Source organism: Streptosporangium album (genome assembly GCF_014203795.1).
Taxonomy (GTDB): domain Bacteria; phylum Actinomycetota; class Actinomycetes; order Streptosporangiales; family Streptosporangiaceae; genus Streptosporangium; species Streptosporangium album.
On record NZ_JACHJU010000003.1, the window covers coordinates 572,570 to 800,409 of the forward strand.

The window sequence follows — 227,840 nt, forward strand, 5'->3', positions numbered from 1 at the left end:
CGATTCGCATGGCACCATCATCCTCACACGGGTCGGGCCGCCTGCCGGGCTGGTGATTTCCAGGGTGCCGTCGAAGACCGCGAGGCGGCGGCGTAGCCCCGCAAGTCCACCGCCGGCTCGCGCACTGGCCCTGCCCCGGCCGTTGTCCTCGACATCAACGACGATGTCGGTGTCGTCCCGGGCGATGGAGATCCGCGCCTGGGTCGCATGGGCGTGCTTGACCGCGTTGGTCAGCAGTTCGGCGATTCCGAAGTACACGGCGGACTCGATCGGCGGGTCCAGGCGTAGCTGGACGTCGGCGCTGACAGCCGCTTCGAGCGGGCTATCCAAGGCGAGAGCGCGAACGGCATCAACGAGCCCTCGATCGTTCAGCACCGGTGGGTTGATTCCCTGGACCAGTTCGCGGAGCTCGGTCAGTGATGTGGCGGCACTGACTCGCGCTTCTTGCATCAGCGCCTTGGCCTGGTCAGAGTCGGTTTCCATCAGCTTCTCCGCGGTCGCCAAAGAGAGCCCGAGCGCGACCAGGCGGGCCTGCGCTCCGTCGTGCAGATCTCGCTCGATCCGGCGGATCTCGGCGGCCTGCACGACTGTCGTATCCGCGCGCTGGGCCGTCAGCTCATCGACCCGGTCCGCCAGCGTCATCGCGGGCGACGCGCGCAGGAAGCGGACGGCTACCGGCTCGACGGAGCACCAGGCATACGGGGCGCTGGCGATGGCCACGACCAGGCCGAGTATCCCGATGAAGGGGGCTGATTGGCTGAATGCGAGGACCGCCGCCGCGACTCCGGCCGGCGGGATGGACGCGATCAGGCCCACGGTGAGCGGCGCGATCCCCGTGAATCGCAGATCACGCCACGTGGCGGGATCGCTCCACCGGACCCGCCACTTCTGATCCATGAGGGCGTCGCGGCTGGTGCGCTCGTAGCTGAAGCCGTTCCACCAGTACCCGGTGGACATCCGCGTCACCGGCCCGGCCTGCCGGTATCCGGCGGGGATGACGGTGGCGGTCCACCTCGCGACGAGGAGGCGGACCATCCGGCAGACCGGGCGGGACAGGGCGAGCGTGCTCACGCACACCAGCACGAACGGCGCTACCCACGACCACGGGTTTCCCGCCCCCCACCAGATCCCCAGCGCCACGGCAGCGGCCCACACGGCCGGGACCAGCATGCTGACGACCATCACAACGCACGCTCGTACGAACCCCACGCAGGCACTCGCCACCCACGACACCAGTTGTCGCATGATTCTTCCTTCTCACTTCGTAACCCCGACCGTGGCACCCGCGGTTCCTGCACTGCGCCGATCTGGCCGGTACGGCTTGGTGTCTCCACTGTGCACCGCCCCCAGCCCGGTCCCCGCCAGATCGGCTCGGAAGTAGGTCTGGCCCCACCCACCCGTACGGCCAGGCCCATACCGCACCACGCATTGCGCTCCCTAACGTCGACACACGCCAGACAACACGAGGGAAGAAAGAGACATGGAAACCACCACTCACACCACGGCCGCCCAGCTCAACCATTCCGGCACCCGACGAGCCTTCGGCAAGGTGAAGATCCTCATCGCGGCCTACGGTGTGCTCAGCGCCGCGGTCCTCATCACGGTCGCCATCCTCGCGATCACCGGACACACGGTGACCTCGTTCATGTGGGGCCGAGCAGCCGGAGTGCTCGCGAGCGCCGCGGTGACCTACTGGCTGACCGTCCTCGCCTCACGGGGAGCACGAGGGGCCTATCTCCGCGTGCGCATCATCTCGATCATCATGCCGCCCGCGATCATCGCCATCGACGTGATCCCCGGTACCCTCCCGGCGTGGTTCGTCATGATGCAGGCCGCATGCGCCCTCGCCATCGCCGCAGCCGCTTTCATCATCAACGGATACCGACTGCGCGCCGCTTTCCCCAAGTCACGCTAATGGGGGTGAATCGAGAGCGTTCTGGCTGGTCAGGCAGACTCGGTTCGGTAAGCCTCCGCCAGGTGAGCACTGTAAATCGCCGGGCCGTTGAGCCCTGAGGTCAGACCGTGCCCCTGGCTGGTAGGCGGGAGGGTTGATCTCCGATGGGATGTCGTGCCCGGGTCCTCGTGTCGCCGTGAGCACTGATCCATTAGGGCGAGATGGTTCTCCTTGGAAGGCTTACCTCGGTCGTCTGGTGAAGGGGGAACCGGATGCTGTCCGTCGCGCCGGGGATGTGGCCGGAGGGCACAAGCAGCGTCTCCAGGCCGACGCCGAGCGTGCGCCCGACCGTCGCGAGCTGCCGTCCTTACCGTAACCAGGGGTGTTGCGCCGAGATCGTCTCATGGTCGCAGACGGCTCTGGGAGCAGGCTCCCAGAGTGGAATCCTCCGAAACGCCGAGGAAACCCAGAGCGCGGGGAGTGAGGCTGGAGGCATGATCATTAAAGCTCTGGGACTCGCGCTGGCCGCGGCTCTGTTGCCCGGCGCACCAACCCCTCCGGCCGGCCCGCATCAGTGCGCGAACGCGAGCGCGCGCTGCGACGGCAGCATCGACGTCCCCCTTGCTTGGGAGAACGCCTCCTCCGAACGTCTTTCCGTGGCCTTCGCCTGGATTCCGGCCAAGGGCGCCGACGGGACGGTGGTGGCCAACCTCGGCGGGCCACTGCCGGCTCTGCCGACCGTGCCCGAGATTCAGCGAATTCTCGGGCCCGTGCTCGAGCGGAAGAACCTGCTGGTCATGGACCCGCGCGGGTTCGGGAAGTCCACGCCGCCGCTGTGCCCGGGAACCGGCCTCGACAAACCCGAGACCATCGCCGCCTGCGCCAAGAGTGTGGGTCCGAAGGGCGCGTACTTCACCGCCGACCAGGCCTCGCACGATCTCGACGCCCTACGGCGGGCGCTCGGCCTGGGCAAGGTGAGCTTCTTCGGCAACTCCTACGGCACCCTGTACGCCCAGGCGTACGCGGCCCGGTATCCAGGCAGCCTGGACGCGGTGTTTCTGGACAGCTCCATGGTCATGGACCGCGACGGGTACGCGCGCTGGCCGTCCCAGGTCCAGCTCGACCATCTCGATCTCGTCTGCGGGCGGTCGAAGGCGTGCGGCGCGCTGCCGGGCAGCGCCTCCGGCACCTGGGCACGGCTGGTGGACCGGCTGCGGGAGCGGCCCGACCCGGAGGTCTCGGTGTTCCAGACCTCGGCGCTGAGTGGTGTGTCCGAGCCGGTGTTCGGCCGGGAGTCCACCGCGGCCGCGGACGCTTATCTGCGCGGCGACCCGGCTCCGCTGCGCCGTCTGGCCCGGCTGATTCCCAAAGCCCTTCCGCCGGACAACGATCCGCATGTTGCCGGGTATCTGGGCTATCGCTGCGGCGACGGCACCTTCCCATTCGACCGGCTGGCGCCGGCGGCCGAGCGTGAGGCACAGGCCGTGCGGTACTACGAGCGGGTACGTCCGCTGGCGCCCTATCAGATCACCGACATCTTCCCCGGGATCGGCAGCGTGGAGCCGTGCATCAACTGGCCGACTCCGCGCCACAGCCCGCCGCGCCCGCCCGGGCAGGCGCTGCCCGCAGTACCCGTCCTGGTGATGGCGGGGGACTTCGACATCAACAGCCCCGCCGATGTGGCGCGCTCGGTGCGGGCCTTCCCGAACGCGACCGTCGTCCGGGTCCCGTTCGGGAGGCATGCGCTGTCCTTTCCCCCGGGGCCGATGGGTGATTGCGTGCGCGGCATGCTGCGTACCTTCCTGACCACGAAGCAGGTGGCCGATCAGGGGTGCAGCGGCGAGAACTACCGCGCGGTCGGCGCCTTCCCGCAACAGGTCAGGGACGTGCCGCCGCATCCGGCCCGCAAGCTCAGCACCGCCCAGCGGCGGGTGCTCGCGGCCACCTTCGCCACCGCCGCGGATGCCACCGCCCGCCGCAACCCCAACGGCTACTTCTACACAAGGGTGCAGAACGAGCCGGGGCTGCGCGGCGGCCAGGTCACCTTCGGCCAGGACATCACGCTCGACGGCGTGCGGTTCGTGCGCGACCTGCGGGTCAGCGGCCCGATCAAGCTCACTCCGGACGGCCGCGCCACCGCCACGCTCCGCGCCGAGACCGGCGGCCGCACCCACGAGGTGACGCTGACCTGGACGGCGTTCTCCACCCGACCGTCCCTGTCCGGCACCTTCAACGGCATCCCCTTCGACTAGGCCATATGCCGCTTCGATATGAGCCGGCGGCCGATATCGCCATTGGACAAGATCCACGTCGAGCTGTTTTGCTCCTGCTCTCTGACCGCGACCAGCAAGGAACGACGACATGCGATATCTCCGCATCCGTGCCGGACTCGCCATCGCCGCCTCTCTCCTGGTCGGCGGTGCCGTGAGCACGGGGACGGCCTCGGCGGCGCCCGCCGTACAAGCTCACAAGGAACTGCGGGCCCCTGGAGGACTCCTTCGACGGGCGCATCGGCGCCTACGCGATCGACACCGCCACCGGCAAGGCGGTCGGCTCCCGGGCAGGCGAGATCTTCCCGCTGCTGTCCAGGTTCAAGGCCCCGGTATGCGCGGCCGCCCTGCACCGGGCTTGGACAGGATCTCCTTGACGGCCACGGCGACTCAGCACAGACACCGCGTTGTAGCCCAGGTTCACGGCGAAGTAACGTGACTTAAGATTTTAGCGTGCACGTGGCACGAACCTTCATGAAGATCGTGTGTTTCTTCAGACGCCCCCGGGTCTTCGACACGACGCTGGTGATCGTGCTCTCCGTCCCGGTGCTTCTGGGCATGACCTCCGTGATCGTCCAGGGCGAGACGCGGGCGACGCTGACCGCTGGGCTCCATGTGGCGGGTTCCCTGTGCCTGCTCATGAGGCGTGGCCGGCCGATCCTGACCGCCGGGCTGGTGGCCGCGCTGGACGTCGTGGGCATCACGACGCAGTTGCTGTCCTTCACCAGCCTGCCCTCCGGCATCGCGTACTACAGCCTGGGCCGCTACACCACCGGCCGCCCGACACTGATCACCTCGGCGACGGTCTTCGTCGTCTACGCGATCGATACAGAGCTGTTCCTCGCCGCGGCGGGCGGCTGGTTGTGGTCCCTGTTCGCCGTCTCCGTGCCCGTGGGCATCGGCCAGCTCGTCCGGCTCAGGACCGAGCTCAACGAGCGCAGCAGGCAAGAGGCCGCCGACGCCGCCGTGCGCGCCGAGCGACGGCGCATCGCCAGGGAACTGCACGACGTGGTCGCCCACCACATCACCGTGATCAACACCCTGGTCGGCGGCGCGCGGGCCACGCTCCCACCCGGGCATGACGTCACCAAGAACACTCTGGAGAGCGCCGAGCAGACGGCCCGCCAGGCGATGTCGGAGATGCGCCGCCTGCTCGACGTGCTCAGGGTCGACGGCAACGAAGGACCGGACGCCGCGACGGGGGTGAGCGCGGAGCGGCTGCCCGTACTGATCAAGGAGGCCAGGTCGTCGGGACTGCCCGCCAGCCTGATGGTGACCGGCGAGCCCGTCGAGCTGCCCGCCGCCGTGGACCACGCCGTCTACCGCATCGTGCAGGAGGCGCTGACCAACTCGCGCAAGCACGCCGTCAGTGCCAGGGCCAGCGTGCGGCTGGCGTACGAGCCGGCTGCGGTGGAGGTCGAGGTGATCGATGACGGCCTGGCGAAGGAGGCCGGCACGCCGGGGTTCGGACTCGGCGGCATGGCCGAGCGGGTGGCGTTATGCGGCGGCCGGCTGTCCACGGGCCCGCGCCCAGAAGGCGGTTTCCGGGTGCACGCCCGCATCCCCCTGGAGAGATCATGATCAGAGTTCTGCTGGCCGACGACCACGAGCTGGTACGCAAGGGCTTCAGGCTGATGCTGGACGCCCAGCCCGACCTGAGTGTGGTCGGCGAGGCCGCCGACGGCGCGGAGGCGGTGGAGCTGAGCAGGAAACTCCGGCCGGACGTGGTGCTCATGGACCTGCACATGCCCAGCCTGGACGGCGTGCGCGCCACCAAGCTGATCACCGCGGAGCTGCCGGGCGTTCGGGTGCTCGCGCTGAGCACGTTCGACCTGGACGAGAACGTGGTCGCGGCGCTGAGGGCGGGCGCCGACGGCTTCCTGCCCAAGGACATCTCCTTCGAGGAGCTGATCGAGGGCGTACGCGTGGTGCACCGCGGCGAGTCGGCCGTCGCGCCGCGTCTGCTGACCAGGCTCATCGGCACGTTCGTCCGCGCCTCGCGCCCGAGGGCGGTGCCCGCCGAGCTGGCCGGGCTGACCGACAGGGAACGGGAGATCCTTGTGCTGATCGCCCGCGGCCGCTCGAACCCGGAGATCGCCGCCGGCCTGTCCGTCTCCCCGTCGACCGTCAAGAACCACGTGACGAGCCTGTTCGCCAAGATAGGCGTCAGGGATCGGGCGCAGGCCGTGATCGTCGCGTACGAGGCGGCATTGATCCAACCTGGAGAGTAGGACCAGGGTCCTAGAGCCCTCGCCCGAGAACTGTTCCCGGGCATGACGAAAACGGCCGCCCGCGACGGCACCCTTGGATCATGACCGCGATCCGAACAACGAACCTGAGTAAGCGCTACGGCGGCACCACCGCGGTGGCGGACCTGTCGTTCGACGTCGAGCCCGGTCAGGTGACCGGCTTCCTGTGCCCCAACGGGGCCGGCAAGCCGACTATCAAGTTATGGCACTAAATGCCGTCAGATCGTTATGGATCTCCGTTGCTCAACGGGCCTTGTTAAGCGGGTACCCGCACATCTCTCGCCTGCTCATCCCGTCCGCTATCGACCCGCCCTCCGGGAAGCGGGCCGGACGTAGGGGATCAAGGCTGACGGCGCGACTCCTGGCAGCTTGTTCCCGCCTTGATCCCCTACGGCTGGTCTGCTTGGCTTGCCCCGGGTCGATAGCGGACGGGATGAGCAGGCCACCCCAGCCACCGCCGAACCCGCGCGTCCGCGTCTCCCTCTCATCCCGGAGCTGGAGCGCCCCCGCCGGAGGCGGTTTGGATCTCATGGACCCATTCGGCAATGACCTACGTCAGATCAGGCGACTTGTGTATCCCGCCTGAACCAGGCGCTCGTAGGCGGATCGGACGTCAGAAGGGAACGGCTGCTCGATGGCGTAGCCACGCTTCGCGTATTCGGTGATCCGTTGAGTGTCGCCGACAAGCATGTTGATCACGCGGTCGGGATCTCCGATGCTCTTTACGTAGTCATCAAGTGCCATCGGGAGCGATGCGCAAATGACTTCGATCTCTGGCCAAAGCTTCTTGCACGTGGCATAGGCGCGTCGCTGCTGGTAGGGCCTGGACATCAGAACAGCCGACCTGACCTTGATTCCTCGCTCGGCAAGAAGCTCACGAGTGTGCTCGATGTTCTGGCCGGTGTTGGTCGCCTTCGTCTCAATCAGGATCGCCTCGGCAGGAACACCGCGTTCTATGGCGTGCTCTCGGTAGTGAACGGCTTCGCCACGTGGGAACCTGCTGACTGTGGTCGGCGCGTTGGCACCAGTGAAGGCGATCAGCGGGAAGACGCCTTGGTGGTAGAGGTCGGCGGCGCAGGTCGCCACTCCGAGGTCATGGCTGCCAAGGCCGATGCCGACGTCGGCGGACTGCACAGCATGGTGCATGTCGTGGTAGTCCCAAAGTGTTTCGACGTCGGTGCGTGTCGCGTCGGGTAGAGCGGCGCTGGATGTCATGGCGTCTTCCTGTCGTCAGTCGGGGATCTGGAATGTGTACGACCATGCGAAACGCGAAGCAGAATGGACGCCTCGGGCGAACTCGACCAGGCGACCCTCACGGGTGAACGTACGTCGTTGAAGTACCATGACAGGCTCTCCGGCAGGGAGTTGAAGTATCTCCGCCTCGTCCGGCGTGGGCATTCGAGCGTAGATCGTCTCGGTCATGCTGTCCGGTTCGAGTCCCTGGATGGTGAGCACGGCAAAACCGCCGCCCGGTCCTGCCGGTCCCGGCGTTGGATCGCTGAGGGGCGTGCCTTCAACATCCTCGGGCCGGTAGTAGCTGGTGAGCGTATGGGTTGGCGAGTCACTTTCCTTGATGAGTCGGGCGCGCTCCCAGACCGGTGAACCTTCGGAGATTTCGAATGCCTCGGCGGTCTCCGCGTCCGCTGGGATCTGACGGACCGTTTGCGTCTGGTCGGTAGGGCTCCACGCTCGCCCTGAAATCTGGCGATCGGCAGCGAAGGCTACGATGCCGAACTTCCACTTGCTCTTGGCATAGCGCTCGACGCCAAGGCGTTTCATCGGCGGGCGCTCTCGGACAACGGTTCCCCGGCGTCGTACTGGAGTCACCAGTCCCTCGGCTTCGAGAAGCCGGATGGTCTGACGAACGGTCTTGATGTTGACGCCGTGCTCCTCGGCGATCCGCTCTTGCTTGGGCAAGGTGCTGCCTTGCGGGTAGTCACCCTGCTGGATGCCTGCGCGAAGGATGTCGGCCAACTCGCGATAGCCGATGGTCATGTCGTTCCCCTCACGTACCTGCCTGAGATGGGGATAGCGGCGTCTGCCCCAACCCCTCCTCAACTATAAGGCTAGCTCTATTGACAGGCCACACTCTGAACTGTTCTATAGGGCTAGCTCTATTGGGTTGGTCAATGTGGCCGACGCCAGACGGCTCAATGCAAACGGACCCGCCGAAACGACACGACTCGTCCGACGGGCCCTTAACCGCACACTGGAGGTGCGATCTATGGACAACTCTAGAGCCACCCCGCCCCCTGTTGACGAGGCTACGGCGGAGATACAGGACAAAGCGCTGGCAGTCGTACAGCGGCTTCTGAAGGACCGGGGCATCCATGCCCGGTGCCATCACACGATCAGTCTCGGGCTCTTCGCCAGTCGTGAGGCCGCTTGGCCGGACAAGCCTCCGCTTCGGTCGTGGATGGATCGGTATCCGCCTGAGCTGGCTGTGGCCGGTCCGCAAGGCTGGCGCGATGCGACGGTGACCGTGGGGCCGCGCTCGGGTCATTACCTGGTGTCCTTACGTAACGGTCCTGATCTTCAGAAGGTGAGGAGCGACCGTCCGGAGAAGGTGGTGGATCTCATCCTCTCGGTGAGGGGCAGATCATGACCGGCCTCCTGGTGTCCGGCTCGGCTGCGGTGGATGCGGCGGAAAAGCTGCGTGACGCGCTGGCACAGCTCAAGATCGCCGCCGATGTTAATGGCGGTTACGGGCTGGCGGTGGTGTCGGTCTGGGCGGGTCTGCTGGTGTGGTCCAACGGTGATCGGTTCTGGTGGAACACCGGATGGGATGCCCAACGCCGGTGCGCCGTCTATGCCTCGCAGCAGGCGTCCGAACTCGATCGAGCCGCGCATCGGATCGCTTTCCGCTACTCCCGTCTGCGGGAGGACTCGACGGGGTCGAACCCGAGCGTCAAGGGGCCGTCATGACCTTGGCGGAGTTGACGGCTCTCTACGGGCGCACCTGGACGATTTCCGCGAGCGTCGGGGGTGGCTGGTATGCCGTGCGGCGCGCTGCCATCTCGACGTACGGGCGTGAGCATGGCCTGTCCGATGTCCGTTGCGGAGCGAACTTGGTGGAGTTGACTTCCAATCTGGAAGCCGAGATGCGGCTTGAAAGCCAGCGTTGGCGGCACGCGTCGGTGAGGCGGGTGTCGTAACCCATAGACGGGCGTGGCGGTGTGAGATCTGGAGGGACGGCGCCGCCACGCCTGCTGGGAGCCAACGGGGCGGCTCCTGGTCCCGGTTCTTACCTTCGCCGTGCAACTGAGGTTGGCGGCATTGCACCCGACCTAAGCGCTGGGCTGATGAAAGAGGCTGAGCAGTGATCAAAGAGGGTACAGCGAAGTACGTGGACGGGCGGGAACCCGTCGTCCCGTTCACCGGTAAGTACGCGGTGAAGGACGCCCGGGTCTTTGATCTCATCCGCGCTCGATGGGATCAAGCGGGTCTCGCGGATGTGCCCTATCGCCCGCTGCGGATCGAGTTCGAGCTGACGACCAAGTGCAACGACACCTGCCTGAGTTGCGGTATGGGCGCGTTGTCCTTGCAAGCTGGCCGGTCTCTGACCGACAGACAACTTGATCACCTGCTATCCGAGTTCGAGGACATCGCCCTGCCGAGTGTGGCCATAACGGGTGGAGAGCCGTTTGTGGCCATGCGGGCACTGCTCCGGTTCATCGCTCAGGCGCGCGGCACAGTAGATATCTCGAAGCTCACCACGAACGGCGTGTGGGGGTCGGACAAACGGTGCGGGCCGACCTTCGATCGGCTCGTGGCACATGGGTTGCTGGACAACCGGCTGTTTGTGCCGCTGCTCATGTTGAGCATCGGAGAACAGACAACCCCGCTGGATCGCGTGTGCCGGATCATCCACCATGCGGTCACCGAGTTCAGCGATCATGAGCTGAATATCGCGGTGTCCAGCCTGGCCGACCCGGCCGACCGGGAGCACAAGATCTATCCGCTCATGCGGCTGTATGAGGAGACCTACGGAGATTTTCCTCATGATCGGGTCCACTCCACCATGCGCGTGTACCTGGAGAACGAGCGATTGGAGGACCAAGCGCCGATCCAGCGCCCTGGCCAAACCCCGGTGAGCAAATGGATGGATCACTGCTATGACTGCTTCGCACCTACGGTGGGGGCCTACGTGCTGCCTACCGCGCTGCTCAAGGCGTCAGGTGATCTGTACGCCTGCGCGGCGTTCAACGTGCCGGAGAAACTACGCTTCGGCAACATCTTCACCGAGCCTCTGCGTGAGATCATCACCCGCACCAATAGGTCGTCCTATGTCGCGACCGTGCGCGCGGGCGGAGGACTCAAGGCGTTGCACGGCGTCATCCCTCGTACCGAAACGGAACAGATGACCTGTGGGAGCTTCTGCGGCTCCTGTGCACTGCTCATCGACGCGTATGAGCAGCGAACCGGCGAGCAGGGACCGGGTGGCTCGGCGCTGCCCTTGGTGAGGGTCGATGCCCTATGGTCCCGGCTGCCCGCCAAACGTGCAGGAAAGGACAACGCGCGTGGATGAGTCCAGGGCCAGCATCGCGGCGGTAATCTCCTGCACTGTGGCACAGGTCACCGGGCGTGAGTCGCCACGTGAAGATCCGCATCTGAACCTGCTGGACGATTTCGGGGTGGACAGCCTCGCCCTGCTGGAAGTGGTCGAGATCCTGGAGAAGCGGTTTCAGGTGACAATCCCGGACGAGGACACTGGGCAGATGCGAACCCTGGGCGATCTCATGTCCGTGCTCCAACGCCTCACCGACCCAACCAGTCTCCGACACAGATAGGCACACGATGACCGTACGACTCATTCAGCCAACCGGGCGCGGCTTCCTGCTGTTCGACTCCCATCCGGATGGATGCGCACGCCTCGTTACCGACATGGCGGAACGCGCTCAACCAGCGACGCCAGCGAATGGCGGTGAACGGCCGGTCGCTCTGATCATCGGTTCCAGCTCCGGTTACGGGTTGGCCGCCACAGTCGCCGGAATCTCGCGCTACGGCGTTCAGGGCGTTGGCCTGTGCTTTGAGCGTCCGCCGACTGAGCGCCGGACGGCGACGGCGGGCTGGTATCGCACGATCGCCACGGCGAAGCTCGCTGAGGAGGCCGGGAGCGATTTTGCGTTCGTTAACGGGGACGCTTTCACCGACACCACCAAAGATGACGTTCTCGACCTGATCGCCAAGCGGTTCGGAGGCATCGATTACCTGATCTACAGCGTGGCCGCGCCGCGTCGTACCGATCCCCTTACGGGCGTGGTCCATCAGTCAGTGATTCAGCCAATCGGAGCCGAGCACGTCACCAAGACACTCGAATTCGACAGTGACGGGACGCCGCGACTGCGGGAGATCCACGCCCAGCCTGCCACCGCTGAGGAGACGGCGGACACGGTCAAGGTCATGGGCGGTGAGGACTGGTCCCGCTGGGTCGATGCGCTGGACTCACGCGGTCTGATCCGCCCGGGATTCACCACTGTGGCTCTGTCCTACATCGGCTCGCATCTCACCTCCGCTATCTATCGGCAGGGGACGATCGGCGCGGCCAAGCTGCATTTGGAGAGCACGGCTTCCGCTCTGGGGGGCAGGTTGAGTACCTATGGTGGTCGTGCGCTGACTTCGGTCAATGGTGCTGCGGTCACTCAGGCGTCAACGGCCATCCCGGGTATCGCCCTGTACGTCAGCCTGCTCCGGGGTGTCCTCGGCGAGGACATGCGCTCACCCCTTGATCAGTCCATTGATCTGTGGGACCAGCTCCTCGGCGCGGCACCGCTCGACGTTGACGGGCAGGGCCGTATCCGCCTTGACGGGTGGGAGCTTGCCGAGGACGTTCAGGCGGCGGTGACCGAACGGTGGAAGGTGGCCACTGCCGACACCATCGGTGATCTCGCTGACATCGACTGGTTCCGCGATGAGGTCCGGCGGCTGTACGGCTTCGAGGTGCCGAATGTGGACTACTCCCGGCTGTGTGATCCTGATCTTCCTTGGCCTGCGGCGTAACCGTGTAGCGCTGTCAGGTAGGCACGTCACATGCGGGTGGGCTCCACTTCCGAGGATCAGGAGGGCACGTGATCGTGAACGACCGTATCCAGCGGTGTGAGGAGTACATCCGCTCCCCCCGCCGCCCTTATGCCGAACGCAAGGCCCGTTATCAGGCGGCGGCGGATCGGCTCTATCTGGGAGGGTTGTCCAACCTCGACATTTTGGTGGATGTGGGGGCTGGACTCACCGAGTTGGATGTGTGCCTACGGGTCGAACATGGCTGGCGCGGCCGATACGTTCCGGTTGACGGGTGGCTGGACGGCGTTGACCTGAATACCTGGGAGCCCGACCGCGCTTTCGACTGGTTCGCCGCGCTGGAGATCCTGGAACACCTCAAAGACCCGGGCCGCTTGGTTGAAGTACTCCAGAAGCGCGCCACGCGGGGGTTGGTCGTCACCACGCCCAATCCAGAGATCTGGGACGTCCTAGCCATGGACGCGACCCACCTCACGCCTATCAGCCGCGACATGTTGGAGGAGTGGGGCTTTCAGACGACGCTCCACACCTTCTACGGCAAATACCAAGACGGCATCACCGGCCTGTGGCTTCAGAACGCTGACAAACAGGCTCCCTAGTAGGGCTTGGTTACCTCGGGTAGGGGACGGTATGTCACCTGTTTGGGGGTGAGGGAAGATGACTCCTCAAGAACTCGAGGCCGTGCGGGCGCGGCTGGAGACGTTTGCCGCTGAGATGTTCTCCGGTTTCGCCCGTGCTGATCAGCGGCGGTGGGGCGAGCGGTATGTGCGCGGCCTGCTGACCGACGGGGCACGGAAATCGATGGAGCCGATGGCGGCCCGGCTGGGCGTGGATCGCCAAGGGCTGCAGCAGTTCTGCACCGATGCCCCCTGGTCGCATCAGCTGGTTTTGGCCGAGCTGGCCTGGCGGATGGATGCGGCGATCGGCCCGGTGGCATGGGTGGTCGATGATGTGTCCTTTGTCAAGGACGGCCAGGAGTCGCCGGGCGTGGCCGCGCAGTATTGCGGGGCGCTGGGCAAGACCGCGAACTGCCAGGTCGCGCCGAGCGTGCATCTGGTCACCGACGCCGCCTCCTGCCCGGTGAACTGGCGGTTGTTCGTGCCCGAGCAGTGGGATCCGGCCTCGCCGCGCACGGAGGATCCGGCCGCGGTGGCGGCACGCCGGCAGCGCTGCCGAATCCCCGCCGACGTCGGTCATGTGCCCAAGTGGCAGCTGGCTCTGGACATGATCGACGAGCTGGAGAGTTGGGGGCTGGATCCGCCGTTGGTGGTCGCCGATGAGGGCTACGGTCAAGACGGGGCCTTTCGCCTGGGCCTGACCGAGCGCGATATTCCCTACGTGGTGGGGGTGCGTTCCGATACCGCGCTGCTGGAGGCCGAGGCCTGCCGCAGCGTCGCGCCGTATGCGGGGACCGGGCGGCGGCCGGTGCCCCGCTACCGGCAGCGGCGCATCAGCGCCCGGCAGTTGGTGCTGGAGGGCGGGCGGCGCGCGCTGCACACAGTGCGGTGGCGGACCGGGTCCAAGGGGCCGTTGCGCTCGCGCTTTGCCGCGCTGCGGGTACGGCCGGCGGGCGTGCGGATCCGCCGCGCGTATGCGGGCGGGGAACTGCCGGTGTGCTGGCTGCTGGCCGAATGGCCGCCCGGTGAGCCGGAGCCGGTCAAGTACTGGTTGTCCACGCTGGAGGCCGATGTTCCATTGCGGCGTCTGGTGGGTCTGGCGAAGATCCGCTGGCGCATCGAGCACGACTACCGTGAGCTGAAGACCGGCCTGGGCCTGGACCACTTCGAGGGTCGCACGTGGAGCGGTTGGCATCATCACGTCACCCTGGTCTCGGTCGCTCACGCGTTCTGCACCCTTGAAAGGCTCAACCCAAAAGCGCCGGCTGCGGCTTGAGCACCTACCGGGTCATCGCCGAGTTGCAGCTGCTTCTGGCCTGCTGGGCCGGTATCTGCCCCACCTGCCGCCGCGCGTTACCCAGACATGCCCAGCCCATCCCCACCTAACCAAGCCCTACTAGTCGGTGGTTTGTTAAGGCGGGGCGTAGAGGTCGAGGGACCGCCCCGCGGTGACGGCTGTGACCAGGCCCTGTAGTTCAGCGGGCGGGGGCCTGCTCGACCAGTTGCGCCACCAGCGTTGCAGCAGTGCGCAGGGGGTCAGCCAACCGCGGACGTAGCGGACGGCGCGAGGCCAGCACAGTGGCACGGGTGGCACTGTGGCGGTGGGCCCCCCTCTCTCCGCCGTCGGTGTCGGCCGGGGCGGGCGGGAGGTGTGGTGGCGGGACCGGATCGGCGGGCCGGGCATGCCGGCAGAAGGTGAACGCGCAGGCCACCAGGGCCCAGTGGCGGCGGATCGCGGCATCGGAGCGGACCTGGAAATCGGCCCACCCGAGTTCGTCCTTGACCTGCTTGTAGCCCTGTTCGATCCACGTCCGCAGGCCGTAGAGGCGCACGATCTCGGCCAGGCCGGCGGCCGGATGCGGGCTCCAGGCCGCACGGACGCTGCCAGGGCGGGGCAGGTTGGTGGCCAGATACCAGGTCGCCTTGGCCGGCAGCGTCGCCGGGTCGGCGGTCGCGACGATCAGCCGGACCGCCTGGTGCGGGCCGTAGCCGCCCAAGACCGCGTCCGCGGCCCACCACACGGTGCTACGGCCATCGCGAAACCGCCGCACGACCTTCGTCCAGGCGCCCGGCGCTTGGGGACCTCCCCAGGCAAGCTCACGGGCGGCGTCGATCGGCGTGTGCGCCTCATCCACCGGAGCCCAGGAGCCCTGGTGCGGCTTGAGCGCGAGCACGAACGGCCAATCCAGCGGCCCACAGTTCAGCGGTGAAGGCCGCATTGTCGCCGTAGGCGCAGTCGGCCACCAGCGCCCGAAACGGCACGGCGGCGGCCTGAGCCCGACCTGCCAGAGCGGCCGCGAGCTGCGGCTTGGTGCGAAATGCCGGATCGCTGCGGCCGCGAGGCAGCCGAGCGGCGGGGGTGTAGGGCACCGCGTGCAGCGGGTGGTAGACCCGCTCGTCGGCCCAGAGTGTGGTCACCGCCACGATCCCGTTCTCGATCTTCCCGACCGAGCCCAGATACTGGTGGGCGGTGTGCGCGGTGGCGGTGCCGTCCTTGCGGTCCCCTCCTGTCATCGACCACCGGCACCCCGCCCGCATGCGGCGCGGTCACCGGATCGGCCCGCAGCAGCTCAAGGCGCCGGGCGTTGACTTTCTCGTGATCCCACGGCGACTCCGACTCAGAAGAACTGCAGCCGCTGCACCGCCGCATTCTGGGCCCCGACCACCGGCTCCGCACCGGCCAGGGCCGTCAGCGTCTTGTTCCGGTCCCGCGGCAACAACAGCCCGGCCAGATATTCGCGGAACCCCCGGCGCTGCGCGAGCGAGCACCACAGATCATCGAACCGGGCCGCGTACTCCTCCAACGGACCCGGCGCCGGTGGACACGGACGCCGCGCGGTCACCACCACGACCACCCCCGAACAGCACCAACTACCCCTATCCACCGGCTTACCGCGACATCGACCCCATGTCAACAAACCACCGACTAGCGCCCCACTCACTCGGCGCGGAGTGCGATGACGGGGTCCAGCCTGCCCTCCGCGCCGGCGCCACGCCGAAGAACACCCCGACCGCCGCCGACACCCCGAACGCCAGCGCCGCCAGATCTCGTCTTGCTGAGCGGATGAAAACCCGTAGTCCCGCATACACGCCTCCATGGCTACATGATCATCCATGGGTGATGCGTTGATCCTTTGAGAGCGCCCCCCGTTTCTGAGAACAATGCAGGGCGAACCACGTGAACCGGCTTCACGTACGTTTTCGTTCCACCGCACTCCGACCCCCGTTCATCAGACCGACGGTTCGTCCTCTCTGCTGCTGGACCCGGACCCCAGATATCGGCGCAGAGCTCCCGGTCAGGACCGCCCGCCCGTGCCCGCAGCACACCTGAACCGACCCTGCGCCCGCCGGCGGTCAGGCCCGGCCGGTACAGGCGGGCCGAGCCGATGTTCTTCAACCGGGGCAGCAACCGCGGGCGCCGTCGGGAGTGTGGTGGGCCAGCTCGCCCGCAAGTTCGGCATCGACGTCTACCTCGATCATGCCGGCGGAGACCATCTGGTGGCGGCCATCGACGCGCTGCGATCCGGCGGCCGGATCGCCATGGTCGGCGCGATCAGCGGCTACAACGCCACCGGCCCCACCCCCGGCCCCGCCGATCTGTTCCAACTGGCAGCCAAGGACGCCACCCTGCGTGGCATGCTGATCAATTCCTACTTCCACCTGTTCCCCGAGCGGATCGGCAAGGCCGCGCCCGCCGGGGACCGATCAGGCCCCGGCGCCGCTGACCCGGTAGACGTCGTAGACGCCTGGGATGTTGCGCACGGCCTTCAGGACATGGCCCAGATGCTTGGGGTCGCCCATCTCGAAGGTGAACTTGCTGATCGCCACCCGGTCCCTGGAGGTCGTCACCGACGCCGACAGGATGTTCACGTGCTGGTCCGACAGGGTCCGGGTCACGTCCGACAGCAGGCGCGGCCGGTCGAGCGCCTCGACCTGCAGGGCGACCAGGAACACCGAGTCGTCCCCGGCGGACCAGGCCACCTCGACCAGGCGGTCCGGCTCCGACTTCAGCTGCTCCACGTTGGGACAGTTGGTGCGGTGCACCGACACGCCGTGCCCGCGGGTGACGAAACCGATGATCTCGTCACCGGGCACGGGTGTGCAGCACCGCGACAGCCGGACCCACACATCCGAGTCGCCCGCCACGACCACGCCGGCGCCACCGCTGCCGCGTGGGCGGCCCCGCACCTTCGTCGGCACCGCGGCCTCGGCGATGTCCTCCTCGGCGCCGTCCACCCCGCCGAGAGAGTGCACCAGCTTCTGCACGACCGACTGGGCGGCGATGTGCCCCTCCCCAACGGCCGCGTAGAGCGCGGAGACGTCGGGGTAGCGCAGGTCCCTGGCGAGGGCCAGGAGGGACTCTCCGGACATCAGGCGCTGCAGGGGCAGCCCCTGCTTGCGCATGGCCCGGCCGATGGCCTCCTTGCCCGCCTCGATCGCGGTCTCACGGCGCTCCTTGGAGAACCACTGACGGATCTTGTTGCGGGCTCTGCCGGACTTGACGAACTTGAGCCAGTCACGTGACGGACCGGCGTCGGGCGACTTGGAGGTGAAGATCTCAACGGTGTCGCCGTTGCCCAGCCGTGACTCCAGCGGCACAAGGCGGCCGTTGACCCGGGCGCCGATGCAGCGGTGGCCGACCTCGGTGTGTACGGCATAGGCGAAGTCGACCGGGGTCGCCCCCTCGGGCAGGGCGATCACCTGACCCCGCGGCGTGAAGACGTACACCTCCGAGACCGACAGGTCGAACCTGAGCGACTCCAGGAACTCGCCCGGGTCGGCGGTCTCCTTCTGCCAGTCCAGGAGCTGGCGGAGCCACGCCATGTCGCTGGCGGGCTTCAGCTTCGCGCCGGGAGAGCCGGAGGCGGTCATCTCCTCCTTGTACTTCCAGTGCGAGGCCACGCCGTACTCGGCCCTGTGGTGCATGCCGTGGGTGCGGATCTGCAGCTCCACCGGTTTGCCCTCGGGGCCGATGACCGTCGTGTGGAGCGACTGGTACATGTTGAACTTGGGCATCGCGATGTAGTCCTTGAACCGGCCGGGCACCGGGTTCCATCGCGCGTGGATCGTTCCGAGGGCGGCATAGCAGTCGCGGACCGTGTCGACCAGCACCCGGATGCCGACCAGGTCGTAGATGTCGTCGAAGGCGACATCCCTGGCGATCATCTTCTGGTAGACCGAGTAGTAGTGCTTGGGACGCCCCTTGACCACCGCTCGGATCTTGGCCTCGCGGAGGTCGACGGAGACCTTCTCGATGACCTCCTGCAGGAACAGGTCCCTGCGCGGGGCCCGCTCCGAGACCATCCTGGCGATCTCGTCATAGCGTTTGGGGTAGAGCATGGCGAACGCGAGGTCCTCCAGCTCCCACTTGATGGTGTTCATCCCCAGCCGGTGGGCGAGCGGCGCGAAGATCTCCAGCGTCTCGCGGGACTTCTGCTGCCGCTTGTGCTCGGGGAGGTAGCGCATGGTGCGCATGTTGTGCAGCCGGTCGGCGAGCTTGATCACCAGCACCCGGATGTCGCGGGACATCGCCACGACCATCTTGCGCACGGTCTCCGCCTGCGCGGCGTCACCGAACTTGACCTTGTCGAGTTTGGTGACGCCGTCGACCAGGAGCGCGATGTTGTCGCCGAAGTCGGAACGCAGCTCGTCAAGGCCGTAGGCGGTGTCCTCGACGGTGTCGTGCAGCAACGCGGCGCACAGCGTCTCGTCGTCGGTGCCGAGCTCGGCCAGGATCGTCGCCACCGCCAGAGGGTGGGTGATGTAGGGGTCACCGCTCTTGCGCTTCTGATCGCGGTGATGGTAGGCGGCCACATCGTAGGCACGCTCAATAAGCCGCAGGTCTGCCTTCGGATGGGTCGCGCGGACCGTCCGGAACAGCGGCTCCAGCACCGGGTTCATGGCGCCACCCCATTGCCCCCCAAAGCGTGCGAGCCTGCGCCTGACCGCCGGCTTCTCCTCGGCGGCTCCGGACACGGTGGAACCGGCATCGCCGGTCGGGACGGCCGCCACGGGACCGCCTCCGTCGGCGGTCACGTCGGGGACGACCACATCACGGGGCACTCAGACTCCTCACATTCGAGTCCAGATCCCCCAAGTGTATCCAGACCGGCTTTAATGCGTACCCCTGCGGGGTGGAATCAGACGATCACGAGGGAGTGCAGCTCGACGCCGTCCAGCCGCTCCCGCCCCTTGAGGGATGCCAATTCCATGAGCACGGCGATGGCGACGACGTCGGCGCCCGCCCTGCGGACCAGCTCCACCGCCGCGCACGCCGTACCTCCGGTGGCGAGCACGTCGTCGACGATCAGGACGCGATCTCCTGGGACGAAGGCGTCCCTGTGGACCTCGATGGTGGCGGAGCCGTACTCCAGATCGTAGGACGCCTCAAGCGTCTCGGAAGGCAGTTTGCCTTTCTTGCGTACCGGAACGAACCCGGCGCCGGCCTTGCAGGCGGCCGGAGCGGCCAGGATGAAGCCCCGGGCCTCGATGCCGACGATCTTGTCAACCTGGTAGAGCCCGGCGAGCTCGTCCACGACCGCGGCGAACGCGTGCGGGTCGGCGAGCAGTGGGGTGATGTCCTTGAACAGCACTCCCTGCTGGGGGTAGTCGGGTACGTCGCGGATCCGGTCCAGGATCAGCCGGCGCAGGTCACTCATCGTCACGTTCCTTAAGAAAAACGCCTCCGCTCCCTCGGGGGAGGGGCGGAGGCGTGATCTGGTGCTGCTACTTCTTCTTGTTGCGCTTGTCGGCGTCGGAGACCACGCCGTTGGCGGCTCCAGCCGTAACCGGCTGGCGGGGGCTCTTGACCGCGGTCGCGGCCTTGCCGCCGTGGGAGGCGAGCCGGCGGGCGATCGCCTGGTAGCGCGGCTCGCGCTCCTTCAGCGTGACCAGCAGCGGCGTCGCGACGCACAGCGAGGAGTAGGTGCCGACGATCATGCCGACGAACAGGGCCAGCGACAGGTCCTTGAGCGTGCCGGCGCCGAACAGCGTGGTGCCGATGAACAGGATCGCCGCCACCGGCAGGATCGCCACCAGAGTGGTGTTCAGCGACCGGATCAGCGTGTGGTTCAGCGCGTTGTTGGCCGCCTGCGTGTAGGTCGTCTTGGAGGTCGTGCCGAGCTTGGCGGTGACCTCCTTGATCATGTCGAACACGACGACGGCGTCGTACAGCGAGTATCCGAGGATCGTCAGGAAGCCCAGCAGGGTCGCCGGAGTGACCTCGAAGCCGGACCACGCGTAGACGCCCGCGGTGATCACCAGGTCGTGCAGCAGCGCCACGATGGCGCCCAGCGCCATCTTCCACTCGAAGGCGACCGTGAGGTACAGGATGATCGCCAGCATGAAGACGATGAGGCCGATGATGGCCTTGTCGGCCACCTGACCGCCCCAGGAGGCGCCGATCACCTGAAGGTTGACCTGGTTCTGCGGCACGCCGAACTTGCTGGCGAGCGCCTTCTGAACCGTGGTCACCTCCTCGGGCGGCATGCTCTCGGTGGTGACCTGCCAGCCGTTGTTCGTCGTCTGCACGATGACCTGGTGAGGGCCGGCGTCACTGACGGTGCTTCGCACCTGCTCGATGTTGGCGGTCGGGGCCTTGAAGGAGAAGACCGATCCGCCCTTGAACTCCACGCCCAGGTTCAGGCCGTGCAGGACCAGGCCGGCGATGGAGATCACCAGAAGGGCGGCGGAGAGGCCGTACCAGAGCTTCTTGCGCCCGACGAAGTCGACATCGATCTCACCTCGGTACAGCCGGCGCGCGATGCCGGACATCAGGCCTCCTGCGGAACGGTCGTGGAGCCGGTGGGGCTCTGGCTCATACGCTCGGCGTCGAGACCGGAGAGCTTGTGGCCCTTGGCGAAGAACTTCCTCTTGGCGAGCAGGGCCACGAACGGCTTGGTGAACATGAACACCACGGCGATGTCGATGAGCGTGGTCAGGCCCATCGCGAACGCGAATCCGGCCACACCGCCGACCGCCAGGAAGTAGAGCACCACGGCGGCGATGAACATGACGGCGTCCGCGATCAGGATCGTCCGCCGGGCGCGGACCCAGGCGACCTCGACGGCCGTCCGCAGCGAACGGCGGCCCTCCTTCATCTCGTCACGGATGCGTTCGAAGTAGACGATGAACGAGTCCGCGGTGATACCGATCGAGACGATCAGACCGATGATGTGCGACAGCGACAGGCGGAAGCCCGCGAACTCGCTGAGGAGCACCACGGCCTCGTAGGTCAGGACCGTGGCGACCACGAGGCTCAGCACCGAGACGATGCCCAGCCCCCGGTAGTAGAGCATCGAGTAGATGAGCACCAGGGCGAGGCCGATCGCACCGGCGATCAGGCCGCCGCGGAGCTGGTCGGCGCCCAGGGTGGAGGAGACCTCGTTAATGGAGCTCTTCTCGAACTTCAGCGGCAGCGCGCCGAACTTGAGCTGGCTGGCCAGCTCGTCGGCCGTCACCTGGGTGAAGTTTCCGGAGATCTGCGCCCGGCCGCCGGGGATGGGCTCCTGGATGACCGGCGCGGAGATCACCACGCCGTCCAGGACCATGGCGACCTGGTTGCGCGGCGCCTGCGAGTTGAAGGCGGTGGTGGTGACCTTCGACCACTGGTCGGGGCCCTGGCCCTTGAAGGAGAGCTGGACGAGCCACTCTCCGGTGGTCGGGTCCACGCCGGAGTTCGCGGTGTCGATCGAGCTGCCGGTCACGGCCGCCTTGTCGAGCACGTATTTGGCGCTGCCGTCCTGGCTGCAGGCGACGAACTGCTTGGCGGGGTCGTCCTGGGCACCCTGCCCCTTGTGCTTGGCGCAGTCGAGCGTCTGGAACTGCTTGAGCACCGCCGGGTCGATACCGGTGGTGTCCACGCCCGCCATCGGGTCGTCGGCCGGGGCCGTCGGAGCGGTGCTCTGGCTCGGCTTGGCGGACGGGGTCGCGTCCTTGCCCGTGGTGTTCTTGCCCGCACCGTTCTGGTCGGCCTTCTTGCCCGGCCGGTCCGAGGGAGCGGGCGTGGCACCCGGGCTCGGGTTGGTGAGCGCGGAGGAGAGACCGCGACCGGCGGGCGAGGCGGTCGGGCTCGACGTGGCCGACTGTGACGGCCGGGGAGCCTTGGAGGTCTGCTTACCGGTGGCCGTGGGAGAGGCCGACGGCGTCGGCGCCTCGGTGGGCAGCTGGCCAGGAGGCGGGGGCGACCCGGCCGCGACCGCCAGCACCTGGCGGAATCGCAGCTCCGCAGTGGTGCCGACCAGCTTGACGACTTCTTCCTGGCCTACGCCGGGGACGGAGATGACGATGTTGTCACCGGACTTGGCGACCTCGGCGTCGGAGATTCCGCTGCCGTTCACCCGGTTTCGGATGATGCCAACCGCCAGGTTGAGGCTCTCATCGGTGGGAGCGCTGCCGTTCGGCGTGATGGGCCGCAGCGTCACTGTCGTGCCGCCGGCGAGGTCGAGGCCATATTCCGGGGTGAATGCCCTGTTCAGGAACATAACACCGCCCATGGCGAGAATAATCACCAGAAGCACCAGGAGCATACGCCCCGGTCTGTTCTGGCCGCTGATCGGTCGGGCCACTGGTCGTCAGTTCTTTCGGCTATAGGGGTGGTCGGTGAGCCTGGTCATCACTTCTTCGACGAATCCTGGTCCTCACCGTACGGCTGGACGCTCTCCACCACATTGTCGTCCACAACATCGGTGGACTTGACATCGTCGCCCTCGGCGTCGTCGACCGGGGTCAGCACCCGGCCGATCGCGGCCTTGATCCAACGGGTCTCGACACCGGGCGCGATCTCCAGGATCACGTCGTCGGCATCGATCGCCACCACGGTCGCGAAAAGGCCGGTCGTGGTCATGATGCGGGTCCCCGGGGCCAGGGAGTTCTGCATCTGGGCCTGCTCCTGCTGCCGCTTGCGCTGAGGCCGGATGAGCAGGAAGTAGAACACCACGACCATCAGGGCGATCATGATAAGGCTCGAATAGTTGCCGCCCATGGGGCCGCTCCTTACGCTTTGGAATGACCGGCCTGGCGCCGGACGTCGTATACGGCACGCCGCTCAGCACGTCAGCCTACACAGCCAGCCAGGCCACGGAGTTTAGGCGAGCTGTTAGGAACGCGGCAACGAAGTCACGAACTGGCGCGCGGGGAAGTTCCCATTTCGATATCGTTGTCACCGATCTGTGATCAACTCTGTACGGTTTCCCTACCAAGAACCAACGTCAGGCATGGCCCGGATCATCCTCAAGATCGACGATCATCGAGGCGCCGAACGCGTCCGGCGGCGGCGTCAGCCCCAGATGGACCCAGGCGGCGGCCGTCGCGACCCGGCCCCGGGGCGTGCGCGCCAGCAGACCCTGGCGGACCAGGAACGGCTCCGCGACCACCTCGACCGTCTCCGGCTCCTCCCCCACCGCGACGGCCAGCGTGGACAACCCCACCGGACCGCCCCCGAACTTGCGCAGCAGCGCCCCGAGCACGGCCCGGTCAAGCCGGTCCAGTCCCTCGGCGTCCACCTCGTAGAGGTTGAGGGCCGCCGAGGCGACGTCCTTGGTGACCACCCCGTCGGCCCGCACCTCGGCGAAGTCACGGACTCGGCGCAGCAGCCGGTTGGCGATGCGGGGCGTGCCCCGCGACCGCACGGCGATCTCGTGCGCCGCGTCGCCGGGAAGCTCCAGGCCGAGCAGCCGCGAGGAACGCCGGAGCACCTGCTCGAGCTCGGCCACGTCGTAGAAGTCCATGTGCGCGACGAAGCCGAACCGGTCGCGGAGCGGAGCGGGCAGCAGCCCGGCCCGGGTGGTGGCCCCGACCAGGGTGAACGGTGCGACCTCCAGCGGGATCGCGGTCGCCCCCGGCCCCTTGCCCACCACGATGTCGACGCGGAAGTCCTCCATCGCGAGATAGAGCATCTCCTCCGCGGGACGGGCCATCCGGTGGATCTCGTCGATGAAGAGGACCTCTCCCTCCGAGATGGTCGACAGGATCGCCGCCAGGTCGCCCGCCCGCTCCAGCGCGGGGCCGGAGGTGATCCGGAGCGGAACGGACAGCTCCGTCGCGATGATCATGGAGAGGGTCGTCTTGCCGAGACCGGGCCCGCCGCTCATCAGCACGTGGTCCGGTGGCCGGTTGCGCCGCAGCGCGCTCTGCAGGACCAGCGACAGCTGCTCGCGCACGCGCGCCTGGCCGATGAACTCCTCCAGCCGCTTGGGGCGCAGCGCCGCCTCGATCAGCCGCTCGTCACCCTCGACCTCGGGTGACACCAGATCACGCTCGGAGCTCACGCCGGTCCACCCTCACTCGTGCCGCCACGGTCGTCCCGGCTCCACGCGCCCGCGCGGGCGGCTTCCTTCTCGTCGTGCATGTCCGGGAGCTCGTCGTGTATGTCCAGCCGCACCGCGGAGTGCCCCCTCATCGGACGCTCAGCGCGCCCAGCGCGGCCTTGAGCAACGTCGCCACCTGCGGAGTGCGGCCCTGTGCCACCTCGGCGTCGGCCTGGGGGGTGACGACGGCGACGGCCTCGTCGGCGTCCCTGGCCGAGTAGCCGAGCCCCACCAGGCCGGAGTGGACCTGGTCCCGCCAGGCGGGCACGGCCGCGCCGCCGTTGAGGGCGGCGTTGACGGCCTGATCGGGCGTGCCGAGCTTGTCCTTGAGATCGACGATGATCCGCTGGGCCCCCTTGGGCCCGACCCCGGGAACCCTGGTCAACGCCTTCACATCGGCGCTCGCCACGGCCATCCGGAGCGCGTTGGGGGTGTGGACGGCCAGCATCGCCAGAGCGACCTTGGGGCCGACCCCGTTGGCCGTCTGCAGCATCTCGAAGACGCCGCGCTCGTCGTCGCCGGCGAAGCCGAACAGCGTCAGCGACTCCTCCCTGACCACGAGCGAGGTGGCCAGCCGGGCCTCCTCACCGACCCGGAGCGTCGCCAGCGTGCCCGGCGTGCAGTGGACCAGCATGCCCACCCCGCCGACCTCGACCACCGCACCGTCGGGCGCGATCGCGGCCACCCGTCCCCGCACCGAGGCGATCACTATGGAGTTCCCTTCGAATATCCGGCCCGGCCCCGCCCCCGGAAATAGGCGGCGGCGGTCGTTCCCTGCCCGGTCCTGGTCTTGGCCAGCGCCTCGGCCAGCCGGTTCTGCGCTCCGCCGCGCCACACGTGGCAGATCGCCAGCGCCAGCGCGTCGGCGGCGTCGGCGGGCTTGGGCATGGCGTCCAGCCGGAGCAGCCGGGTCACCATGGTCCCCACCTGCTGCTTGTCGGCCGTGCCGCTGCCGGTGATCGCGGCCTTGACCTCGGAGGGCGTGTGCAACGCCACCGGCAGCCCCCGGCGGGACGCGCACAGGATCGCCACGGCGGACGCCTGCGCGGTGCCCATCACGGTCCTGAGGTTGTGCTGGGCGAAGACCCGCTCCACGGCCACCGCGTCGGGCTCGACCTCGTCGAGCCACTGCTCGATGCCCTCCTCGATCGCCACCAGCCTGGTCCCGATCTCGTCGTCGGCTAGGGTCCGGACGACCCCGACCTTGACGAGGCTCAGCGGCGCTCCGGGCCGCCCTTCGACCGCCCCGAGCCCGCACCGGGTCAGCCCCGGATCGACCCCCATCACCCGCAGCTCGGGCAATCGCACCGACACGCCTCCGCTCGCCGAACACCTGTTCGGTGCCCGACTCTACCGCGTGGGAGCACCTCACGCACGGCTGCCCGCACCACCGCTCGGAAGATGGTCGAGCACGTACGGCCCGGCCCGGAAGACGGCGTCGAGATGCCGGCGCCGGCCGTGGCGGGAGACCCCCGGGATGACCGGCGGATCGACCTCCTCAGGTGCCGGGCGGCCGGCCCCGAGGAACTGCCCGGCCGGGGGACGGCGCTCCCTACAGGTGCTGGGCGGCCAGACCGCCGGTCGGCACGGACCCGCCGAGCAGCAGGATCAGCCAGGCGGTGAAGAGCCGTTCGATCTGCTCGATCTGCTCGATGAAACCGTGCAGCACGCCGTTGTACCCGTGGGTGCGCTCGGCGGCCCTGATGGTGCATGCGGTCACGAAGACCGCGATGAAGCCGTCGGCCTTCTCGGAGTGTCCTTGAGGGAGCAGAGCGCACAGGCGGCTCGGATCCCCCCAGACGGCGGAACACCCGCCTCCGGTGCCGGAGACGGGTGTTCCGCAAGGGGCCTACACGTCGAGCTTCTCCAGAACCTCGTCGGAGACGTCGAAGTTGGCCCAGACGTTCTGGACGTCGTCGCTGTCCTCCAGGGCGTCGATCAGCCTGAAGACCTTGCGCGCGCCGTCCTCGTCGAGGGGGACGTTCATCGTCGGCAGGAAGCTGGACTCCGCCGAGTCGTAGTCGATCCCGGCGTCCTGCAGGGCCTTGCGGACCGGGACGAGGTCGGTGGCCTCGGCGACGACCTCGAACTGGTCACCCAGGTCGTTGACCTCCTCGGCACCCGCGTCGAGGACCGCGGTCAGCACGTCGTCCTCTCCCAGCTCACCCTTGGGGACGAGCACGACGCCCTTGCGGTTGAACATGTAGGAGACCGAGCCGGGATCGGCCAGGGAGCCGCCGTTGCGGGTCAGGGCGACCCGGACCTCGGAGGCCGCGCGGTTGCGGTTGTCGGTCAGGCACTCGATGAGCACCGCGACGCCGCCGGGGGCGTAGCCCTCGTACATGATGGTCTGCCAGTCGGCGCCACCGGCCTCCAGGCCACCGCCGCGCTTGCGGGCGCGCTCGATGTTGTCGATCGGAACCGAACTCTTGCGCGCCTTGGTGATGGCGTCGTACAGCGTCGGATTGCCGTCCGGGTCGGGGCCGCCGGTCCGGGCCGCGACCTCGATGTTCTTGATGAGCTTGGCGAACAGCTTGCCTCGCTTGGAGTCAAGCGCGGCCTTCTTGTGCTTCGTCGTCGCCCATTTGGAGTGGCCGGACATCGCCTAGAGCTCCCTCACCATCTCAACGAAGTATGAATGCACACCGACATCCCCGGTAAGTTCCGGGTGGAAGGACGTGGCGAGCAGCGGTCCCTGACGGACCGCGACGATCCTATCCTCAGCTTCGGCCCGGGCCAGCACTTCGACCCCGGGCCCGACGGATTCCACCCACGGCGCACGGATGAACACCGCACGCAACGCGCCGCGGCCGGCGAAGTCGATGTCGGCCTCGAAGGATGCGACCTGCCGGCCGAAGGCGTTGCGGCGGACCACCATGTCGATGCCCCCGATCGTCTGCTGACCGTCGACACCGGCCTCGATCCGGTCGGCCAGCATGATCATGCCCGCGCAGGACCCATAGGCGGGCATGCCGTTCTTGATCCTCAGACGGAGCGGCTCAAGCAGGTCGAAGGTCTCGGCGAGCTTCCACATGGTGGTGGACTCCCCGCCGGGGATGACCAGGCCGTCGACCGCCTCCAGCTCGCCGGGTCGCCGTACGGCAACCGCCTTGGCGCCCGCCACCTCCAGGGAGCGCAGGTGCTCACGCACGTCTCCCTGCAGGGCGAACACACCGATTGTCGGGGCGATGCTCACCAGTGGTCCTTTCAAGATGCTCGAAATGCTCTCTCAGCGTATGGCCACTGGGCTCGCCGCCCAAACCGGGTCAGGCGACGACGGGGGCGCCGTGCGAGGTGTGGTCGGCGTCGACCCGCTCCAGGCTCCTCACGTGGTGGCGCCTGCCGTACAGGACGGCCATTCCCGCCAGGCAGCAGGACGCGCCGAGAAAGTACGGCACCGCGGGGGCGATCTCCTCTGATCTTTCGGATCACGCCTCGGCACAGATCGTTGTGAGTGACCATCGGCCACTGTATGGCTGAGCGGTAGCAGAGATGGCGCGGCTCTCCCGAAAGGCCGTGGGTAGGATCGTCCATCGTCATGCTCAGCTCATCAGGGTCAGCCTGGCTAAGTGGTAGCCCGGAGAGAGGGCGACGCCCCGAAGGACGCCGCCCCGAGGCGGTCAGGGGCGCTTGGTCTCCCAGTCCACCGTCTCCTGGATCCGCTGGTCCGCCGTCGGCTCCGGCGTCCGGGCGGCCGAGGGGTCGAGCGGCCGCAGGTAGGTCTGCTGGACGCCGGGGACCCGGTCCTCGATCACGAAGGTCGCCTTGGTGTGCGCCGCCGCACCGGCCTGGGTGACCTGCGGCAGGACCTTGAAGTCCGCGGTGAGCTGCTCGCGCTCGATCCGCGTGACAACGTAGCCGCGCTGGTTGTTGTAGAACTTCAGATGCGGGTTGATGGTCAGGAACGGGTGGGTCGCGGGATCGGAGTCACGGCCGTCGCCGCCGGTGGTGATGGAGGAGGCGACCAGCTCCGAGCCGACCGTGCGCGTGGTCGGGTCGTCGTAGTCGAGCTTGAGGTCACTGGCCCAGTGGGCGTGCACGTCGCCGGTGAGCACCACGGGGTTGCGCACCTCGGCGTCGACCCAGCCCTGGGTGATCCGCTGCCGCGAGGCGACGTAGCCGTCCCAGGCGTCCTGGCTGGTGATCTTGGCGGGTCCGGCGTTGTTGTCACGCTGGGCGAAGAAGACCTGCTGGCCGATGATGTCCCACTGCGCTCGCGACTGGCGGAAGCCGTCCAGCAGCCAGCGCTCCTGCGCGTCACCGGTGATCGAACGCGCGGGGTCGACGGCCTCCGGGCAGTCGCGGTAGCCGTCGCCGCAGCCCTGGTCGTTGCGGTACTGCCGGGTGTCGAGCATGTGGAAGGTGGCGAGCCTGCCCCATCGGACCCGCCGGTAGAGCTGCATGTCGATGCCCCGGGGGATGGACCCGCGGCGCAGGGGCATGTTCTCGTAGTACGCGCGGAAGGCCGCCTCCCGCCGGGCGAGGAAGTTCGGCTGGGGAACCTCCGGCTTCTCCGGCACCTCGTCGGCCCAGTTGTTGTCCACCTCGTGGTCGTCCCAGACGACCAGCCAGGGCGCGGCGGCGTGCGCGGCCTGCAGGTCGGGGTCGGCCTTGTACTGGGCGTGCCGCTGCCGGTAGTTGGCGAGCGTCTCGGTCTCGGGACCCTCGTGGTCACGGACGTTTCCGCCGGGGATGGTGTAGGTGTCCTTGGTGTACTCGTACTGGTAGTCGCCCAGGTGCAGGACCAGGTCGGGGTGCTCCTCGGCCAGGCGCCGGTAGGAGGTGAAGTAACCGTGCTCGTACTGGGCGCAGGAGACGAAGGCCATCGCCAGACCGGAACCGTAGGAGAGCACGTGCGGGGCGGTCCTGGCACGGCCCATCGGCGAGACGTAGGGCCCCACCTTGAAGCGGTACCAGTACTCCCGGTCGGAGGAGAGCCCGTCCAGCTCGACGTGGACGCTGTGGCCCCACTCCGTAGTCGCCATCGCCACGCCCCGCCGTACGACCCGGTGGCCGGCCGCGTCGCCGTAGACCTGCCACTGGACTGGGAAGGGCCGGTCGGGCATGCCGCCCAGGCCGTCCTCGGCGAGCGGCTGGGGCGCCAGCCGGGTCCAGATCACGAAACCGTCGGAGTCGGGGTCGCCCGAGGCGACACCGAGCATGAAGGGGTCGCTCCGCAGGCCGCGGGAGGCCAGGGACGCGGCGCTCTCCGTAGCGGTTCCGGGGTCGGCGAGGGCGGCGGCGGGAACGCTCGCCACCGCTCCCGCCGCGATGCCGGTGACGAGAAAGGAGCGTCGGGTGAGCCGGGACATGGGGGCCTCCCAGGATGATCTGGCACGGACGCCCGTCAGCCTCATGGAGGATCATGACGAGAGGGTGAACTCCCCCTGTCATGGAAAAGGCGGCATCCTTCACGGATGCCGCCTTCCCTGAAATTTCCTACCAGCCGCGCTCCGCCAGGCGGTGCGGGACCGGGATGTCGTCCACGTTGATGCCCACCATGGCCTCGCCCAGACCGCGGGAGACCTTGGCGATGACGTCGGGGTCGTCGAAGAACGTGGTGGCCTTGACGATCGCGGCGGCACGCTGGGCCGGGTTGCCGGCCTTGAAGATGCCCGAGCCGACGAACACGCCCTCGGCGCCGAGCTGCATCATCATGGCGGCGTCGGCCGGGGTGGCGATGCCGCCGGCGGTGAAGAGCACGACGGGCAGCTTGCCGGCCTTGGCGACCTCGGCGACCAGCTCGTACGGCGCCTGCAGCTCCTTGGCCGCGACGAACAGCTCGTCCTCCGGCAGCGAGGACAGGCGCTTGAGCTCACCCCGGATCTTGCGCATGTGGGTGGTGGCGTTGGAGACGTCACCGGTGCCGGCCTCGCCCTTCGAGCGGATCATCGCGGCGCCCTCGGTGATGCGGCGCAGCGCCTCACCCAGGTTGGTCGCCCCGCAGACGAAGGGCACCGTGAACTGCCACTTGTCGATGTGGTTGGCGAAGTCGGCGGGGGTCAGCACCTCGGACTCGTCGATGTAGTCGACGCCGAGCGACTGGAGCACCTGGGCCTCGACGAAGTGGCCGATGCGGGCCTTGGCCATCACGGGGATGGAGACGGCGTTGATGATGCCGTCGATCATGTCGGGGTCGCTCATCCGGGAGACGCCCCCCTGGGCGCGGATGTCCGCGGGGACCCGCTCGAGGGCCATGACGGCGACGGCACCGGCATCCTCGGCGATCTTGGCCTGCTCGGCGTTGACGACGTCCATGATGACGCCGCCCTTGAGCATCTCGGCCATGCCTCGCTTCACCCGGGCGGTTCCGGTGACGGCGGTCTCGGTGACTTCGGGCGTGCTGCTGGACACGGTCTCTACCTCACGACGGCTGATTGCGGATCACGGACCGTCCGCGGGGACGGCACCACATCTCCATGGTAGGCGCTGATCCACCCGTTCCCTTACACGCCATCATGTCCTGATCCGGCGGCCCTGCTGGACAACATGGCCACCCCGGCGTGAACGGGGCGGGCGATCAGGGGATGACGGGCTTGCGGGAGGCCAGGACGACCCACACCTGTCCGGGGGCGAAGTTCATCGGATCCCCCGCCTCGGTGGTGAAGACGGTGCCGTCCTTCTCCGTCTCACGTGACCACTTGGCCTTGAACGCCTGGCCGTCGCGGAGCACGATCGCACTGCCCTCGCCGGTGGTGTGCACCAGGGGTGTGTAGCTCTGGTTCAGGTCGTGGAACTCCGAGCGCTCGGTCTTGGTGTACTGCACGACGATGGTGGGCGCGCCGAGCTGGCCGCCCTCGGCGGCCATGTCCTTCTTGCCGTCCTGCCAGATCAGCCACTTTTGGGCGGGCTCCGACCAGGCGAAGGTGAAACGGGCCGCCGGGTACTTCACGCTGAACGCCTTCTTGGGCACGCCTCCCTCGGGGGCGTCCCCGAAGGTGAGACCGATGTCCTTGGCCTTGGTCGCCTTGGGCGCCTTGGCCAGCAGTTCTTTGGTGTCGGCGAACAGGTTGTAGGGCGCGTAGCGGCCGGGCTGGCGGAAGTAGGCGCCCGGAGCCCTGCTGTCGGAGACGTCGACCAGTGACGACTGCGCGATGATGGGAAGCATCTTGGTCTGCGCGCCCGAGTAGGCGAAGGCGGGCCTGCCGAACTGCGGCACGATGTGCATGTCGGAGATCCGGGCGCTGCGGACCGGGCCGATCTTGGGCGGGAGCTTCGAGGAGAAGATCGCCATGAGGCGTGTCAGGCCCGCCTCGACCTGTTCGACGTAGACGATGTCGGCACTCTTGAGGCCGAGCTGCGGCTTGCCGGCCGAGGTGTTCTCGATCTTCGCCGCGAGCACGGGTCTGCGGGCGGAGCCGGGCAGGCCCGTGAAGGGATGGGTCGGCTCCTGCGTGGGGACCGGAGTCGGCGCCGAGGCATCGGCGGCCTGCGGGTTCTTCCCCGGCGCGGGCTCGTTGGAGGAGCAGGCCGCGACCGGCGCGAGAACCGCCGCTCCCACCAGCGTAACGGCGATCATCCGGGGCACCCGCACGGCTCATCTCCTCAAATCGGCCTTGAAACGCCCACGAGCTTACCGGTGTCCGACTTATCGGATACCACGCTTCGGATACCCCTCGCCCGCCTGCCGGGCAGCCCGCTCCGTGCGGCCCTATTCGATGGCGAGGGCTTCCGGAGGCGCGTCGTCGATCTCGAAGAAGTCCGGATACTCCGTGTACCCGGCCAGCCGTAACGTGCGGGCCAGCCAGCGGCGCTGGGCGGCCCGGGTCACCCCGACCGCGTTGTTGTAGAAACGGCGCGAGTAGAGCACCTTGGCCACCGCGGTGCCGAGCTCCTCCAGCAGTTCCGGACCGGCCGGGGTGGCGGCCAGCCGGTCGCTGAAGCGCTCCTGGTCGACCACGGCCCGGAGCGTGCGCGACAGGTCGCTCTCGGCGTGCTCGCGCTCGTCGGGCCCCGCCGTACGGGCCTCGTGAGCGGCCGAGGCCAGCACCAGGCTGGTCGCCGGATCCAGGATCCGGGAGGCCGCCAGCTCCAGGCAGACGGCGGTCCGCCGCACCAGGGCGGCGTCCATGGACTCGCGGGCCAGTTCCAGCCGGATGTGGAGCCGGTCCAGCCGGCCCGCCCGCCAGGAGATGTAGACGGCGGTGAGCAGCACGAGCGCGCCCACCACCAGGATCAGCGTGGTGGTCACGGCGTGTCGTCCTCCTCGACTCCGGCTGTGCTCGCCACGGTCTCGTAGACGCGCAGGACGTCGCGGGCGACCGTGGACCAGTCGTACTTCAGGACGGCGTCACGCGCCTCCCTCGACAGTTCGGCCCGGAGCTCGGGGTCGTCGAGCAGCACGGCGGCCTCACGGGCGAGTGACTCCGCGTTGCCGGTCTCGAACAGTGCCCCGGCCTGACCGTCGTTGAGGACCTTCCGGAAGGCCGGGATGTCGCTGGCCAGGATCGCGGCACCGGCCGACATCGCCTCGGTGAGCACGATGCCGAAGCTCTCCCCGCCCAGGTTGGGCGCGCAGAACACGTCCACCGTGTGGTAGGCGCGGACCTTGTCCTCCTCGCTGACCATGCCCAGCAGGTCGATCCGGTCGTGGAAGCGGGCCGGCACCCTCTCCAGCACCTCCTTCTCGTCGCCGGGTCCGGCGAGGAGAAGGCGGAGCCCGGGACGCTCGGCCGCCAGCAGGGTGAACGCCTCCAGCAGGACCGGCAGGCCCTTGCGGGGCTCGTCCATCCGGCCGAGAAAGCCGATCACCTCTCCGTGCTCCCAGCCGGGCAGCGGCTCGGCCTCGCTGTAGCGGCTGACCGTCACCCCGTTGGGGATGAGCACGGCGTCCCCCCCGATGAACTCGACCAGGGTCTTCCTCGCCGCGTCCGACACCGCGATCCGAGCGCTGATCTTCTCCAGCGCGCTCGTGATCACAGGCGAGGCGACCGAGAACGCGCGGGAACGGCCGTAGGAGGCGTGGAAGGTGGCCACGATCGGCCCCCTGGCCACCCAGCAGGCGAGCAGGCCCACCGAGGGGATGAACGGTTCGTGCACGTGCAGCACGTCGAAACGGCCCTCACGCACCCAGCGGCGCACCCGGTTGGCCGACAGGAACCCGAACGACATCCTGGCCACCGACCCGTTGAAGGGGACGGGGACGGCGCGGCCGACAGAGGTCACGTAGGCGGGCAGCGCCGCGTCGTCGCCCGCCGGCGCGATCACCTGGACCTGGTGGCCGTCCTCGATCAGGGCTTCGGCGAGGTCGCGGATGTGCACCTGCACGCCACCCGGCACGTCCCACATGTAGGGACAGACGATGCCGATCCTCATTGCTCCCTCACCGCTCCCCGCCCACTCCGCGCGGAGCCGGGCTCGTCGTGCTCCCGGCCCGGCCGAGCCTTCTCAGTCACGTGGCTCCAGGTCCTCAAGCCAGAGTCGCTGGAGCATGTGCCAGTCCTGGGGGTGCTCGGAGATGCCCTTCTCGAAGACGGTTGCCAGGCTCTGCATGACGGCGGCCACCTTCTCCTTCCGGGTGCCCTCCGCGGGCACCACGATCTCGTCGTGGAAGTGGACCACCCAGTCGTCCCCTTTGAAGGAGAGGATCGCCGGGATCAGGGCCGCTCCGGTGTGCACCGCCAGCAGGCCGGGCCCGGCGGGCATGCGCGTGGCCGAACCGAAGAACTGCACCTCGACGCCCTTGGCGGTCAGATCGCGTTCGGCGGGCAGGGCGACCGGGCGGCCGGCCCGCAGTCGCTGCGCCAGGGTCCCGAAGGTGTGGCTCTCTCCGCCGGTGAGCGGGAGCACCTCCATGCCCAGCCCCTCGCGGAAGGCGGTGTAGCGGTGGAACAGCGACTCGGGCCTGAGCCGCTCGGCGACGGTGGTGAACGGGTGCCCCTTGGCGACGAACCAGGCACCCGCCTGGTCCCAGTTGCCCATGTGCGGCAGGGCGAGGACCACACCGCGGCCCCTGGCGAGGTTGTCGTAGACCTGCGCGTCCCCGATGGCGTTCGTGCGGGAGAGGAGCTGCTCGGCGGACATGGAGGGCAGCCGGAACACCTCGTGGAAGTAGCGGAAGTAGGAGCGCATGCCCTCGCGGCTCAGCTCCCTGATCACCGGATCGTCCGGCGAGGCGCCCTTGACCCGCGCGAGGTTGGCCTCCAGCCGGAGCACCGACCCGCCGCGGCGCTTCCAGAGCCGGTCGGCGACCGCGCGGAAGGCCCAGGCGGTGAGGCGTTCGGGAAGTCGGGGGACGATCGCCCAGCCCGCGCCGAACCCGGCCGCGACGAGACGATCTTGAAGGGACGGCTTGTCGGTCATCGCTCTCCCGGTCAGCGGAGGGTCTGGGGCGGGACGGAGACGGCCTGGCGGCGGACGTGCAGCAGGCGCTGGGCGACGGTGACCGCGCTGGCCACGGCGAGCAGCCAGAGCCCCGCGGCCAGGATGTACGGCACGCCGAGGCCGGCGAGACCGGCTGCGACCAGGCCGACGACCAGGCGCTCGGGGCGCTCGGCGAGGCCCGTGTCGCATGTCATTCCCAGACCTTCGGCCCTGGCCTTGACGTAGGACACCAGGGCACCGGCGACGAGGCAGAACAGTGCCACCCCGGCCAGCACCGGTTGACCGCTCACGGTGAGCCAGATCGCCAGCCCCGAGAAGATCCCGGCGTCGCCCACCCGGTCGAGGGTGGAGTCGAGGAAGGCTCCCCAGACACTTCCCGGACCGGTCATCCTGGCCATCACCCCGTCGAGGAGGTCGGCGAGAACGAAAAACGTGATCACCACCGTGCCGGGGAACAGGTCTCCTCGGGGATAGAAGAAGAGAGCCGCGGCGACGGTGCCGAGCGTGCCGACCGTGGTGACCACGTTGGGGCTGACCCCCCGGCGGGCAAGTGCCCTGCCCAGGGGGGTCAGAGCTCGGGTGACGGCGGGGCGCAGAAGTTTCAGCATCGCGCTCCGATCGTAGGCCAAACGGCTTGTCAGCGCGTATTCAACGCTCCGCAATAGGATCGCCTCGAACCTCTTGTGATATTCGCCACATGGGTATTTGGTGAACAGACCGCGTCCTTGCGGTGTATGGACGCGGCAGCGAGCCCGGGGTGTGGCCGCATCCGGCCGTGCTCCTTTTCGGCAACGATGCGGGAGGCGACGTGGCAGAGAAGGCAACCGGCGGGGCAGCGGGAGCCGCGGGGAGGGCTCCGGCGGCCGACCGGCCGGACATGGTGAGGAATGTCGTGCTGGTCGGCCATTCCGGTTCGGGAAAGACGACCCTCGTGGAGGCGCTCCTGGCCGCCACCCGGACCGTCCAGCGACCCGGCCGGGTCGAGGACGGCACCACCGTCAGCGATTTCGACGAGGTCGAGGTGCGCCAGCAGCGCTCGGTGAACCTCACTCTGGCCCCGATGGTCCACAACGACATCAAGATCAACCTGTTGGACACCCCCGGCTACGCAGACTTCGTGGGTGACCTGCGCGCCGGACTGCGCGCGGCCGACGCGGCGCTGTTCGTGGTCTCGGCGGCGGAGGACGTGGACGGCCTGACCCGGATGCTGTGGGAGGAGTGCGCGGCGGTCGGGATGCCGCGGGCGGTCGTGATCACGAAGATCGACCACCAGCGGGCCGACTTCCACGAGGTCCTCGCCTCCTGCCAGGACGCGTTCGGCGACAGCGTGGCCCCGCTGTATCTCCCGGTGGTCACCAACGGCCGGATGAACGGCCTGATCGGGCTGCTGACCCAGAAGTTCTACAACTACGCGACCGGCACCCGGACCGAGAACGCCCCGGGTCCCTCCTACCAGGAGCAGATCGGGGAGTATCGCGGCGCGCTGATCGAGGGGATCATCCAGGAGAGCGAGGACGAGTCCCTGATGGACCGTTACCTCTCCGGGGAGGAGATCGACACCAAGGCGCTCATCGGCGACCTGGAGAAGGCGGTCGCACGCGGCGGCTTCTACCCGGTGCTCGCCACCGGGGCCGGTGTGGGGGCGCTGGAGGTCCTCCAGCTCATCACCCAGGGTTTCCCCTCTCCGCTGGAACATCCGCTGCCGGAGATCACCGAGATCGACGGCACGCCGGTCCCCGGCATCACCTGCGACCCCGAGGGGCCGCTCGTGGCCGAGGTCGTCAAGACCACCAGCGACCCCTACGTGGGCCGGATCAGCCTGGTCCGGGTGTTCTCCGGGACACTGCGCCCGGACATGACCGTGCACGTCTCAGGACACGGCCTGGCCGACCGCGGCCACGAGGACCACGATGTGGACGAGCGCATCGGCGCGCTGTCCTCGCCTCTGGGCAAGCTCCAGCGGACGACCGCCCAGTGCGTGGCCGGCGACATCGTCGCGGTGGCCAAGCTGTCACGCGCGGAGACCGGCGACACCCTTTCCGGCAAGGACCGGCCCCTGCTGATGGCCTCCTGGGCGGTGCCCGAACCGCTGCTGCCCGTGGCCATCCAGGCCACGTCCAAGGCGGACGACGACAAGCTGGGCCAGGCGCTCCAGCGACTGGTCGCCGAGGACCCCACGCTCCGGCTGGAGAACAACGCCGAGACCCGGCAGCTCGTGCTGTGGTGCATGGGCGAGGCCCACGCCGATGTCCTGCTGGACCGGCTGAGCAAGCGGCACGGCGTCGAGGTGGAGAAGATCGAGCTGAGGGTCCCGCTCCGGGAGACCTTCGGCGGCAGCTGCCAGGCTCTGGGCCGCAACGTCAAGCAGAGCGGCGGCCACGGGCAGTTCGCCGTCTGCCACCTGGAAGTCGAGCCGCTGCCCTCCGGCGGGGGCTTCGAGTTCGTGGACAAGATCGTCGGTGGTGTGGTGCCACGCCAGTTCATCCCCTCGGTGGAGAAGGGTGTACGCACCCAAATGCAGCGCGGGGTGATGGCCGGCTACCCCGTGGTGGACGTGCGGGTGACGCTGTACGACGGCAAGGCCCACTCCGTCGACTCCTCCGACATGGCCTTCCAGATCGCCGGGGCGCTCGCGTTGAAGGAGGCCGCGACGAAGGTGGCGACCCTGCTGCTGGAACCGGTCGACGAGGTGGCCGTGCTGATCGCCGACGACTACGTCGGCGCGGTGATGTCCGACCTGTCGTCACGCCGGGGCCGCGTCCTGGGCAGCGAGCCGGTCGGCACCGGGCGCACCCTGGTCCGGGCCGAGGTGCCCGCGCTGGAGATCACCCGCTACGCCATCGACCTGCGGTCGATGTCGCACGGCACGGGGACGTTCCAGCGCACCTTCCTGCGCTACGAGCCGCTCCCCGCCCACCTGGTGGACAAGGTGGCCGGCTGACACCCCGGCCAGGGGCGCGAGCCCGTCCCGGCATGGTCGTTATCGGGAGGCGCGGACCATTTTGCCCACGCCTCCCCAAAACTTTACCCACGTAACAGTGACATCACGAAACGATTTCTTTTTTCGGGCCAAACCATCTCTGCGCCGGTGCCAGACTGATGAACCATGCGAACCGGACGTCCATTGCTCGCCGCCGCCGCCCTCGCCGTCGCCACCACCGGTGCCGCCTACGCCTTCGGCCCGGATGCGCCGGCGGCCAAGCCCTCGGCCCCGAAGCACGCGGCGCCCGAGCACACGCAGGAGGCAGCCACCACGACCTCCGGGACGGCGTCGTGCAAGGTCGACGCGGAGTATCCCAAGCGGCAGCTGCGCGGCGTCTGGATAGCCACGGTGAAGAACATCGACTGGCCCTCGCGGACCGGTCTGCCGGTAGCGCGGCAGCAGGCCGAGTACGTCAGGATCCTCGACAACGCGGTCAAGCGCCGGCTCAACGCGGTGTTCGTCCAGGTCCGCCCGGCTTCCGACGCCCTCTACAAGTCGTCGTTGGAGCCCTGGTCGCAGTATCTGACCGGCAAGGCCGGCAAGGACCCCGGCTGGGACCCGCTGACCTTCCTGGTCGCCGAAGCGCACAAGCGCGGGCTGGAGTTCCATGCCTGGTTCAACCCCTACCGCGCCGCCGCCGACGGCGACGTGAGCAAGCTGCCGGCCAACCACCCGGCCCGGCTCCATCCTGACTGGATCGTCAGATACGCGGGCCTGATCTACTACAACCCGGGCCTGCCCCAGGTCCGCGACCACGTCGCCGCGGTCGTCAAGGACGTGGTGACGCGTTACGACGTGGACGGGGTCCACTTCGACGACTACTTCTACCCCTACCCGACCGGCGGCGCGGAGTTCGCCGACGGCGCCGCCTTCAAGAAGTACGGCAAGGGCGAGAATCTCGCCGACTGGCGCCGCTCCAACGTCAACAAGCTGATCGCGCAGGTCGACAGAACCGTGCACGAGACGAAGCAGTACGTGAAGTTCGGCGTCAGCCCGTTCGGAATCTGGCGCAACAGGTCCGAGGATCCCACCGGCTCGGCCACCGCCGGCATGTCCGCCTACGACTCCATCTACGCCGACGCCCGCCACTGGATCCGCAAGGGCACGGTCGACTACGTCACCCCGCAGCTCTACTGGCCGAGCGGCTTCAAGGCCGCCGACTACGACGTGCTGATGCCCTGGTGGGCGAACGAGGTCAAGGGCACCGACGTGCACCTCTACATCGGCCAGGCCCTCTACCTGGTCGGCACCACCACCAACGCCGCCTGGACCAGCCCCGAGGAGCTGCCCTCGCACCTCGCGCAGAACCGCAAGCACAAGCAGGTCAAGGGCGACGTCTACTTCAGCGCCAAGCAGCTCCTGACCAACCCGCTGCGCGTGATGGACCGGATCGCCAAGAACTACTACTCCCATCCGGCGCTGCTGCCCCTGATGAAGGGCCTCGGCGGCCAGGCCCCCGCCCAGCCCGCCGAGGTGAAGGCCCAGGGCACCACGCTCAGCTGGAAGACCTCTCCCGGCGCCCGCTCCTACGCGGTCTACCAGATTCCCTCCGGCAAGGTCGGCGAGTGCGCCACCGCCGACGCCCGCAACCTGGTCGCGGTCGTGCCGGCCGCCGGCGGCGACCGCCAGACCTTCGCCGCCGCCGGTGGCGGCGCCTACCTCGTCAGCGCCCTGGACCGCCTGGACAACGAGAGCGCGCCCACCAAGGCGACCCCCTGACCGCTGAGCCGCAGGTGATCATCGGATCCGCTGGACGGGGGCACGATGTTCCCCTACGGTGCCAGCATTTGGCCGAGGTCTGGGAGGTCGCCCGTGAGGCGGATGTTTGCCGCGCTCGCACTGGTCCTGAGCGTTCTGTGGCCGGTGGCTGCGCAGGCCGCCGCGCCGGCGCAGGGGCGAGTGGTGCTGATCGGCGTTCCCGGCCTGCAGTGGAGTGACCTCAGCCCCGAGATCACCCCGGACCTGTGGCGGCTGGCCGGCCAGAGCGCGGTCGGATCGCTCTCCGTCCGCGCGGTCGGCAGGGTGACGTGCCCCTACGACGGGTGGCTGACGGTGTCGGCCGGAATCAGGTCCGCGGTCGGATACGGCTGCGGGCTCCCGCCGGTGCCCGAACAGGACGGCGGCCCCGGTGCGGTCATCCCCGACTATGACTACCTGTACCGGGTCGCCGGGCAGAAGAACGCGGGGACGCTCGGTGAGGCCGTGCACACCGCCGGGGAGTGCACGGCGGCGGTCGGCCCCGGCGCGGCGCTGGCACTGGCCGACCGGAAGGGGCGGGTGGACTTCTACGCCTCCTCCGCCACGGGGCTCCCCGCGGACACGCTCGGCAGGTGCCGGGTGACCGCCGTGGACGTGGATGATCTGATCAGGCCCTACGTGACCGGCGGGCGGCTGCCCGACGTGGAGGAGGCGCTCACCCCGCAGCAGCGGGCGGCGGCGCTGCGGCGGGCCGACGCCCAGGTCGGAGCGGTGCTGAACGCGCTGCCCGGGGACGCCACCGTGCTGCTGGCGGGCCTGGCCGACCACGGCGCCGCGCCGCACCTGCGCACCGCCATGATGCGCACGGCGGACGCCCCGGGCCGGTCCCTGGGTGCGGCGTCCACCCATCGCGAGGACATCACCCTCCTGCCGGACATCACCGCCACGCTGCTGGCGGTGACGGGCATCCCCACGCCCCCGGCCGTGATCGGGGTGCCCTGGCAGGCGGGCGGGAGCCGTACGGGTGGCACCCAGGCCGCACGGGACGAGCTGGTCAACGCCGACGTGGCCGGCCAGACGATCAGGAAAGCGGGCGGGATCTTCTTCACCACCGTCGCCGTGCTCCAGGTCGCCTTCTACGTCACCGCGTTCCTGCTGATGCGCCGCAGGCGCGGGCTCGGCGGGGTCCGCGTGGCGGCGCTGGCGCTCGCCTCCGTGCCCGTGTCCACCTACCTGGTCAACCTCATCCCCTGGCACCACGCCGGAATCCCGGTGCTCGCCCTGGTCGGCGGGATCGCCACGCCGACGCTCCTGCTGGCCGCCGTGGCGCTGGCCGGTCCCTGGCGGCGCAGCCCGCTCGGGCCGCTGACCGCCGTGGCGGGGGTCACCGCCGCAGTGCTCGCCGGTGACCTGCTGACCGGGACGCCCCTGCAGCTCAACAGTGTGATGGGCTACACCGCCGTGGTCGGTGCCCGCTACTACGGCCTGGGCAACATCCCGTTCGCGCTCTTCGCCACCTCGGTGCTGCTGCTGGCCACCGCGATCGCCCACTGGCTGATCGGGCGGGGCCGCAAGACCGCGGCGGTCGCCGTCGTCGTGGCGATGGGATGCTCGGCGATGATCCTGGGCGGGTGGCCGGGGGTGGGCAGCGACTTCGGCGGAGTGATCGCCTTCGTGCCGGGCATCGCGGTCACCGCCCTGCTGATCGCGGGCAAGCGGGTCTCGATCGTCAAGCTGGGCGCGTTCTGTGCGGCGGGCGGCATCACCGTGATGGCCATCGCCTACCTCGACTACCTGCGCCCGCCCGCCTCCCAGACGCATCTGGGCCGCTTCGTCGGCCAGGTGCTCACCGGCGAGGCGATGGAGGTGATCGGCCGCAAGCTCGGCGCGATGCTGGGCACGCTGCTCAGTCCCAACCTGATGCCGATCGTGATCACCGCCGCGGTGTTCCTGGTCTACGCGCTGCTGCGGCCGGGCGCGGCGAGCGCCGGGGTGCTCCCCGCCGCGTTCGACCACTCCCCCGCCCTGAAGGCGGGGCTGCTGGGCACTCTGGTCAGCGGAGTGGTCGGCATGCTGGTCAACGACTCGGGCGCGGCCGTGCTGTCCATGGCGCTCGCGCTCGGCGTGCCGTTGGTGCTGTCGGTGGGCATCAAGGCCCTCCACGACGGCGCCGCGGGCTACGAGGAGGCGGGCCAGGATCCGGCGAGCAGTTCCCTGGTGTCGCGGAGCAACTGAGGCAGCACCCTGGTCTGACCGACCACCGGCATGAAGTTGGTGTCCCCGCCCCAGCGGGGCACCACGTGCTGGTGCAGGTGGGCGGCGATGCCCGCGCCCGCCACGGCCCCGAGGTTCATGCCCACGTTGAAGCCCTGCGCGCCGCTGGCCTTGCGCAGAGCGGTGAGCGACCGCTTGGTGAAGTCGGCGAGCTCGGCGGTCTCGTCGTCGTCCAGATCGGCGTAGTCGGCCACGTGCCGGTAGGGACAGACCATCAGATGGCCGGAGTTGTACGGGTAGAGGTTGAGCACCGCGAAGACGGAGCCGCCGCGAGCGACGATCAGCCCCTCCTCGTCACTCAGCTTCGGGATCTCGCAGAACGGGCAGCCGTCGTGGGGACCCGGCCCCGTCGGCTTGTTCGACCCCTTGATGTAGGCCATCCGATGGGGAGTCCAGAGTCTTTCGAACGCGTCCGGCGTTCCCGCCCCGTGCTGCGCCTCCGGCTCTTCGCTCATGGCGATCAGCATATTGCCCGGCGGATCTGCCCGCTCCGGCACCTCCCGCCACCGGCCTGACGCCTGCTCCGGGAGGCACCGGAGACGCCCTGACACCGGTCGCGGTCCCCGTCGGCTGGGCCCGGCGCCCGCTTCACGCGGCAACGGCGGACAAAGTGGTGCAGACTTCCGGCAGAATCCCTGCGAGTGTGACCATCAAAAGCCGAGGAGCATCCCATGACCGACGTCTCCGTCGAGGAAATCACCGAGGAGACCGACTCTCCCGCCGAAACGACCACCGCCGCCCGCCCGTTCTCCCTGAGCCTGTCGGCTCCCCCCGTCGCCCCGGTGCGGGAGCCCGTCTCCGCCCCGGCCGCCCCGGTGCGGGAGCCCGTCTCCGCCCCGGCCGCCCCGGTGCGGGAGCCTGTCGCCGAACCGGCCGCCGCGGCCGTGGTGAAGGGACGGATAAAGGTGGCCGACGAGGTGGTGGAGAAGGTCTCCGCCCTCGCCGCACTTGAGGTGACCGGCGTCACCGGTCTGGGAGCCGGTCTCGCCGGCACGGTGGAGTCGGTCCGCGAGCGCGGCGGCATCGGGGCCGGAGCCGGTTCCGGGCGTGCCCCTCGCGGCGTGAGCGCCCACGTGCAGGAGCGCACGGTCGCGGTGGACGTGGCGATCGTGGCGGAGTACGGCCACGTGGTCATGGACGTGGCCAACGAGGTGAAGACCAACGTGGCCCGCACGGTCAGCCGGATGCTGGGGATGCGGGTCGTCGAGGTCAACGTCAACGTGGAGGACGTCCGCCTGCCCGGTGAGGGCCGTCCGGAGGCGACCGACGAGTCCTGAGACGGTCTGTGGCCGTGGGCGCGGCGGGGACGAGCGAGAACCCGCCACACCCGGAGACGGGCTCTGCGGAACCCGGGCAGCCGTACGGCGGGCCGCCGCGGCCGCCCGCCGTACTATCCCTCCGACCGATCAGACCTGGACGCGGCGCTCGATCGCGTCGACGATCTCGTTGATCGCCTCATCGACGGGCACGCCGTTCTTCTGCTCGCCGTTGCGGAAGCGGAAGGAGACCGCGCCGTTGGCGATGTCCTCGTCGCCCGCCAGGAGCATGAACGGCACCTTGGACTTCTGCGCGTTGCGGATCTTCTTCTGCATCCGGTCGTCGGAGGCGTCCACCTCGATCCGGATGCCCCGCTCGCGGGCCTTCTTGGCCAGGTCCTGCAGGTAGGGTGCGTGGGCTTCGGCGATCGGGATGCCGACGACCTGCACCGGGGCGAGCCAGGGAGGGAACGCGCCCGCGTAGTGCTCGACCAGGACGCCGAAGAAGCGCTCGATCGAGCCGAACAGGGCGCGGTGGATCATGACGGGACGCTGGCGGGTGCCGTCGGGGGCCTGGTACTCGAGCTGGAAGCGCTCGGGCAGGTTGAAGTCGAGCTGGATGGTCGACATCTGCCAGGTGCGGCCGATCGCGTCGCGCGCCTGCACGGAGATCTTGGGACCGTAGAAGGCGGCGCCGCCGGGGTCGAGGACGAGCTCGAGCTTCTCGGACTCGGCGACCTCGCGCAGCGTCTCGGTCGCCTCCTCCCAGGCCTCGTCACTGCCGACGAACTTGACCGGGTCCTTGGTCGACAGCTCCAGGTAGAAGTCCTCCAGGCCGTAGTCGCGGAGCAGGTCGAGCACGAAACGCAGCAGCGACTTCAGCTCGTCGCGCATCTGCTCGCGGGTGCAGTAGATGTGCGCGTCGTCCTGCGTCATGCCGCGCACGCGGGTCAGGCCGTGGATCACACCGGACTTCTCGTAGCGGTAGACCGTGCCGAACTCGAACAGCCGCAGCGGCAGCTCCCGGTAGGACCGCCCGCGGGCCCCGAAGATCAGGTTGTGCATCGGGCAGTTCATCGGTTTGAGGTAATACTCGGCGCCCTCCAGCTCCATGGGCGGGAACATCCCGTCCCGGTACCAGTCGAGGTGGCCGGAGGTCTCGTAGAGGTTGCCCTTGGTGATGTGCGGGGTGTTGACGAAGGAGTAACCCGCCTCCTCGTGCCTGCGCCGCGAGTAGTCCTCCATGACCCGGCGGATCACCCCGCCCTTGGGGTGGAAGACCGGCAGGCCCGAGCCCAGCTCGTCGGGGAAGGAGAACAGGTCGAGCTCGGCGCCCAGCCTGCGGTGGTCACGCTTCTCGGCCTCCTCCAGCAGGTGGAGGTATTCGTCCTGCTTCTCCCGCGACTCCCAGGCGGTGCCGTAGATCCGCTGGAGCTGCGGGTTCTTCTCGCTGCCCCGCCAGTAGGCGCCGCCGGAGCGCATCAGCTTGAAGGCCGGGATGGACCGGGTGGTCGGCACGTGCGGGCCGCGGCACAGGTCCTTCCAGCACAGGTCGCCGGTCTTGGGGTCGAGGTTGTCGTAGATGGTCAGCTCGGCACCGCCCACCTCGACGCTCTCCTCGTCGGCGGCCCCGCCCTTGAGGCCGATCAGCTCCAGCTTGTACGGCTCGGCCGCCAGCTCCTGCCGCGCGTCCTCGTCGGAGACGGGCCGGCGGGAGAAGCGCTGTCCCTGCTTGACGATCTCGCGCATGCGCTTCTCGACGCGCTTGAGGTCCTCGGGGGTGAACGGGCTCTTGACGTCGAAGTCGTAGTAGAAGCCGTTCTCGACCGGCGGGCCGATGCCCAGCTTGGCCTCGGGGAACAGCTCCTGGACCGCCTGGGCCATGACGTGCGCGGTGGAGTGGCGCACGATCGCCCGGCCGTCGGGGCTGCCGACCTCGACCGGCTCGACCACGTCGCCCTCGGCGACGGGGGCCGCGAGGTCCCTCAGCTCGCCGTTGGCCCGTGCGGCGACCACGGAGCGGCCGTCGGCTCCGAGGAGGTCGCCGTACGTCGTGCCCCCCGCCACCACACGCTCGGCTCCGGCGAGGGTGACACGAAGTTCTGGCACGGCGGACACGGTTGCTCCCTGAGAAACGGTGACATTGAGGTCTGGCCATCGATGCTACCGGTGTCCGCAAGGCGAAATCTCAGGCGTCGTCGCGGGCGTTACGGCGCCGGTAGCCCAGTGAGGTGAGTTCGGCCCGGGTGCCCCGGAAGACGTTGCGGTCCAAGGGGTTGTGGGAGTGCTGGTGGATGGTCCAGCTGTGCCATGGGATCGGGACGTCGGGCCTGCCGATGGGATTGTTGGGCGCGGCGATCCACAGGGGATAGTCCGCCAGCCCGGCGCAGTTGCCGTTCAGCGCGAACGTCAGGAACGTGTAGACCACCGGCCGTACCCCGGCCTGGGCGGTGACCGCCTGGCACCAGCGGCGGGCGAAGTCGGCCACCTTGCGGGCGGGCAGATGGTCGTTGGTCTCCAGGTCGAGGGCGAGCAGGTCGCCGCGGTCCAGGCCGCCCGCCCGCTGCACGACCCGCAGGAAGTGCCTCGCCTGGACCTCCGGGTCACCCGCGGGACGGGCGAAGTGGTAGGCCCCGCAGACCATCCAGTTCTCCCTCATGCCGGTCCAGTTCCTGCCGAACCACCTGTCGGCGAAGTCGCCTCCCTCGGTCGCCTTGGCGAAGGCGAAGGAGATCCCGTTGTCGGCATAGCGGTCCCAGTCGACGGCTCCCTGCCAGTTCGACACATCAATGCCACGCAACATGGCGGCAACGCTAACGACACGGACGACACGGACACGCGTCCAACGCTCCCTCGGCGTGCTGCCATTGCACCGGCTTTGACTAGGCTTGGTCACCGTGAACGCAGTACAGACCTCAGGCGCCTACGGTGCCGGCATCGCGACCATCACTCCGGACGGGACCGTGCTCGACACCTGGTTCCCCTCCCCGCGCCTGGGCGACCCCTCCGCTCCGGGCACCAGGCGGCTGACCCCGCAGGAGGCCGCCGAGGCGCTCGGCTCCGAGGTCACCGCGCTGCTCGGCCCGGACGAGGCCCGCGGCGTGGAGGTGGTCGCGGTGTACACCGGGATCGCCAAGCTGTCGGAGGCTCCCGCCGACACCCACGACGCCTATCTCCGCCTGCACCTGCTCTCGACCCGCCTCGTCCAGCCGCACGGACAGAACCTGGACGGACTGTTCGGCGTGCTGAACAACGTGGTGTGGACCAGCCACGGCCCGTGTCCGGTGGAGGGTTTCGAGGCCGTGCGGCTGCGCCTGCGCGCCCGCGGCCAGGTGACCGTCTACGGCGTGGACAAGTTCCCCCGGATGGTCGACTACGTGATGCCCTCCGGCGTCCGGATCGCCGAGGCCGACCGGGTCCGGCTCGGCGCGCACCTGGCCTCCGGCACGACCGTGATGCACGAGGGGTTCGTCAACTTCAACGCCGGGACGCTCGGCACCTCCATGGTCGAGGGCCGCATCTCGGCGGGCGTGGTCGTGGGCGACGGCTCCGACGTCGGCGGCGGCTCCTCGATCATGGGCACCCTGTCGGGCGGCGGCAAGCAGGTCATCTCCATCGGCAGCCGCTGCCTGCTGGGCGCCAACAGCGGCGTCGGCATCTCCCTCGGTGACGACTGCGTCGTGGAGGCCGGTCTCTACGTCACCGCGGGGACCAAGGTCGCCCTCCCCGACGGCCGGACCGTCAAGGCCGCCGAGCTCTCCGGCGCCTCCGGCCTGCTGTTCCGCCGTAACTCCACCTCCGGCGCCGTCGAGGTCGTCCCCCGTCAGGGCACCGGCGTGGAGCTCAACAGCGCGCTGCACGCCAACGACTGAAGCCGCGAAATGTTCGTCTTGCGGCCGCCCGGCCTGAAAGTCTTGGGCCACTGAGCTCACGGCGATCGGAAGCGGTATGACAGGTCAGAGAGCGACGCACGGCGAGAAGGTCACGACGGTGGCCGCACGGTGGGTTACCGGGCTGTTCGCGCCCCAGGTGCTGGTCATCGTGCTGCCCCCGGTCGTCGGACTGGCGACGGACGGCTGGTCCGGCGCCGGGTGGGGGCTGGTGGCCTCGGCGCTGTGCGGCGGCGTCCCGGCCGGGGTGATCCTGGCCGGGGTACGGTCGGGCCGGTTGGACTCCCACCATCTGGTCGACCGGGCGAGCCGGACGAGGCCGCTGCTGGTGGCGGTCGTGGCGGTGCTCGTCGCGCTGGTGCTGCTGGCCTCCCTGGGCGCGCCCAGGTTGCTGGTGGCCACCGTGACCGCGATGCTGGCCGCGCTCGCGCTGACGGTTCCGATCACGCTCAGGTGGAAGATCTCCTTTCACGCGGCGGTCTCGGCGGGCACCGTGATGGTGCTCGCCCAGGTGCTGCCCGCCGTACCGGCTCTCGGGGTGGGCACGCTGGTGGTGGCGACGGTGTGCTGGGCCCGGGTACGGCTGCGGCACCACACCCCCGCCCAGGTCGCCGCCGGGGCCGTCGTCGGCGCGGGCTCGGCTTGGGCGACCTTGAGCGCCTTCGGCGTCTGACCCGCCGCCGGGAGACGCGGACGGCGGGTCGGACAGGACGCGAGACGCGACTAGAGCAGGGTGCCGAGGAAGTCCCGTGTCCGGCTGTCCGAGGTGTACTCGGCGGCGACGAAGTCGGTGACTCCCGCTCTGGCGAGCAGCAGTCCGATCCGCATCGCTACCGAACTCCATTCTAGTTTTTGCGCCCGGCCTAGAAGGCGAAACACCCGAGCATGGGGATCGACTTCAGGGTGCCCACGTGACCTCGGCAAAGGAAGGTCACCTTCCGGACGGCCGGACTTGACACGACCTGGACCGGGAAACAGTTGTGATGATCTTGTCGCCTGGGAACGATGACAGGAGAGCGAAAAACCCGGCGAACTGTGTAGTCCACCGGGCTCTCACCTGCGTCTTACTGCTGTGGGCGATACTGGGATCGAACCAGTGACCTCTTCGGTGTGAACGAAGCGCTCTCCCGCTGAGCTAATCGCCCGCCCTGTCCGGCTCCTCGCGGTGCCGACGTGGAAAACCATACCGCAATCCGAGACCTCTGGCGAAGCGACACCTGCAACAGAGATGATCATGGAGAGGCGACACGGTCATGGAGCAAAGGTCTGGGGATGCGTCCGGCGGGGGGCTACGGTGTCATAGCATCGTCCTGATCCGCAGAAGCACCGAACTACCCAAGCTGGACCCCTATGCCCTGAGACGCCCCCAGAGGGGAGTCGACGGTGACCAAAACGATACGCAAAACCCTTGTAAATAAGGCCCCGTTGGTGATGTTTAGCCAGGTAGATGCCCAAATGTCGCGCTGTGATGTGTGTTACAGAAGGGCCTGAGGGCGGAATCTTTCCTACAGGTTTCTTTGTTCCGCGTCATAGCTCGGGACAAAGTCCGTCAGAGCAGTGAAAGCCCCGAAGAGGGGACCGACGACGAAAAAGGTTTGGCTGACGATGAACAGCGCCACCGTCTCTGCCGAGCTTGGCCTTCGGCTTGTGGTCCCCGACCGTACCACCGTCCCCCTGCTCGCCGGACTCAGCTACACGGCCGATGATCCTTACGCGATCAGAATGGCCTTCCATGTGGGGAACGACGAACCGGTCGAGTGGATCTTTGCCCGCGAACTGCTGACAGTCGGCATCGTGCGACGTGTCGGCGACGGAGACGTCCAAGTGTGGCCCGCGCGCGCCGACGGCGAACGCACCCTGCACATCAGTCTCACGTCACCGTTCGGACAGGCCCTGTTCGAGGTGCCTCTGGCTCCGCTCACGGAGTTCCTGCACCGGACGTACGAACTGGTCCCGGCCGGTCGTGAGACCGACTTCATGGACCTCGACGCCGAGCTCAGCAACATGCTCTGGAGCTCCTGACCCCGGGCGGGCGGCCGGGGGGACCCGCCGCCCGCCGGACATCCCGCCGGCCGGGTCCGGGTGTCCGGGCGCCGCTATCCCCCGAGCAGCCTCCGCATCCGGGCGATCTCGACGCCCTGCCCGGACAGGACGTCCTGGGCGACGGCCAGCATGGTCCGGTCCGTGCCCTCGCGAAGCTCCTGCCCGGCCATAGTCATCGCCGTCTCGTGGTGAGCGATCATCAAGGTCAGGAAGAGCTCGTCGAACACCGCTCCCCTGGCCGCCCGGAGCCGGTTCATCTGCCCCAGGGTGACCGTGTGGTCGCCATGCCCCGCCTGCGGTCTGCCCACCGATTCCAGCCATGACGTCATGGCGGCGATCTCGGGCCGTTGCGCCGCCGTGATCCGCCCGCCGATCGTCCGCAGGGCCGCCGACGACGACCGGGGCGCGACCAGCGCCGCCATCTCCAGTGCCTGCCGGTGGTGCGGGATCATGCCCTCGGCGAACCGCACATCGGCCGCCGTCACCCGGGCCTCGGACGTGCCGAGCCCCTCACCCGGGCTCGCCGTACGGCCTGGCTCTCCCGGGCCACCCGGGAGGATCACCGGTGCCCCGGTGCCCGCGACCAGCGGTGTCCGCTCCCCTTGACTCGCCGCGCCGCAGCCGACGAGTCCCGCTGCCATCGAGATCATGACAATAACCGCATACGGCCAACGCATCTCCGGCATACCTTCAATAATGAGGTAAGACCCCCGACGTGATGAGGTCACCTTGCGATTGACTGTGGCATCCGGACTGGCCGTGCTGCTTCTGGCGGCCGGGTGCGGCGCCGATCCCGCCCCTGCGGCGCCGCGGTCCGCCCCCTCCCCGGCGGGGGCGCCGACCTCGATCGCCGCGACGGCGTCCGAGGGCGTCATGCACAGTGCCAACGTCACGCATGTCGCCAACGTGCCGCCGCAGGCGCCTCTCGACGGCCCCCAGGCCTGGGGCACCGACCTGGCCTTCCAGGGTGATCACGCCTTCGTCGGCAACTACGACGGCTTCAGTGTGTTCGACGTGTCCGACCCCACCAAGCCCGCCGTGGTCAGCAGGGTGCTCTGCCCCGGGGAGCAGAACGACGTCTCGGTGAGCGGGAACCTGCTGTTCCTGTCCATCGACTCACCGCGCGGCGGCCCGGCGTGTGACAGCGGGAAGGGGCAGCACGGCTCGGCCACGGGCTGGGAGGGCATCCGGATCTTCGACATCACCGACAAGGCCCACCCCACCTTCGTCTCGGCGGTCCGCACCGAGTGCGGTTCCCACACCCACACCCTCGTCCCCGGCAAGGACGGGGAGGAGGTCTACCTCTACATCTCCTCGCCCGGTCCGGAGCCCGGCTCGACGACCTGCCCCGCTCCGCACAACAAGCTCTCCGTGGTGAAGGTGCCCGTCAAGGATCCGGCGGCGGCCAAGGTGGTGTCGATGCCGGAGATCTCCGGGACAGAGGACCGGGAGCGCCCCGGCGGCTGTCACGACATCACGGCCTATCCGGAGAAGGACCTGGCCGCCGCCGCCTGCTTCGGTGACGGGCTCCTGCTGGACATCTCCGACCGGCTGAACCCCCGGGTGCTCCAGCGGGTGCGCGACGAGAAGAACTTCTCGATCTGGCACTCGGCGACGTTCAACAACGCGGCGACCAAGGTGGTCTTCGGCGACGAGCTGGGCGGCGGGGTCAGCGCCACCTGCGACGGCGACACGCCGGAGAACCACGGGGCGGACGCCGTGTACGACCTCGCCAAGGACCGCACGCTCACGCTCCGCGGCTACTTCAAGATTCCGAGGGAGCAGCAGCCCGACGAGAACTGCGTCGCGCACAACGGGTCACTCCTGCCGGTCCCGGGCAAGGACATCATGGTCCAGTCCTGGTACCAGGGCGGGGTGTCGATCTGGGACTTCACCGACGCGGCCGGCCCCCGGGAGATCGGCTTCTTCGAGCGCGGCCCCGTCGACGGGATCGGCGGCTCGTGGTCGGCCTACTACTACAACGGCTACATCTACTCCAGCGACATCACCAAGGGCCTGGACGTGCTCCGGATCGACGATCCGCTGACCGATCCGGCCAAACAGGTCACGCTGAAGGAACTGAACGCTCAGACCCAGATGTCCTACTGAGCGGCCCGCGATCTCACCGGGGCACCAGGATCTCCTCGCCACTCCTCCAACCCCGGTAGGTCGTGGTGAAAACCGACTCTTGAACTCCTCCCTGGCCTGGGGGCCGGAGATTCTCCCGTCGCGTCGCGGTTAAGCGGCGCGCGGGGGTTGACGCCTCGCAGACCGGGCAGCCCCGAGGTCTCCGCGTCCTGACACCGCAGTTCCTGCGGCGTTGCGAATGTTGATCGCGGCGTTGGTGTCGGCGTGGCCGACCCACCCACACGCGGGGTTGGCGCAGGAGAACCGGGTGCCGTCACGGGAGGCCGCGTCGCGGTGCCCGCACTGGTGGCAGGTCTGTGACGTGCCCGGGGCGGGGACCTTCACCACCAGCCCGCCGCGATCACGGGTTTTGTACTCCAGCAAGGCGACCGTGCGGCCCCACGCCTCGCCGGTGATGGCGCGGTTCAGCCCTGCCTTCTGCGTCACGTTCCGGCCGGGTTGTTCGATCGTGCCCTTGGCAGAGCGGACCATGTTCGCGATCTTCAGATCCTCCACCACGATCACGCTGAAGGTGTCAGCGAGTTCGGTGGTGGTCTGGTGCTGCCAGTTAACGGCTCGGCGCTTGGCTGTCGCGCGGAGCCTGGCTATCTGGTCATAGGTGCGGGTCAGCCGATGAGAGGTCCGCTGTCCGGGGGTACGGGCAGCGCGCTGGCGGGCGGATTTCTTCTCCAGGCGGCGCAGGTGTTCACGCTCACCGCCGGTGAGCCAGGGGCCGTGCTCACGCGTGGTCTGGTCCGACAATGCCAAGGCGACGGTGATCCCCCGGTCGATCCCCACGGCTGGACCGGGATGGGTCTCCATGACCGGAGCGGTCATGGTCTCGGTCCGGAACACGATCTGCCAGCCGAAGGCGTCCTTGACCAGCCGGGCTCCGGTGACCCGCCCGGTCGGGCCGCCCTTGGTGACGCCGGGCAGGTCCTTGGTCCACCGAAACCGCACCCGCCCGACCTTGGGCAGGTTGACCGCACCCCACCGCCGGTTGATTCGCTTGATCTGCAGGTCGCGAGCCTGAGGCACATCGACGGCCGGTCGGGAACCGAACCGGGCCTTGAACGTCGGGCGTTTAGCGGGGTGATCAGGGTTGAAGAAGTTCGCCCACGCCTGCCGGTAGGTCTTCAGCACGGCCTGAGCCGCCTGGGCGGGCAGTTGGCCTATCCAGTCGATCTCATGACGAGCCGCCCGGATCGCGGTGTCGCACTCCTTCAACGTCGCGAACCGGCCTTGGCGGAAGGTGAAGTACTCGTGTAGCAGGTTCCACAGCGTGCGGGCGGTGTGCGCCTGGCCGTCCAGCACCGCCACCTGGGCTGTGCTCAACTCCAGGCGGGCCACATGCGCCCGCGTCTGCTTCACCTTCTCCACACCCTGATCGTATCATTTGGTTTATGTCACCGAGATGGAAACCGAACCCCGATGTGTACACCGGACGGCACGTCGTCTATCACCTCCACGCCCATTTGGTGTTCGTCACCAGGTACCGGAGGGGGCCTTCGCTGACCCGATGCCGGTCCGATGCGGACAGATCATGCGGGAGGTCTGTGCCGACTTCGAGGTCGAACTTCGCGAGTTCGGCGGCGAGGACGACCACGTCCACCCGCTGGTCCGCTACCCACCCAAGGTCGCCCTGTCCAAGCTGGTCAACTCGCTGAAGGGGGTCTCGGCGCGGATGCTGTGCAAGGAGTTCAGCGCCCACGTCCGCACGTACCTGTGGGGCGGGCATTTCTGGTCCGGCTCCTACTTCGCCGGGTCGGTTCGCGGGACACCCCTGACCGTGCTCAAGCAGTACATCGAGCAGCAGAAACGGCCGGTCTGATCGGGGTGGACGCCGATTCGCCTGGCGGCGAATCGGCTGTTCTTGCCCCGCTACGCGGGACAGTCCGCTTCACCCCCGGCCCGAAGGCCGCAGCACTACGGACGAAACCGGGTAGACCCGTTTCACCCGCCGGACCTGGCGGGAGGCCGCCACCAGTTCCAGGATCGTCTTCACCGAACCGGTCGCGACGATATGCGTGGCGTACCAGCCGGAGAGCAGGTGGCCGGGCAGCTCACCCCGGTCGTCGACCTCCTTGTAGAGGTACGTTTTCCTGCCCACGACATAGTATTTCTCGTCCACCACCACGACGCGGCTGCCCGTGGCGGTCGGGGCTTTGCTCATCCGCATGTCGAAGTCGGTCCGGATCCGGTCCGGGCCGGTTCCATGATGGACGATGCGGCCGCTCGCCTCCAGGTAGATGTCACTCTGGGTGTACCCACCGGCGTAGGAGAACGTCGCCTCAGGTGAGATCGCCAGGGAGGCGTCGATCGCGGACACCAGCTCCACGGGCGTGCTCGGAGCAGGCAGCGGCGCCTCGGGGTCGGTCGCGGGCCGAGAGGGCGAAACGTTATCGGGCTTGAAGTCACGGTGGATCACACCGGCCCGATGGATCGCCGCGAGGGCGGTGATCGTGCCGATCGCCAGCCGGTGCAGCACCGCGCCATGGCGTGGACCGTGCGATTCGACCACCTGCTGCAGGGACGGCCCGTCGATGTACTCGCTGACGATGTACGGCGGGACGGCCTCCAGGTCCGCGTCGAGAATCCTGACCGTGCAGAACTCCGCCACCTGGCGGGCGGCGGCCAGCTCCCGGGCGAAGGAAGGGCCGTCCGCCAGGCGTCCGTGCACCACCTTGACCGCGACCCGGTCACCGGCCTCCGTCTCCGCCAGGTAGACCACGCCCTGGCCGCCCTCCCCCAGACGGCCGACGATGCGGTATCCCCCGATCCGCTCGGGGTCCCCCTGCCGTAACGGATCCACATCGCCTCGCAGCCCTTTTGATCATTTCCGGGAAGCCTAGCGAAGGACATTTCTTCAGGGAATACACCGGCAACGCACCCCTTGGGCCGCGGTCGGCTCCGGGGTTCCGTACGGCTCCCACACCGTGTGCAGAACCCCGGAGCTACATCGTCACGGGTCGAGATCGGCCGCACCGCGCTCGGCGAAGACCCGCATCGCCTTGGCGGTGATCGGGCCGGGCGCGGCCGGCAGCACGGTCTGGTCGACCGCACGGATCGGCTGGATGTCGCGGGTGGTGGAGGTCAGGAACGCCTCCTCCGCCTCGTAGAGGGCCGACAGCGGGACATCCTCCTCGGAGGCGCCGCACCACTCCAGCGTCAGCGCCCGGGTGACCCCGGCCAGGCAGCCGGAGGACAGCGTGGGGGTGAGCAGACGGCCGTCCCGCACGATGAAGATGTTGCTGCCGGTGCCCTCGCAGAGGTTTCCGGCGAGGTTCTCGAAGATCGCCTCGCCGCCGCCCCTGGCCTTGGCGTAGAAGAGGGCCTTGGCGTTGTCGCCGTAGGAGGTGCTCTTCACCCCGGCGAGCGCGCCGCGCTCGTTGCGCGGCCAGGGCACGACGGTGACGTCCGCGGTGGCCGGGAACGGCTTCTGCTCGTCGACGATCACCACGGCGGTGCAGCCCTGGTCTCCGCGGTCGGAGCCGAGCGGGCCGGGGCCGCTGGTGTAGGTGACGCGGATCCGGCCGAGCTGCCACGGGGGCGCCTCGGCCAGGCAGGCGTGGATGCCCGCGGCGATCGCGTCGACGTCCGGTTCGGGCAGATCCATACGCTGGGCCGAGAGCCGGAGCCGGTCGAGATGGCGGGTGAGCGCGAACGAGGCGCCGTTCACGCATTTGATGGTCTCGAAGACGCCGTCTCCGACCATCAGCCCATGGTCGAACACCGAGACGGTGGCCTGCTCCGGGGTGATGAGTTCCCCGTTAACCCATACGGGCACGTTCATGTGACTCCTCCTGAACCTGCTGAACCTGACGTGGAAGCGAGCGCGACGAGCCGGGAGGCCTTCAACTCGGTCTCGCGCCACTCGCGTTCCGGATCGCTGCCCCAGGTTATGCCCGCACCCGTGCCGAAGCGGATCTCGCCGGATGAGAGCCAGAACGTCCGGATGCCCACAGCCAGCGACGCTCGGCGCCGGTCTGCGTCGACCCAGCCCACGGTTCCACAGTACGGCCCGCGCGGCTCGGGTTCGAGTTCATTGATGATGCGCAGAGCAGAAGATTTCGGGGCGCCGGTCACCGAGCCGGGAGGAAAGGTCGCCGAGAACAGATCCGGCCAGCCGAATTCCGGTGCGAGCCGGGCACGGACCGTGGAGACCAGATGCACCAGGCCGGGATGCTCCTCCACGGCGCACAGCGCGGGCACGCTCACCGAGCCGACGGCGGCGACCCGGCCCAGGTCGTTGCGGACCAGGTCGACGATCATCACGTTCTCCGCGTAGTCCTTCTCCAGCAGGTCCCGCTCGGTCACCCCGGTCCCCTTGATCGGCCTGGACTCGATCACGTCGCCCTCCCTGGCCAGGTAGAGCTCGGGCGAGGCCGACACCACGCTCATACCGGGCAAGCTCACCGTGGCGGCGTAGGGGGCCGGGTTGCCCTCGGCCAGCCGTACGGCCAGCGCCAGCGGGTCCGCCTCCCCGGGCAGCGGCGCGGTGAGCACCCGGCACAGGTTGGCCTGGTAGACCTCGCCCCGTTCGATGTAAGCGCGGATGCGGCGCACACCGTCCTCGTAGGCGGCCCGGTCCAGCGAGCTGCGCCATGACGACGGGTGCGGCCCGCGCCAGGGGCCGCGGGGCACCGGCAGCGGCGCGGGCCGGACCTCGTCGAACCGCGCGCAGGTGACCTTGCCCTCGTAGTCGACCACGACGGCCCACCAGCCCTCGCCGTCGAGCGCGGCCAGGTCGGTGGTGACGTCGCGGAGCCGGGTGGCCAGACGCCCCCCTGCATGCGCAAATGAGTCGTCCACTCCGCTATTGTCCCGCCGCCTCGGACAGCAGGCGCACCAGCGTGCGGGCAGCGGGCAACGGAGAGCCGGGCAGCGCGGCCGAGACGGCCCGGCGCGGGGCCAGGTCGCCGAGAGAGCGGAGCACCAGATCGGGCGGCACGGCGTGCGCGGCGAGGGTGGGCACCAGCGTGATGCCGAGCCCGGCCGCGACGAACCCGAACTTGCCCGTCCACTCGGCGATCCTGACCGTGGTCCGCGGCGTGAACCCGGCACGGGCGCAGACCGCCTGGAGCATGGTCGCCGGTCCGGGCGGTGGCGCCTCGATCCAGGCCTCCTCCCGCAGCTCGCGCAGGTCGACGATCTCCTGTCCGGCCAGCCGGTGGTCGCGGGGCAGCGCGACCAGCAACTCGTCCTCCAGCAGCGGGATGATCTCCACTCCCTCGTCGTACGGCAGTCCGGCCGGGTAGTCGCTGACCACCGCGACGTCCAGGACGCCCTCGCGCATCCGGCGCAGCAGGCCACCGCTGGGCGCCTCGACCGGGGTGAGCTCGACCTCGGGGAACTCCCGCCGGAAGGCCCGCAGAGCGCCGGGAACCAGTGAGACGTTGGCGGTGGCGAACGCCCCGACGCGCAGGCGCCCGAGATAGCCGCCGTGGATGCCGGCCAGGTCCTCCTCCGCTCTGGCCAGCCGGTTCAGCACGACCCGTGCGTGCTGATGGAGCGTCTCACCTGCCGGCGTCAGCCGTACTCCTCTCGGAAGCCGGTCGAACAGCGGGCCGCCCGCCTGCTGTTCGAGGGAGGCGATGCGCCGGGAGACAGCGGACTGGGTGTAGTTGAGCTGGGCCGCGGCCCCGGTGAAGGAGCCGGTGCGGGCCACCGCGTCCAGCAGACGGAGCGCGTCGGTGTCGAACACATTCCTCCCATACATGGCTTATATGCAATCTAGTCGCTGGTGGAATGTCGTGTCCTCTCCTAGCGTGGATCACATGATTTCCTTCCTTGGTCTGGGACACATGGGTGTCCTCATGGCCCGGCGACTCGTGGAGGCCGGGCACAAGGTGACGGTGTGGAACCGCACCCCGCGCACGGTCGAGGGCGCCTTCAGCGCGGCGTCCCCCGCCGAGGCCGTGGCGGAGGCGGAACTGGTCATCACCATGCTCAGCGACCCCGCCGTGGTGAAGCGGGTGCTCGCCGACGCGGCGCCCGGTCTGCGGCCGGGGGCGCTGGTCGTGGAGATGTCGACGATCGGGCCCGAGGCGGTGGCCGAGCTACGCGACCGGCTCCCCTCGCAGGTGGGGCTGGTGGACGCACCGGTGCTGGGCAGCGTCCAGCCCGCGCGGGACGGCACGCTGACGGTCCTGGCCGGTGGCCTTCCGGAGGATCTGGCGCGCTGCCGGGAGGTGCTGGAGGTGTTGGGACAGGTCCGGCAGGTGGGCGGGCCGGGCTCGGGAGCCGCGATGAAGCTGGCGGTGATGAGCGCCCTGGTGCCCGCCCAGGTGCTGATCGCCGAGACCCTGGCGTACGGCGAGGCGACCGGTGTGGACAGGGCCGCGCTGCTGGACGTGCTCGGCGGCACCCCGCTGGGGACGCTCGTCGAGCGGGTCCGCCCGGCCGTCGAGAACGGGCCGCCCGAGACGCGCTACGCCCTCAGTCTGGCGGCCAAGGATCTGGTGCTGGCGTCGCACGCGACGCAGACGCTCGCGGCGGCGGCCAGGGACAGGCTTCTGGACGCGGCGTCCGCCGGGCTGGGCGGCGAGGATCTGACGGCCGTCTTCGGACACGTGGGCGCGGCCCGCCGCACGGGCGTGGAGAAGCTGAACCCTGCCTCGGTCCCGGCGACCAACGGCTACTACTCCCATGCGACCAGGGCCGGGGACCTGTTGTTCGTCTCCGGGCAGGTGGCGCTGGACGCCGACGGGCAGGTGGTCGGCGAGGGGGACATGACGCGCCAGTCGGAGTACGTGATGGAGATGCTGGCGCGCGTCCTCGCCGACCAGGGGTGCACGTTCGACGACGTGACCCACATCCGGACGCATCTCACCGACATGTCGCTGCTGCCGGAGTACGGGGCCGTCCGGCGGCGTCACATCACCGGCGAGCCTCCGGCCAGCACGACCGTGGAGGTGTCACGGCTGTTCCAGCCGGGGCTGCTGATCGAGGTGGAGGTGATCGCCGCTATCCCAGCGGCCCGGTGACCGACTCGGCGGCGGCGACGATCACATCGTCGGCGACGAGCCGGACCACCGCCTCGATCTCCGGGGCGAGGAAACGGTCGGGGCCGGGGCCGGGGACCGCCTGACGCAGGGAGGCGACCACGGCCGCGGTCGCGGGGGCCGGCCGGTGCGGCGCCCGCAGGTCGAGCGCCCGCGCCGCGGTGAGGATCTCCACCGCGAGCACCCGGGTGAGGCCGTCCACCGAGCGGCGTAGCTTGCGGGCGGCCGACCAGCCCATCGAGACGTGGTCCTCCTGCATGGCGGAGCTCGGGATGGAGTCCACGCTCGCGGGCACGGCCAGACGCTTGAGCTCGGAGACGATCGCGGCCTGGGTGTACTGGGCGATCATGTGCCCGGAGTCCACGCCGGGGTCGTCGGCGAGGAAGGCGGGCAGGCCGTGGCTGCGGGCCACGTCGAGCATGCGGTCGGTACGGCGCTCGGAGATGCTCGCCACGTCCGCGACCGCGATGGCCAGGAAGTCGAGCACGTAGCCGACGGGGGCGCCGTGGAAGTTGCCGTTGGACTCCACGCGGCCGTCGGCGAGGACCACCGGGTTGTCGATCGCGGAGGCGAGTTCCCGCGCGGCGACCGTGGCGGCGTGCGCGAGGGTGTCGCGGGCGGCCCCGGCGACCTGCGGGGCGCAGCGCAGCGAGTAGGCGTCCTGGACCCGGGTGCAGGTGCCGTCCCGGTGGGAGTCCATGATCTGCGAGCCCGCCAGGAGGGCGCGGAGGTTGGCGGCGCTGGCGGCCTGGCCCGGGTGCGGGCGCAGGGCCTGCAGGTCGGCGGCGAAGACGCGGTCGGTGCCGAGCAGCGCCTCCACGCTCATCGCCGCGCTGATGTCGGCCGTCCTGAACAGGCGGCAGAGATCGTCCATGGCCAGGATCAGCATGCCGAGCATGCCGTCGGTGCCGTTGATGAGCGCGAGGCCCTCCTTGGCGGCGAGCTCGACGGGCTCGATGCCGGCCCGCTTCAGCGCCTCGGCGGCGTCCACGCGCTCTCCGGAGGCGTCGCGGACGACGCCCTCTCCCATGATCGTGAGAGCGACGTGGGAGAGCGGCGCGAGGTCGCCGGAGCAGCCGAGGCTGCCGTACTCGTGCACCACGGGGGTGATCCGGGCGTTGAGCATGTCCTGGAGGACTTTCGCGGTCTTCGGGCGCACGCCGGTGTGGCCGGTCGCCAGGGTGTGCAGGCGCAGCAGCATCAGTGCCCGGGTGACCTCGGTCTCCACCTCGGGACCGGAGCCGGCGGCGTGCGAGCGGACCAGGGAGCGCTGGAGCTGGGCGCGGAGCGAGGGGTCGATGTGCCGGGTGGCCAGGGCCCCGAACCCGGTCGACACCCCGTAGGCGGGGGTGGGGCTCTCGGCGAGCTCGTCCACGCGGGTGCGGGCCGCGGCCATGGCCGCCACCGCGTCGTCGGTGAGACGTACTGGGGCGCCGTGCCGGGCGACCTTGACGACATCCTCGAAGCTCAGCGGCTCCGGCCCGATGTTCACGACCTCGTTGTCGCGCATGGTGTCACTCTCTCGCACTAGGTAACTGGCGTATGTGATGTTAGCCCCTTACAGGCAGAGATCGCCGCCATGCCTGCCCTGCCCGGTTCGGTGACCTCCAGCAGCCGTCGCGCCGTGCCGCGGCGATACCAGCCCCGGTCGAGAAGAGCGCTGGTCAGCGCGGCGCCGAGGGCTCCGCCCAGGTGCGAGCGGCGCTCGGTCCAGTCCAGGCACGCGGGGGCGAACCTTCGCCGCGCGCCTCTGACGGTGTCCACGTTCACCCCGAGCTCCTCCAGACCGGCCTCCCCGGCGGGGGTCACCTCGAAGGCGTCCTGCCCGACCAGGTATCCGGCCGAGAGGAGCGCGGTGAGCAGGTCCACGCCCGCCCGTCCAGCGAGGTGGTCGTAACAGGTGCGGGCCTCCCGCAGCTGCCGCGCCTGGCGGGACTGGCGCAGGGACCGTACCGCCGGGCGCCTGCCGAGTCCGGCCAGGGCCTCCAGCACCTCCGCCACCTCCGGGCCCGCGAGCCGGTAGTAGCGGTGCCGGCCCGCGGCCGTGACGGTCACCATCCCGCCGTCCAGGAGCCTGGCCAGATGGGCGCTGGCGGTGGCCGGGCTCACCCCGGCCAGCCTGGCCAGCTCCCCCGCGGCCAGCGCGCGGCCGTCCAGCAGGACGGTCAGCATGGCGGCCCGGGTCGGATCTGCGATGAGCCCCGCGACGGGGGCGATGCCGGCATCGGCGGCGATGTATTCGGCAACCATGCTTCGACGCTAGCCCAAATATCCTTCGCCGAGGATCGAAGCATGTCGAACACCCCCCTGTCCGGCGAATGGCACGGCCGGATGGTGACCCTGGACGCCGACCGGTCCCGCTTCACCGAACTCGACCTCTCCGAGGCGCGAGCCCGCTGGACCCGTCTCGGCCAGTCCTACGTGCACCGCTACGCGGTGGCCGGCCCCGAGACGTGGGACCTCCCCCGGGAGCCGAACTGGACCCTGCGGCAGATCGCCGAGCACGTGGCCGGGATCGACTGGTACGCCGAGCAGGTCGGGACGCTCCGGTTTGGGGAGTCGGCGAGTATTCGCTAGAGTTCTAGGCGTGAGGCCGGGCCGAGCCCGGAAGCACGCGCGGAAGTGGCTCAGTGGTAGAGCATCACCTTGCCAAGGTGAGGGTCGCGGGTTCGAATCCCGTCTTCCGCTCGAAGGGCCCCCAGAGCCCTCACTCCGGTGGAGTGGCCGAGAGGCGAGGCAACGGCCTGCAAAGCCGTGTACACGGGTTCAAATCCCGTCTCCACCTCTCGTGTTCGGCAAGGACGATTAGCTCAGCGGGAGAGCGCTTCCCTGACACGGAAGAGGTCACAGGTTCAATCCCTGTATCGTCCACCACCGCTCATGTTCGTCCGCACAGACCGGGCCGGCTCCGTCGGCGGACGGGAGCAGGGCTCAAGGAGCTACGGCCGGCCGGATTCGATCCGGAGGCAGCCGTGCCGATCATGGGTCGGCCGACCGGAGTGATCTGCCGATCGGCCGGGTACGGAAGTGTGCGGGAGCGGGATCCGGATCCGCCGTCCTGAGCGCGCCCCGGATCCGGGGCAGCGGCTCCCACGACCATGGGCGTCATGCCGGGTCTTCCGTGGCGGCGCCATCTCGGGTCCGCGAGCAAGGGAATTCCATGACCGAACACATCTCGGCTCCGGGGGATCTGGGGCGCCGGATCATGTATCACCGTAAGTCCCTCGGCATGACCAGGGAGCAGCTGGCCGAACGGGCCAGGATCGATCCCGGCTACCTCGGCTACCTGGAGGAGAGCGCCGCCTCCCCGGGCGCGAGCACCGTCAACCAGCTCGCCGCGGCCCTGGGCACCAGCAGCGAGGAACTGCTCGGCGGCACCGTGGACATGCCCCAGGAGCGCGGTCCCGCGGGTGCGCAGCCGTGGCTGGAGAAGCTGGACGCCGACGAGTGCATGCGGCTGATCTCTCCGGGTGGAGTGGGGCGGGTGGGCTTCACCGACCCCGCCGGGCCGGTGGTGCTACCGGTCAACTACGTGATCCACCATGGGGCGGTGCTGCTGCGCACGGCCTTCGGAGGACCGCTTGACGAGAATCTGCGCACCGGCGTCAGAGGGGTCGAGTTCAAGATCGCCTTTGAGGTCGACCACACCGACGATCCCAACAGGCAGGGCTGGAGCGTGCTCGTCCGGGGCGCCGCCCACCACCTCTCCGAGGAGGAGCGGGCGGTGGCGGCGAGCGCGGACGTCGAGCCGTGGGCGGGTGGTGAACGGGAGCTCTCCATCCGCATCGCCCCCGCCGAGATCACCGGCCGCCGCATTCACCACAGCCCGGAATAGTCCTCAACCGGTCTCAGTGGCGGTGCGTGGCGTCCGCGTGGCCGGGGTCGGCCGGGTGCTCGAAGCCGGGCCGCAGGCGGACCAGATCCGCGTGACGACGTTCCAGCCACAGCGCGAACACCCGGTCGGCCGCGACCTCGGTCAGCTCCTCCGCGATCGGCCCCCTGGCCCTCTCGTACGGCTCGCCGGGGAACAGGTCGCCGTTGCGGTCGTAGTAGGCGCGGATCTCCTCCTCCGGCACGCGCACCTCCATGGTCACCGCCTGCCGTACGACCCCGGCCAGGGGTGTCGCCGCGAGCACGGCGGCGGCGACACCGCCCGTCCTGAGCGCGGCGGGCAGGGTCAGGCGGCCCGCGGGCCCCACGGTGGGCGCCGTGAGTCCGCGCAGGGCGGCCTCACCCTCGATCAGCGCCTCGGCGACCAGCATCTGGACCAGCCAGCGGCGCAGGTTGCGCCCCTCGGCGCTCCACGGCCGGGGCAGCAGAGCGGCGAGCGGCCCGGCCCGCAGCGCCGCCTCCCGCGTGTCCACCTCGGCCACCGTGATGGCCCGCTCACCGACGTGCGCGGCGACGGCCGGTCCGTGGCCTGCGGAGCCGCCGGTCACGGCAGCACCTCGATCTCGACCGTCTCGGTGTAGTGCAGCCATCCCGCGCAGGCCACCTTGACCACCGCCCACCACCGTCCGGGCCGGGTCCCCCGCGGCACCCGCACGGCAAAGCGCAGGTCGGCCACTCCCCGCGCGGGCACGGTGGTCCCGGTGTTCCACTCGGGGAACAGCTCGAACGTCTGCCAGGGGCTGATCAGCTGCGCCTGCGCCGACACCTCCGTCCGGGCGGAGGAGCCGAGCCGTACTTCCACCAGGCCCGATCCACCGGGTGCGAGCCGTACCGAGGGCGTCCGCAGTGTGACGTCCAGGCCCACCTCGTGGACGCCGCCCACGTGCACCCGGGTCACGTCCTCGAAGACCTGCCCTCCGTGAGAGGTGCGGGCGCGCAGCCAGTACGCCCCGGGCTCCGCTCCCGCCGGGACCTCCAGTGCCACCGGGACCTCGATGTGGCCACCGGGCGCGAGCACGTAGGGGTGCTCGGAGGGATCACAGCTCCAGCCCTCCGGCGGGATGAGGGTGAGAAGGCCGGAGACCTCCTGCCGGGTGAGACTGGAGGCGACGGTCACGGCCAGTCCGGCCGGGTCGGCGGTGTCGGTCCGCGACAGGTGGACCGACACCGGCAGGTTACCGGTCGGGGCGGGGCCGGTGTTGTGGAGCCAGTAACGCGTGTGAACGGGCTGGTGCGGCTCGGCGGCGGCTTCGGCGCCGATCGGCTCGGGCGTCCCGGCGGTGAGGGTGACGATCTCCATGCCGGTGAGCGGCACCGCCTGGAGGTCCACCGGGGCGAGGGGCCGTTCCAGCAGATCCGACCGCCGGGCGTCGCGCAGCGGAAGGGCGGTGCGCAGGCGGGCGGTCACCGGATGGCCGGTCGCCTCGTACAGCCGGACGGTGACGCCGTCGGACGCCGCCGGGTCCTGGCCCGAGGCGAGCGGGTTGCCCGCCACCTTGAGCGCGGCGAGCACGACCTGCCCGGCGGGCTCCACCTCCAGCAGGGACCCGGACGGCCGTCCCCCGTGCCGGGGAGACGCGAGCGCGACCAGGGGATGGTTGACGTCGTGGCCGCGCGCCACCAGTCCGGCCTGCCGCCAGTCACCCGGTGAGGTCACCAGCGAGTAGTCGAAGGAGTGGCTCCAGTGCTGCACCTGGAAGTTCGATCCGTCCGGTGCGGTACGGCGGGGCGGGTCGATCCAGACGCCCGAGGGCCAGCCGGTGCACGAGCGCATCAGCGACAGGTGCAGGGAGCCGCCCGCGTCGACCGCGAAACCGGGGATGCCCCGGTTGATCAGCCCGATGGTGTAGTCGTCCAGGTCCGGCTCGGTGAGCGCGGTCAGCGCCGGCGGCTGGATCATCTCGACGACCGCGTCCTCCAGGTCGGCCGCGAGCTCCCGCGCCGCCCCCTCCCCCGCCACGACGAGGACGGGCAGCGACCGGGGCCCCGTCAGATCCGCGCCCGGCACCCACACCTTCTCCAGCGGTTCGGCCGCGGGTACCCAGATCCGGGCGCGGCCGGTCTCCGCGAGCCCGGTACGGAGCAGCTCGGTGTAGCGCGCGTCGGCGGCGGCGAGGACCGCCGCGACGAACGGGTTGTCCTCCGGCGCGCCGAGGGCGATGCGCACGTCCGGCAGGTTGGAGTCCACGGCGAGGTCACCGTAGCGGGGACCTGGGCCGGTCGAGCAGGTCGAGGTCACCCCCTTGCGGACCAGCGCGACGGCCAGCTCCCGCAGCTCCACGTCCGCGGTGGCGGCGGCCGGCTCTCGGGGTGCGGTGCCCGCGTCGCCGGCGGCGGACTCGCCTGTCCGGCTCCCGGACCCGGGGGCGATGATCTCGGCGATGCCGATCGCCCGCGCTCCGAACCGGGCACCGTCTCCGTCGCGGAAGACGACACGGGCGGTGGACGACAGGGCGAACCAGGTGCCGGCGGGGTTGTCGAGGGTCCAGGGATGTTCGGCCGTGTCCACGTCGATGAGCCCGAATCCCCTGCCCACCACGGCGGCGGCGACCTCGCTCACCGGCAGCGCGCCGGGGACCGCTGCGGGCCAGCGCACCCGCACGAGCTGGTCGGTGCCGTCGAACTCGTCGATGTGCGTGGTGCAGTCGATCCGGTCCAGGCCCCGCCACAGGGTGAGCTGCTGGGTGTGGGAGACGGGTCCCACCCGGCCGGTCACCGTGATCCGCTCGCCGAGCGCGCAGGTCTCCACCGTGATCGACGTGGCCGGCTGTGCCGCCGAGCCCGTGACGGTCCCTCTGGGGATCAGATGCCACGGCCCCTCGTGGAAATCCGGGTGAGCCGGATACTCGTCATAGACGAGCAGCTCGTTGCCGACCCGGCCGGGTTGCAGCAGCTCCCGGCCGCCCGCCACGTCGGCCAACCGGGACACGCAGCCGCCCCTGGCGGGGTCCACCTCGATGTGGTGCGTGCCGTTGGTGATGCCCAGCCCTTCCTTCGCCGTCCAGCCGGGCACCGGCTCGGCGGTCGGCTGGACGTGGAGCGTCAGGTGTCCCAGGGCCGGCACGGCCCGCGCCACGGTCACCAGGTCCACGGACCTGAGGCTGCCGTCGTCGTGATGCTCGGGGTGTTCCAGCAGCACGGGTGCCCCGTCCGCGAGCCGCACTCCGTGAAAGCCGGGATCCGGCAGTTCCAGTCGCAGGCGGACCAGGTCGGTCCGCTCCCAGGAGGAGGGGTTCCAGACCACGACCGCCCCGCCTTCGCCGCGGGTGTCGGTCCCGGCGTTCAGCGTGCGCAGCGAGGCGTCCAGCACGCGGGCCCCGATGTCGTACGCCTCTCGCCAGCCGGTGAGCAGGTCGAGGTAGACCTGGTCGGACTCCGAGCCGGTGATGGCGTCGTGGTGCGCGCCGTACACCAGCTGCCGCCACGCCTTGTCCAGGGCGGCGTGCGGGTAGCGGGCACCGGTGGCGACGGCGGCGAGCGTGGCGAACTTCTCGGCGTCGACAAGCAGGTTCTCCGCGTACCGCTGGGCCTGTTTGGTGTCGATGAAGGAGACGTCCTTGCCGGTGTAGATCGGGTTCATGTCCCGGGTCTGCGGCGAGGGGGCGGCGAGCTCGGCGCGGACCGCGGCGAAGAACTCCTTCGGCAGGGCGCAGACGAACCTCGGCCACAGGTATCGGCTGTTCCAGTCACGGTGGATCTCGGTGACCCACTTGTTGGGCGGGGTGTAGTCGGTGCCCACGGGCAGCAGCAGGTTGCGGGTCGCGGCGACCTTCTTGAGCAGCAGGAACAGCTCGTACACGGCGGCCTCGGCACCCGCGAGGTCGGCGGCCTGGTCCATCCACCAGCCCGCGCTGTAGTGGGCGGGCATGTAGTGGGTGAGCACGCCCTTGCCCGACGGCGACAGCCACTCGAACTCGGCGGGGAACTGCATCGTGGACGGGTCGCCCCAGCCGTGCAGCTCCCGGTCGCGCCCGGTCAGCATCGGCCCCCACTGGTGGTACGGCCCGCGCGCCCAGGAGCTGGAGGTCAGGCCCGCCTCGGCGATGAGCCCGGGGAACTGCGGGTCGTGCCCGAAGACGTCGAGCTGCCAGGCGGTCGCCGGGTCGCCGCCCATGACGTCGCGCTGGAAGCCGATGCCGTGGACGAGGTTGCGGATCGTCGACTCGGCGCCGGTGAGGTTGGTGCTGGGCTCGTTGTAGGTGCCGCCCATCAGCTCGACCCGGCCCTCCTTCATGAGCCGGCGCAGGTGGGCCCGGTCGCGGGGGTGGGCGTCCCAGTAGGGCTTGAGGTAGTCGACCTCGGCCAGCACGAACCTGTAGTCGGGATCGCGGCGCGCGGTGTCCAGGTGGGCGCGCATCAGGTCGAAGCCGGCCTGCTGGTAGTCGCCGCGGAAGCGCTGGGCCACCTCGCCCGAGGCGTCCCAGGTGGCGGTGTAGGCCGCCTGGGTGTTCCACCACACCGGGTCGTAGTGGAAGTGCGGCACCATCCACACCGTCCAGCCGGGCTCGGCGACCGTCAGCTCGCCGTCGGCGAGGGCCTCGCCCGCGGTGACCCGGATCGGGATCCGCGTGCCGGGTGCGGCGTCCACGGCCACGCCCACCTCGGCGGGCCTGGCTCCGGTACGGCTCGCGCCGGCGACGCCCGGGCCGGTCACCCGGACCTCGACCTCACCGGGCGGACCGTCGAGATGCACCCGGACCACCTGCCCGGACGCCACGAAGAGTTCGGTGGACTCGATGCTGGAGATGCGCAAGGTCAACCCTTCACTGAGCCGGCGAAGCTGAACGAACCGGCGAGATACTTGCTCACGGCGACGTAGAGGAACACCGCCGGCGCGGTGTAGATGATCGAGAAAGCCGCGAGCCGGCCGTAGGCCACCTGGCCGTACTGGGAGAAGAAGGTGTAGATGGTCACCGCCGCCGGCTGCTTGTCCGGCGCGTCCAGCAGGACGAACGGGGCGAAGAAGTTTCCCCACTGGCCGACGAAGACGAAGATGGCGACGACCGCGACGCCGGGGGCCATCAGCGGGCCGACGACCCGCGTCAGCGACTGGAACCAGCCTGCGCCGTCCACCCAGGCCGCCTCCTCCAGGCTGACCGGCACCCCGTCCATGAAGTTCTTCATCATCCAGATGGCGAACGGCAGCGAGCTGGCCGCGAGGAAGAGAACCATGGCCGGGAGCGACCCGTAGAGGTTGAAGCGGAAGAACATGGAGTAGACCGGCACCATGATCGCGGTGACCGGCAGCCCGGTGGTGAACAGCAGCGTCAGCAGGAAGTGCCGTTTGAACCGCAGGCGGTAGCGGGAGAGCGGGTAGGCGGCCAGCCCGGCGACGACGACCGTGATGACCGCGGTGCTCCCCGAGATGACGACGGAGTTGATGACCGGGAGGTAGACGGTCTCCCAGTTCAGCACGGCGTCGAAGTTCCGGAACGAGAACTCGAAGGTGGGCGTGGCCGACAGGTTCGACTCGGGCTGCACCGAGGAGAGCAGCACCCACAGGAACGGGCCGAGGAACGCCAGCGTGATCACCGCGAGGGAGCCCAGCGCGGCGCCACGGGCGGCAATCCGCGTCATCGGTCCTCCACCTTGATCAGCCGGAGGTAGAACAGGGAGAACAGCGCGCCGATGACCAGCATCACCAGGGCCATCGCGCTGCCGTACCCGATCTCGAAGTAGCGGAAGGCCTGCTCGTACATGTACAGCGGCGTGGTCTGGCTGGCCGTGCCCGGGCCGCCGCCGGTGAGCGCGTAGATCAGGCCGAAACTCGCCAGGGTCTGGAGCGTGATGAGCATCAGGTTGGACATGATCGAGCGCCGGATCAGCGGCAGGGTGACGTGCCGCAGCCGGGCCCACAGGCCCGCGCCGTCCACCGAGGCGGCCTCCAGCAGCTCGCCGGGGACGTCCGACAGCGCCGCCGAGTAGACCAGCATGGAGAAGGCGGTGCCACGCCAGACGTTGGCCAGGATGACCGCGACCATCGGCGCGGTGAACAGCCACTCCTGGGAGATGCCGAGCACCCTGTTGAGGGTGCCCTCCTCGGCGAGGAAGGAGTACCAGCAGGCGGCGGCGACCACCTCGGGCACCACCCAGGCGGCGATGACGACGCCGTTGACCACCGCCCTGGTCACTCGGCCACGGCCCCGCTGGAGCAGCGCGATCAGCAGGCCGAGGATGTTCTGCCCGATCACCGCCGATCCGATGACGAAGAGGAAGGTGAGCACGAACGAGTTGACGAAGTCGTCGTCGGCGAACATCCGGGTGAAGTTGTCCAGCCCGACGAAGCGCGAGTTCACCGAGGCGCTGCCGGTCAGCGTCTCGTTGGTGAAGGCGATGTAGAAGGTCCACAGGATGGGCCCTGCCAGGAAGACCGCCAGCAGGACCAGCGCCGGCCCCATCGGCAGCAGCCAGCGCAGGGTCCGCCGGGGGTCACGGCGCGGCTCCCCCGGCGGGGGGGAGCCGGCCACCCGGGCGGGAGCCGCCGCCGTGACGGTCATGGGGCAGTGACGATCTTGTCGGCGCCGCCGACCACGCCCGGCAGTGCCTCGGCGTACCTCTTTGCGGCCTCCTCCGGCGTCCTGGACCCGCTCGTCATCGCCTCCATCGCCTCCTGGACCTCGGCCGAGACCTTCGGATACTCCTCGAAGGCCGGGCGGTAGTGGGTCACCGAGGCCAGGTCGGTCCAGAACTTGACGGCCGGGTTGCCTGCGGAGTACTTCGGATCGGCGGCGACGTCCTTGCGGACGGCCAGGTCACCCGTGCCCACCGAGTAGGCCATCGAGTTCTCCTTGTTGGTGGCCACGGTGATGAAGTCGAACGCCTCCTGCTTGTTGGGCGCGTAGGAGCTCATCGCCATGACCCAGCCACCGGACATGCTGACCGCTCCAGGCTCCTGGCCGTTCTGGGTGGGCATCGGGGTCCAGCCGATCTTCTCGGTCCACTGCGGCCACGGCGTCGGGTCGGTCTCCTTCCAGGACGCGGAGGTCCAGGCGCCGTCGAGGCTGATGCCGAGCTTGCCCGCGGGGAACCACTCGTCGGTCGCCAGGCCGGCGAGCTTGGGGTTCTGCGCGTCGGCCTGCCGGGGGCCGAGTTCCTCGCGGTAGATGGTGTTGATGAAGGCCAGCGAGTCGGTGAATGCCTTGCCCGCGGTCACCCACTTCTTCTGGGCCTCGTCGTAGAGGGTGCCGCCGGGCGCGCCGTACAGCAGCATCTCGAAGCCCTGCATCGTGGCCGCCTCGCCGTGCACCTTCGTGGAGTACATGCTGAAGGGGATGGCGTCAGGCACCTTCTGCTTGATGGTCCGGGCCGCGGTGAGCACGTCGGCCCAGGTTTCGGGCTCCCACGGCACGGGCAGCCCGGCTTTGGCGAAGACGTCCTTGTGGTACCAGAGACCGCGGGTGTCGGTGCTGATCGGGACGCCGTAGATCTTGCCGTCGCCGGCCTTGGCCGCCTGCTTCACCGAGTCGGGGAACTGGCTGGTCCAGTCGGGCCACTTGCTCAGATAGTCGTCGAGCGGGGCGAGCTTGCCCGCGGCGACGTCGGCGTTGACCTGGAAGGTGTCGTGGTAGTAGACGTCGGGTGCCGACTCCGCCGACCGGTTGAGCAGGGCCAGTTTGGTGTAGTACACCTCGCTGTTGCCCTGGACCGGGGTCAGCTTGATCGTCACGTCCTTGTGCGCGGCCTCGTACTGCGCCTTGGCGGCGCGCAGGGACTTCTCCAGATACGGCCAGGTGGGCTCGACCTTGTAGAGGACCTCGATCTCCTTCCGACCCGCCTGGCCTTCACCCGGCTCCGCCGCGCCGTCACCGCACGCCGACAGCGTGGCGGCGACCGCGAGCGCCACCATCGAGGACACCATCGCTCGTCTCATCGGGGGCTCCATTCTGACCACGAGGTCAGCGTCCCGGGACCCCTGGATCCCGCGCCGAAGCGTGGTCCTCGGCCGTGTTTCAGCCGTGTTTCGTTGGGTGACGCGAACCTAAATCTTTTTGATTTACTAAGTCAACGCTCTGTGCGATATTGCCGAGGAGTCGCACTGAACCTCGGGAGCACGGCATGCAGATGGGCACGAACCTGCCGAAAGTCGGCAGTTACAACCGTGCCGTCGTGCTGGAGGCGATCCAGGTCTCCGACGGGATCAGCCGCGTCCAGATCGCCGCCCTCAGCGGGCTCACCGCCCAGACCGTCTCGGTGATCGTGCGAAGGCTGCTGGAGGAGGGACTGGTCGTCGAGGACGGCTCGCTGCCCTCCAGCGGAGGCAAGCCGCGCACCATCCTGCGGGTCGCACCGGCCGCCGGTCACGCGCTCGGCATCCACTTCGACCCCCGCGAGATCTCCTACGTGCTCTGCGACCTCGCGGGACAGCCGGTGGCCAGGCTGCACCGCGCGCTCCGCCCCGGGCTGGAGCCGGACGCGGTGATCCGCCAGATGGCCCGTACGGCACGGCGGATGCTCCGCGACGCGGGCGTGCCCGACGACCGGGTCCTCGGCATCGGCCTGGCCTGCCCCGGGCCGCTGGACGCCGAGGGGGTGATGGACTTCCCGCCGCGCCTGATCGGCTGGGACCACGTGCCGATCAAACGCCTGCTGGAGCAGCACACCGGTTTCCCGGTGACCTGCGACAACGACGCCACCGCCGCGGCGATCGGTGAACGCTGGGCCGGCCTGGCCCGGGCCACCCCCAGCTTCGTCTATCTCTACCTGGGCACCGGCATCGGTGGCGGCCTGTTCCTCGACAACCAGATCTACCGGGGCCGGTCCTCCAACGCCGCCGAGTTCGGGCACATCACGGTCGTGCCGGACGGCCCGGAGTGCTACTGCGGCAACCGGGGCTGCGTCGAGGCGGTCTGCTGCCCCGGCGCGATCGTCGAGACGGTCCGGGCCCGGCTGTCGGCGGGCGTCGAGAGCTCGCTGTCCTCCCGGCGTGCCGACCATCAGGCGATCTGTGCCGCCGCGGCGGCGGGCGACCCGCTGGCCGCGGAGGTCATCGGCGAGGTCGCGGCCCGGCTGGCCGACGCGGCGGTGAGCATCGTCAACATGCTGGACTTCGACATGCTGGTGCTCGGCGGCCCCGCGCTGCACGAGATCGGGGGGACCTACCGGGACATGATCGCCGAGGCGGTCGCCACCCGCGCCCTGGCCCGCCGGCTGCACACCGTGCGGGTCGAGATCTCCCCCATCGCCGCCGATGCCGCCGCGATCGGCGCGGCCTCCCTCGTCTTCCACGCCACTTACGCCCCCCGGCTCGACGCTCTCCTCAACGATTAGGGACCCCTGTCACACGCGCTCGCCGCCGCGACCGGGTCGCCCCCTCGCGGCCCCGCGCCGGGTAGCGGGATCGGCGAGCCCGGCCTGCCGGGGAATCAGAGCAGCAGTTCCCGGCGGATCTCCCTCATGGCCTGCTCGTGAGCCCAGCGGGGATCCCTGCCGGGCAGCCCGAGCAGCACGTCGCTCGCGAGGCTGTCCATGATCCGGCACATCCGCGTGGCGTACTCCTCCGGATCGCCCAGCGGCCGGAACAGCCCCTCCCCCACTCCCCTGACCACGAGGCCGGCCAGCTCCCGCACCCAGGTGCCGGTGAATCCGGCGATCCGCAGGAGCGTCTCCTCGTCCTGCGGCGGCCGGGCGATGACCTGGGCCCACAACCGCCAGCGGACGTCGTCCGGTCCGCCGGGGAGGTACAGCTCCGCCAGCCGGGCGATCGCCTCGCGCGGGTCGGCGACGGCGGCGAGCTCGGCCGTCCGGCGCTCGGCCAGCTCGTCCTCGCTGAGCAGCAGCGTCGAGACGATGATCCGGTCGCGCTTGCCGAAGTAGTACATGACATGACCGCTGCTCATGCCCGCCCGTTCGGCGATGTCCCGCACCCGCAGCCGCTCCGGCCCCACCTCGTCGATCGCCAGCAGTGCCGCTCGCAGCACGTGTGCTCGCACGTCGGGGCGTTCCAGCCGCGCAGTCATGGGATATACCGTACAGGTTTAGAATCCCGATCTAACTTTGAAGGCAGTTCTAAAAAGGGGGCGGCTGTGCGGCTGACACCTGCCGAACGCGACCGGCTGCTGCTGTTCACGGCGGCCGGGCTGGCGCGTGCCAGGAAGGCGAGAGGTCTGCGGCTGAACGTGCCGGAGGCCACCGCGCTGATCGCGGACACGGTCTGCGAGGCCGCACGCGACGGAGCCCGGCTGGCCGAGGCGATCGAGGCGGGGCGGAGCGCGCTGGGCCCGGACGACGTGCTGCCCGGGGTGGCCGACGTCGTCACCGAGGTGATGGTCGAGGCGGTCTTCGACGACGGCACCCGGCTGGCCGTGGTCACCGACCCGATCGGCGGCTCCCTGGGCACCGAGGCGCCCGGCGCCGTGATCGAGGCGGACGGACCCGGCCCGGGACACCCCGGAGACGGCGCCGTCGCCACCCACGCGGGCGCCACGACCCGCGCCGGCACCCCGGCCCACTCCGACGACGGACCCGGCGCGGCGAGCGGCTCGGTCCCCGCCGGCGACGTCACGGAGGTGGAGGTGACCAACACGGCGACGGTGCCGATCAGCGTCACCTCGCACTTCCACTTCTTCGAGGTGAATCCCCGGCTGAGGTTCGACCGGGCGGCCGCCTACGGGCGCCGGCTGGCCGTCCCCGCGGGGTCGACCGTGCGGTTCGATCCGGGCGAGAGCCGTGCCGTCAGGTTGGTCCCGATCGGCGGCGCGCGGGTGGCGATCGGATTCGCCGGGCTGGTGGACGGGCCGCTGGACGCGCCGGGCGCGTTCGAGCGGGCCATGGACAAGGCGCGGGCCTGCGGATACCTGGGCAGCGAGCGACCGGGGCCGGCCGCGGACACCGGACGGCGGGCAGAGGGAGACGACAGGTGAGCGTGTACGGCCCGCGCAAGGGTGACCGGGTCAGGCTCGGCGACTCCGGCCTGGTGGTCGAGGTCGAGCACGACTCGCAGAAACCCGGGGAGGAGTTCCTCGCCGGATTCGGCAAGACCGCGCGTGACGGCCTGCATCTGAAGGCCGCCTCGATCAGGGACACCTGCGACCTGGTGATCGGCAACGTGCTGATCCTGGACCCGATCCTGGGTGTGCGGACCGCGTCCATCGGCGTCCGGGAGGGGCGGATCCACGCCGTCGGCCGGGCCGGGAACCCCGACACCCTGGACGGGGTGGACGTGGTGGTCGGCACCGGGACCACGATCGTGTCCGGCGAGGGGCTGATCGCCACCGCGGGGGCGGTCGACACCCATGTCCACCTGCTCAGCCCGCGCATCATGGAGGCGTCCCTCGCCTCCGGCGTCACCACGATCATCGGCCAGGAGTTCGGACCGGTCTGGGGCGTCGGGGTCAACTCGCCGTGGGCGCTGCGGCACGCGTTCAACGCCTTCGACGCCTGGCCGGTGAACATCGGGTTCCTGGCGCGCGGCTCGTCGTCGCATGAGGCCCCGCTGGTGGAGGCGCTGGTCGAGGGCGGCGCGAGCGGCTTCAAGGTGCACGAGGACATGGGGGCGCACACCCGGGCGCTGGACACCGCGCTACGGGTCGCCGAGGAGCACGACGTGCAGGTGGCCCTGCACACCGACGGCCTCAACGAGTGCCTGTCGGTGGAGGACACCCTCGCCGTGCTCGGAGGCCGGACGATCCACGCCTTCCACATCGAGGGCTGCGGCGGCGGCCACGTGCCGGACGTGCTCAAGCTGGCCGGGGTGGCCAACGTCATCGGCTCCTCGACCAACCCCACGCTGCCCTTCGGCCGGGACGCGGTCGCCGAGCACCACGGGATGATCGTCTCGGTGCACGGACTCCGGCCGGAGCTACCCGGGGACGCCGCGCTGGCCAGGGACCGGATCCGGGCGGGCACCATGGGCGCCGAGGACGTGCTGCACGACCTCGGGGTGATCGGCATCACCTCCTCCGACGCGCAGGGCATGGGCCGGGCGGGTGAGACGGTCCGCCGGACGTTCGCCATGGCCGGGAAGATGAAGGGCGAGCGGGGCGCGCCGGAGCGCAACGACAACGACCGGGTGCTGCGCTACCTGGCCAAGCTGACGATCAACCCGGCCGTCGCGCACGGCCTCTCCCACGAGGTCGGGTCGCTGGAGCCGGGCAAGCTGGCCGACATCGTGCTGTGGCGGCCGGACCACTTCGGAGCCAAGCCGCAGCTCGTGCTGAAGGCCGGGTTCCCCGCCTACGGCGTGACCGGAGATCCGAACGCCTCCACCGACACCTGCGAGCCGCTGGTGCTGGGGCCCCAGTTCGGCGCGTACGGCGCGACCGCCGCGGACCTGTCGGTGGCCTTCGTCAGCGGGGCGGCGGCAGACGCGGCGAACGACCATATGACGACCCGCCGCCGCCGCGTCGGCGTGCGAGGGACCCGCGGCATCGGCCCCGCGGACCTGATCCTCAACTCCCGGCTCGGCTCCGTCCAGGTGGACCCGTCCGGCCAGGTCACCCTTGACGGCGACCCGGTCCGCTCGGCCCCCGCCGACTCGGTCTCGCTCAGCCGCCTCTACTTCCTGTGACCGCGTCCCCGAAGGAGCACCGACGTGTTCTTCATGCCGCCGGAGTGGCACCCGCACACCCGGACCTGGATGTCCTGGCCGGTCGCCGGCTACGCGCTCGCCGACGCGGAGGCCTCCTACCGCTCGTGGTCGGGCGTGGCCAACACGATCGCCCGCTATGAGCCGGTCACCATGGTGGTCGACCCCGGCGAGCGGGAGTCGGCCGCCCGGTGGCTGGACCCCGGGATCGAGGTGATGGAGCAGCCGCTGGACGACTCCTGGATGCGCGACAACGGCCCGACCTTCCTGGTGGACGGCGCCGGCGCGCTGGCCGGGGTGGACTGGACGTTCAACGGGTGGGGCTGGAACGCCCATGCCAAGGACGACCTGGTCGCCCGGGCCGTGCTGGAGCGGGCGGGGGCCGGAAGGTTCCGGTCGGAGATGGTCAACGAGGGCGGCGGCATCCACGTGGACGGGGAGGGCACGGTCGTCGTCACCGAGACCGTCCAGCTCGGTGAGAAGCGCAACCCCGGCTGGACCAGGGAGCGGGTCGAGGCTGAACTGCGCGCCCGGATCGGCGTGGAGAAGGTGATCTGGTTGCCGCGCGGCCTCACCGCCGACTACGGGGCGTACGGCACCAGCGGCCATGTGGACCTGCTCGCCTCCTTCGCCCGGCCGGGCCTGGTCCTCTGTCACGTCCAGCCGGACCCGGACCATCCGGACTACGAGGTCACCCGGGAGAACCTGGCGATCCTGCGGGCCTCGACCGACGCCAGGGGACGCCGGCTGGAGGTCGTCGAGCTGATCGCCCCGGAGACCCGCGAGGCCGGCGGGGAGTTGGCCGACTACTCCTATGTCAACCACTATCTGGCCAACGGTCTGGCCCTGCTCTGCTCCTTCGGCGACCCGCGTGACGCCGCGGCCGCCGAGATCTTCGCCAGGCTCTTCCCGGGACGGACCATCGAAGTGGTGGACGCCCGCCCCATCTTCGCCCTCGGTGGCGGAATTCACTGTATTACCCAGCAGCAGCCTCGCCCCTGATAGCACAACAGGAGTACGGTTACCTTGGCGTCACTTTTCCTCAGTTTGTCTAGAGGCCTGTCCGCATCCGGCCATTCTAAGAAGTAGATCTTGTCAATCTGGGCGATTAGTGCGAATACTTGCGATTTGTTCTTATTACCAAGAGAGGCATCGCAATGAAGCATGTCATCGTTCACAAGTCTGGCACCGTCCCGCTCCGTGGGGCCGCCAGCCCCAAGCACGTCGGCTGACACGGAATCCATAGAACCGGCGCCCAGCAGTGGGCGCCGGATCTAGAGCCACACAAATAGCCACAAAACGACACAAAGGAGACTGGTGAGTCGGGGACCGCTCCCATCAGAAAACCCGCCCCTTCCCCCCTTGCTCCTGCCTCCCGTGGACGCGGACCGTCGCCTGCGCGGGCCGTACACCGCCGGAGGCGCGATCGCCTCGGCCCTGGCCCCCACGGCCAGACCTGAGCTGGTCACCCGCTACGACATCGAGCTGCGGGCCATGGCGCCGGACCTGCACGGGCTGGTGCCGGCCAGGCGCCGTTCGATGGCCGACCACCTGCCCCGGGCGGAGCGGATCCTGGTCCATGCCCCCCGCCGCACACTCCGCCTGTCCAACGGGTTCGCCGAGTTCCTCCGCGAGCACCTGGCGGAGACCGGCCCGCGGACGCTCGTCGTGGAGAACGTCCACGAGGCCGACCCCACCGACCACGAACTCCTGGCGGTGCTGCGGCGGCGGATCGGCCCCGAACTGCTGACCGTCGTGACCGGCGAGCAGACCGTGCCCGATGAGCCCCTGACCCCGGAGGAGCACGACGTCCGGGCCGACGAGCTGGAGCGGGAGGGGACGATCGGCGCGCGGATCGGCGCGATCCCCTACCACCGCGAGCACGGCACCGATCCGCACAAGGCGGTGGAGGCGTTCCGGTCCGCGGTCGAGTGGTGCCTGGACGCGGGCTTCCACGACGCGGTGGCGGAGCTGGGGCTGCGCGCACTGCCACTCGCCGACCCCGCCGGCGAACCGGAGACCTGGTGGCGGCTGCTGCACAGCACCGCCACCGCCCTCGGCTCACTGGAACGCGAGGACGAGGCCGAGGCCCTGTTCGACCTGGCCAGACGCGAAAGCGTCTCCCCTGTCACGCACGCGTCCGCCGCCTACTCGACCGGCATGCTCAGAGTCCGCCACCACGACCCGGCACGGCGCGACCTGAACGCCGCACTGGCCTGGGTCAACCAGGCGATCGCCATCTCCACACTGCTCCCCGACCCTCGCGAGCGCGCGTTCAAGCTGGGTTTCGACCTCAACGGCCGCGCACTGGTGGAGGTACGGCGCGGCGACCCCGCCAAGGCACTGGAGCTCGTCCAGGAGGCGGTGGAGCTGGCAGAACGCGACCTGCGGCCGGACGAGCACCCGATCCACCGGCTGGTGCTACGGGCCAACCGGGCACAGCTCGCCGTCATGCTGGGCCGCCCCGAGGACGCCCTGGAGGACCTGGACGCGGTGATCGCGGCCGATCCCGGCTACCCCGACTACTACATCGACCGGGGCAACCTGCTGCACCGGCTCGGCAAGCGGGACGCGGCGATCGCCGACTACGAGACGGCGATGCGGGTCGGCCCGCCCTTCCCCGAGCCGTACTACAACCGGGCCGAGATCCTTTTCTCCATCGGAGACCACCGGGGCGCCCTCGTCGACCTGGACCACGCGCTGGAGCTGGACCCGGAGTTCGTGGACGGGCTGGCCAACCGGGCCGGGCTGCTGGCCGCACTCGGTGAGTACGACAGGGCAAGAGCCGACGCGGAGGCGGGGCTCGCGCTGGAACCGGTCAACCCCTACCTGCTGTGCGCGCTGGGCCAGGTCGAGATGGCCGAGGGCCGCTACAAGGAGGCGCGGACCGCCTTCGACCAGGCCCTGGAAGGAGCACCGTCGCTGACGGCTGCCTGGGCCAGCCGGGGGATGCTGGCGTTCGAGACCGGTGACCCCGAAGGCGCGGTCACCGACTTCACCCGCGCCCTCGAACCCGGCGCCGACCCCGCGCTGCTGTTCAACCGGGCGATGGCGCTGCGCGCGGCCGGGCGGGGCGAGGAGGCGACGGCCGACCTCACCCGGGCGCTGGAGTTGGCACCGGACGACGATGACATCCGCCGGGAACTGACGGTCTGAGCCCTGTGGCGGCGCCCCGGGGATCGGGCCCAAAGATTCCGGAACCGGGCCGGGCGGAGGTGGAGCGGAACGGAATAACGGCCTCGGCGACGGTGAATCCGCCGACCACTATCCGGATTTTAGGAGGAAAATAATATCTTCCCCCAGAAAACGACTGGGGCCGGCTCCCGAACGTGGCTGACCGGCTCCCCAAAGGGGGCAGTTTCTCCTCCCCCGCGCCTCTTCCGAGGTATTCATCGAATCTCCTTGAGTGTGGAGACCCCGGGCTTCAGCCCCGGGGAGGCAACACGGAGCAGTGCCGCGCGAGATTTTCTCGAACGCGCGTACGGCCCTGGCCGCTCCGCGCCATGGCGCAGAGCGTGAAGCGGGGGTTCAAGTACCGCTTCTACCCGACCCCCGAGCAGGCCGCAGAGTTTGCCCGGACGTTCGGCTGCGCCCGCCTCATCTACAACAAGGATCATGGCGGTCGCCTCCCCGCGCCTTCCATGGTCCTCCCCCACGGCCGGCGGACCACGATCAGCCGAGCGGACCACTGAGATAACGCTCGGCCAGCTCACAGGTGCCCTCGGTGTAGCCGGCGCCGAGTTCGGCGGCGATCTCCACACCTGTGTGCGTGCCGATCCAGGCGACCAGCAGCAGGCGGCGGAACATGACGAGGGTCCAGATCTCCGCCTCGTCCTCGGCCGGCAGGTCGAGGACGGAGCGGTAGCCGCGCACCCAGGAGGCGACCATCTCGGGGACCTGAGGATCATCCTCGATGAAGCTGAGCGCGGCGGCCAGGTCGTAGAGGTGCCACCCGAAACCGCAGTCGTCGAAGTCGATCACGCTGGGCGGCCCGTCGTCCACCACCAGCAGGTTGGCCAGGCGCAGATCGGCGTGGATCAGGCCGTAGCGGCCGGCGCCCCGGCCGAACCGGCGCAGCCGTTCCCGCAGCGTCCCGGCGAGCCGGTCCAGTATGGCCCGCGCCCCGGGATCCATCCCCAGGCCGTCCTGCCAGCGGCCCCAGCGCGCCTCCGCCCCCAGAGCGGCGTCGTAGTCCCAGTGGAATCGGGTGAACCCCGCCGGAGGCCGCCAGCTCCGCGCGTGCCGGTGCATCCGCGCGGTGATCGCGCCGAGCCGCTCGAAGTCGCGGACCAGCCGCTCCCGAGCCGGTTCGGCGCCGGGCAGGAACTCGAACATCACACAGTCGCGGGGCCGCACGCCGGGGACGGTCAGCACCGGGGAGCCGTCCGGTGCCGGGAGCACCCGGGGGGTGCGGACCCCGGCCTCCTCGCGGAGCGCGCCCAGCCAGGCGAGCTCGGACAGGATCGCCGGGGTGGCGTGGTAGCCGAGACGGTGCACCCGCAGGACGGACCGCGCCCCGGTGGCCGGGTCGTCCACCCGGTAGGTGGCGTTCTCCGAGACGTTGATCAGCGTGACCTCGGCGTCCGGCAGGCCGTGGATCCGGACCGCGTCCCGGGCGGTCTCGTGCACGCGGGCCAGCACGTCGCCTCCGGCGGACAGGTCGTGGACCCGCATGGATTCTCCGTTCAGATAGGCGGAACCGCTGATCTCACATGAGATCTTGCACCGCCGGTCGGCGACGGATACAAACCGAATTGTCTACTGCCAAGCCTTCAGAGGCTAAAGGAGCCCGGTGAACCTCGAACTCGCGCTGCGCATGTGTGAGGCCTCGGTGAAGCAGGCCGGGCGTGAAGGCGCCCTCGTCTCGGTGGCGGTGGTCGACGCGGGCGGCCACCTGGTCGCCTTCCAGAGAATGGACGGTTCCCAGATCGCCGGTCCGGCCCTCGCCTCCGGCAAGGCCTACACCGCGGTGGCCCATCGGATGTCCACCGCGGACCTCGCGCTCCTGGTCGTTCCGGGCGGAGACCTCTACGGCCTCGCGGGAGACCGGTACGTGTGCTTCGGCGGCGGCATCCCGCTCTGGGAGTTCGGCGAGGGCCGGCGGGTGGCGGGCGCGGTCGGCGTCAGCGGCGGCACCCTCGCCCAGGACGTGGCCTGCGCCGAGGCCGCCGCCGAGCTCTGGGACGGGGCGTAGGCGAGCGGAACAGGCGACCATCGGGTTACCTCCGGTGCCGGTGGGGCAGAGGCGGCCTCAGGCCGGAATCACCCTGTCCGGTACGTCACTGATCGACGGCTAGACGACCCCCTTGTTCCGCAGGGTGGCGAGGTCCTCGGGAGTCAGGCCGAGGGCGCCGAGGACCTCGGCGGTGTCCGCGCCGTGCGGACGGCCCGTCCAGCGGATCTCACCGGGGGTGCCGGTGAGGCGGAACATCACGTTCTGCATCCGGATGGGTCCGAGCTCGGGGTCCTCCACCGTGGTGATCGCGTCCAGGGCCGCCAGCTGCGGGTCGGCCATGATGTCACGCACGTCGTAGATGGGCGCGACCGCCGCCTGGGCCTGTTCGAAGGCCGTCAGCACCTCCTCACGGGTGTGCTCGGCCACCCAGGCGGCCACGGCGCCGTCCAGCTCGTCGGCGTGCGCGACCCGGCCCGACCCGCTGGCGAACCAGGGCTCGCCGATCACCTCGGGGCGGCCGACCAGGGTCATCACCCGCTCGGCGATGCTCTGCGCCGAGGTGGAGACCGCGACCCAGGAGCCGTCCTTGCAGCGGTAGGTGTTGCGGGGGGCGTTGTTGACCGAGCGGTTACCCGTGCGCGGCGGGACGATGCCGAGCTGGTCGTAGATGGTGGGCTGGGCGCCGAGCACGGTCAGGATCGGCTCGATGATGGACAGGTCGACCACCTGCCCTCTGCCCGAGCGCAGCGCGGTCATCACCGCGAAGGCCGTGGCGAGAGCGCAGATGCCGTCGGCCAGGCCGAAGGGCGGCAGCGTCGGCGGGCCGTCCGGTTCCCCGGTCATCGCCGCGAACCCGCTCATCGCCTCGGCGAGCGTGCCGAAGCCGGGCCGCTTGGCGTAGGGGCCGAACTGCCCGAACCCGGTCACCCTGGCCAGCACCAGGTCGGGGTTGGCCTCGCTGAGCCGCTCGTAGGAGAGGTTCCACCGTTCCAGCGTCCCCGGCCGGAAGTTCTCGATCACCACATCGGCCTCGCGGACCAGCTTGACCAGCAGGTCCTGCCCCTCGGCCGTGGACAGGTCGAGGGTGATCGTGCGCTTGTTGCGGCCGAGCATCTTCCACCACAGCCCATCGGGGCCGTGGCCGCGTGAGGGATCGGGCTTGGCCGGGTGCTCGACTTTGATCACCTCGGCTCCGTAGTCACCGAGCAGCATCGCCGCCATCGGCCCGGCGAACAGGGTCGCCAGGTCCAGCACGCGGACGCCTTCCAGGGCTTTCATCGGACCTCCGGGTGCGGGGATCGGGCGAGACTCCGGTCGATCTCGGCACGGACGGGCATGGAGGTGCTGGCCCCCTCCCTCTGGACGGACAGGGCCGCGGCGGCCCCGGCGAAGCGGACGGACACATCCGGGGTCCGACGTTCGACATGGGCGGCGGCGAGCGCCCCCACGAACGTGTCGCCCGCCGCCGTGGTGTCCACCGCCCGCACCTTCGGCGCCTCGACGTGCAGGGCCGGGCCGGCTCCGGGTCCGGCGGTCAGCGCGCCGCGCGAGCCCAGGGTGATGATCACCCAGTCGACCCTGGCCCGGAGGTCGCGCACCGCGTCCTCGTGGCCGGCCTGTCCCGTGATCGCCGCGGCCTCGTGCTCGTTGGCGACGAGGATGTCCACGGCGTCCAGCAGCTCGTCCGGGAGCGGCTGGACCGGGGCGGGGGTGAGGATCACCGTGGTGCCCGCCGCCCGGGCCGCGCGGGCGGCCGCGGTGACCGCCTCGATGGGCAGCTCCAGCTGGAGGAGGAGCACGTCGGAGCGGGCGATGACCTCCAGGTCGGTCTCGGAGGGCGCGGTCACCGTGCCGTTGGCGCCGGGGACCACGATGATGGAGTTGCCGCCCTGGTCGTCGACCACGATCTGGGCGACGCCGGAGGGGCCCGGGACGGTGCGCAGTCCGGTGACGTCGACCCCCGCCCCGGCCAGCGTCGCGCGCATCTGCGGCCCGAAGGCGTCGTCGCCCACGGCGCCGAGGAAGGCCACCTCGGCGCCGGCGCGCGCGGCGGCGATGGCCTGGTTCGCACCCTTGCCTCCCGGGACCGTGCGGAACGCGCGGCCGGTCACGGTCTCGCCGAGGGCGGGTGCGGCCTCGACATAGGCCACCAGGTCCATGTTGACGCTACCGAACACCGAGATCATGATTCCTCCGTCGCCAGGGCCAGCGTACGGCGTGCCAGCTCGTCCAGGCCGATGCCGTCGAACCCGGTGATGCTGCTGGAAAGCCGGTTCTTCAACGACCATTCCTGCGGGATCCCCGACGCGCCGCGCAGCGCGCCGACGATCGAGCCCACGGTCGCCCCCGCCGAGTCGGTGTCCCAGCCGCCCGCCACGGCGCCGGCGATCGAGGCGGTGAAGTCGCCCCGGCCATGGACCAGTGCCGCCGTGATCAGCGCGGCGTTGTTGATCGTGTGGACCCAGTGCAGGTCCCCATGGCGGGCGTGGAGCCGGTCGACGACCCGCTCGAAGTCCGGTTCGCGGCGCGCGTCCTCGGCGGCCTGCCGCATGGCGGCGGCCAGGCGGGAGTCCGGCGGGATCACGGCGAGCCCGGCGGCGACCACCTCCTCGGCGGAGGAGGCCACCAGCGCCGTGGCGCACATCGCGGCCACGGACATGGAGCCGTAGATCCCGTTGGCGGTGTGGCTGAGCCGCGCGTCGCGCCAGGCGAACTCCGCGGCCGTGGCCGGATCACCGGGGTTGGCCCAGCCGTAGACGTCGGCCCTGATCAGCGCGCCGATCCACTCCCGGAACGGGTTGCGGAAGGTCGCCGTGGTGAGGGCCGGCGGGTCGTGGGAGCCGGGCGGCTCCAGGCCGGCCAGCAGGTTGCGGTAGGTGGCGCGCTCGGCGGTGAAGACCCGGCCGCCGGGCAACTCGTCCAGCCAGAGCTGTGCGACGTCGTCGGTGGTGAACTCCCGGCCGCGCCGCTCCAGCAGGGCCAGGGCGAGCAGCGCGAAGTTGAGGTCGTCGTCCTCGGGAACGCCGTCGATGTTCTCCGCGAGGCTGTTGACGGCGCTGCGGCGGTTCCAGGGCCAGCTCCGGCCGATCTCGGCGGGAAGCCCCTCGGCGGTGAACCATCCCCGGATCGGCCAGTTCCCGGTCGCCTCGGCGATCGCCCTGATCCCCTCCCTGGGGATCTTCTCCACCGGCTTGCCCAGCACGCAGCCCGCCGCCCGGCCGAGCCACGCTCCGAGCATCCGGTCCATGGCCTGCGTGCCCGAGACGGCCGTGCCCCTCTGCGACGGCCACTGCGGGCAGGCCGCGATGATCTCGGCCAGGGCCGAGGGTTCGGGGAGCGGGGAGGGGACCGCGGCGAGCTCGTCGAGCAGGTCCTCGGCCAGGCGGCGCAGCCGTACCGGAGGAGCCTCGGGTGAGGCTCCCGCCCGGGGCGGGGCGTCGTGTCCCCCCGCGGCGTGCCAGCGGGCGGCGATCTCCGTCACTTCGCGACCGTCCTCGGCGGCCTGACGCAGCTCGTGGCCGACCAGGTCCTCCGGCTGCACCCAGGTCAGCCTGATCATCTGGCGTCTCCGAGGAGGGCGGCGAAGGCGGACTCGTGGGCGCGCCGGCGCTCCAGGTCCGCGCGGTGGATGTCGCGGGCGACGCGGGCCAGATTCAGGCCGGGGGTGAGGAGGTCGGTGCGGCTGGCGGTCGAGATCTGCTCCACCCAGTCGGCCGGGACGGCCGCGCGCCCGCCGAGGGCTCCGGCGACGGCGCCGCCCATGGAGGCGATGGAGTCGGCGTCGCGGCCGTAGTTGACGCCGCCGAGGACGGTGTCGCGGTAGTCGCCCTTGGCGATCAGCAGGAAGGCCAGGGCGAGCGGGAGCTCCTCGATGCTGTGCAGGCGGCTCGGGCGGCGGGCGCCGAGGCCCTGGTCGCGGTAGGTGTCGGCGACGGTGTCGTAGGGCTTCATGGCGGCGCGCAGCGTCTCGAAGGAGCCGTCCCAGTGGCCGAGGCCGCGGGCCGCGGAGCACACCGCGTCGATGGCCGCCTTGGTGCCGTCCCGTGCCACCCGCAGGCAGGCGGCGACCACCGAGTCGGCCGTCGCGCCCGGGCGCATGGCCTCGGCCACCGCGGCGGCGAGCACACCGGCCGCCTCCCGGCCGTAGCTGGACTGGTGGGCGCCGGCCAGCTCGATCGCCTCGGCGTAGGCGGCGTCGGGGTCTGCGGCGTTCACCACGCCGACCGGCGCCATGTACATCGCGGCACCGCAGTTGACGATGTTGCCGACACCGGCCTCGCGCGGGTCCACGTGACCGTAGTGCAGCCGCAGCACCAGCCATTTCTCCGCCAGGAAGACCCGCTGCAGCGGCAGCGCCTCGGCCTCCAGCTCCGGGATCCAGCGCTTCTCCCCCATCATCTCCGGCACCAGGTGCTCGGCCGCCGCGTAGGCGTCGAGGTGGCCTCCGACCCGCTCGTAGACCCGGATCAGCGCGTGGGTCATCAGGGTGTCGTCGGTGATGTGGCCGTCACCCTTGTGGTAGGGCGCGATGGGACGGGCGTTCCGCCAGTCCTCGAAGTACGGCGGGACCAGGCCCTCGACGTACCCGCCGTAGCGCTGGTGGATCTGCTCGGGCGTCCAGCCCTCGGTGGCGCCGCCGAGGGCGTCGCCGACCGCGGCGCCCGCCACGCATCCCACGGCCCTGTCCTCAAGCGTGCCCCCGCCCGCGCTCGCCGGGGTACCCGTCTCACCTGCTGTACTCATCCGATCCATCCCCTCGCGATGTCCAGTAGATCAATTCCCGCCAGTTCGGGCAGGCAACAGCCCGTCAGGGTGGTGCTCCACCCCCGCGGCAGCGCGTCGTGGCCGGCGAAGGCGCCGGTCAGCGCGCCGGTCAGCGCGGGCGCGGAGTCCGCCGCGGCGGCCAGGCAGGCGGCGGCCGGTACGGCGGTGCGCGTCGAGCCGCCGGAGACCTCCGCCAGCGCGAGAGCCACCGGGAGCGTCTCGGCGGCGGCGACCCCGTAGCTGTAGACGTGGTCGAACAGCGCCGCGTCCAGCGCGGGCACCGCCGCGAACGGGTCGCCCGCCTCGCGGGTGACCGCGAGCGCCGTGCGGGTCGCGCGGCCGATGACGGTGTCGTCGGGAAGCGCCTCCAGCGCGGCCTGCACGGCGTCGCCCATCGAGCCGCCGTCCACCAGGACGGCGATCGCCCGGGCCATCGCGACGGCCCCGAGCACGCCGTCACCGGCATTGGTGACCTGGGCGTCGGCCGTGGGGTCCAGCCCGGCGGCCCCGAAGGCGACCGCCCGCACGACCGCGGCGTCGTCGAAGAAGTGCGGGTTGTCGTGCCCGCTGGCGGGAGGGCCGAGACCGCGCGCGAGATTGTCCAGCGCGGTCCGCACCGAGATCCGCGCCCTGATGTCGTCCCTGCCGATCAGGCCGGCGAACGCCTCCGCACGGTCCTGGTCGATGGTGAGCACGGTCCAGGCGAGCCATTCGGCGTCGTCGGACGGCCCCGTCACCAGCGGCGCGACCGGCTGGTTGAGCGCGAACGGCACCGGCAGCGTGGTCACCCGGTGCTCCTCGGCGAAGGCGTCGAGCTCGCGGTGGAGACGTCTGCTCCACGGCGCGTGCACCCCGGCGCGGTGCCGTGACGACGGCCATCCCGCCGCGTCACCGATCGCCAGACCGGCGAACGCCCCCAGAATCCTGTCCCCCGACATCATCGCCCTACGTCCCTTCCACGAGCTGATCGGCCACGTCGAGCACGTGCCGTCCCGCGGTCACCGGCAGGCAGCGTCCCTCGACCGGGCCGATCTGCCGTGCCCACCGCTCCGGCACCGCCGCCTCGCCGCGTCCCGCCCCGGCGAGAGCGCCGGCGATGGCCGCGGTGGTGTCGGCGTCCCGTCCCAGGTTCGCCGCGATCACCACGGACTCCTCGACCTCTCCCTCGCCCAGCAGGTAGGCGGCGAAGGCCAGGGCGACGGCTTCGGGAGCCAGGTCCGTCCACGGGTAGTGCCGGACCACGACCGCCTCGTGCAGCCGCCCGGCGACCTCGCCGGATCCGGGGCCGATGGCCTCCCGGGCGCGGTTGACGCTGCGGGCGGTCCACGAATCCTCGGGGATCACGCCGAGACCGGCCGCGACCGCCTCGGCCGGGGAGGCGCCCGCCATCGCGGCGGCCACCGCCCCGGCGACGGCGCGGCCGCCGAGGATGCCCTCTCCCGCGTTGCTCACGCTGCCGTCGACCTCCACCAGGCGGGCGGCCTCATCGGGGTCGCCCGCGGCGAAGATCCCGTACGGCGCGGCGCGCATGGCCAGGCCGTCCGACCAGCCGTGGCGGTGCCACTGACCGGTCAGCGGCGGCTGGAGCCCCTGCCGGAGCGCCTGGATGGCGCCGAGCTCGGAGAAGCCCGCGCCCTTCATGGGCCCGTCGATCAGCGGGATGATCTCCCGGCGGTAGGCCTGGACGACGTCCTGGGAGGTCAGCGCGTGCCCGTGCTGCATGAGCAGGGAGGCCGCGAAGATGGTGTACTCGGTGTCGTCGGTGCCGCCGCCGTCGATCTCGGTCAGCCTGCCCCAGCGGGCGGCGATCTGTTCTGGCGAGAGGTTCTCCGCCGGGCGCCCGAGGGCGTCGCCGGCCGCGAGGCCGAGCAGACATCCCCGGGCGCGCCCCCGATGTGTCAAGGTCACTGGTTGTACCGCTCCAGCACCTGGTTGCCCTCGTCGACCAGCTTCTTCGCCACGTCGTCAATGGTGATCTTGTTGGCGAAGTACTGCTGCAGCGTCGGCGTGGCCACCTTGCTCTTCCACTCGTCGAAGCCGTTGACCTTCAGGAACGGCGCGACCACGAGGTTCTTGACCGATGCGGTCGCCACGTTCCAGCCGTTCTCCTCGACGGTCATGGCGGGGTCGGCCGCGGCCTTGACGGAGGTCGGCAGCAGCCAGTCGCCCTTGGCGAGCTTGACCTGGTTGGAACCGTTGAGGAAGAAGGAGATGAACTTCAGCGACTGCTCGGGATACTTGCTGTCGGCGGCGACCGAGAGCGTCTGCGAGACGGCGCCCTGCTCGGAGCTGACGCCCTTCAGCGGCGGGATGGTGACCCACTCGAAGCCGTCCGGCGCCTGCTCCACGACCTGCTGGCGCAGGTAGACCCCTGCGGGCAGCATCGCGTACTTGCCGGCGTAGAAGCCGGGCAGCGGGTCGGCCGAGCCCATACCGAGCGCGGACGGGTCGGCGGACTTGTCCTTGTAGAGCTGGTCGTGGACGCGCTGGAGCACCTCGCGCTCCTCGGTGCCGACCTTGACCGTCGTCTTGCCCGCGGCGTCGGTCTGGAAGAAGGTGCCGCCGAAGTTCAGGCTCAGGTTGAGCACCTTGTTGACCGGCGACTTCATCGGCCAGGCGACGCCGTAGGTGTCGCCCTTGGTGAGCTTCTTGGAGATCTCGGCGAACTCGTCCCACGTCCACGGGCTGTCCGGGGTCGGGATCCGCACGTCCGCCGCCTCGAGCAGCTTCTTGTTGGCGATGGTGACCTGCGACTCCTGCAGGAACGGCACGCCGTACACGCCCTGTGCGCCCTTGCCGTCTCCGAAGGTGACGGTGTCCCAGGCGGGCTGCGGGATGTCGCTCTTCAGCTCGGCCGGGATCTTGTCCTTGATGTCCATCAGATAGCCGCGGTTGGCGAATCCGGACAGGGCCGGGGAGTCGTCGTGGATGACGTCCGGCGGGTCACCGGCCTCGAAGGAGGTCACGAGCTGGTCGTTGACGTTGTCCCAGCTTCCCTGGATGTACTCGACCTGGATCTTGGGGTTGGCCTTGTTCCACTCGGCGACCAGCTCCTTGTTGGCGGCGATCGACTCCTTCTGCCAGGCGAGGCTCTGGAATTTGATCGTCACCGGCCCGTCGGGGGTGGCCGCGGGCGATTCCGAGGCGCATCCGGCGACGAGCACGAGGAGGCTTGCGGCCAGCGCGGTCCTCATACGCATATGACTTCTCCTATCGGGGGGTGGGGCTATCCCTTGACGGCCCCGGCCATCAGGCCGGACTTCAACCGCCGCTGGATGACTGCGAAGAACAACAGACTCGGGATCGTCGCCAGGAGCGAGGCGGCCGCCAGCGGCCCGAGCCGCACGACGCCCTCGGCACCGGTGAACTTCACCAGCGTCAGGGGCAGGGTCGCCACGTCAGGGTCCTTGAGGACGATCAGAGCGAACAGGAACTCGTTCCAGGAGGAGATGAACGCGAACAGCAGGGTCGCGACCACTCCGGGGGCCAGCAGCGGGGCGACGACGCTCACCAGCGAGCGGATCCGCCCGGCCCCGTCCACCGCGGCGGCCTCCTCCAGCTCACGCGGCACGGCGCGCACGTAGCCCTGGAGCATCCACAGCGCGAACGGCAGCGTGAAGGTGACGTGCACGACGGTCAGGCCGGGCAACGTGTTCACCAGGTCCAGCCTGCGCAGGACCATGAACAGCGGGATGATGATCAGGATGAACGGGAAGACCTGGCTGACCAGGACCCATCCGATCGCGATCCGGTTGACCAGTGAGCGGTAGCGGGCCAGCGCGTAGGCGGCGGGCATCGCCAGGATCACGGTGAGCACCGAGCTGGCCACCGCGACGACGAGGCTGCGCATGCCGCTGCCGACCAGGTCCTGCTCGCCGAAGGCGTCGGTGAAGTTGGTCAGCGTCGGTGCGCGCGGGATCCACGTCGGGTGCAGGCTCGCCAGCTCCTGCGGCGTCTTCAACGCCGTGGACAGCAGCCAGACCAGCGGGAACGCCAGGAAGACGATGTAGCAGGCCAGGGCCAGATAACGCAGTGCCTTGCCCATGTCAGCTCGCCTCCCGCATCTGCCGCCAGAGATAGACACCGAGAACGGCCAGCACGACGATCACGATCGCCACGCCCAGGGTGGCCGCGTAGCCGAAGAAGCCGTAGCGGAAGGCCTCCTCGTAGGCGAAGAGCATGGGCAGTCGGGTCTGCCCCCCGGGGCCGCCCTGGGTGAGGACGTAGACCAGCCCGAACTGGTTGATGTTCCAGACGAAGTCGAGCGAGGTGATGGCCACGATGACCGGGCGGAGCTGGGGCAGGGTGATGCTCCAGAACTTCCGCCAGGTGCCCGCGCCGTCCACCTCGACGGCCTCGTACAGCTCCTTGGGAACGCCCTGCAGCCCGGCCAGCAGCACCACTGTGGTCTGCGGCATGCCGGTCCAGATCCCGACGACGATCACCGCGGGCAGCGCGATGGAGAAGTCGTTGAGCCAGTCGATCTCGGTGCCCAGCATGCCGTTGAGGATTCCGGCGTCCGGGTGGTAGACCAGTCGCCACATCAGCCCGATGACCACGGGCGGCATCGCCCACGGCACCATTGCCAGCACCCGGGCGAACCCCCGGAACCGCATGTCCTGGTTGAGCAGCAGCGCCAGTCCCAGCGAGGCCAGGAACTGCAGCACCGTCACCGAGACCGCCCAGATCATCCCGATCCGGAACGACGCCCAGAAGTCCCCGTCGGAGAGCAGATCCCCGAAGTTCGACAGCCCGACGAACGAGGTGACGGAGTTGCGCCCGGAGCGCGCGTCGGTGAACGCCAGGAAGATTCCGTAGAGCAGCGGTCCCACGCTGAACACCAGCACGGGCACCAGCGCGGGCAGCATCAGCAGCAGCGCCTCGCGCCCCTGCCTCCCGCCCCCGCGGGGCTTGTCCGGTCTCACCGTCCTGACCGGCCGGTCGGCTGTGAGGGTCACGGCGCTTCCTCTCCCACAGTCGAGGCCCGGACCACCAGGCGGGGCGGCACGGTGACCACTCTGGGTTCCCGCTCGCCGTCGCCCAGCCGGTCCAGAAGCAGTTCCGCCGCCACCCGGCCGCGCTCGGCGGAGCCGAGGGAGACGCTGGTCAGCGCGGGCCAGGCGACGGCGGCCATGTCGATGTCGTCCATGCCGGCCACCGCCACGTCCTGGGGCACCCGGCGGCCCGCCCGGCGCAGGACGTCCAGCGCGCCGAGCGCGATCAGGTCGTTGGCGCACATGATCGCGTCCAGGTCGGGCACCCTGGCCAGCAACCGGCTCGCCGCGGCCGCGCCCTCGGCGCGGTAGAAGTCACCGATCTCCACCAGGTTCTCGTCGTAGGGCAGCCCGAGGACGGTGAGTGCCTCGGCGTAGGCCGTGGACCGGGCCGAGCCGGGCACCGTGTCCAGCGGGCCGTTGACGAATCCGATCCGGCGGCGCCCCAGGGAGTGGAGGTGGTCCAGCGCCAGTTGCACGCCGGTACGGGAGTCGGTGCGGACGTTGTCCACCCGCGTACCGTCCGGCACCGAGCCGATGATGACGACGGGGGCGCGGGCCGCCTCGACGGCCTTCAGGTGCGCCTCCCCCACCCGCAGCGGAATCATGATCAGTCCGTCCACGTAGCGCTCGCCGAGGCTGCGGAGCACGTCGATCTCGTCGGCGACGTCCGCGTCCGTGGAGTGCAGCACGAGACGGTAGCCCGCGGCCTTCAGCACCGGCTGGATCTCGCGGATCATCGCCAGGTAGACCGGGTTGCCGATGTCGGCCATCGCGAAGGCCACCTGGTTGGTCCGGCGCGACTTCAGCGACCGGGCCACCGAGTTGGGAACGTATCCCAGCTCCTCGGCCGCGCTGAGCACCCGGCGCACGGTGTTCTCACGGGTCGGCAACCCATTGAGGACGCGGGAGACCGAGGCGATCGAGACGCCTGCCCGCTCCGCGATCGTGGTGATCGTCGGCCCGTCGCTCACAGAGACCACGCCTTTCTGTAAACGATTACCGTGATCTCGATGATCCGCTGAAAACGTTTACGGGGTTAGGGACATGTAACTCGGCCGTAATAGAGAACGTCAAGTCACGATCAAGTAACGGCACGTCAAAGGGGGTCTCGAAGGGCCGGTTCCGCGCGGGCCGTCCGGGGCCTCGCCGTTCGTCCGGGGACCTGCCCCAGGGCGCCGGTGTTAGCCGAGGTTGACCTTGACGTAGATGGGCTTGTGGTCGGAGGAGGCGGCACCCTGCGCCACGTGGCACCGCGTCACGCTTCCCCTGGGGGCGAAGAGATAGTCGAGCTTGCGCTTCGCGACGCTGCCGTCCTCGCGGACGTACTTCTCGGTCCACCGTCCGTCGCGGCTGCCGTTCTGGTCGCACTCGGCGTAGGCCGCGTAGACAGGTGCCAGGATGCGTCTTTTCGCAGCGGTGCTCTGCCCGCTGTCCGGCGGGGCCAGGTTGAGGTCCCCGCCGAAGACGGCACGGTAGCCGGGCTTGGCCGCCGCCGCCAGCAGCTCCTGGACCTGCTTCGTCCGGAAGGGCGCGTCGGGCTCCCTGTCGTCGTAGGACAGGCCGGCGCTGAGGTGGGTGCCGCAGACGTTGACCCTCCTGGCCGGGATCGCGGCGCAGAGCGCCATGCGCTTGGCATACCACGGCGGGGAGGTCAGGCCGTGGGCCTGGAAGGTGGCCGCGTTGTCGGCGACCGCGACGGTGACGGCTATATTGCCCCGCGGACGCCCCTGCCGGTCAGGTGCGCAGACCTTCGGCGAGCCGTCCTTCAACGTGAGGATCGACGACCGCACGGTCCAGGCGCGCTCGGTCTTCTGCTCCAGCAGGCTCTCCAGTGTGGCCGTCCCACCCGAGCAGAACTCCTGCAGGAAGATCACATCCGGCTTGATCGGCTGGGTGGTCGCATACCAGCCGACCTTCACGGCCACCTCCTGCATGCTCCTGCCGTAGAAGAAGCAGCCGGGATTGGTGCCCGCGCAGACGTTCCAGCTCATCACCGAGATGGCGGAGGACGACGTCCGAGCCTGGGCCTGCCCCGTGAAGAGAGGGACCGTCACGACCGCCAGGGCCGCCGTCGCCATCAGCTTCCTTGTGATCATGGCTGGTCATTGAAGCATGTTCGGACGGCTATCTGGGGCATTCCGTCCGCCATGTGACCGAAAGACGGCTTCATGTGATCATTTATCGGACACGCTCCGTGCTTGGTTAGATTGCCGATATGAGTGAAGTGATTACCCCAGACGGCCGGGATGATGGACGGCAACGTCCGTAGCGCCGCTGTCGCTCTGCAGGATCGGAACACCATGGCGGCGCACTTGGGGGCGAACGCGTCCGGCCCGCCGCAGCTGCCCGCGACCGAGGCCGCCGTTCTCACACGCCCCGAGATCGGCGCCGTGTACACCGACGCGGTCCGCCGGACGCCGCGGGAATGCGTGACCGGCTGGGACGAGCGGCGCCTCGAAGACGCCGTCCTGGGTGAACATCTCGGCCAGCGCACCGGCGTTCCGGGTCATTCCCGCCCAGATGTAACGCTCGAAGATCTCCTGTGCAGTCGAGGACACGACAGACTCCTTCGCTCGGAAGCATGCAGGATTCCACCGACCGGCCCGTATGGCCACACCCCGCCGTCCTCCTCGGCCCCGAGGACCGACCCCGGCGTCCGCCGGGGTCAGGAACGCAGGTAGGCGAGGACGGCCAGGACCCGGCGGTGCTGGTCGCCGTCCTCGGCGTACAGGCCGAGCTTGGCGAAGATGCTGCGGATGTGCTTCTCCACCGCGCCGTCGCTCACCACGAGCTGGCGGCCGATGGCGGGGTTGGACCTGCCCTCGGCCATCAGGCCGAGCACCTCGCGCTCGCGCGGGGTGAGCTGGGCGAGCGGGTCGTCGCGGCGGCGCCGTACCATCAGCTGGGCCACCACCTGCGGGTCGAAGACCGTCCCGCCGGCCGCGACGGTGCGCAGGCCGCCCATGAAGTCGTCGACGTCCACGACCCTGTCCTTGAGCAGGTAGCCCACCGCGCCCCTGGCGTCGGCCAGCAGGTCGTCGGCATAGGACACCTCCACGTATTGCGACAGGATCAGCACCGGCGCGCCCGGCACCCGCCGGCGCGCCTCGACCGCCGCCCGCAGCCCCTCGTCGGTGAAGCCGGGAGGCATCCGGACGTCCACCACCGAGACGTCCGGCCGGTGCTCGGCGACGGCCTCCACCAGGCCGTCGCCGTCCCCCACCGCTGCGACCACCTCGCAGCCGAACTCCTCGAGCAGCCTGATCAGGCCCTCTCTGATCAGCACTGCGTCGTCGGCCACGACTACCCGCACGGCACCTCCGCCACGATCACTGTCGGCCCGCCGACCGGTGAGTCCACCGCCAGCTCCCCGTCCACCGCCTTGAGGCGGTCGGCGAGGCCGGACAGGCCATGTCCCTTGGCGGTGTGTGCACCGCCGACACCATCATCCCCGATCGTCAGCATGAGGACGCCGCCGGACCTGCTCAGCGACACCGTGCAGACGGTGGCGTGGCTGTGCTTTGCGACGTTGGTCAGGCTCTCGGCGACCACGAAGTAGACGGTGTTCTCCACCGCCGCCGCGAAGCGGCCGGTGACCTGCACGTCCAGCTCCACGGGGATGGTGCAGCGACTGGCCAGCGCCGCGAGCGCGGGGGCCAGGCCGCGGTCGGTCAGGATCGGCGGCGCGATGCCCCGCGAGAGGGCACGGAGTTCGTCCAGGGTCTCCCGGGTCGAGCTGATGGCCTGGTTGAGCATCTCCTCGACGGCCCGGGGGTCACGCCTGAGCTGACGCTGGGCACGTGACAGGTCCATGGCCAGGGAGACCAGGCGCTGCTGGGGTCCGTCGTGGATGTCGCGCTCCAGCCGTCGCAGCGCGTTGGCCTCGGCCGACACCGCGGCGGCCCGGCCCTCGGCCAGGTCGTCGATGCGCTCCTGCAGCTCGGCGACGCCGGTCAGCATGGCCCGGCCGAGCCCGGCCTGGGTCAGCGCGGCGCCACGCACGATCACCGGCAGGGTGAGCGCGAACAGCATGCCGATGCAGGTGTTGATGACCACGTCGATCCAGACGCTGTCGCCGAGCCCGAGCAGGTAGGCCAGCCCGTGATTGCCCGGGATGGCGGCGGTGATCCATCCGTAGAGGGGGCTGGCCAGGCCCAGGACCGTCCCCGCCCACCACGTCACCGTCAGCACGAAGGTCACGATGGAGACGGGGAAGGCCACGATCCCGTAGAGCAGGTCGAGCCACGACTGCCCGTTGGTCATCGGGTTGACCATGCGGCGGAACCATCCGGCCTCCTCCGGCGCCGGCTGGTAACGGGGCCGGGGCACCGGGCGGCCGAGCACCTCGGGCAGCATCCGCCGCTCCATGTCGGCCATCCCCCGCGCCACCAGCAGCGTCGTGGCCAGGATCGGCACGCCCACCCATACGACCACCGTGCCTATCCCGGCGGCGAAACCCACCACCATCAGGGCGAAGAAGACGATGGAGAGGGGGAAGCCGACGATCAGGTAGCGGCTGTCCATGCCGATGCGGCGCAAGAGGGGTCTCATGGCGTCAACGTTACGAGGAGGAGGAACCGCGGATCGATCCTGCTCACCCGCATTAGGGGGTGAGGCCAGCACTACCCCTGTGGGGATGCGTGCTCCACCGCAAGACTGCTGCCTGCGTTACTGCGTCGGCAGGGGGGCGCGGGAGAGGGTCGGATCATCGCGCTCCTCAAGGAATCGAGACCCCCGTGACCGCCGTCATCTCCCGCTCAGCAGCCCGCCCGACAGCCGGGCCGCCGGGCAGAGACGTGTTCATCGACGTGTTGCGCCTGGCCGGCATGGCCCTGGTGGTGCTGCAGCACTGGAGCATGCCGGTGCTCTCCTTCGCCGACGGGCGGATCTCCACCGGCAACGCGCTGTCGACCGGCGGCGCGTGGGCGATCACCTGGATCAGCCAGGTGATGCCGCTGGTCTTCTTCGCGGGTGGCGCGGCCAACGCGATCAGCTGGCGGAGCTCGGTACGGCGTGGCGGCACGGCCCCCGCCTGGCTGGCGGTGCGACTGCGCCGCCTGGTCTGGCCGGTGCTGCCGCTGGCGGCGGTGTGGCTGCCCCTGCCCCACCTGTTGCTGGCCGCCGGCATGCCGGAGCAGCCGGTGGTCACGGCCTCGCGACTGGCCGGGCAGCTTCTCTGGTTCCTGGTGGTCTACCTGGTCGCGGTGGCGGTGACGCCACCGATGCTCCGGCTCAACATGGTGTACGGCTGGCGGGTGCCCGCGGTGTTGGCGGCGGCGGCCGTCGTGGTGGACGCCGCCCGCTTCACCAGCGGCCTGGGGGTCGTCGGGTTCCTCAACGTCGCGCTCGTCTGGGCGGCGGTGCACCAGCTGGGCTTCCTGTACGCCGACGGCCGTCTGGGCAGGCCGTGGACCATGGCGGTGGCCGGGTACGGCCTGGCCGCGGCGCTGGTGGCCTTCGGCCCGTACCCGGGCAGTATGATCGGGATGCCGGGCGCGGCCGTCTCCAACATGGCGCCGCCCACGGTCGCGCTGCTCGCGGTGGCGGTCGGCCAGCTCGGGCTGGTGCTGGCGCTGCGCGGGTGGATCGTCGCGCTCGCCGCGTGGCCGGGTGTCTCCCGGGTGCTCGTCTGGGCGGCGCCCCGGATGATGACCGTCTACCTGTGGCACATGAGCGCGCTGTTCCTCGTCACCTCGGTGGTCGTGGTGGGCCTGGGCGTCTCCACCCCCCAGCCGTGGACCTCGGCCTGGCTGTCGGGCTGGCCGCACTGGCTGCTCGTGCTCGCCCTCGCCATGTGCCCGCTGCTGCGCTGCTTCGCCCGGTTCGAGACGCCCGCGCAGGCCCCGCCGTACGGCGGGGGGATGGCCCGGATCGCGGTGGCCGTCACGCTCGCCGCGGCCGGGCTGCTCATCTTCACGGCGTTCGGCTTCGTTCCGGGACCGGTGCCGGTGCTCGGCGCGGGGATGATCCTGGCCGGTCTGGCGCTCACCTGGTCGGCCGACCGGCGGCAGCCGGCGGCACAGCCGTCCACCGAGTCCCTTTAGTCATGATTTATAGCTATTTAAGTAGATAAATGCGCGCCGCATCACCAAACCCGCGCACGATGCGATCGCATCTGTTACCCGACCCGGTCCGACCACCGTCAGTTCTTCGGCAGTATTGAACCGTGAGCCTTGTAGATCGCCTGCCAGAAGAGATCGACGCCGACCCCGATGCCATCTTCGACGCGTTCGTCGAATGGAACTCCGAGCGAGGGCTCACCCTCTATCCAGCCCAGGAGGAGGCGCTCATCGAGGTCGTCTCCGGAAACAACGTGATCCTGGCCACCCCGACCGGGTCGGGCAAGAGCCTGGTCGCCGCCGGGGCGCACTTCACCGCGCTGACCCGGGACGTGCGCACCTTCTACACCGCGCCGATCAAGGCGCTGGTGTCGGAGAAGTTCTTCGATCTATGCGCCCTGTTCGGCACCGAGAACGTCGGCATGATGACCGGTGACGCGAGCGTGAACCCCGGCGCGCCGATCATCTGCTGCACCGCCGAGATCCTCGCCAACGTCGCGTTGCGCGACGGCTCGGGAGCCGACATCGGCCAGGTCGTGATGGACGAGTTCCACTTCTACGCCGAGCCCGACCGGGGCTGGGCCTGGCAGGTGCCGCTGCTGGAGCTGCCGAATGTGCAGTTCATCCTGATGTCGGCGACGCTCGGCGACGTGACCCGGTTCGAGGAGGACCTGACCCGGCGCACCGGCAGGCCCACCGCCGTGGTGAAGAACGCCGAGCGCCCGGTCCCACTGGTCTACTCCTACCGGCTCACCCCCCTGCACGAGACCCTGGAGGAGATGCTCACCACCAACCAGGCGCCCGTCTACGTCGTCCACTTCACCCAGGCCGCGGCCATGGAGCGGGCACAGGCGCTGATGAGCATCAACATGTCCACCAAGGCCGAGAAGGAGGCCATCGCCACCCTCATCGGCAACTTCCGGTTCACCACCCGGTTCGGCCGGGCCCTGTCACGCCTCGTACGGCACGGCATCGGCGTGCACCATGCCGGGATGCTCCCGAAATACCGCCGCCTGGTGGAGCGGCTCGCCCAGGCCGGCCTGCTGAAGGTCATCTGCGGTACCGACACGCTCGGCGTCGGCGTCAACGTGCCGATCAGGACGGTGCTGTTCACCGCGCTGTCGAAGTACGACGGCAACAAGGTCCGGCGGCTGCGCGCCCGCGAGTTCCACCAGATCGCCGGGCGGGCCGGGCGGGCGGGCTTCGACACCATCGGCTACGTCGTCTGCCAGGCCCCCGACTACGTCGTCGAGAACGAGAAGGCACTGGCCAAGATCGGCGACGACCCCAAGCGGCGGCGCGGCTACGCGCGCAAGAAGCCGCCGGAGGGCTTCGTCGGCTGGAGCGAGGAGACCTTCGAGAAGCTGCAGACCGCCGAGCCCGAGCCGCTCAACTCCCGGTTCAAGGTCAGCAACGCGATGCTGCTCGCGGTGATCAACCGTCCCGGCGACTGCTACGCGGCGATGAAGCATCTGCTGACCGACAACCACGAGGACCGCAAGTGGCAGCGGCGGCACATCAGCCAGGCCATCGCGATCTACCGCTCGCTGCTGGCCGGCGGCGTGGTGGAGAAGCTCGACGAGCCCGACGAGCAGGGCCGCATGGCCCGCCTGACCGTCGACCTCCAGGAGGACTTCGCGCTCAACCAGGCGCTGTCCACCTTCGCGCTGGCCACCCTGGAACTGCTGGACATGGAGTCGCCGAACTACGCCCTCGACATGGTCTCGATCATCGAGTCCATCCTCGACGACCCCCGCCAGATCCTGTCCGCCCAGCTCAACAAGGCGCGTGGCGAGGCGGTGGCGCAGATGAAGGCCGACGGCATCGAATACGAGGAGCGGATGGAGCTCCTGGCCGAGATCACCTACCCGATGCCGTTGTCGGAGCTGCTGCTGGGCGCCTACGAGACCTACCGGCAGGGCCACCCCTGGGTCGGCGACTACACCGTCAGCCCCAAGACCGTCGTGCGGGACATGTACGAACGGGCGATGACCTTCACCGACTACGTCCAGTTCTACGAGCTGGCCCGGTCGGAGGGCACCGTCCTGCGCTACCTCGCCGACGCCTACCGCACCCTGTCGCGGACCATCCCCGAGCACCTCAAGACCGAGGACCTCATCGACCTCATCGAGTGGCTCGGCGAGCTGGTCCGCCAGGTCGACTCCAGCCTCCTCGACGAGTGGGAGCAGCTACAGAACCCGGGCGACGAGCTGGAGGCCCCCTCCCTGGAGGAGAACACCCGGCCGGTCACCGCCAACACCCGCGCGTTCCGCGTCCTGGTCCGCAACGCGATGTTCCGCCTGGTCGAACTGGCCTCCCTGGAGAAGGAACAGGAGCTGGCCGAGCTGGCGCCGGACGTGGACTGGGGCGCCGCCCTCGACGCCTACTACGACGATCACGAGGAGATCGGCACCGGTCCGGACGCCCGCGGTCCCGGCCTGCTCCGGATCGAGGCGGAGAAGGAGTTCTGGCGGGTCCGCCAGGTCATCGCCGACCCCGCAGGCGACGGCGACTGGGGCATCGACGCCCAGGTGGACCTGGCCGCCTCCGACGAGGAGGGCCGCGCCGTGGTCCACGTCATCGGCCTCAACCGTCTCTGACCCCGGCACCGCGGGCCCGGCGTCCCCCTCCGCCGACCGCCCCGCGCCGCCCCGGACCGTCACCGAGGGCGACCCTGGCCAGGCTCCGGTTGAAGGAACCGTTCTTCCAGCCCTCGGACTGCCTGCACTTCTGCACGCCCGCCTGGAACTGGAGCAGGGCCGACTGCGCCGCCCGCTCCGAGCGGTAGAGGATCACCTGCTCCGCGGGAGGCGACCAGACGACGGGGAACCGCCGGGCACCACGCCTCGGGGGCGGCTCGACCGGGCCGCCCCTCTCCGGATGGCGCAGAGGCATCAGAGCGGGCCGCCAGAATAGAGAGCATGAGCGACGACGCGATCAGGCAGGTGCTGGGCCTGCTCCATCAGGAGGACACGTTACGGGTGCTGGCGGCGCTGGTGCTGAACGACAAACCCGAGGAGGCCGGACTGGACAGAGAGACGACAAGACGGGCGCTGGACCGGCTGGAACGCGGCGGGCTGGCCGTACGGGACGACGACGGCCGCTGGCAGGCGCGGCGTGAGCGGTTCCGCGAGCTGCTGCACGCCACGGCCAGACCCGCCGCCCCGGTCTCCCCCGAGGAGAAGGTGCTGCAGTCCTTCCTCGTCAAGGGACGGCTCCGGGCGATACCCACCAAGCGCGACAAGCAGCTCGTCGTGCTGAACTACATCGCCCAGGTCTTCGAGCCGGGGGTCCGCTACCCCGAGAAGGAGGTCAACACCGTGCTGCGCGCCTTCCACGACGACTACGCGGCGCTCCGCCGCTATCTGATCGACGACGGTCTGCTGAGCCGGGAGAACAACGTCTACTGGCGCAGCGGCGGCTCGGTCGACTCCTGAAGGCGGCCCGCCAGCCGCCGGATGTAGCCGATCAGCTCGACCGGCTCGTGGACGGTGAAGTCCACGTCGAGCAGGCCGAGGGTCATGGCCAGCCACTCCAGGGAGTCGCCGCCGGTGCGCAGCAGGCAACGGTGCTCGCCGACGGCCTCCAGCTGGCCGTGGGCGGCGGCCTGCACCCGGTCGGCGACCACGGCCAGGGGCGCGTGCAGGGTGGCCACCGCCCGATACCGAGTGATCGGCGCGGTGATGGACCGCTCGATGTAGCCCTCGGGCGGCTCGCGCCGGGTGAAGCGGGCACCGGTGGCCAGCGGGGCGGCGAGCCGGTCCACCCGGAAGGTCCGCCAGTCGTCCCGCTCGACGTCCCACGCGACGAGATACCACCGCCGCCCGGTGGACACGAGCCGGTACGGCTCGACCACCCGCGCGCTCTCGGTGCCGTCGCGGCGGCGGTAGCCGAAGCGGAGCCGTTCGCGGCTGCGGCTCGCCTGGGCGAGGACCGCCAGTGTCTCCGGGTCGACGGTCGGCCAGGAGCGGGCCAGCGGGCCGCGCACCGCCACGGTCTGGGTCTGCAGGGTGTTGACCCGGTGACGCAGGCGGGAGGGCAGGACCTGTTCCAGCTTGGCCAGCGCGCGGGCCGAGGTCTCCTCGATCCCGGCCACCGAGCCGCCCGCCGCCGTACGCAGACCGACCGCGATGGCGACGGCCTCCTCGTCGTCGAGCAGCAGCGGCGGCATCGCGGTCCCCGCTTCCAGCCGGTATCCACCGGCCGGGCCGGTCGTCGCGTGGACCGGATAGCCCAGTTCACGCAGCCGGTCGATGTCACGGCGCAGCGTGCGCGGGCTGACCTCCAGACGTTCGGCCAGCTCGGGCCCCGGCCACTCCCGGTGCGCCTGGAGCAGCGACAGCAGCCGGAGCACGCGGCCTGTGGTGTCTGCCATATGTGCCACGATGCCACCTATCGCGGCCGGGAACTGACCTAAACCCTGGCTAGCGTCGGACTCATGAGCCATATCGAGATAACGGGCGCCCGTGAGAACAACCTCAAGAACATCTCACTGAAGATCCCCAAGAGACAGATCACGGTCTTCACCGGTGTCTCGGGATCCGGCAAGTCGTCCATCGTCTTCGACACGATCGCCGCGGAGTCACAGCGGCAGCTCAACGAGACCTTCAGCACGTTCGTCCGCAACCGGCTGCCCAAGTATGGTCAGCCGGACGCCGACCACATCGGCAACCTCTCCACCGCCGTCATCATCGGACAGCAGCGCATCGGCGGCAACTCCCGCTCCACCGTCGGCACGATCACCGACATCTCCTCCCTGCTCCGGCTGCTCTACTCCCGGGTCGGCACGCCGCCCGCCGGATACTCAAACGCCTTCTCCTTCAACGACCCCGCCGGGATGTGCCCGGAGTGCGAGGGGGTCGGCCGGACGATGGCCCTGGACCTGGCGCGGGCCCTGGACCGGTCGAGGTCGCTCGACGAGGGCGCGATCCTGCTGCCGGGCTTCGGGGTGGGCACCTGGTACTGGAAGACCTACGCCCAGTCGGGACTGTTCGACAACGACAGGCCGCTGGAGGACTACACCCAGGCCGAGTGGGACATGTTCCTGCGCGGCAGCGGGTCGAAGGTGTTCTTCGAGACGCGGGGCGGGACGGTCCCGCAGAAGTACGAGGGGCTGATCGACAAGTTCGACCGGCTCTACATCAACAGGGACCTCGCGGAGTCGTCCAAACGGGACACGGTGCTGGCGTTCGTCTCCTCGCGGCCGTGCCCGCTGTGCGGAGGGACCCGGCTCAACCAGGCGGCGCTGGCCTGCCGGATCGACGGCCGCAACATCGCCGAACTGTCCGCGATGGAGGTCCGGCACCTGATCGACGTGATCGCCGCGATCGACGCCCCGGTCGCGGCGACGATGGTCCCGGCCCTCCTGTCCCGGCTGCGGCACCTGGTCACCATCGGCCTGGGCTACCTCAGCCTGGACCGGCCCACCCTCACCCTCTCCGGCGGGGAGTCCCAGCGGATCAAAATGGTCAAGCACCTGGGCAGCAGCCTGACCGACATGACGTACATCCTCGACGAACCCACCATCGGACTGCACCCGCGTGACGTGACGAACATGAACGCCCTGCTGCGCGAGCTGCGGGACAAGGGCAACACCGTGCTCGTCGTGGAACACGACCGCGACGTCATCGACATCGCCGACCACGTGGTGGACGTCGGCCCCCGCGCCGGGACGCACGGCGGCGAGATCGTCTACGAGGGGGGCGTCGAGGGCCTGTACCGGGCGGACACGCTCACCGGGCGGCACATGCGCCACAACCGGCCGCTCAAGACGGAGTTCCGGCGGCCGGCCGGAGAGCTGACCGTCACCGGCGCCACCGTGCACAATCTGAAGGACGTCACGGTCTCCTTCCCCGCCGGGGTGCTCACCGTCGTCACCGGGGTGGCCGGGTCGGGCAAGAGCAGCCTCGTCAACGAGGCGTTCCTGGCCGCGCACCCGGAGGCGGTGGTGATCGACCAGTCCGCGGTCGGCACCTCGATCCGGTCCACCCCGGCCACCTACACCGGCCTGATGGACGAGATCCGCAAGCTGTTCGCCGCCGCGAACGGGGTCAGCCCCGCGCTGTTCAGCTTCAACTCCAAGGGTGCCTGCCCGGAGTGCCAGGGCCTCGGGGTCATCCACACCGACCTGGCGTTCATGGACGGTGTCACGTCGGTGTGCGAGGTGTGCCGGGGTCGGCGGTTCCGGGAGGAGGTCCTCCGGCACACGCTGCGCGGCAGGTCCGTCTCAGACGTGCTGGAGATGACGATGGGCGAGGCGGCGGGGTTCTTCACCGAGCCGAAGCCGCGGGGCGTCCTGCGCGCGGTCAACGAGGTGGGGCTCGGCTATCTCAAGCTCGGCCAGCCGCTCAGCAGCCTGTCCGGCGGCGAGTGCCAGCGGATCAAACTGGCCGGCGAGCTCCACAAGAAGGGCAGCGTCTACGTCATGGACGAGCCGACCACCGGGCTGCACATGTCGGACGTCGAGCACCTGCTCACCATCACGGACAACCTGGTGAACGCCGGTAACACGGTGATCGTCATCGAGCACAACCTCGACGTGATCAAGAGCGCCGACTGGATCGTCGACCTCGGCCCCGACGGCGGGGACCGGGGGGGCACCGTCGTGTTCGAGGGCACTCCCCGGCAGCTGCTGGAGCTGACCGGCTCCTTCACCGCCGAGCATCTCCGCCGCGACCTCGACCTGGGCAGGCCGTAGCGCCGGAGCGGGTGGGGGCGCCTCAGCCGCCCGAGGTGTCGAGTTCGGCGTCCGCTCCGGGAGTGGCGAGGTCGTAGGGGTCGTCCAGCCAGCCCTCGGGCAGGTGGACCCGGTCGCGCGGGTTGGTCTTGCCCCGGGGCGCGTCCACGCCCTCGGGCCAGGGCTGGGCGGGGTCGAGCTCGGCGAGCCCCTCCCGCAGGGTGGCGAGGGTGTCCGCGGTGGCCAGGCGGCGGCGGAGGTCGGCTCCGACGGTGAAGCCCTTGAGATACCAGCCGACGTGTTTGCGGAAGTCGGCGACGGCGTGGTGCTCGCTGCCGAAGCACTCGGCCAGCAGCGTGGCGTGCCGGTCCATCGTCGCGGCGACCTCCCCCAGCCGGGGACGGACGCGCTCCCCGCCTCCCTCCCACGCGGCCGAGAGGTCCGCGAACAGCCACGGGCGTCCCAGGCAGCCCCGGCCCACGACGACGCCGTCGCATCCGGTCTCGGCCATCATCCGCATCGCGTCGTCCGCGCTCCAGATGTCGCCGTTGCCGAGGACCGGGATCTCGCTCACCGCCTCCTTGAGCCGGGCGATGGCCTCCCAGTCGGCGGTCCCGCCGTAGTGCTGCAGGGCGGTACGGCCGTGCAGCGCTATCGCCGAGACGCCCTCCTCCACGGCGATCCGCCCCGCGTCCAGGTAGGTCAGGTGGTCGTCGTCGATGCCCTTGCGCATCTTCATGGTCACCGGCAGCGTCCCGGCGTTGCGCACGGCCTCGCGCAGGATGGCCCGCAGGAGGTTCCGCTTGTACGGCAGGGCGGAGCCGCCACCGCGACGGGTCACCTTGGGGACCGGGCAGCCGAAGTTGAGGTCGATGTGATCGGCCAGGTCCTCGTCGGCGATCATACGGACGGCCCTGCCGACGGTCACCGGGTCGACACCGTAGAGCTGGAGGCTGCGGGGCCTCTCACCCGGGTCGAACCGGATCATCTTGAAGGTCTTGGCGTTCCGCTCCACCAGCGCCCGCGTGGTGATCATCTCGCAGACGAACAGCCCGCCGCCCTGCTCGCGGCAGAGCGTCCGGTAGGGCGCATTGGTGATCCCGGCCATGGGCGCGAGGACCACGGGCGGCCAGACCTCGAGCGATCCCAGCTTCAACGACTCCACCTTGTGTTTCTACCTCACCGGACTCGGCTGGACGAATCGTCGCTGGGTAGGGTGTCCATAGCGTAGTCGGACGTGACATCGGAGGCCCTGGATGCTCCTGCGGCTGCGGATCACCCTGCCCGACCAGCCGGGATCCCTGGCGAAGATCACTCATGCCCTCGGCTCCGCCGGGGCCGACATCACGCAGGTCATCGTGCTCGACCGCGGCGAGGGCCGCGCGCTCGACGACATCACCGTCTACTGGCCGGACGCCGCTCCACGCGAGGTGCTGGCCGAGGGCCTGCGGAGCGTGCCGGGAGTGACCGTCGAGGGGGTGTGGAGCACGCGGGAGGCGCCGGGCACCTATCCGGAGCTGGAGATCCTCAAATACATCACCACGGCGGGGGACCGCGCGCTGGCCACGCTGATCGACTCGATGCCGGTGCTGTTCAGCGGCGACTGGGCCGCGGCCGGCACGGAGCGGGAACCACACGCGGTCGTCCACTCCAGCTGGCGCGCCCCCGCCGAGGTCCCCTTCCCCGCCGACACCCCGTCCCGCCCGACGGCCGCCACCCTCGGCTCCGGCCTCCATGTGATCGCCGCGCCACTGCCCCCGCTGGCCATGACGCTCCTGCTGGCCCGCACCGAGGGCCCCGCCTTCCACCGCATCGAGGTGCATCGCCTGACCCGGATCCTGGAGATCTTCCTCACCCTGCCCGCGGTGGAACGCAGCGTCGCCCGCCAGCTCCGCCGGCCCGGTTGACCGACGGTTACGCAACCACCCGGAAAACCCGCTAGAGTTCTCTCGTTGCCGCAGGGGAAACACCCGGCGAAAACACGCGGAAGTGGCTCAGTGGTAGAGCATCACCTTGCCAAGGTGAGGGTCGCGGGTTCGAATCCCGTCTTCCGCTCGAAGGGTCCCCTAGGGCCCTCACTCCGGTGGAGTGGCCGAGAGGCGAGGCAACGGCCTGCAAAGCCGTGTACACGGGTTCAAATCCCGTCTCCACCTCTCGTGTTCGGCAAGGACGATTAGCTCAGCGGGAGAGCGCTTCCCTGACACGGAAGAGGTCACAGGTTCAATCCCTGTATCGTCCACCACCGCACGCCGACAGCCGCCAGAGCCCCTCAGGGGCTGTGGCGGCCTTCTGGCTTTCATGAGGTCCCCTCCCGCCGTCCCATGATGGCCGTCCACCCGCCCGGATGTCCCTCACCGTTCTCCGTCCAGCGGGAATCAGACCTCCCGGCGGAGCGGGCTGAAGTAGATCGGCACCCAGCTGAGCGCCGTGATCGAAGCACCTGCCCAGATCGCCGTCCCTGTGCCCCAGATCTCGCCGACGAGACCTGCCAGCAGGCCACCGACGCCGACCGCGCCCATCAGGATCAGCCGCATGGTGGCGTTCATCCGGCCGAGCATCGCATCGGGCGTGACCTTCTGACGGAAGCTGACGAGCAGCACGTTGTTCAGCCCCGTCCGGAAGCACAGGACGGCCCACGCCGCCGCCGAGACCCAGACGTTCCAGCCGATGAACGGCAGCAGCAACGCGAACGGCGCGGTGACCACGCCGATGATCCACACGGCCCGCCCGCGCTCCAGCCGACGGCCGGTCAGGTGCGCCGGGGAGGACCCGGCCAGGACGCCCACCCCGCCGACGGCGAGGTAGACGCCGAGCACCCATGGGGGCTGTCCGAGCTCCTTGACGATCAGTACGGGCGACAGCGTCGAGCAGAGCGGGAACGCCAGGTTCCATCCCTCGGCCGAGGCGATCGCCGAGGTGACCAGCCTGCTCGCGCCCGGCGGCAGTAGGCGGTGAAGGGCGCGCGGGCCGCTTGCGGTCACTGGCCGGGCGGGGACTCCAGCAACTCCGCCGCACTGCGCCGCGCGGCGGCCAGGCCGTACTGCGCCCACACCCCGCATCGACTTTCTGGACGGAGATTTCTGGATGACATCGTCCCTGGTCGCCAGAGTGTCCGAAAAAGCGGAGGTGTTTGGACGGCGAGGGTGCGGATGACCGCGCGCTGTCGCGGACGGCCGCCGTGGTGGAACCCTATGTTTCCCCGAGGACGCAGCCGGCTTCGTCTCATGGCTGTGACGATCGAGACGGCTGTCTATCCGCGGTCTGGACTTGGTTGGGCGGTGTCGTTTGAGGTTGTTTCGGGTTTGGTGTGGAGGACTTCGCGGGCCTGTTCGGCGGCGCGGGTGATGCTTTCGCTGATGAAGTCGAGGAAGCGGGCGATGTTCTCCAGGCGGGTGGCGGCGGGGGTGTGGGGGCCGAGGACGGCGACGCCTTGGCGTGCGGTTTCGACGAGCTGGTCGTTGGATCGGGCGCTGGCGATCGTCGCCTGGTAGAAGAGTTCGTCGTCGACGACGTAGCGGTCGCGGCGGCGTTCGTCGCGTTCTCGGCGGACGAGGCTCTGGCTCTCCAGGAAGGCGATCGCTTTGGAGATGGACGCCGGGCTGACCTGGAGGCGCTGGGCGAGTTGGGACGCGGTGAGGCTGCCCGCGTCGGTGGTGAACAGGCAGGTCAGCACCCGGGCCGTCATCTTGGGCAGGCCCGAAGCCATGAGAACGGTGGTGAGCGTCTCCTCGTACTCGGCCACGGCCTCGGCGTCGCGTCCGTGTGGCTGGGGGACCGACTCCGGCCTTCGGGAGGAGGTGGGCCTGCGCCGGTGGGTGCGGCGTTCGGTGGCGCGGTGGGCCAGGTCGGCGCGGTAGGCGGTGGGGCCGCCGTTGCGCATCACCTCACGCGTGATCGTCGAGGTCGGACGGTCGAGGCGTCGGGCGATCTCGGCGTAGGGGAGGCTGTCGGCCAGCCCCAGCGCGATCTGCTGGCGTTCCTGCTGGGTGAGCCTGCCTCCCGGCATCGCGATCTCCTTGGTGATCCTTCGTGGTGGTCCTTGATCCTCCCACTATAGCGTTCACTTCTCATCCATTGCAATGATCAGAGCAGTTGTCGTTGCGTTACCCTCAAGACAGTTGCAACAGTTTCCCGGTCTTTACCTGTGCATATGTCGATTCTGCGCAACGGGCGCGTTGCCGAATTCTGGAAAGCAACGTAGCGTTTCCGGTGTCAGAAACAACGAACGAGCACAGGAGAGCACGATGCAGAAGTTCGACACCCCCGCCCCGATCTCCGCCGTCCTGGACATCCCCGCCGGACGCATCCAGTTCATCGCCGCCGACCGCGCCGACACCACCGTCGAGGTCCTGCCCGCCAACCCCTCCAAGAGTCGCGACGTCCAGACCGCCGAGCAGACCACCGTCGCCTACGCCGACGGCGTCCTGCGGATCACGGCCTCGACCCCCAACAACCAGCTCTTCGGCCCCTCCGGATCCCTGGAGATCACCGTCCAGCTGCCCGCCGGCTCCCGCATCGAGGCCAAGGCCGCCAGCTCCGAGCTCCGCGGCGTCGGCCGCCTCGGCGACGTCGCATTCGAAGGCGCGTACCGCCAGATCAAGATCGACGAGGCCGCGAGCGTCCGCCTCACTGCGATCGACGGCGACGTCGAGGTCGGCCGGCTCAACGGCCCCGCGGAGATCAGCACCGCAAGGGGCGACATCCGGATCGCCGAGGCCGTGCGCGGCACGGTCGTGCTCCGCACCCAGTCCGGCGACATTTCGGTCGCCGCCGCCGCCGGCGTCTCGGCCGCCCTGGACGCCGGCACCGACTACGGCCGCGTCAGCAACGCCCTCAAGAACGATGGCACCGCCGAACTCGACATCCGCGCCACCACCTCCCACGGCGACATCACCGCCCGCAGCCTCTAAAGGAGCAGAACCAGGACTATCCGGCCGGGCCCACCGCGATCGAGATCCTGTCGGTCGTCGCCGAGGACGCGGCCGGCCGTCCCGAGGGGCCTGCGATCCACGTGCAGGGCCTGGAGAAGTCGTGCAAGACGCCTAACGCGACCAGGTGGAACACATGACGAAGAACAGCACTTCCTCGACCAATTCGAAGTGGACCGGCATGGTGCCGGTTGACGATACGGCCCTGGCCGTCACCGACACCGGCGGTCCCGGTATCCCTGTGGTCTACCTCAATCGAGTGTCTCTTGAGCTCACCTTCACCGCGCAGGACCTCGCCGATGTCCGCTTCGCGTTCTCTCCGCTATGGGAGGTCGTCGCCAGCGTGCGGGTGGTGAAGAACCCGGCCGCGCACGCCGTGCTCGCGCCGTGGGCCGAGCAGACGCCTGGGACGGCCCTCCCACCGGACGGCTCGAAAGGCTCCACGACGACCCGGAAGAGGGGCTCGAACGGCTGGCCGAGGAGATCCGGAACTACTGGGAGGCGGCCATCGCGCCCTACTGGCCCCGGATCAGGACCCTGCTCGAAGGCGATGTGCTCTACCGCGCCAGGCTGCTGGCCGAGCTCGACCTGCCCGCCTCCCCTACGAGGGGTGCCCGTAAAAACTCTGTCATGAGCCCCAGTGCGCCACGAAGCGCTGAATGTCCGTACGGAGGTGAAAGACCCCGTCGTCCGTGCCGTCGTAGCGGCGGGACGAAGCTGGAGGCAGTCTGAGCCGGGGATCGCCGGGGAGGGCGGGAGCAGCCTCGACAAAGCGGCTGGCGTCCTGCTCGGCGGGCTACTCACCGCCCTGTACGGCTGGCGCTCGGTCTTCTCCGTGATGGCCCCCGTCGCGCTGGCCGTACTCGTGGCCACCTGGCTCATGGTCAATCCCGTCACGCCACGGGGCGGGCGACTCGACCTGCCCGGCTCGGTGACGGTCACCGGCGGGCTGGTCGCCCTGACCTACGGGCTGTCCGGACAATGGCCCTTCATCATCGCGGGCCTGATCCTTCTGGCCGTGTTCGTACTGCTGCAACGCCGCTCACCCGATCCGCTGCTGCCCGCGCGTATGCGGATCGTGGCCCGAGCGAACGCGCTCATGGCCATGCTCGGCGCGGTCTGGCTCGGCCTGTTCTACTACCTGCCCCTCTATCAGCAGCGCGAGCTCGGCTACACGCCGCTCGAAGCGGGACTCACCCAGCTGCCGCTCGCCCTCATGATCACCCTGGCATCCTGGGCGACACCCCGGCTGCACGGCCGTGCCGTACTCCCCGGTGGCCTGGCGCTGCTCGCGGCCGGGCTGGCCTGGCTGGCCCGCACCCCGGCGGACGGCACCTTCCTCGTGGACCTGCTCGGCCCCTCGCTGCTGATCGGCGCAGGGCTCGGGGTGGCCTTCGTCCGGCTCACCGCCCTCGCCTCGGCGTGCCCGCCGCGGACAGCGGCCTGGCCGGCGGGCTGCTCAACGCCACCCGCCAGATCGGCGGCGCCGTCGGCCTGGCCGTACTGACCCTTCTTCCCTCGTACGGCGCGGCCTTCCTGGCCTGCGCCGTCATCACCATCCTTCTCCTCGGAAAGGCGACACTGTCATGAACGACCTGCCCAAGCCGTACCTGACCGGCCACTTCACCCCGGTCACCGACGAGATCACCGCCCACGAGCTGACCGTCCACGGCACCCTGCCGCCCGAGCTCAACGGCCGCTACTTCCGCAACGGCCACAACCCCAAGCCCGGCATCACCCCCTCGCACTGGTTCCGCGGCGAGGGCATGATCCACGGCGTGCGCCTGGCAGGCGGCCGGGCCGAGTGGTACCGCAACCGCTGGGTGAAGACCCCGTACCTGGACGGCGTGCCGTTCACCGGCACCGAACTTGAGGTCTCCGCCGCGGCCACCAACATCATCTTCCACGGCGGCCGCTACCTGGCGCTGCAGGAGGCCAACCTGCCCTGGGAGGTGACCGCCGAGCTCGACACCGTCGGCGTCTACGACTTCGGCGGCAAACTCACCAGCTCGATGACCGCCCACCCCAAGGAGGACCCGGTCACCGGCGAACTGCACTTCTTCTCCTACAGCCCGTTCCCGCCCTACCTGACCTACTACGTCGCCTCCCAAGAAGGCGAGATCATCCGCTCGCAGGTGATCGACGGCTCCGGGCCCTCGCTCATGCACGACTTCGCCATCACCCGCGAGCACGCGGTCTTCGTCAACTCACCGGTCGTCTTCGACCACGCCGAGCACTCCGGCATCCCCTACAGGTGGCACGACGACGTGCCGCTGCGCATCGGCGTCATGCCCCGCACCGGAGCCCCCAAGGTCACGTGGTTCGAGGTCGAGCAGGGCGCCATCCTGCACGTCACCAACTCCTACGTCGACACGCAGGGCCGCGTGGTGCTCGAAGGCCCCCGCTACGACCGCTCCGCCTGGGAGACCTCCTGGAAGTGGTGGATCGGCGCCCCCGGCTACGGCGTCAGCCCCGACGCCGGATCCACCTTCCATCGCTGGGTCCTCGACCCGGCCACCGGAAAGGCGAGCGAGGAGTCGCTCGACGACCTGGCCACCGTCGCCACCGCCGAACTTCCCCGCAGGGTGCCCGCCGGCATCCACGGCCACTGGATCGAGGACCAGAAGTGATCACCACCATCGACACCGCAGCCGCCGTCGTCGTCCGGCTCGACACCGTCATCGACGCTCCGCTCGCACAGGTCTGGGACCTGCACACCGACGTAAACGCCTGGCCCTCCTGGCAGACCGACATCACCACCGCCACCGCCGACGGCCCGCTCAACGAGGGGTCGGTGTTCCACTGGAGCACCTTCGGCCTGAACATCGACTCAACCGTCTACGCCATCGACCCCGGCCGCCGTATCCTGTGGGGCGGGCCCGCACACGGCATCACGGGCATCCACGAATGGACCTTCGCCGAACGGGACGGCCAGACCTTCGTCCAGACCGCCGAGTCGTGGGACGGCGAACCGATCCGCGCCGACCGGACCGGCATGCAGGCCGCTCTCAAGGGGTCGCTCACCGCCTGGCTCGCCCATCTCAAGCAGACGGCCGAGAACGGATCCCGCTGAGCCCGCGTCCACGCGGATGTACGGGAGGAGCGCTGCCGAAGCTGCGAGCTCCACGGCGCTCCTCCCATCACGTGCGCCTGGCCAGGACGACGGCCGCCTCCGGAGACGAGTGGTGTCCGACTCTGGGCACTCCGTTGAGCTGCGGGTTGGCCACGCCGCTGCGGTAGAGCGTCAGGTCGCCGTCTGACCGGTCGGCGCTGCCCCACCCCAGCCAGTAGTCACGAGCATTGGCCAGCTGTGGGTCCCGGTCGGTTGTCGAATCGGCCGTAGACATACGGGGCCCCCCGGCATGCGGTCGACCTTGCCGCCCTTGCGGCGAAAGTCGGCCGCCCCTGTGGCGGACGCCTCACTGATCTTGAGTTAGCCGCAGCCGTCAGATCGGCGTCAGGACCAGTTTGCCGCGGACGTGCCCTGTCTGGCTGTCGCGGTGGGCGGCGGCCGCGTCGGCCAAGGGGTAGGTGCGGGCGATGGGGACCGTGATCGTGCCGGCCGCCACGAGCGCTGCCGCTTCGGCCAGGATGCCGCGCATGTCGTCGGGCTCGCCGTAGGCGAACCGCACGCCCAGTGACTCTGCCGACGCGTCGGCAATAGTGATCACGCGGTCGGGGTTTCCTGTCAACTCCACCAGGGCCGGAAGGGAACCGCGCCCCGCTGCGTCCACAGCGGCATCCACACCGCGCGCGGCGACGGCCCGGACCCGGACGGCCAGGCCGTCGCCGTAGGTCACGGGGATGACACCGAGGGAGCGCAGGTAGTCGTGGTTGCGCGGGCTGGCCGTGCCGATCACCGTGAGTCCGCGATGCCGGGCGACCTGGGCGGCGACAGTTCCCACGCCACCGGCCGCGCCGTCGATCACAATCGTCTCGCCCTGCGCCAGGCCGAGGTGGGCGAAGGCGTGATAGGCCGTGGTGCCAGCCACGGGCAGGGCGGCTGCCACCTCCCAGGACACTGCTTCGGGTTTGGCGGCGATGGCGTTGAGGTTCGCCAGTGCCAGTTCGGCGTAACTTCCGGAGACCGCCTTGCCGAACACCTCGTCTCCGACGGCGACATCGGTCACGTCCGGCCCGACGCATTCGACGACGCCGGCGACATCGACACCGGGAACAGCCGGAAACCGCACGGGCATCGCGGCGGCCATGGCGCCGCTGCGGAGCTTCCAGTCGATCGGGTTGACACCGGCGGCGCGGACGGCGATCCGGACCTGCCCCGTGCTGGGCTCGGGCACCTCCAGCTCAGCCAGCCGCAAGACCTCGGCGTCACCGTACTCGGAGAACATGACAGCCCGGCAGATCCGTTTCATAACTCCCTCTCTCGGCTTGGCGTCCCATCCATGACGTCCAACCAACAGAGCCCAACTGCGCACTCCACGCATCCGGGCTCAACCCCGCCACGAGTTCGGCAAGGACGCAGACCGGTCCGCTGTTCTGGCGTGAAGCGCTCCCATCGCACCCACGCACCCTGCAAACGAGACATGAACCGGTCCGCTGGTCCGATACGATACGGTCCACTGGTCCACTTATGCAAGAAAGGTGTGGCTGTGACCGAACGCGCCGATGCCGCCCGCAACCGCGCCGCCGTGCTGGCCGCAGCGGAAGCGCTATTCCAGCGCGAGGACCTCGACCATGTCAGCCTGGCGCGCGTCGCCCAGGCCGCCGGTGTCGGTAAGGCCACGGTCATGCGCCGCTTCGGTGACCTGCTGGGACTGGTCGATGCGCTCATCGCGCCACGTGTCACCGCCCTGCAGAACCGCGTACGATCCGGAGAGCCCCCGCTCGGGCCCGGCGGAGACGCTGTCGCACGCCTCCACGCCTACCTTGATGCTCTGTTCGACTTCGTCTTGGATAACCGGACGCTCATCCGCGCCCTGGAGCACTACGGGCCGCACGCCTACTACGCCAACGCCGCCAGCCAGTTCTGGATCGACGAACTCGCCGACCGGATCCATGCCGCACGGCCCACCGTCGACGCCGGATACTTCGCCCATGCCGTGTTCACCGCACTCCGCGCAGACGTCATCGACTACCTGCGCTGGCATCAGCACATGGACACCGAACGCGTTCGCGCGGGCGTGCACGCCCTTGCCGACCCGCCAGACCTCGGGCCCGATCTACACCGGTGAGCCCTGCCCGCCGCAGAACACCTCCTTGACGAGCCTGTCCGCCACCTTCGGGAACTTCAATCCCAGGGACCTTGCGGCGTCGTCCACATAGGTCACCGAGGCGGTCAGGGTCCTCTTGCCGTCGGGTGAGCTGTACATCAGCGCCCCGTAGCCGTGCGGGGGGCTGCCGTTGTGCCGAGCGCCTGGCCGAGCTCGCCGCCGAGCTCGTCGACGCTGGACGTCGCACCGTGCCCGTCGACTCCGGCGACGCCGCGGCGGCCGGCGACCCGGTCACCGGGTGGGAGGAGCGCGTGGCCGGCCTGGCCGCCTCGCACGTCCCTGCCGTTCAGGACGTCCCGCAGGACGTCCCGCAAAGCGACCAGGACGTCCAGGACGTCCCCGCCGACGGTGGAGACGTCCCCCCGGGTGGGGCAGTCCTGGGACGACACCGGCGTGTGCCTGGCGCGCATCGACGGCCAGTGGATCCTGCAGTGCCCCGACGGCAACATCGAGGTCGAGGGGTTCGGCTTCTTCGGCACCATCACGGCCCGCGACCAAGCCGGAGCCCACGCCGCCGCGGCCGCCACCGTCCTGGCGCTGACCGGCCGGACAGTGACCGGGTGGGACCGCGACGCCTGGAGCCGTTCCACCTACGGCGAATCGACCTGGTACGCCTGCCTCGGCGAGCCTCCGCCGACCGGCTGATCTACCTGGTAACGAAGCCCGGGCCGCACACCGTGACCCGGGCTTCGTCGTATGTCGGCACCTTGTGCCCCCTTTACGAGAACCACAATCCCGGTGGCTCTCCGATGAAATATGACGATCTGTGCAGGATTCGCAACAGATTGTCAGGGGTGCTCGCTACCTTCCTATCCGATGTGACAGATCCGCAGGATGGGAGGGGCGTGTGGAGTTGAAGACCGCCGAGGATGAGCTGTCGCCGCTCGCCGAGCGAATCCTTGACCTGGCCACCGACCGGAGGCTGAGGGTGGTGCCGGTCGTGCCGACGTCGAGACAGGGTGCCGAGGTCTACCTTGAGCCCGAGGACATGGGGGTCAGAGGACAGGCGAACGAGAAGTCCCGTCACAGCCTGAATCCCCTGGTCGGAGTCTCGATCCCACAACGGCTGGGCGAGTGGCGAAGTCAGGTCGATGCCCTGGACAGGGGGTCTTGTCCAGGGCATCGGGACCTCGCGTCAGTTCTCTGAACTGCGGCAATGCCGAAGATCCTGCCACGCGGCCCGGGTGCGTCATCCCGTTCATCTGCTCTGGTCATTCATGACGGGACTCTTCGTTCGCCTGCTCTCCGAGCTCCGTCTCTACGCCAACCCGATTGAGACGGGACAGCGTAGGCGCGTACGCGCGCGCGTAGTGCCCCTCTCGAAACCCCCGAAACCCCCCGGCGCCCGTGGCTGGCGGGCCTACGGTGGACTGCCATGGACCTCCCCCCGCTCTCCGACTCCCCCGCCTCCGCCACCCAGCTCGCCGCCGCCCTGGCCGCGCTCGGCCTGTACGGCGGGACCAACACCGCCGCCGAGCACGCGGCCGAAGCGCTCCGGCTCGGTGGGCCGGAGCCGTACCGGATGCAGTTGGCCAACGCCCTGCTCGGCGCCGTCCAGGTCGAGGCGATGCTCGCCGAGAGCGCCGCCACCAGGCCTGAGGACCTGGCCGCCGCCCACCACCAGCAGCTGGCGACCGCGGGCGTCGCCGACGACGTCGAGAAGCTCGCCGGGTTCCTGCGCTGGCAGGCGCTGCGGGTGGCCGGCCCCCTGCGGCTGGTCGCCCAGGACCCGGCCACGGGGCCGATCCCGCTGGCGGCCGCGCACACCGCCGAGGGCCTGCAGAAGCTCCTCGGCATCGCCGGCACCGGGCAGGTGCCCGACGTGGATGCGGTCAAGGAGGGTGTCGCCGAGATGCGCGCGGCCCGCCAGTGCCTCGTCGACGCGATCGACAACGTCGACATCCTGCTGGAGATGCTCAGCGGCCTGTCGGCGTTCCTCGACAAGGACTGATCCGGCGGCCCGCTTATATGCGGGAACCCGCATTCCCAGCGATAAAGGATCACCTGTTGGAATTCATATTCTCATGGGCAATCCGCCCTCGGCGGGCCTGCTCCGCCTCGCGCGCCCGCGCATAGGGACTCCGAAAACTCCGGAAACGGGGTGTGCCGTCCCTGCCCGGGGTCCGGGTCAGCCGTCAGCGCCGCCTGGGGTCAAGTCCCTTACGGCGGGCCAGTTTGGCGGTGGTTGTGGGACTTGACCGCGGACAAGCGACGGCTACGCTCCGGCCCGGCCCGGCCGGGGCGATGACCGGGGTGCCTCGCGCGCACGCGCGTAGAAGGCACCCGAAACACCCGAAACCCCGCTGTGGCGTTCAGCGGCCGTATCCCTGGCGCGGTCCCTTGGAGGTGATGCCGGGAGGGGTGGGCGGCCGGTAGCTGTGTCCTGGGTTGGATGAGCGGTGTCGGACCTCGGTCTGTTGCTGGGCCTGCTCGCGCCGCTGCTCGGCGAACCCGGGCAGGACGGTCTCCAGCCGGGCAGCGTTCTCCCTCTCCAGCGTCGCGGCGAAGGAACGCGGGCTGTTCAGGAGGCGGAACCGCTGGTGCAGGTCGGCCGGGGTCGTGGCGGCCGGGGAGACCTCCGGCGCCTGGCGTAGCGCGGTCTGCTCGGCCTGGCCGGCGGCCTCGGCGTGGTGCGTGGCGTCGGTCAGCTTCTCCTTCGCCGGCTGCTGCCGCTCGCGCCGCCGGTCGACCTCGACGAGCTTGGCCGGGGCCGTGGTCTTCGCGGCCGCGGCGGTGATGCGCTCCTGCAGCGGCTCGTCGCTGATCAGGCCGTGCGGCGCCGGGGATCGGTGATCTGGTTCAGCATCGCGGCCGCGAAGACGGCCCTGGCCATCTTCTGGACCTCGACCTGTTCGGCGGCCTCCCGCTCGCGGGCGCGCACTGCGGCGATCGGTTCGGGCTCGGGGCTGATCAGCTGGTCGGCGCGGTCGCCCTGCAGGGTGGCGGCGTAGGCGTCCAGGGCGCGGTGCAGTTCCTCGGCGGGGTTGCGGGGTTCGCCGTGGCGGGCCCGGTCGGCGTCGGACTCCAGCACGTTGCGCGGCAGATACAGGTGAGCGCTGAGCCGGTCGCGGGTCATCGCCGCATACAGGGTGTGCGGATCCAAGCTCATGCCGTAGATCATCGCGTGGTCGGTGGTCAGTCCTTGGGCGGCGGCCACCGTCATCGCGGTGCCGTGCGACAGGCCGCCGGAGGCGATGTAGGCCGCGCTCACCCGCTCGGTGACCAGGACCGGCCCGTCGGTGCCCTGCCTGCGCCACCGCTACGCCAAGGCGGGCAACACCACCTACTACCCGCGTGGCGAGGTGGTGCCCGAGCACCGCGGCACCACGGGCGAGTGGGAAGACCTGGTGTTCAAGAACGACAAGCGCGGGCGCCGGCGCATGGTGCGGATGGTGTACGAGATCGTCACCTACCAGGCGCTGCGCAACGCGCTGCGGTGCAAGGAGATCTGGGCGGTCGGCGCCCACTCCTTCCGCGACCCGGAGGAGGACCTGCCCAAGGACTTCGCCGCCCGCCGCGTGGAGAACTACGCCGAGCTGCGCAAACCGCTGGACCCCAAGGACTTCATCGCCGAGTTGAAGGCCGAGATGCGCGCCGAGCTGGAGGCGTTGAACACGGCGCTGCCCAAGCTGGACTGGGTGGAGATCAAGGATCGCAAGTCCGGCGCGATCAAGCTGACGAAGATCGGCCCGGCGGAGGAGCCGCGGAATCTGCGCAAGATCAAGAACGAGGTGAGCCGCCGGTGGGGGCGCGGTCCCGCTGATCGACATGCTCAAGGAGGCGGTGCTGCGCACCGGCTGCCTGAACGCCGTCACCTCGGTTGCGGGCAGCTCCAGCCTCAAGCCCGAGGTGCTGGCCGAGCGTCTCATGCTGGCGATCTTCGGTTACGGCACCAACACCGGGATCCGGGCCGTCGCCTCCGGTGGCCACGCCCACAGCGAGGACGACATCCGCTACGGCGGCCGCGGCTCCTCATCTACTGGCACATCGAGCGCGGATCCATGGTCGTGCGCTCCCAGACCCTGCGCGCCTCGGCCTCGGAGGTGCACGCGATGATCGAGGGCGCGGTACGGCACGGCACCACCATGAACGTCGAAGGCAACTACGTCGACTCCCACGGCCAGACCGAAATCGGATTCGGCGTGACCAGGCTCCTGGGCTTCGACCTGCTGCCGCGCATCAAGCAGATCAACAAGGTCAAGCTGCATCGGGTGGAGAGCGGCAAAAGCGACCTGTACCCGCGGCTGACCCCGGCGATGACCCGGCCGATCCGATGGGACCTGATCGAGCAGAACTACGACCAGATGATCAAATACGCCACCGCGATCAAGCAAGGCACCGCCTCCACCGAGGCCATCCTGCGCCGCTTCACCGACTCCGCCTCCCACCCGACCTACCAGGCCATGCTGGAGGTCGGCCGCGCGCAGAAGACCATCTTCGTCGCCCGCTATCTCCGCCTCCGCGAACTCCAGCGGGAGATCCAGGAAGGACTCAACGTGGTGGAGTCCTCCAACGGCGCCAACAGCGTCATCTTCTACGGCAAGGGCGGCGACATCGCCACCAACCGGCGCGAGGAACTGGAGATGACCGTCCTGTGCCTGCGCATCCTGCAGGCCGCGCTCGTCTACATCAACACACTGATGCTCCAGGACGTCCTCGCCGACCCGCAGTGGGCCAAACTGCTCAAGCCCGCCGACCGGCGCGGGTTGACTCCCCTGTTCTGGCAGCACGTCCAGCCCTACGGCGAGGTACGGCTGGACGTGGCCAAGCGACTGCCGCTTGGCGGCAGCCCGAGTGCTGCGCAGCCAGGCGATCCGGAGTAGGTCACGATCGTGTCGTGGTCCGATGCGCGCGAACCCGGCAGGCCGTCGAACAGTACCGGCGTCGGTGTCCTGTCGCAGGCTGGCGCACTATGAGCCCGCATTCGCGGAGTCTCACACGGCGTTTCGTTACATGGCGCCGATGGTTTGGGGCTGGGTGCGGAGTTTCGTTACGCGGGTCGGACAGGGCCTCGTGGGCGTTGAGGGGGCGGTTGGACCACAGCACTTCGGTACGGCTCTCCCACTGTCCGCCCTGGCCCCCGTCGATTGGCTCGCTGACGCCCGATGACCTGCGTCGATCGTCGAGGTTCCAGGCCTGGTCGTACGTTTCCGGTCGATCATACTAACCGAGGCCGCGCTCCATGCTCGTCGTGGTCAAGCGAGGCCAGACCACGATCAGGGGCGCGGAACCGATTCCGGCGTTCTGAGCAGGAGTGGCGGCCGGATTCCTGTCCCTCGGCCGCCACTCCGCACGTCTATCCAAGGAACTCCCGTAGCGAACGCGGTTCGCGACCCAGGATGTCCGCCACGGTCGTGGTCGTGCTCGCCCAGCGCCCATCCCCGATCTGCGACATGAGTTCGGCCAGGTCACGGGCCCCTTGGGCGGGCATGCCGCGCTTCTCCAGGTGAACGGCGGCTTCCTCGACCGACAGGTCCACGTAACGCACGGTCCGGCCGAGTGCTCGGGTGAGCTCGGCGGCGATCTCGTCATGGGTGGGCGCCACCGGCCCGGTGAGCTCGTAAGTGGCGTCGGCCCCGACGGGACGCGTGAGCAGCACGGCCGCGACCGCCGCGATGTCACGCGCGTCGATGTAGCCGACCCTGCCCCTGCCGTACGAGCCGAAGATCCGCCCCTCCTCGTCGACGTCGCCCGCGAGATTCTGCATGAAGCCGACGGGCGCCAGGATCGAGCACGGCACTCCCGAGGCTTTGAGATGCTCGTCGACCTGTCCGTGCATGCCGAACCCGAGCAGGCTGCTCGACGTCACGCCGCGCACGGAGACGGTCACCACCTGCGCCACACCCGCGGCCGCCGCATGATCGATGACCGCCTGATGCGCTCGCACGAAACCCGGCCACGGCGCGCTGTTGAGAAAGAGCCTGTCACCCGGCTCGAGCGGGATGCTCTCCGGCCGCTCCAGGTTGCCGACCACGTAGTCGCATCCCAGTTCCTCGCCCTGTTCCGCGCGCCGTACCACGGCTCGCGCTGCACCGCCCAGTGCCTCGATCAGCGCACGCCCGATCGTGCCTGTCGCACCCGTAACCACAATCATCACGCAACCTCCTAAGCGGAATGTCGGCTTCCTGTTCTATACTAAGCGGAAGATCGTCGTCCAGTTCAGGGAGAGTTCAATGCGCGCCGATGCCCGCCGCAATCGGGACAGGATCCTGCAGGCGGCACGCGACGCGGTGGCCGAGCGCGGCACGGACGCGCCGATGGAGCTGATCGCCCGCCGGGCCGGCGTCGGCGTCGGCACGCTCTACCGCCGATTTCCCGACCGCAGCGTGCTGCTCGCCGCCCTGGCGGAGCAGTACGTTCACGAGCTCATGGACACCCTCGACCACGCCGTGGCGGCCGAGCCTGACGCGTGGGCGGCCATTCGCGCCTTCGTCGTCTACAGCGTGGAGAAGGGTCGCGGCGCCATCGCGGCCGCGCTGGCCGGGACCTCCGCGCCGCAGGCGAGGCAAGCGCTGGTGCAGCGACTCGACGAGCTGGTACGGCAGGCGCAGGCGGACGGCGCGATGCGTTCAGATGTCGGCACCGGCGACCTCATGGAGCTGCTCAACGTGTTCGCCTGTCACCCGGGCGTCATACCGGAGCGCTTCCTCCCCCTCATGCTCGACGGCCTAGACCGGCGTTAGCCTTGCCGCCGTAGTAGGTGATCGGGGGCAGCACCGTGCTCCTCCTACGCCGAGACCGGCTTGTCGGGGTCAAGGTGGCGGTAGATCGTGGCGCGGCTGACGCCGAGCCGGTCGGCGATCTGCTGGACGGTGTAGCGGCGCTTCCCGTCGTCGCCCTTCATCTCGTACAGCGCGCGGGCCATCTCCACGCCGTGAGCGTCCAGGGCCGGGGGCGCCCGCCGACGCGGCCGCACGCTCGGGCCGAGGCCAGCCCTTCGAGGGTGCCCTCAACAATGAGTTCGCGGAGGAACTCGTCGAAGGCGCCGAACATGTGGAACTGCAGGCGGCCGGACGGCGTAGAGGTGTCGATGCCCTGCTTCAGCACCAGGAGGTCGACCTCGCGCTCACGGAGCTGTGCCGCCAAGTCCAGCAGGTGGCGCAGAGAACGGGCGGCACGGGACAGGCGGGTGATGACGAAGATGTCGCCGGGCCGGAGGTAGTCCAGCGCCTTGTCGAGCTCGGCCCGTCGATCGATCTTCCCGGACGCCTTGTCGATGAAGATCCGGTCGCATCCAGCCGCGGTAAGGGCGTCGCGCTGGCTGTCGGGGTTCTGATCGCGAGTGGACACGCGTCCGTAGCCGATCCTGCTCACCACATAAGTGTCTCATAAACGGTTGAGGCGGAAGATAGGGAAACATAGTTTCCGCACGCGGATTTTGAGACATGATCGCAAGGATGAACGTCGAGAACGGGGCGGCGGTCGCTCGATGTCTCAGCATTGATCGATTCCGTACAAGATCACAGCGAGGCTGCCGGGATCCGGCGCAATGAAGGTCACCACAGCGACCTGGACAGAGCCGCTCGTTCGGGGCTCATGACACGTTTCTTACCGGCGCCCCTACGAGGGGCGGGGCCGGTCAGCCGGCGTCCCTGACCAGTAGGGCCGCCTGGACGCGGTTGGAGCAGCCGAGCTTGGTCAGGATGCGGCTGACGTAGGTTTTGATGGTCGTCTCGGTCATCCGGAGCCGCCGGCCGATCTCGGCGTTGGACATGCCCTCCGCCACCAGGTGCAGAACCTCCGACTCGCGGGGCGTCAGTGCCGCCAGCCGCCCGGCGGCCTCCCTGCGGCGCCGGGCCTCCACGGGTGTGACCATGCCCAGCACCAGCCGGGTCACCGGGGGCGAGAGGTAGGCGTCGCCGCCGTGCGCCGCCCGGACCGCGCGGATCAGCTCGTCGGGTGTGCAGTTCTTGAGCACGAACCCGGCCGCGCCGTTCTGCAGGGCGCGCAGCACGTTCGGCTCGGTGCCGAACGACGTCAGGATCACGGTCCGCAGCGTGGGGACCTTCCGGCGTAGCTCCTCCAGCGCGCCCAGCCCGTCCAGCACCGGCATGGTGACGTCGATCAACGCCACGTCGGCGCGGTGCCTGATCGCCTCGTCCACGGCCGCCCGGCCGTTCTCCGCCTGCGCGACGACCTCGATGTCGGCCGCCGACTCCAGCACCGTGCGGATGCCGGCCGTGATCAGCGGCTCGTCGTCGGCGACCAGCACCCTGATCACGCTCTCACCCCCACCAGCATGCTCGCGGGCAGGAGCACGAACGTCAGGGCCGCGACGGCGGCGCCGACGGCGACCATGCGGACGCGCCCGACCGCGGGCAGGTCGTCATCACCGCCCGGCTCCCCTGCGACGACGGGAAGCATCGCGAAGAGCCGGAACCCGTCGCCGGACAGCCGGTGATCCAGGACCCCGCCGGCCGGTCCCACCCGCTCGCTCAGCCCGGACAGGCCGTGCCCCGCGCCGGCGGAGACCGGTCCGTCCGGGAGGGGGTTGGCGACGGTGAGCAGCAGCGCGTCGGACTCCCAGTCGACGCTCACGGTGACCGGCTGGCCCGGGGCGTGCTTGGCCGCGTTGGTCAGCCCCTCCTCCACCACCCGGTAGGCCGCCTGTTCGGCCGCCGGGGGCAGCGGCCGGGGCTCCCCGCGCTGCCGCAAGGTCACCGCTGCCCCGGCTCCGCGGAACCCCTCCACCAACGTGCCGACGGCCTTCACCGCGACCGACCGATCAGCCGGCTCTTCCGTTCCGCGGAGCGCCCCGACCAGCTCGTGCAGCTCGTCCATGGCGCCGCGCGCCGCTCCCGCAAGCCGCTGGACGGCCTGCCGCTGTTCTGCGGGGAGTGCCGACACCTCCAGCGCGGCCGCCTGGATCGACACCAGGCTGAGCCGGTGCCCGAGGGAGTCGTGCATGTCCCTGGCGATCCGGAGCCGCTCCTGCTCGGCGAGGAGTTCCCGCTCCAGGCCGAGCTGCCGGTTGCGCTGGCCGAGCGCCGACACCAGCCGCTCGTGCTGCGCGAGGTAACGGCCGGCCAGCAGCGGCAGCGCCACGAAGACGCCGTAGGTGGAGAGAACGCTCGCGATGACCCTGGGGTCCCCGGACGGGCCCCAGAGCCGTACGGCGACGCTTCCGAGCGCCACGCCGACCGCCGAACCGGCCACCACGGTGGTGTCCCACCGGGACACCACCTCACGCCCGGCCTGGTAGGCGCTCCAGAGCAACAGGACGTACGCGCCGCCGGTAAGCGCGGAGAGCACCAGCGCGGCCGTGAACGCACCCGCCGCGGACCGGTAGCGCAGCACGACCACCAGCACCACTGCCGAAGCGATCCAGCCGGGAAGGCCGTTCCGGGTCCCGGCCAGCAGCAGCGCGGTGTCGACCCCGACCACGACGGCGGCGAGAAGATGTCGGCCCATAGGGGCAGGGTACGCGTTCGAGAGTGTCGACTTTGGCCGACAGGATCGGCGACTTTCGAGGACTGTGCCCGATCGGCCCGCTTCCTAGCCTGGGTCGGGTGATCGAAGTGCAGAACCTCAGCAAGAGATATGGGACCACCGTCGCGGTCGACGGTCTGTCCTTCACGATACGGCCCGGCCAGGTGACCGGGTTCCTCGGGCCGAACGGCGCAGGAAAGTCCACCACGATGCGGATGATGCTGGGCCTCGACCGCCCCACCGGAGGGCGGGTCCTGATCGACGGCGAGCCCTACCGGCTGCTGCCCGAACCGCTGCGGCGGGTCGGGGCGATGCTGGAGGCGTCGGCCGTACACGGCGGTCGCAGCGCGTACGGCCACCTGCTGTGGCTGGCGCAGACCAACCGGATCCCCAGGGCGCGGGTGCGGGAGGTCCTGGCGATGGTCGGGTTGGAGAGCGTCGCGGGGAGGCGGGCCGGGGGCTTCTCTCTCGGCATGACCCAGCGGCTCGGCATCGCCGGGGCACTGCTCGGCGACCCGCCGGTACTGCTCTTCGACGAGCCGGTCAACGGGCTGGATCCCGAGGGCGTCGTGTGGATCAGGAACCTGTTGAAGGGGCTGGCCGCCGAGGGCCGTGTCGTGTTCGTCTCCAGCCATCTGATGAGCGAGACGGCGCTCACCGCGGAGCACCTCATCGTGATCGGCCGCGGCCGGTTGCTGGCCGACACCACCGTTCGGCGGTTCGTCGAGGCCAACTCCCGCTCCTACGTGCGGGTCCGGACACCCGATCCGGAACGGATGCGTGACGCGCTGGTCAGGGCGGGCGTCCGGGTGGAACGGGCCGCGGACGGATCCCTGGAGGCCTATGGCACGGAGGCCGCGGAGCTCGGTGAGCTGGCCGCGGCCAACGGCCTGACGGTGCACGAGGTCAGCGCCCAGCGGGCCTCACTGGAAGAGGCGTTCATGGAACTCACCGGGGACACGGTGGAATATCAGGCCGGGGGTGGGCGGCGGTGAACGCGATCTCCACATGGGCAGTGGTCACCGCCGAATGGACCAAGATCCGGACTGTGCGGTCGACGCTCTGGACCCTGTTGCTGACCTTCGCCCTGAGTGTCGGCCTCGGCTATCTGGTCAGCCTCAGCTTCCGCGACTCCCTCTCCCGCCTGCCACAGGATCAGCAGGAGACCTTCGCCCCGCTCTTCGCCACCTTCTACAGCCTCACGATCGGCCAGCTCCCCCTGGTGGTGTTCGGGGTGCTCGTGGTCACCACCGAGTACACCTCCCGGACGATCAGGGTCTCACTGGCGGCGGTGCCGCGGCGCGGCCTGTTCTACGGCGCCAAGGTGCTCGCGGTGCTGTCGTCGGCCCTCGGCGTCTCGGCGATCACCGTGCTCGTCACCTTCTTCGCCGCGCAGGCGGCGCTCGGCCCGCACGGCGTCTCTCTCGGCACGGCGGAGGTGGCGCTCACCGCCACCGGCGCCTGTCTCTACCTGACGGCCATCTGCCTGTTCGCCATGGGGGTGGCGGCGATGTCCCGCAGCGCCACCAGCTCGCTCGGGATCCTGCTGCCGCTGCTCTTCCTCGGCTCGCAGGGACTCGGCAACGTCCCGGGGTTGAAGCCCTTCGCGCAGTATCTGCCGGACCAGGCGGGCATGGTGATCATGCACCTCACCGGTCCGCCCGGGGACCCCCGGTTCAGCCGTGACTACGGTCCCTGGGCCGGGATGGGCATCCTCTCGCTCTGGGTCGCCGCCGCCCTCGTCGGCGGCTACCTGGTGCTGCGCCGCCGCGACGCCTGAACCGCCCGGCACCGTCGGCCGGTGCGGAGCTCGCCTGCCGGAGCGCATGCCGGGTCGCGCTGTCTGCTTCCTCATCAGAACCCCTGGGCGAGGCGGTAGTAGGCCTGGTTCCAGCGCAGTTCCTTGGCGAACTGCCGCGGCGTGGTGCCCGCGTCGATGACGAGCAGCTCGACGCCGAGCATGTCGGCGAAGTCGGTGAGCTCCTCGGTGCCGATCGCGGCCGAAAGGACCGTGTGGTGGGGGGCGCCGGCGGTGAGCCACGCCTCGGCGGAGGTGCGCAGGTCGGGCCGGGGCTTCCAGACCGCCCTGGCCACAGGCAGGTTCGGCAGCGGCTCGGCCGGGGCGACCACGTCGACCTCGCTGGCGACCAGCCGGAACCGCTCACCCATGTCCGCCAGGCCCACCACGACGGCGGGGCCGGGCTCGGCGTCGAAGACCAGCCGGACCGGGTCCTCGCGGCCGCCGATGACGAGGGGGTGGACCTCGCACGAGGGCACGCCGGCGGCGATCGTCGGGCAGACCTCCAGCATGTGCGCGCCGAGGATGACCTCCTGCCCGGGACGCAGATGGTAGGTGTAGTCCTCCATGAACGAGGTGCCGCCCGGCAGACCGGCCGACATCACCTTCAACGTGCGCAGCAGCACCGAGGTCTTCCAGTCGCCCTCGCCGCCGAAGCCGTAGCCGTCGGCCACTTGTCGCCCTCGGTGACGGCCACGTCGCGCATGTTGTCGCCGAACCTGGCCAGTTTCAGCGAGCCCACCTCGGCCCGGCCGGCCGCCGCCCTGGCCCATGCCCCGATCCGCGCCACCACGGACGGGTCGCTCACGTGCCCGGCCACGGTCTTCCTGGGTACGCCGAGCCTGGCCTGGATGTAGCCGAACTCGCGGTCGCCGTGCGCCGCCTGGTTCAGGTTCATGAAGTCCATGTCGATGGAGCTCCACGGCAGGTCCAGGTTGGCCTGGGTGTGCAGGTGCAGCAGCGGTTTGCGCAGCGCGTCCAGCCCGGCGATCCACATCTTGGCCGGGGAGAACGTGTGCATCCACGCGACCAGCCCGACGCACTCGTCCGAGGCGTTGGCCTCCAGGCAGATCCTGCGGATCGCCGCGGCGTCGGTGAGCACCGGCTTCCACTCCACCTCGAAGGGGAGCGCCCCTCCCAGGGCCGTGGCGATCCGCCGGGACTGCTCGGCCACCTGACGCAGCGTGTCCTCGCCGTAGAGCCCCTGGCTGCCGGTGAGAAACCAGACTTTCAACGATTGCTCCTCTGTCCGTAGACGTTCTGGTAACGGTTGTACAGGCGGTCGACGTCGCCCTGCGGGATCGGCAGCGGCTCACCGAGCTGCCGCGAGACGTGCACGGTGCGGGCGACGTCCTCACACATGACGGCGGCCTTCACCGCCGCCTTCGGGGAGTCGCCGATGGCGAAGACCCCGTGGTTGCGCATCAGGACCGCCGGGGAACGCCGGCCCCGCAACGTGGCGACGACGCCCTGCCCGATGTCGTCGTTGCCGATCAAGGCGAAGGGGCCCACCGGGATCTCACCGCCGAACTCGTCGGCCATCGCGGTCAGCACGCACGGGATCGGCTCGCCGCGTGCCGCCCAGGCCGAGGCGTACGTGGAGTGGGTGTGCACCACGCCGTTCACCTCGGGCATGTGCCGGTAGATGTAGGCGTGCGCGGCCGTGTCGCTGGAGGGGGCCAGCGAGCCCTCGACCAGGGCGCCGTCGAGGTCGCACACGACCATCGACTCAGGGGTCAGGTCGTCGTAGGAGACGCCGCTCGGCTTGATGACGAACAGCTCCTCCCCCGGCACCCGGCCCGAGACGTTCCCGGCGGTCCAGGCGACCAGGTTGTTGCGGACCAGCTCCCGGTGGAGGACGCAGACGATCTCTCTCATTCGGTCACCTCGTTTCGGATGGCGCGGAGCCGGTGCAGCAGCCCACCGTCCGCGAAGTGGTCGTGAAGGGCGCGATATTCGGCGTACAGCCGGTCGTAGGCGTCTGCCCGCCCGGCGTCGGGCACGTAGGCCGCCTGCTCCCGTCTGCCCATGACCGCGGCGGCGGAGGCGATGTCGGCGTAGGCGCCCGCGGCGACGGCCGCGTGGATCGCCGAGCCGAGTGCCGGGCCCTGTCCGGACCCGATCACCGACAGGGGGCGGCGCAGCACGTCTGCGTAGACCTGCATGAGGAAGCGGTTCTTCAGCAGCCCGCCGGCGACGACGAACTCCTCCACCGCCACTCCGGCGGCCTCGAACGCCTCGACGATCACACGGGCGCCGAAGGCGGTGGCCTCGACGAGCGCCCGGTAGGTGTCCTCGGGCCTGGTCGCGAGCGTCTGACCGACGATCACCACGGCATGACGTGGCAGGTCGAGGTCCCCATGATGGCGACCATCTGGCCGGGCCGCACCGCGTCAGCGGCGGCGGCCGTGACGTGCGCGTCGACGTTGCCGACCGCGACCGCGATGCCCTCGGGCAGCCCGGTCCACCGGGCTGCCCGAGCGGCCAGGCGACCGGCCAGGCCGCCGAGGGGTACCGGTTCCCGGCCGAGCTTGCCGGTGAAGCCGGCGAAGGCGGGGTTGAGCTCGGCCAGGAAGTCCTCGCCGGGGTAGCCGCCGTCCTGGTAGACGCCCTTGTAGCCGGCTGTGCAGACGTTGCGGGTCTCCACGCCGGTCAGTTCCCAGACGATCCAGTCGGCGGCCTCGATCCAGCGGTCGGCCCTGCCGTACACCTCGGGGTCCTCCTCCAGGACCTGCAGGCCCTTGGCGAACTCCCACTCGGCGGAGACCCTGCCGCCGTAGCGGGGTAGCCAGGTCTCCTTCCGCCGCTCGGCCAGGGCGTTGATCCGGTCGGCGTGCGGCTGCGCCGCGTGGTGCTTCCACAGCTTCGGCCAGGCGTGCGGCCGGTCCCTCAGCTCGGGAAGCTCGCACAGCGGCAGGCCGTCGGCGGTGGCGGGCAGCACGACGGCGCGGCCCGACAGCGTGCCGAAGTCGACGCCGACCACGTAGCGGTCGCTGTTAGCGTTCACACAATCTCCAGTGATCCAGGTACGGCTCCGCCGTACCGCTGAACGATCCAGGGCTCCTCCCGTGGACCCTCGCACCGGCGGGGGCCACGGGAGAGGCCTCAGGTGGGGCGGCGCGCCGAGATGAGGCGCTGCAGCTCGACGCGGGCCTGGGCCAGGGCCGTGTAGGTCTCGTCGGTGATCGAGATGGAGTCGGTGCCGATCACGTAGCAGAGACCGCGGGCCAGGAACAGGCAGGCGGTCACCAGGACCGGGACGTATGTGCGCGGGACCGCACGGCCGGCCGCGCCTCTCTCCGTACGGGGGTTCAGGACGGGGCCGCGGTGCTGGCCCTGATGACGAACTCGGGTGGCACGACGAGACGTTCGTGCGCCGTCAGCCCACGTGTCTCGACCTGCCGAAGGAGCGCCTCGATGCTGTGCCTGCCCACGGCTTCGAAGTCCTGCCTGACGGTGGTGAGCGGTGGGGAGAAGAACTCCGACTCCGGGATGTCGTCGAAGCCCACGACGCTGATCTGCTCGGGGACCCTCACCCCCTCCTCGGTGAACGCCCGCAGGACTCCGAGGGCCATCTGGTCGTTGGCCACGAAGACCGCGGTGACATCGCCCGCCATCGCGGCCAGGCGCTGTCCGGCCGCGTAGCCGGAGCGCGGGCTCCAGTCACCGGCCAGCAGCTCGGGGACCGGCCGCCCGGCGGCGGTCAGCACGCCGCGCCAGCCGTCGATCCGGCCCTCCGCCTCCAGCCAGTCCGAAGGTCCGCTGACGTGCCAGACCGTCTCGTGTCCCAGGGCCAGCAGGTGCTCGGTGGCCATCCTGGCCCCGGCCACCTGGTCGACGCTGACCGCCGAGACCTCCCCCACGTGGTCGCCCTCGACGGCCACGGCCGGCATGCCCGGGGGCAGGTCGTCGAGCGCGCGGGCCGCCGACCGCTGCGGCGCGACCACGACGACGCCGTCGACGCCCTGGTCGGCCAGGTAGTCGAGCGCGTCACGCACCCCCGCCCTGTCGATGGTGCGCAGACTGACGACGCTCACGAAGTAGCCCGCCGCCCTGGCTGCCCGCTCGATGCTGTAGACCGTGCTGGCCGGGCCGTAGAGCGTGGTGTCGAAGCTGACCACGCCCAGCCTCCGCGAGTGCTTGGTGACCAGTGCGCGAGCGACCAGGTTGCGGCGGTAGCCCAGCTGGTCGATCGCCTCCATGACCCGGGTGCGGGTCTCGGCGCGGACGTTGGGATGCTCGTTGAGCACCCGGGAGACCGTCTGGTGCGACACACCGGCCACCTTGGCCACGTCGGCCATCACGGGTGGGCGGTATTCGGGAGTCGATCCCACGGCATGCTCCTCTCGGCTTGGGCATGACTGTGAACGCTAACAACATTCTCCGCCAAGGGGCTGCCGGGTCACGGTACGGTCACACCGAAACCTCTCGGAAACACCCTGCCGGCGGGGCGGCGCCCTTCGAGATGCCATCCGAGCCTGGCCCGCCAATCCGTTTCCGCCGAGGGAACGACGAGGACGGCTCCGGCGACAGCGACCACCCCCCTCGACCCCGTTCAGCCCCGGCAGTCGTACTGTATGTTTTTTCTCGCTTACCGCGTCCCCCACGAGCACCATCCCTGGGAGCCCTTTTGACCAGGCAATCCTCCGCCGGAACAGTCCACCTGGACGGTGACCCGTCGCGCGCCGCCGAGCGCGCGGCGGACGGCCTGGCCCGCTACCTCGCCCACTGCGACGAGCCCACCGGCTACCTCGACTTCGCCCGCGTCGGGCCTCCGCTGCACGCGGCCGTCGACGCCCGGCACGCGGCCCTGCGGGTCACGGCCGGCGCCGACCCGGTGGGGCCGCTGGAGGAGATCCGGGAGGCGGCTCGCCGGAGCGCCGCCGCCGTGATCGGTGGTGACGTCGAGGTGACGTTCGCGGCATCGACCACGGCGGGTCTGTTCGGCGTGGCGTTCGGCCTGGCGGCGCCCGGCACGCTGCTCGTGCCCGAGGGTGAGTTCCCCGCCAACGCCGTACCGTGGCTGCGGGCGGCCGCGCGTGGCGGGCCCGCCGTACGACGGGTGCCGCAGGACTCCGGACGGATCACCGCCGGGGCGCTGCGGGCGGCGCTCGGCCCCGACGTCATCGGGCTGACCGTGAGCGCGGTCGACTACCGGACCGGCTGGAAGGCACCGCTCGCCGAGCTGCGCGAGGTGCTCGGCCCCGACCGCCTGCTCATCGTCGACGCCATACAGGGCCTCGGGGTCACCGAGCTGGACCTGGACGCCGCGGACGTGGTGGTGGCCGGCGGCCAGAAGTGGCTGCGCTCCGGATGGGGGGCGGCCATCCTCGGGGTGCGGCCTCGCGCGATGGAGCTGATCGCACCCGATCTCGGTGGCTGGACGGGCCTGGCCGACCCCTACGGAGGAAGCGCCGGAACCGAGCTGGGCGCACCGGCCAGGGGGGCGGACCGGCTGCTGATGACGAACACCGATCTGGAGGCGATCGCCGGGCTGCACGCCTCCCTCGGCCTGGTCGCCGAGGCCGGCACGGCAGAGCTGGGCGGCAGGCTCGGGCAGGTCGTCGCCACGCTGCTCGACGTGCTGCGCCACCGCGGCGCGGAGGTGCTCGGCGACGGCTGGCCGGCGCGGCGGCGGGCCGGGATCGTGTCCTTCCTGCTGCCCGGCGAAGCCGCCGACGCCACGCTGGCCCGGCTGTCCGCCCACGGGGTGACGGCAGCGGTCCGCGACGGACGAGTGCGGCTCTCCCCGCACGTCTCCACGACGGAGGAGACCGTGCGCAGGCTGTCGGACGCACTCTGACCACGGCGCGGAACGGCAGCGCACGGATCCACCACGATGGCGGACCGTCTGGTGAAACGCACCGGAAAGCGCACCGCCACAACCGATCCGGAGCAGGCCCCCGACAGCCGCACAGCCATGTCGTCGCCGAGTCCGGACGGATGATCGCGGCCGGCGGGCACCGCCGGCGCCCTCACTGCGAGACGGGCGCCGGCGGCACCTCCACTACGAGAAACGCCGGTAGGTGATGGGGAGCTTGCCCGCCACCTCCGCCACCCTGACCGACGCTCCCGGACGGGGCGCTTCGATCATCTTGCCCTCGCCGACGTAGATTGCGCAGTGGTCCGGGGGGCTGCCGAAGAAGACGATGTCTCCGACCTGCGGGGTCGTGACCGGCTGCCCGCTCGCCTGGTAGCCGGCCGCGGTGGTGTCGCCGATCTTGATTCCCGCCCTGTTCAGGGAGTGGTAGACAAGCCCGCTGCAGTCGAAGGCGTTCGGCCCGTTGGCGCCCCAGACATAGGGTTTCCCGATGTTCGCCCGGGCGGCCGCCACGATGTCGACCCCGGTCCCGGTCCCGGCCACATACGGCATCGCGACCGCCGGGCCACCCGACCCGGAGCCACCTGAGCCGCCGGAGCCGCCTCCGGGGCTGAGCGCGGCGGCAGGCCCGGCTCCGCCACCGTTCGCACCGGCGAGGACCGTGTGACCCGGCCCGGGCGCCGGAGTCCGCTTCCAGTCGAAGGTGTGGCCCGGACCCGGGGTGAACTTCTGGTCGCCGGGCGCCTTGACGATGGCGAAGAAGACGGACTCCGCGTCGATCTTCTTCTTGATCTCCTTCATCGCCGTGCTCACGGCCTCCTCGGCGGAGCCGACCTGCCCATCGGCGGCGGAGACGGCACCGTTGACCGCGGCCAGGGCGCCGGGCTCGGCCTTCCGCCTCTCCGCCTCGGATGTGCTGTTGCGGTAGGCGGTGACCCTGTGGTCGGCGAGGACGTTGCCGCAGAGGGTGTCGACCTTGGACTTGGCCTCCTCCAGTGCTGTGGCGGCCGTGTCGAGCAGACCCGCGCAGGCCAGCAGCGCACTGTGGAACGTGGTGTTGGCCTTGTTGTAATTGCCCATGTAGTCGTCGAAGGCGTTGGCCGAATCACCCTCCCAGTTGGTGTCGACGTCGACGACCGCGGAGCGGAGAGAGCCGATGTGCTCGTTCACCTTGCCGGCCAGGCCCCGCCATCGGGTCGCGACATCGCGGATGTCGGCCGGCCTGCCGTTGACCTTGTCCACGAGGGCGGCCAGCGAGGGGCCGCCGGGCAGCTGGGCGATCTCCTCCCTGACGCTCACGCCTCCGCCACCTCACTGGCCTTGTTGGCCTTGCGGACGTTGTTCTCCACGTCGTCCAGGGCGTACTCAAGGGCCTTGAGCCTGCCCTTCACGAGCCCGAGCTCGCTGCCGAGCTTCTTCTCGACCACGTCAAGGACCGCGGCGAGCGCGGAGGCGTCGGCCAGCTTCCCGAACATGGACGAGTCGGCCGCACCGGCAGGATACTTGCCGTCGAGCTCGCCGAACAGCACCGACAGGTTGTAGGCGGTCTTACGGCAGTGATCAAGCGCCTCGAAGTGGATATCGATACCCGCCATCCAGCTGACTCCCTCGCATATGGCTACAGAGTAGTCGAATGGAGATCGTACCGATCATCGCTACGGAACGCCTGATGTTCCTCGGGAGGTCGTGGACCTGCGGACGTCCGGAGGACGGCCAGAGCCTCACAGCCCGGACCGAGCACGGGGTCGGGATCACGGGCCCCGATCCCGGTCGCTTGGTCGCGACACGCACCCACCGCCGATCCAGAACTCCGGTAATCCGGCAAGCATCTGAAGCACCTCATTGATATGACCGTTCTCACCTCCCCAGGCAAGTGATCCGGACCGAGCCCTACGATGAGGGGCTTTGACTCTTTCCTCCAGGAGTAGACCTTTGCCAGGGCGAGAACGCATCCGCTCCTTCCTTGAGACCCGGCTCTTTCAGCGGGCTGTCGTCGCCGTCATCGTGGTCAACGCGATCACGATCGGCTGCGAGACCTCTTCCTATCTGACAGACCGGATCGGCGGACTCCTGCACGTCGTCGACAGGATCGCCCTGACGGTCTTCGCCGTCGAGCTCGTCGCCCGGCTGTACGCCTATCGGGGCGCATTCTTCAAGGATCCCTGGAACTGGTTCGACACGACCGTCGTGGCCATCGCGCTGATCCCGGCGTCCGGCCCGGCTTCGGTGCTACGGACCCTGCGGATCATGCGAGCGCTCCGCCTGGTCGCGACGGTCCCCAGCATGCGCAAGGTCGTCGGCGCGTTGTTCGCGGCCCTGCCCGGGATGGGAGCGATCATCGGCCTGCTGGTCCTGGTCATGTACGTCTCGGGGGTCATGGCGACCCAGCTGTTCGGTGAGATCGTCCCCGAATACTTCGCCGAGCTGCCCACGTCGCTGTTCACGCTGTTCCAGATCATGACCGGCGAGGCCTGGCCGGACATCGCCCAGGAGGTCATGGCCGAGAAGCCCTGGGCGTGGGTCTTCTTCGTCGGCTACATCCTGATGGCCTCCTATGTGGTGCTCAACCTGTTCATCGCCGTCGTGGTCAACGCCATGGACGACCAGAACACCTCCGCCGAGGAACAGCGGACCGAGGACCAGCTCACCACCGTCCTGAACGAGCTCGCCCGCCTGCACGCCAGGATCGACGCGATGCAGAGCGTCCCGCAAACGGCCCAGCCCGTCGAAACGCCACACGGAAACACCACCCGCCGTTCCCGCTGACCGGCCCGTAGGGGGCCGGTAGGGCCGGACGCGCCAGGAGGGCACCCCAGAAGGCGAGCCCCTTCGGATCGTTGTCGAGCTACCTCGTGGGCGACCTGGAGGTCGCGGGGGCCGTGGCGCTCTTCATCCCGCGGCTGCCGGTCTGGCGTTCGTCGGCCTTATGACCGGCGCGATGCTGACCGAACTGACGGTGACCGGCAACAGCGCGGTCCTGCCGCTCGCCATGCTCGTGCTCTCCGCGGCGATCGCCTGGGGACGCCGGAGCCGTACGGCACAGCTGTGGGCGACACTCACCCGCCGATGACCGGGGCCTGAGACCGGAACGGCGACGACACCGGCGACCACCGTGTGTCCGGACGAGGCGTCCTGATCGAACACGGCGAGGGCCTCGTGGCGGGAACGTCCCCGAAACCGACCTTGCGCTCAGCGTCCCGCCCGCTGGCCCGACGTTACGAGGCGGGCAGGGACGGCAGCGGAAGGGGGAGGCCGGGCAGACCGTCGATGCTGGTCGCGACGTGCTCCTTCTTGTGGAAGTACTCGTCGAGAGACTCGTCCGTCTCCCGGGCGAAGCGCGACCCGTGCAGCGGGCGGTCGTCGTCATAGGTCATGAAGGGGACGGCGTATCCGCAGGTGTCACGGATCCGCTCGGCCGTCACGACGATGATGGCGCGCAGGCCGTGCGGGGCCGGGTCGATGTCCGGGAACTGTTTGATCAGCTGGGTCCAGCGCGGGTCATCGCGGAAGACCGGTTCTCCGCGACCGTGGACACGCACGATGTTCGGCGGCCCGTCGAAGGCGCACCACATGAGAGTGATGCGGCCGTTCTCCCGCAGGTGGGCGATCGTCTCGGCGTTGCTGCCCGCGAAGTCGAGATAGGCCACGGTGCGTTCGTCCAGCACCGCGAACGAGCCGGTCAGGCCCTTGGGCGAGAGATTGACGGTGCCGTCGCCGTCCAGCGGCGCCGTCGCGGTGAAGAAGATGTGCTGCGCCTCGATGAAGGTGCGGAGCCTGCCGTCTATCCGTTCGTAGCTCTTTCCCATGACTCACATTTTGGCACCCTTTCCTCCCCCCGAAATGAAGGGATTCCCGCGGTCGCCCGTGCGGGTTCCCGCCTCACCGCCAGTCTCCCGCCTGAGAGGCCCGGCTCACCCCGTCCCGGCGCACCCGATGCAGGTGCGCGCGGCCGGGCGGGCTCGCAGACGCTCGAAGGCGATGGGCCGCCCGCAGTTCTCGCACACGCCGTAGGCGTCCTGGCGGAGCCGCTCGAACGTCCGATCCAGCTCCTCCAGGTGGCCGCGGGCCCTGTCGATCTGGGCCTGGAGATGGGCCCGCTCGAACGCGATCGTCGCCCCCTCCGGATCGTGCTCGTCGTCGTTGGCCACCAGCGCCGACGACGCGACGATGTCGTCCCAGTCACGTGTCAGCGCCGCGATCTGGACCATCGTGCTCTCGCGATCCTCGGTCAGGAGATCCTGCACGATCGCCCGCTCCGCCGAGGAGAGGGCTGCGCCGGAAAACCGCTCGTTCATCGGCCTCACACCCCATTCTGTCCGCGTCCTGGGGCGGAACGGCCGGAGAACCGTGAGCAGGTGCTGAACTGGGACCTCTTCGCAGTTTACGGCTCGGACGGCTCTGGTGAGATCTCCCCTGGGCAGGGCGCCTGCGGTCCGGTGCCGCAGGCGCAGCCGTACGCCCTGCCGTTTCCATCCCCGACGAGGACATCCGCTCCTCGCGGCGGGCCTTCACTTCAGGAAGCGGTCGAGGTTCTCCAGGAGGTCACGGACATGCCGCGTCTCAGGATGGTCGGCACCGTGGACGGTCACCATGTCGGGGAGCAGGGAATGGAACTCCGAACGTGCCCGCTCATGGTCGCCGAGCTGGGCGAGAAGTTTGCCGAGCTCCCGCCGTAGCTCCAGAGTGAACGGATCACGGTCGCCCAGCGCCGGTCTCGCGTCGTCGAGCAGCTCGCTCATCCGCGAAAGCGCGACCTCGTCCTGCCTGAGCGCCGCCGAGCAGAGCGCCTGGTTGAGGCGGCAGCCCAGCACCGCGGGGTGTACGGCTCCGAGCATCCCCGCCAGCTGGGGAAGGAGCTTGTCATACTCCTCCGCCGCCTGCCGGTAGTCCCTGGCGGCGAAGCGCGAGTCGGCCAGCCGCATGCGGAGGGCGAAGATCACCGGGTGCTCCCGCGGTAGCACGTCCCGCGCCCCGATGAGCGCGCCTTCCAGTAGTTCGATCGCCTGGCTGAAACGCCCTTGGACGGCGAGTTCCTCCGCTCGGTCGTTCGCCGCGAGGAGTTCCGCCTCCGAAAGCCTCCGCGCGGCTTCCGGGCGCTGCGCCGGAACGCGAGGACCGACGAGAGCGGTCTCCGCGATCCGCTCCACGACGGTGGCGTACATCCGCAGCGGGTCGGGGAAGGGTGCCGCGGCGGTCGTTCCAGGCAGCGGCGGGAGGGCGACCACGAACGGCAGCAGCCGCTCGTACACCTCCGCCGCGCCCGAGGGCCGGTCGGCGGCGTTCTTGGCCAGCAGGTCCAGGACGAGTCGCTCGATCTCGCCGGGCACGTCGCGGCGGAGTGCCCTCAGCGGCGCCGGCACCTCCGAATAGTGCCGGCTGATCTCGGCGACGGTGTGCGCGGATTGGAAGACCCGAGAACCGGCCAGCAGCTCGTGCAGCACGCAGCCGAGCGCGTAGAGGTCGCTCTGCGGGCTGGCCTCCCCGGTGACCGCCAGCTCGGGCGACATGTAGTACGGCGTGCCGACCCCCTCGCCGACCCGCGTGATCTGGGTGATGTCCGCCGAGCCCAGCACGGCCACGATGCCGAAGTCGAGGACCTTGACCGTGCCGTCGGGGCAGAGAACCAGGTTGGTCGGCTTGAGGTCCCGGTGGATGAGCGATTCGGCGTGCGCGACCGTCAGCACCGCGCAGATCTGGGCTGCGATCGCCGCCGCCCAGGCGACCGGGAGAGGCCGGTGGTGTGCGATCAGGTCGTCGATCCGGAAGCCCTCGACGAGCTGCATCACCAGGTAGAGATCACCGTCGTGGGTGCCGATGTCATGGACGATCGGCACCCCGGGATGCTGGATCCGCGCGGTGACACGGGCCTCGCGCCGGAAGCGCTGCTCAGCCTCCTCACGCAGCTCGGGGGTGGGAAACCTGTCGGAACGGATGAACTTGGCGGCGACATGCCGGTCCAGCGACTGATCGAAGCCCTTCCAGACCTCGCCGTAGCCGCCCCGACCGAGATAGTCGACCAGCTCGTACCGGCCGCCGACGACGTCGCCCTGTTTCACCCTGGCCCACCCCGGAAAGATCGCGAGGAGCCGGTGTCCTCTGATGAGGGGGTGATCACTCCAGCCCCTCACTGTCGCGGATCATCTTGTAGACCTGCCTGCGTCCGATCTCGGTGATCCGCGACCGGAACAACGAGTCGTCGTAGAACCGCTGCACGAGGCCGGTGTTGCCGGTGTGCCGGTCGACGACGACCTTCTCCAGGTGGTCGGCGAAGACCTCGCCGAAGTTGGCCTCGTCGTTGACCAGGGCGGCGGCCTTGAGCGAGTCGTTGCGCGCCGCCTCCTGGAGCTGCTGCTCCACCCAGATCTGGTCGGCCTCCGACAGCCCCAGACCGTACTTGTCGTTGAGCGCGGCGATCAGATCGCGCAGCGACGTCAGTTCCGGCTCGGGTGCCGCGCCGCCACCACCGCCGATCGGGCCGGGGATCGTCACCTCCCCCTCGCCACGCAGGCTGAGGTCGTGCTCACCGGTCCGGCTGATCTTCAGGTGGGTGAGGTCGACCTCGCCGACGTCCACGGCCGGGTCCTCCCGGCGCGGCAGCCGGTTCAGCAGAAACCGGCCGAACAGGTACAGCCGCTCCAGCTCGGGATCAACGTAGGGCACGATCTGCGACAGGAAGCCGTACAGGCGCACGTATCCACGCAGGTCACCACGGAACTCCTCGGCCGCGTCCCCGTTGTTCTCCAGATCCTCCCGCTGCCGCTCGGCGAAGCGCGCCACCGCCGGCCCGGTCAACCGGTAGAGCTCAGCGTGGGCCTTCTCCAGGTCACGCTGCGTCACCGACGTCCGCTCGGCCCGCAGGTATCCCTCGGCGAGGGCCTGCATCTCCGACTCCACCAGGAGGGCGTGCCCGAGCACGGCCGACGCCCGCGTGTACAGCAGGTTCGGGTCGATCTGCTCGGTGGCCGTGGCCTCGTAGTACGGCTGGAACGCCGCCTGGACGTCCTCGGCCTCGTTGGCGAAGTCGAGCACGAACACGTCGCCCTGCGACTTGAACCGATGCGTACGGTTCAACCGGGACAATGTCTGCACGGCGGCCACCCCGGCCAGCGGCTTGTCCACGTACATCGTGGTCAGCAGCGGCTGGTCGAATCCCGTCTGATACTTGTCGGCGACGACCAGGATCCGATATTCCGCCTTCTCCGCGGCGTTCGGCGAGGAGTCGTCGGCCCGGCAGTAGCCGTACCGTTCCGGCAACTCCCTCTCGCTGAACCCGTTGAGCCTGGACTCGGTGTACTCCGTCCCGTCGACCTCAAGAGTCTGCGAGAAGGCGATCAGCGTGCCGCAGTCGGCGTAGCCGTGGACCTCGACGTAGTCGCGGATCGCCTGACCGAGCCGTACGGCGTGTTCACGTCTGCGCGTGACGACCATCGCCTTGGCCCGCCCGCCCAGCTGTGCGGCGGTGTGCCTTCGGAAGTGCTCAACGATGATCTGCGCCCGCTGCTTCATGCTGGTGGGGTGCAGCGCGGCGAACTGGGCGAGCAGTGCCTGCCCCTTGCGCTTGTCGACCTCGCGGTCGTCGGGCTCGGTGCTGATCAGCCGCCAGAACGTCTTGTAGGTGACGTAGTTCTTCAGCACGTCGAGGATGAAGCCCTCCTCGATCGCCTGCCGCATCGAGTAGACATGGAAGGCGCGCGGCTTGCCGTCCTCGCCGGGCACGCCGAACAGGTTGAGTGTCTTGCTCTTCGGCGTCGCGGTGAACGCGAAGTAGGAGAGGTTGTCGTGCCTGCCCCGGGCGAGCGCGCTCGCGGTCAGCAGGTCGCCGTCCTCGTCGATGTCGTCACTGCCGAGCTTGAGCAGCACCCGCTTCAACGCCGCCGACCCCTCCCCCGACTGCGATGAGTGTGCCTCGTCCACGACCACCGCGAACCGCTTGCCGCGCAGTCCCTCGACCTTCTGCAGGACGTAGGGGAACTTCTGCAGCGTGGTGATGACGACCTTGGCGGTCTCGCCCTGCAGCGCGTCGGCGAGTTGGTCGGAGTGCTGGTCGATCCGCTGGACCACACCCGGCGTGTGCTCGAACTGGTAGATCGTCTCCTGGAGCTGCCGGTCCAGGACCACCCGGTCGGTGATCACGATGACCTTGTCGAAGACCGGCCGGTTCGGCTGATACCCCTTGGCCAGCGCCGCCTCGTCGATCTCCGCGAGTCCGTCCGGGGTGTGCAGGTTGGACAGCGCGTGCGCCAGCCAGGCGATCGTGTTCGACTTGCCCGACCCGGCCGAGTGCTGGATGAGATAGTTATGGCCGGCACCGTGCCGCTTCGCGTGCGCGGTCATGGCCTGTACGGCGTGCCACTGGTGGAACCGGGGGAAGATCAGCGGCAGCCGGTGGGCCTTGCCGGGGGACGGCTTGCGTCCCTTGCCCTTCTTCACGTCCTCGTCGTCGACGTGCAGGAACCGCTTGAGCAGGTCCAGCCAGGTGTCCGGGTGCCAGATCCGCTCCCACAGATAGGCGGTCGGATAGGTGCCGCCGGACGGGGTGCCGGGGTTGCCCGCGCCGCCCGCGTTGCCCGCGCCCGCCGTGCCCATGTTGAACGGCAGGAAGCGCGTGCTCTTCCCCGACAGCCGGGTGGTGACGAACACCAGGTCCGGGTCCACGGCGAAGTGGACGAGCGCGCGCCTGGCGAAGACCAGCTCCTTCGGGTCGCGGTCCTCGCGGTACTGCCGCTTGGCGTCCTCAACGGTCTGGCCGGTGAGCGGGTTCTTCAACTCGGCCGTGGCGACCGGAATCCCGTTGACGAACAGCGCCAGGTCCAAGGCGTCGGTCGTCTTCGCCGAGTAGCGGAACTGGCGGACGACGCTGAGGATGTTCTTGCCGTACGGCTCCAGCGCGTCGGCGGCGATGGTGTGCGCGGGCCGGAAGTAAGCCAGCCTGAAGGTGATCCCCCGGTCCTTCACCCCGCGTCGGAGCACCTCCAGGGCGCCTTCGTGGTCGATCGCCTTCGCCACCTGGTCCGCCAGCCGCCGCGCGGCCCCCGCCTCGTCCCCGGCCTGCGCGGTGACCAGCCGCTGCCATTCCTTCGGCTGCGTCGCCCGCACGAAGTCGAGCAGCTCGTCGGGGTTCAGCCCGAGGGCGTGGTCGTAGAGGCTGTTCGCTCCTTTGAGCCAGCCCGCTCTGAGCAGTGCCGACTCAATGGCGTCCTCGAAGACCTTCTCGTGATGCACGGGGGACACGATCACCGGTCCTTCGGTTCTGGGGATTCTCGGGTTTCTCGGACGGGAAACTTCAGAGCCCCCAATTGAAACAGAAGCCACCGGCCAATGAGGGACATTAGTGGAACGGTCCGAACATTTCTCCCAACTCGACTCCCGGAGGTGGCCGACTGGAGGGAGGGCGGCGCTGGCGAGGGTCAGCTGGAGGAGGGCTCTGGTGTGCCGTTCGGCCAGACACAGGGCGATGTGGCAGCCAGTCCTAGCAAGATGTCACCGTTGTCACCGGTCGCCGCAAACGAAAGCAGAAAATCATCAGGCCGAGAGCGCCCTGACATGTCGAGGCCGTTTTGAGCGATCCCCTCAATGTAATGACCCTGCTGCTCCCAATACTGCTTGACCTGTCTGGCCACCTCTGCGAGTTGATCCTGGGGAATGCCCCGCAAGTAGTAAGAGCGGTTGACCACAACGCGGTCCTTCGATCCACCATCACTCGGGTCGAGGCAACTGTTGGGATTGAGACTGGGGCGGTAGAGATCCAGGCGAGGCTTCGGCCTGATCACGGCAGCCGTATCCTTGATGAGCTGCTCGACCCGGGCCAGCGCCTGGGTCTCGGTCATCGTGGGTTCGTTCACGGCTTCTCCTCCGGTGCAGCCGGTGACGAGGATGGCAACAATGACGATCATCACAGTGAGGCGTGACATCTATTCTCCGGCCGGTGCGGGCGAGGGCAACGGATGGGGGGACGGCTTCTCGGTTGGCATCGCATGTGACATGCTCGGCGGCGAGGTGGGCGGAGCGATAGGAGGCGGTGGAGTCACCGTCGACGTCCTAGACGGTCCGGGGAAAGGAACAAGACGATCATATTGTCCGTCGATCAGATGTCCGATGTTCTTGAGCGACGCCGAATCGTCGTCCCAGTACTTCGAGTGGGCGGCGAAGGTACCGACGAAATCTCCACTGTCCGCAACGTAAAACTGCGGGGCACCGAAATTACTCTTGCTGGGGTCGCCCCCGAGAGGTGCTACGGCGCCCAAGTCTCCTACCAAATCATTGGGCGCCTCTCCCACCCACACCGAGTTAACTCCCAGATCATTCACTTGCGGCGCACCCCCGCCCGGGCTTCCCACGAAGATCAATTGATCTGCGAAGGAACGTGGCCGCAGCTGGGCGGCTTTGCCAACCGCCGTCGATCCGTAGCTGTGCCCCAGTACGGTGAGCCTGACGTCAGAGACCGGCTCGTGCGCAGCATGTAGGCCATCCGTGAAGCTGGCCAGCAGTGGCGCGCCTTTCGACGCGGCAGGAGAGAAGGCGGGCGTTCTGTCCAGGCTTAAGAGACCGCTCCACTGCGGGGCGTCGTAGCCGAGCCAGGCGATAGAGGCGATCTTTTTGTTCGGTTGGAAAAAATTCGCCTGATCCCAGGTGGCAGCGGCGCGTCTGGAATCATCGCCACCAAAACCTTCCAGCTTGGTGTCTGTTCCGGGAACGTAGACGGCCACGTTGTCGGCCTCATCGGGGTTCCCGAACGAGAGGACGGTCTTGCCCAAGCCACCCAGCTCCAGTTGTAGCAGGAGCGCCGCGGGACGGCCATTCTGCCCACCGCGTGCCAGCCCCTGCTCCACAGCGGTGATCTGCCGCATCTTCAGATCCAGCCCCTCGATCGTTCCCATGATCTTCCCGATGGACTGAATCAACTGTGCCCTCTGTGCGTGGGTGTCGTACTTCTGGCGCGGATCCCGGGTCAGGCTCTCTTGACCCACCAGTTTCTTCAGCGCCTCCTTCATACCGGCCGAGGATGCGCGCAACCGCTCCAACTCCGTGGTGATCGCGGTCTTCTGCGCGACGAGATACGCCCGGTTGGCCCGATCCCTGTCCATGGCCGGGAGGCCGTTCAGGCTGCCGACCAGGCTCGGGGAGGCGTTCATCAGCTGCCCTTGGGCCAGCGGACCGAGCTGCCGCCACCACACGCTGAGCCGCCCCGCCAGGGTCTTGTCCTTGCCGGTCCGCTGCAGGTCCACCAGCGCCTTCAACGCCACGACGTCCCCACCGGCCGCGGCGGCCGTCAGCTTCCCGATCCCGTTCGCATCCGGTGCGTGGCCGCCGAACAGCCCGAAGGCGGCCGTCGCCTGTGAGGCCGTACCGATGTCGTGGGTCTGCTGGATCACGGCCAGCCGTTGCCGCAGGTCGCCCACCTGCTCCTCGGCCCAGACCCCGGCGTCGCCGACCTGCCGGGCGGAAGGCGAGGAGATGCACAGGGCCGACAGTTCAGCGGTGAGCCGTTGCCCGGCCTGGGACAGCTCCTGACCGGCCCGCTGGAGATCGGCGACCAGGCGGCCCATGGCGGTGACGTCCATCCCGGAGAAGGAGGACGGCTGCGCCGCCGCCACGCTCACCGACGTCGAGAACGCCGGCACCCGCGCCTGACCGCCGAGTTGCCTGATCCGTTGCGCGATCTGCTCGCCCGCCGACTGGAAAGCCAGTTGAAGGCTCGCACGGCGAGCCGCGAGCGCCTGGGCGAAGGCCGGGGCTCCCCCACCGACCCACGCGTTCGCCGCCATATAACGCATGCACGAATCCAGGGCCGACGCATGGCTCTGGCCGAGCTGCGTAAGGCGCGACAACGCCGCTTCCAACTCCGCAGTCGCATTCGCCGCCACAATGCGTCAGAGTCTCATGCAAGGCCCTACAGGATCAAGATCTGGCGTTGAAGTTTCTCCAATCAGACATTCGGGTTATGCGACCCTCGCAAAAAAGATTTCATGCCGGAAATAACGAAAAATTCAACTTTCCCGAACTCCAGGCGGCCCCGTCGGACAGGCCACGGAAAACCACCGGCCCGGCCCGCCGACGACGGGCCGGGCCGACTTTGCGCCTCCTACCGCTCGAACCAGCGGGGCGTATCATCGCGAAACAGGAGGAAAAGCACGAGAACGGCCAGCCCGAGGCCGACCGCCGCGATGCTGAACACGCCGAACATCGCGAACGTGCCGTAGCCGTACTCCAGAACCGAGATCCCCTCGACCACGGCGGCCGCTTTCCAGGCCCACCGCCACCGCAGGCCGAAGAGGGCAGACAGCGGGCCCATCAGCACCAGGGACACGAAGAACAGGTGGAAGAACCAGGGCACGGCATCGAGGCTGGGCAGTCCTCCCATCACGAGGACGGCAAGAGTGAAGCAGACCATCACCGCCCCAAGGACCGACTGAAGCCACATGAGCAGCATGGCGGCCTTCACCTCGGCGGGCATACGCGGCTTCACCGACGGGGACGGCGGGTCTGACGGGATGTGCGGATCTGACATCGGGTCTCCGGATGTCGAAGCGAACACGGAATGGTTCGCAGGCGTTTTCCAAGGAAGAAGCACGGCAACAAGAGGAAGCCGCCGGGGAAACGTACCAACGGAGACTCGGACGATCCGCCATCATGCCCTTATTGCCGGACTTCAACAACGTAGGTCTGAAGCCCAAAGCTCAACGTCGGCAACCGTTCGACTACCGAGGTTATCCAGACTTTGACACGCCGAACTTCGGAGAGAAACGAATACTCCCGCAGCGGGAGGCGCGGCATCCGCCTGCCGTTTCGTGCACGACGTGGTCGCCGGCCGGAAACGGAGCAGATCCAATGGCTATGCAAGTGAGACATGTTGCAGGAACGGTCCTCTGGAGACTGTTAGGACTACCGGGAGGAGCCGCTGTCATGACCGCCCAACCTCACGCAACGTCCGGCTCGGCGATCGAGCGGCCGTTCACCGCTGTGCGAGCGGCACTACCGGCCGTCAACATGGCCGCGTTCGACGCCGAGCTCGCCCAGATCGCCCGTGCGCCCGTGGTGGACCTGACCATGTTGGACGACTTCCTCACCGGCTGGTGGTGTATCGCCATCAGAGCCGCTCAAGACAGTCAAGACTGGCAGCGCATGCACGCCGAGGCCGAGCAGATCCAATTCGGTCACCGCTCGACAGGAGTCCCGTTGGCCGAGGTCCTGGCCCGACGGGGAGACCAAATCTAGTGCCGCGTCAGAGAACGTTTGCCCTGTGTAGCGCTAATCGGCACCCATGGGGCGCAGGACGATCGTGAAACGCCCGATGCCGGACAGGCCGAGCGTGCCAGGATCACCCGTATGACTTTCGCCCCCAAGAGTTCCGCCGGGCAGGCGGACACCGCGGCCCCCACGCAGCCGTCGTGGATCCGTCCTGTTCCCGAGGGTTCCGCCGGGCTCGCAGAGCAGGCTGTGCTCAATGACTACGACAGCTTCGCCGAGGCGTACTCGGCCGAGAATGAGACCAGCCTCATCAACGCCTACTACGAGCGGCCCGCGATGCTGGATCTGGCCGGTGACGTGGCCGGCCGGCGGATCCTCGACGCCGGCTGCGGCTCCGGCCCCCTGTCCGCGGCACTGCGCGACCGGGGCGCCATCGTGACCGGCTTCGACTCCAGCGCCAAGATGCTGGAGCTGGCCCGGCAGCGGCTCGGCGACGGCGCGGCCCTGCACCTCGCCGATCTGGGCGGCCCGCTGCCGTTCCCCGACGCCGCGTTCGACGATGTCGTCGCGTCCCTGGTCCTGCACTACCTGGAGGACTGGACAGCACCGCTGGCCGAACTGCGGCGCGTGCTGACGCCCGGCGGCCGGCTGATCGTGTCCGTCAATCACCCCTTCGCCGACTACCTGCAGGCCGGTCCCGGCGCCAGCTACTTCGCGACCCGCCAGTCCTTCGATGAATGGACCCTCGGCGGGCACAGCGCCCTGATGAGCTTCTGGAGCCGGCCACTGCACGCGATGACCGGCGCCTTCACCGCAGCCGGTTTCCGGATCACCGTCATCAGCGAACCGTTCCCCGCACCGGGCGCCCGCGAACTGTTCCCCGACGTCTTCGCGGACAGGCCCTCGGGGGCCTTCCTGTGCTTCCTGTTCTTCGTTCTTCAGGCCGACTGACGCCGTATCAGGCCACGTTTGCCTTGGCGACGACGGCTCGGAGGCGGCGGTCGTCGGCATGGCGGTTCCGCCAGATCATGTAGCGGCGGATCATGCTGCCCTGCTCTTTATGACGGGCGTGGTCGGTGCCGTCCAGGGCGAAGTAGCGCAGGGCGGTGAACTGGGCCTCGATGCGGTTCAGCCAGGAGGAGTTGGTCGGGGTGTAGGCGATCTCGACGTTGCTGGCCGCCGCCTTGATGCGGCACTAGAGATCGGTCTACAAGCAGCCGCCCCACCCTCAGCCCCGCCCGATGCCTGTGACGACTGTCCCGCGCACGTTGCTTTCAGGCCTCGCGGGACGTCTTCGGAGAGGCTGACAGCACTACCGGCCGCCAGGAAAGGATCTCCAGGCGGCCGGGGGTTGTCTTAGCCGAGGTCGAACTCGCTGGCCTTCACACCGTTGACGAAGGCGTCCCACTCGGCAGGAGTGAAGAACAGCTTGGGTCCTTCGGGGTCTTTGGAGTCTCGTACGGCGATCAGATCGGTATGTCCGGCCTTGTGACCGGGGCCGTCGACGACGTCTTTGAGCTCCGCAACTTCGACGCAGTTTCCGCCGTTGTTGCCGCTGAAGCTTGACTTGTGCCACTGCGCCTTGCTCAGGTCCATTGTTCCTCTGCCGTTCTCTTGATGAGCTCTAGCGACATGCTTAGCGGGAGTGCCTCTATGCGGATGGCCTCGAACTGCTTTACGGCCGCCGCCACCTCATCCTGATCGCCGGTCGTCAGTCCGTGAATGGCTGTTTCCAAATACGCTACCTCGATGCCGCCTTCCATCGTGGCGATCGCGAACCCCGCCAGAATCCCCGTGCGCACGCAACCACGAGGGACGACCTGCACACTGACTTGCGCACTGGCGATCGCCACCAGATGCTCCAGCTGGTCTCGCACGATTTCAGGGCTTCCCACCAGGCGGTGTAGGGCCAACTCGTCGATCACGCATCGGAGGATGGGCGGCGGCGGACTCTCACGAGTCAGGATGGCCTGACGCTCCAGACGGGCTACTGTCGCTTCGTCGTCGCCCAGCAGAGCACGCGCATATGCCTTGGTCTGCAGCAGGCCAGGCATGACCATCGGCTCGTAGACCCGCAAGGTGACGGCGTCCTGCTCCTTGTCCACCCACTTCCCGAACCAGGAAGGAAGGGCCTGCCCCTTTCGCCAGTCGAGGAGACGATGCAGGGCACCGCCCGTGTTGAGAGCCCCGTCGCAGGTCTCGGCGAACTCCGGGCTGGCCGGAAGCTGGCCGGTCTCCACGCCGCTGATCAGCGACTCGCTGAAATGGATCTTCTCGGAGAGCTGGCCCTGGGTGAAGCCCGCCTTCTTCCGATAGTGACGCAGCTCCCGGCCCCATATCGCCTGAGGCGTATAGAGGTTTACCACCATGCCCTCCTTGCCGGAATTCAACAACGGGGGTGTGAATCCCAATGCTCGACGCTGGTAACCGTTTCACTACCAAGCGTAGCCATGTCTCGGCACCCTGAACATAGGAAATCCGAGACAGAGAGAGAATCCATGGAAGAGGCCCTCAAGGCGATCGCGGTACTGACCGAATATCGCTACACGATGGATCCGGACTTTTGCGTGCTGGGCGAGAAGTGGATACCACGCGCGGCAAAGAATGTGGCATCGGCTCGCCGGTTCGTGCGCGACCTGGCGGCCGACTGGAACACAGCGGAAGACACCCAGGAAATCGCCGAACTCCTGACCTCGGAACTCGTCACCAACGCGATCGCGTACGGCGCGGCAGACATTCCTGTCACTAGCACCATCCGCATCACAGTAGGCAGGGACAGCGAGATGATGACCGTGGACGTCTACGACTCCTGCACCGCGATTCCTCGCCTAAGACGGGCCACCCACATGGAGACCTCCGGCCGAGGCCTCCCCATCATCAAAGACCTATCCCACAACTGGGGCTGGACCCTCAACCCCTACGGCAAGTCCGTCTGGTTCCAGTTGCTCGCCTGGCCCTGAAATCCAAGAGGACGGAAGTGGTGACCCCAACCAACGTGGTCACCACTCACCACTCACCCCTCAATCCCTCGCGCCGTCGTCACATCAATCCGCCCGGTAACCGCCGCCGTGATCAGCGCCTGCTTTCGCTCGGCAAGGAGCTTAAGCTGACGGCCGATTCGGGAACGAAGCGAACCGGTCATCGCTTGCTGTTCCTTCACCCTTTTAACTACTTCACGCTGCTCAGAGAGTCCAGCATTCGGAATCGGCCATTCTTTGATTTCTTCGGTTTTCAAATTTGACATAGACTGAGAAGTCCCATGGGAGGCGGCCCCACAGAGATCCCGGATCCTCGTCCCCCGAGATGCCAGCACGATGAATTGGCGATCCAGTTGGGCGACCACATCAATCCGGAAGATTTTATCGCAGAGCATAAGCTTTTCGCGCACTTCCGGAACAACAGCAGCGGCTCCCACCAAAAGCGGCGTATTGGCACGTGTAACAAGAAGGTCCCCAGCCTTGATCTCATACCGTCGTTCAGGCATTAATTCCGCAGGGAGCCGCTTGTTCTCTTCTGGCCAGAACCGGCCATGCTTGACACTGCTGACCTTCAGAACACCCCATTCATCTTCACTGGCTGGGATATTGTCACAAAGAGGACTGGATCCCTGTTCGATCCGGCGGATCGCGCGCCTAAGGGGAATCACCCCATGTCGACTGCCAAGTCGATCAAGATCAAGATCAAGGAATGCTCGATCGCGCTCGTCTAGCTTCACCAAAACATTGCGCTGTAGCGATTCCATCTTCTCGATACGAGCGACCTCGCCATCAAGGAAGTCAGTGATGCGCCGCTGCTCCTCCAGGGCGGGCCATGGGACGGTCACCTCACCAAGCTCTTCAGCATTCAGATGAGGCTGAGCTGCTCGGCTTCGCGCGACATCTATCTGATGAATAATTTGAGTACTCAAAAGACAGTAAGCAAGAAATCGCGGATCCATCCGTTCCGGCGTAAGCCGCAAGTCGTAACCTGGAGCCGATCCTGCCCATTCTGGGGTTACCAGGGCCGAGTCCCCCGCATAAGCGCCGCTTCGCACAACCAAAATCTCACCCTCCTGCAGGAGAGGCGCTCGGTCCAAGGGCAGGTCTTTCAATGCAGCAAAGATCAACCCTTCGGGAACAATGGAACCTCGAAAGACATTGGTCGCTCGGAGGATCGGAATCCCGTCGGAACTCAACTTTGGCGGCTGCCCCAGCCCATATCGAACGCGCGCCACGCGTTTGATCGCGATATCCACATTAGCAACCCTCACTTGGTCACCTCGCCCAGAAGCTTCTGGATCTCGGCCTCAAGCGCCTTCAGCTCCGCGTCGATCTCTTCCAGTGGCCGTGGCGGCGTATACACGTAGAAGTGCCGCGTGAACGGGATCTCGAAGCCCACCTTGGTCTTGGAATGGTCCACCCAGGCGTCCGGGACGTGCGGCAGGACTTCTCGCCGCAGATACTCCTCGATCTCCGCTTCCCGCTCGGCCGGAGTCGAGTTCATCGACGTCAGCGGCACGTTCTCGTTGTCGCGCAGGTCGGCATCGGGCAGCGGATTGTTCTTCCGGTCGGTCTGGAGCTGGCCGCCAGGGTCGCTGACCGCGACCTCGTTCCAGATGGCGGCCTCGACCGGCTTGGGGAGCTTGCTCAACCCGTGCTCGGCCAGGGCCGCGTCCAGCTTCCCGGCGAACTCCAGCTTCGTGGCGCACGCCGTACCGGACAGTGACCCGAGAGCGGCGAGCAGCGCGGCACGCTGCTCGAACTTGGCGACGGCCTTGGCCTCCCCCACCGCCTCGGCGGTCTGGCCGGTGACCTCGAAGCGCTGCCGGAGCGGGCGTTCGACGGTGATGCGCTGGTAGCCGAAGGCGTGGCGGGGGAAGATCTTCAGCTTGGCGTGGTGCTCGTGCTCCTCATCAGCGGCGATCGCCAGGGCGTCCTTGTAGATCGCCGTCAGGTCGGCGATCTGCTCGTCGGGGATGAGCTTGCGCTTGTCGCCGAGGGACTTGCGCATCTTCGTCCAGCATCCCCGCGCGTCCAGCAGGATCACCTTGTCCTTCAAGACAGCGGCCTTGCGGTTGGACAGGATCCAGAAATAGGTGGAGATGCCGGTGTTGTAGAAGAGCTGGTCCGGCAGCGCCACGATGGCCTCCAGCCAGTCGTTCTCCAGGATCCAGCGGCGGATGTTCGACTCCCCCGACTCGGCCGCGCCGGTGAACAGCGGGGAGCCGTTGAAGACGATCGCGATGCGGGAGCCGCCCTGCTCGACCGGCTTCATGTGGGAGATCATGTGCTGCAGGAACAGGAACGAGCCGTCGTTGATCCGGGGTGTTCCGGCGCCGAAGCGCCCTGCCCAGCCGAGGTTGTCGGCCTCGTCCTGGACCTGCTTCTGGACCTTCTTCCACTCCACGCCGAACGGCGGGTTGGCCAGCAGATAGTCGAACTTCCTGTCCTCGTGGCCCCGGAGGACGAAGGAGTTGCCGAGAACGATCTGGGACGGGTCCTGGCCCTTGAGCATCATGTCCGAGCGGCAGATCGCCCAGGACTCGGGGTTGAGCTCCTGGCCGGCGACCTTGACCGTGGCCTTCTTGTTGTAGCGGGTGATGTGCTCCTCGGCCGCCGACAGGATGCCGCCGGTGCCGCAGGCCGGGTCGTAGATGGTCCGGACGATGCCGGGCGTCATCACGTCCTCGTCGTCGGGGGCCATCAGCAGGTTGACCATCAGCCGGATGACCTCGCGCGGGGTGAAGTGCTCACCGGCGGTCTCGTTGGAGATCTCGGAGAACTTCCGGATCAGCTCCTCGAAGACGTAACCCATCTGGTGGTTGTCGACGACGTCGGGGTGCAGGTCGATCGTCGCGAACTTCGAAGTCACCAGGTAGAGCAGCCCGGCCTCCTCCAGCCGGGTGATCTGCTCGTCGAAGCGGTATTTCTCCAGCACCTCGATCGCGCCGTCCGAGAACCCGCCGATATAGGCGCGCAGGTTCATGGCGACGTGGTCGGAGTCTCTGACCAGCTTCTTGAAGTCGAGATCGCTCTTGTTGTAGAAGCTCTCACCCGAGACACTCCTGAGCATCCGGTCCTTCGCCCCCTCGGGCAGGGTGCTGCCATTGAGCTCCTTGGCCTTGGCCAGGACTGCTTCCTTGGTCGGCTCCAGCACGCAGTCAAGGCGGCGCAGCACAGTGAGGGGCAGGATGACCTTGCCGTACTCCGACTGCCGGTAGTCACCGCGCAGCAGGTCGGCGACCGACCAGATGAAGTCCGCGTACTTCTGGTGGTTACCGCTCACGGGTTTCCCTTCACATCGTTGTCGTTGTACGGCCGGACGCTGCCGTGGGTCAGGCCGTCGGCTGTCAGCTGGATCAGGTTCTCACCCAGCTCGGCCGCCTGGCGCAGCGCGGACTCGAACGCCGCCAGGCGCCGGAACGCCTCGCCGTACGCCCGCTGCTCCTCGATCGGCAGCAACGGCACCTCCGCACGCCGTACGTCTACTCGAATATTGGTGGACATGGAGCTGTAATGCCGCAGATTGCTGGAACTGCAGAGGAAACCCGCCAGGAAGTCGGGGTCGAGCATCGCCGGGTCGGGCCGCAGGAGGTGGAGCTGGGTGCCGAGCACGGCGCCTCCCTGGGTGAGGACCCTGGCGACGGGGACGCGCACGACCTGGGGCACCGCGACGTCGCCCGGCCGGGTGAGGATCTCCCGCTGCACCGCGCGCTCGGGAGTCTTCCCCGAGGCTGGTCTGCCTGCGACGACGTCTTCGGCGGTGAGGACGGTTGAGTCGTCGGGGACCTCCGAGGTCTCACCCGGACGGGTCGGGGCCTGCTGGTGGACGGTGAGCATGCCGCGCCGCAGGAGCTCCGAGAGTGGCACCAGGGTGAGATCCCGAGGCTCGGTGGTGGTGGCGGGGACCAGCTCGGCCAGGACGCGGAGCAGGTCCACCACACGGTTGCGAGCCCCGGTGACCCGTTCGGGCGACAGGTCCTCGGAGGCCGTGGACAGGTATCTGGCGGGGGTCAGGTCGACCTCGTCGTCCAGCAGGTCGACGAGCGGAACCGAACGGCTCACCCCGGGCTCGTCCAGCTCGCGCCCCTCGGTGAACTCCCGCCAGGCCGCGGTGGCCACCTCGGCGTAGTCGTCCGGATGTGCGGAGGTGTCGACCATCAGGACGTGGCTGGGGGTGCGGGCCTCGGCGGGTCTGCGCAGGATCCAGAGTGTCAGGGCGACCGCGACGTTGGGGACGCTGCCCGCGGGGAGTGCGACGACGGCGCGCAGTGCGCCGCGGCGCAGGAGCTGGGCGCGGATCCGGCGGCCTGACCGGCGGTTGCCGACGGCGGGCGGCATCAGCAGGACGGCGATGCCGTCGGCCTTGAGATGGGCGAGCGCGTGCTGGACCCAGGCGAGCTCCGACTCCATCCGGGGCGGCAGGCCGTACTCCCAGCGGGGGTCGGCGGTCAGTTCCTCGTAGCCCCAGCCCCGGTCGTTGAACGGCGGGTTGCTCACCACCACGTCGGCCGAATCGCCGGGGAAGGCGTCGGCGCGCAGGGAGTCACCGGTGCGGATGTCGGCGTTCTCGGTGCACAGCGCGAGCCGTACGGCGGTGAGCCGGGCGGTGGTCCGGTCGGCGTCCTGGCCGGTGACCCTGGCCCCGGGCAGACGATCCAGCGCGCCGACGAGGAAGCCGCCGGCCCCGCAGGCGGGGTCGAAGACGGTCCAGGCGGCGGAGCCCGCGTCGCTCCCGGCGTCGCTCCGGGTGTCGTAGACGGTCCGAGCATCGGTCCGGGCGTCGATCTCGGCCAGGTCCAGGCTCAGCGCGACGATCTCGGGAGGGGTGAGATAGACCCGCCGGGAGTGCACCTCGAAGTAGCGTTCACACAGGAACTCGAAGGCGTCCGGGGCGCCGCGCTCGGCGGCGAGTGCGGCGATGGAACGGATCAGGGGCACCGCGTCGGCGGCCAGGGACGCGGGGAAGGCTCCGATGACCTCGCGCACCCTTCCGGGGAGCTTGGCCGCGACGGTCGCGTCGTCGCCGGCCGCGAGGTCCGTCCAGTCGCCGCCCCTGCGGTGCGTGTAGGCGAGGAACGCGCCGAGGTCGGCGATCAGGTCGGCGAGCTCGTCGTCGTCCGCGACGGCCCGCAGGTCCTGCCAGAGCCATTCGTCGGGCGGGAGCTTCCTGCCGTCGCCGTGGGAGAGCAGCCAGGTCCGGATCTCCCCCAGTGAGAAGGCCGGGCTGGTGGCCGTGCCGCCGACCGGCTCGGGGAAGTCGTCGTGGCGGCGTCTCCAGTTGCTCACCGCCGCCCGGCCCACTCCGGCCAGCCGCGCGATGTCGGCAGCGGTCACCTGGACGTCTCGCCGCATGTCGGCCGCCTTCCACAAGAACCCCGATGTAAACCGAATCTTATCGCGAGGAGTCTTCTCTGAGCAATGTCGCGAAAATAGTTGGTTGATTCCATCAACACGTGCTCTACTGAATGACGTCGGCCACGTTGCACCATCAACGGAAGGAACGGTGGCTCGTGATCACCTCCCCCATGCGCATCGACGAGTTCCGAGCAGGCGTCGCGCTGCTCCCGGCCGACCTGGCGACCCGCGCCGAGGCGCTCAAGCTCTACGCGACACGCCGCCCCGGCTGCCCTGACTGCGAGAGCGCCTGCGACTCCGTCCGCCTTGCCTTCAGCGCCGCGTCCTTCGGAGACCTCCCGGCGGCCGGACGGCTGCTCACCGCTGCGGAACGGAGTGCCCGGCTGACCTCGCACGCGGCCGGATGCGGGCGCGGAGGCCTGCGGTCGGTCAGGGGTGTGCCCGGAAACCACGGCCAGGTGGCGCGGCGCTGGGCCACGACGGGACCGCTGACGGCCGCCACCGACGCCAGCTGGAAGAGCAGGATCTGCGGGATCGGCTACGTCACGAGCGAGGGCTGCTGGGGCCTGCGCGGCTGGAGCGTGGACCGGCACGACCCCACAGGTCCCTCCAAGGTCCTGGTCAACGAGCTTCGGGCGGTCGACCTGCTGCTCCGGGCCGTGGGCAGGCCCGACGTCCTGCTGGTGGACAGTCTCTGGGCCCTGAGCTTCCTGCACGCCTGGCAGCGCGGTGACACCGAGCACCTGCCCGAGGGCTACGACCTACGGCCCCGGCGGAACGGGCCGCCGGCCCTGGTCCGGCTCGCCGAGCACGTCGCCGAACTGGACGGGCTCACCTTCCAGCACGTCAAGGGGCATTCGGGGCACCTGCTCAACGAAGCGGCCGACTCGCTGGCCTCCATCGCCCGCCGAGCGGTCACCGAGAGGTTCGACGCCACCGGCCGGGCCGGCGGCCTCGTCTCCTCCTTCCTGTCCTCCTGGCACCAGCCCCCGGTGGCCGCCTGACTCTCCCCGGTTCCACAGGCCTGTCGAAGCTTCCTCCGCAGGCCCGTCGAAGCTTCTTCCGCAGGCCTTGCGAGCTTCCTCCGCAGGCCTCGGCCGTACGGCCCGCCGACCATGTGCGGCCGGCCGAGGCCGGATGTCCCCTTCCCCACCCCGTTCCCCACCCCGACAAAGGAGTCCCTCATGTTCAAGCGTGTCCTGGCCGTGCTCACCCTGGCCGCCGCGACCCTCACGACCGGTGCCACCGCCTCCCACGCCACCGCCACCGCCGCCGTCGCCGTCGGCAAGACCTACCGCGGCGAGGGCGATCAGGTTATCCGGGTCTCCGTCACCAAGGCCCCCGGTCTGCTGGAGTTCAGCCACGACGGCGAGGCCAACTTCATCGTTCACACGATCAATCCGGCGGGGAGGAAGGCGGAGCTCCTGGTCAACACCATCGGCTCCTACGACGGCACCGTGTTGTACAACACCTACGGCGGTAAGGGCACCGCAGCACTGGAGATCAAGGCCGACGGTGCCTGGACCGCCCGGTTCAAGCCGGTGACCACGGCCCGCTGCTGGTGCGCCGGAACCATCCGCGGCGACGGCGACCAGGTGCTCAAGCTCTCCCCCACCCGGGGCCTGCGCACCGTCCGCGCCGCCCACAGCGGCGAGGGCAACTTCATCGTCTTCGGCTACAGCCGCGTCGGCTCCTACGGCGACCTGCTGTTCAACGAGATCGGCGGCTACAAGGGCAAGGCCCTGCTGCCCACCGGCACCCGCCTGGTCACCGTCAAGGCCGACGGCCCCTGGACCCTCACCCGCCGCTGATCTTCTACGGCATCGTGCCGGGGCGCGCCCGTCTCCCCACTCAACCGCCGCCGGTGTTGGAACGAGTCAACGATTTCACCAGACGAAGCCTCCGTCGCAGACCCCGACCGGCTCCGGGCCGACCTGGGCGAACTCGCGGATCTTGCCAACGACCTGGACAAACAGCGAAGCGAGCAGTCTGTGTTCTCCGGCGAGAAGAGGAACGAACTCGCGCGACTCGACGGCTCGGCCCAGGCCGCCCAGGCCGCCGCAGACGCCGAGATCGCCGCCGCGGCCTTGGTGGAGGAGAGCGAGGAGTATCTTCGCCTCCAGATTGCCCGGAGCATCCTCAGTACGTGCATGGAAAAGTATCGCCAGGCGCAGCAGGATACGCGGCCGTGCTGCCCGACGGCATGGTCTTCGAGATCTACCCGGCGACCGAGAGCAGGGAGACCGGGGCGCTCCGGATCGGGTTCGCGGTCGCCAAGGCGACCATCGGCCCCGGACGGCATCTTCTCCGCGACCCCGACGGGCGCACGGTCGAGCTCCACGTCGAGGCCTCCGCCGCGTCTCGACGCACGGTCGGCCCGGAGTAGGACTCCGCCGAACAGCCGCAGACGAGCACCACCGGCGTGTGACGCGGCTCACCGCTTACGGCTCTGCCGTACGGGTCGCCGTAGGTGGAGGATCGTCGGTACCCGGACGAGGAGGAACCGATGTCCCAGGAGCGTGCCGCCGTCATGGTCAAGCACCAGGCGCGCGGCTGCGCCGAGCTCGGCTCACCGCTGTACGCGTTCCTGTTGGAACGGGTGGCCCGGGATGTCCGTGAGGGAGGTCCCTGCGCGCAGGCGCTCGCCGGATACGGGGACGCTCCCGGACCCGACGCCGTGGCGCTGCGACTGCTGGGCGGTGTGCACGCCCTCGCCCTCACCGGCCGGGCGCCCGACCTGGCCGCCTGCTACCCGAGCACGGGCGGTGTCTTCGACCCGGACCGGCCGGAGCCGTGCTGGCAGGCCTTCCGAGCGGCCGTCACCACCGAGATGGAGTGGGTCCGTGACTGGATGACCCGGCCGCCGCAGACCAACGAGGTCGGCCGGGCCAACCTGCTGGTCACCGGGCTGCTGCGGGCCTCTCAGACCTGGCCGTTGCCGGTCAGGCTGCTGGAGCTGGGCTCCAGCGCCGGGCTCAACCTGCGAGCCGACCGGTTCCGCTACGTCTCCGAGGGCTTCGCCTGGGGTCCGGCCGACTCGCCGGTCCTGCTGGAGGACGCCTGGCGGGGTATCCCGCCCGCCTGGCTGGTGGAGGCGGCCGCCCGGCGGCCGGCCCTGACCGTCGTCGAACGGCGCGGCTGCGACGTGACGCCCATCGACCCGCTGTCCTCCGGCGGGGCGCTGGCCCTGCGGGCCTACATCTGGCCGGACCAGGCCGCCCGCGCGGCGCGACTGGAGGGTGCCCTGCGGCTGGCCGAACAGGTGCCGGCCGAGGTCGACGCCGTCGGCGCGGCCGACTTCCTGGCGGATGTCCGACCGGATCCGGGCACGCTCACCGTGGTCTGGCACTCGATCATGCGCCAGTACGTCCCGGCTGCCGAGTGGGCGCGGGTGGAGCGGGAACTGGACCGGCTGGCGGAGGCCGCCACGGCGGAGACGGGCTTCGCCCATGTCTCCTTCGAGCCGCGCAGGGTCGGCGAGCGGCACCGCTTCCGGCTGGCCGTACGGCTCGGCGGAGCGGCCGAGCAGGTCTTGGCGGAGGCGCCCCCGCACGGCCTCCCGGCCCGCGAGGTCACCACCGCCTGACAGCAGCCCGCGAGCCGTCCGTGGAACCGGCGCCGCAGATCATCGGTGAATCATCGTGTGCTTCAGGCGGTGAGGAGTTCGGTTTGCCGGGTGGGCCGTGGAGGGTTCCGGTAATACGGGTGGCGGCGGTGGTTCCTTCGGCTTGGGCGCTGCGAAAAATGATGTACAGCGGGTTGGTGGTGATACGGACCCCGACCCCTGCAGCCTCTATCGCAGCGACGGCCATTATCCATATAGCGGGAGATCAGAGCTTAACGGGCATTGCGAGACGGGTATGGGTACCGCTAAGCCATGCGTCGTCGATCTCTCTGCCGGTCATCCTTCCGATGAGCACCAGGGCCGAGGTGACGCAGGTCGCCACGGCCGGGTCATACTGAGCCGATCATAAGTTTTGGGACTATCGGTGTTACGGGCTGATGTAGGCCAGATGCGGGTCGGCGAAGAAGGCCCGGACGATGTCGGGACGCTTTTGCAGCCGGCGCATGCTGCGGTGCATGGCCGCGGCCAGCTCGTGCTCATCGGCGACCGCCTGGCGCGCCACCCGGGCCTTGACGTTTTGGTTGATCCACTCATCGGGGTTGAGCTCCGGCGCATACGCGGGCAAGAAGACCAAACGCAGCCGCCCGCCGGTGCGCGCGACGAAATCACCGACCGCTCGGGCGGTATGGATCGACGAGCCGTCGACGATCAAAACGATCGGCCCGGTGATGGTGCGCAGCAGCTGCGCGCAGAACCCGAGGAACGCCCACCGGTCCATCGCGCCGTGTCCCAGCCGGTAGCGCAGCGTGCCGTCGGCCCCTACCGCCGAGAACATCTTCACCGACCGGCGGCCCGCCCCGGCCGACACGACCGGCGTCTGCCCCACTAGCCCCCAGGTGGTGCCGCAGCGGTGATCGACACGCATGCTCATCTCGTCGGCGAACACCACCACCGCTCCCCGCGCGCAGGCCTGGCGGCAGATCGCGGGGAAGGCCACCGTCGTCCACTCGGTGATGGCCGCCGGATCACGCCGCAGCGCCCGGTAGGCCGGACACTGTGGCGACAGGCCCAGCCCGCGCAGCAGCCGTCCGGCCGCCGCCACCGACAGGCCGATCCCGAACCAGGCCGCGATCACCATCGCCACCAGCGCCCGCGTCCACAGCACAACGGCCGTGCCCAGCACCTGACGGGGGTGACGTCACGGACCACCGCCTTGATGGTCTGTTCCTGGCCGGGGGTGAGCCGCCGTGGCCTGCCCGGAGCCTTCTTGATCCGCAGCGCCTTGGTGCCGCCCGATCGCGCCTGGCGTTTCCACCGAAACACCGATTCGCGGCCTACTCCCAGCGCATCAGCCACCCGATCCGGTGACATGCCCTGTTCCAGCAACCGGAGGGCGAAGACTTCTCCTCGAACGTCGCTCTGCGACCTTTTCTGGCCATACTCCAAGCATGTCCCCGCCAGAACTCGATCTCCCACCGCCACCCAACACGTACCAAAACTTATGATCGACTCAGTAGCACCGAAAAGCCCCGCGCCTGACTCGAATACAGGGCTCTCGTGGTCATATAATTTCGAATACCTTCAGAAACCCCAAGCTTTGGCGGGAACACAATAAAGGGTCCGGGTTGACGCAAACCATTCACGGTCGAGGAAACGCCCAGTGATCCGCCCGACCATGCAGAGAAGGAGGTGGAGTTCTTGTGTGCTGGACATGTCGTCCTCCAACTCAAGCCCCTCCGCATACACCGCGTACTCGGGTACACTCACCGGCGCGCCATCGATGTAGGGCGGATCGATTTCATTGACGAGCGCGCCGTCCTGATACAGGTACAGGTGGTCGAGCTCAGTCAGTCCTCCGTTGTAATACACGGTGAGCAGTCGTCGTCCTCCCGCGCTGAGCGCCTTCGCCTCCGTAGTCGTATGAAAGGCGCTGAGCCAGAGGATGTGAGTCCAGCCGGGCGTGTGGGACCCGATCCAGATGACCTCGTCGTCCAAAGACTGCTCGTACCTGGTCATCGCCTCGGCGAAGCCGCACTCCACGCGCGAGCCCGGATCCACCTGCAACCGCCGCGCCAACTCCTCCGGGTCGTCGCCCTCGACCCATATCCCGGCGAACCCACTGCGCAGCCCAAATTCCCGTAAGAGGTCCCACTGACTCTCTGAGGGCAGCAACCCAACCATGTCGCCATCGCATTCTCCGCCGACTCGACGGGTGCCTTGAGAAGGGAAACGTGTGGTTGCCAGGCTGATCGCTTGGCAACCACACATCAATATACTGCGCGCAGCGGCGGACTATGTGCCGGTTATGGCACGATCATCATCCAGAACGGACTGTCCTCCACCTTGTCGCCGACCTCGTCGGGAGTGAGGCGATACTGGGAGTAGAAGCTGGAGAGAGTGCCGCCGTGGCTCCGGTTCTGATGCAGATCGATGCCCCGTACCGAGTAATTCAACTTGTCCTTCGCTGCTCCTTGTTTGGTGGTCGCGTACGGATATTCATCGCAGTCGTAGACGCCAGCGTAGTTGTCCTTGAACTTACTCTCGTATTCGTAGTACTTGCAGTAGTTCGTCCCTGTGGATTTGCGCCAGAACTCCTGCTCGGGCGTGCCGAAGTCCGACCAGAACTGATGCTTGGAGAAGACCGCGCGGTTGGCCTTTTCATCATCATTGGTGCCTCGGTATAGTGGCTGGCCTTCTGGGGTGTTCGACGCCGCCGCCCAGTTGCCGGGAATCGCCTTGGATATCTCAGTGCCGAGTATTTTCTTCGTCGGCGGATACTCGGGGTCCCGCGACGCCGTAGTGTCGCCCCGCCGCAAGGGCGGGAACGTCTCGATGTTCTTGGAGGGATCCATCGCATCCTCGATGTGCTCGATGACATCGATGAAGTTTCGGTTCAAGCTCTTGGACATGGTCCAGACCCGATGCGCTCGGGTGTTGACGCATCCTCCGGTGTGGTCCGGGACGCCGTCGTCGACGTTGTCGGACTTCCCCAGCGTCTGCCAGTCGCAGCGGAAGTTCGGGGCCCACACGGTGTCGGCCGCGGGCGGCGGGTCCCCGTTCCGGTATACGCCGATGCGCTTCCCCTCCCGGTCGATGACGTCCTGCGACCATAGACGCCCTATGTAGCCGACACCTCCGATCGACGTGATGAGCGGCTTGATGGTGCACACCGCGTTCTTCTTGGCCGCGTCGGGATAACCCCGGACCATGACGGCGACGTGACTCGTCGCCTCCCAGCTCGAGATCGACTTGAGGTGGTCGCTGTCTCCCTCGACCGCGCACCGAGACGAGGTTTCCGACGACACCGTAAGGTCGAAGCCGACGTTCATCTGCTGAAGCCCTCGGTCGAACCTGGTCTGCCTCACGCCGTCCTGGAAGATCCCGAAGTCCTGGAGCCGTACGAACGCCTTGACATGCTGCGGCTTCGTGGTGCCATCGCCGCTGACAACTCCGTCTCCGGCGGCGTTGCCCAGATAACTGTGCATGACCCAGGTGGCACGGAACCGGAAGATCATGTCATCGGTCAGAGAATCGATCGCCACATCCGCCAACTTCGCCGCCATGCGGATGACCGGATGCCTTCCACCCTTTTTGATCTTCTTGGTGGTGTCGTCGTCTTCCTGGTACGCGCCGATGGTGTAGTAGGACGACCAGCAGGACGAGTACGGGCGCTCCTGGATACGGGCCATCTCGGGCTTGCCGTAGACAGGGGGCGAGCCGTAGCAGGTCTCCAGTGATATGTGATCATTGTTGAAGTTGGAGACGGCCGCGCTGGCCTTCGGCGTGGACGTACCGGGCGGTGCGAGCTGTCCTGAAGAACTCTCGGTCACGGCGTTCACGCCGGTGAAGAGGGCAGCAACATCGCTAGCCGTCAGTGACCGCTGATAGAGCTGCACCTCGTCGAGGCCGCCCTGCATCCGGGTGCCCAAAGTCATTGCGGAGTCGGCATGCCATGGGGATACCGCGAGGGGCTCTGACTTGACCAGGACTCCGTTGAGGTGCAGCGTCGCGGTCTTGGCCGTGGCGTCGTACACGCCCGCGAGGTGGAACCATTCGTTGACCGGCGGTTCGACGTCGGACAGCACGCCCTGGGTGGTCGCGCCGGCAGCATCGGCGCTGGTGAAGGTGAAGATCAAGCCGTGGTCGGGGGTGTTGCCGAGACGGAACGGCGCCTGGTGGGTGCCTTTCTGCTCGATGACGGTGTAGTCGCCGTCCTTGTCGTTCCACCGTAGCCAGGCGGCGGCGGTGAAGCTCTGGTCGGTGCGGATCACCGGCCCGGTGGTCTGTGCGAGCGGTTCCTCACCCGGCTGGGCGACGTCGATGGTGAGCTGCTGCCAGTCCGACCAGGCCGAGGACAGCTGTCCGGCGACGGCGCGGGCGCGCCAGCGCACCTTCCAGCCGTCGGTCAGCTTCCCGGCTGGGACGGCGATGCCGGCCTGGGTGCCGGAGGCGACGTTGTCAACACCGCCGGTCCAGATCTGGCCGGCGCCCTGTCCTTGGGGTGCGGCGGGGTCGTGCTCGAGTTCGTACTCGGCCCGCAGGTTGCCGCCGGCCGGGTCGCTCACCTGTGCCAGCAGGGTGGGGGTGAGGGTGGAGGTGACGGTGGTGCCGTTCACCACCTGCGAGGGGTTGACCTGCAGCGCGCCCACGGCCGGCTCCGAGATCGGGCCGGGTACGTCGATGGTGGCGTTCTGCCAGGCCGACCACGCCGAGGTGGTCGATGCGGCGGTGTTGGCCGCGCGGGCGCGCCAGCGCACCTTCCAGCCGTCGGTCAGCTTCCCGGCCGGGACGGCCGCTGTGGCCTGGGTGCCGGAGGTGACGGTGGCGGAGGTGCCGGTCCAGATCTGGCCGGTGCCCTGGCCGGTGGCGGCCGGGTCGTGCTCGATCTCGAACTGGCCGGTCAGGGTGCCGCCGATGGGGTCGGCGACGGTGGCGGCCAGTTGCGGGGTGAGCGAGGTGATCGTGGTGGTGCCGGACACGTCCTGGGCCGGGGTGACGGTCAGGGCGCTGATCGCCGGCGCGGAGGCCGGTCCGGTGGTGGTGACGGTCAGCTTGGGCGGGGTGGTGAAGTCGGTGTCCTCGGCGGAGGTGAACACCCGGTAGTTGTTGACGTTGGTCTCGGTCGGCGACTGCAGTACCAGGCCGTGGTTGGCCGCGCCGGTCGCCCAGTCCTGGGCGATGCCGGTGACGTTCCAGTCCATCGAGCCGGGCCAGGTGGCGCAGTTCTGGTTGATCCCTGCGGTGTTGGTCTGGGCGTCTTCGGTGGTGGAGGCCGGCTTGTTGGCCCAGTGCAGGTTGTTCTCATCCCAGGCGCCGGTCAGTCGGCGCACCTGGATGCCGGCGCCGACCGCGGCGCCGCAGGCGGGTGCGTCGATGTTGTTCAGCGACAGCTTGGCGTCGCTCACCGTGGCACCGGTCAGGGCGGTGGTGTCGAAGCGCAGGTGCACCCGGTACTTCAGGCTGCCGGTCTGGGTACCGGCCATCATGAACGCACCGGTCGGATCGGCCGGCCAGTCGGCGTCGGTGGTGGACGAAACCTCCACGTCGTGGTTGAACGGCAGCGTGGTCGTCGGATCCACCCGCACCGGGTACTGGGTGGCCGGGTCGGACAGGAACGCGTGGTCGGGCTTGAGCACCAGCTCGGTCCGGCCACCCGTGGTCACCACATCGGTGGCGATCTTCGCGTGCCGGGCCTGCGGCAAGCGTCCCGTGGCCAGGCGAGCCCCGGCGGAGGCGTCCCACATCACCGGCTGCGGCGCCGACGCCACCAGCTCCGTACCCTTGCCGGTCGTACCGGCCTTGGTGCCGGTGAGCAGCAACCGCCCGCCCTTTCCCTTGGACAGGGTCAGGCCTCCGGTCTCCACCCCGATCCGCAGTTCCACGGGTTTGGCGGGCCGCTCGCGCAGCACCACATCATGCCGGAACCCGGTGGGCAACACGGTCACGACCAGGTCCGCGCCGCGGCCCGCGGCGTCGGTGTAGGTGGCCGTGTTGCCCTTGACCGTCGGCCTCGGCAACGCGGCCGGCCAGCTCAGCGCATACCGCCGCCCGTCAGCGGTCATCTTCACGAAGGCGGCGCCGCCACCGTTGGAGACTTCCAGGTCGACGTCGGAGTCGATCGCCTTGGGCTTGAGCACCCCGCCCTGCTCCGCCAGGGAGGTGTCGATTGCCGCCCACTTACCATTCTGCTTGGTCCGCACCGGCCCCGCGGCGATCTCCGTCTTGAACGTCTTCCCATCCGGCTGGGCATAGGTGACGCTGGTCGCGGTGGTCCGGTCGGCCACCTCGACCGCCTTACCCTGCCGGACCGCCTCCCGGGAAGCGGCCGCCTGCGTGGGCGTGTTCGACACCGCGCTTCCGGTCTTCCCGGGAATCCACGCTGCGGTGTCGTTCAGCGTCGCGTCGTGACCTTGTCCCGACGAGTCGGCAGTCGTACGGCCGTTTCCTTCATCGAAGGTCCAGCGGCCCGCCGACTGCATAACCGTGGTGAACGACCAGGAGTACGGGACCATGGTGTTCTCCCACGAGTCCATCGCACCCGACACCTCGACGGTGTACGTGGTTCCCGCCTTCAGCGCCTACTCGGGGTCGAAGGTCAGCACCGTTTCCGTGCTGTCGTATACCAGTGTTCCCGCGGCCTGCGTGCCTGCAGCGTCCTTGATGATCGCCTGAGCTTCACCTATCGGCTCCGAGAAGGTGATTTTCACCGAGGCGTCCAGCGGTACGTCGACTGCGCCGCTTTCCGGCTCGACTGCGATCACCCGCGGAGCGCCGGTGTCTTCACCGTCGCCGGTACCTCCGATGCCAGTCTCATCGAAGTCGAGTTTGTCCGTGCCGATCTGGTATTCCTGGCCGTCACGCTGCCCGGCGATACGGGCGGCCACCTCCTTGGTGATCGTGATGTCCTCATCGAGCCCGAGCGGCTGATACATCGACATGGCGGCGGCTTCCTCGTACTCAGGAAGATGCGTTAGCTCTGTACCGGTCAGCATCACGACTTCCTCCATGGGCGGCTCCGGCCGCGGTTCTTCGTATTTGACGAAGAGGTGCGGCGGGTGGCCGTCGAAGTCGGTGTAGTTGGCCGAGCGGAACTCGCGCCAGTTGATGACGCCGCCCTCATAGAGGGCGCCCACCTGCAGGCCGTAGTTGGGCTGGCCGCTGGCCCAGTCCCGGACAATGCCTTCGATGGTGTAGTACACGTCCCGAGAAGTCAGGTCACCGGAGCAGTGATCGCCGACGGCGCTGCCCTTGGTGCCCTGCCCACTGGTAGTCACCGTCGGCTGGTTGCTCCAGCTCAGCGAGTTGACCGACCAGTTGCTGGTGATGCGGCGCACGACGATGTCGCCCTTCGCATCGCCGCACGCATGGGAGCGGTAGTTCCACGGCCGCAGGTCGGCGTTGAGGATCGGCTTGCCCATGAACGGGGCGCCGGTCAGATCGAAGCGCAGGTAGCTGCGCCAGACCGTGCTCGGGTCGTTGGTGTCGCCATTGGAGATGGCGTTGCCGCCGTTGCCCACCAGCAGCTTATACATGCTCTGGTTGGGGCCGCCCGTACCCCAGGTCTTGTTGTTGATGAACGTGTCGTCGGGGTAGCCGGCGCCGTACCAGTCCGTGCCATCCGCGACCAAGGTGACCGGGTAGGTGACCTGGGGGTCGGCGAGGAAGCCTGCGTCCGGCGACAGCACCAGCGCCGATCCGTCCTTCTTCTGCTTCACGGCGGTCTTCGCCGTGCCGATACGGCCGGATCCCGGGGCCTCGGCCGCCGTCGCGTCTAGCATCCGCACCGTGGCCGGCTCGGTGACCGGCTTGTCGTCGGCCAGCAGGCCGCCGTCCCAGAGGAGGTCTTGCCGTAGCTCATCCCGGAAGGCAGATCAGCGGAGATCAGCAGCGTCAACTGTCTGGCGGGCCGTTCCCGGATCACGATCTCCCGGTGGAATCCGGTGGGGGTCACGGTGACGACCAGATCGATGCCGCGGCCGTAGGCGGACTCGTAGACCGCCTTGTTACCCGATAGCTTCGGAGCGGGGAGCATGTTCGAGGCAGCGATCTCTATCTCGCCGGCCTTGCCCTTGTTCACCCCCAGTGACTCGCCCTTGGCGGTCAGCAGCGTGGTGTCCCCGCCGTCGGACAGGCTGATGTCCAGCTTGACCGCTCGGGGTTTGACGACGCCGTTCTCCGCGACCAGCGTCGTGTCGACCGCCTTCCAGGCGCCGTCCCGCTTGACGCGGACGGGCTGGCTGTAGACGTAGGTGCCCAGCGTCTTTCCGTCGGGGTTGGCGACCGTGGTGGAGTTCTCGGTGTGGAGGCTCGCGATCTCGATCGGCTTGTTCTGCTTCTTCGCCTCTTCTGTGGCGTTCTGCACCGGATCGGAAGCGGCGGCAGGTGTCGGAGACGCAGGAGCGGAGGCTGGGGTCGGCTCAGGTTCTGTCTCGGCCCATGATGGCGCTGCGGCCAGGCTGATGACCATCGTCGCGGCTAGCGTCGCGGCGGTGGCGTTCGCCAGTCGGCGTTTACGCCGCCTGCTGGTGGAGGGGGAAGGCGAATGCCCTCCACTTCCTGTTGTCAAGGTCACTCAGGTCTCCTGCATGCATGCGAGTGGCCCGCACGGTTGTGCGGGCCACTCGAACAAGGATTCGGTATGCGGGACGTTACTTGCGAAGCTGACTTAAAGATAGATAGATCATCAACTTTGGTGATCATGGACGAAGATCGAATCCAGATAGATCAATACTTGCCAAACGGGTCGGCTACCTTCCGCGGTCGATCCGTATGGCAGGTTGAACAAAGCGAAATGAAACCTGTTGACCTTCCTTTCTTTACGTCACTGGCTGTTTACCGTCCAACCTCGAAACCGTGTCGCCTGGGCGCCGTCAGGTGTGGTGGCGGCCGCGCCCCCAGCGCAGGCACCTGGCGGGGCGATGACGGCAGCCCGTCCTCGCGTGCGAGGAAACCGAGTTGGCGAAGGCCGGTTGTGAAGCCCTTCGCTCTTGGGCGCGGGGTCTTACATGGCTTCCGGTATGGCCGGAATGCCCGAAACTGAGGTGACGCTTCCGTCTGGCTGTGGAAAGGATCCAGCACCGTGACCGATGAGGCTGCGCTGAACGCGCTACGCGAGGCGGCTCGTCTCTCCCCGGAGAACCTCCCGCTGCGGCGACACCTGGCGGACCAACTGCTGGCCTCGGGGAATCTCAGCCAGGCTGAGAATGAGTACCAGGCGGCACTCGCACTCTCCCCCGGAGATCACGGCATCGCGATCGGCCTGGCGGAGACCTTGGTCCGGCAGGGCAAGAACGAGACGGCGCTGGCGGCGCTCGACCCGCTCCTGGCCATGCCCGAGCACCCGGCGCGCGCAGGCGTGCTCGCGGCCCAGGCGATGCTCCCGGTCAACCGGATGGCCGCCGCCCACTGGTACCGCTACTCCGTCGCCCGCGATCCGTCGCAGGCGGACCCGGAACTGGCCCACCGGCTCGGCATAGGACAGTCCTCGTCCCCTCCGCCCTCGTCGTCCGCTCCGTCTCCGGTCCCCGCCGGCCCGGCCGGCCCGGCCGCGGGATCGGCCACCCCCGATACGCGGACGCACGCGCAGCCACCGGCCCCGCAGGCCCAGCCACCCGTTCCGCACGCACAGCCACAGACCTCGCCGGCCGTTTCGCACGCGCAACCGCCCTCCCTGATCCCCACCGCGCATACGCCTTCTGTGGTCCCCGCTCCGCACGCGCAGCCGCAGGCCGCAGGCGGGCAGTACGGCTCGGCGGATGTGGAGCCGACCGCCGAGGTCGAACACTCCCCGGTGACCTTCGCCGACGTGGCCGGGATGGACACGGTCAAGGAGGCGCTGCGGATGAAGCTGTTGCTGCCGGCCCAGCAGCCGGAACTGTTCGCGGCGTACGGCAAGCGGGCCGGCGGCGGGGTGCTGCTGTACGGTCCGCCCGGAGCCGGGAAGACGCATCTCGCGCGGGCCGCCGCGGGTGAGCTGGGTGCGGCGTTCGTCAACGTCGGGCTGGCCGACATCCTCGACATGTGGACCGGTTCGAGCGAACGCAACCTGCGCGCGACGTTCGCCATGGCCCGCCGGAACCGTCCCTGCGTGTTGTTCTTCGACGAGGTGGACGCGCTCGCGGCCCGCCGCTCCGACATGCGCCAGGCCCACAGCCGGCAGATCGTCAACCAGTTCCTCGCCGAGCTGGACGGGGTGGACGAGCACGCCAACGAGGGAGTGCTCGTACTGGCGGCGACCAACGCGCCCTGGTACATCGACGTGGCCTTCCGCCGCCCCGGCAGGTTCGACCAGATGGTGTTCGTGCCGCCGCCCGACACCGTCGCGCGGGCGGCGATGCTCTCCCTGATGTGCCGTGACAAACCCCAGGCGAAGATGGACTTCGACAAGGTGGCGCGGGCCACGGAGGGGTTCGTCGGTGCCGACCTCAAGGGCCTGGTGGACCGGGCGGTCGAGGCCAAGCTGCACGAGTCGATCCGGGCCGGCCGGGCGATTCCGCTGTCCACCGGCGACCTGATGGCCGCCGCCAAAACGATGCGGCCCACGGCCGTCCGGGAGTGGCTGGGCACCGCGCGGAACTACGTGCTGCACGCCAACGAGAGCGGAGCCTGGGACGAGCTGCTGCCCTGGCTGCGTGACCTGCGGTGAGCACGACGGACTTCCACGGGCCCAACCCCGACGCGGTCGCCGAGCGGGCGAGGACGCTGCTGCAGATGGGCCGGGCGGAGGCCGCCGAACGGGAATTGCGCGGCGCCCTGGCCGTCGACCCCCTGCATGTCGTCTCGCACTCCCTGCTCGCCCTCACCCTGGTCACCCGCGGCGCGGTGGACGAGGCGATCGCCGAGGCCGGCGAGGCGGTGCGGCTCGCCCCGGAGCACTGGTTCCCGCACTACATGGCGGGTCAGGTCCTCTACTACGCGGACCGTCCGGAGGAGGCGCTGCGCGCCGCACGGGCGGCGCTGGCGATCGACCTCGACCAGGCGCAGGTCTGGGAGCTGCTGGCGCGGGTGCACGGGGACCGCGAGGAGTGGCCGCTGATGGCGGAGGCCGCCCGGCGGGGACTGGCCCTCGACCCGCACGACAGCAAGCTCGTGAGCTTCCTCGCCGTGGCCCTCGGCGAGCTGGGCGACAGGGAGCAGGCCCTGGCCGTGGCGGGCGACGCCGTACGGCTCGACCCCGAGGCACCGCTGGCGCACCTGGTGTACGGCCGCGTCCTCCTGGCCTTCGGCAGCGCCCGGGACGCGGTGCGGGCGTTCCGGGAGGTCCTGCGACTCGACCCCGGCATGGACCAGGCACGCGAACTGCTCGTGGTGGCGCTCAAGCGGCGCAACCCGCTGTACCGGGCGGTGTCCCGGCTGCCGGCCGGTCTGGGCAGCCGGTGGATGCTGGCGCTGCTGCCTCTGGTCCCCCCGCTGATCGCCGCCTTCGTCGTCATCGCGGTGGTCCACTGGATGATGTGGGTGGCCGAGTCGCTGGTCACCCTGCGGCTGGCCCGCGGTTCGTACACCCGGCTGCTGTTCCGGCGCGGTGAGGTGCGCTCGGCTGCCCTGTGCTGTGCCGTACTCACCGGGGGCGCGGCGCTGCTGGCCCTGGGTGTGGCCCTGTCGCATCCGGTGACGGGGGTCGCGGGTGCCGCGCTACTGGCCCTGGTCACTCCCGTGCAGGAGGCGGCGCACACCGCCTCGCCGCTCGCCCGGAGGATCCTCACCGGGTGGGCGGGGGCGCTGGCGCTGGCCATCGCGGCCTCCCCGGCGTTCCCGGTGCTGTGGCCGGACGCCGAGCGGCCGGAGAACGTTCCGCTGCTGGCCATGTGGGCGGGGCTGGGCACGATATGGGTGGCCGTGGCGGTCCGGCACCTCTTCGGACGGGTGACCCCTGACCTGTGACATCGACGCTCATGTCGCCGGTGGGTGGCGTTCGGTGAGCGATCTCACCCCGCGACCGGCCAGCCGCGACCTGGGGTCTCCCCATGGGCCCCGGCCTGCCGTCGCTTGAAGAACGACAGCGCCTTTTCACCGGACGTACACGCATTTGTCACAAAGCGTGTTCATACGGGAACCGTAGGCTGTCAATGAGGCCAGGGTGGCCTGACAGGTGGGGGAAATCGTGAGCGCGTTACCGGCGGACATCGGCTTACCGGCGCGGGCGGTCCTTCTGGGAGGAGCCGCGCCGCAGGTCCGGACGCTGCTGGACATCCTCGACCGGACGACCCGGCTGCACCCGCACGCCGCCGCGCTCGACGACGGGCGGACCCGTCTCGACTACACCGGACTGCGGGCCGAGGCCGTACGGCTGGCCGCCGAGCTGCGGCAGGCCGGGGTCGGGTGGGGCGACCGGGTCGGGGTACGGGTGCCCTCGGGCACCGTCGGCCTGTACGTCGCGATCCTGGCCGTGCTCACCGTGGGCGCGGCCTACGTCCCGGTGGACGCCGACGACCCCGACGAGCGGGCCGAGCTGGTCTTCACCGAGGCCGGGGTCCGCGCCGTCATCGGCGAGGGCGAGAAGGTCACCGCATTCGACGGACCGAGCGCGCCACCGGAGCCCGGAACGGAGGCACGGCCCGGGACCGGGCGGCCAGGGCCGGACGACGACGCGTGGATCATCTTCACCTCCGGTTCGACCGGCAGGCCGAAGGGGGTCGCGGTGGCCCACCGGAGCGCGGCGGCCTTCGTGGACGCCGAGGCGGAGCTGTTTCTGGCGCGCGAGCCGATCGGTCCCGGCGACCGGGTGCTGGCCGGGCTCTCGGTCGCCTTCGACGCCTCCTGCGAGGAGATGTGGCTGGCCTGGCGGCACGGCGCCTGCCTGGTCGCCGCCCCCCGGGCGCTGGTGCGCACCGGCATGGATCTGGGGCCGTGGCTGGTCGAGATGGGTGTCACGGTCGTGTCGACGGTGCCGACGCTGGCGGCACTCTGGCCGGTCGAGACGCTGGACGACGTACGGTTGCTGATCTTCGGCGGGGAGGCCTGCCCACCCGAGCTGGCCGAGCGGCTGGCCGTACCGGGGCGGGAGGTGTGGAACACCTACGGCCCGACCGAGGCGACGGTGGTCGCGTGCGCGGCACCGCTGACCGGGGACGGGCCGGTACGGATCGGGTTGCCGCTGACCGGCTGGGACCTGGCCGTGGTGGACGCGGGCGGTGAGCCGGTCGCGATGGGCGAGACGGGTGAGCTGGTCATCGGCGGGGTCGGCCTGGCCCGTTACCTGGATCCGGCCAAGGACGCCGAGAAGTACGCCCCGCTCGGCGCGCTCGGCTGGGAGCGGGCCTACCGCAGCGGCGACCTGGTACGGGCCGAGCCGGAGGGCCTGCTCTTCGTCGGGCGGGCCGACGAGCAGATCAAGCTCGGCGGTCGCCGGATCGAGTTGGGCGAGGTGGACGCGGCCCTGCAGGCCCTGCCCGGGGTCGCCGGGGCGGCGTCCGCGGTGCGCACGACGGGCGGAGGGCATCAGCTGCTCATCGGATATGTCGTGGCCGGCGCGGAGTTCGACCGGGAGGATGCCAGAGACCGGCTGCGGCATGCGCTGCCGGCCGCGCTGGTCCCGCGGATCGCCCTGGTGGACGAGCTGCCCACCCGGACCTCCGGGAAGATCGACCGTGACGCGCTGCCGTGGCCGCTGCCGAAACGTCAGAAGGTCGAGCGTCCCGGCGTCGACCCGTGGGTGACCGCGTGCTGGCAGGACATCCTCGGTGACGTCGAAGGCGACTTCTTCGCCGAGGGCGGCACCAGTCTCGCCGCGGCCCGGCTGGTGTCGGCGCTGCGGACCCGGTATCCGGCGGTCACCGTGGGCGACGTCTACGACCATCCGACACTGCCCGACCTCGCCGGGCACCTGTCCGCGCTGGACGCGCCCGAGATCGTCACCACCGACAGGGTCGTCGCACCGATGCCACGCCGCGCCGCGATCGCGCAGGCGGTTCTGACGGTGCCGCTGCTCACGGCCGGGATGCTGCGCTGGGTGGTCGGCCTGGCCGCGCTGAACAACGTGCTCGGCGCGGCGTTGGCGCCGGCCGTCTCGTGGTGGTGGGTGCTGGTGGGCGCCGTCGTGTTCGTCTCCCCCGCCGGGCGGATCGCGCTGGCCGCGGGCGCGGCCAGGCTGCTGCTGCGCGGCCTGAGACCGGGAACCTATCCCCGCGGTGGGGCGGTGCACCTGAGGCTCTGGTCCGCCGAGGGACTGGCCGAACGGCTCGGCGTGACCGAGCTGTCCAGTGCCCCCTGGCTCACCCACTACGCCCGCGCGCTCGGCGCGCAGGTCGGCGGCGACGCGGACCTGCACTCCGCGCCACCGATCACCGGCATGCTCAAACTGGGGAGGAACGCGGCGGTCGAGCCCGAGGTCGATCTGAGCGGCTACTGGATCGACGGGGACCAGGTGCACGTCGGCGAGATCAAGATCGGTGCCGCTGCCACGGTCGGTGCCCGCAGCACCCTGTTCCCGGGTGCGCGGATAGGCAAGAACGCTCAGGTGGCACCGGGCTCCGCGGTGGCGGGCGCGGTGCCGTCCGGGGAGCGCTGGGCGGGCGTGCCCGCCGCCAGGACGGGCAAGGCGCACGTGTTCTCCGCCGAGCGGCCACCGCGCTCGCCCCGCTGGGTGGCCGTCTACGGGATGTCCGCGCTGGCGCTCAGCCTCGTCCCGATGGCCGCCGCCGCCCCCGGGCTCGCCGTGCTCCTGAGCGGGGAGACGACCTCCCTGCCCGCCCTCCTGTACGGCGTGCCGCTCGCCACCGTCACCTCGATGGCCGCTCTCGCCCTGCTGATCCTGGCCCTGGTGCGGCTGCTGGCCGTCGGCCTGCACGCCGGCCATCACCCGGTGCACAGCCGCCAGGCCTGGCAGGCGTGGGCCACCGGCCGCCTGATGTCGATGGCGCGGGTCTGGCTGTTCCCGCTGTACGCGAGCATGGTCACCCCCGTCTGGCTGCGTGCCCTGGGCATGAAGGTCGGCAGGGACGTGGAGCTGTCCACGGTGCTGGCGCTGCCGTCGATGACCTCCGTCGGGGACGGCGCGTTCCTCGCCGACGACACGATGGTCGCGCCGTACGAACTGGAGGGCGGGCGGTTCCGGATCGACCACGTGCGGATCGGCAAGCGCGCCTTCCTCGGCAACTCCGGGATGACCGCGCCGGGCCGCAAGGTGCCCAAGGATGGCCTGGTCGCGGTGCTGTCGGCCGCGCCGAAGAAGGCCAGGGCGGGGTCGTCCTATCTGGGCATGCCGCCGGTGGAGCTGCGCCGCGCGGCCGAGGACGGCGATCGCAGCCGCACCTACGATCCGCCGATGCGGCTGAAACTCGCCCGTGCCGCCGTCGAGATGTGCCGGATCGTCCCGGCGATGTGCACGGTGACGGTCGCCGTGCTGGTGGCGGCCACCCTGGGGTGGCTGGCCGGATCGTACGGCTCCGCGGTCGCGGCGCTGCTGGGCGGCGTGGTGCTGCTCGGCGCGGGGGTGCTCGCCGCGGCGGTCACCACCGTGGCCAAGTGGGCGCTGGTCGGCCGGATCGCGGCCGGCGACCGCCCGCTGTGGAGTCCGTTCGTGTGGCGCAACGAGCTGGCCGACAACGTCGTGGAGGTACTGGCCGCTCCCTGGTTCGCCCAGGTCTGGCTGGGTACGGCGCCGCTGAACCTGTGGCTGCGCTCGCTGGGCGCGCGGATCGGCCGCGGCGTGTGGTGCGAGACCTACTGGCTACCGGAGGTCGACCTGGTCACCCTGGGCGACGGGGCGACGGTGAACCGGGGATGCGTGTTGCAGACGCACCTGTTCCACGATCGCATCATGAGCATCGATACTGTCGTCCTGCGGGATGGGTCGACGCTCGGCCCACACGGGGTGGTCCTGCCCGCGGCGACGATCGGGGAGAACACCACGGTCGGACCGGCATCGCTGGTCATGCGGGGCGAGTCGGTGCCGCCGGGAACCCGCTGGTTCGGCAATCCGATCGCCGCGTGGACCAGATGGACCGAGAAGACATAGCGGCCGCGGGACGGGCAGGAAGGCATGGCGACCCGGCATGGCGGCATGGTCATGAAGACACGACGGCACGGTGCGAGCATGAGGACACGGCACACGCGGTGTGAACATGGGGATATGACGGGCACGGCATGAGCACCAGGACATGGCAGAGGAAACCGGCGTGGTTCTGAGCACGACACCCCGCAGGCCGTACTTCCCCACGCACGGCGACGACGGCTACCGCGTGGAGCACTACGACCTGTCCCTCGACTACCGGATCGCCGCCAACCGGCTCGGCGGGACCGCCCGCCTGTCGGCGGAGGCGCTCGGGCCGCTCGACCGCCTCTCCCTCGACCTCGGCCCTTTCCGGGTGGGCGCGGTGCTGGTCAACGGCGAGGTGGCGCGGTTCACCCATCGCGGGGGCAAGCTCCACGTGGCGCCGGGACGGCTGAGGGCCGGCCCGTTCAGCGTCGAGGTCCGCTACTCGGGCAGTCCCCGGCCGGTGTCCAGCCCCTGGGGCGGGCTCGGCTGGGAGCAGCTCACCGACGGTGTCATCGTGGCCGGCCAGCCGACAGGGGCCCCGTCGTGGTTCCCGTGCAACGACCGGCCGGACGACAAGGCGGGCTACCGGATCTCGGTGACCGCGGCCTCGCCGTACACGGTGATCGCCAATGGCGAGCTGGCCTCCACGCGGCGGGCCTCGTCGGCGACCACGTGGGTCTACGAGCAGACCGAGCCGATGGCCTCCTACCTGGCGAGCGTCCAGGTGGGCCGCTACCAGCGGGCCGAGCCGGCTCCGGGGATACGGCTGGCCTTCCCCGCCCGTCTCGCCTCCCGGGTCCGGCACGACTTCGGGCGGCAGGACCGGATGATGGAGGTCTTCGGCGAGCGGTTCGGCCCCTACCCGTTCACGTCCTACACGGCGGTGGTGGTGGACGACGAACTGGAGATCCCGGTCGAGGCGCAGGGCATGTCCATCTTCGGGACGAACCACGTGGACGGCGTGCGCGGCGAGGAGCGGTTGGTGGCGCACGAGCTTGCCCACCAGTGGTTCGGCAACAGCCTGACCGTGGCCGACTGGCGTGACATCTGGCTGCACGAGGGGTTCGCCACCTACGCGGAGTGGATCTGGTCGGAGGCCTCCGGCGGCGAGCCCGCCGACGACCTGGCGGCCCGCTGGCACCGCCGGCTCGCGGCCCTGCCCCAGGACTTCGTCCTCGCCGACCCCGGCGCCCCGCGACTGTTCGACGAACGTGTCTACAGACGCGGCGCGCTCACCCTGCACGCCCTCCGGCGCGCCATGGGCGACGCGCCGTTCTTCGCGCTGCTGCGCGAGTGGACGGCCGGCCACCGGCACGGGTCCGTCACGACGGAGCACTTCACCGCCCTGGCCGCACGCCGTACCGTCCAGCCGCTGGAGAAACTGTTCTCCGCCTGGCTGTACGGCCCCCGCCTACCCGACCGACCCGGTCAGCTGCATTCACCTACGCTGTAGTCATACCGCCGACACCGCGGTCTGCCCGGCCCGAGGACGCCCGTACCGGAAACGAGGGTGTGAGCGGGGCCGGGGCTTCACCGGCCTTTGGAGACCGGATCCTGGCCGCCCTCAATGGATGGCCGCGAAAATCGATGGACGGGCCGCCTGGGCGGTGGGATAGTCCCCAGCGTGATCGTGACTGCCGCTTCCCCGCCGGTCTCGCTGGCTGACGGTCTCGTCCTGAGACAGGCGTGTCCGGCGGACCTTGACCAGATCGGTGCACTCCTCGCCGAACGCGGTGAGCCTGCCGACGCCCTCGACCACCGGCTGGTCATGACGGATCCCGACGCCGGGTGGCCGGCCTGCGCCGTGGTGGTCGACGGCGATCGGGTCGTCTCCACCGCGACGCTCCTTGATGAGGAACTGCGTCTCGCCGATGTGCGGCTCCCCGCCGGCCAGGTCGAGCTGGTGGCCACGGACCGGGAGTATGAGGGTCGTGGGCTCGTGCGGGCGCTGATGCGGTGGGCGCACGAGCGTTCCGCCGCCCGGGGTCACGTTCTGCAGATAATGATCGGGATCCCGTACTTCTACCGGCTGTTCGGCTACGAGTACGCCGTCGACATACCGCCCGCGCCAGTCGTGCGCACCCCACCGGCCGGTGACGGGACACCCGCGCTACGAGCCGCCCGGCCTTCGGACATCCCGGCGATGACGGCGCTGCAGGACATGACGCAGAGCCGGTTCGACGTGGCCGTGTCGCATCCGGCGGCGCGCCGGCGATGGCTGCTGGCCCACGGGGCGAGCACGACCTGGGTGGTGGAGCGCGGCGACGACATCGTCGCCACCGGGCGCACCACACCGCCGGACGACGATGAGGTGATCTTGGCCGAGGCTGCCGCACTCGATCAGGCAGCGGCGCTGGATCTGCTCCGTGGCGTGGCCGCTCTCGTCCCCGGCGGGCAGGTGCGGGTCGCCGAGCGGGCGGGCACGGTGGCCGCGGCGGCCTGGAGCGGCCTCCTTTCCGGCGAGCGACGGACGGAGGCGGAGCAGTACTACATCCGCATCCCGGACGTGGCGGCGCTGCTGGACCGGCTGCGGCCGGTGCTGTGGCGCCGCCTCGGTGCAGCCGGGATCGACCGCACCGGCCGTGACATCGTCATCTCCACTTTCGGTGCCCACTACCGGATACCGGTCCGTGCCGACGGCTTGGGCGCGGTCACCGCCGGCGGTGCGATGCAGGGGCCCGGAGCCGTGGGTGGCGCCGGGGTGGCACCTGACTACCTGCCGGCGCTGCTGTTCGGCCCGCACGGGATCGACGGGCTGTCCCAGATCCGGCCCGATGTCTACCCCGGCCCCGACGGCCAGCTGTTCCACGCACTGTTCCCGCCGCTCACCGCCGACGTGCTCAGTTACTACCTGCCGTACTGACGTCGGGATCCGCCACCCGCCGACACGGAGTAGCCGGCAGGGCAAACGTTGCCTGATGCGGCACCAGGTGCGTTTCAGGAGTCGATAAGCGGTCCTGGACGGGCTCCTCTCCGAGGAGAGGTCGCCCTCTTCCGGTCAGGTGGACCGGCGGGTCCAGCGCACCTATCCGCAGCGTCACCACCCTCGCGGAAGCCTCCTTTTCATCGGATCTTTCTGTCGGACTAAGCCGTTAAATCTACGCATCGGAGCATTTTTTCATGAAATAGGTCGGGTCGCTGCTATAAATGCGTTACGACCTATGGAGGAGCCGCATGCGCGTCGCGTTGCACACCCGGATCAGGCCGGGGATGGAGCCGGAGTACGAGCAGGCGCACCGGGAGGTGCCCGCCGAGCTGACGGAGGCGATCAGGAAGGGCGGCGCGCATGAGTGGACGATCTGGCGCAGCGGCCGGGAGCTCTTCCACGTGATCGACTGTGACGACTACCGGGCGTTGCTCGCCTCGCTGGCCGACCTGCCGGTGAACATCGCCTGGCAGGCCCGGATGGGCGAGCTGCTGGAGGTGGCACACGACTACTCCGGTGACGGCGGGAACCAGGAGCTCCCGGTGGTGTGGCAGCTCACCTGAGCTCCCCCAGGAGAGGGACGGGCACCGGCGGGGCCGTGCGATCGCTATCGTGATCCGGTGTCCCCCGCTCCCCTCACCCGTCCGTTCTCCGCCCTTCCCGTCGCCCTCCGCAGCCGTCTGCCCGCCGCCTTCGCCGCGGTCGTGACCGTCGCCGCCGGGCTGACCGTCCGGGCGGTCACCGGCGGCTGGTTCGGCAAATACGCGGGCGACGCCCTCTACACCGTTCTCGTCTACGCGCTGATCGTGCTGGTATGGCCCCGCGTCCCACCGGCCCGCGCCGCGCTCGGCGCGCTGGTTTTCAGCTGGGCGGTCGAGTTCGCCCAGCTCACCCCTCTCCCCGCGGCCCTGTCGCAGGCCGGCGTGCTGGCCAGGCTGGTGCTGGGCAGCACGTTCGGCGTCGCCGATCTGGCCGCTTACGCCGCCGGAGCCGCTCTCGCCTGGACGGCCCACACCCTGCTCCGCCGTGTTTCCCGGGCAGGCTGAATGGGCGGGACTCCCACGGAGGCGATGCGCAGGGGCACGGCATTCGGCCGGGGGCGGGGCCGGGCCGTATCCTGTGTGGACGATGCCCGAAGGACACACGATTCATCGCCTGGCCGCGCAGCACCGGCAAGTGTTCGGCGGCGGAGCGGTGCGCGCCGAGAGCCCGCAGGGAAGGTTCGCCGCCGGAGCCCGCCAGATCGACGGCCGGGTGCTCCGGGAGACCGACGCGCACGGCAAGCACCTGCTGCTCGGGTTCGACGACGACCGCTGGCTCCACGTGCACCTGGGCATCTACGGCAGAAACACCTTCGGCCCGGTTCCGGCCCCCGCACCGACGGGCGCGGTACGGCTCCGCCTCCGCAACGCCGAGGAGTACGCCGACCTGCGCGGCCCCAACGTCTGTGAACTGCTGGATCCCGCCGAGAAGAAGGCGCTGCACGATCGGCTCGGCCCCGATCCGCTGCGCTCCGACGCCGATCCGGAGCTCGCCTGGCGGCGGATCAGCCGCAGCCGCACCTCCATCGGCGTCCTGCTGATGGACCAGTCGGCCGTCGCGGGTGTGGGCAACATCTACCGCGCCGAGGCGCTGTTCCGGCAGGGCGTCGACCCGTCCCGCCCCGGCCGCGACCTCGCCCACGGGCAGTGGACGGCCATCTGGGCGGATCTGGTGTCACTGATGGCCGACGGGGTGCGGGTGGGCCGGATCGACACGGTCAGGGCCGAGCACACGCCGGAGGCGATGGGCCGCCCGCCCCGGGTCGACGACCACGGCGGCGAGGTCTACGTCTACCGCCGCTCGGGCCTGCCCTGCTTCCTGTGCGGCGGCGAGATCCGCACCGAGGTGCTCTCCGGCCGCAACCTCTTCTGGTGCCCGGGCTGCCAGCCCGGGTGATCACAGAAGGCGTACGGCCGCCTCGATCGAGGCCTGGCCCGCGGGCAGGAGCGGGAGCCGGACCGAGGCGGTGGGGATCAGCCCCCGGGCATGCAGCACACCCTTGACCACTGTGGGGTTGGGCTCGGCGAACAGGCTCGCCGACATGACGGAGAGCCGGTGGCCCAGCGCGCGGGCGTGGGCGACGTCGCCGGAGCTCCAGGCCTCCAGCAGTTCGACGAACCGGCCGGTGTGCAGGTGAGCCGAGGCGAGGATGCCGCCGGAGGCGCCCAGGGCGAGCAGGGCGGAGAAGAAGGGGTCGTCCCCGGCGAGCACGGCGAAGTCCTCGGGCAGGTCCGCCAGCAGGGCGACGGTGTCCTGGTCGACCCCGCCGACCGCGTGCTTGACGCCGGTCACCATGGGCAGTTCGCCCAGCCGTCGCAGGGTGGCCGCGCCCACGGACTGTCCCGTCCGGTAGGGGATGTTGTAGACGATCAGCGGCACCGGGCTCTGCTCGGACAGCACGGTGAAGTGGGCGAGCACCCCGGCCTCGGACGGGCGGACGAAGGAGGGCACGGTGACCAGTGCGGCGTCCGCCTGGTCCTTGAGCCCGCGCAGGGCCTCGACGGAGCCGCGGGTGTCGCTGGTCCCGGCGCCGACGACCAGCGTCGCCCCCCGCTCCCGGCACACCTTCGCGCACACCTCGACGACCGCCTGCCGCTCCTCGCCGGCGAGCATGGCGACCTCGGCGGTGGTGCCGAGCGCCACCAGCCCGGCCGCCCCCTCGTCGAGCACGGCGCGCGCCAGGCCGTCGAGCGCCTCCACGGCGACCTCGCCGTCCTCGGTGAACGGGGTGATCAGCGGAACGTAAACACCGCGAAATGTCATGTTCCCAGCCTCGCGGCACCGACCGTGCAGGTCCAGTTCCGTTTTCTTCCGAGACCATTAAGCTGAACTTATGCTCGATGTACGACGGCTCCGCCTGCTCCGCGAACTCTCCTACCGGGGCACGATCGCGGCGGTCGCCGAGGCCATGACGTTCACGCCCTCGGCGGTCTCCCAGCAGCTCGCGACCCTGGAGCGGGAGGCCGGGGTGGCGCTGCTGGAACGGACCGGCCGCCGGGTGAGACTCACCCCGGCGGGAGTCGCGCTGGTCGGGCACGCCGAAGCCGTGCTCGAACGGCTGGAGCAGGCCTCGGCCGAACTGGCGGCCGCGCACGCGGGCCTGGCCGGCAGCATCCGGGTCGGCGCCTTCCCCACCGCCACCCGCACCATCCTGCCCGCCGCTCTGGCGGCCCTGGGCCGTGACCATCCCGGGCTGGAGCCGATGGTGGACGAGATCGACCCGGCCGAGGTGGCACCCCGGCTCCGGGCGGGCGATCTGGACGTCGCCCTCGTCCACGAGTACGACTTCGTCCCCGCCGTCACCGACCTGGCCCTGGAGACCGAACCCCTGCTGGAGGAACCCATGTACCTCGCCTCCGGCTCGCCCGCACGGTACGGCGACGCGCCCTGCGGCGGCGAGGACTCCCTGGCGGGGCGGCGCGACGCCTCCTGGATCGTCTCCAGCCCCGGCACGCTCTGCCACGCGATGACGGTGCGGGCCTGCCAGGCCGCCGGGTTCGCTCCCCGGGTCCGCCATCACATCGACGACTTCGCCACCGTGCTGGCCATGGTCGCGGTCGGCCAGGGCGTGGCGCTCGTGCCGGAGCTGGGCGCGGCCGATCCACCCGCCGGCGTCCGGCTCACCGAACTGCCGATGCGCCGCCGTACGCAGATCGCCTTCCGCCGGGGAGCCGCCGCCCACCCGGCCGTCGCCGCCTTCACCGCCGCGCTGCGGTCCTCGCTCCCCGGCGGCCGTGCCGCGCGACCCGCCGGGTAGCCGCGACCGCGCGGAGGGCGTCACGTCCCAGGTGTGCGGTCCACGGCCGGGGAGGGCGTCATCTCAGCATGCGCGGCCCACGGCTCGGGGCGTTACATCAGCGTGCGCGCGGTCCACAGCTCGGGGAAGATCTCACGCCGCATGCTCTTCTCCAGCCAGCTCAGACCGCTGGACCCACCCGAGCCCGGCTTGGCGCCCATCGAGCGGCGGACCGCCATCAGGTGCCGGTAGCGCCAGTCGGAGAACTGCTCGGCCAGCTCGGTCAGCGCCTCGGCCAGCGGCGCGAGCGGCCCGCCGTACACCTCGACCCAGACCGCCTCGACCTCGGGGCGGGGCTCGTAGTCGGCGGCGTAGTCGCGCCGCACGGCCGCCGGCGGGATCGCGTGGCCGCTCCGGGCGAGGAAGGCCAGCACGGAGTCGTACAGGCTGGGCCGGGCCAGCGCCTCGACGAGCTCCCGATAGGCCTCGGCGTTGCGGCGGTGCGGGCGGATGAGCGCCTCGGATTTGCTGCCGAGCAGGAACTCCACATGCCGGTAGAGCGCCGACTGGAAGCCCGACGCCTCGCCGAGCGCGTCGCGGAACCGGTTGAACTGCGCGGGGGTGAGCCAGCTGAGCGAGGCCCACGCGGCGTTGAGCGCCTCGAAGTGCCGGACCGTGCGCTTGATCGTCACGATCGCGGCGGCGGCGTCGTCATCGTCGAGCTGCCGCTGGGCGAGCTGCCACTCCGAGCGGAGCAGGCCGAAGTAGAGCTCCATCACCTGGGTGGTGACCAGGAACGCGAGCTCCTCGGGGGCGTCGGTGACGGTGCGCTGGAGCCGGTGCAGGGTGGCGGTGCCGACGTAGTCGTCGTACGGCGTGGCCGTGTCGAATCCGAGCGTGGGAAGTCCCTCGTTGGCCGTGGCACGCGCCTCCCGGTCTCGTTCGGTGAGCTGCCTGGTGCTGGTCATGGATGACTCCTTGAGGTTGTTCACCTCCATGGTGGCCTGTATGGGCCGGTCCGGAAATAATGCGGACAAGGCGATTTCGCGTTCTCGCTTTCCGAACGGAAGGCGAGGCAGGTGATCAGGTTACGGGGTGACGGAAAGTGACGATGGATGCGATGGACTGGGCACTCCTGGCCGAGCTGCAGCGCGACGCTCGGCTGTCCTACAGCGAGCTCGCGCGTCGGGTCCACATGTCGGCTCCGGCGGTGGCCGAGCGGGTGCGGCGGCTGGAGGAGTCCGGAGTGATCATCGGCTACCACGCGCGGGTCGACCCGGCGCTGGCCGGGCGCGGGGTGGCCGCGCTGATCAGGATGTCGTGTTACGGGCCGCGCTGCGTGCTCCGCGACGAGCAGGCACTGGCCTGGCCGGAGATCCTGGAGGTCCACCGGGTGACCGGCGACACCTGTTGCCTGCTGCGGGTGGCGGCCTTCTCGATGACGGCCTTCGAGGAGCTGATCGACCGGCTCGCGCCCTACGGGCACCCCTCGAGCATGATGGTGCTCTCCAGCCCGGTCCCCTGGCGGCCGCTCTCCCCACCCGGCGTCCAGTGAGGTCACGGATCCGCGCGGCGGCGGGCTCGGCAGGTCCGGGCTCGACGGGCCCGGACCCGCCACGATCCCGCTCCTGCGACTCCCCACATTCCTAGAATTGATTTCTAAAATGACATTGATCATTCCATTCACCCTGTCAACCCGCGAGGCCCGAAAATCTTGAGGGGCCCGCTTCGGGCGTGCCGTCGCCGGGTCGGCCTCGTCACCGAGGTCACCGCGGCACCCATGTCCTCGGCGCCGCCCGGAAAACCAGTGGGGCGCGGTCACCGCGGTTGGCTAGCCTTCACGGAGCGAAAGACAGGAGATGCCGACGTGAGGCCCAAGGGACAGGTGCTCGTCTTCGACGCCGACGACACGCTGTGGGAGAACAACTTCCTCTTCGAGCGCGTCATCGACGACTTCCTGCACTGGCTGGAGCATCCGCCCCTCGGCAAGGCCGAGATCCGCGCCATCCTCGACGACATCGAGGCGGCGAACGCCGTCACCCACGGATACGGCAGCAAGATGTTCCTGCGCAGTCTCCACGACTGCCTGGAGCGGCTGCGTGAACGGCCGTCGACCGCGGCGGAGCGCCGGCACCTCGACGACCTGGTGGTGGCGATCGTCGAGCACCGGGTGGAGCTGGTCCCCGGCGTCGCCGAGACGCTCACCGATCTCGGCAGCCGGCACGACCTGCTCCTGCTCACCAAGGGCGACCCCGAGGAGCAGCAGCGTAAGCTGGACGTCTCCGGGCTCGCCCATCACTTCCGCGACATCCACATCGTGGCCGAGAAGGCCGTCGACACCTACCTGTGGCTCGCACAGGAGCACGGGCTGGCGCCGTCGGCGACCTGGATGATCGGCAACTCGCCGAAGTCCGACATCCTCCCCGCCCGGCAGGCGGGCATGAACGCCGTCTTCATCCCGAACGACAACACCTGGGCGCTTGAGCAGACCGAGCTCGACCCCGACGATGGAGGAGTGCTGCGGCTGCGGAGGTTCTCCGAACTGCCGGACCACTTCTGAGAACGGAGGGAATCCACATATGACCACCCCGTCCCCGGAAGGTCCCACCGGGCAGGTGCGGAAGGCGCCCTCCGTCTCCTGCGTGTTCATCTGCCACGACGGCCACGGCCGGGTGCTGCTGGCCCGGCGCGGCGCCGGTGCGCGGGGCGAGCCCGGCACGTGGGACTGCGGCGCCGGGGCGTTGGAGTACGGCGAGCCGCACAAGTTCGACGAGCTGGGCTGGTTCACGCCGGACGCGCTGCCGTACCCGCTGCATTCGCAGCTCGCCGAGAGCCTCCGGCTTTTCGCTTCACGGTGAGCATGCTCCTTCTCCCATAAAGTCCGCTTCATAGAACGGGGGGATGCGCCGCATGTCATCGGAGCCTGGGCGTTTCATCGTTGTCACCGGCGGTCCGGGATCGGGTAAGAGCACGCTGATCGACCGCCTGCAGGAGGCCGGTTACGCGCGCTCGGACGAGGCGGGCCGCGGCATCATCCAGGATCAGGTGGCGATCGGCGGGCGGGCGCTGCCCTGGGTCGATCCGGACCTGTTCGCCGAGGCGATGCTCTGCTGGGAGCTGCGGTCCTACCGCCTTGCCGTGGCACATTCCGCGCTCGCCTTCTTCGACCGCGGGATCCCGGACATCGTGGGCTACCTGCGTCTCGAAGGACGCCCGGTCCCGCCGCACATCCACGCCGCGGCGCAGAGGTTCCGCTACCACCACCGCGTGCTGGTCGCGCCCCCGTGGCCGGAGATCTACGAGCAGGACGACGAGCGCAGACAGTCGTTCGAGACGGCGCGGCGGACGTACGAATCCATGGTCGCCACCTACACGGAGTACGGTTACGAGCTGGTGACGCTCCCCCGCGTGCCCGTAAGGGAACGGCTCCGGTTCGTGACCGGCTGGATCGGCTGACCGCCCCCGCCGGCTCAGGTCCGGGAGCGGGTGCCGGGTGGCGCCGGAGAGGCCTGCTCCTGCTCTCCCTCCCCCACGGTGAGCCGCCCGCGACGCCCGAGGCGGTGGACGGCGAACGCGCACGCGCCCCCCAGGGCCGACAGGACGACCCACGGCAGCGCGGTGGATCCGCTGTCCAGCAGCAGGCCGGTCAGCAGGTTGCCCAGGGCGATGCCGACCCCGGCCACGGTGTTGTAGAGGCCGTAGTGCGTGGCCACCAACCGGCCGCCGGCCAGCGAGACGACGGTGTCCATCTCGAAGGGGTAGGTCAGCGTCGTGGCGAGCGTCAGCAGCACCGCGCAGAGCAGGACCGCCCCCACCCGTGGCACGGCGGAGTGCGGCCATGCCGCACCGGTCAGCGCCAGGGGCAGGAAGGCCACCGCCATGAGAAGCAGGCCACGGGTGATGGCCTGAGGGTGGGACCAGCGGCGCCGGGCCCAGTCGGTGATGCGGAGCTGACCGGCGATGGCGACGACGGCCGAGAGCACGAACAGCACACTGACGGCACCGGCGCCGTCCAGCTGCAGCGGGAGCGCCAGATACAGCTGGAACGACAGCACGTACGAGCCGGCCATCGCCAGCGAGAACAGCAGGAACGACCGGCCCGACAGCACGGTCCGCCAGTCGGCGAGGACCCCCGCGCCGGCGGTGGCGTCGCCGGTGCGACACCGGGGCAGCGCGCGGATCTGGAGCACGGTCAGCGCCGCGAAGACGGCCGCCGCGGTCAGGCAGGCCAGCCGGAAGTCCACCGCGACCAGGGCCAGCCCGATGAGCGGCCCCACCAGGATGCCGGCCTGGTAGAAGACGTTGAACAGGGCGAACGCCTCCACCCGCCGGTCGGCGGCGTCATGGGCGAGGTAGGCGCGTACGGCCGGGTTGAACAGGGCTCCGGCGAACCCGGTCGCGGCCGAGGCGACCAGCAGGGCCGGGAGGGAGTCGACCAGTCCCAGCAGGGCGAAGCCCGCGGTGCGCAGCAGGCATCCGGCGACGATGACGGGCTTGTAGCCGAGCCGGTCGGCCAGGGTACCGCCGAGCAGGAACAGGCCCTGCTGACTGAGGTTGCGCACCCCGAGCACCAGCCCGACCGTCCAGGCGGCCATGCCCAGCCCGCCGGACAGGTGGCCGGCCAGGTAGGGCATCAGCATGTAGAAGCCGATGTTGATGGTGAGCTGGTTGAGCATGAGCAGCTGGACGCTGCGGTCGAAGGAACGCAGACGCCGCCACATCAGGAGCTCACCACCGTGGCGCAGCGGGTCCAGCGCGACACCTCGGCGTCGCCGGGGTGGGCGATCTCGTCGGGCTCGTCGGCCGGAGGGCGGTCGAGCAGGTCGTGCGCGGCGCAGTAGGCGTCGTCGAAGACCGTGGTGTAGTAGCGAGCGGGCCCGTCGGGGAAGATCGCCACGATGCGGGTGTGCGGTGGCAGCACGCGGGCGTACCACGCGGCGACCACGGTGACGGCTCCGACACTCCAGCCGCCGGTGGTGTAGTGGGTGGCGGCCAGCCGGCGGCTGGCCCACACCGCCTCGTGCGGGGCGACCCAGTGCACCTCGTCGAACGCGTCGTAGGCGACGTTGCGCGGGCGGATGCTGCTGCCGAGACCGCGCATCAGCCGGGGCCGCGCCGGCTGTCCGAAGATCGTCGACCCGGTGGCGTCCACGCCGATCAGGCGCGTGCGCGGGGAGAAGCGGCGCAGCACGTCGATGATGCCCGCCGAGTGCCCTCCGGTGCCGACGCTGCACACCAGCACGTCGACCCGGCCCACCTGGGTGATCAGCTCGTGGGCCAGCCCCGCGTAGGCGTCGACGTTGTCGGGGTTGTCGTACTGGCGGGCCCAGTAGGCCTCCGGATGGACTCTGAGCAGCTCCTCCACCCGGTCCAGGCGGGCCTGCTGCCAGCCGCCCACCGGGTGCGGCTCGGTGACGGTCTCGATGCGCGTGCCGTAGGCGGCCAGCATGCCGTGCACGATGGCCTCCATGCCGGGGTCGGAGACCACCGTGACCGGGTGGCCGTGCACGATTCCGGCCAGGGCGAGCCCCAGGCCGAAGGTTCCGGAGCTGGAGTCGACGATCATCGCGCCCGGGGCGAGCTCGCCGCGGGCACGGGCGCGCTGGACGATGTGCAGCGCGGGACGGTCTTTCAGACCGCCGGGGTTGGTCCCCTCCAGCTTGGCCCAGAAGGCCCGGCCTTCGGGGGCGAAGGGTTCACCGATCCGGCAGACAGGTGTCTTGCCCACCAGGTCGGTGAGGCGGGGCGATTGGACGTGGACAGTGGAAATTGACGACATGATGCACCCTTGTGATGGTCGTTGGTCCGTGACGGCGTGCCGGTGAGCCGCGCGTCCGGTGGACGGCGGCGCTCTGCGCGCGTCAGCAGCGACAGACCTCAAGGGTGTGGGTGAGGACGGACCGTGCCCGATATCCGTCCGGTGGAGCTCTTCCCTGCCGGCCGAGCAGGAGCGAGGCCGAGGACAGGGCGGCGGTGTCGGCCCGGGTGACGACGTGGTCCACCTGGACCGGCGGCGCGGACCACACGGCGGGGAGCACGCATTCGACCGCGTGGGCCTGTTCGCAGTGATGGTCCTGAGACGACGGGTGGGAATCGACGGTGACGGCCGCCTCGGCCCGGCACATCCGATCCTTGTACGGGATCGCGGCGTGGCTCCACATGTGGATCATCGTGATGATTCCGAGCAGCAGGACAAGCCACACGGCCACGCGTGGCTTGGTCTGATCCGCCCACTTCATACTCATATCTAGTGACTTAATGTACTCGCATCACTACCCAGAGTGAAATCGTGGGGTGGTCTTCATGTCGGGAAGTCCTCTCGGAGGGCCGTCACGACGGTGACGCGGGCCGGCCGCCGCCGGACCGTGAATCCGTCAGCGGCGGAAGCGCCGGGCGAGGTCCCGCACCGCCACCGCGAGCAGGTCGACGTCGGCCTGGGAGGTGAAAAGCGCCGGGGTCACCCGGACGCAGTCACCCTTGACGGGCCCGCCCCGCCGTACCGTGAAGATCCGGTAGCGCTCGAACAGCTGAGTGGTGAGCGCGACGTTGTCGGCCTCCGAGACGCGGCCGGCTATCCGGAACGCGGTGATCGTCCCGTACATGGCCGGCTCCTCGGGGGTGAGGATCTCCACGTTGGGAAGGTCACGCACCTGGTGGACCCAGCGGTCGCGCAGGAAACGCAGACGCGCCTGCTTGACCTCCGCCCCCAGGGTGTCGTGGAAGTCCAGGGCGGTGTCCACCGTGAGGACCGGCGCCACGTCCAGGGTGCCGGACTGGACGCGTGAGCGGATGTCGCCGGCGGGATAGGTCTCGTCGGCGTAGGCCAGGTCGATGTCGGCCAGGCGCCCCTTGCGGATGTAGAGGAACCCGCTCCCCAGCGGCGCCCCCATCCACTTGTGCAGGGAGAACCCGGCGAAGTCGGCGTCGAGGTCGCCCATGGTGAAGTCGAGCTGTCCCCACGAGTGGGCGGCGTCGACGATGACGTCGACGTTCCTTTCCCGGGCCATCTCGACGATCTCCCGTACCGGCAGCACGAGACCGGTGCGGTTGTTCATGTGGCTGAGCAGGAGCAGCCTGACCCGGGGGTGGTCGCGCAGAGCCTTGGCGTAGGCGTCCAGCGACGCCTGGCGGGTCGCCGGCTCGGGGACGGCCATCCGCTCGACGCTCACCCCGCGCCGGCCGCGCAGCCAGTTCATGGAGTACTGCATGCTGTGGTAGTCGAGATCGGTGTACATCACCGCGTCCCCCGGACGGAGCCGGCGGTAGCCGGCGATCAGGTTCTGCAGGGCTTCGGTGCCGCCGCGGGTGAGGGCGATCTCCTCCGCGAGCACGCCGAGGACGGTGGCGATACGCTGCCGCACCTGATCGGCTCTGGCCTTGTAGGTGGTGCGCAGCAGGTAGGAGTTCTGCTCGTTCAGATAGTCCACGTTGCGGTGGTAGGCCTGGCGTACCGGCTCGGGCATGATCCCGTAGTAACCGTTCTCCAGGTTGACGAAGTCCGGGCTGACCCGGTACTGCTGGGCGACGGTGCGCCAGAAGCCCTCGTCCCTGGCCAGCAGGCCGGGTGCGACCCCGGCGGGAACGACCGGCGGGGCGATGGGAGGCAACGCGGAGGCGGACGCCCGCGGAGCGAGGGTGGCGGCCAGTCCGCCGAGCCCGGCGACCATCTGACGTCTGGATATGACCATCGGAGCACTCCACGCGGGGCAGTGAGGATCCGCCCCCCGGCGGAACCTCGGGCGATTCCAGCGATCGGTCTCCAGTGTGCGTCGGTCCCGCCCCCGGGGTCCGCATCCCCGCCGTGCGGGCGTGGCGTGCCGCCCTCATCGCCGACGGGCTCCCCCGGGGGGCGGCTTGACAGCTCTTTGGTGGGGGTATGGGGACATGCGTCTACCTGCGAGGAGCTGTGTCATGACCGAGGCCCTGTCCCGTCCGGTGACCTTCCCGATGACCCGTGAAAACCCCCTGGGCCCTCCTGGGGAGACGCGACGGCCCAATATGACCGTCTACGGCGTGCACCGGCTGCCGGTCACCTGGTAGAGATCAACGGGTAAGGACGATCCGCAAGAAGGGAAGAACAATGAAGATCACAGCGGACACCGACGTCTGCATCGGGGCCGGCATGTGCGCGCTCACCGTGCCGGAGGTCTTCGACCAGAGCGAGGAGGAGGGGACCGTGGTGGTGCTCGACGGCGAGCCTCCCGCCTCGCTGGAGGCGGCGGTCCGCCGCGCCGTGCAACTGTGCCCCTCGGGGGCCCTATCCGTCTCCTGACGGGGTGGCGAGGCGGGCGGCCTGCGTGTCGCGGGCAGCGTTGAGGAGCCCGCGGGACGGGCCCGGGGTCCCGAAGTCGGCGATCACCCCGGCCGTCGCCCGCCAGATCGGGGAGGCGGGGTCGATGACGTCGAAATGATCGCCCGACATTTCGAGATATGTCACCTGATCGCCTGCGGCCTGGGCGGCTCTCGCGTACTGCCTGCCCAGGTCGACCAGGTCCAGGTCGTCACCGCCGCCCTGCACGATGAGCTGGGGCGTCCCCAGCGGGAGACGCTCCAGCGGGCTGGAACGCCCGTAGACCTCGGGCACCTGCGCCGCGGGGCCGCCGAGGGCGGCGGCGACCGCGCCGGAGCTGAGATGCCTGCGGTCGCCCTCCACCAGGTCGAGGACCCCTGCCAGCGAGACGGCCAGGCTGATCCGGGAGTCGTCGGCCGCGGCGCGCAGGGCGAGCTGCCCGCCCGTCGAGTGACCGACCGCCACGACCTGGCCGGACGCGCCCTCGGCCGCCCGGCCTATCGCCCGGGCGACATCCTCGGTCGTCGCGCCCCAGCCGTGCAGGTCGGGGCTCCGGTATTCGAGGTTCCAGGCGGCGAACCCTCGCTCGGCCAGGTCGACGCAGAGCGCGTCCATCAGGTCCGCACCCCAGATCGAGCGCCAGTAGCCACCGTGCAGCAGCACCGCGACGGGCGTCGAACCGGTGGCCTCGCGCGGCAGCCGTACGTCCGCCCACTGGTCGGGGTGGTCACCGTAGGCGACCCTGCGGGCCGGCCACCGCAGCCGGTGGACGGCGTGCCTGATCGCCCACGCCAGTCCCCAGATTCCCCGCCCGTGCAGGTGGGTGCCCGCCGTGCCGTCCACGGGCGCGGCGAGCGGGGTGTCACGCTTGGTCACGTCGAGCCAGACCGCCTGGGGATGCCCGGCGTACAGGCCCCGGATCTCGGGGTCCGGTCCGGGCAGGACGACCAGGGCGCCCGGGAAGTCCAGGGTGTCCCGGAAGCCGGACAGGTCGGAGGCCGACACCACCTTCCCGCTGACGCCGAGAGCCGCGAACTCGCGGTCGGCCACCTCGGTGAGCAACCGGAGGTCGGCGACCAGGCCGGGGCCGGCGACCACGAGCGCATTGGGATTGGGAGGGATCATCCATTTATTCTGCTCCATCCCATCCGAATTTATGGCTCCGGCGTGTATGCCTTTGCCAACAGCTCCTCCGCGTCGTCCATACAGGACTCCAGAGCGCGCAGCGCCTCGGCCGTCCGGCCGTGCTCCATGAGTTCGGCCAGTTCCATGTTGCGGACGACGAAGGGTTCGTGGAAGGCGCGAGGGTTCTTCATGTACGGCACCCGCACCTACCTGAGCCAGGACGGCGAGTCCCGCTACGCCTGGGACGGCGACGACGGGTGGAACGCGTTCTTCGTCCAGTCCGTGCGGCCCGTGGTCTACGGAGAACGGATCCGCCCCGAGCCGATAGCGAAGTTGCATTTGTAATTTTTGAGATATTTGTCAGGCGGAACATCTCTAGCCGCGAGGCTGCTGAGGCGTTAGCGTCTGCGCATGCGTCACGTTGAGATCTCCGGTAAGAGGCTCCGGCTGAGGGAAGTCACCGTCGCCGACGTGGACGCGCTGCACGCCGTCTACGGTGACCCCACCGCCACCGAGCACCTGCCGTTCGACCCGCGCACCCGCGAAGAGGTCGAGGAGCTGGTCGCCCAGGCGCTGGAGGCCGCACAGGCCGAGCCCCGGCGGCTGTACGTGCTCGCGGTGATCGATCTGGACGACGGGGAGACCATCGGCGTCGCCCGGCTGCACATCGAGGCCGACCACCCGCACAGCGCGGAGATCGGCCTCGGCCTGCGCCCCGACCACTGGGGCCGGGGCATGGGCACCGACCTGATCCGGCTGATACTGATGTTCGGCTTCCGGGACCTGCGCCTGCACCGCGTCTGGGGTGCCCGCTCCCCCGCCAACACCGCCGCCCAGCTCGCGATGCTCGTCGCCGGGATGGTCGAGGAGGGCAGGATCAGGCATCACATCCGAGCGCGCGGCGCCTGGCGCGACTCCATCGTCCACTCGGCCCTGGAGGACGAGTGGGAGGGTCACAGGGACGGCTGACCGGCCCGCGACAGCCGGCCGGGAGAGCGCCCGGCGCCCGGTGGCTCGGGGGTCGCGACGTCCGGTGCTCGGCGCGGCCCCGGACGGACCGCTCATGCGTCCGGCACGACGCCGCACACGGCGGCAATCCCCTCCGCGGAGGATGTCGTGACGGAATTGCTCCCATATTTGGCTACAAAGAGAGCCAAATGGGCCTAGAGTCCGCGCATGTGAGTGAGAGTTCCATCCTCCCCGTACGCGGACGCGCCGTCCGACCCTCCGGCCGGCACCGCAGGCCCGTGCCCTCCCAGCTCCCACCCGAGGCACCCGCCCTGGTGCTGACCACGCTCGGCGACGCGACAGGCGCCGCCGCCGAGCTGGCCGCCCTCATCCGGGGCGACCATCCGCAGATCGAGGTCCACCTGGCCGGTCTCGGCGAGGACGGCAAAGCGCTGACCGCCGGGCTTGAGGCGGCCGCCCGCGAGCGTCCCGAGGACGGCGTCGCCGCCATCGTGGTACCGCTCCTGACCGGACCGCACCCGGTCGCGGACCGGCTGATCGCCGCCACGGTCGCCGCCAGCGGGGCATCGGTGACGGTCACCGAGCCGCTCGGGCCACACCCGCTGCTCGCCGAGGCCCTGCACATCCGCCTGGCCGAGAAAGACCTGGCGAGGGCGGACCGGATGCGGCTGCTCAACGTCTCCAGCCCGGTCGACGCGGTGATCCTCGCCACGGTCGGCGGCGAGAACGCCGCGGTGGAGGCGCAGTCGACAGCGGTGCTGCTGGCCTCCCGGCTGACGCTCCCCGTCCTGGTCGCCTCCCTTGACAGCGCTCCCGGCATCACCGACGTGGCCGAGCGGCTGCGCACCATCGGCGCCCAGCGCATCGCCCTGTCCCCGTGTGCCATAGGCCCCGAGATGGCCTCCGACCTCGCGAGCGACGCGGCGGCGGAGATCGGGGCCGACTGCGCCGACCTCCTGGGCGCGCACGGCCTCATCGCCGAACTCGCCGCCCGCGCCTACGGGAGCGTTCTGGCCGCAGACCGGCAGGTATGAGCCGCGGACCGGCGTGAGAGGTCCCCTCCGGCGGGTAATGAGAACTCGTACTCACCAGGGTAATGAGAACTCGTACTCACCAGAGGGGACCGACCATGCTGTTCGGAAAAGAACACGTTGACCGTTACCGTGCCACCGACGGTGCCGAAGGGCACGAGTGGCAGGGCACCACGGCTCTGATCCTGACCACGACGGGCCGCAAGAGCGGCGAGCAGCGGGACACCCCGCTCATCTACCAGCGCCACGGCGACGACTACCTCGTCGTGGCGTCCAAGGGCGGGGCCGACGCCCCGCCAAGCTGGTATCTCAACCTGCAGACCAACCCGGAGGTCGAGGTCCAGGTGCTGGGCGACCGGTTCAGAGCCCGGGCCCGCGTCGCCACCTCCGAGGAGAAGCCGGAACTCTGGCCGATCATGGCGGCTGCCTGGCCGGCCTACGACGAGTACCAGACGAAGACCGACCGCGATATCCCGGTGATCGTGCTGGAACGCGTCTCATCCTGATCCGGCACGCTCGCCGGCTCTCAGGCCTCCAGCCAGACGTAACCGGCGAAACGGCCGGTCGTCCGATCCCGGCGGTGGGAGAAAAGGCCGGGGGTCTCCATGGTGCAGCGCGTGTCGTGGGTGACCTCTCCGACGCCCGCCTTGGCGAGCTGCGAGGTGATGGCGGCGCGCAGGTCGAGGGCGGGGGTGTCCTGACGGGTGATCGACCACGCCTCGGGGAGGACGGCCGCGACCTCGCCGCGCATCTCGGCGGGGACCTCGTAGCAGGTGCCGCAGGCCATCGGGCCGATCAGAGCGGTCATGTCCGCCGGCTCGGCGCCGTGCGCGGCCATCTCCGCGACCAGAGCGGGGACCACGCCGAGTACGGTGCCGGCCCGCCCGGAGTGCGCGGCCCCGACCAGGCCGGCCCGCGGGTCGGCCAGCAGGACGGGGGCGCAGTCGGCGCACAGCGCGGCCAGACCGAGACCGGGCACGTCGGTGAAGATCCCGTCCAGGGGCGGCGGGTCGTCGCCGAACGGCTCGCTCACGTATCGGACGTCGGCGCTGTGGACCTGCCGCATGAACACGACCCGGTCCAGGCCGAACTCGGCCGCGGTCATGGCCCTGTTGGTGGCGACCGCCTCCAGGTCGTCTCCCGACCCGGCTCCGAGGTTGCGGCTGCCGTACGGTCCGGCGCTGACGCCGCCGTGTCGGTCGGTGATCCTCGTTTGAACGTTCACGGCCCCGACCTTACTCGCCCCAGGAACCTCCCTCTTGGGGTGTTCGTTACGCAAGTACGCAGATCCCCCGAGAGATTGCGAGCATCATGGCACAGATCGCGTATGACCGGAAGGAACAGCTCCAGCAGATCGAGAGTGCTCTGATGCCGGGTGAGCAGATCATCGCCGTCTATGACGCCATCGGCACGGGGACCGGCTTCCTGGGCCTCACCGACAAGCGTGTGATCGTGCAGGACAAGTCCTTCGTGGGCAAGAAGATCGCCATCACGAGCATCCCCTACAGCAAGGTCTCGGCGGTCAGCGTGGTGAGCAACAAGTCCCTCGCCGGCTCGTTCTTCTCCTCCGGGGCCATCGCCATCCACGTGGGCACCCACACCTACGAGGTGGAGTTCCGGGGCGACAACAAGGCCCACCACGTCCACAACGTGATCTTGCATTTCATCAGCGGCTGACCCCCTTGACGGGTCAGTCGCGCGGCGGCTCATCGGCGGGGAAGTCGGACGCGGCGGCGCCACCCGAGCTCGCGGCCCCACTCCGGCCGCGCGCAGGTCCCGCCGGCATCACCGGCCGTGTCAGGGCCGCAGGACCGACCGGTAGAGATCCATCGTCCGCTCGGCGATCCGCTCCCAGGAGAAGTGCTCCACTGCCCGGACCCGCCCGGCCCTGCCCATCTCCGCGGCGAGCGCCGGGTCGGCGAGCAGCCGGTTGACCTGTGCGGCGAGGTCGGCGGCGAACCGCCCGGGGTCGTCGGGGGTGCCGTCGGCGGCGGACTGGGCGATCGGGACCAGCAGGCCGGTCGAGTCGTCGTCCACGACCTCGGGGATGCCGCCGGTGGCGGTGGCCACGACGGCGGTCTCGCAGGCCATCGCCTCCAGGTTCACGATCCCCATCGGCTCGTAGACCGACGGGCAGACGAACACGGTCGCGTGGGTGAGAATCTGGATCACCTCGGAGCGCGGGAGCATCTCCGAGATCCAGATGACGCCCTCCCTGTCCAGTCCCCGGACGAGCGCGGTGACCTCGGCGGCGATCTCCGGAGTGTCGGGGGCTCCCGCGCAGAGCACCAGCTGGGCGTCGGGATGGAAGTCCCTGGCCGCGTGGAGCAGGTGGACCAGACCCTTCTGACGGGTGATCCGTCCCACGAACACGACGTACGGCCTGCCCACGTCGATGCCGTGCTTGACCAGGACGCCGGTGTCGTGGTCGGGGGTGTACTCGCCGGTGTCGATCCCGTTGTGGATCACGGAAACTTTTTCCGCCGCTATTTCGGGGTAGCTGGCGAGCACGTCGCGTCGCATGCCCTCCGACACCGCGATGATCGCGTCCGCGTCCGCCAGCGCGCTCCGCTCGGCCCACGACGACAGCGTGTAACCACCGCCGAGCTGCTCGGCCTTCCACGGGCGCAGCGGCTCCAGGCTGTGCGTGGTCACCACGTGCGGCGTGCCGTACAGCATCTTCGCCACGTGACCCGCGAAGTTGGCGTACCACGTGTGGCTGTGGACCAGGTCCGCGCCCTCGCAGCCGGCCGCCATCTCAAGATCCACACCAAGGACCTGGAGTGCGGCGTTGGCCGCCTCCAGCCCAGCGGGCACCCGGTAGGCGTCGACACCGTGCTCGGGCCGTGACGCTCCGAAGCAGCGGACCCGGGCGTCTGCCAGGCCGCGCAACTCCCGGGCGAGATATTCGACATGGACGCCGGCTCCGCCGTATACCTCGGGCGGATACTCACGGCTCAGCAGATCAACGCGCATGCGATCAGCCTAGTGTTTCAGCCCTGTTCGTCAGGTTAAGGTCCTGATATGAGAGTCCTCGCGATCGTGCTCGCCGGCGGTGAAGGCAAGCGGCTGATGCCGTTGACGGCTGACAGGGCCAAGCCCGCGGTGCCCTTCGGGGGGATATACCGGCTTGTCGATTTCGTGCTGTCGAACCTGGCCAACGGCCAGTACTGGCAGATCGTGGTGCTGACGCAGTACAAGAACCACAGCCTTGACCGGCACATCTCCCGGACCTGGCGGCTGTCGTCGATGCTGGGCAACTACGTCACGCCGGTCCCCGCGCAGCAGCGGCTCGGGCCGCACTGGTTCTCCGGCTCGGCCGACGCCCTGTTCCAGAACCTGAACCTGATCTACGACGAGATGCCCGACCACGTCATCGTGTTCGGGGCCGACCACATCTACCGGATGGACCCCCGGCAGATGGTGACGCAGCACATCGACTCCGGCGCCGAGGTGACCGTGGCGGCGATCCGGCAGCCGCTGACGCTGGCCGACCAGTTCGGAGTGATCGAGACCGACCCCACGGGGCGGCGGATCACGGCGTTCCGGGAGAAGCCCAAGGACGCGGTGGGCCTGCCGGACGCGCCCGACCAGGTGTACGCGTCGATGGGCAACTACGTCTTCAAGACCCAGGCGATGCTCGACGCGCTCCGGGAGGACGCGCTCGACCCCACCAGCAAGCACGACCTCGGCGGAGACATCATCCCGATGATGGTGAAGTCGGGGAGCGCGGAGGTCTACGACTTCGCCGACAACGTCGTACCGGGCTCCACCGAACGGGACCGCGGCTACTGGCGTGACGTCGGGACCCTCGACGCCTACTACGAGGCGCACATGGACCTCATCTCGGCGCATCCGGTCTTCAACCTCTACAACAACCAGTGGCCCATCTACACCGGCCATGACCCGCTCCCCCCGGCGAAGTTCGTGCACAACGACGGCGACCGGGTCGGCCGGGCGATCGACTCACTGGTCTCGGCGGGTGTGATCGTCTCCGGCGGACTGGCGGAGCGATCCATCCTCTCCCCCGGCGTGGTGCTGCACTCCCACGCCCAGGTCGAGGACTCGGTGCTGATGGGAAATGTGAAGGTGGGCCGCGGCGCCATCGTCCGCAAGGCCATCGTCGACAAGAACGTGATCATCCCGGACGGCGCCAGGATCGGCTTCGACCTCGAATACGACCGCAGCCGCTTCGCGGTGACCCGCAACGGCATCGTGGTGATCGGCAAGAACGAGATCGTCGAACGCTGACACGCGCCCCGGAATCCCGATGCTCCGTGGTGGGCGGCATCCCATAGGGCATGTGATCTGCGAACCACCCGGACCGGGTCTGCCCGGTCCGGGGGCCGCCCCGGGAGCGGGGCGGCCCGCGGACCGGCACGCTAGTTGGCCGAGGGCTTCTCCGGAAGCCGGTCGAGGATCGCCTGGAACATGGCGGCGTTCGACGTGGCCAGCGCGTCGACCCTTGTGCTCAAGTCGTCGATCCGGCCCTCCAGCTTGTCGATCCGGCCGTTCACGATCGCGAACTGGTTGTCGATCGCCGTGAACCGGTCATTGATCGCCGCGAACCGGCCGTCGATCGCCGTGAACCGGCCGTCGATCGCCGTGAACCGGTTGTCGATCGCCGTGAACCGGTCGCGCATCTCGTCGCGGAGCAGTTCGACCTTGGTGTCGACCTCCGACACCCGGCGGTCGACCTCCGATACCCGGTTTTCGACCCGCCCGAGGCGCTCCGCCACCAGGTCCAGCCTGCCGTAGACAGGTGTCAACGCATCGTAGGCGCGGAGCGAGGCTCGCCGTCCACAATCGGTGCTGAGCACCATGAAGTCGTTCTCCAAGCGGGTTACCCGCTCCTCCGTCGTGGCCATGAGGATGTCCTCCGGATTCGAAATGCAGCGTAGCCGGGATACGCCGGTGAGGACGGGAACTGGGGCGCGGGTCCTCACGAGAAACCATCTTGGGACCTTGCGGAGCTCTCCACTTCCATCTCTCCGAGATCAGGACGAGCCGCCCCGCCATTAGGGGAGAAATCCCCTTCCAGGTAGGAAGACACGCCGGGCTGAGGGGAGAAAACCTTCCGACAGCGCAGCCGAATCGCCGTCGAACGCTCCCCCTTCTCCCTTCTCCCGAAGAATCCAATTGACGGAGTGAGCACTCACTCCGCACGATGAGTCCATGGAAACTCCCCCTCCCCCGCGCCGTGCGCCGGGCATGGGCCTGGAGCGGCGGCGCCATATGATCGTGCGGTCCGCCCTCCCCCTCGTCGCCGAGTACGGCGCCGCCGTCACCACCAGCCAGATCGCCCGGGCCGCGGGGATCGGCGAGGCCACGATCTTCCGGGCGTTCACCGACAAGGACGAGCTGCTGGACGCCTGCGTGCTCGAGGCGCTCCGTCCCGACCACGTGCTGGAGCAGCTCGCCGCGATCTCACTCGACCAGCCACTGATCGCCCGCCTGACCGAGGCCGCCGACGCCATGCAGGCGCACACGGCACGGATCGGCACCGTCCTCGGCGCCCTGCACGCCTCGGGCCGCCGTTCCCGTGACCGTCGTGCTCCGCTCTCCCCTGCGGGGGGCGTGGCCGGGGGGCCCGCGGACCACCCGGCCACGTCCACGGAAGATACGGCCCAGAGCCCCGCGGACGGCCCGGCGGGCAAGGGAACCATGCCCGGACCTGCGGACGGGACCTCTCCCCCGGAGCAGGCGGGCAGGACTCACGGCCCGGGCCGTGAGAACTCGGCCAGGCAGACCCACGAGGCGCTGGTCGAACTGTTCGAGCCCGAGCGCGACTCGCTCCGTCTCCCCCCGGAGCGTCTGGCGGCGATCTTCCTCCACCTGATGATGTCCAGCGCCCGCCGTCCGCTGGGCGGCCCGCAGGTGAGCAACGACGACATCGTGAACCTGTTCGTGCACGGCGCCCTGACCTGAGAGGACCGCAATGGCCGTCACCCTGAACCACACCATCGTCCCCGCCGTCGACAACGAGCGGGCCGCCCGGTTCTTCGCCGGCGTCATGGGGCTCACCTGCCTGCCGCCCGCCGGGGCGCGCGGCCACTTCATCCCCGTCCAGGTCAACGACTCCCTGACCCTCGACTACATGACCGTCGAAGTCCCCGAGGGACACCACCTGGCCTTCGACGTGGACCCCACCACCTTCGACGAGATCCTCGCCCGGCTTCAGGAGACCGGCGTGCCGTACGGCAACAGTCCCGCCGACCCCGCCAACGGCCGGATCGACCACCCGCTCTGCCCTCGCGGCCTGTTCTTCGTCGACGAGGCACGCAACCTCTACGAGGTGATGTCCCCCGGATGAGGGAGCGTCCCGGGGATCAGGGGAACATCGCGTCACGCGTGGCGGGACGGCCGGTCCGCGATATGGCGATGCGACGGCCGCCGGAAAGCCCGGCCCCGTCAGGGATCTTCACGGGATAGGTTCTCTCGTGACTCTCCCATGACCGTGCGGGCAGAACACCCCCAAGCAAGTGAGGCCGGATGTTCGGAATCATTCGCCCCTGCCGTGACCACTCCTGCCCGTCGTTGCACCGGGCCTGGATGGCACACCTGTGCGGGCTGTGCCTGACTCTGCGCGACGGGCAGGGCCAGGGGGCGCGGCTGGCCACCAACTACGACGGGCTGATCATCTCGGTGCTGGCCGAGGCGCAGAGCCCGTCCACCTCCCCGCACCGGACCGCCGGCCCCTGCGCGCTGCGCGGGTTCAGGTCGGCGGACGTGGTGGACGCGCGGGCCGAGGGAGTACAGCTGGCCGCCACGGTCTCGCTGGTCCTCGCCGCGGGAAAGCTGCGCGACCACGTGGCCGACGGCGACTCGGCTCCCGGCACCGGCCTGGCCTGCCGGGGGCTGGCGGCCCGCTGGGAGGCGGCCGGAGCACGGATGGGCACCTCGGTCGGCTTCGACACGGCCGTGCTGGCCTCGACGGCCGAGCGCCAGCTCGAACGGGAGGGCACGCGAGGGATCACCCTGCTGGAGCTGACGGTCCCCACCGAGGAGGCGGTCGCCGCCGCGTTCACGCACACCGCGCTGCTGGCCGGCAGACCCGGCAACGCCGTGCCGCTGGCGGAGGCGGGCCGGTTCTTCGGCCGGATCGCCCACCTGCTGGACGCCGTGGAGGACCAGGCCGAGGACACCGCGCGCGGCGCCTTCAACCCGCTGACCGCCACCGGCACCACCCGGCAGGAGGCACGGCGGCTCTGCGACGACGCCGCGCACGGCCTGGAACTGGCCCTGCGCGAGCTGGACCTGACCGAGCGGCACCTGGTGGATGTGCTGCTCGGCACCGAGGTCCGCCGGGCCGTCGACCGGACGTTCGCCCACTCCGGCAAGCAGCCCGGGGTCGTCGGCACGGCGGCGGCCGGGATGGCGACCCTGCTCACCTGCGGGATGTGGCGGCCGGAGTGGAGCAGCAAGAGCGGGCAGCCGGGCGAGGACCGCTGCTACCTGCGCGGCTGCGAGTGCTGCAGTGGATGCGACGGCTGCTGCGACTGCTGCAGCTGCTGTGAGGGGTGCAGCTGCAGCGAAGGGTGCGACTGCGGCTGTGACTGCGGTTGACTTCCTCCCTACGGCTACGGCCCGGGGTCTCCACGCTCAAGGAGATTCGATGAGAAGAGGTCTCGGATGCGGCTGACACGGTCGTTCCGGCGACTGAGCCCGGCGGAACGGCGGGTCTGGGACGCCTACCCGACCGGCGCCTGGGTGGACCTGCGCACCGGGGACAGGGTCTCCGACGACCCGGTGAACGGTCCGGAGTGGGGGCCGGAACGGACGGTCCGGGCGGAGGTCATCGCGGCGCTGCTCCTGGGCGCGCGTGAGCCCGAGCCCGGTAAGACCGCAGGACTGAGGCTGGCGGGCGCCCACGTGGCGGGGGAGCTGAACCTGTCCGACGCCGTCCTCACCGGCAAGCTCCACATGCTCAACTGCCACCTCCCCGAGGTCGTCTCCCTCACCGACACCACCACGGCCGGTGTGCGGTTCCGGGGCTGCGAGATGGAGCGGGTCCGGGCGGCCAGGTGCACCGTCAACGGCCTGCTGGAGTTCGACGGCTCCACGGTCCGCAGCGGGATCCGGCTGGACAACGCGCACGTGACGGGTCAGTTCCGGCTCTCCAGGGCGCAACTGTACGCACCCGGTGAACAGGCCAGGGCGAGCGAGAGCTGGATGGAGGACGCCCGGCAGCCCTTCACCGCGGCGGAGATGCGGGAGCGGGGTCTCGGCCAGGGCCAGTGGGCGGTGTGGGCGGGCGGGCTGACCGTGGACGGCGGGGCGTTCCTGCGGGACATGCACGTCACCGGCGGGCTCAGGCTGATCGGGGCGAAGTTCCACGGCGGGATCTACCTGCAGAGGTCGGTCATCACGGCGACCGGCTCGCACGCCGTACAGGCCGACTTCATGGAGGCCAGCACCGCGGAGTTCAGCGCGGGGTTCACCGCGACGGGCACGATCCGGATGCGTGGCGCGCGCGTCAACGGCGTGCTCTCCTTCAGCGAGGCCACGCTGGAGGCTCCCGGCCGGATGCTCCACCTGAGCCACGCGCAGGTGGAGGAGCTGATCTGGCTGCCGACCTCCGTCAAGGGAGGGGTGAACCTCGGTTACTCCCGGATCGGCGTCCTGTTCGACGGCCCGGCGGCCTATCCGGGCGAGGTCCGCCTCAACGGGCTGGTCTACGAGGCGCTGCGCGCCCAGTGGACCGTGGCGGAGCGGCTGTCGTGGGTGGATCGCGACCGGGACGGCTACCGGCCCCAGCCGTATGAGCAGCTCGCCGCCTGGTTCCGCCGGATCGGGCATGAGCCGGACGCCCGCCGGGTGCTGCTGGCCAAGCAGCGCCGGCGCCGCGGCACCCTCAGACCCACCGGCAAGGCCTGGGGCCGGCTGCTCGACCTGGTCGTCGGCTACGGCTACCGCCCCTGGCTGGCCGGGCTCTGGGCGGCGGTGCTGCTGACCGTGGGGACCGCCGTCTTCACCTTCCTGCCCCCGACGCAGATCGACCCGGGCGAGGTGCGGAGCTTCCAGCCCTTCGTCTACACGCTGGACCTGCTCGTCCCGGTGAGCGTCTTCGAGCAACGGGGGGCGTGGGAGCCGGTCGGCTGGACCCAGGGACTGGCCTGGGCCCTGGTCGCCTCCGGCTGGATCCTGGCCACCGCCCTGATCGCGGGAGCCGCCCGGGTGCTGCGCCCCAGCGCGAGCGCCTAGATGATTGAGTCCAAGGGCTTCGGTCACAGTTAGTGGTCGTAGGCGATCAGGGATCGCTTGATCGGTTGTCCAGTCTTGTCGTTGTGCCAGATTGCGGCGGTCAGTGCCAGGATCCGTGTCAGTACGCGGATGATGACGCCAGCAGGAGTACGGGCACCGTGTCGTTCCAGGTCGAGCTGGCCCTTGAAGGTCTGGTTGATCGACTCGATGGTCTGCCGCAACGGCTTGAACAAGCGTGCTCCGGCCCGCTCGGGCTCACCCTTGCGGGCTGGGCGCAGCAGCCTCAGGTCACGCTCGGTGAGGGCCTGCTCGAAGGCGCGGCCGTAGTAGTTCTTGTCCGCGATGATCGTCTGACCGGGACGGGCGGCCACCATCTCGGGTGCCGAATCCAGCATCCCGAGCAGGGTCTCGCGCTCGTCGGCCTTGGCGCCGGTGAGCGCGAACGCCATCGGCAGCCCGCCCAGGGTGCACAACAGGTGCAGCCGCAATCCCCAGAAGTACCGCGAGTGGGACGCGCAGTAGCCGTACTGCGCCCACCCGGCCAGATCGCTGCGCTTGGCCGTCTCCCGGGATCGGCCGCACTCCACCGGCGTGGAGTCGACCAGCCACACGTCGTCGCTCCACAGCGAGGTGTCGGCGGCCAGCATCCTGATCATGTGCAGGACCAGGCCGGACGCTTTGCGTAGCCGCTTTCCGTACCCGGACTGCCCGGGCAGGTAAGGAAACATGTCCCTCAGTTCGGTGTGGGCATAGCGCACCCAGCGCCGCTCGGAGGTGAAGCCCAGCAGAGCCGACATCACCGCCAGTGTCACGAGTTCGGCGTCGCTGAGGGCGGGTGCGATCCCCGTTTTCGGCCGCCATGGCAGCAGGTCCGGCGATGCCTTCACCGCGTCGTCGATCTTGACATAGAGTGCGGTTGCGAGGGTGTTCAGTTCTGTCGTCACAAACGGATCTTGAACGCCCTCGCCCTATTTTCGCAGGCGATCCCTTGGACTCAATCGTCTAGGGCTCCCCCGGTCCGAACCGGGACAGCCGCTCGCTCTCCTGCACCACCCGGAAACGGGGCAGCGACTCGGAGTGCCCGGGGATCCGTTCCATAGTCAGAATGCCTCGTCGAAAGACACATTCCCCTCAACGGCTACCTGATAGGCAGAAACCCGTCGTTCGAAGAAATTGGCCAACTCCTGCACATCCTGCAACTCCATGAACGCGAACGGGTTGGCGGTGCCGTAGCGGACGGGGAACCGGAGCCGGGTCAGGCGCTGGTCGGCCACGTATTCCAGGTACTGCCGCATCTGGTCCACGCCCATCCCGGACAGGCCGTCGCCGCACAGGTCGGCCGCGAAGGCGAGTTCCGCGTCCACCGCCTCCTCGATCATCTGGGTGACCTGCGCGCCGAGCGCGTCGTCGAACAGGTCCGGTTCCTCGGCCCGTACGGTGTCCACCACCTCGAAGGCGAACTCCATGTGCATGGACTCGTCACGGAAGACCCAGTTCGTCCCGGTGGCCAGGCCGCCCAGCAGCCCCTTGGAGCGGAACCAGTAGACGTAGGCGAAGGCGCCGTAGAAGAACAGCCCCTCGATGCACGCGGCGAAGCAGATCAGGTTGAGCAGGAACGCCCGCCGGTCGTCCCGCGACTCCAGCCGGTCCAGCCCGCCGAGCGAGTCGATCCACCGGAAGCAGAACTCGGCCTTGTCCCGGATCGAGGGGATGTGCTCGACGGCGGCGAAGGCCTTGACCCGCTCGTCGTGGTCGGGCAGGTAGGTGTCCAGCAGCGTCAGGTAGAACTGGACGTGCACCGCCTCCTCGAAGAGCTGCCTGCTGAGATACAGCCGCGCCTCGGGGGCGTTGAGGTGCTGGTAGAGGTTCAGAACCAGGTTGTTGGCCACGATCGAGTCGCCGGTCGCGAAGAACGCGACGAGGCGGTTGATCAGATGACGCTCCTGAGGCGTCATCCTGGCCAGGTCCGCCAGGTCGGAGGTGAGGTCCACCTCCTCGACGGTCCAGGTGTTGCGGATCGCGGCCCGGTAGCGCTCGTAGAACTCCGGGTAGCGCATGGGCCGCAGCGTGAGGTCCATGCCAGGGTCGAGCAACATCAGAGAGAGCCTTTCGAAGGAGTGCCTACTGGCAGGCGTCGCAGTACTCGGGGTTCTCCAGGGAGCACGCGACGGCCTCCGGATCGAGCACGGCGACGGGCGTGGCCTGGGCCACCGTGGTCTGCGCGATCCGGGTCGCCGGGCGTGAGCGCAGGTAGTAGGTCGTCTTGAGCCCGGACTTCCACGCGTAGGCGTACATCGAGGACAGCTTGCCGATGGTCGGCGTGGCCATGAAGAGGTTCAGCGACTGCGACTGGTCGATGTACGGCGTGCGTGCCGCGGCCAGGTCGATCAGCGCCTTCTGCGGCAGCTCCCAGGCGGTCCGGTAGAGCGCCTTGAGATCCTCCGGCACGCCGGGGACGTCCTGGATCGAGCCGTCCGCCCGCTTGATCGCGTCCCGGATCTGCGGGGTCCACAGGGCCCGGGCCGAAAGGTCACGGACCAGGTAGCGGTTGACCTGGAGGAACTCCCCCGACAGGGTCTCGCGCTTGAAGATGTTGGAGACCTGGGGCTCGATGCACTCGTAGCAGCCCGCGATGGAGGCGATGGTGGCGGTGGGCGCGATCGCGATCATCAGCGAGTTGCGCAGGCCGGTCTCGGCGATCCTCTCCCTGAGCCGCTCCCACTCCGGCGACCGCCCGGCCCCGTAGTGGTCGGGGTGGAGCACGCCGCCGGCGGCCCGCGTCTCGTCGTAGGAGGGATGACGGCCCCGCTCGACGGCCAGGTCGGCGGACGTGGCATAGGCCGCCAGCGCGATCTCCTCGGAGATCCGGGTGGACAGCTCCAGCGCCCGCGGCGAGTCGAACGGCAGGCGCAGCGAGAAGAACACGTCGGCCAGGCCCATGACGCCCAGGCCGATCGGCCGCCACTTCCTGTTGGCGGTCTCGGCCTCGGGGGTCGGGTAGAAGCCCAGGTCGATGGTCCGGTCCAGGAACCGCACGGCGGTTCGGACGGTCCGGCGCAGCCGCGCCCAGTCGACGTCCTGGCCGTCCAGGTGGGCTGCGAGGTTGATCGAGCCGAGATTGCAGACGGCCGTCTCCGCGTCGCCGGTCACCTCGAGGATCTCGGTGCAGAGGTTGGACAGGTGGATGACGTTCTCGGGGCGGGCCGTCTGGTTGGAGGTCCGGTTGGCCGCGTCCTTGAAGGTCATCCAGCCGTTGCCGGTCTGGGCGAGGGTGCGCATCATCCGGCCGTACAGCGACCGGGCCGGGACCTGCCTGACGTAGCGGCCCTCGGCCTCGGCGGCCCGGTAGGCCTCCTCGAACGCGGCGCCGTACAGGTCGGTGAGCTGGGGGACCTCCTTGGGGTCGAACAGCGACCACACACCGTCTGCCTCCACCCGGCGCATGAACTCGTCGGGGACCCAGTTGGCCAGGTTCAGGTTGTGCGTGCGGCGGGCCTCCTCGCCGGTGTTGTCGCGCAGTTCGAGGAACTCCTCGATGTCGGCGTGCCAGGACTCCAGGTAGACGCAGGCCGCGCCCTTGCGGCGGCCGCCCTGGTTGACCGCGGCGACGCTCGCGTCCAGCGTGCGCAGCCACGGCACGATGCCGTTGGAGTGGCCGTTGGTGCCCTGGATCAACGAGCCCCGCGAACGTATCCGGGTCCAGGCGATGCCGATGCCCCCGGCGTACTTCGACAGCCGCGCGACCTGCCCGTAGCGCTCGTAGATCGCCTCCAGCTCGTCGCGGGGCGAGTCGAGCAGGAAGCAGGAGGACAGTTGGGGCCTGCGCGAGCCGGAGTTGAACAGGGTGGGTGAACTCGGCAGGTAGGACAGGGTGGCCATGAGCGCGTACAGCTCGGCGGCTTCCTCGACCGACTCGGACAGGCCGCAGGCCACCCGCAGGAAGAAGTGCTGCGGACGCTCCAGGACCCTGCGGGTCCGCGGGTGGCGCAGCAGGTAGCGGTCGTAGACCGTGCGCAGCCCGAAGTACTCGAACCGGCCGTCGGCGTCCGGTGCCACCAGCGCGTCCAGCGCCTCGGCGTGGGCGGCCACGAAGGCGGCCAGACCGTCCTGGACGAGTCCCGCCGCGTGCGTGGCGGCGATCGACTCGGAGAAGGTCCGCACGCCGTGCTCGGCCGCCTCGTCGGCGATCAGCTCCGTCAGCAGCCCGGCGGCGATCCTGGAGTTCTCCGGATCGGTGATCACCCGGGCGGCGGCCTCCTCGATGGCCAACCGGCGGGCAGCCGGGTCGTTACCGGTCTTCCCGGCGGCGCCGGCCAAAGTCTGTGTCACGTGCTACCCCTCGCGCGCTCGAATTCCCCGTAGGGCTCCGCCGAAAAAGCGCACGCGTCACAGAGCGGTTCCGGGCACGCAGAACCGCCTCATTCCGCGAGCCCTCCCTCGAGGCCCTGGACAGTTTCCATGATCGAGTTCGCCTCGTCCCGCACACGTCGGTGCGCGGCTCGGCGCTCTCTCCCATATGTCACCGGCAGGTCTTCGGACTCACGGGCGCCTGACAGATGCCTACTGACCGTCGCTTCCCAGGCATGGCGTGCCCAGTGCTCCGTGACGGCGGTCGTTCCCGTTCACCGCTGCGGGGCAGTCCCGGATTCCCACCGGGTTCCCTCTTGCCTCGCCCTCGGGAGAGGGCGAACCAGCAACGAGCAGGATCCTACATGTAGGGGCGTCGGACGCAACTGCCCCAACAGCTTGTGGAGAAAGTGCTCAACAGGCCGAGTTCGTTGAGCACCTCGCGGGTACGGCCCGTCTCCGTGACGAGCCACTGGCGGAAGTCGTCTCCGCTCAGGTAGACCCGGTTCCAGCCGTTGGCCACGCAGACGGCCCGCCAGCGGGAGGAGGCGTCGACGCGGTCACACAGAGCGACGGCCGCGTCCCTGTCCTCGGCGCTCATGCCCCGGGGCCCGAGGACGCCGCACCAGTCGGTGTACTCCAGGCGGATGTCCAGCTCCATCAACGTCGGCGCGTCGATCCCGTCGATCCGCTCGGCGGAGGAGACCACCAGCGGCCGCAGGCGGCCCGCCGCGATCTCGGGCACGAAGGATCGGGCGGAGCCCAGCAGGGCGGCCACCCGGCCCTCGTGGAGCGCCTGTGCCGCCTCGATCCCGTTGGAGTAGCCGGCGTAGTCCAGCAGCCGGGTGTCCACCCCCAGGCACTTGCCGATCATGCCGTAGAGCACGTGGTCGGAGCCGCCCTCCATCCGGCCTCCCACCGTCAGCCCGGCGGGGTCGCGGCGGAGCGCCGCGGCGAAGTCCTCGAAGGCGCGCAGGTGTGAGCCGTCCGGGACGACCAGAGCCGCCCAGTCGCCGACGAGGCGGGCCAGGGGGGTGGTGGACTCCGCCACCGAGGCGGCGTTGGCGATCTCCGCTCCCGCCACCATGGGCATCCCGGTGAGGAGCAGCCTGCCCTCGCGCATGAACGGGCCCCGGGCGGCGGGGAACGCGCCCAGGGCGGCGGCGCCCAGGCCGCCCGGGTAGTTGCTCACCTCGACCGTCCGTGCCATCTGATCGCCGGTCAGGACCATGGCCAGCGCGCGGGCGGCCCGGTCCCAGCCCTGCCCGCGCGCGGCGGGCGCGACCACGGTGAGCCGGCCCGCCGTGGGCATGCGGGAGCCGGGCCCGCAGCCGCCGGCGGCCATGACTCCCAGGGCGAGCACGAGGAAGCGCCTGCGGTGCATAAGCGCCCCCTCCCCACACCCCTCCAATACCCCAGGCTATCGACACATCACTTTCTGTCACAAATTAGGGGTCTTATGGCCCTTGGGGGGATCGGCGGGGTCGAGACTCACTCCACCGTGACGCTCTTGGCCAGGTTGCGAGGCTTGTCCACGTCCCGCTCCAGTGCCACGGCGGCGTGGTAGGCCAGGAGCTGGAGCGGGATCGACAGCAGGATCGGGTCCAGCTCGATCTCGTTCCTCGGCACCACGACGCAGTCGTCGGCCAGCTTGGGGTCGGCCGTACGGTGGCCGACCATGAGCACCCGCCCCCCGCGCGCGCGGATCTCGCCCAGCGTGGTGAGGTTCTTGTCCAGCAGTTCGTCGTCGGGGACGATCGCGACGGTCGGCATCTCCGGGCCGATCAGCGCCAGCGGCCCGTGCTTGAGCTCACTGGCCGGATATGCCTCGGCGTGCACGTAGGAGATCTCCTTGAGCTTCTGCGCGCCCTCACGGGCCACCGGGTAACCCCGGACCCGGCCGACGAACATCATGCTCGGCGCGTCGGCGTACTTGTGCGCGAGCTCCTTGATCTGCGGCTCCAGCGCCAGGATCTCCTTGATCTGGCCGGGCAGCCTGCGCAGGCCCTCGCAGATGCGGCGGCCGTCGGCCGGGGACAGGTCGCGCACCCGCCCCAGGTGGAGCGCGAGCAGCGCGAAGGCCACCGCGGTCGAGGTGAACGCCTTCGTGCTCGCCACCGAGACCTCGGGGCCGGCGTGCAGGTAGACGCCGCCGTCGCACTCGCGGGCTATGGCGCTGCCGACGGTGTTGACGATGCCGAGCACCCGGCCGCCCTTGCGCTTGAGCTCCTGGACCGCCGCCAGCGTGTCGTAGGTCTCCCCCGACTGGCTGATCGCCACGTAGAGGGTGTCGGGCTCCACCACCGGGCTGCGGTAGCGGAACTCGCTGGCCGGCTCGGCGTCGGCCGGGATCCGCGCCAGCTCCTCGATCAGCTGGGCGCCGATCTGGCCCGAGTAGTAGGCCGAGCCACAACCGATGATCTTCACACGGCGGAACGACCGCGTCTCGCGCGCGTCCATGTTGAGCCCGCCCAGATGGGCGATGTGGAAGCGGTCGTCCAACCGCCCGCGCAATGTCCTGGCCACGGTCTCCGGCTGCTCGGAGATCTCCTTGAGCAGGTAGTGCTCGTAGCCGCCGGTGTCGTAGTGCCCGGCCTCCCAGTCGACGGTCAGCGGCTCCTTGGCCGTCTCGCGCGCGTCGCTGGCGAAGGTGGTGAAGCCGTCCGCCTTCAGCACCGCGAGCTCGCCGTCCTCCAGATGGACCACCTGACGGGTGTAGCGGACCAGGGCGGCGACGTCGGAGGCGGCGAACATCTCCTTCTCGCCGATGCCCAGCACGATCGGGCTGCCGTTGCGGGCCACCACCACCTCGCCGGGCCGCTGGGCGTCGAGCACCGCGATGCCGTACGTGCCGACGACCCGCTTGAGCGCCATCCGGACCGCCTCCTCCAGCGAGTCGGTCTCCTCGACGGTACGGGCGATCAGGTGCGACAGCACCTCGGTGTCGGTCTCGGACGCGAAGACCGCGCCGTCGGCCTCCAGCTTGGCGCGCAGCTCGTCGGCGTTCTCGATGATCCCGTTGTGCACCACCGCGACACGCTCGTCGGTGGACAGGTGGGGGTGGGCGTTGACGTCGCTGGGCGCCCCGTGGGTGGCCCAGCGGGTGTGCCCGATGCCCAGGCCGCCCTTGAACCGCGCCGGTACGACCGCCGCCAGGTCGGCCACCCGGCCTTTGACCTTGCGCAACTTCAGGCCCTTGTTGGAGACCACCACACCGGCCGAGTCGTAGCCCCGGTACTCAAGGCGCTGCAGGCCCTCCAACAGGATGGGCGCCGCGTCCTTGGGCCCCACATAAGCCACGATTCCGCACATCTAATTGCTCCTTGCCGTAGACGACTTGCCGGTGAACAACGACCTGCCCGTAAACGCTTCACCCATAGACGATCCGGCGCAGCTGGCGCACGGAGAGTTCGGGCGCCGCGACGCGGCGGGCCCGGATCTCGACGGCGATCCGGGGGAAGATCTCGTCGTTGACCAGCCCCTTGGACTTGAGCTCGGCGTGACGCCGCCGGACGAACTCCTCGACGGGCTCGGAGAAGTACGCCAGCACGTCCGCCACCACCCGCGCCGCCTCCCCCGGACCGAGTGCGCTCGTCCGGGTCAGGTGGGTAACGAGATCCTCATGCGGATGCCATGCCGTGGACACAGAGCAGGACCATACGCAGCATTGACGGCCTTCACCAAGTTTTCTGCCCGATTTCGGGCAAGCTTTGCCCCAGCCGACCCCAACCCCGTCCAATCATGAGACATTCGGTAATCCGATCCACCCTCTGCGTAGTCATCCGGCCAGGAGGAACCACCATGCGCCGTCTGCCGGGGATCGCCGTCGCCGCCACCCTCGCCGCGCTGACCCCACCCGTCACGGGGGGACCGGTGCCGGCGGGCGGGCAGACGGCCCGGACTCACGGTATGCCGGAGAGCAGGCAGGCGGCCTTCGCACGGGCCGCCCGGACCTATGGCGTGCCGGAGAGCGTGCTGCTCGCGGTCTCCTACATGGAGTCCCGATGGGACGTCAACGACGGCCTGCCCAGCGTCTCCGCGGGCTACGGCCCCATGCACCTGGTCGACGGCCGGCTCGGCCCGGAGCACCACCGTCGCGACGCGGAGGACCCGCGTGGCGACGAGCGCCGGCCGCACCCGCCCGTCGACCCCGACACCACCGCGCCCCCACCCCGGGACACCCTGCACCGGGCGGCGGAGCTGACCGGGATCACTCCCGGCCGGCTGCGCCGGGATCCGGTGGCCAACATCGAGGGCGGCGCGGCGCTCCTCGCCGACCAGCAGCGGCGCCTCGGCGAGCCGCCCGACGCCGACCCCGTGCGGTGGTACGGCGCGGTGGCCCGCTATCCCGGCACGACGGACCCCGGGGCGAGCGCCGGAGCGGCGAGCTCCTTCGCCGACGAGGTCTACGCGACGATCCGCACCGGAGCCGCGCGCGTCACCGACGACGGCGCGCGGGTGGTCCTGCCGGCGGCTCCCGGCCTCTCCCCGCCGCGGCTGCCCACCTCGGCCGGACAGCGCCGCGCGTCCGCGGCCGCGCCCGCACCCGACTGCCCACCCGCCCTCTCCTGCGAGTGGATGCCGGCCGCCTACCAGCGGCTCAAGCAGGGCGGCTACGGCAACCACGACCGCTACGACGGCCCCCGCCCGATCGACTACATCGTCATCCACGACGGGGAGACCAGCTACGACGCCATGACCCGGCTGGCCGCCGATCCCACCTACCTGAGCTGGCACTTCACCCTGCGCTCCAGCGACGGCCACATCGCCCAGCACCTACGGTGCAGCGACATCGGGTGGCACGCCGGAAACTGGTACGTCAACAGCCGCTCCATCGGCCTGGAGCACGAGGGCTACCTGGCCAGGGGCGGGGCCTGGTACACCGAGGCGATGTACCGGTCCTCGGCCAGACTGGTCGCCTATCTCGCCCGCAAGTACAAGGTCCCCCTGGACCGGGCGCACATCATCGGTCATGACAACGTCCCGGGCACCACCCCGGCCACCGTGCGCGACATGCACTCGGATCCCGGCCCCTACTGGGACTGGAGCCACTACTTCGAACTGCTCGGCAGCCCCCTGACCCGCTCCTCCGACCCCACCGCGCGCTCGGTGATGATCAAGCCGGACTACGCCCTCAACCAGGCGCGCTTCACCGGCTGCGCCAAGTCCGGCGCGTGCCCCGCGCGGAGCACGTCCTCGGTCTGGCTGCACGACCGCCCCTCGGAGGCGGCCCCGCTGGTCAAGGACATCGGCAAGCACCCGACGGGCGACTCCACCTACAGCGTCTACGACCAGGCGGCCCTCGCCTCCACCGGCCAGCGCTACGCCCTCGCCGGACGCAAGGGAGACTGGACGGCCATCTGGTACCTCGGGCGGAAGGCGTGGTTCCACGATCCGGCGGCCAACCGCACGTCCGTGCCCGCGACCGGCCCCCTGGTGACGCCCCGGCACGGCCTCACCTCCGTCAAGGTGTACGGCAGGGCCTACCCCGACGCGTCGGCCTACCCCCGGGGCGTCCCAGCGCAGGAGCTGACCCCTCTGCAGTACACGCTCCCGGCCGGGCAGTTCTACAGCCTCGGCATGACGAGCCCCGCCACCTACCTCCGGGCGGGCGCCTTCGACCCGTCACACCACCGGATCATCAGGGGGGACACCCCCTATCGGCAGATCCAGTTCGGTCACCGGATCATGTTCGTCCGGGCCGCCGACGTCCGGGTGGTCCCCGACAACGACCGCCGTCAGGTCGCCGGCATGCGCGCATCCGCGCTCCGGAGGCGCTAGAGTCTTCACGTGCCCCGGACGATTTTCCGGGAAACACGCGGAAGTGGCTCAGTGGTAGAGCATCACCTTGCCAAGGTGAGGGTCGCGGGTTCGAATCCCGTCTTCCGCTCCGGCGGATCCTCCGGGATCTGGCTGGTGGAGTGGCCGAGAGGCGAGGCAACGGCCTGCAAAGCCGTGTACACGGGTTCAAATCCCGTCTCCACCTCAGTGCACGGACATCGGAGCCTTCAGGATCCGGTAAAGTAGCGCAGGTGCCGCCAAGGGGAGACCCGGGGCGGACACGCGGAAGTGGCTCAGTGGTAGAGCATCACCTTGCCAAGGTGAGGGTCGCGGGTTCGAATCCCGTCTTCCGCTCTGGTTCACCCGAGGACGATTAGCTCAGCGGGAGAGCGCTTCCCTGACACGGAAGAGGTCACAGGTTCAATCCCTGTATCGTCCACCATCAAAGATCCCCAGGTCATCGACCTGGGGATCTTTTCCTGTCGGCACGGTTGCCCCTCCCCGGCGCGTGAACGTCTTTCCCGGCTCCCCGCGGATCATTACGATCATCCTTTTCCTACGCGGCAGATCGCCATTAAGAGGCAACATAGAGGGACGCACAACGCGAAATCGGATAATCGCTGTGCTTTTCCGACCGCGGTGAAAGGGGCCGACCTGTGCAGCGCGTGGTAGTCGATCCGGTCGGAGCCACGGCCCTCAACGGAACGTCGGCGGCATTGGTACTGGTCACGCTCGGCCTCTACACCCTGATCCTCACGTGTGTCCACGCCGCCAGGAAACCCCTGCCGCCCGACTCCGTCGAGCGGGTCGTCTACCGGAACGCGCAACGGTTCGCGGGGGGCTACCTGATCCTGGAGGACTTCGACTACGGCTCCAGGGAGCTGCTCGGCCGGGTCCAGCACGCCATCGACCGCATCTTCGGCTCCCGGGTCAACGCCATGGGCATGCTCGACAGCGTGCGCAACGCGGTGATGCTGCCCGCCGAGGAGTGGGAGATCGCCCGGCTGCTGACCAAGCTGTCGGCGCTGCGGGCCAGACACCACAACCTCGCCCGCGGCGGGAGGACGCCGGAGGTGGCGGCCGCGATGGCGCCCCTGGAGCGGGCGCTGGCCGCCAGCGAGGCCGCCGTCGTCGCCCGGGTGGAGGCCCTGGAGCGGTACGCGCGTCACGTGGCGGACGCCGATCGTGCCCTCGGCGCCCAAGGGCAGATCGACGCGCTCCTCGCCCATCTGCCGGAGTACGAGCAACTCGTCGCCGAGACGGGTGCCGCCCGGTTCTCGGCGCCGGAGATCGGCCACCTGAGCGAGGACGCCGCCCAGCTCCAGCGGGCGCTCCGCGACAGCGCCCGCTCCGCCCACGAGGCCTTCCGCTACCTGGACAGGCCCTCCCTCGGCTGAGTGTCCGGCGTCACCCTGGTCCCGAAGCCGTGACCGGATCACCTGTATAGGGTCTGTCCCATGAGGGAAGAGCCAGTGATGATCTTCGACGGCGACTGCGGGTTCTGCACGACGAGCGTCCGGTTCGCCGAGCGCGTGTTCGGCGTACGGGCCCGTGTCACCCCCTGGCAGTTCGCCGACCTGACGGCGCTGGGCACCACGCGGGAGCGGGCCGAGCGTGAGGTCCTGTGGGTCGAGCGGGGCCGGGTGTACGGCGGGGCGCAGGCGGTCGCCAGGCTGCTGATCGCCGCCGGTCCGCCGTGGATCCTGGCGGGGCTCGTGCTGCGGATCCCGCCGTTCCGGTGGGTGGCCCGGGGCGCCTACCGGCTCGTCGCGAAGAACCGGCACCGCCTGCCCGGCGGCACCCCCGCCTGCTCCCTCCCGGCGGCCCCGCGATGACCGTCCTGCTCACCGGCTTCGAGCCGTTCGACGGCGCCGAGGTCAACCCGTCGTGGGAGGCGGTCAGGCTGGTGCCCGGGGTGCGGGCCGTACAGCTGCCGTGTGTGTTCGGCCGGGCGCTTGAGCACCTGCGCGCGGCGGTGCTGGAGCACGACCCCGCGGTGGTCGTCTGCGTCGGGCAGGCCGGCGGGCGGCCCGACGTCACGGTCGAGCGGGTGGCCGTCAACCTCGACGACGCCCGCATCCCGGACAACGCCGGACGGCAGCCGATCGACGAGCCGGTGGTGCCCGGTGGCCCGGCCGCCTACTTCGCGACGCTGCCGGTGAAGGCCTGCGTGGCGGCGGCCCGGGCGGCCGGGGTCCCGGCGAGCGTGTCGCAGAGCGCCGGGACGTTCGTCTGCAACCACCTCTTCTACGGCCTCATGCACCTGATCGCCACCGAGCGGCCCGGCGTCCGGGGCGGCTTCGTGCACGTGCCGTTCGCCCCGGAGCAGGTCCTCGGCCAGGCCCGGCCGTCCATGCCGGTGGCGACGGTCGCCGGGGCGCTGGCGGCGATCGCGGCCGCGGCCGTCTCCGTGGACGGCGACCTGCGCCTGGTCGGCGGCTCCCTGCACTGACGGCGGCCCCTCAGAGGGGCACGCCGTACACCACCCGGCGGCCCGCGAACTCGGTCACGCTCCACAGCGTCTTCTTGTCACGGACGCAGGTGAGATCCTCGGGGCCCACCGGGTAGGGACGCTCGACGACCTTGTCGCCCACCACGATGAGAGTGCCGTTCCTGGTCGCGCCGGCCGCCTGGCTGAGGTACCAGGTGCCGTCGTGGGAGAGCGCGCCCTGGATCTTGGCCTCGGGCAGGCGGTAGGCGTCCGAGGCGGAGGCGACGCCGGCGTCGGCGCGCAGGGAGCCGTCGGACTCCAGCGGCCAGCGGGCCACCCGGCCGTATGTGCCGGGAGTGTCCACGTACTCACCGGAGATCAGGGTGTCGACCGGGGTCGTGCGGTCGATCGCGGCGAAGGAGAACCGGGCGCCGCCGGCCGAGGTCCAGGCACCGGTCTGCGGCATCACGTAGCGGTAGCCGAAGGCGTTGTACACCCCGCCCTTCCTGCCGATCGTGGTCTTTCCGTCCCCGTCGACCTCGAAGATCTGCCGGGTGTCGAAGACCCGCATGCCGTGGGCGGTGTCGGCGACGTAGAGCAGGTCGCCGTACCAGGCGATGCCGCCGGCGTGGATGTCGATCGGGGCGATGTCGCCGTCCGGGCGGGCCCGCACGAGCAGGACGTGCCGGTAGCGGAGCGTCGCCGTGTTGAGGAAGGACAGCCGCACGCCCCGCTCGGCACCCGTCTCGGGCTTGTAGTACCAGCTCACCACGTAGGTGCCCCCATCGGTCCCCGCGTCCGAGGCACAGGTCAGGCCCTGGGGATACCAGTCGCGGACGGCGTTGTCGTCGGCGTCGAAGCAGTACCAGTCCACCGGCCGGGGCTTCATCGTCTGAAAGGCCCCGGCGCCGGTCGCGCCCTTCCTGACCAGGACGCGGTTCGCCTTGGCCAGCACGGTGTCGAGGGTCGCGCGCTTGAGCTGCTCGCTCAGGGCCTGGACCCCGGCTGCGAGGTCACCGTCGTCCCGTCTCAGCTGGAACGGTTCCACCGCCACGGCCGTCATCCCACTCATGGGTCTCCTCTTCCGGTCCCGCCCGGATGGACGGATCACGATGTGGAGTTCATGAGTATGCCTGGACTCAAATACCTTTTGTGATCATATGGGCCAGGTGTGTACGGGGTCGCCGGTGAGCGCCAGCTCCCGGTAGCGGGTCACCATGCGAGACCGGCCCGCCGGATCCTCGCCGAGACGCTTCAGGGCCTCCCGCTGCCAGATCGCACCGGTACGGCGGAGCATGACCCTGTTCCGGATGATGCCCAGCGTCCGGTCGGCCTCGTCCGGGTCCACCCCCACCCGGATGAGCCCGGCCCTGGTGACCGGCAACAGGTTCAGGGCGAGCCGCGCGGCGGGGATCTCCTCCCCGTCCAGGCCGGGCCAGGTCAAGGACGCGTCCAGGCCGTGGATCGCGGCCCGGTAGAAGTTGCGGTAGGCCGCGGCGAAGGGGAACTCCTCGACCGGTTCGACCGCCATGGCGGCGGTGAGGCCGAGCAGGAACGCGGCGTTGGCCGCCATGTCGGCGGGGGTCGGCCCGGCCGGTAGGGCGCGCATCTCCACCCGCAGGTGGCCGCCGTCCACGGGGTCGTAGATCGGACGGTTCCACTGCCAGATCGTGCCCTGGTGCAGCCGGAGCTCGGCCAGCTTCGGTGCCTCTCCGTCAGCCAGGGTGACCGCCTCGGTGATCATCGGCATGATCGGCTCGTAGTCGCGGACGCACGTCTCGAACATCTCCTCGACGCTGCTCACCCACCCGGAGCCGAAGGCGACCCGCCGGTCCCTGCGGTCGAGCCGCTCCACGTCCCGGTCGTCGGCCGTCTCCTCGAACAGCGCGATCCTGGTCTCCTCCCACAACCGCCTGCCGAGGAAGCCCGGCGAGTTGCCGCTGACCGCGAGGACAGGGCCGATGGCCAGCTGGGCGGCGTTGTAGACGCGGGCGAAGTCGGCGGGGGCCGTACGGAGGTGCACCTGCCATGAGGTGTTGGCGCTCTCCAGGATCACCCCCTCGACCTCCAGCTCCAGCTCCTCGACCCCCTCGATGCGGATCCGGAACGGCTCGGTGCGCAGCCGCCGCAGCCCCCGGCTCATCGCCCGGTAGCGGCTCTCGTCGCTGAGCGCCTCGTGGGTGAAGTCGAGCTCGCTCAGCGAGGGGAGGATCCCGATCGCCAGAGCCTGTCCGCCCTGCGTCGCCGCCGCCGTGTCCACCAGAGCCATCGTCTCCCGCAGCTCCCGCTCCAGGGCGCTGAAGGGCCGCCCGGCGATGGGCAGCGGGGTCAGGTTGACCTCCAGGTTGAACCGGCCGAGCTCCGGCACGAGCCGGTTGTCGGCGGCGGCGGCGCGTACCTCGTGGTTGCGCGGGAGCGGCCGGCCGTCGGGTGCGATGAGGAACAGCTCCAGCTCGGCTCCGACGGTCGCGGGCCCGGTACCGAAACCCGGCCTGGCGAGCAGCCCGCGGAGCACGGCGAGCTGCTCCGCGAGCCGCTCCCCGAAGCGGGCGAACTCCGCTTCGGAGAATCGGTCCTTGTTGAGTTGCTGACCCATCTCACCATCCGATCAGTCGGTCTCTGTGCCCCTCCTTCTGTCCCAGGCTGGGGGTTCTAATCGGCCCTCGCGGTAAGTGACGGCTCGGACGGCCTATCCGGCGTCGGGACGCGGCGCTCACCAGCTCACCGTACCCTCGTCGCAGAGGTAGGCGCCGGGCGGGCCCTCCTCGTCCAGCCCGCGATGCTGGAGACGGTCAGCGGTGGCCTCCTCCGCCCGGACCTGCTGGTCACCCGGATCATCGGCCTCGACGAGGCGGGTCCCGCGCTCGCCGCGATCGGCTCCGTCCCCGGCGTCACGATGATCCTGCCCGCGACGTGAGGACGCGTTCCGCCCGGCGGGCGTCGCGCCGGAAACCCGTCGACGCCACGCCGGACAAACTACTTCTAGCTCCCATAAAAGATGACGAATACGGTGATAACGTCCCTGGGCATGCGTCCAGAAGATCTCACCTCGCTGCGTGTCCCCGGTAGCGTCACCCTCCACGGGGACCTCATCCTCGTCGACGTGGCCCGCCCCGATCTGGAGGCCGACACCTATCTCGGGGGCCTGTGGCGGCTCCCCCAGGACGGCCCGCCCGCCCCGTTCACCTTCGGCGACCGCGACAGCGCGCCCCGCATCTCCCCCGACGGGGCCTGGGTTGCCTTCCTGCGCGCGAAGACCGGCGGCAGGCCGCAACTCCACGTGATGCCCACCGGCGGCGGCGAGGCACGCCCGCTCACCGATCTGCCGCTCGGCGCGGGCGAACCGGTCTGGGCCCCCGACTCCCGCCGGATCGCGTTCGTCGCCCGCGTCCCCGAGGACGGCCGCTACGGCACCGAGGAGGACGTGAGCGCCGCGGCCGAGGCGCCGCGCCGGATCACCGGGTTCCGCTACCGCACCGACAACGTCGGCTTCACCCTGGACCGGCGACCCGCCCTGTTCGCGGTCAACGCGCTGGCGGACATCCCCCAGCCGGTACGGCTCACCGACGGGCCCTACGACGTCGCCTCTCCCTGCTGGACGCCCGACGGCGAGCATGTGCTGGTCTCGGCCAGCCGCGACCTGGACGGCGAGTGCCGGCACACCGACCTGTACGCGGTGCCGGCCGCCGGCGGCGCGCCGGTCCTCGTGGTGCGCAGCGCCGGATCGGCCGACCATCCCGTCGCGCTCCCCGACGGAGACGTGCTCTACCTCGGCACGGTCTTCTCCGGTGTCCACTCGGTGGCCCGCAACACCGGACTCCACCGCGCCCCCCTGCACATCGGCGGCGAGCCGGAGAGCGGGACCCGCCTGACGGAGGAGGAGTCGGTGGACATCGAGCCGATACTCCCCGTCGCGGTCGACGACGGCGTCCTGGTCGCGGTGCGGGTGCGTGGCGCGGTCGAGCTGCGGCTGGTCCCCCCCGGCACCGAGGAGCAGCCCCTGGAGAAGCTCCCCCTCGTGCTGGGCGAGCGGGCGAGCGTCATGGCGTTCGCCGCCCACGGCGGGCGGGTCGTCGCGGTGGCGTCCACACCGGAGAGCCCCGGCGAGGTGGTCACCCCGGACGGGACGCTCACCGACTTCTCCGGGCCGCCGGCCGGGGTCCGCCCGCTCCAGGAGATCACCGCCGTCTCCGCCGACGGCTACCCCGTCCACGGCTGGCTGGCCCTGCCCGAGGGCGAGGGCCCGCACCCGGTCCTGCTGAACGTGCACGGCGGCCCGTTCACCCAGCACGGGTGGGGCTTCCTGGACGAGACCCAGGTCTACGCCGCCGCCGGATACGCGGTGGTCCTGCCCAACCCGCGCGGTTCGGCCGGGTACGGCCAGGCGCACGGCCAGGCCGTGGTCGGCGCGCTCGGCACCGTGGACGTCGACGACGTGCTCGCCCTGCTGGACGCGGCGCTGGCCCGCCCCGAGTGCGACGACGAGCGGGTCGGCGTGATGGGCGGCTCCTACGGCGGGTTCATGACGAGCTGGCTGGCCGCCCACCACGGGGAGCGCTTCAAGGCGGCCTGGAGCGAGCGAGCGGTCAACGCCTGGGATTCCTTCACCGGCTCCTCCGACATCGGCTGGTTCTTCACCGAGGCCTACTGCGGCCCCGACATCGAGACCCAGCGCGCGATGAGCCCGCTGCAGCACGCCGACCGGATCAGCCTGCCGTTCGCCGTGGTCCACTCCGAGGAGGACTGGCGCTGCCCGGTCGAGCAGGCCCAGCGCATGTTCGTCGCGCTGCGCCGCAACGGCGTCCCGGCCGAGTTCCTGCTGTTCCCGGGCGAGGGCCACGAGCTCAGCCGGGGCGGGCGCCCCAGGCACCGCCTGCAGCGTTTCGAGGCCGTCCTCGAATGGTGGTCACGCCACCTGTCCTGACCCTGCCGGCCGGGCCCCGCCGAACGCCTGCCGGTCCTCCGGCGGGGCCTGGTCAGGCCAGGCAGGTCAACAGCCTGCCTCCGTTGTAGTCGATCATCTCCAGCACCGCGGCGGCCACGTCGATCGGCTCCCCCGGAGGCAGGCCGTCCAGCTCGGCGTAGGCCCGGTGCAGGTTGCCGACGATGCGCTCGGGGTCGAGCAGCCCGCCGTACTCGCCGAGGCCGGCCTCGCGCGCCGCCTCCAGCGGCGACAGGCCGGCCGCCCTGCCGAGCTCGGCGGTGGCCATCACGAACCGCAGGTATCCCTGCACCCGGTCGATGACCTCCGGTCCGCACACGCCGCCGTGACCGGGCACGACCGTCTCGGCGCCCAGCTCCCTGAGCCTGTCCAGGGCGGTGATCGAACCCTGGACCGAACCCATCATCACGAACGGCGTGCCGCCGTTGAACACCAGGTCCCCGGCGAACAGCAGCGACCGCTCGGGGATCCACACGATCGAGTCGTTGGTCGTGTGCGCCGGGATGCCGAGGTGGCGGACCTCGCAGCGCAGTTCGTCGGAGTGGACGGTCACCCCGTCGGTGTAGGTGAGGAACGGCGGGCAGGGCACCAGGTTTCCCCAGTCCACCTCGGTCCAGGCCATCGTGCGGTACTCCGGGATCCCTTCGGCGAGGATCGCCTCCCGCGTCTTCTCGTGCCCGACGATCGTCGCCTCGGGGAAGGCGGAGTTGCCGAAGGTGTGGTCGCCGTGGTGGTGGGTGTTGATCAGCGTCGTCACCGGCCGGTCGGTGACCGATCTGATCGCCTCACGGTAGGCGAGGGTGCGCCGCTCGGTGGAGCAGGCGTCCACACTGATCACTCCGCGCCGCCCCACCAGGAAGCCGGTGTTGTTGATCCACCAGCTCCCGTCGGGCTGGATGTAGGCGTAGACGCCGTCGGAGACCTCCTCGACGCGGGCGGGGGGCAGGGGATGATCGTGGCGCGATGAGCTCATGGTCGAAATTATCGGCTCCGGGGGTCCGGGTCACCAGGATCACAAGTTCGTCGGCCTCAGAGGGCCTGGCCGCCGAACGTGATCCGCTCGGCGGAGGTCACCCGCGACACCGTGTGCACTCCTGCCGGTCCCTCCGGGGTCAACCCCGCAGCAGGCGCACCTGGACCGGACGGCCGTCCACGGTCTCGAACTCCACCACGGTCGCCTCGCCCCGCACCCGCGCCTTGCACGGCTGGTCGCCGTCGGCGCGCCAGCGTCCATGGAGGGTCACCCGCATCAGGTGGGGGTGACTCGGGCTGGTCAGCCACGGCCGCGACCAGGGGCTGTAGTGGCCGACATAGCGGCCGCGCTCGTACTGGTCGTGGTCGATGCCGCTGTACAGCCGCAGATCGGGGTCGCACACCGCCAGCACCAGGCCGTCGTCCCCGTCGCCCCGCAGGAGCACCATGGACGGCGTGTCCACCTCGCGTACCGGCCCCTCGGCCAGCTTCAGCGGTTTGAAGACCGCGTAACCGGTGATTCCGGTCGCCCGGTCGCTCACCACGTGCGCGGAGGTGTCGGCGCGCAGCACGGTGTAGGGCGCGCTCGCCGGGTCGGCCATCGCGGCGGCGAACGCGGCCATCCGCTCGGGGGTGGTGCCGACCACCATGGCGTACTGGTAGCTCCCGTCTCGCGGAGAGGCGCCGTGCCTGATCCAGGCGGTCGCGAAGTCGCCACTGGTCGGGGCTTCGGTCGCGTTGTCGCGCGAGGCCTGGGTGGAACGGGTCAGGCCGGCCCGCTGCCCGGCCGCCAGGTGGTAACCGATGCCCTTGTCGTCCAGCAGCCAGCGCGGCGCGAGGTCCGGCGCGTCGTGCGGGAAGGCCGTGACCGGCTCGGTCCCGTCGACGTAGGTGGGGGCCGACCGGCTGGACAGGCGGGTCTGGAAGAGCGTGGTCTCGGTCTGGTGCGGGGAGTCGTTCTCGATGCCGGTGCCGACGGCCACGATCCGGTCGTCGAACAGGAAGACCGACTTCAGTGCGCGGTGCGACCCCTCGTACTTGGGGTGCTCGCGCAGCTCCATCGCGAACATGCCGTTGCGGCCGTCGATGGTGTGCGCTCCACCGAACCGCGAGTCGGTGAGCAACATCTCCTCGATGGCCCCGGTCAGGTCGCCTCGCAGCTCGTCCAGTGGCCGGTGCACGGTGGTCGTGCCGGGCCTGCGGTTCCAGTCCCAGCCCGCCTGGGCGTAGCCGCTGTCGGCGTTGCCGATCGGGTTTCCCCGGTGCAGCACCTGGATCTGGCCGTAGGTGTTGTACCGGCCGTACCAGTTGGCGCCCTCGTAGATCTCGGTGCTCCACAGGTAGCGGTTGTGCCCGCGCACCGTGACCTGCCAGTCCTGTCGCCGGTGCACGGCCAGGGCGGCGTAGTTGATCGTCCAGTTGCCGGTGGGGGCGGGTTCGGCGGTGATGCCGCGCGCCGTCAGGCGTGCGGCGACCTGCTTCTGCTGGGCGGTGGGTGCGGCGGGAAGCAGCCGCAGGAAGGCCGCGGCGATCTCGGGGTCCACGTCGCCGGAGCCGCCGGGGGTGCCGGAGATCGCCAGCCACTGGTACGGCACCGGCGACAGGGCGGTCAGCCCGCTGGGATTGCGACCGCTGATCGAGATGGGCCAGTGGTTCTTGTTGGCGTAGACCCGCATGGTGAGCAGCGCCCGCTTGAGCCAGGTGTGCGCCTGGGGGTCGAGGCGGAAGACCCCGCCGCTGAGCACGTAGACCAGGGGGGCCAGCCCGGTGAAGCCGTCGCGGACGTAGTCGGGGAAGAACCCGACGTGGTGGAAGACGGACCCGTCGGCCTTGAGGCCGTCCTGGATGCCGTCGGTGGGCAGCATCGCCCAGTTCAGCCAGTCGAGCAGCGCGCGCAGGTACGCGATCTGCTCGGCTTCGGTGTCGCGCAGGAGCGCGACCGCGAGCATCCCCCGGAGGGTGGTGTTGAAGATGTCCATGACGCTGCAGTGCGCCTGGTGGTGCCCGCGGTCCCGGAAGATCCGGCCGAACCCGGTCAGCCAGCCCAGGTCGGCGCGGACCTGCTCGAACAGTCCGGCCTCGCGCAGCACGTCCTTCATGAGGTAGATGGAGTCGTAGTAGCCACGCACGTTGTAGCCCAGGTGGTGGATGGTGCCCTGGCAACTTCCCCAGGTCCAGCCCTGGTCGCGCAGATGGGCGACCATCCGGATGTAGAGGGCGGCGAGCGCGGGCCGGTGCGCCGCGCCGGCCGAGTCGTGGGCCAGCGCCAGGGCCCTCATCAGGTCGGTGGAGGCGCTCAGCGTGACCGCGTTGACGAACGTCTTGAGCTCGGCGGCGATCTCCGGGGGGTAGATCTGCGACTGGTAGGAGAAGACCGGGCGGCCCAGCCCGGTGGACGACGCCTCGGGGACGCCGAGCGCGGCGACCTGGGCGGTGAGCGCGGCCACCGAGGCGTCGTCCACCTTCACCGGTGAGGCGAGATATTCGTCCCGGTAGCGGGTGGCCAGTGCGCGCAGCGAGGCGGTCTCCTCCGCCGACGGCGCGCCCGTGTCGAACCGGGCCTTGGCCAGCAGGCGGTCGAAGAGGTAGAGCGCCTGCCACTGCTGGGCGTCGTAGTCGTCGCCCTCCTTGGCGATGTCCGGCACCTGGGCGTCGCGGCAGGGGGCGTCCGGCCGCAGCGGCGCGTTGAGCATGAGCTGGTCGATGTGGAGCGTCCCGGTGCGGCGGGGCGCGATGATCCGGAGGGTGTCCATGCCGGGATGCGGCCGGCCGTGCATGTCGTAGTCGTAGCGGACCCAGGCCGTCCGCCAGCCGGTGAAACCGAGCCGGAACTCGAACCACGCGTCGGTCCGATCCCCCCTGCCGAACTCGAAGCGGACCACGTCGTCCACCGGGACCTCGTTGAAGATCCAGACCGAGAAGGTGTCCACGGTCCCCTGCCAGGCCTGGTCGTCCAGCGGCCGGTAGGGGTCGGGGGAGAAGCCGAGGGGCGCCCTGACCGTGATCGTGGAGCGGCTGCCGTGTTCCCAGCGGAGTGAGTGGCTTCCGCAGATCGCCGCCCGGTCGGTGATGCTCAGCGCCGAGTCTCGTCCGGCGGTGATCTGCGGCGGGACGGCGGTCTCCAGCAGGAAGACCGGCGGGGTCATGGCCAGGGCCCGCTGCTCCAGGTCCTCGGCGGCGGCGCTCTGGGCCGCCGCGTCCCCGGCCGTCGCGGCGGACGCCGTACCGGGGCGCGGGAGCACGGCGCCGGCCATGCCCGCCGCGCCGGCCTTGAGCGCGGTCCTACGAGTGATCTCCACCACGGTGCCTCCTCCGGTCGGGCTAGCCGTATCCAACGGGAGCGGAAAGATATGAATAAAGAAGTAATCCGGAATTTTTCATGGCCCGTTCATCCGTGTAGGCAAGGGAAAACCGCCGTTCGGCAGGATTCATCCCTAATTCATGGTGTTGACTTGGGGTTGACTTCGGGCTCAGGATTCCGGCATCCGCCCCCTCCCCCAGGAGCGTTCGATGTACGGATCCCTCCCCCGCCGCCAGGTGTTCAGGATCGTGGCCGCCGCGGCCGTGGCGACCACGGTCAGTCTCGGTACCGTCGCCTGCGGCGGCTCGGCCGGCCAGGCCTCCGATGAGCTCGTCTACTGGTCGATGTGGAAGGCGGGCGAGCCCCAGGCCAAGGTGCTGGAGTCCGCCATCGCCTCCTTCACCAAGGAGACCGGCGTCAAGGTCAAGGTCGAGTGGAAGGGACGCGACGTCTCCAAGCAGCTCGCGCCCACACTCAACACCAGGAACGTCCCCGCCGACCTGATGGACTCCGCCGACCGGTTCGTGAAGTCGACGTTCGTCGCCACCGGGCAGGGCCTGGACCTCTCCCCCGTCTACGACATGGAGATCCCGGGCGAGGCCGGCAAGAAGGTCGGCGACGTGATCGACCCCAAGTACCGCGATTACGCGACCGCGGACGGCAAGCCCTGGCTGGTGCCCTACGAGGTGCTGGCCGAGCAGATCTGGTACAACGGCGACGAGCTCAAGGACGTGGCCTCCGCACCCCCGAAGACCTGGGACGACTTCGTCACCCTTCTGGGCGAGCGGAAGAGCGCGCGGAACGACGGGCCACTGGCGCTGGACGCCGACATCGCCGACTATTCGGCCTTCTGGACCTACCACGCGGTCCTGCGCGACCTCGGCCCCGGCGCGTTCGGCGCCGCCGCGGTGGACAAGACCGGCGCCAAGTTCGACGACCCGGCGTTCCTGGCCGCCATCCAGAAGATCGAGAAGCTCGTCAAGGACGGCTACTTCGCCAAGGGCTACGACGGCAGCAAGTATCCGGCCATCCAGCAGAAATGGGCCGGCGGCGGGGCCGACTTCCTGCTGCTGGGCACCTTCGCGCCCAGCGAGACGAAGCCCTCGGCCAAGGAGGGCTTCGCATACCGCTCCTTCCCCTTCCCCGAGGGCGCCAAGGGCGAGCAGACCCAGGAGATCTCACTGATCGGTTTCGCGATCCCCGCCCAGGCGGGAAACGCCGAGGCGGCGAAGAAGTTCGTCGCGTACTTCATGAACAAGGAGCGGCTGTCGAAGATCGCCTCCGAGGCCGGCAACATCACACCGCGCCCGGACATCGAGGTGCCCGCCGAACTGGCCGACGTGAAGAAGACGCTGGACACCGCGGAGACCCATCCGGCGCTCGACGGCGTGAAGATGGACAACGCCGACTGGTACACCAAGGTCTTCCAGCCGGTGAACACCGAGCTGATCACCGGTAAGGCCTCCGCGGCCGACTTCGTGGCCAAGCTCAAGAGCACCTCGGTCGACTTCTGGAAGCTCAACGACTGATGACCGTGACCGCCGTCCGCGAGACGGAGCCCGCCCTGGGACGGGCGCCCGCGCCCGCGGCGCAGGGCAGCCCGCTCACCCGGGGGAGGCGGCGGCTGTTCTGGCCGTTCGTCGCCCCCGCGCTCGTCCTCTACACCGTCTTCTACATCCTGCCGACCCTCGCCACCGCCTGGATCAGCCTCAACAAGTGGGCGGGCGCCGGGCCGATGGAGTTCGCCGGGCTCGACAACTACCGGCGGCTGCTGCTCGACCCGATCTTCCACGACTCCTTCGCCAACACGCTGACGATCCTCTTCGTCGTCGGCGGCGCGACCTTCGCCCTCAGCTTCCTGCTGACGATGATCCTGCGTGACATGGCCGGGCGTAAGGCGGTCCGGTCGATCATCTTCTTCCCCAACATCGTCTCCGGCATAGTGCTGTCGATCCTGTGGGGATTCCTCTTCCAGGCCGACGGTGTCGTCAACCAGGCACTGCGGGCCTTCGGTGTGGACGACCCGCCGAACTGGCTGGGCGCCGACAACCTCTTCTCCATCATCATGATCGGTCTGGTCTGGGTGCAGACCGGGTTCTACACCACGATCCTGATGGCCGCCGTGGACCGCATCCCCAAAGACCTCTACGAGGTGTGCGACCTGGAGGGCGCCAACGCCTGGCAGCGGTTCCGGCACGTGACGCTCCCGCTGGTGTGGGACGTCGTCGGGGTCTGCGCGGTGCTCTGGAGCATCAGCGCGATCAAGATCTTCGAGTTCATCTACGCGTTCGCGGGCGCGGCCGGCCAGCTTCCGCCCACCAAGGTGTGGAACACCGCCCTGTACGCCTATGCCGAGGCCTTCGCCGGAGGCGTGCCCAAGTACGGCTCCGCCGCCGCGACCGGCATGGTCATGCTCGCCCTGGTCGGCGTGCTGGTCGTGCTGCTGCGCCGGATGTTCCGCCGCGACCCGGTCCAGTTCTGAAAGGAGCGCCATCGTGGCAACGACCCGCAGGCTCCCCGGCCCCTTCACCCGTCCGCTCCGGCTCCCCGGACCGGCCAGGCTGCTCGGCTCCCCCCTGGCGTGGCTGTTCGCCCTGTTCAGTGTGGCCGTCGCGGTGTGGATGCTGCTGACCTCGCTCAAGTCCACCCGCGCGATCTTCGCCGAGCCCTGGTCGCTGCCGGCCGACCCGCAGTGGGACAACTACGCCCGCGCCTGGACCGCCAGCGACTTCGCCGGCGCCACCCTCAACACGGTGGTCCTGGTCTTCGGCGCGGCGGCCACCACGATCGCGCTGTCGGCTCCGGCCGCCTACGCGCTGAGCCGGATCCTCACCCGTTGGAACAGCGGTCTCACCGCGTTCTTCGCGCTCGGCCTCGGCATCCCCTCACAGGTCATCGTCCTGCCGCTGTACGTGATGATGAACGCGCTCTACCTCGTCGACAGTCTGACCGGCATGTGGATCCTCTACGTCGCGACCTCGGTGCCGTTCACGGTCTTCTTCCTGACCGGCTTCTTCGGCTCGCTGCCCAGGGAACTGGAGGAGGCCGCGGCGCTCGACGGGGCCTCCCCCAACCGCACGTTCTGGCAGATCATGCTGCCGCTCGCGCGCAGCGGCATCATCACCGTGATGATCCTCAACGTCATCCAGCACTGGGGCGAGACGTTGTTCGGCCTGATCTTCCTGCAGAGCGAGGAGAACGCCACGCTCTCCCTCGCCCTGCTGGGCTTCCTGCAGCGGATGCAGTTCAACGGCGCCGACTGGGGCGGCCTGTTCGCCGGGGTCTGCATGGTCGTGCTGCCGGTCCTCGCCTGTTATATCTGGCTCGGCCGGCGGATCATCGAAGGCATGACCCTCGGTTCGGTGAAATGAGGACCCACCCCATGTCGGAGACGCGAGAGCTGAAGTTCCGCAGGCTCGCCACCGAACTCCGCGCAGAGATCCGCTCGGGCCTCTGGGCGGCCGGCGCCAAGCTGCCCACCGAGCAGGAGATCTCCCGCACCCACGGGGTCAGTCTCACCACGGTCCGCCGCGCGGTGGACGAACTCGTCGAGGAGGGGCTCGTGGTCCGGCGGCAGGGGGCGGGCACCTTCATGGTCCAGCAGGCCCCGGCCGTCCGGGGCGAGGCCGCGCTCGTCGGCGTGGTCGTGCCGGACACCACGCTGTACTACCCGAAGGTCCTGGAAGGCATCGAGGAGGCGCTGACCGCCGCCGGAGCGCGGCTGATGCTGGCCTGCTCCCGCTACCGGCCGGCCGAGGAGGAGGCCGCGCTGCGGCGGATGCTCGACTCCGGCGTGGACGGCCTGCTCGTCGTCCCCACGCTCATCGGCCGCGCGGACCCCGCGGCCGTCATCGACCGCCTGACCGGCCTGCCGGTGCCCGCCGTACTGATCGAACGAGGCCTGGACTCCGGTGACGACCCCAGCGAGCACGTCCGCACCGACCACGTGGCCGGAGGCTACGCGGCCGTGCTCCACCTCGCCGCGCTCGGCCACACCCGGCTGGCCCTGCTCACCCGCTCGGGCAACCCCACCAGCGCGCCGGTCGGCCGGGGCTTCGAGAAGGCGGTGGCGGACCTGGGCCTGTGGACCGCCGAACCGTTCTCCACCCCGCAGAGTGAGTGGAGCGCCGATGTCGCCGACGGACAGGTACGCCGCGTGACGTCCGAGGGCGCCACGGCCGTGGTCTGCTTCGGAGACCGTGAGGCCATCATGGTGGTATCCGCCGCCCGGCGGGTCGGCCTGGCCGTGCCTGAGGACCTGGCGATCGTCGCCTACGACGACGAGATCGCCGAACTGGCGGAGGTGCCGCTCACCGCGGTCTCCCCGCCCAAACGACATCTCGGCCGCCACGCGGCCGAGCTCCTGCTCCGCCGCCTGCGCGAGCCGGACCTGCCCAGACACCAGGTACGGCTGCGCCCCGGCATCGTCGTGCGCCAATCGTGTGGCGCCTCGTTGAGAGAGATCACAAGTGACTGAAATCCGTCTGGGTCTGATCGGCGCGGGCGCCGTCGGCGTCCTGCACGCCGACGCGTCGCTCCGGGTGCCCGGCCTCCGGGTGGGCGCCGTCTGCGACGTGAACCTGGAGACCGCGCGCCGGGTCGCCGCGCCCCACGGCGTCCCGGTACACGTCGACCACCGTGACCTGATCGCCTCGGGTGAGGTGGACGCCGTGGTGGTCAACACCCCGCACGCGCTGCACACCGCGATCGTGCGCGACGCGGCGGCGGCCGGACTGCACGTCCTGGTCGAGAAACCCATGGCCACCTCGCTCGCCGACTGTGACCTGATGATCGACGCCTGTGCGGCCGCCGGGGTACGGCTGGCCGTCGGGCACATCCAGCGCTTCCTGCCCGACAAGGTCGCGGCGATGACCGCGCTGGCGGCCGGGGAGATCGGCGAGCCGCTGATGATGTCCGACCGGCGCGGCTCCGACTACCGGCCCGGCTCACGTCCCGGCTGGTTCCTCGACCCGGAGATCTCCGGCGGAGGGGTGTTCATCAACATCGGCGCGCACAGCGTGGACCGGCTGGTGTGGCTGTCCGGCCGCCGGGTCGAGCAGGTGGAGGCCTCGCTGGCCAGCTCCCTGGACGGCTCGCCGGTCGAGACCGACGTGCTGGCCAGGCTGGTCCTGTCCGGTGGCCTGATCGCGCAGGTCACGGTGACCAGCACCGGCCCGCCGGCCCCGCACGACGAGGTCGTCGTCATCGGCGAGACCGGCACGCTGTCGATCTCCTCCCAGACCGGTACGGCGCTGCACCGGGACGGCGTGACCACCTGGCTGCACCGGCCGGACGACGACGACGTCCCCGCGGCCTTCGCCGCCCAGCTCGCCGACTTCGCCGACGCCGTACGGACCGGCCGGGAGCCCGCGGTGACCGGCGCGCACGGGCGGTACGTGCTGGAGGTCGTGCTGGCGGCCTACGCCTCGGCGGCGAGTGGGGCCTCGGTGGGGGCGGGGCGCGTCATTGGCCAGCCATGATCCCGACCGGCCCAACGTCCTGCTCATCCTGAGCGACGACCAGGGCCCGTGGGCCATGGGCTGCGCGGGCAACGACGACATCCACACCCCCGCGCTCGACGCCCTGGCGGCTTCGGGCGTGCGGCTGTCGCGGTTCTTCTGCGCCTCCCCGGTGTGCTCCCCGGCCCGCGCGTCGCTGTTCACCGGAGAGATCCCGTCCCAGCACGGCGTGCACGACTGGATCAGCCAGGGGCACGTGGGCGACGGCGGGGTGGACTTCCTGGCCGGGTGCAGGCTCTTCACCGACGACCTGCACGACGCGGGGTACCGGCTCGGCCTGGTGGGCAAGTGGCACCTGGGCGCCAACGACCGGCCCCGGCCGGGGTTCGTGCGCTGGCTGGCGCACGAGAGCGGCGGCGGGCCGTACCTGGACGCGGTCCTCTACGACGAGGGCGAGCGGGTCGAGGCTCCCGGATATCTCACCGACGTGCTGACCGGCGAGGCGTGCGCGTTCCTGTCGGGCGAGGCGGAGCACGAGGAGCCGTTCTACCTGTCACTGCACTACACCGCGCCGCACACGCCGTGGAAGGGACAGCACCCACAGGCGTTCGAGGCGCTCTACGACGGCTGCGCGTTCGACTCCTGCCCGCAGGGGCCGCCGCACCCCTGGCAGCCGGTGGGCCCGGACGGGGCCCCGATCGGCGGCGAGCCCGACGTGCGCGCCGCGCTGACCGGCTATTTCGCGGCGGTGTCGGCGATGGACGCCGGGATCGGCCGGGTGCTGTCCCGGCTGGCGGAGCTGGGGCTCACGGAGTCGACGCTGGTGGTCTTCACCAGTGACAACGGCTTCAACTGCGGCCATCACGGGATCTGGGGCAAGGGCAACGGCACCTTCCCGCAGAACGTCTACGACAGCTCGGTCATGGTCCCGGCGATCGTGAGCCAGCCGGGACGCGTCCCCGGGGGCCGGGTGTGCGAGGCGCTGCTGTCGGCCTACGACCTGCGGCCCACACTGCTGGAACATCTCGGGCTTCCCGCCGTCGACGGATCCCGGCCCGGACGGTCGTTCGCCGACATCCTCGACGGCTCGCCGGGCGAGAACCGGTCGCGGGTGGTGGTGTTCGACGAGTACGGGCCGGTGCGGATGATCCGGACCGAAGAGTGGAAATACGTGCACCGGCATCCGTACGGCCCGCACGAGCTCTACGATCTGGTGGCCGATCCGGGCGAGAACCGGAACCTCGCCGCCGCCCCTGAGGCGGAGGCCGTGCGCACCGGTCTGGCCGGAGAGCTGGATGCCTGGTTCGCCCTGTACGTCGACCCGGCGGCGGACGGCCGGGGGCTGCCCGTCAACGGCTCCGGCCAGACCGCGCCGCTACGGCCGGGCTCCGGACTCGGGGCCTTTGCGGCTGCGCCGTTCCCGACGGTCCCCCGCTACGGATGAGAAGCCGTCCTTCCAGAGAGCACATGGAGCCTGATTGAAACTGTCCTTCAGCACACTGGGCCTGCCCGGCGCGGGACTGTCCGAGGCGATCAGGATCGCGACGGCGTGCCGGTGCGACGGGCTGGAGCTGCGTCTCCACCCCGATACCGGTGTCCACGCCGGCCTGCCGGGGGCGGGCGCCCGCCGTACGGCGCCGCCGGCACCCGGGGCTTCCGGACCGGAGTGGCGGGCGGGGACGCCCGCGGCGGTGGAGCGGGCCGGCCCGCCCGCCGACCGGCCACGGGTCCGGGCGGCGCTGGCCGCCGCCGGGCTGGAGATCTCGGCCCTGGCCGGATACACCGGGATCTGCGCGCCGGGGGACGACGGGCCGGTGATCGAGGCGCTGGCGGCCGAACTGGTCCTCGCCGCCGACCTCGGAGCCACGGGGGTGCGGGTGTTCCCCAAGGGAGAGGATCCGGCGGTCGGGGCGCGGCGACTGAGGGCGATGGCGCCGGAGGCCCGGCGGCTCGGCGTGCGGGTGCTGGTGGAGACGCACGACGCGATGCCCACCGGCACGGCCGTGGCGCGGCTGCTCGACGAGACCGGTGAGCCGGAGGTCACCGGGGCGATCTGGGACCTGCTCCACCCGTGGCGGCACGGCGAGGATCCGGCGGACACGCTCGCGGCCCTCGGCGAGCACCTCGCCTACGTACAGGTCAAGGACGCCGGGCCCGACCTGACGCCGGTCCCGATGGGGCAGGGCGAGGTCCCGCTGGAGGAGGCGGGGACGCTGCTGCGTGAGCGGGGATACGACGGCTGGGTGTCGCTGGAGTGGGAGCGCACCTGGTATCCGCACGTCGCGCCCGTGGAGGAGGTGATCCCCGGGGCGCTGGCCTGGGTGCGCCGCTTCTCCTGAGCCGTGCCTACCGGCGGTGTACCCCTGGGCGCCCGCCTACCGGTGATCTCCGCCGGGATCGTCGGTCGTAGGCTGGGCCTGCGGGGCGAAAAACAGGAGGTTTCATCATGGAATACACACGTCTTGGATCAACTGGGACGAAAGTGTCGAGGATCTGCCTGGGCATGATGAGCTACGGCGATCCGGCCAGGGGCAGTGACTGGATCCTCGACGAGGCCGCCGCGGAGCCGATCGTGCGCCGGGCCGCCGACGCCGGGGTGACGTTCTTCGACACCGCCGACGTCTACTCCGCCGGCAGCAGCGAGGAGGTCACCGGCCGCCTGCTCCGTAAGATCTTCCCCGGCCGGGACGACTATGTGCTGGCCACCAAGGTCTTCTTCCCCGTGGGCAAGGGCGTCAACGACAGCGGCCTGTCGCGCAAGCACATCCACTCCGCCATCGACGGCTCGCTGCGCCGTCTGGGCACCGACTACGTCGACCTGTACCAGATCCACCGCTGGGACTCCGAGACGCCGATCGAGGAGACCATGCTGGCCCTGCACGACGTGGTCCGCGCGGGCAAGGCCCGCTACATCGGCGCCTCCACGATGAGCGCCTGGCAGTTCGCCAAGGCCCAGCACGTGGCCGAGGTC

Annotated in this window: 216 protein-coding genes, 11 tRNA genes, 4 pseudogenes and 1 riboswitch (3 of these 232 only partly in view); of the genes and pseudogenes, 109 read left to right on the forward strand and 122 right to left on the reverse strand. The window is 69.7% G+C overall.

Annotated elements, in window-relative coordinates:
* Positions 1-10, reverse strand: partial view of a response regulator transcription factor gene (locus tag FHR32_RS32480; protein ID WP_184758326.1) — the 5' portion only. The gene continues 638 nt to the left of window position 1, outside the view; only the first 10 of its 648 coding nucleotides appear in the window; the start codon lies at positions 8-10; its stop codon lies off the left edge, out of view.
* Positions 1-1,245, reverse strand: the 5' portion of a protein-coding gene (locus FHR32_RS32485) for a sensor histidine kinase (protein ID WP_184758327.1). 6 nt of this gene lie to the left of the window's left edge; 1,245 of the gene's 1,251 nt are visible here — the first part of the coding sequence; its start codon is at positions 1,243-1,245; the stop codon falls past the left edge of the window. Before FHR32_RS32485 ends, FHR32_RS32480 begins: the two co-directional genes overlap by 16 nt.
* 235 nt (positions 1,246-1,480) lie before the next feature.
* On the opposite strand from FHR32_RS32485, the gene FHR32_RS32490 reads away from it, so the two are divergent.
* From FHR32_RS32490 to FHR32_RS32510, 5 genes and pseudogenes are all read left to right on the forward strand, one after another.
* Positions 1,481-1,915: a hypothetical protein gene (locus FHR32_RS32490; RefSeq protein ID WP_184758328.1), complete on the forward strand. Its 435-nt coding sequence runs from the start codon at positions 1,481-1,483 to the stop codon at positions 1,913-1,915.
* A 473-nt stretch (positions 1,916-2,388) separates the two neighbouring features.
* Complete coding sequence (locus tag FHR32_RS32495; protein ID WP_184758329.1) at positions 2,389-4,146, forward strand: alpha/beta fold hydrolase; 1,758 nt, start codon at positions 2,389-2,391, stop codon at positions 4,144-4,146.
* 471 nt (positions 4,147-4,617) lie between these two features.
* The gene (locus FHR32_RS32500) at positions 4,618-5,745 is read left to right on the forward strand and encodes a sensor histidine kinase (RefSeq protein ID WP_184758330.1); all 1,128 of its coding nucleotides are present in this window, start codon (positions 4,618-4,620) and stop codon (positions 5,743-5,745) included.
* Entirely contained in the window at positions 5,742-6,395 is a 654-nt protein-coding gene (locus FHR32_RS32505) for a response regulator (protein ID WP_184758331.1), read from the forward strand. Before FHR32_RS32500 ends, FHR32_RS32505 begins: the two co-directional genes overlap by 4 nt.
* 80 nt (positions 6,396-6,475) lie before the next feature.
* Positions 6,476-6,607: pseudogene (locus tag FHR32_RS32510) on the forward strand (ABC transporter ATP-binding protein); the annotation flags it as partial.
* Between the two features lie 361 nt (positions 6,608-6,968).
* On the opposite strand, the gene FHR32_RS32515 reads toward FHR32_RS32510, so the two are convergent.
* Together FHR32_RS32515 and FHR32_RS32520 are read right to left on the reverse strand one after the other, a co-directional pair.
* On the reverse strand, positions 6,969-7,628 hold the full coding sequence (locus FHR32_RS32515; RefSeq protein WP_184758332.1) for a YdcF family protein: 660 nt from the start codon (positions 7,626-7,628) through the stop codon (positions 6,969-6,971).
* 15 nt (positions 7,629-7,643) lie between these two features.
* A complete protein-coding gene (locus FHR32_RS32520; RefSeq protein ID WP_184758333.1) occupies positions 7,644-8,408 on the reverse strand; it encodes a GntR family transcriptional regulator in 765 nt (254 codons plus the stop codon).
* 606 nt (positions 8,409-9,014) lie between these two features.
* Here FHR32_RS32520 and FHR32_RS32525 point away from each other — a divergent pair.
* The 7 genes from FHR32_RS32525 (at position 9,015) to FHR32_RS32555 (ending at position 14,324) form a co-directional block, all read left to right on the forward strand.
* Positions 9,015-9,338, forward strand: a complete 324-nt coding sequence (locus tag FHR32_RS32525) for a hypothetical protein (RefSeq protein WP_184758334.1) — start codon at positions 9,015-9,017, stop codon at positions 9,336-9,338.
* Complete coding sequence (locus tag FHR32_RS32530; RefSeq protein WP_184758335.1) at positions 9,335-9,568, forward strand: hypothetical protein; 234 nt, start codon at positions 9,335-9,337, stop codon at positions 9,566-9,568. The genes FHR32_RS32525 and FHR32_RS32530 overlap by 4 nt, the downstream gene beginning before the upstream one ends.
* A 164-nt stretch (positions 9,569-9,732) precedes the next feature.
* Positions 9,733-10,941: a radical SAM/SPASM domain-containing protein gene (locus FHR32_RS32535; RefSeq protein ID WP_184758336.1), complete on the forward strand. Its 1,209-nt coding sequence runs from the start codon at positions 9,733-9,735 to the stop codon at positions 10,939-10,941.
* Entirely contained in the window at positions 10,934-11,203 is a 270-nt protein-coding gene (locus FHR32_RS32540) for an acyl carrier protein (RefSeq protein ID WP_184758337.1), read from the forward strand. Before FHR32_RS32535 ends, FHR32_RS32540 begins: the two co-directional genes overlap by 8 nt.
* A 7-nt stretch (positions 11,204-11,210) precedes the next feature.
* The gene (fabV, locus tag FHR32_RS32545; protein ID WP_184758338.1) at positions 11,211-12,413 is read left to right on the forward strand and encodes an enoyl-[acyl-carrier-protein] reductase FabV; all 1,203 of its coding nucleotides are present in this window, start codon (positions 11,211-11,213) and stop codon (positions 12,411-12,413) included.
* Positions 12,414-12,481: 68 nt separating this feature from the next.
* Positions 12,482-13,030 (forward strand): class I SAM-dependent methyltransferase, encoded by a 549-nt coding sequence (locus tag FHR32_RS32550; protein WP_184758339.1) that lies wholly within the window; start codon positions 12,482-12,484, stop codon positions 13,028-13,030.
* Positions 13,031-13,088: 58 nt separating this feature from the next.
* Positions 13,089-14,324: an IS701 family transposase gene (locus FHR32_RS32555; RefSeq protein WP_184758340.1), complete on the forward strand. Its 1,236-nt coding sequence runs from the start codon at positions 13,089-13,091 to the stop codon at positions 14,322-14,324.
* A gap of 199 nt (positions 14,325-14,523) precedes the next feature.
* Here the strand turns inward: FHR32_RS32555 and FHR32_RS43240 are convergent, their stop codons facing one another.
* The 23 genes from FHR32_RS43240 to pgsA all read right to left on the reverse strand — a co-directional run bounded on the left by FHR32_RS43240 (position 14,524) and on the right by pgsA (position 35,285).
* Entirely contained in the window at positions 14,524-15,222 is a 699-nt protein-coding gene (locus FHR32_RS43240) for a hypothetical protein (RefSeq protein WP_221466481.1), read from the reverse strand.
* The gene (locus FHR32_RS43245; RefSeq protein WP_221465445.1) at positions 15,176-15,562 is read right to left on the reverse strand and encodes a transposase; all 387 of its coding nucleotides are present in this window, start codon (positions 15,560-15,562) and stop codon (positions 15,176-15,178) included. Before FHR32_RS43245 ends, FHR32_RS43240 begins: the two co-directional genes overlap by 47 nt.
* 104 nt (positions 15,563-15,666) lie before the next feature.
* Positions 15,667-15,933, reverse strand: coding sequence for a hypothetical protein (locus FHR32_RS43250; protein WP_221465275.1), 267 nt, complete (start codon positions 15,931-15,933; stop codon positions 15,667-15,669).
* Positions 15,934-16,753: 820 nt separating this feature from the next.
* A complete protein-coding gene (locus FHR32_RS32565; RefSeq protein WP_184758661.1) occupies positions 16,754-18,949 on the reverse strand; it encodes a RelA/SpoT family protein in 2,196 nt (731 codons plus the stop codon).
* Positions 18,950-19,188: 239 nt separating this feature from the next.
* Positions 19,189-19,707, reverse strand: a complete 519-nt coding sequence (locus tag FHR32_RS32570; protein ID WP_184758341.1) for an adenine phosphoribosyltransferase — start codon at positions 19,705-19,707, stop codon at positions 19,189-19,191.
* A 67-nt stretch (positions 19,708-19,774) separates the two neighbouring features.
* Complete coding sequence (gene secF / locus FHR32_RS32575) at positions 19,775-20,821, reverse strand: protein translocase subunit SecF (protein WP_184758342.1); 1,047 nt, start codon at positions 20,819-20,821, stop codon at positions 19,775-19,777.
* Positions 20,821-22,542 (reverse strand): protein translocase subunit SecD, encoded by a 1,722-nt coding sequence (gene secD, locus FHR32_RS32580; RefSeq protein ID WP_246468074.1) that lies wholly within the window; start codon positions 22,540-22,542, stop codon positions 20,821-20,823. Before secD ends, secF begins: the two co-directional genes overlap by 1 nt.
* Positions 22,543-22,661: 119 nt before the next feature.
* Entirely contained in the window at positions 22,662-23,030 is a 369-nt protein-coding gene (gene yajC, locus FHR32_RS32585; protein WP_184758344.1) for a preprotein translocase subunit YajC, read from the reverse strand.
* A 226-nt stretch (positions 23,031-23,256) separates the two neighbouring features.
* Positions 23,257-24,315: a Holliday junction branch migration DNA helicase RuvB gene (gene ruvB / locus FHR32_RS32590; RefSeq protein WP_184758345.1), complete on the reverse strand. Its 1,059-nt coding sequence runs from the start codon at positions 24,313-24,315 to the stop codon at positions 23,257-23,259.
* Positions 24,312-24,446 (reverse strand): hypothetical protein, encoded by a 135-nt coding sequence (locus FHR32_RS46235; protein WP_281391109.1) that lies wholly within the window; start codon positions 24,444-24,446, stop codon positions 24,312-24,314. Before FHR32_RS46235 ends, ruvB begins: the two co-directional genes overlap by 4 nt.
* A complete protein-coding gene (gene ruvA / locus FHR32_RS32595; RefSeq protein WP_184758346.1) occupies positions 24,443-25,063 on the reverse strand; it encodes a Holliday junction branch migration protein RuvA in 621 nt (206 codons plus the stop codon). The genes FHR32_RS46235 and ruvA overlap by 4 nt, the downstream gene beginning before the upstream one ends.
* Positions 25,063-25,647, reverse strand: coding sequence for a crossover junction endodeoxyribonuclease RuvC (ruvC, locus tag FHR32_RS32600; protein WP_184758662.1), 585 nt, complete (start codon positions 25,645-25,647; stop codon positions 25,063-25,065). Before ruvC ends, ruvA begins: the two co-directional genes overlap by 1 nt.
* A 259-nt stretch (positions 25,648-25,906) precedes the next feature.
* Positions 25,907-26,074 carry a hypothetical protein gene (locus tag FHR32_RS32605; RefSeq protein ID WP_246468075.1) on the reverse strand — a complete coding sequence of 56 codons (168 nt, stop codon included), beginning with the start codon at positions 26,072-26,074 and terminating at the stop codon, positions 25,907-25,909.
* A 129-nt stretch (positions 26,075-26,203) separates the two neighbouring features.
* On the reverse strand, positions 26,204-26,956 hold the full coding sequence (locus FHR32_RS32610) for a YebC/PmpR family DNA-binding transcriptional regulator (protein ID WP_184758347.1): 753 nt from the start codon (positions 26,954-26,956) through the stop codon (positions 26,204-26,206).
* Positions 26,957-26,959: 3 nt separating this feature from the next.
* Entirely contained in the window at positions 26,960-27,550 is a 591-nt protein-coding gene (gene pdxT / locus FHR32_RS32615) for a pyridoxal 5'-phosphate synthase glutaminase subunit PdxT (protein WP_184758348.1), read from the reverse strand.
* Positions 27,551-27,620: 70 nt separating this feature from the next.
* Entirely contained in the window at positions 27,621-27,752 is a 132-nt protein-coding gene (locus FHR32_RS46240; RefSeq protein WP_281391110.1) for a hypothetical protein, read from the reverse strand.
* A 222-nt stretch (positions 27,753-27,974) separates the two neighbouring features.
* Positions 27,975-29,666: an alkaline phosphatase D family protein gene (locus FHR32_RS32620; RefSeq protein ID WP_184758349.1), complete on the reverse strand. Its 1,692-nt coding sequence runs from the start codon at positions 29,664-29,666 to the stop codon at positions 27,975-27,977.
* A gap of 127 nt (positions 29,667-29,793) precedes the next feature.
* A complete protein-coding gene (gene pdxS / locus FHR32_RS32625) occupies positions 29,794-30,708 on the reverse strand; it encodes a pyridoxal 5'-phosphate synthase lyase subunit PdxS (protein ID WP_184758350.1) in 915 nt (304 codons plus the stop codon).
* Between the two features lie 166 nt (positions 30,709-30,874).
* Entirely contained in the window at positions 30,875-31,888 is a 1,014-nt protein-coding gene (locus tag FHR32_RS32630; protein ID WP_312882806.1) for a DUF3048 domain-containing protein, read from the reverse strand.
* A gap of 117 nt (positions 31,889-32,005) precedes the next feature.
* Positions 32,006-32,545: a LemA family protein gene (locus FHR32_RS32635; protein ID WP_184758351.1), complete on the reverse strand. Its 540-nt coding sequence runs from the start codon at positions 32,543-32,545 to the stop codon at positions 32,006-32,008.
* Entirely contained in the window at positions 32,542-33,669 is a 1,128-nt protein-coding gene (locus FHR32_RS32640) for a glycosyltransferase family 4 protein (protein ID WP_184758352.1), read from the reverse strand. The genes FHR32_RS32635 and FHR32_RS32640 overlap by 4 nt, the downstream gene beginning before the upstream one ends.
* Positions 33,670-33,741: 72 nt before the next feature.
* Positions 33,742-34,656 carry a phosphatidylinositol mannoside acyltransferase gene (locus FHR32_RS32645; RefSeq protein WP_184758353.1) on the reverse strand — a complete coding sequence of 305 codons (915 nt, stop codon included), beginning with the start codon at positions 34,654-34,656 and terminating at the stop codon, positions 33,742-33,744.
* A gap of 11 nt (positions 34,657-34,667) precedes the next feature.
* Positions 34,668-35,285 (reverse strand): phosphatidylinositol phosphate synthase, encoded by a 618-nt coding sequence (gene pgsA / locus FHR32_RS32650; protein WP_184758354.1) that lies wholly within the window; start codon positions 35,283-35,285, stop codon positions 34,668-34,670.
* Between the two features lie 200 nt (positions 35,286-35,485).
* Here pgsA and FHR32_RS32655 point away from each other — a divergent pair, with 200 nt between their 5' ends.
* The 3 genes from FHR32_RS32655 (at position 35,486) to FHR32_RS32665 (ending at position 41,593) form a co-directional block, all read left to right on the forward strand.
* Positions 35,486-37,618 (forward strand): elongation factor G-like protein EF-G2, encoded by a 2,133-nt coding sequence (locus tag FHR32_RS32655; RefSeq protein ID WP_184758355.1) that lies wholly within the window; start codon positions 35,486-35,488, stop codon positions 37,616-37,618.
* Between the two features lie 165 nt (positions 37,619-37,783).
* Positions 37,784-39,379, forward strand: a complete 1,596-nt coding sequence (locus FHR32_RS32660) for a glycoside hydrolase family 10-like protein (protein ID WP_184758356.1) — start codon at positions 37,784-37,786, stop codon at positions 39,377-39,379.
* A 102-nt stretch (positions 39,380-39,481) separates the two neighbouring features.
* The gene (locus FHR32_RS32665; protein ID WP_246468145.1) at positions 39,482-41,593 is read left to right on the forward strand and encodes an alkaline phosphatase family protein; all 2,112 of its coding nucleotides are present in this window, start codon (positions 39,482-39,484) and stop codon (positions 41,591-41,593) included.
* Here the strand turns inward: FHR32_RS32665 and FHR32_RS32670 are convergent.
* Positions 41,536-42,087, reverse strand: coding sequence for an HIT family protein (locus tag FHR32_RS32670; protein ID WP_246468077.1), 552 nt, complete (start codon positions 42,085-42,087; stop codon positions 41,536-41,538). The genes FHR32_RS32665 and FHR32_RS32670 overlap by 58 nt on opposite strands.
* Before the next feature lie 216 nt (positions 42,088-42,303).
* Between FHR32_RS32670 and FHR32_RS32675 the strand changes: the two genes are divergently transcribed.
* On the forward strand, positions 42,304-42,909 hold the full coding sequence (locus tag FHR32_RS32675; protein ID WP_184758359.1) for an Asp23/Gls24 family envelope stress response protein: 606 nt from the start codon (positions 42,304-42,306) through the stop codon (positions 42,907-42,909).
* Between the two features lie 129 nt (positions 42,910-43,038).
* Here the strand turns inward: FHR32_RS32675 and thrS are convergent, their stop codons facing one another.
* Positions 43,039-45,006, reverse strand: a complete 1,968-nt coding sequence (gene thrS / locus FHR32_RS32680; protein WP_184758360.1) for a threonine--tRNA ligase — start codon at positions 45,004-45,006, stop codon at positions 43,039-43,041.
* A 70-nt stretch (positions 45,007-45,076) separates the two neighbouring features.
* Positions 45,077-45,691 (reverse strand): glycoside hydrolase family 25 protein, encoded by a 615-nt coding sequence (locus FHR32_RS32685; RefSeq protein WP_184758361.1) that lies wholly within the window; start codon positions 45,689-45,691, stop codon positions 45,077-45,079.
* 94 nt (positions 45,692-45,785) lie between these two features.
* Here FHR32_RS32685 and dapD point away from each other — a divergent pair, with 94 nt between their 5' ends.
* Together dapD and FHR32_RS32695 are read left to right on the forward strand one after the other, a co-directional pair.
* Positions 45,786-46,760: a 2,3,4,5-tetrahydropyridine-2,6-dicarboxylate N-succinyltransferase gene (gene dapD, locus FHR32_RS32690; protein ID WP_184758362.1), complete on the forward strand. Its 975-nt coding sequence runs from the start codon at positions 45,786-45,788 to the stop codon at positions 46,758-46,760.
* Positions 46,761-46,836: 76 nt separating this feature from the next.
* A complete protein-coding gene (locus FHR32_RS32695; RefSeq protein ID WP_184758363.1) occupies positions 46,837-47,451 on the forward strand; it encodes a hypothetical protein in 615 nt (204 codons plus the stop codon).
* Positions 47,452-47,851: 400 nt separating this feature from the next.
* Here the strand turns inward: FHR32_RS32695 and FHR32_RS32700 are convergent.
* Positions 47,852-47,923, reverse strand: a tRNA-Val gene (locus FHR32_RS32700).
* Positions 47,924-48,383: 460 nt separating this feature from the next.
* Here FHR32_RS32700 and FHR32_RS32705 point away from each other — a divergent pair.
* Positions 48,384-48,800 (forward strand): SsgA family sporulation/cell division regulator, encoded by a 417-nt coding sequence (locus tag FHR32_RS32705; protein ID WP_012892610.1) that lies wholly within the window; start codon positions 48,384-48,386, stop codon positions 48,798-48,800.
* A 74-nt stretch (positions 48,801-48,874) separates the two neighbouring features.
* Here FHR32_RS32705 and FHR32_RS32710 read toward each other — a convergent pair whose 3' ends face one another.
* Positions 48,875-49,462: a DUF305 domain-containing protein gene (locus FHR32_RS32710; protein WP_246468079.1), complete on the reverse strand. Its 588-nt coding sequence runs from the start codon at positions 49,460-49,462 to the stop codon at positions 48,875-48,877.
* Positions 49,463-49,550: 88 nt separating this feature from the next.
* Here FHR32_RS32710 and FHR32_RS32715 point away from each other — a divergent pair, with 88 nt between their 5' ends.
* Positions 49,551-50,930: an LVIVD repeat-containing protein gene (locus FHR32_RS32715; protein ID WP_221466484.1), complete on the forward strand. Its 1,380-nt coding sequence runs from the start codon at positions 49,551-49,553 to the stop codon at positions 50,928-50,930.
* Positions 50,931-51,059: 129 nt separating this feature from the next.
* Here FHR32_RS32715 and FHR32_RS32720 read toward each other — a convergent pair whose 3' ends face one another.
* A complete protein-coding gene (locus tag FHR32_RS32720; protein ID WP_312882807.1) occupies positions 51,060-52,328 on the reverse strand; it encodes an RNA-guided endonuclease InsQ/TnpB family protein in 1,269 nt (422 codons plus the stop codon).
* A gap of 34 nt (positions 52,329-52,362) precedes the next feature.
* Here FHR32_RS32720 and tnpA point away from each other — a divergent pair, with 34 nt between their 5' ends.
* Positions 52,363-52,779 (forward strand): IS200/IS605 family transposase, encoded by a 417-nt coding sequence (gene tnpA, locus FHR32_RS32725; RefSeq protein ID WP_246468081.1) that lies wholly within the window; start codon positions 52,363-52,365, stop codon positions 52,777-52,779.
* 69 nt (positions 52,780-52,848) lie between these two features.
* On the opposite strand, the gene FHR32_RS32730 is transcribed toward tnpA, so the two are convergent.
* The 4 genes from FHR32_RS32730 to FHR32_RS32745 all read right to left on the reverse strand — a co-directional run bounded on the left by FHR32_RS32730 (position 52,849) and on the right by FHR32_RS32745 (position 56,652).
* Positions 52,849-53,760 (reverse strand): protein kinase domain-containing protein, encoded by a 912-nt coding sequence (locus FHR32_RS32730; protein ID WP_184758364.1) that lies wholly within the window; start codon positions 53,758-53,760, stop codon positions 52,849-52,851.
* 150 nt (positions 53,761-53,910) lie between these two features.
* Positions 53,911-54,741: an aminotransferase class IV gene (locus FHR32_RS32735; RefSeq protein ID WP_184758365.1), complete on the reverse strand. Its 831-nt coding sequence runs from the start codon at positions 54,739-54,741 to the stop codon at positions 53,911-53,913.
* Positions 54,738-55,760 (reverse strand): chorismate-binding protein, encoded by a 1,023-nt coding sequence (locus tag FHR32_RS32740; RefSeq protein WP_184758366.1) that lies wholly within the window; start codon positions 55,758-55,760, stop codon positions 54,738-54,740. Before FHR32_RS32740 ends, FHR32_RS32735 begins: the two co-directional genes overlap by 4 nt.
* A 4-nt stretch (positions 55,761-55,764) precedes the next feature.
* On the reverse strand, positions 55,765-56,652 hold the full coding sequence (locus FHR32_RS32745) for a LysR family transcriptional regulator (RefSeq protein ID WP_184758367.1): 888 nt from the start codon (positions 56,650-56,652) through the stop codon (positions 55,765-55,767).
* 73 nt (positions 56,653-56,725) lie between these two features.
* On the opposite strand from FHR32_RS32745, the gene FHR32_RS32750 reads away from it, so the two are divergent.
* A complete protein-coding gene (locus tag FHR32_RS32750) occupies positions 56,726-57,934 on the forward strand; it encodes an NAD(P)-binding domain-containing protein (RefSeq protein ID WP_184758368.1) in 1,209 nt (402 codons plus the stop codon).
* On the opposite strand, the gene hutH is transcribed toward FHR32_RS32750, so the two are convergent.
* Together hutH and FHR32_RS32760 are read right to left on the reverse strand one after the other, a co-directional pair.
* The gene (gene hutH / locus FHR32_RS32755) at positions 57,915-59,462 is read right to left on the reverse strand and encodes a histidine ammonia-lyase (RefSeq protein ID WP_184758369.1); all 1,548 of its coding nucleotides are present in this window, start codon (positions 59,460-59,462) and stop codon (positions 57,915-57,917) included. The two genes, FHR32_RS32750 and hutH, sit on opposite strands and share 20 nt — an antisense overlap.
* Positions 59,463-59,479: 17 nt before the next feature.
* A complete protein-coding gene (locus tag FHR32_RS32760) occupies positions 59,480-60,202 on the reverse strand; it encodes an ArsR/SmtB family transcription factor (protein WP_221466486.1) in 723 nt (240 codons plus the stop codon).
* A 42-nt stretch (positions 60,203-60,244) separates the two neighbouring features.
* Between FHR32_RS32760 and FHR32_RS32765 the strand changes: the two genes are divergently transcribed.
* The 5 genes from FHR32_RS32765 (at position 60,245) to FHR32_RS32785 (ending at position 61,787) form a co-directional block, all read left to right on the forward strand.
* Complete coding sequence (locus FHR32_RS32765; protein WP_184758370.1) at positions 60,245-60,529, forward strand: hypothetical protein; 285 nt, start codon at positions 60,245-60,247, stop codon at positions 60,527-60,529.
* A gap of 39 nt (positions 60,530-60,568) precedes the next feature.
* Positions 60,569-60,640, forward strand: a tRNA-Gly gene (locus FHR32_RS32770).
* A 26-nt stretch (positions 60,641-60,666) separates the two neighbouring features.
* Positions 60,667-60,737, forward strand: a tRNA-Cys gene (locus tag FHR32_RS32775).
* Positions 60,738-60,751: 14 nt separating this feature from the next.
* Positions 60,752-60,826, forward strand: a tRNA-Val gene (locus tag FHR32_RS32780).
* A 286-nt stretch (positions 60,827-61,112) separates the two neighbouring features.
* The gene (locus FHR32_RS32785; protein ID WP_184758371.1) at positions 61,113-61,787 is read left to right on the forward strand and encodes a helix-turn-helix domain-containing protein; all 675 of its coding nucleotides are present in this window, start codon (positions 61,113-61,115) and stop codon (positions 61,785-61,787) included.
* 13 nt (positions 61,788-61,800) lie between these two features.
* Here the strand turns inward: FHR32_RS32785 and FHR32_RS32790 are convergent, their stop codons facing one another.
* Genes FHR32_RS32790 through FHR32_RS32810 form a run of 5 tightly spaced genes read right to left on the reverse strand, consistent with a single transcriptional unit; the run spans position 61,801 to position 69,713 of the window.
* A complete protein-coding gene (locus tag FHR32_RS32790) occupies positions 61,801-62,391 on the reverse strand; it encodes a DUF7158 domain-containing protein (RefSeq protein WP_221466487.1) in 591 nt (196 codons plus the stop codon).
* Positions 62,388-66,596, reverse strand: coding sequence for a glycoside hydrolase family 38 N-terminal domain-containing protein (locus tag FHR32_RS32795; RefSeq protein ID WP_221466488.1), 4,209 nt, complete (start codon positions 66,594-66,596; stop codon positions 62,388-62,390). The genes FHR32_RS32790 and FHR32_RS32795 overlap by 4 nt, the downstream gene beginning before the upstream one ends.
* 2 nt (positions 66,597-66,598) lie before the next feature.
* Entirely contained in the window at positions 66,599-67,420 is an 822-nt protein-coding gene (locus tag FHR32_RS32800; RefSeq protein WP_184758373.1) for a carbohydrate ABC transporter permease, read from the reverse strand.
* A complete protein-coding gene (locus FHR32_RS32805; protein WP_184758374.1) occupies positions 67,417-68,340 on the reverse strand; it encodes a carbohydrate ABC transporter permease in 924 nt (307 codons plus the stop codon). Before FHR32_RS32805 ends, FHR32_RS32800 begins: the two co-directional genes overlap by 4 nt.
* Positions 68,337-69,713, reverse strand: a complete 1,377-nt coding sequence (locus FHR32_RS32810) for an extracellular solute-binding protein (RefSeq protein ID WP_184758375.1) — start codon at positions 69,711-69,713, stop codon at positions 68,337-68,339. The genes FHR32_RS32805 and FHR32_RS32810 overlap by 4 nt, the downstream gene beginning before the upstream one ends.
* Before the next feature lie 185 nt (positions 69,714-69,898).
* Between FHR32_RS32810 and FHR32_RS32815 the strand changes: the two genes are divergently transcribed.
* Positions 69,899-71,110 (forward strand): ROK family transcriptional regulator, encoded by a 1,212-nt coding sequence (locus FHR32_RS32815; RefSeq protein WP_184758376.1) that lies wholly within the window; start codon positions 69,899-69,901, stop codon positions 71,108-71,110.
* A gap of 95 nt (positions 71,111-71,205) precedes the next feature.
* Here FHR32_RS32815 and FHR32_RS32820 read toward each other — a convergent pair whose 3' ends face one another.
* Positions 71,206-71,799: a TetR/AcrR family transcriptional regulator gene (locus FHR32_RS32820; RefSeq protein WP_184758377.1), complete on the reverse strand. Its 594-nt coding sequence runs from the start codon at positions 71,797-71,799 to the stop codon at positions 71,206-71,208.
* Between the two features lie 66 nt (positions 71,800-71,865).
* Between FHR32_RS32820 and ureA the strand changes: the two genes are divergently transcribed.
* From ureA to FHR32_RS32845, 5 genes and pseudogenes are all read left to right on the forward strand, one after another.
* Positions 71,866-72,702, forward strand: coding sequence for an urease subunit gamma (gene ureA / locus FHR32_RS32825; protein ID WP_184758378.1), 837 nt, complete (start codon positions 71,866-71,868; stop codon positions 72,700-72,702).
* On the forward strand, positions 72,699-74,348 hold the full coding sequence (locus FHR32_RS32830) for an urease subunit alpha (RefSeq protein ID WP_184758379.1): 1,650 nt from the start codon (positions 72,699-72,701) through the stop codon (positions 74,346-74,348). Before ureA ends, FHR32_RS32830 begins: the two co-directional genes overlap by 4 nt.
* A 33-nt stretch (positions 74,349-74,381) precedes the next feature.
* A complete protein-coding gene (locus FHR32_RS32835) occupies positions 74,382-75,368 on the forward strand; it encodes an agmatine deiminase family protein (RefSeq protein WP_184758669.1) in 987 nt (328 codons plus the stop codon).
* A gap of 375 nt (positions 75,369-75,743) precedes the next feature.
* On the forward strand, positions 75,744-77,522 hold the full coding sequence (locus FHR32_RS32840) for a tetratricopeptide repeat protein (protein WP_312882808.1): 1,779 nt from the start codon (positions 75,744-75,746) through the stop codon (positions 77,520-77,522).
* Between the two features lie 347 nt (positions 77,523-77,869).
* A pseudogene (locus FHR32_RS32845) lies at positions 77,870-77,977 on the forward strand (helix-turn-helix domain-containing protein); the annotation flags it as partial.
* A 61-nt stretch (positions 77,978-78,038) separates the two neighbouring features.
* Here FHR32_RS32845 and FHR32_RS32850 read toward each other — a convergent pair.
* A complete protein-coding gene (locus FHR32_RS32850; protein WP_184758381.1) occupies positions 78,039-79,040 on the reverse strand; it encodes a phosphotransferase enzyme family protein in 1,002 nt (333 codons plus the stop codon).
* Positions 79,041-79,158: 118 nt separating this feature from the next.
* Here FHR32_RS32850 and FHR32_RS32855 point away from each other — a divergent pair, with 118 nt between their 5' ends.
* Positions 79,159-79,560, forward strand: a complete 402-nt coding sequence (locus FHR32_RS32855; RefSeq protein ID WP_184758382.1) for a GlcG/HbpS family heme-binding protein — start codon at positions 79,159-79,161, stop codon at positions 79,558-79,560.
* A gap of 99 nt (positions 79,561-79,659) precedes the next feature.
* Here FHR32_RS32855 and FHR32_RS32860 read toward each other — a convergent pair whose 3' ends face one another.
* From FHR32_RS32860 to FHR32_RS32925, 14 genes are all read right to left on the reverse strand, one after another.
* On the reverse strand, positions 79,660-80,820 hold the full coding sequence (locus FHR32_RS32860) for a CaiB/BaiF CoA transferase family protein (RefSeq protein WP_184758383.1): 1,161 nt from the start codon (positions 80,818-80,820) through the stop codon (positions 79,660-79,662).
* Positions 80,817-81,728 (reverse strand): ribokinase, encoded by a 912-nt coding sequence (gene rbsK, locus FHR32_RS32865; RefSeq protein WP_184758384.1) that lies wholly within the window; start codon positions 81,726-81,728, stop codon positions 80,817-80,819. Before rbsK ends, FHR32_RS32860 begins: the two co-directional genes overlap by 4 nt.
* Positions 81,725-83,101: an ADP-ribosylglycohydrolase family protein gene (locus tag FHR32_RS32870; RefSeq protein WP_184758385.1), complete on the reverse strand. Its 1,377-nt coding sequence runs from the start codon at positions 83,099-83,101 to the stop codon at positions 81,725-81,727. The genes rbsK and FHR32_RS32870 overlap by 4 nt, the downstream gene beginning before the upstream one ends.
* The gene (locus FHR32_RS32875) at positions 83,098-84,285 is read right to left on the reverse strand and encodes an ADP-ribosylglycohydrolase family protein (RefSeq protein ID WP_221466489.1); all 1,188 of its coding nucleotides are present in this window, start codon (positions 84,283-84,285) and stop codon (positions 83,098-83,100) included. Before FHR32_RS32875 ends, FHR32_RS32870 begins: the two co-directional genes overlap by 4 nt.
* Positions 84,282-85,247, reverse strand: coding sequence for an ADP-ribosylglycohydrolase family protein (locus FHR32_RS32880; RefSeq protein WP_184758387.1), 966 nt, complete (start codon positions 85,245-85,247; stop codon positions 84,282-84,284). Before FHR32_RS32880 ends, FHR32_RS32875 begins: the two co-directional genes overlap by 4 nt.
* A 4-nt stretch (positions 85,248-85,251) precedes the next feature.
* Positions 85,252-86,214, reverse strand: coding sequence for an ADP-ribosylglycohydrolase family protein (locus tag FHR32_RS32885; protein ID WP_184758388.1), 963 nt, complete (start codon positions 86,212-86,214; stop codon positions 85,252-85,254).
* On the reverse strand, positions 86,211-87,506 hold the full coding sequence (locus FHR32_RS32890; protein WP_184758389.1) for an ABC transporter substrate-binding protein: 1,296 nt from the start codon (positions 87,504-87,506) through the stop codon (positions 86,211-86,213). The genes FHR32_RS32885 and FHR32_RS32890 overlap by 4 nt, the downstream gene beginning before the upstream one ends.
* A 26-nt stretch (positions 87,507-87,532) precedes the next feature.
* The gene (locus FHR32_RS32895; protein WP_184758390.1) at positions 87,533-88,351 is read right to left on the reverse strand and encodes a carbohydrate ABC transporter permease; all 819 of its coding nucleotides are present in this window, start codon (positions 88,349-88,351) and stop codon (positions 87,533-87,535) included.
* 1 nt (position 88,352) lies between these two features.
* Complete coding sequence (locus FHR32_RS45000; RefSeq protein ID WP_184758391.1) at positions 88,353-89,264, reverse strand: carbohydrate ABC transporter permease; 912 nt, start codon at positions 89,262-89,264, stop codon at positions 88,353-88,355.
* A complete protein-coding gene (locus FHR32_RS32905; RefSeq protein ID WP_184758392.1) occupies positions 89,261-90,274 on the reverse strand; it encodes a LacI family DNA-binding transcriptional regulator in 1,014 nt (337 codons plus the stop codon). Before FHR32_RS32905 ends, FHR32_RS45000 begins: the two co-directional genes overlap by 4 nt.
* A 210-nt stretch (positions 90,275-90,484) precedes the next feature.
* Positions 90,485-91,399: an endonuclease/exonuclease/phosphatase family protein gene (locus FHR32_RS32910; RefSeq protein WP_184758393.1), complete on the reverse strand. Its 915-nt coding sequence runs from the start codon at positions 91,397-91,399 to the stop codon at positions 90,485-90,487.
* Between the two features lie 132 nt (positions 91,400-91,531).
* On the reverse strand, positions 91,532-91,861 hold the full coding sequence (locus FHR32_RS43260; RefSeq protein ID WP_221466490.1) for a hypothetical protein: 330 nt from the start codon (positions 91,859-91,861) through the stop codon (positions 91,532-91,534).
* Between the two features lie 107 nt (positions 91,862-91,968).
* On the reverse strand, positions 91,969-92,616 hold the full coding sequence (locus FHR32_RS32920) for a response regulator transcription factor (protein ID WP_184758394.1): 648 nt from the start codon (positions 92,614-92,616) through the stop codon (positions 91,969-91,971).
* A complete protein-coding gene (locus FHR32_RS32925; protein ID WP_184758395.1) occupies positions 92,607-93,854 on the reverse strand; it encodes a sensor histidine kinase in 1,248 nt (415 codons plus the stop codon). The genes FHR32_RS32920 and FHR32_RS32925 overlap by 10 nt, the downstream gene beginning before the upstream one ends.
* A 185-nt stretch (positions 93,855-94,039) precedes the next feature.
* Here FHR32_RS32925 and FHR32_RS32930 point away from each other — a divergent pair, with 185 nt between their 5' ends.
* Together FHR32_RS32930 and FHR32_RS32935 are read left to right on the forward strand one after the other, a co-directional pair.
* Positions 94,040-95,347 carry an acyltransferase family protein gene (locus FHR32_RS32930; protein WP_184758396.1) on the forward strand — a complete coding sequence of 436 codons (1,308 nt, stop codon included), beginning with the start codon at positions 94,040-94,042 and terminating at the stop codon, positions 95,345-95,347.
* Between the two features lie 122 nt (positions 95,348-95,469).
* On the forward strand, positions 95,470-97,962 hold the full coding sequence (locus tag FHR32_RS32935) for a DEAD/DEAH box helicase (protein WP_184758397.1): 2,493 nt from the start codon (positions 95,470-95,472) through the stop codon (positions 97,960-97,962).
* Here the strand turns inward: FHR32_RS32935 and FHR32_RS32940 are convergent.
* Positions 97,949-98,257 (reverse strand): hypothetical protein, encoded by a 309-nt coding sequence (locus tag FHR32_RS32940; RefSeq protein ID WP_184758398.1) that lies wholly within the window; start codon positions 98,255-98,257, stop codon positions 97,949-97,951. The genes FHR32_RS32935 and FHR32_RS32940 overlap by 14 nt on opposite strands.
* Positions 98,258-98,283: 26 nt before the next feature.
* Between FHR32_RS32940 and FHR32_RS32945 the strand changes: the two genes are divergently transcribed.
* The gene (locus FHR32_RS32945; RefSeq protein ID WP_184758399.1) at positions 98,284-98,799 is read left to right on the forward strand and encodes a DUF2087 domain-containing protein; all 516 of its coding nucleotides are present in this window, start codon (positions 98,284-98,286) and stop codon (positions 98,797-98,799) included.
* Here the strand turns inward: FHR32_RS32945 and FHR32_RS32950 are convergent.
* Positions 98,766-99,737: a helix-turn-helix transcriptional regulator gene (locus FHR32_RS32950; RefSeq protein WP_184758400.1), complete on the reverse strand. Its 972-nt coding sequence runs from the start codon at positions 99,735-99,737 to the stop codon at positions 98,766-98,768. The genes FHR32_RS32945 and FHR32_RS32950 overlap by 34 nt on opposite strands.
* Positions 99,738-99,800: 63 nt before the next feature.
* Between FHR32_RS32950 and FHR32_RS32955 the strand changes: the two genes are divergently transcribed.
* A complete protein-coding gene (locus tag FHR32_RS32955; RefSeq protein ID WP_184758401.1) occupies positions 99,801-102,059 on the forward strand; it encodes an ATP-binding cassette domain-containing protein in 2,259 nt (752 codons plus the stop codon).
* A 22-nt stretch (positions 102,060-102,081) separates the two neighbouring features.
* On the opposite strand, the gene dusB is transcribed toward FHR32_RS32955, so the two are convergent.
* Positions 102,082-103,203, reverse strand: a complete 1,122-nt coding sequence (gene dusB, locus FHR32_RS32960; RefSeq protein ID WP_184758402.1) for a tRNA dihydrouridine synthase DusB — start codon at positions 103,201-103,203, stop codon at positions 102,082-102,084.
* A gap of 91 nt (positions 103,204-103,294) precedes the next feature.
* Between dusB and FHR32_RS32965 the strand changes: the two genes are divergently transcribed.
* From FHR32_RS32965 to FHR32_RS32980, 4 genes are all read left to right on the forward strand, one after another.
* Positions 103,295-103,945, forward strand: a complete 651-nt coding sequence (locus tag FHR32_RS32965; RefSeq protein WP_184758403.1) for an ACT domain-containing protein — start codon at positions 103,295-103,297, stop codon at positions 103,943-103,945.
* Positions 103,946-104,021: 76 nt separating this feature from the next.
* Positions 104,022-104,093, forward strand: a tRNA-Gly gene (locus tag FHR32_RS32970).
* Between the two features lie 27 nt (positions 104,094-104,120).
* Positions 104,121-104,191: transfer RNA gene (locus FHR32_RS32975), tRNA-Cys, on the forward strand.
* A gap of 14 nt (positions 104,192-104,205) precedes the next feature.
* A tRNA-Val gene (locus FHR32_RS32980) sits at positions 104,206-104,280 on the forward strand.
* Between the two features lie 133 nt (positions 104,281-104,413).
* On the opposite strand, the gene FHR32_RS32985 is transcribed toward FHR32_RS32980, so the two are convergent.
* Both FHR32_RS32985 and FHR32_RS32990 read right to left on the reverse strand, forming a co-directional pair.
* A complete protein-coding gene (locus tag FHR32_RS32985) occupies positions 104,414-105,019 on the reverse strand; it encodes an MFS transporter (RefSeq protein WP_184758404.1) in 606 nt (201 codons plus the stop codon).
* Positions 105,020-105,288: 269 nt separating this feature from the next.
* Positions 105,289-106,044 carry a helix-turn-helix domain-containing protein gene (locus FHR32_RS32990; RefSeq protein WP_184758405.1) on the reverse strand — a complete coding sequence of 252 codons (756 nt, stop codon included), beginning with the start codon at positions 106,042-106,044 and terminating at the stop codon, positions 105,289-105,291.
* Positions 106,045-106,282: 238 nt separating this feature from the next.
* Here FHR32_RS32990 and FHR32_RS32995 point away from each other — a divergent pair, with 238 nt between their 5' ends.
* The 5 genes from FHR32_RS32995 to FHR32_RS33015 all read left to right on the forward strand — a co-directional run bounded on the left by FHR32_RS32995 (position 106,283) and on the right by FHR32_RS33015 (position 110,039).
* Complete coding sequence (locus tag FHR32_RS32995) at positions 106,283-106,948, forward strand: DUF4097 family beta strand repeat-containing protein (protein WP_184758406.1); 666 nt, start codon at positions 106,283-106,285, stop codon at positions 106,946-106,948.
* Positions 106,949-107,353: 405 nt separating this feature from the next.
* Complete coding sequence (locus FHR32_RS33000; RefSeq protein WP_184758407.1) at positions 107,354-107,698, forward strand: hypothetical protein; 345 nt, start codon at positions 107,354-107,356, stop codon at positions 107,696-107,698.
* Positions 107,640-108,473, forward strand: a complete 834-nt coding sequence (locus tag FHR32_RS33005; RefSeq protein WP_184758408.1) for an MFS transporter — start codon at positions 107,640-107,642, stop codon at positions 108,471-108,473. The genes FHR32_RS33000 and FHR32_RS33005 overlap by 59 nt, the downstream gene beginning before the upstream one ends.
* Positions 108,474-108,552: 79 nt before the next feature.
* Positions 108,553-109,596, forward strand: a complete 1,044-nt coding sequence (locus tag FHR32_RS33010) for a carotenoid oxygenase family protein (RefSeq protein WP_184758409.1) — start codon at positions 108,553-108,555, stop codon at positions 109,594-109,596.
* Positions 109,593-110,039, forward strand: a complete 447-nt coding sequence (locus tag FHR32_RS33015) for an SRPBCC family protein (RefSeq protein WP_184758410.1) — start codon at positions 109,593-109,595, stop codon at positions 110,037-110,039. The genes FHR32_RS33010 and FHR32_RS33015 overlap by 4 nt, the downstream gene beginning before the upstream one ends.
* A 67-nt stretch (positions 110,040-110,106) precedes the next feature.
* Here the strand turns inward: FHR32_RS33015 and FHR32_RS33020 are convergent, their stop codons facing one another.
* Together FHR32_RS33020 and FHR32_RS33025 are read right to left on the reverse strand one after the other, a co-directional pair.
* On the reverse strand, positions 110,107-110,313 hold the full coding sequence (locus FHR32_RS33020) for a hypothetical protein (RefSeq protein WP_184758411.1): 207 nt from the start codon (positions 110,311-110,313) through the stop codon (positions 110,107-110,109).
* A 99-nt stretch (positions 110,314-110,412) separates the two neighbouring features.
* Positions 110,413-111,339, reverse strand: coding sequence for an NADP-dependent oxidoreductase (locus FHR32_RS33025; RefSeq protein ID WP_184758412.1), 927 nt, complete (start codon positions 111,337-111,339; stop codon positions 110,413-110,415).
* Positions 111,340-111,576: 237 nt separating this feature from the next.
* On the opposite strand from FHR32_RS33025, the gene FHR32_RS33030 reads away from it, so the two are divergent.
* Positions 111,577-112,158, forward strand: a complete 582-nt coding sequence (locus FHR32_RS33030; RefSeq protein ID WP_221466491.1) for a TetR/AcrR family transcriptional regulator — start codon at positions 111,577-111,579, stop codon at positions 112,156-112,158.
* Here FHR32_RS33030 and FHR32_RS33035 read toward each other — a convergent pair.
* Positions 112,147-112,296, reverse strand: a complete 150-nt coding sequence (locus FHR32_RS33035; protein WP_184758414.1) for a hypothetical protein — start codon at positions 112,294-112,296, stop codon at positions 112,147-112,149. The genes FHR32_RS33030 and FHR32_RS33035 overlap by 12 nt on opposite strands.
* Positions 112,296-112,607 carry a hypothetical protein gene (locus FHR32_RS33040; RefSeq protein WP_184758415.1) on the reverse strand — a complete coding sequence of 104 codons (312 nt, stop codon included), beginning with the start codon at positions 112,605-112,607 and terminating at the stop codon, positions 112,296-112,298. The genes FHR32_RS33035 and FHR32_RS33040 overlap by 1 nt, the downstream gene beginning before the upstream one ends.
* Here FHR32_RS33040 and FHR32_RS33045 point away from each other — a divergent pair.
* The 4 genes from FHR32_RS33045 to FHR32_RS33060 all read left to right on the forward strand — a co-directional run bounded on the left by FHR32_RS33045 (position 112,591) and on the right by FHR32_RS33060 (position 114,990).
* Positions 112,591-112,842, forward strand: coding sequence for a hypothetical protein (locus FHR32_RS33045; protein ID WP_184758416.1), 252 nt, complete (start codon positions 112,591-112,593; stop codon positions 112,840-112,842). The genes FHR32_RS33040 and FHR32_RS33045 overlap by 17 nt on opposite strands.
* 202 nt (positions 112,843-113,044) lie before the next feature.
* Positions 113,045-113,344 (forward strand): hypothetical protein, encoded by a 300-nt coding sequence (locus tag FHR32_RS33050; RefSeq protein WP_184758417.1) that lies wholly within the window; start codon positions 113,045-113,047, stop codon positions 113,342-113,344.
* Positions 113,345-113,572: 228 nt separating this feature from the next.
* A complete protein-coding gene (locus FHR32_RS33055) occupies positions 113,573-114,148 on the forward strand; it encodes a DUF6245 family protein (protein ID WP_184758418.1) in 576 nt (191 codons plus the stop codon).
* Positions 114,149-114,585: 437 nt separating this feature from the next.
* Complete coding sequence (locus FHR32_RS33060; protein WP_184758419.1) at positions 114,586-114,990, forward strand: hypothetical protein; 405 nt, start codon at positions 114,586-114,588, stop codon at positions 114,988-114,990.
* Here FHR32_RS33060 and FHR32_RS33065 read toward each other — a convergent pair.
* The gene (locus FHR32_RS33065) at positions 114,962-115,408 is read right to left on the reverse strand and encodes a hypothetical protein (RefSeq protein ID WP_184758420.1); all 447 of its coding nucleotides are present in this window, start codon (positions 115,406-115,408) and stop codon (positions 114,962-114,964) included. The genes FHR32_RS33060 and FHR32_RS33065 overlap by 29 nt on opposite strands.
* 244 nt (positions 115,409-115,652) lie before the next feature.
* Here FHR32_RS33065 and FHR32_RS47730 point away from each other — a divergent pair.
* A pseudogene (locus FHR32_RS47730) lies at positions 115,653-117,020 on the forward strand (Tn3 family transposase); the annotation flags it as partial.
* Positions 117,021-117,493: 473 nt separating this feature from the next.
* Here the strand turns inward: FHR32_RS47730 and FHR32_RS33080 are convergent.
* Positions 117,494-118,291 carry an NmrA family NAD(P)-binding protein gene (locus FHR32_RS33080; protein ID WP_184758670.1) on the reverse strand — a complete coding sequence of 266 codons (798 nt, stop codon included), beginning with the start codon at positions 118,289-118,291 and terminating at the stop codon, positions 117,494-117,496.
* A 79-nt stretch (positions 118,292-118,370) separates the two neighbouring features.
* Here FHR32_RS33080 and FHR32_RS33085 point away from each other — a divergent pair, with 79 nt between their 5' ends.
* Positions 118,371-118,880, forward strand: coding sequence for a TetR/AcrR family transcriptional regulator (locus FHR32_RS33085; protein WP_184758423.1), 510 nt, complete (start codon positions 118,371-118,373; stop codon positions 118,878-118,880).
* A 44-nt stretch (positions 118,881-118,924) separates the two neighbouring features.
* Here FHR32_RS33085 and FHR32_RS43265 read toward each other — a convergent pair whose 3' ends face one another.
* From FHR32_RS43265 to FHR32_RS33100, 4 genes are all read right to left on the reverse strand, one after another.
* Positions 118,925-119,062 carry a helix-turn-helix domain-containing protein gene (locus FHR32_RS43265; protein ID WP_246468157.1) on the reverse strand — a complete coding sequence of 46 codons (138 nt, stop codon included), beginning with the start codon at positions 119,060-119,062 and terminating at the stop codon, positions 118,925-118,927.
* Complete coding sequence (locus FHR32_RS33090; RefSeq protein ID WP_312882809.1) at positions 119,038-119,514, reverse strand: recombinase family protein; 477 nt, start codon at positions 119,512-119,514, stop codon at positions 119,038-119,040. Before FHR32_RS33090 ends, FHR32_RS43265 begins: the two co-directional genes overlap by 25 nt.
* A 262-nt stretch (positions 119,515-119,776) precedes the next feature.
* A complete protein-coding gene (locus FHR32_RS33095; RefSeq protein ID WP_184758424.1) occupies positions 119,777-120,418 on the reverse strand; it encodes a response regulator transcription factor in 642 nt (213 codons plus the stop codon).
* Positions 120,415-121,608, reverse strand: a complete 1,194-nt coding sequence (locus tag FHR32_RS33100; protein WP_184758425.1) for a sensor histidine kinase — start codon at positions 121,606-121,608, stop codon at positions 120,415-120,417. The genes FHR32_RS33095 and FHR32_RS33100 overlap by 4 nt, the downstream gene beginning before the upstream one ends.
* Positions 121,609-121,706: 98 nt before the next feature.
* Between FHR32_RS33100 and FHR32_RS33105 the strand changes: the two genes are divergently transcribed.
* Positions 121,707-122,621, forward strand: a complete 915-nt coding sequence (locus FHR32_RS33105) for an ABC transporter ATP-binding protein (RefSeq protein ID WP_184758426.1) — start codon at positions 121,707-121,709, stop codon at positions 122,619-122,621.
* The gene (locus FHR32_RS33110; RefSeq protein WP_221466495.1) at positions 122,618-123,406 is read left to right on the forward strand and encodes an ABC transporter permease subunit; all 789 of its coding nucleotides are present in this window, start codon (positions 122,618-122,620) and stop codon (positions 123,404-123,406) included. Before FHR32_RS33105 ends, FHR32_RS33110 begins: the two co-directional genes overlap by 4 nt.
* Before the next feature lie 74 nt (positions 123,407-123,480).
* Here the strand turns inward: FHR32_RS33110 and FHR32_RS45010 are convergent, their stop codons facing one another.
* From FHR32_RS45010 to FHR32_RS33135, 6 genes and pseudogenes are all read right to left on the reverse strand, one after another.
* A complete protein-coding gene (locus FHR32_RS45010) occupies positions 123,481-124,098 on the reverse strand; it encodes an L-arabinose isomerase family protein (protein WP_312882810.1) in 618 nt (205 codons plus the stop codon).
* Positions 124,032-124,658 carry an L-arabinose isomerase family protein gene (locus FHR32_RS45015; protein ID WP_246468084.1) on the reverse strand — a complete coding sequence of 209 codons (627 nt, stop codon included), beginning with the start codon at positions 124,656-124,658 and terminating at the stop codon, positions 124,032-124,034. Before FHR32_RS45015 ends, FHR32_RS45010 begins: the two co-directional genes overlap by 67 nt.
* Positions 124,655-125,302: an L-ribulose-5-phosphate 4-epimerase gene (locus FHR32_RS33120; RefSeq protein ID WP_184758427.1), complete on the reverse strand. Its 648-nt coding sequence runs from the start codon at positions 125,300-125,302 to the stop codon at positions 124,655-124,657. The genes FHR32_RS45015 and FHR32_RS33120 overlap by 4 nt, the downstream gene beginning before the upstream one ends.
* A pseudogene (locus FHR32_RS33125) lies at positions 125,299-126,407 on the reverse strand (FGGY-family carbohydrate kinase); the annotation flags it as partial. The gene FHR32_RS33120 and the pseudogene FHR32_RS33125, both read right to left, overlap by 4 nt.
* A gap of 122 nt (positions 126,408-126,529) precedes the next feature.
* Positions 126,530-126,673: a hypothetical protein gene (locus tag FHR32_RS33130; protein ID WP_221466496.1), complete on the reverse strand. Its 144-nt coding sequence runs from the start codon at positions 126,671-126,673 to the stop codon at positions 126,530-126,532.
* 62 nt (positions 126,674-126,735) lie between these two features.
* The gene (locus FHR32_RS33135; protein WP_184758672.1) at positions 126,736-127,725 is read right to left on the reverse strand and encodes a LacI family DNA-binding transcriptional regulator; all 990 of its coding nucleotides are present in this window, start codon (positions 127,723-127,725) and stop codon (positions 126,736-126,738) included.
* A 329-nt stretch (positions 127,726-128,054) separates the two neighbouring features.
* Here FHR32_RS33135 and FHR32_RS33140 point away from each other — a divergent pair, with 329 nt between their 5' ends.
* Positions 128,055-129,227, forward strand: a complete 1,173-nt coding sequence (locus FHR32_RS33140) for an aminotransferase class V-fold PLP-dependent enzyme (RefSeq protein WP_184758428.1) — start codon at positions 128,055-128,057, stop codon at positions 129,225-129,227.
* A 204-nt stretch (positions 129,228-129,431) separates the two neighbouring features.
* On the opposite strand, the gene FHR32_RS33145 is transcribed toward FHR32_RS33140, so the two are convergent.
* Both FHR32_RS33145 and FHR32_RS33150 read right to left on the reverse strand, forming a co-directional pair.
* Positions 129,432-130,544, reverse strand: coding sequence for a bifunctional WXG100 family type VII secretion target/C40 family peptidase (locus FHR32_RS33145; RefSeq protein ID WP_184758429.1), 1,113 nt, complete (start codon positions 130,542-130,544; stop codon positions 129,432-129,434).
* Entirely contained in the window at positions 130,541-130,840 is a 300-nt protein-coding gene (locus FHR32_RS33150; protein WP_184758430.1) for a hypothetical protein, read from the reverse strand. The genes FHR32_RS33145 and FHR32_RS33150 overlap by 4 nt, the downstream gene beginning before the upstream one ends.
* A 337-nt stretch (positions 130,841-131,177) precedes the next feature.
* Here FHR32_RS33150 and FHR32_RS33155 point away from each other — a divergent pair, with 337 nt between their 5' ends.
* Together FHR32_RS33155 and FHR32_RS46250 are read left to right on the forward strand one after the other, a co-directional pair.
* Positions 131,178-132,011 (forward strand): ion transporter, encoded by an 834-nt coding sequence (locus tag FHR32_RS33155; RefSeq protein ID WP_184758431.1) that lies wholly within the window; start codon positions 131,178-131,180, stop codon positions 132,009-132,011.
* 172 nt (positions 132,012-132,183) lie between these two features.
* Positions 132,184-132,315, forward strand: coding sequence for a hypothetical protein (locus FHR32_RS46250; protein ID WP_281391111.1), 132 nt, complete (start codon positions 132,184-132,186; stop codon positions 132,313-132,315).
* A gap of 145 nt (positions 132,316-132,460) precedes the next feature.
* On the opposite strand, the gene FHR32_RS33160 is transcribed toward FHR32_RS46250, so the two are convergent.
* From FHR32_RS33160 to FHR32_RS33190, 7 genes are all read right to left on the reverse strand, one after another.
* Positions 132,461-133,051, reverse strand: a complete 591-nt coding sequence (locus tag FHR32_RS33160) for a pyridoxamine 5'-phosphate oxidase family protein (protein ID WP_184758432.1) — start codon at positions 133,049-133,051, stop codon at positions 132,461-132,463.
* Between the two features lie 105 nt (positions 133,052-133,156).
* Positions 133,157-133,540, reverse strand: coding sequence for a TraR/DksA family transcriptional regulator (locus FHR32_RS33165; protein ID WP_184758433.1), 384 nt, complete (start codon positions 133,538-133,540; stop codon positions 133,157-133,159).
* A gap of 213 nt (positions 133,541-133,753) precedes the next feature.
* Positions 133,754-135,301 (reverse strand): serine/threonine-protein kinase, encoded by a 1,548-nt coding sequence (locus tag FHR32_RS33170; protein ID WP_184758434.1) that lies wholly within the window; start codon positions 135,299-135,301, stop codon positions 133,754-133,756.
* 55 nt (positions 135,302-135,356) lie between these two features.
* A complete protein-coding gene (locus FHR32_RS33175) occupies positions 135,357-138,476 on the reverse strand; it encodes a type I restriction endonuclease subunit R (RefSeq protein ID WP_184758435.1) in 3,120 nt (1,039 codons plus the stop codon).
* 176 nt (positions 138,477-138,652) lie between these two features.
* Positions 138,653-139,156 (reverse strand): hypothetical protein, encoded by a 504-nt coding sequence (locus FHR32_RS33180; RefSeq protein WP_184758436.1) that lies wholly within the window; start codon positions 139,154-139,156, stop codon positions 138,653-138,655.
* Positions 139,157-141,109 carry an alpha/beta hydrolase gene (locus tag FHR32_RS33185; RefSeq protein WP_312882811.1) on the reverse strand — a complete coding sequence of 651 codons (1,953 nt, stop codon included), beginning with the start codon at positions 141,107-141,109 and terminating at the stop codon, positions 139,157-139,159.
* 218 nt (positions 141,110-141,327) lie between these two features.
* Positions 141,328-141,699 carry a hypothetical protein gene (locus FHR32_RS33190; RefSeq protein ID WP_184758437.1) on the reverse strand — a complete coding sequence of 124 codons (372 nt, stop codon included), beginning with the start codon at positions 141,697-141,699 and terminating at the stop codon, positions 141,328-141,330.
* A 449-nt stretch (positions 141,700-142,148) separates the two neighbouring features.
* Here FHR32_RS33190 and FHR32_RS33195 point away from each other — a divergent pair, with 449 nt between their 5' ends.
* Positions 142,149-142,460, forward strand: a complete 312-nt coding sequence (locus FHR32_RS33195) for a DUF6247 family protein (protein WP_184758438.1) — start codon at positions 142,149-142,151, stop codon at positions 142,458-142,460.
* A gap of 111 nt (positions 142,461-142,571) precedes the next feature.
* Positions 142,572-143,384, forward strand: coding sequence for a class I SAM-dependent methyltransferase (locus FHR32_RS33200; protein WP_184758439.1), 813 nt, complete (start codon positions 142,572-142,574; stop codon positions 143,382-143,384).
* Positions 143,385-143,789: 405 nt separating this feature from the next.
* Here FHR32_RS33200 and FHR32_RS33205 read toward each other — a convergent pair whose 3' ends face one another.
* Entirely contained in the window at positions 143,790-144,029 is a 240-nt protein-coding gene (locus FHR32_RS33205) for a DUF397 domain-containing protein (protein ID WP_184758440.1), read from the reverse strand.
* The gene (locus FHR32_RS33210; RefSeq protein WP_184758441.1) at positions 144,020-144,823 is read right to left on the reverse strand and encodes a helix-turn-helix domain-containing protein; all 804 of its coding nucleotides are present in this window, start codon (positions 144,821-144,823) and stop codon (positions 144,020-144,022) included. Before FHR32_RS33210 ends, FHR32_RS33205 begins: the two co-directional genes overlap by 10 nt.
* Before the next feature lie 108 nt (positions 144,824-144,931).
* Here FHR32_RS33210 and FHR32_RS33215 point away from each other — a divergent pair, with 108 nt between their 5' ends.
* Complete coding sequence (locus FHR32_RS33215) at positions 144,932-145,393, forward strand: ATP-binding protein (RefSeq protein ID WP_184758442.1); 462 nt, start codon at positions 144,932-144,934, stop codon at positions 145,391-145,393.
* 53 nt (positions 145,394-145,446) lie between these two features.
* On the opposite strand, the gene FHR32_RS33220 is transcribed toward FHR32_RS33215, so the two are convergent.
* The 3 genes from FHR32_RS33220 to FHR32_RS33230 are packed head-to-tail and all read right to left on the reverse strand — an operon-like array spanning position 145,447 to position 150,766.
* Entirely contained in the window at positions 145,447-146,667 is a 1,221-nt protein-coding gene (locus FHR32_RS33220) for a restriction endonuclease subunit S (RefSeq protein WP_184758443.1), read from the reverse strand.
* An 11-nt stretch (positions 146,668-146,678) separates the two neighbouring features.
* Entirely contained in the window at positions 146,679-148,697 is a 2,019-nt protein-coding gene (locus FHR32_RS33225) for a type I restriction-modification system subunit M (RefSeq protein ID WP_184758444.1), read from the reverse strand.
* Positions 148,694-150,766 (reverse strand): N-6 DNA methylase, encoded by a 2,073-nt coding sequence (locus tag FHR32_RS33230; protein ID WP_184758445.1) that lies wholly within the window; start codon positions 150,764-150,766, stop codon positions 148,694-148,696. The genes FHR32_RS33225 and FHR32_RS33230 overlap by 4 nt, the downstream gene beginning before the upstream one ends.
* Before the next feature lie 158 nt (positions 150,767-150,924).
* Here FHR32_RS33230 and FHR32_RS33235 point away from each other — a divergent pair, with 158 nt between their 5' ends.
* The 4 genes from FHR32_RS33235 (at position 150,925) to FHR32_RS33250 (ending at position 154,355) form a co-directional block, all read left to right on the forward strand.
* Complete coding sequence (locus tag FHR32_RS33235) at positions 150,925-151,773, forward strand: ribonuclease HI (protein ID WP_184758446.1); 849 nt, start codon at positions 150,925-150,927, stop codon at positions 151,771-151,773.
* A gap of 180 nt (positions 151,774-151,953) precedes the next feature.
* Positions 151,954-152,580, forward strand: coding sequence for a hypothetical protein (locus FHR32_RS33240; protein WP_184758447.1), 627 nt, complete (start codon positions 151,954-151,956; stop codon positions 152,578-152,580).
* Positions 152,581-152,957: 377 nt separating this feature from the next.
* A complete protein-coding gene (locus tag FHR32_RS33245) occupies positions 152,958-153,155 on the forward strand; it encodes a hypothetical protein (protein ID WP_184758448.1) in 198 nt (65 codons plus the stop codon).
* A 120-nt stretch (positions 153,156-153,275) separates the two neighbouring features.
* Positions 153,276-154,355, forward strand: a complete 1,080-nt coding sequence (locus FHR32_RS33250; protein ID WP_184758449.1) for a DUF2332 domain-containing protein — start codon at positions 153,276-153,278, stop codon at positions 154,353-154,355.
* Positions 154,356-154,761: 406 nt separating this feature from the next.
* On the opposite strand, the gene FHR32_RS33255 is transcribed toward FHR32_RS33250, so the two are convergent.
* The 6 genes from FHR32_RS33255 to FHR32_RS33280 all read right to left on the reverse strand — a co-directional run bounded on the left by FHR32_RS33255 (position 154,762) and on the right by FHR32_RS33280 (position 162,696).
* The gene (locus FHR32_RS33255) at positions 154,762-155,517 is read right to left on the reverse strand and encodes an IS630 family transposase (protein WP_184758450.1); all 756 of its coding nucleotides are present in this window, start codon (positions 155,515-155,517) and stop codon (positions 154,762-154,764) included.
* Positions 155,466-155,816 (reverse strand): helix-turn-helix domain-containing protein, encoded by a 351-nt coding sequence (locus FHR32_RS47400; protein ID WP_376773422.1) that lies wholly within the window; start codon positions 155,814-155,816, stop codon positions 155,466-155,468. The genes FHR32_RS33255 and FHR32_RS47400 overlap by 52 nt, the downstream gene beginning before the upstream one ends.
* A gap of 99 nt (positions 155,817-155,915) precedes the next feature.
* Positions 155,916-156,515, reverse strand: a complete 600-nt coding sequence (locus tag FHR32_RS33265) for a hypothetical protein (RefSeq protein WP_184758452.1) — start codon at positions 156,513-156,515, stop codon at positions 155,916-155,918.
* Between the two features lie 122 nt (positions 156,516-156,637).
* Complete coding sequence (locus tag FHR32_RS33270) at positions 156,638-160,867, reverse strand: DNRLRE domain-containing protein (RefSeq protein ID WP_184758453.1); 4,230 nt, start codon at positions 160,865-160,867, stop codon at positions 156,638-156,640.
* 45 nt (positions 160,868-160,912) lie between these two features.
* Positions 160,913-162,112 (reverse strand): DNRLRE domain-containing protein, encoded by a 1,200-nt coding sequence (locus tag FHR32_RS33275; RefSeq protein WP_184758454.1) that lies wholly within the window; start codon positions 162,110-162,112, stop codon positions 160,913-160,915.
* Positions 162,106-162,696: a hypothetical protein gene (locus FHR32_RS33280; RefSeq protein WP_184758455.1), complete on the reverse strand. Its 591-nt coding sequence runs from the start codon at positions 162,694-162,696 to the stop codon at positions 162,106-162,108. Before FHR32_RS33280 ends, FHR32_RS33275 begins: the two co-directional genes overlap by 7 nt.
* Before the next feature lie 717 nt (positions 162,697-163,413).
* Here FHR32_RS33280 and FHR32_RS33285 point away from each other — a divergent pair.
* From FHR32_RS33285 to FHR32_RS33320, 8 genes are all read left to right on the forward strand, one after another.
* Positions 163,414-164,979, forward strand: coding sequence for an ATP-binding protein (locus FHR32_RS33285; protein WP_184758456.1), 1,566 nt, complete (start codon positions 163,414-163,416; stop codon positions 164,977-164,979).
* On the forward strand, positions 164,976-166,217 hold the full coding sequence (locus FHR32_RS33290; protein WP_184758457.1) for a tetratricopeptide repeat protein: 1,242 nt from the start codon (positions 164,976-164,978) through the stop codon (positions 166,215-166,217). The genes FHR32_RS33285 and FHR32_RS33290 overlap by 4 nt, the downstream gene beginning before the upstream one ends.
* A gap of 220 nt (positions 166,218-166,437) precedes the next feature.
* A complete protein-coding gene (locus FHR32_RS33295; protein ID WP_184758458.1) occupies positions 166,438-170,292 on the forward strand; it encodes a Pls/PosA family non-ribosomal peptide synthetase in 3,855 nt (1,284 codons plus the stop codon).
* A 142-nt stretch (positions 170,293-170,434) separates the two neighbouring features.
* Entirely contained in the window at positions 170,435-171,766 is a 1,332-nt protein-coding gene (locus FHR32_RS33300) for a M1 family metallopeptidase (protein WP_184758459.1), read from the forward strand.
* Positions 171,767-171,937: 171 nt separating this feature from the next.
* Positions 171,938-173,176: a GNAT family N-acetyltransferase gene (locus FHR32_RS33305; RefSeq protein ID WP_184758460.1), complete on the forward strand. Its 1,239-nt coding sequence runs from the start codon at positions 171,938-171,940 to the stop codon at positions 173,174-173,176.
* A gap of 311 nt (positions 173,177-173,487) precedes the next feature.
* A complete protein-coding gene (locus FHR32_RS33310) occupies positions 173,488-173,802 on the forward strand; it encodes an L-rhamnose mutarotase (protein ID WP_184758461.1) in 315 nt (104 codons plus the stop codon).
* Between the two features lie 57 nt (positions 173,803-173,859).
* The gene (locus tag FHR32_RS45020; RefSeq protein ID WP_184758462.1) at positions 173,860-174,285 is read left to right on the forward strand and encodes a ribosomal maturation YjgA family protein; all 426 of its coding nucleotides are present in this window, start codon (positions 173,860-173,862) and stop codon (positions 174,283-174,285) included.
* Between the two features lie 82 nt (positions 174,286-174,367).
* Positions 174,368-175,177 (forward strand): Fpg/Nei family DNA glycosylase, encoded by an 810-nt coding sequence (locus tag FHR32_RS33320; protein ID WP_184758463.1) that lies wholly within the window; start codon positions 174,368-174,370, stop codon positions 175,175-175,177.
* Here FHR32_RS33320 and FHR32_RS33325 read toward each other — a convergent pair whose 3' ends face one another.
* Entirely contained in the window at positions 175,178-176,044 is an 867-nt protein-coding gene (locus FHR32_RS33325; RefSeq protein WP_184758464.1) for a 4-hydroxy-tetrahydrodipicolinate synthase family protein, read from the reverse strand.
* Between the two features lie 70 nt (positions 176,045-176,114).
* On the opposite strand from FHR32_RS33325, the gene FHR32_RS33330 reads away from it, so the two are divergent.
* Positions 176,115-177,038 carry a LysR family transcriptional regulator gene (locus tag FHR32_RS33330; protein ID WP_184758465.1) on the forward strand — a complete coding sequence of 308 codons (924 nt, stop codon included), beginning with the start codon at positions 176,115-176,117 and terminating at the stop codon, positions 177,036-177,038.
* A gap of 92 nt (positions 177,039-177,130) precedes the next feature.
* On the opposite strand, the gene FHR32_RS33335 is transcribed toward FHR32_RS33330, so the two are convergent.
* On the reverse strand, positions 177,131-177,985 hold the full coding sequence (locus tag FHR32_RS33335; RefSeq protein ID WP_246468085.1) for a tryptophan 2,3-dioxygenase: 855 nt from the start codon (positions 177,983-177,985) through the stop codon (positions 177,131-177,133).
* A 143-nt stretch (positions 177,986-178,128) separates the two neighbouring features.
* On the opposite strand from FHR32_RS33335, the gene FHR32_RS33340 reads away from it, so the two are divergent.
* The 4 genes from FHR32_RS33340 (at position 178,129) to FHR32_RS33355 (ending at position 180,473) form a co-directional block, all read left to right on the forward strand.
* The gene (locus FHR32_RS33340; protein ID WP_184758467.1) at positions 178,129-178,572 is read left to right on the forward strand and encodes an Lrp/AsnC family transcriptional regulator; all 444 of its coding nucleotides are present in this window, start codon (positions 178,129-178,131) and stop codon (positions 178,570-178,572) included.
* Positions 178,573-178,884: 312 nt separating this feature from the next.
* Entirely contained in the window at positions 178,885-179,577 is a 693-nt protein-coding gene (locus FHR32_RS33345) for an HAD family hydrolase (protein WP_312882814.1), read from the forward strand.
* Between the two features lie 19 nt (positions 179,578-179,596).
* Positions 179,597-179,875: an NUDIX hydrolase gene (locus tag FHR32_RS33350; protein WP_184758468.1), complete on the forward strand. Its 279-nt coding sequence runs from the start codon at positions 179,597-179,599 to the stop codon at positions 179,873-179,875.
* Positions 179,876-179,927: 52 nt separating this feature from the next.
* Complete coding sequence (locus tag FHR32_RS33355; RefSeq protein WP_184758469.1) at positions 179,928-180,473, forward strand: AAA family ATPase; 546 nt, start codon at positions 179,928-179,930, stop codon at positions 180,471-180,473.
* 14 nt (positions 180,474-180,487) lie between these two features.
* On the opposite strand, the gene FHR32_RS33360 is transcribed toward FHR32_RS33355, so the two are convergent.
* The 4 genes from FHR32_RS33360 to FHR32_RS33375 form a co-directional block, all read right to left on the reverse strand.
* Positions 180,488-181,738, reverse strand: a complete 1,251-nt coding sequence (locus FHR32_RS33360; protein WP_184758470.1) for an MFS transporter — start codon at positions 181,736-181,738, stop codon at positions 180,488-180,490.
* Positions 181,738-182,796, reverse strand: coding sequence for a PLP-dependent cysteine synthase family protein (locus FHR32_RS33365; RefSeq protein ID WP_184758471.1), 1,059 nt, complete (start codon positions 182,794-182,796; stop codon positions 181,738-181,740). Before FHR32_RS33365 ends, FHR32_RS33360 begins: the two co-directional genes overlap by 1 nt.
* 82 nt (positions 182,797-182,878) lie before the next feature.
* Entirely contained in the window at positions 182,879-183,226 is a 348-nt protein-coding gene (locus tag FHR32_RS33370; protein ID WP_184758472.1) for a hypothetical protein, read from the reverse strand.
* A gap of 165 nt (positions 183,227-183,391) precedes the next feature.
* Positions 183,392-184,705 (reverse strand): aminotransferase class V-fold PLP-dependent enzyme, encoded by a 1,314-nt coding sequence (locus FHR32_RS33375; protein WP_184758473.1) that lies wholly within the window; start codon positions 184,703-184,705, stop codon positions 183,392-183,394.
* Between the two features lie 223 nt (positions 184,706-184,928).
* Here FHR32_RS33375 and FHR32_RS46255 point away from each other — a divergent pair, with 223 nt between their 5' ends.
* Together FHR32_RS46255 and FHR32_RS33380 are read left to right on the forward strand one after the other, a co-directional pair.
* Positions 184,929-185,057: a hypothetical protein gene (locus FHR32_RS46255; protein ID WP_281391112.1), complete on the forward strand. Its 129-nt coding sequence runs from the start codon at positions 184,929-184,931 to the stop codon at positions 185,055-185,057.
* 40 nt (positions 185,058-185,097) lie between these two features.
* Entirely contained in the window at positions 185,098-185,289 is a 192-nt protein-coding gene (locus FHR32_RS33380) for a ferredoxin (RefSeq protein WP_184758474.1), read from the forward strand.
* Here the strand turns inward: FHR32_RS33380 and FHR32_RS33385 are convergent.
* Together FHR32_RS33385 and FHR32_RS33390 are read right to left on the reverse strand one after the other, a co-directional pair.
* Positions 185,275-186,432, reverse strand: coding sequence for an alpha/beta hydrolase (locus FHR32_RS33385; protein ID WP_184758475.1), 1,158 nt, complete (start codon positions 186,430-186,432; stop codon positions 185,275-185,277). The two genes, FHR32_RS33380 and FHR32_RS33385, sit on opposite strands and share 15 nt — an antisense overlap.
* Before the next feature lie 29 nt (positions 186,433-186,461).
* The gene (locus FHR32_RS33390; protein ID WP_184758476.1) at positions 186,462-186,623 is read right to left on the reverse strand and encodes a hypothetical protein; all 162 of its coding nucleotides are present in this window, start codon (positions 186,621-186,623) and stop codon (positions 186,462-186,464) included.
* Here FHR32_RS33390 and FHR32_RS33395 point away from each other — a divergent pair.
* From FHR32_RS33395 to FHR32_RS33410, 4 genes are all read left to right on the forward strand, one after another.
* A complete protein-coding gene (locus tag FHR32_RS33395) occupies positions 186,622-186,777 on the forward strand; it encodes a hypothetical protein (RefSeq protein ID WP_184758477.1) in 156 nt (51 codons plus the stop codon). The genes FHR32_RS33390 and FHR32_RS33395 overlap by 2 nt on opposite strands.
* Before the next feature lie 66 nt (positions 186,778-186,843).
* Positions 186,844-187,401, forward strand: coding sequence for a GNAT family N-acetyltransferase (locus tag FHR32_RS33400; protein WP_184758478.1), 558 nt, complete (start codon positions 186,844-186,846; stop codon positions 187,399-187,401).
* A gap of 209 nt (positions 187,402-187,610) precedes the next feature.
* Entirely contained in the window at positions 187,611-188,435 is an 825-nt protein-coding gene (locus FHR32_RS33405; RefSeq protein ID WP_312882815.1) for a sirohydrochlorin chelatase, read from the forward strand.
* 95 nt (positions 188,436-188,530) lie between these two features.
* Entirely contained in the window at positions 188,531-188,938 is a 408-nt protein-coding gene (locus FHR32_RS33410; protein WP_184758480.1) for a nitroreductase family deazaflavin-dependent oxidoreductase, read from the forward strand.
* 20 nt (positions 188,939-188,958) lie between these two features.
* On the opposite strand, the gene pgeF is transcribed toward FHR32_RS33410, so the two are convergent.
* Positions 188,959-189,657 (reverse strand): peptidoglycan editing factor PgeF, encoded by a 699-nt coding sequence (gene pgeF, locus FHR32_RS33415; RefSeq protein ID WP_184758481.1) that lies wholly within the window; start codon positions 189,655-189,657, stop codon positions 188,959-188,961.
* Between the two features lie 86 nt (positions 189,658-189,743).
* Here pgeF and FHR32_RS33420 point away from each other — a divergent pair, with 86 nt between their 5' ends.
* Positions 189,744-190,109, forward strand: coding sequence for a PH domain-containing protein (locus FHR32_RS33420; RefSeq protein ID WP_184758482.1), 366 nt, complete (start codon positions 189,744-189,746; stop codon positions 190,107-190,109).
* Between the two features lie 120 nt (positions 190,110-190,229).
* On the opposite strand, the gene glgA is transcribed toward FHR32_RS33420, so the two are convergent.
* Complete coding sequence (gene glgA / locus FHR32_RS33425; RefSeq protein ID WP_184758483.1) at positions 190,230-191,408, reverse strand: glycogen synthase; 1,179 nt, start codon at positions 191,406-191,408, stop codon at positions 190,230-190,232.
* A gap of 48 nt (positions 191,409-191,456) precedes the next feature.
* On the opposite strand from glgA, the gene glgC reads away from it, so the two are divergent.
* Positions 191,457-192,683: a glucose-1-phosphate adenylyltransferase gene (gene glgC / locus FHR32_RS33430; RefSeq protein WP_184758484.1), complete on the forward strand. Its 1,227-nt coding sequence runs from the start codon at positions 191,457-191,459 to the stop codon at positions 192,681-192,683.
* Between the two features lie 131 nt (positions 192,684-192,814).
* On the opposite strand, the gene FHR32_RS33435 is transcribed toward glgC, so the two are convergent.
* Positions 192,815-193,300 carry a hypothetical protein gene (locus FHR32_RS33435; RefSeq protein WP_184758485.1) on the reverse strand — a complete coding sequence of 162 codons (486 nt, stop codon included), beginning with the start codon at positions 193,298-193,300 and terminating at the stop codon, positions 192,815-192,817.
* 307 nt (positions 193,301-193,607) lie between these two features.
* Here FHR32_RS33435 and FHR32_RS45025 point away from each other — a divergent pair, with 307 nt between their 5' ends.
* The 4 genes from FHR32_RS45025 (at position 193,608) to FHR32_RS33455 (ending at position 197,636) form a co-directional block, all read left to right on the forward strand.
* Complete coding sequence (locus FHR32_RS45025) at positions 193,608-194,360, forward strand: TetR/AcrR family transcriptional regulator (protein ID WP_246468086.1); 753 nt, start codon at positions 193,608-193,610, stop codon at positions 194,358-194,360.
* A 10-nt stretch (positions 194,361-194,370) separates the two neighbouring features.
* A complete protein-coding gene (locus FHR32_RS33445) occupies positions 194,371-194,745 on the forward strand; it encodes a VOC family protein (protein WP_184758486.1) in 375 nt (124 codons plus the stop codon).
* A 179-nt stretch (positions 194,746-194,924) separates the two neighbouring features.
* Entirely contained in the window at positions 194,925-195,998 is a 1,074-nt protein-coding gene (locus FHR32_RS33450; protein ID WP_184758487.1) for a DUF5685 family protein, read from the forward strand.
* Between the two features lie 66 nt (positions 195,999-196,064).
* Positions 196,065-197,636, forward strand: coding sequence for a pentapeptide repeat-containing protein (locus FHR32_RS33455; protein ID WP_184758488.1), 1,572 nt, complete (start codon positions 196,065-196,067; stop codon positions 197,634-197,636).
* Positions 197,637-197,665: 29 nt separating this feature from the next.
* Here FHR32_RS33455 and FHR32_RS33460 read toward each other — a convergent pair whose 3' ends face one another.
* The 6 genes from FHR32_RS33460 to FHR32_RS33485 all read right to left on the reverse strand — a co-directional run bounded on the left by FHR32_RS33460 (position 197,666) and on the right by FHR32_RS33485 (position 205,629).
* On the reverse strand, positions 197,666-198,580 hold the full coding sequence (locus FHR32_RS33460; RefSeq protein WP_184752293.1) for an IS982 family transposase: 915 nt from the start codon (positions 198,578-198,580) through the stop codon (positions 197,666-197,668).
* Between the two features lie 156 nt (positions 198,581-198,736).
* Positions 198,737-199,732, reverse strand: a complete 996-nt coding sequence (locus FHR32_RS33465) for a ribonucleotide-diphosphate reductase subunit beta (protein ID WP_184758489.1) — start codon at positions 199,730-199,732, stop codon at positions 198,737-198,739.
* A 25-nt stretch (positions 199,733-199,757) separates the two neighbouring features.
* Complete coding sequence (locus tag FHR32_RS33470) at positions 199,758-201,965, reverse strand: ribonucleoside-diphosphate reductase subunit alpha (RefSeq protein ID WP_184758490.1); 2,208 nt, start codon at positions 201,963-201,965, stop codon at positions 199,758-199,760.
* Positions 201,966-202,143: 178 nt separating this feature from the next.
* A riboswitch (cobalamin riboswitch) is annotated at positions 202,144-202,346 on the reverse strand.
* On the reverse strand, positions 202,345-203,367 hold the full coding sequence (locus FHR32_RS33475; protein WP_184758491.1) for a Bug family tripartite tricarboxylate transporter substrate binding protein: 1,023 nt from the start codon (positions 203,365-203,367) through the stop codon (positions 202,345-202,347). (Overlaps the previous riboswitch by 2 nt.)
* A 107-nt stretch (positions 203,368-203,474) precedes the next feature.
* Positions 203,475-205,295: a glutamine--fructose-6-phosphate transaminase (isomerizing) gene (gene glmS, locus FHR32_RS33480; protein ID WP_184758492.1), complete on the reverse strand. Its 1,821-nt coding sequence runs from the start codon at positions 205,293-205,295 to the stop codon at positions 203,475-203,477.
* 58 nt (positions 205,296-205,353) lie between these two features.
* Complete coding sequence (locus tag FHR32_RS33485) at positions 205,354-205,629, reverse strand: hypothetical protein (protein ID WP_184758493.1); 276 nt, start codon at positions 205,627-205,629, stop codon at positions 205,354-205,356.
* Positions 205,630-205,784: 155 nt separating this feature from the next.
* Here FHR32_RS33485 and FHR32_RS33490 point away from each other — a divergent pair, with 155 nt between their 5' ends.
* The 8 genes from FHR32_RS33490 (at position 205,785) to pcp (ending at position 210,216) form a co-directional block, all read left to right on the forward strand.
* Positions 205,785-207,764 (forward strand): N-acetylmuramoyl-L-alanine amidase, encoded by a 1,980-nt coding sequence (locus FHR32_RS33490; RefSeq protein ID WP_184758494.1) that lies wholly within the window; start codon positions 205,785-205,787, stop codon positions 207,762-207,764.
* A gap of 37 nt (positions 207,765-207,801) precedes the next feature.
* A tRNA-Gly gene (locus FHR32_RS33495) sits at positions 207,802-207,873 on the forward strand.
* Between the two features lie 25 nt (positions 207,874-207,898).
* Positions 207,899-207,969 (forward strand) — tRNA-Cys (locus tag FHR32_RS33500).
* A gap of 77 nt (positions 207,970-208,046) precedes the next feature.
* Positions 208,047-208,118 (forward strand) — tRNA-Gly (locus FHR32_RS33505).
* A 13-nt stretch (positions 208,119-208,131) separates the two neighbouring features.
* A tRNA-Val gene (locus FHR32_RS33510) sits at positions 208,132-208,206 on the forward strand.
* 214 nt (positions 208,207-208,420) lie between these two features.
* Positions 208,421-209,161, forward strand: coding sequence for a hypothetical protein (locus tag FHR32_RS33515; RefSeq protein WP_184758495.1), 741 nt, complete (start codon positions 208,421-208,423; stop codon positions 209,159-209,161).
* A gap of 60 nt (positions 209,162-209,221) precedes the next feature.
* Positions 209,222-209,599, forward strand: coding sequence for a thiol-disulfide oxidoreductase DCC family protein (locus FHR32_RS33520; RefSeq protein WP_184758496.1), 378 nt, complete (start codon positions 209,222-209,224; stop codon positions 209,597-209,599).
* Positions 209,596-210,216 (forward strand): pyroglutamyl-peptidase I, encoded by a 621-nt coding sequence (gene pcp / locus FHR32_RS33525; RefSeq protein WP_184758497.1) that lies wholly within the window; start codon positions 209,596-209,598, stop codon positions 210,214-210,216. The genes FHR32_RS33520 and pcp overlap by 4 nt, the downstream gene beginning before the upstream one ends.
* Positions 210,217-210,226: 10 nt before the next feature.
* Here pcp and FHR32_RS33530 read toward each other — a convergent pair whose 3' ends face one another.
* Both FHR32_RS33530 and FHR32_RS33535 read right to left on the reverse strand, forming a co-directional pair.
* Complete coding sequence (locus tag FHR32_RS33530; protein WP_184758498.1) at positions 210,227-211,267, reverse strand: hypothetical protein; 1,041 nt, start codon at positions 211,265-211,267, stop codon at positions 210,227-210,229.
* 84 nt (positions 211,268-211,351) lie between these two features.
* The gene (locus FHR32_RS33535; RefSeq protein ID WP_184758499.1) at positions 211,352-212,791 is read right to left on the reverse strand and encodes a glutamate-cysteine ligase family protein; all 1,440 of its coding nucleotides are present in this window, start codon (positions 212,789-212,791) and stop codon (positions 211,352-211,354) included.
* Between the two features lie 183 nt (positions 212,792-212,974).
* Between FHR32_RS33535 and FHR32_RS33540 the strand changes: the two genes are divergently transcribed.
* Positions 212,975-213,112 (forward strand): hypothetical protein, encoded by a 138-nt coding sequence (locus tag FHR32_RS33540; protein ID WP_184758500.1) that lies wholly within the window; start codon positions 212,975-212,977, stop codon positions 213,110-213,112.
* Between the two features lie 111 nt (positions 213,113-213,223).
* Positions 213,224-215,119, forward strand: a complete 1,896-nt coding sequence (locus FHR32_RS33545; RefSeq protein WP_184758501.1) for a S9 family peptidase — start codon at positions 213,224-213,226, stop codon at positions 215,117-215,119.
* Between the two features lie 52 nt (positions 215,120-215,171).
* Here the strand turns inward: FHR32_RS33545 and FHR32_RS33550 are convergent, their stop codons facing one another.
* Together FHR32_RS33550 and FHR32_RS33555 are read right to left on the reverse strand one after the other, a co-directional pair.
* A complete protein-coding gene (locus FHR32_RS33550) occupies positions 215,172-216,110 on the reverse strand; it encodes an MBL fold metallo-hydrolase (RefSeq protein ID WP_184758502.1) in 939 nt (312 codons plus the stop codon).
* A gap of 139 nt (positions 216,111-216,249) precedes the next feature.
* On the reverse strand, positions 216,250-219,411 hold the full coding sequence (locus FHR32_RS33555; RefSeq protein ID WP_184758503.1) for a chondroitinase family polysaccharide lyase: 3,162 nt from the start codon (positions 219,409-219,411) through the stop codon (positions 216,250-216,252).
* Positions 219,412-219,619: 208 nt separating this feature from the next.
* Here FHR32_RS33555 and FHR32_RS33560 point away from each other — a divergent pair, with 208 nt between their 5' ends.
* The 8 genes from FHR32_RS33560 to FHR32_RS33595 all read left to right on the forward strand — a co-directional run.
* Positions 219,620-220,939, forward strand: coding sequence for an ABC transporter substrate-binding protein (locus tag FHR32_RS33560; RefSeq protein WP_184758504.1), 1,320 nt, complete (start codon positions 219,620-219,622; stop codon positions 220,937-220,939).
* Positions 220,939-221,892, forward strand: a complete 954-nt coding sequence (locus FHR32_RS33565; RefSeq protein WP_184758505.1) for a carbohydrate ABC transporter permease — start codon at positions 220,939-220,941, stop codon at positions 221,890-221,892. Before FHR32_RS33560 ends, FHR32_RS33565 begins: the two co-directional genes overlap by 1 nt.
* A gap of 13 nt (positions 221,893-221,905) precedes the next feature.
* Entirely contained in the window at positions 221,906-222,781 is an 876-nt protein-coding gene (locus FHR32_RS33570) for a carbohydrate ABC transporter permease (protein ID WP_184758506.1), read from the forward strand.
* Between the two features lie 11 nt (positions 222,782-222,792).
* A complete protein-coding gene (locus FHR32_RS33575; protein ID WP_184758507.1) occupies positions 222,793-223,887 on the forward strand; it encodes a GntR family transcriptional regulator in 1,095 nt (364 codons plus the stop codon).
* On the forward strand, positions 223,880-224,890 hold the full coding sequence (locus FHR32_RS33580) for a Gfo/Idh/MocA family protein (protein WP_184758508.1): 1,011 nt from the start codon (positions 223,880-223,882) through the stop codon (positions 224,888-224,890). The genes FHR32_RS33575 and FHR32_RS33580 overlap by 8 nt, the downstream gene beginning before the upstream one ends.
* Positions 224,877-226,313, forward strand: coding sequence for a sulfatase family protein (locus FHR32_RS33585; RefSeq protein WP_184758509.1), 1,437 nt, complete (start codon positions 224,877-224,879; stop codon positions 226,311-226,313). Before FHR32_RS33580 ends, FHR32_RS33585 begins: the two co-directional genes overlap by 14 nt.
* A gap of 34 nt (positions 226,314-226,347) precedes the next feature.
* The gene (locus FHR32_RS33590; RefSeq protein WP_184758510.1) at positions 226,348-227,208 is read left to right on the forward strand and encodes a sugar phosphate isomerase/epimerase family protein; all 861 of its coding nucleotides are present in this window, start codon (positions 226,348-226,350) and stop codon (positions 227,206-227,208) included.
* 107 nt (positions 227,209-227,315) lie between these two features.
* Positions 227,316-227,840, forward strand: the 5' portion of a protein-coding gene (locus FHR32_RS33595; protein ID WP_184758511.1) for an aldo/keto reductase. Its footprint extends 450 nt past the window's final position; 525 of the gene's 975 nt are visible here — the first part of the coding sequence; the start codon lies at positions 227,316-227,318; the stop codon falls past the right edge of the window.

Excerpts from the sequence above, each read along its gene's own strand:
- FHR32_RS46250 (WP_281391111.1), top strand. The coding sequence starts at position 132,184 with ATGCTGACCGAACTGACGGTGACCGGCAACAGCGCGGTCCTGCCGCTC.
- FHR32_RS33530 (WP_184758498.1), bottom strand. The coding sequence starts at position 211,267 with ATGAGTGGGATGACGGCCGTGGCGGTGGAACCGTTCCAGCTGAGACGG.
- FHR32_RS32705 (WP_012892610.1), top strand. The coding sequence starts at position 48,384 with ATGAACAGCGCCACCGTCTCTGCCGAGCTTGGCCTTCGGCTTGTGGTC.
- FHR32_RS32875 (WP_221466489.1), bottom strand. The coding sequence starts at position 84,285 with ATGAGTACAGCAGGTGAGACGGGTACCCCGGCGAGCGCGGGCGGGGGC.
- FHR32_RS32620 (WP_184758349.1), bottom strand. The coding sequence starts at position 29,666 with ATGTCCCGGCTCACCCGACGCTCCTTTCTCGTCACCGGCATCGCGGCG.
- glmS (WP_184758492.1), bottom strand. The coding sequence starts at position 205,295 with ATGTGCGGAATCGTGGCTTATGTGGGGCCCAAGGACGCGGCGCCCATC.
- FHR32_RS43245 (WP_221465445.1), bottom strand. The coding sequence starts at position 15,562 with ATGACAGGAGGGGACCGCAAGGACGGCACCGCCACCGCGCACACCGCC.
- FHR32_RS33450 (WP_184758487.1), top strand. The coding sequence starts at position 194,925 with ATGTTCGGAATCATTCGCCCCTGCCGTGACCACTCCTGCCCGTCGTTG.
- FHR32_RS32860 (WP_184758383.1), bottom strand. The coding sequence starts at position 80,820 with ATGAAAGCCCTGGAAGGCGTCCGCGTGCTGGACCTGGCGACCCTGTTC.
- FHR32_RS33385 (WP_184758475.1), bottom strand. The coding sequence starts at position 186,432 with ATGATCCCTCCCAATCCCAATGCGCTCGTGGTCGCCGGCCCCGGCCTG.
- secF (WP_184758342.1), bottom strand. The coding sequence starts at position 20,821 with ATGTCCGGCATCGCGCGCCGGCTGTACCGAGGTGAGATCGATGTCGAC.
- FHR32_RS46255 (WP_281391112.1), top strand. The coding sequence starts at position 184,929 with ATGACCGAGGCCCTGTCCCGTCCGGTGACCTTCCCGATGACCCGTGAA.
- FHR32_RS32640 (WP_184758352.1), bottom strand. The coding sequence starts at position 33,669 with ATGAGGATCGGCATCGTCTGTCCCTACATGTGGGACGTGCCGGGTGGC.
- FHR32_RS33165 (WP_184758433.1), bottom strand. The coding sequence starts at position 133,540 with ATGAACGAGCGGTTTTCCGGCGCAGCCCTCTCCTCGGCGGAGCGGGCG.
- FHR32_RS46235 (WP_281391109.1), bottom strand. The coding sequence starts at position 24,446 with ATGAGGGGGCACTCCGCGGTGCGGCTGGACATACACGACGAGCTCCCG.
- FHR32_RS32835 (WP_184758669.1), top strand. The coding sequence starts at position 74,382 with ATGCCGCCGGAGTGGCACCCGCACACCCGGACCTGGATGTCCTGGCCG.
- FHR32_RS32495 (WP_184758329.1), top strand. The coding sequence starts at position 2,389 with ATGATCATTAAAGCTCTGGGACTCGCGCTGGCCGCGGCTCTGTTGCCC.
- FHR32_RS32785 (WP_184758371.1), top strand. The coding sequence starts at position 61,113 with ATGACCGAACACATCTCGGCTCCGGGGGATCTGGGGCGCCGGATCATG.
- FHR32_RS33475 (WP_184758491.1), bottom strand. The coding sequence starts at position 203,367 with ATGCACCGCAGGCGCTTCCTCGTGCTCGCCCTGGGAGTCATGGCCGCC.
- FHR32_RS33265 (WP_184758452.1), bottom strand. The coding sequence starts at position 156,515 with ATGGTTGGGTTGCTGCCCTCAGAGAGTCAGTGGGACCTCTTACGGGAA.
- FHR32_RS32895 (WP_184758390.1), bottom strand. The coding sequence starts at position 88,351 with ATGGGCAAGGCACTGCGTTATCTGGCCCTGGCCTGCTACATCGTCTTC.
- FHR32_RS32765 (WP_184758370.1), top strand. The coding sequence starts at position 60,245 with ATGTCGAACACCCCCCTGTCCGGCGAATGGCACGGCCGGATGGTGACC.
- FHR32_RS33200 (WP_184758439.1), top strand. The coding sequence starts at position 142,572 with ATGACTTTCGCCCCCAAGAGTTCCGCCGGGCAGGCGGACACCGCGGCC.
- FHR32_RS32995 (WP_184758406.1), top strand. The coding sequence starts at position 106,283 with ATGCAGAAGTTCGACACCCCCGCCCCGATCTCCGCCGTCCTGGACATC.
- FHR32_RS32760 (WP_221466486.1), bottom strand. The coding sequence starts at position 60,202 with ATGGTTGCCGAATACATCGCCGCCGATGCCGGCATCGCCCCCGTCGCG.
- FHR32_RS33565 (WP_184758505.1), top strand. The coding sequence starts at position 220,939 with ATGACCGTGACCGCCGTCCGCGAGACGGAGCCCGCCCTGGGACGGGCG.
- FHR32_RS33035 (WP_184758414.1), bottom strand. The coding sequence starts at position 112,296 with ATGTACAGCTCACCCGACGGCAAGAGGACCCTGACCGCCTCGGTGACC.
- FHR32_RS32750 (WP_184758368.1), top strand. The coding sequence starts at position 56,726 with ATGATTTCCTTCCTTGGTCTGGGACACATGGGTGTCCTCATGGCCCGG.
- FHR32_RS33240 (WP_184758447.1), top strand. The coding sequence starts at position 151,954 with ATGTTCAAGCGTGTCCTGGCCGTGCTCACCCTGGCCGCCGCGACCCTC.
- FHR32_RS33055 (WP_184758418.1), top strand. The coding sequence starts at position 113,573 with ATGGACCTCCCCCCGCTCTCCGACTCCCCCGCCTCCGCCACCCAGCTC.
- FHR32_RS32810 (WP_184758375.1), bottom strand. The coding sequence starts at position 69,713 with ATGAGACGAGCGATGGTGTCCTCGATGGTGGCGCTCGCGGTCGCCGCC.
- FHR32_RS33550 (WP_184758502.1), bottom strand. The coding sequence starts at position 216,110 with ATGAGCTCATCGCGCCACGATCATCCCCTGCCCCCCGCCCGCGTCGAG.
- fabV (WP_184758338.1), top strand. The coding sequence starts at position 11,211 with ATGACCGTACGACTCATTCAGCCAACCGGGCGCGGCTTCCTGCTGTTC.
- FHR32_RS32940 (WP_184758398.1), bottom strand. The coding sequence starts at position 98,257 with ATGCCTCTGCGCCATCCGGAGAGGGGCGGCCCGGTCGAGCCGCCCCCG.
- FHR32_RS33390 (WP_184758476.1), bottom strand. The coding sequence starts at position 186,623 with ATGAAGAACCCTCGCGCCTTCCACGAACCCTTCGTCGTCCGCAACATG.
- FHR32_RS33100 (WP_184758425.1), bottom strand. The coding sequence starts at position 121,608 with ATGGGCCGACATCTTCTCGCCGCCGTCGTGGTCGGGGTCGACACCGCG.
- FHR32_RS33150 (WP_184758430.1), bottom strand. The coding sequence starts at position 130,840 with ATGGCGGGTATCGATATCCACTTCGAGGCGCTTGATCACTGCCGTAAG.
- FHR32_RS32670 (WP_246468077.1), bottom strand. The coding sequence starts at position 42,087 with ATGAGCGAAGAGCCGGAGGCGCAGCACGGGGCGGGAACGCCGGACGCG.
- FHR32_RS32490 (WP_184758328.1), top strand. The coding sequence starts at position 1,481 with ATGGAAACCACCACTCACACCACGGCCGCCCAGCTCAACCATTCCGGC.
- FHR32_RS32685 (WP_184758361.1), bottom strand. The coding sequence starts at position 45,691 with ATGTTGCGTGGCATTGATGTGTCGAACTGGCAGGGAGCCGTCGACTGG.
- FHR32_RS32955 (WP_184758401.1), top strand. The coding sequence starts at position 99,801 with ATGAGCCATATCGAGATAACGGGCGCCCGTGAGAACAACCTCAAGAAC.
- rbsK (WP_184758384.1), bottom strand. The coding sequence starts at position 81,728 with ATGATCTCGGTGTTCGGTAGCGTCAACATGGACCTGGTGGCCTATGTC.
- FHR32_RS32555 (WP_184758340.1), top strand. The coding sequence starts at position 13,089 with ATGACTCCTCAAGAACTCGAGGCCGTGCGGGCGCGGCTGGAGACGTTT.
- FHR32_RS33535 (WP_184758499.1), bottom strand. The coding sequence starts at position 212,791 with ATGGGTCAGCAACTCAACAAGGACCGATTCTCCGAAGCGGAGTTCGCC.
- FHR32_RS32910 (WP_184758393.1), bottom strand. The coding sequence starts at position 91,399 with ATGATCACAAGGAAGCTGATGGCGACGGCGGCCCTGGCGGTCGTGACG.
- FHR32_RS33205 (WP_184758440.1), bottom strand. The coding sequence starts at position 144,029 with ATGGACCTGAGCAAGGCGCAGTGGCACAAGTCAAGCTTCAGCGGCAAC.
- FHR32_RS33520 (WP_184758496.1), top strand. The coding sequence starts at position 209,222 with ATGAGGGAAGAGCCAGTGATGATCTTCGACGGCGACTGCGGGTTCTGC.
- FHR32_RS32505 (WP_184758331.1), top strand. The coding sequence starts at position 5,742 with ATGATCAGAGTTCTGCTGGCCGACGACCACGAGCTGGTACGCAAGGGC.
- FHR32_RS33250 (WP_184758449.1), top strand. The coding sequence starts at position 153,276 with ATGTCCCAGGAGCGTGCCGCCGTCATGGTCAAGCACCAGGCGCGCGGC.
- FHR32_RS32515 (WP_184758332.1), bottom strand. The coding sequence starts at position 7,628 with ATGACATCCAGCGCCGCTCTACCCGACGCGACACGCACCGACGTCGAA.
- FHR32_RS32570 (WP_184758341.1), bottom strand. The coding sequence starts at position 19,707 with ATGAGTGACCTGCGCCGGCTGATCCTGGACCGGATCCGCGACGTACCC.
- FHR32_RS33275 (WP_184758454.1), bottom strand. The coding sequence starts at position 162,112 with ATGCTAGACGCGACGGCGGCCGAGGCCCCGGGATCCGGCCGTATCGGC.
- pgsA (WP_184758354.1), bottom strand. The coding sequence starts at position 35,285 with ATGCTGAAACTTCTGCGCCCCGCCGTCACCCGAGCTCTGACCCCCCTG.
- FHR32_RS33490 (WP_184758494.1), top strand. The coding sequence starts at position 205,785 with ATGCGCCGTCTGCCGGGGATCGCCGTCGCCGCCACCCTCGCCGCGCTG.
- FHR32_RS33395 (WP_184758477.1), top strand. The coding sequence starts at position 186,622 with ATGTACGGCACCCGCACCTACCTGAGCCAGGACGGCGAGTCCCGCTAC.
- FHR32_RS32800 (WP_184758373.1), bottom strand. The coding sequence starts at position 67,420 with ATGACGCGGATTGCCGCCCGTGGCGCCGCGCTGGGCTCCCTCGCGGTG.
- FHR32_RS32990 (WP_184758405.1), bottom strand. The coding sequence starts at position 106,044 with ATGCCGGGAGGCAGGCTCACCCAGCAGGAACGCCAGCAGATCGCGCTG.
- FHR32_RS33375 (WP_184758473.1), bottom strand. The coding sequence starts at position 184,705 with ATGGTCATATCCAGACGTCAGATGGTCGCCGGGCTCGGCGGACTGGCC.
- FHR32_RS33465 (WP_184758489.1), bottom strand. The coding sequence starts at position 199,732 with ATGTTGCTCGACCCTGGCATGGACCTCACGCTGCGGCCCATGCGCTAC.
- tnpA (WP_246468081.1), top strand. The coding sequence starts at position 52,363 with ATGGAAACCGAACCCCGATGTGTACACCGGACGGCACGTCGTCTATCA.
- FHR32_RS33300 (WP_184758459.1), top strand. The coding sequence starts at position 170,435 with ATGGCAGAGGAAACCGGCGTGGTTCTGAGCACGACACCCCGCAGGCCG.
- FHR32_RS33400 (WP_184758478.1), top strand. The coding sequence starts at position 186,844 with ATGCGTCACGTTGAGATCTCCGGTAAGAGGCTCCGGCTGAGGGAAGTC.
- FHR32_RS33325 (WP_184758464.1), bottom strand. The coding sequence starts at position 176,044 with ATGACATTTCGCGGTGTTTACGTTCCGCTGATCACCCCGTTCACCGAG.
- FHR32_RS33180 (WP_184758436.1), bottom strand. The coding sequence starts at position 139,156 with ATGTCACGCCTCACTGTGATGATCGTCATTGTTGCCATCCTCGTCACC.
- secD (WP_246468074.1), bottom strand. The coding sequence starts at position 22,542 with ATGGGCGGTGTTATGTTCCTGAACAGGGCATTCACCCCGGAATATGGC.
- FHR32_RS33335 (WP_246468085.1), bottom strand. The coding sequence starts at position 177,985 with ATGACCAGCACCAGGCAGCTCACCGAACGAGACCGGGAGGCGCGTGCC.
- FHR32_RS32660 (WP_184758356.1), top strand. The coding sequence starts at position 37,784 with ATGCGAACCGGACGTCCATTGCTCGCCGCCGCCGCCCTCGCCGTCGCC.
- FHR32_RS32735 (WP_184758365.1), bottom strand. The coding sequence starts at position 54,741 with ATGAACGTGCCCGTATGGGTTAACGGGGAACTCATCACCCCGGAGCAG.
- FHR32_RS33330 (WP_184758465.1), top strand. The coding sequence starts at position 176,115 with ATGCTCGATGTACGACGGCTCCGCCTGCTCCGCGAACTCTCCTACCGG.
- FHR32_RS32880 (WP_184758387.1), bottom strand. The coding sequence starts at position 85,247 with ATGATGTCGGGGGACAGGATTCTGGGGGCGTTCGCCGGTCTGGCGATC.
- yajC (WP_184758344.1), bottom strand. The coding sequence starts at position 23,030 with ATGGGCGGCAACTATTCGAGCCTTATCATGATCGCCCTGATGGTCGTG.
- FHR32_RS33040 (WP_184758415.1), bottom strand. The coding sequence starts at position 112,607 with ATGCGCGCCAGGCACACGCCGGTGTCGTCCCAGGACTGCCCCACCCGG.
- FHR32_RS32950 (WP_184758400.1), bottom strand. The coding sequence starts at position 99,737 with ATGGCAGACACCACAGGCCGCGTGCTCCGGCTGCTGTCGCTGCTCCAG.
- FHR32_RS32850 (WP_184758381.1), bottom strand. The coding sequence starts at position 79,040 with ATGCGGGTCCACGACCTGTCCGCCGGAGGCGACGTGCTGGCCCGCGTG.
- FHR32_RS33340 (WP_184758467.1), top strand. The coding sequence starts at position 178,129 with ATGGATGCGATGGACTGGGCACTCCTGGCCGAGCTGCAGCGCGACGCT.
- FHR32_RS33120 (WP_184758427.1), bottom strand. The coding sequence starts at position 125,302 with ATGAGAGAGATCGTCTGCGTCCTCCACCGGGAGCTGGTCCGCAACAAC.
- FHR32_RS33320 (WP_184758463.1), top strand. The coding sequence starts at position 174,368 with ATGCCCGAAGGACACACGATTCATCGCCTGGCCGCGCAGCACCGGCAA.
- FHR32_RS33190 (WP_184758437.1), bottom strand. The coding sequence starts at position 141,699 with ATGCCCGCCGAGGTGAAGGCCGCCATGCTGCTCATGTGGCTTCAGTCG.
- FHR32_RS33135 (WP_184758672.1), bottom strand. The coding sequence starts at position 127,725 with ATGGCCGACGTGGCCAAGGTGGCCGGTGTGTCGCACCAGACGGTCTCC.
- FHR32_RS32870 (WP_184758385.1), bottom strand. The coding sequence starts at position 83,101 with ATGATCAGGCTGACCTGGGTGCAGCCGGAGGACCTGGTCGGCCACGAG.
- FHR32_RS33310 (WP_184758461.1), top strand. The coding sequence starts at position 173,488 with ATGCGCGTCGCGTTGCACACCCGGATCAGGCCGGGGATGGAGCCGGAG.
- FHR32_RS33215 (WP_184758442.1), top strand. The coding sequence starts at position 144,932 with ATGGAAGAGGCCCTCAAGGCGATCGCGGTACTGACCGAATATCGCTAC.
- FHR32_RS32820 (WP_184758377.1), bottom strand. The coding sequence starts at position 71,799 with ATGACTGCGCGGCTGGAACGCCCCGACGTGCGAGCACACGTGCTGCGA.
- FHR32_RS33350 (WP_184758468.1), top strand. The coding sequence starts at position 179,597 with ATGACCACCCCGTCCCCGGAAGGTCCCACCGGGCAGGTGCGGAAGGCG.
- FHR32_RS33270 (WP_184758453.1), bottom strand. The coding sequence starts at position 160,867 with ATGGACTCGTGGGAGAACACCATGGTCCCGTACTCCTGGTCGTTCACC.
- FHR32_RS32965 (WP_184758403.1), top strand. The coding sequence starts at position 103,295 with ATGCTCCTGCGGCTGCGGATCACCCTGCCCGACCAGCCGGGATCCCTG.
- FHR32_RS32675 (WP_184758359.1), top strand. The coding sequence starts at position 42,304 with ATGACCGACGTCTCCGTCGAGGAAATCACCGAGGAGACCGACTCTCCC.
- FHR32_RS45025 (WP_246468086.1), top strand. The coding sequence starts at position 193,608 with ATGGAAACTCCCCCTCCCCCGCGCCGTGCGCCGGGCATGGGCCTGGAG.
- glgC (WP_184758484.1), top strand. The coding sequence starts at position 191,457 with ATGAGAGTCCTCGCGATCGTGCTCGCCGGCGGTGAAGGCAAGCGGCTG.
- FHR32_RS33420 (WP_184758482.1), top strand. The coding sequence starts at position 189,744 with ATGGCACAGATCGCGTATGACCGGAAGGAACAGCTCCAGCAGATCGAG.
- FHR32_RS33230 (WP_184758445.1), bottom strand. The coding sequence starts at position 150,766 with ATGCGGCGAGACGTCCAGGTGACCGCTGCCGACATCGCGCGGCTGGCC.
- hutH (WP_184758369.1), bottom strand. The coding sequence starts at position 59,462 with ATGCGCGACAACGAGGTCGTGAACATCGGGCCGGAGCCGCTGAGCTTC.
- FHR32_RS32805 (WP_184758374.1), bottom strand. The coding sequence starts at position 68,340 with ATGACCGTCACGGCGGCGGCTCCCGCCCGGGTGGCCGGCTCCCCCCCG.
- FHR32_RS33410 (WP_184758480.1), top strand. The coding sequence starts at position 188,531 with ATGCTGTTCGGAAAAGAACACGTTGACCGTTACCGTGCCACCGACGGT.
- FHR32_RS33020 (WP_184758411.1), bottom strand. The coding sequence starts at position 110,313 with ATGTCTACGGCCGATTCGACAACCGACCGGGACCCACAGCTGGCCAAT.
- FHR32_RS32665 (WP_246468145.1), top strand. The coding sequence starts at position 39,482 with ATGTTTGCCGCGCTCGCACTGGTCCTGAGCGTTCTGTGGCCGGTGGCT.
- FHR32_RS33435 (WP_184758485.1), bottom strand. The coding sequence starts at position 193,300 with ATGGCCACGACGGAGGAGCGGGTAACCCGCTTGGAGAACGACTTCATG.
- FHR32_RS32610 (WP_184758347.1), bottom strand. The coding sequence starts at position 26,956 with ATGTCCGGCCACTCCAAATGGGCGACGACGAAGCACAAGAAGGCCGCG.
- FHR32_RS33560 (WP_184758504.1), top strand. The coding sequence starts at position 219,620 with ATGTACGGATCCCTCCCCCGCCGCCAGGTGTTCAGGATCGTGGCCGCC.
- FHR32_RS33010 (WP_184758409.1), top strand. The coding sequence starts at position 108,553 with ATGAACGACCTGCCCAAGCCGTACCTGACCGGCCACTTCACCCCGGTC.
- FHR32_RS32890 (WP_184758389.1), bottom strand. The coding sequence starts at position 87,506 with ATGCGTATGAGGACCGCGCTGGCCGCAAGCCTCCTCGTGCTCGTCGCC.
- FHR32_RS33025 (WP_184758412.1), bottom strand. The coding sequence starts at position 111,339 with ATGAAACGGATCTGCCGGGCTGTCATGTTCTCCGAGTACGGTGACGCC.
- FHR32_RS33455 (WP_184758488.1), top strand. The coding sequence starts at position 196,065 with ATGCGGCTGACACGGTCGTTCCGGCGACTGAGCCCGGCGGAACGGCGG.
- FHR32_RS33545 (WP_184758501.1), top strand. The coding sequence starts at position 213,224 with ATGCGTCCAGAAGATCTCACCTCGCTGCGTGTCCCCGGTAGCGTCACC.
- FHR32_RS33365 (WP_184758471.1), bottom strand. The coding sequence starts at position 182,796 with ATGTCGTCAATTTCCACTGTCCACGTCCAATCGCCCCGCCTCACCGAC.
- FHR32_RS32520 (WP_184758333.1), bottom strand. The coding sequence starts at position 8,408 with ATGACCATCGGCTATCGCGAGTTGGCCGACATCCTTCGCGCAGGCATC.
- FHR32_RS32815 (WP_184758376.1), top strand. The coding sequence starts at position 69,899 with ATGCAGATGGGCACGAACCTGCCGAAAGTCGGCAGTTACAACCGTGCC.
- FHR32_RS33080 (WP_184758670.1), bottom strand. The coding sequence starts at position 118,291 with ATGATTGTGGTTACGGGTGCGACAGGCACGATCGGGCGTGCGCTGATC.
- FHR32_RS33380 (WP_184758474.1), top strand. The coding sequence starts at position 185,098 with ATGAAGATCACAGCGGACACCGACGTCTGCATCGGGGCCGGCATGTGC.
- FHR32_RS32695 (WP_184758363.1), top strand. The coding sequence starts at position 46,837 with ATGACAGGTCAGAGAGCGACGCACGGCGAGAAGGTCACGACGGTGGCC.
- FHR32_RS32525 (WP_184758334.1), top strand. The coding sequence starts at position 9,015 with ATGACCGGCCTCCTGGTGTCCGGCTCGGCTGCGGTGGATGCGGCGGAA.
- FHR32_RS32645 (WP_184758353.1), bottom strand. The coding sequence starts at position 34,656 with ATGACCGACAAGCCGTCCCTTCAAGATCGTCTCGTCGCGGCCGGGTTC.
- FHR32_RS33355 (WP_184758469.1), top strand. The coding sequence starts at position 179,928 with ATGTCATCGGAGCCTGGGCGTTTCATCGTTGTCACCGGCGGTCCGGGA.
- FHR32_RS32945 (WP_184758399.1), top strand. The coding sequence starts at position 98,284 with ATGAGCGACGACGCGATCAGGCAGGTGCTGGGCCTGCTCCATCAGGAG.
- FHR32_RS43265 (WP_246468157.1), bottom strand. The coding sequence starts at position 119,062 with ATGGCCCGCGCGCTGTACGAGATGAAGGGCGACGACGGGAAGCGCCGC.
- FHR32_RS32710 (WP_246468079.1), bottom strand. The coding sequence starts at position 49,462 with ATGGCAGCGGGACTCGTCGGCTGCGGCGCGGCGAGTCAAGGGGAGCGG.
- FHR32_RS33540 (WP_184758500.1), top strand. The coding sequence starts at position 212,975 with ATGCTGGAGACGGTCAGCGGTGGCCTCCTCCGCCCGGACCTGCTGGTC.
- pcp (WP_184758497.1), top strand. The coding sequence starts at position 209,596 with ATGACCGTCCTGCTCACCGGCTTCGAGCCGTTCGACGGCGCCGAGGTC.
- FHR32_RS33360 (WP_184758470.1), bottom strand. The coding sequence starts at position 181,738 with ATGTGGCGGCGTCTGCGTTCCTTCGACCGCAGCGTCCAGCTGCTCATG.
- FHR32_RS33160 (WP_184758432.1), bottom strand. The coding sequence starts at position 133,051 with ATGGGAAAGAGCTACGAACGGATAGACGGCAGGCTCCGCACCTTCATC.
- FHR32_RS32925 (WP_184758395.1), bottom strand. The coding sequence starts at position 93,854 with ATGAGACCCCTCTTGCGCCGCATCGGCATGGACAGCCGCTACCTGATC.
- FHR32_RS33085 (WP_184758423.1), top strand. The coding sequence starts at position 118,371 with ATGCGCGCCGATGCCCGCCGCAATCGGGACAGGATCCTGCAGGCGGCA.
- FHR32_RS32530 (WP_184758335.1), top strand. The coding sequence starts at position 9,335 with ATGACCTTGGCGGAGTTGACGGCTCTCTACGGGCGCACCTGGACGATT.
- FHR32_RS32565 (WP_184758661.1), bottom strand. The coding sequence starts at position 18,949 with ATGAACCCGGTGCTGGAGCCGCTGTTCCGGACGGTCCGCGCGACCCAT.
- FHR32_RS33575 (WP_184758507.1), top strand. The coding sequence starts at position 222,793 with ATGTCGGAGACGCGAGAGCTGAAGTTCCGCAGGCTCGCCACCGAACTC.
- FHR32_RS33195 (WP_184758438.1), top strand. The coding sequence starts at position 142,149 with ATGACCGCCCAACCTCACGCAACGTCCGGCTCGGCGATCGAGCGGCCG.
- FHR32_RS33445 (WP_184758486.1), top strand. The coding sequence starts at position 194,371 with ATGGCCGTCACCCTGAACCACACCATCGTCCCCGCCGTCGACAACGAG.
- glgA (WP_184758483.1), bottom strand. The coding sequence starts at position 191,408 with ATGCGCGTTGATCTGCTGAGCCGTGAGTATCCGCCCGAGGTATACGGC.